186 protein-coding genes, 4 tRNA genes and 3 pseudogenes are annotated in these 209,110 nt (G+C 64.1%); 88 read left to right on the top strand and 105 right to left on the bottom strand.

The genetic code is table 11. The features are described from left to right. Positions 1 to 133: 133 nt before the first annotated feature. Positions 134 to 1,369, bottom strand: coding sequence for a tRNA epoxyqueuosine(34) reductase QueG (queG, locus tag ABIB95_RS27885; protein WP_354243977.1), 1,236 nt, complete (start codon positions 1,367 to 1,369; stop codon positions 134 to 136). Further along, positions 1,318 to 2,010 (bottom strand): glutathione S-transferase family protein, encoded by a 693-nt coding sequence (locus tag ABIB95_RS27880; RefSeq protein WP_063980220.1) that lies wholly within the window; start codon positions 2,008 to 2,010, stop codon positions 1,318 to 1,320. Before ABIB95_RS27880 ends, queG begins: the two co-directional genes overlap by 52 nt. Before the next feature lie 169 nt (positions 2,011 to 2,179). On the opposite strand from ABIB95_RS27880, the gene ABIB95_RS27875 reads away from it, so the two are divergent. The 3 genes from ABIB95_RS27875 (at position 2,180) to ABIB95_RS27865 (ending at position 5,157) form a co-directional block, all read left to right on the top strand. After that, complete coding sequence (locus ABIB95_RS27875) at positions 2,180 to 2,986, top strand: undecaprenyl-diphosphate phosphatase (protein WP_063980219.1); 807 nt, start codon at positions 2,180 to 2,182, stop codon at positions 2,984 to 2,986. A gap of 101 nt (positions 2,987 to 3,087) precedes the next feature. Next, on the top strand, positions 3,088 to 4,413 hold the full coding sequence (locus tag ABIB95_RS27870; protein ID WP_354243975.1) for an FAD-binding oxidoreductase: 1,326 nt from the start codon (positions 3,088 to 3,090) through the stop codon (positions 4,411 to 4,413). Between the two features lie 3 nt (positions 4,414 to 4,416). Next, entirely contained in the window at positions 4,417 to 5,157 is a 741-nt protein-coding gene (locus ABIB95_RS27865) for an SDR family oxidoreductase (protein ID WP_354243972.1), read from the top strand. A gap of 181 nt (positions 5,158 to 5,338) precedes the next feature. On the opposite strand, the gene ABIB95_RS27860 is transcribed toward ABIB95_RS27865, so the two are convergent. Beyond that, positions 5,339 to 6,304 (bottom strand): complex I NDUFA9 subunit family protein, encoded by a 966-nt coding sequence (locus ABIB95_RS27860; RefSeq protein WP_135214016.1) that lies wholly within the window; start codon positions 6,302 to 6,304, stop codon positions 5,339 to 5,341. A 163-nt stretch (positions 6,305 to 6,467) separates the two neighbouring features. Here ABIB95_RS27860 and ABIB95_RS27855 point away from each other — a divergent pair. After that, positions 6,468 to 6,554: transfer RNA gene (locus ABIB95_RS27855), tRNA-Leu, on the top strand. 132 nt (positions 6,555 to 6,686) lie between these two features. On the opposite strand, the gene ABIB95_RS27850 is transcribed toward ABIB95_RS27855, so the two are convergent. Beyond that, positions 6,687 to 7,871 carry a PepSY-associated TM helix domain-containing protein gene (locus ABIB95_RS27850; protein ID WP_354243968.1) on the bottom strand — a complete coding sequence of 395 codons (1,185 nt, stop codon included), beginning with the start codon at positions 7,869 to 7,871 and terminating at the stop codon, positions 6,687 to 6,689. 574 nt (positions 7,872 to 8,445) lie between these two features. On the opposite strand from ABIB95_RS27850, the gene ABIB95_RS27845 reads away from it, so the two are divergent. The 5 genes from ABIB95_RS27845 to ABIB95_RS27825 all read left to right on the top strand — a co-directional run bounded on the left by ABIB95_RS27845 (position 8,446) and on the right by ABIB95_RS27825 (position 15,913). Next, the gene (locus ABIB95_RS27845; RefSeq protein ID WP_354243966.1) at positions 8,446 to 10,488 is read left to right on the top strand and encodes a TonB-dependent receptor; all 2,043 of its coding nucleotides are present in this window, start codon (positions 8,446 to 8,448) and stop codon (positions 10,486 to 10,488) included. A gap of 85 nt (positions 10,489 to 10,573) precedes the next feature. Next, positions 10,574 to 10,654 (top strand) — tRNA-Leu (locus ABIB95_RS27840). A gap of 641 nt (positions 10,655 to 11,295) precedes the next feature. Further along, positions 11,296 to 14,250, top strand: coding sequence for a formate dehydrogenase subunit alpha (locus ABIB95_RS27835; RefSeq protein WP_354243963.1), 2,955 nt, complete (start codon positions 11,296 to 11,298; stop codon positions 14,248 to 14,250). Between the two features lie 12 nt (positions 14,251 to 14,262). Continuing rightward, entirely contained in the window at positions 14,263 to 14,865 is a 603-nt protein-coding gene (fdh3B, locus tag ABIB95_RS27830; RefSeq protein ID WP_014490880.1) for a formate dehydrogenase FDH3 subunit beta, read from the top strand. A gap of 49 nt (positions 14,866 to 14,914) precedes the next feature. Then, positions 14,915 to 15,913, top strand: coding sequence for a formate dehydrogenase subunit gamma (locus ABIB95_RS27825; protein ID WP_354243959.1), 999 nt, complete (start codon positions 14,915 to 14,917; stop codon positions 15,911 to 15,913). A 35-nt stretch (positions 15,914 to 15,948) separates the two neighbouring features. Here ABIB95_RS27825 and ABIB95_RS27820 read toward each other — a convergent pair whose 3' ends face one another. After that, positions 15,949 to 17,934: a 4Fe-4S binding protein gene (locus tag ABIB95_RS27820; protein WP_354243956.1), complete on the bottom strand. Its 1,986-nt coding sequence runs from the start codon at positions 17,932 to 17,934 to the stop codon at positions 15,949 to 15,951. A gap of 249 nt (positions 17,935 to 18,183) precedes the next feature. Here ABIB95_RS27820 and ABIB95_RS27815 point away from each other — a divergent pair, with 249 nt between their 5' ends. The 5 genes from ABIB95_RS27815 to ABIB95_RS27795 all read left to right on the top strand — a co-directional run bounded on the left by ABIB95_RS27815 (position 18,184) and on the right by ABIB95_RS27795 (position 20,414). After that, on the top strand, positions 18,184 to 18,645 hold the full coding sequence (locus ABIB95_RS27815; protein WP_028148838.1) for a DUF3305 domain-containing protein: 462 nt from the start codon (positions 18,184 to 18,186) through the stop codon (positions 18,643 to 18,645). Positions 18,646 to 18,665: 20 nt separating this feature from the next. Beyond that, positions 18,666 to 19,316, top strand: coding sequence for a DUF3306 domain-containing protein (locus ABIB95_RS27810; protein ID WP_354243952.1), 651 nt, complete (start codon positions 18,666 to 18,668; stop codon positions 19,314 to 19,316). A 21-nt stretch (positions 19,317 to 19,337) separates the two neighbouring features. Next, positions 19,338 to 19,949: a TorD/DmsD family molecular chaperone gene (locus ABIB95_RS27805; RefSeq protein ID WP_354243949.1), complete on the top strand. Its 612-nt coding sequence runs from the start codon at positions 19,338 to 19,340 to the stop codon at positions 19,947 to 19,949. A 73-nt stretch (positions 19,950 to 20,022) separates the two neighbouring features. Further along, complete coding sequence (locus ABIB95_RS27800; RefSeq protein ID WP_256376444.1) at positions 20,023 to 20,148, top strand: hypothetical protein; 126 nt, start codon at positions 20,023 to 20,025, stop codon at positions 20,146 to 20,148. Between the two features lie 56 nt (positions 20,149 to 20,204). Beyond that, the gene (locus tag ABIB95_RS27795) at positions 20,205 to 20,414 is read left to right on the top strand and encodes a hypothetical protein (protein WP_354243946.1); all 210 of its coding nucleotides are present in this window, start codon (positions 20,205 to 20,207) and stop codon (positions 20,412 to 20,414) included. 32 nt (positions 20,415 to 20,446) lie between these two features. Here the strand turns inward: ABIB95_RS27795 and ABIB95_RS27790 are convergent, their stop codons facing one another. Then, complete coding sequence (locus ABIB95_RS27790; RefSeq protein ID WP_354243943.1) at positions 20,447 to 21,616, bottom strand: GAF domain-containing sensor histidine kinase; 1,170 nt, start codon at positions 21,614 to 21,616, stop codon at positions 20,447 to 20,449. 103 nt (positions 21,617 to 21,719) lie between these two features. On the opposite strand from ABIB95_RS27790, the gene ABIB95_RS27785 reads away from it, so the two are divergent. Further along, the gene (locus tag ABIB95_RS27785) at positions 21,720 to 22,103 is read left to right on the top strand and encodes a response regulator (RefSeq protein WP_071908878.1); all 384 of its coding nucleotides are present in this window, start codon (positions 21,720 to 21,722) and stop codon (positions 22,101 to 22,103) included. 22 nt (positions 22,104 to 22,125) lie between these two features. On the opposite strand, the gene ABIB95_RS27780 is transcribed toward ABIB95_RS27785, so the two are convergent. Beyond that, complete coding sequence (locus ABIB95_RS27780) at positions 22,126 to 23,397, bottom strand: MFS transporter (protein ID WP_354243939.1); 1,272 nt, start codon at positions 23,395 to 23,397, stop codon at positions 22,126 to 22,128. Positions 23,398 to 23,700: 303 nt separating this feature from the next. On the opposite strand from ABIB95_RS27780, the gene ABIB95_RS27775 reads away from it, so the two are divergent. The 11 genes and pseudogenes from ABIB95_RS27775 to ABIB95_RS27725 all read left to right on the top strand — a co-directional run bounded on the left by ABIB95_RS27775 (position 23,701) and on the right by ABIB95_RS27725 (position 37,155). Further along, on the top strand, positions 23,701 to 25,026 hold the full coding sequence (locus ABIB95_RS27775) for a UbiA family prenyltransferase (protein ID WP_354243936.1): 1,326 nt from the start codon (positions 23,701 to 23,703) through the stop codon (positions 25,024 to 25,026). A 117-nt stretch (positions 25,027 to 25,143) separates the two neighbouring features. Further along, positions 25,144 to 25,758 carry a ribonuclease D gene (locus ABIB95_RS27770; protein WP_354243933.1) on the top strand — a complete coding sequence of 205 codons (615 nt, stop codon included), beginning with the start codon at positions 25,144 to 25,146 and terminating at the stop codon, positions 25,756 to 25,758. A gap of 146 nt (positions 25,759 to 25,904) precedes the next feature. After that, positions 25,905 to 26,636, top strand: coding sequence for an LPS export ABC transporter periplasmic protein LptC (gene lptC / locus ABIB95_RS27765; protein ID WP_063985962.1), 732 nt, complete (start codon positions 25,905 to 25,907; stop codon positions 26,634 to 26,636). Positions 26,637 to 26,641: 5 nt separating this feature from the next. Beyond that, on the top strand, positions 26,642 to 27,358 hold the full coding sequence (locus ABIB95_RS27760) for an LptA/OstA family protein (protein WP_354243931.1): 717 nt from the start codon (positions 26,642 to 26,644) through the stop codon (positions 27,356 to 27,358). Positions 27,359 to 27,604: 246 nt separating this feature from the next. Continuing rightward, positions 27,605 to 28,615, top strand: a complete 1,011-nt coding sequence (gene lptB / locus ABIB95_RS27755) for an LPS export ABC transporter ATP-binding protein (RefSeq protein WP_354177312.1) — start codon at positions 27,605 to 27,607, stop codon at positions 28,613 to 28,615. A gap of 90 nt (positions 28,616 to 28,705) precedes the next feature. Continuing rightward, the gene (gene rpoN, locus ABIB95_RS27750) at positions 28,706 to 30,319 is read left to right on the top strand and encodes an RNA polymerase factor sigma-54 (RefSeq protein WP_063980190.1); all 1,614 of its coding nucleotides are present in this window, start codon (positions 28,706 to 28,708) and stop codon (positions 30,317 to 30,319) included. An 84-nt stretch (positions 30,320 to 30,403) separates the two neighbouring features. Continuing rightward, a complete protein-coding gene (hpf, locus tag ABIB95_RS27745) occupies positions 30,404 to 31,003 on the top strand; it encodes a ribosome hibernation-promoting factor, HPF/YfiA family (RefSeq protein WP_063980189.1) in 600 nt (199 codons plus the stop codon). Between the two features lie 221 nt (positions 31,004 to 31,224). After that, positions 31,225 to 31,686, top strand: coding sequence for a PTS IIA-like nitrogen regulatory protein PtsN (ptsN, locus tag ABIB95_RS27740; protein WP_008141251.1), 462 nt, complete (start codon positions 31,225 to 31,227; stop codon positions 31,684 to 31,686). Between the two features lie 280 nt (positions 31,687 to 31,966). Continuing rightward, positions 31,967 to 33,466, top strand: a pseudogene (locus tag ABIB95_RS27735) (ShlB/FhaC/HecB family hemolysin secretion/activation protein); the annotation flags it as partial. Between the two features lie 685 nt (positions 33,467 to 34,151). Then, on the top strand, positions 34,152 to 35,837 hold the full coding sequence (locus tag ABIB95_RS27730) for a GLUG motif-containing protein (RefSeq protein ID WP_354243928.1): 1,686 nt from the start codon (positions 34,152 to 34,154) through the stop codon (positions 35,835 to 35,837). Beyond that, on the top strand, positions 35,734 to 37,155 hold the full coding sequence (locus ABIB95_RS27725; RefSeq protein ID WP_354243989.1) for a YDG domain-containing protein: 1,422 nt from the start codon (positions 35,734 to 35,736) through the stop codon (positions 37,153 to 37,155). Before ABIB95_RS27730 ends, ABIB95_RS27725 begins: the two co-directional genes overlap by 104 nt. 138 nt (positions 37,156 to 37,293) lie before the next feature. On the opposite strand, the gene ABIB95_RS27720 is transcribed toward ABIB95_RS27725, so the two are convergent. Further along, positions 37,294 to 37,500, bottom strand: coding sequence for a hypothetical protein (locus tag ABIB95_RS27720; RefSeq protein ID WP_354243925.1), 207 nt, complete (start codon positions 37,498 to 37,500; stop codon positions 37,294 to 37,296). Between the two features lie 59 nt (positions 37,501 to 37,559). Between ABIB95_RS27720 and ABIB95_RS27715 the strand changes: the two genes are divergently transcribed. After that, the gene (locus ABIB95_RS27715) at positions 37,560 to 38,495 is read left to right on the top strand and encodes a tetratricopeptide repeat protein (protein ID WP_354243922.1); all 936 of its coding nucleotides are present in this window, start codon (positions 37,560 to 37,562) and stop codon (positions 38,493 to 38,495) included. 125 nt (positions 38,496 to 38,620) lie between these two features. On the opposite strand, the gene ABIB95_RS27710 is transcribed toward ABIB95_RS27715, so the two are convergent. Beyond that, complete coding sequence (locus ABIB95_RS27710) at positions 38,621 to 39,259, bottom strand: TetR/AcrR family transcriptional regulator (protein WP_208068490.1); 639 nt, start codon at positions 39,257 to 39,259, stop codon at positions 38,621 to 38,623. 280 nt (positions 39,260 to 39,539) lie between these two features. Between ABIB95_RS27710 and ABIB95_RS27705 the strand changes: the two genes are divergently transcribed. The 4 genes from ABIB95_RS27705 (at position 39,540) to ABIB95_RS27690 (ending at position 44,122) form a co-directional block, all read left to right on the top strand. Further along, positions 39,540 to 40,343 carry an SDR family NAD(P)-dependent oxidoreductase gene (locus tag ABIB95_RS27705; protein WP_166347320.1) on the top strand — a complete coding sequence of 268 codons (804 nt, stop codon included), beginning with the start codon at positions 39,540 to 39,542 and terminating at the stop codon, positions 40,341 to 40,343. 36 nt (positions 40,344 to 40,379) lie between these two features. Beyond that, positions 40,380 to 41,510 (top strand): DUF5938 domain-containing protein, encoded by a 1,131-nt coding sequence (locus ABIB95_RS27700; RefSeq protein ID WP_354243918.1) that lies wholly within the window; start codon positions 40,380 to 40,382, stop codon positions 41,508 to 41,510. Positions 41,511 to 41,567: 57 nt separating this feature from the next. Beyond that, positions 41,568 to 43,106, top strand: coding sequence for an AMP-binding protein (locus ABIB95_RS27695; protein ID WP_354243915.1), 1,539 nt, complete (start codon positions 41,568 to 41,570; stop codon positions 43,104 to 43,106). A 173-nt stretch (positions 43,107 to 43,279) separates the two neighbouring features. Then, positions 43,280 to 44,122 carry a DUF1194 domain-containing protein gene (locus ABIB95_RS27690; protein WP_135214033.1) on the top strand — a complete coding sequence of 281 codons (843 nt, stop codon included), beginning with the start codon at positions 43,280 to 43,282 and terminating at the stop codon, positions 44,120 to 44,122. A 177-nt stretch (positions 44,123 to 44,299) separates the two neighbouring features. Here the strand turns inward: ABIB95_RS27690 and ABIB95_RS27685 are convergent, their stop codons facing one another. From ABIB95_RS27685 to ABIB95_RS27645, 9 genes are all read right to left on the bottom strand, one after another. Further along, the gene (locus ABIB95_RS27685; protein ID WP_354243910.1) at positions 44,300 to 45,079 is read right to left on the bottom strand and encodes a HEAT repeat domain-containing protein; all 780 of its coding nucleotides are present in this window, start codon (positions 45,077 to 45,079) and stop codon (positions 44,300 to 44,302) included. A gap of 81 nt (positions 45,080 to 45,160) precedes the next feature. Beyond that, positions 45,161 to 45,433, bottom strand: coding sequence for a BQ00720 family protein (locus ABIB95_RS27680; RefSeq protein ID WP_011083553.1), 273 nt, complete (start codon positions 45,431 to 45,433; stop codon positions 45,161 to 45,163). Positions 45,434 to 45,484: 51 nt separating this feature from the next. Further along, positions 45,485 to 45,910, bottom strand: coding sequence for an Hsp20 family protein (locus tag ABIB95_RS27675; RefSeq protein WP_014438749.1), 426 nt, complete (start codon positions 45,908 to 45,910; stop codon positions 45,485 to 45,487). 307 nt (positions 45,911 to 46,217) lie between these two features. Continuing rightward, entirely contained in the window at positions 46,218 to 47,303 is a 1,086-nt protein-coding gene (locus tag ABIB95_RS27670; RefSeq protein ID WP_208083755.1) for a sn-glycerol-3-phosphate import ATP-binding protein UgpC, read from the bottom strand. 12 nt (positions 47,304 to 47,315) lie between these two features. Next, the gene (gene ugpE / locus ABIB95_RS27665) at positions 47,316 to 48,164 is read right to left on the bottom strand and encodes a sn-glycerol-3-phosphate ABC transporter permease UgpE (protein ID WP_063980180.1); all 849 of its coding nucleotides are present in this window, start codon (positions 48,162 to 48,164) and stop codon (positions 47,316 to 47,318) included. Further along, positions 48,164 to 49,045, bottom strand: coding sequence for a sn-glycerol-3-phosphate ABC transporter permease UgpA (ugpA, locus tag ABIB95_RS27660; RefSeq protein ID WP_063980179.1), 882 nt, complete (start codon positions 49,043 to 49,045; stop codon positions 48,164 to 48,166). Before ugpA ends, ugpE begins: the two co-directional genes overlap by 1 nt. 47 nt (positions 49,046 to 49,092) lie before the next feature. Next, positions 49,093 to 50,409, bottom strand: coding sequence for a sn-glycerol-3-phosphate ABC transporter substrate-binding protein UgpB (gene ugpB, locus ABIB95_RS27655; protein ID WP_135214036.1), 1,317 nt, complete (start codon positions 50,407 to 50,409; stop codon positions 49,093 to 49,095). A gap of 220 nt (positions 50,410 to 50,629) precedes the next feature. Further along, positions 50,630 to 51,832: a CaiB/BaiF CoA transferase family protein gene (locus tag ABIB95_RS27650; RefSeq protein WP_354243906.1), complete on the bottom strand. Its 1,203-nt coding sequence runs from the start codon at positions 51,830 to 51,832 to the stop codon at positions 50,630 to 50,632. A 176-nt stretch (positions 51,833 to 52,008) separates the two neighbouring features. Next, on the bottom strand, positions 52,009 to 52,434 hold the full coding sequence (locus ABIB95_RS27645) for an organic hydroperoxide resistance protein (protein ID WP_045004850.1): 426 nt from the start codon (positions 52,432 to 52,434) through the stop codon (positions 52,009 to 52,011). 154 nt (positions 52,435 to 52,588) lie between these two features. On the opposite strand from ABIB95_RS27645, the gene ABIB95_RS27640 reads away from it, so the two are divergent. Beyond that, entirely contained in the window at positions 52,589 to 53,047 is a 459-nt protein-coding gene (locus ABIB95_RS27640; RefSeq protein WP_028149792.1) for a MarR family winged helix-turn-helix transcriptional regulator, read from the top strand. A 49-nt stretch (positions 53,048 to 53,096) separates the two neighbouring features. Here ABIB95_RS27640 and ABIB95_RS27635 read toward each other — a convergent pair whose 3' ends face one another. The 3 genes from ABIB95_RS27635 to ABIB95_RS27625 form a co-directional block, all read right to left on the bottom strand. Continuing rightward, a complete protein-coding gene (locus ABIB95_RS27635; protein ID WP_166063842.1) occupies positions 53,097 to 53,333 on the bottom strand; it encodes a GIY-YIG nuclease family protein in 237 nt (78 codons plus the stop codon). Positions 53,334 to 53,496: 163 nt separating this feature from the next. Then, positions 53,497 to 53,572 (bottom strand) — tRNA-Ala (locus ABIB95_RS27630). 96 nt (positions 53,573 to 53,668) lie between these two features. Further along, a complete protein-coding gene (locus ABIB95_RS27625; protein ID WP_063980175.1) occupies positions 53,669 to 54,076 on the bottom strand; it encodes a TIGR02300 family protein in 408 nt (135 codons plus the stop codon). 170 nt (positions 54,077 to 54,246) lie between these two features. Here ABIB95_RS27625 and aroA point away from each other — a divergent pair, with 170 nt between their 5' ends. From aroA to ABIB95_RS27560, 13 genes are all read left to right on the top strand, one after another. Next, positions 54,247 to 55,584, top strand: a complete 1,338-nt coding sequence (gene aroA, locus ABIB95_RS27620; RefSeq protein WP_354243904.1) for a 3-phosphoshikimate 1-carboxyvinyltransferase — start codon at positions 54,247 to 54,249, stop codon at positions 55,582 to 55,584. Continuing rightward, entirely contained in the window at positions 55,581 to 56,219 is a 639-nt protein-coding gene (cmk, locus tag ABIB95_RS27615; protein ID WP_354243901.1) for a (d)CMP kinase, read from the top strand. The genes aroA and cmk overlap by 4 nt, the downstream gene beginning before the upstream one ends. Positions 56,220 to 56,485: 266 nt before the next feature. After that, entirely contained in the window at positions 56,486 to 58,189 is a 1,704-nt protein-coding gene (gene rpsA / locus ABIB95_RS27610) for a 30S ribosomal protein S1 (protein WP_071908897.1), read from the top strand. Between the two features lie 396 nt (positions 58,190 to 58,585). After that, positions 58,586 to 59,566, top strand: coding sequence for a signal peptide peptidase SppA (sppA, locus tag ABIB95_RS27605; RefSeq protein ID WP_028149797.1), 981 nt, complete (start codon positions 58,586 to 58,588; stop codon positions 59,564 to 59,566). Between the two features lie 171 nt (positions 59,567 to 59,737). After that, positions 59,738 to 60,043, top strand: a complete 306-nt coding sequence (locus tag ABIB95_RS27600) for an integration host factor subunit beta (RefSeq protein WP_007598410.1) — start codon at positions 59,738 to 59,740, stop codon at positions 60,041 to 60,043. A 71-nt stretch (positions 60,044 to 60,114) separates the two neighbouring features. Continuing rightward, positions 60,115 to 60,507, top strand: a complete 393-nt coding sequence (locus ABIB95_RS27595; protein WP_063985960.1) for a lipopolysaccharide assembly protein LapA domain-containing protein — start codon at positions 60,115 to 60,117, stop codon at positions 60,505 to 60,507. A gap of 66 nt (positions 60,508 to 60,573) precedes the next feature. Beyond that, positions 60,574 to 61,245 (top strand): phosphoribosylanthranilate isomerase, encoded by a 672-nt coding sequence (locus tag ABIB95_RS27590; protein ID WP_354243896.1) that lies wholly within the window; start codon positions 60,574 to 60,576, stop codon positions 61,243 to 61,245. Further along, positions 61,242 to 62,459, top strand: coding sequence for a tryptophan synthase subunit beta (trpB, locus tag ABIB95_RS27585; RefSeq protein ID WP_354243893.1), 1,218 nt, complete (start codon positions 61,242 to 61,244; stop codon positions 62,457 to 62,459). Before ABIB95_RS27590 ends, trpB begins: the two co-directional genes overlap by 4 nt. Continuing rightward, a complete protein-coding gene (gene trpA / locus ABIB95_RS27580) occupies positions 62,456 to 63,292 on the top strand; it encodes a tryptophan synthase subunit alpha (protein WP_354243890.1) in 837 nt (278 codons plus the stop codon). Before trpB ends, trpA begins: the two co-directional genes overlap by 4 nt. A 112-nt stretch (positions 63,293 to 63,404) precedes the next feature. Further along, the gene (gene accD / locus ABIB95_RS27575) at positions 63,405 to 64,346 is read left to right on the top strand and encodes an acetyl-CoA carboxylase, carboxyltransferase subunit beta (RefSeq protein WP_063980168.1); all 942 of its coding nucleotides are present in this window, start codon (positions 63,405 to 63,407) and stop codon (positions 64,344 to 64,346) included. After that, complete coding sequence (locus ABIB95_RS27570; protein WP_354243887.1) at positions 64,343 to 65,686, top strand: bifunctional folylpolyglutamate synthase/dihydrofolate synthase; 1,344 nt, start codon at positions 64,343 to 64,345, stop codon at positions 65,684 to 65,686. Before accD ends, ABIB95_RS27570 begins: the two co-directional genes overlap by 4 nt. 102 nt (positions 65,687 to 65,788) lie before the next feature. Next, positions 65,789 to 66,529, top strand: a complete 741-nt coding sequence (locus ABIB95_RS27565; RefSeq protein ID WP_354243884.1) for a metallophosphoesterase family protein — start codon at positions 65,789 to 65,791, stop codon at positions 66,527 to 66,529. Positions 66,530 to 66,607: 78 nt separating this feature from the next. Then, positions 66,608 to 67,036 carry an SRPBCC family protein gene (locus ABIB95_RS27560; RefSeq protein ID WP_354243882.1) on the top strand — a complete coding sequence of 143 codons (429 nt, stop codon included), beginning with the start codon at positions 66,608 to 66,610 and terminating at the stop codon, positions 67,034 to 67,036. Positions 67,037 to 67,110: 74 nt separating this feature from the next. Here ABIB95_RS27560 and trxA read toward each other — a convergent pair whose 3' ends face one another. From trxA to ubiE, 11 genes are all read right to left on the bottom strand, one after another. Beyond that, positions 67,111 to 67,431 (bottom strand): thioredoxin, encoded by a 321-nt coding sequence (gene trxA / locus ABIB95_RS27555; protein WP_007598398.1) that lies wholly within the window; start codon positions 67,429 to 67,431, stop codon positions 67,111 to 67,113. A gap of 67 nt (positions 67,432 to 67,498) precedes the next feature. After that, complete coding sequence (gene addA / locus ABIB95_RS27550; RefSeq protein ID WP_354243880.1) at positions 67,499 to 71,008, bottom strand: double-strand break repair helicase AddA; 3,510 nt, start codon at positions 71,006 to 71,008, stop codon at positions 67,499 to 67,501. Next, entirely contained in the window at positions 71,002 to 74,148 is a 3,147-nt protein-coding gene (gene addB / locus ABIB95_RS27545) for a double-strand break repair protein AddB (RefSeq protein WP_354243877.1), read from the bottom strand. Before addB ends, addA begins: the two co-directional genes overlap by 7 nt. A 243-nt stretch (positions 74,149 to 74,391) precedes the next feature. Then, positions 74,392 to 75,114 carry a nucleotidyltransferase family protein gene (locus tag ABIB95_RS27540; protein ID WP_071908906.1) on the bottom strand — a complete coding sequence of 241 codons (723 nt, stop codon included), beginning with the start codon at positions 75,112 to 75,114 and terminating at the stop codon, positions 74,392 to 74,394. Positions 75,115 to 75,269: 155 nt separating this feature from the next. After that, positions 75,270 to 75,587: a PilZ domain-containing protein gene (locus ABIB95_RS27535; RefSeq protein WP_014490931.1), complete on the bottom strand. Its 318-nt coding sequence runs from the start codon at positions 75,585 to 75,587 to the stop codon at positions 75,270 to 75,272. Between the two features lie 89 nt (positions 75,588 to 75,676). After that, positions 75,677 to 77,245: a tRNA (adenosine(37)-N6)-threonylcarbamoyltransferase complex ATPase subunit type 1 TsaE gene (gene tsaE / locus ABIB95_RS27530; protein WP_354243874.1), complete on the bottom strand. Its 1,569-nt coding sequence runs from the start codon at positions 77,243 to 77,245 to the stop codon at positions 75,677 to 75,679. Then, positions 77,242 to 79,746 (bottom strand): sensor histidine kinase, encoded by a 2,505-nt coding sequence (locus ABIB95_RS27525; protein WP_354243871.1) that lies wholly within the window; start codon positions 79,744 to 79,746, stop codon positions 77,242 to 77,244. The genes tsaE and ABIB95_RS27525 overlap by 4 nt, the downstream gene beginning before the upstream one ends. Before the next feature lie 190 nt (positions 79,747 to 79,936). Continuing rightward, positions 79,937 to 80,395, bottom strand: a complete 459-nt coding sequence (gene dut / locus ABIB95_RS27520; protein WP_354243868.1) for a dUTP diphosphatase — start codon at positions 80,393 to 80,395, stop codon at positions 79,937 to 79,939. Beyond that, entirely contained in the window at positions 80,392 to 81,843 is a 1,452-nt protein-coding gene (gene coaBC, locus ABIB95_RS27515) for a bifunctional phosphopantothenoylcysteine decarboxylase/phosphopantothenate--cysteine ligase CoaBC (RefSeq protein ID WP_354243865.1), read from the bottom strand. Before coaBC ends, dut begins: the two co-directional genes overlap by 4 nt. 57 nt (positions 81,844 to 81,900) lie before the next feature. Beyond that, complete coding sequence (gene ubiB / locus ABIB95_RS27510) at positions 81,901 to 83,475, bottom strand: 2-polyprenylphenol 6-hydroxylase (RefSeq protein WP_354177272.1); 1,575 nt, start codon at positions 83,473 to 83,475, stop codon at positions 81,901 to 81,903. Beyond that, on the bottom strand, positions 83,472 to 84,233 hold the full coding sequence (gene ubiE / locus ABIB95_RS27505) for a bifunctional demethylmenaquinone methyltransferase/2-methoxy-6-polyprenyl-1,4-benzoquinol methylase UbiE (RefSeq protein ID WP_071908912.1): 762 nt from the start codon (positions 84,231 to 84,233) through the stop codon (positions 83,472 to 83,474). The genes ubiB and ubiE overlap by 4 nt, the downstream gene beginning before the upstream one ends. Before the next feature lie 81 nt (positions 84,234 to 84,314). Between ubiE and mutM the strand changes: the two genes are divergently transcribed. Beyond that, on the top strand, positions 84,315 to 85,214 hold the full coding sequence (mutM, locus tag ABIB95_RS27500) for a bifunctional DNA-formamidopyrimidine glycosylase/DNA-(apurinic or apyrimidinic site) lyase (protein WP_354243861.1): 900 nt from the start codon (positions 84,315 to 84,317) through the stop codon (positions 85,212 to 85,214). A gap of 176 nt (positions 85,215 to 85,390) precedes the next feature. Here the strand turns inward: mutM and ABIB95_RS27495 are convergent, their stop codons facing one another. Beyond that, positions 85,391 to 86,134 (bottom strand): nucleotide-binding protein, encoded by a 744-nt coding sequence (locus ABIB95_RS27495; RefSeq protein ID WP_354243858.1) that lies wholly within the window; start codon positions 86,132 to 86,134, stop codon positions 85,391 to 85,393. A gap of 244 nt (positions 86,135 to 86,378) precedes the next feature. On the opposite strand from ABIB95_RS27495, the gene ggt reads away from it, so the two are divergent. Together ggt and ABIB95_RS27485 are read left to right on the top strand one after the other, a co-directional pair. Further along, entirely contained in the window at positions 86,379 to 88,058 is a 1,680-nt protein-coding gene (gene ggt / locus ABIB95_RS27490) for a gamma-glutamyltransferase (RefSeq protein ID WP_247344209.1), read from the top strand. Positions 88,059 to 88,431: 373 nt separating this feature from the next. Beyond that, on the top strand, positions 88,432 to 89,400 hold the full coding sequence (locus ABIB95_RS27485) for a sensor histidine kinase (protein ID WP_354243854.1): 969 nt from the start codon (positions 88,432 to 88,434) through the stop codon (positions 89,398 to 89,400). A gap of 87 nt (positions 89,401 to 89,487) precedes the next feature. Here the strand turns inward: ABIB95_RS27485 and ABIB95_RS27480 are convergent, their stop codons facing one another. Then, entirely contained in the window at positions 89,488 to 90,846 is a 1,359-nt protein-coding gene (locus ABIB95_RS27480) for a serine protease (RefSeq protein WP_247344204.1), read from the bottom strand. Positions 90,847 to 91,079: 233 nt separating this feature from the next. Here ABIB95_RS27480 and ABIB95_RS27475 point away from each other — a divergent pair, with 233 nt between their 5' ends. Continuing rightward, a complete protein-coding gene (locus tag ABIB95_RS27475; protein ID WP_038932760.1) occupies positions 91,080 to 91,883 on the top strand; it encodes a HesA/MoeB/ThiF family protein in 804 nt (267 codons plus the stop codon). A 9-nt stretch (positions 91,884 to 91,892) separates the two neighbouring features. Here the strand turns inward: ABIB95_RS27475 and ABIB95_RS27470 are convergent, their stop codons facing one another. Then, entirely contained in the window at positions 91,893 to 92,900 is a 1,008-nt protein-coding gene (locus ABIB95_RS27470) for an aldo/keto reductase (RefSeq protein WP_247344201.1), read from the bottom strand. Positions 92,901 to 93,020: 120 nt separating this feature from the next. Between ABIB95_RS27470 and ABIB95_RS27465 the strand changes: the two genes are divergently transcribed. Further along, positions 93,021 to 93,932, top strand: coding sequence for a LysR family transcriptional regulator (locus ABIB95_RS27465; RefSeq protein ID WP_354243849.1), 912 nt, complete (start codon positions 93,021 to 93,023; stop codon positions 93,930 to 93,932). Between the two features lie 3 nt (positions 93,933 to 93,935). On the opposite strand, the gene ABIB95_RS27460 is transcribed toward ABIB95_RS27465, so the two are convergent. Beyond that, the gene (locus tag ABIB95_RS27460) at positions 93,936 to 94,937 is read right to left on the bottom strand and encodes a 2-hydroxyacid dehydrogenase (RefSeq protein WP_014490950.1); all 1,002 of its coding nucleotides are present in this window, start codon (positions 94,935 to 94,937) and stop codon (positions 93,936 to 93,938) included. Positions 94,938 to 95,250: 313 nt separating this feature from the next. Between ABIB95_RS27460 and ABIB95_RS27455 the strand changes: the two genes are divergently transcribed. Continuing rightward, positions 95,251 to 95,781 (top strand): SH3 domain-containing protein, encoded by a 531-nt coding sequence (locus ABIB95_RS27455; RefSeq protein ID WP_247306042.1) that lies wholly within the window; start codon positions 95,251 to 95,253, stop codon positions 95,779 to 95,781. A 154-nt stretch (positions 95,782 to 95,935) separates the two neighbouring features. Here the strand turns inward: ABIB95_RS27455 and irrA are convergent, their stop codons facing one another. Then, positions 95,936 to 96,427 (bottom strand): iron response transcriptional regulator IrrA, encoded by a 492-nt coding sequence (gene irrA, locus ABIB95_RS27450; RefSeq protein ID WP_063980150.1) that lies wholly within the window; start codon positions 96,425 to 96,427, stop codon positions 95,936 to 95,938. Positions 96,428 to 96,779: 352 nt separating this feature from the next. On the opposite strand from irrA, the gene fabA reads away from it, so the two are divergent. The 3 genes from fabA to fabI all read left to right on the top strand — a co-directional run bounded on the left by fabA (position 96,780) and on the right by fabI (position 99,507). Continuing rightward, on the top strand, positions 96,780 to 97,301 hold the full coding sequence (gene fabA / locus ABIB95_RS27445) for a bifunctional 3-hydroxydecanoyl-ACP dehydratase/trans-2-decenoyl-ACP isomerase (RefSeq protein WP_208083730.1): 522 nt from the start codon (positions 96,780 to 96,782) through the stop codon (positions 97,299 to 97,301). A 42-nt stretch (positions 97,302 to 97,343) separates the two neighbouring features. After that, positions 97,344 to 98,567, top strand: a complete 1,224-nt coding sequence (gene fabB, locus ABIB95_RS27440; protein ID WP_354243844.1) for a beta-ketoacyl-ACP synthase I — start codon at positions 97,344 to 97,346, stop codon at positions 98,565 to 98,567. 139 nt (positions 98,568 to 98,706) lie between these two features. After that, entirely contained in the window at positions 98,707 to 99,507 is an 801-nt protein-coding gene (gene fabI, locus ABIB95_RS27435) for an enoyl-ACP reductase FabI (RefSeq protein WP_135214062.1), read from the top strand. A gap of 112 nt (positions 99,508 to 99,619) precedes the next feature. On the opposite strand, the gene ABIB95_RS27430 is transcribed toward fabI, so the two are convergent. From ABIB95_RS27430 to ABIB95_RS27410, 5 genes are all read right to left on the bottom strand, one after another. Beyond that, complete coding sequence (locus tag ABIB95_RS27430; RefSeq protein ID WP_354243842.1) at positions 99,620 to 100,216, bottom strand: glutathione S-transferase family protein; 597 nt, start codon at positions 100,214 to 100,216, stop codon at positions 99,620 to 99,622. A 164-nt stretch (positions 100,217 to 100,380) separates the two neighbouring features. Further along, the gene (locus tag ABIB95_RS27425) at positions 100,381 to 101,136 is read right to left on the bottom strand and encodes a hypothetical protein (protein WP_354243839.1); all 756 of its coding nucleotides are present in this window, start codon (positions 101,134 to 101,136) and stop codon (positions 100,381 to 100,383) included. A gap of 62 nt (positions 101,137 to 101,198) precedes the next feature. Continuing rightward, positions 101,199 to 102,035, bottom strand: a complete 837-nt coding sequence (locus ABIB95_RS27420; RefSeq protein ID WP_354243837.1) for a hypothetical protein — start codon at positions 102,033 to 102,035, stop codon at positions 101,199 to 101,201. Positions 102,036 to 102,125: 90 nt separating this feature from the next. Then, on the bottom strand, positions 102,126 to 102,590 hold the full coding sequence (locus tag ABIB95_RS27415) for a GNAT family N-acetyltransferase (RefSeq protein ID WP_354243834.1): 465 nt from the start codon (positions 102,588 to 102,590) through the stop codon (positions 102,126 to 102,128). A 77-nt stretch (positions 102,591 to 102,667) separates the two neighbouring features. Then, complete coding sequence (locus ABIB95_RS27410; RefSeq protein WP_028150571.1) at positions 102,668 to 103,594, bottom strand: hydrogen peroxide-inducible genes activator; 927 nt, start codon at positions 103,592 to 103,594, stop codon at positions 102,668 to 102,670. Between the two features lie 114 nt (positions 103,595 to 103,708). Here ABIB95_RS27410 and katG point away from each other — a divergent pair, with 114 nt between their 5' ends. After that, positions 103,709 to 105,874: a catalase/peroxidase HPI gene (gene katG, locus ABIB95_RS27405; protein WP_354243831.1), complete on the top strand. Its 2,166-nt coding sequence runs from the start codon at positions 103,709 to 103,711 to the stop codon at positions 105,872 to 105,874. 76 nt (positions 105,875 to 105,950) lie between these two features. Here the strand turns inward: katG and pnp are convergent, their stop codons facing one another. The 8 genes from pnp to rimP all read right to left on the bottom strand — a co-directional run bounded on the left by pnp (position 105,951) and on the right by rimP (position 116,317). After that, on the bottom strand, positions 105,951 to 108,107 hold the full coding sequence (gene pnp / locus ABIB95_RS27400; RefSeq protein WP_354243828.1) for a polyribonucleotide nucleotidyltransferase: 2,157 nt from the start codon (positions 108,105 to 108,107) through the stop codon (positions 105,951 to 105,953). A 375-nt stretch (positions 108,108 to 108,482) separates the two neighbouring features. Then, positions 108,483 to 108,752, bottom strand: a complete 270-nt coding sequence (rpsO, locus tag ABIB95_RS27395) for a 30S ribosomal protein S15 (protein WP_008131787.1) — start codon at positions 108,750 to 108,752, stop codon at positions 108,483 to 108,485. A 2-nt stretch (positions 108,753 to 108,754) separates the two neighbouring features. After that, complete coding sequence (gene truB, locus ABIB95_RS27390) at positions 108,755 to 109,873, bottom strand: tRNA pseudouridine(55) synthase TruB (protein WP_354243825.1); 1,119 nt, start codon at positions 109,871 to 109,873, stop codon at positions 108,755 to 108,757. Next, positions 109,870 to 110,301 (bottom strand): 30S ribosome-binding factor RbfA, encoded by a 432-nt coding sequence (gene rbfA, locus ABIB95_RS27385; RefSeq protein WP_354243823.1) that lies wholly within the window; start codon positions 110,299 to 110,301, stop codon positions 109,870 to 109,872. The genes truB and rbfA overlap by 4 nt, the downstream gene beginning before the upstream one ends. 156 nt (positions 110,302 to 110,457) lie before the next feature. After that, positions 110,458 to 113,166 (bottom strand): translation initiation factor IF-2, encoded by a 2,709-nt coding sequence (gene infB / locus ABIB95_RS27380; RefSeq protein WP_063980139.1) that lies wholly within the window; start codon positions 113,164 to 113,166, stop codon positions 110,458 to 110,460. A gap of 72 nt (positions 113,167 to 113,238) precedes the next feature. Next, a complete protein-coding gene (locus ABIB95_RS27375) occupies positions 113,239 to 113,922 on the bottom strand; it encodes an RNA-binding protein (RefSeq protein WP_071908928.1) in 684 nt (227 codons plus the stop codon). A 23-nt stretch (positions 113,923 to 113,945) separates the two neighbouring features. After that, on the bottom strand, positions 113,946 to 115,556 hold the full coding sequence (gene nusA, locus ABIB95_RS27370) for a transcription termination factor NusA (protein WP_085405048.1): 1,611 nt from the start codon (positions 115,554 to 115,556) through the stop codon (positions 113,946 to 113,948). A 2-nt stretch (positions 115,557 to 115,558) separates the two neighbouring features. Beyond that, positions 115,559 to 116,317 (bottom strand): ribosome maturation factor RimP, encoded by a 759-nt coding sequence (gene rimP / locus ABIB95_RS27365; RefSeq protein ID WP_166064175.1) that lies wholly within the window; start codon positions 116,315 to 116,317, stop codon positions 115,559 to 115,561. A 383-nt stretch (positions 116,318 to 116,700) separates the two neighbouring features. Between rimP and ABIB95_RS27360 the strand changes: the two genes are divergently transcribed. Next, entirely contained in the window at positions 116,701 to 117,783 is a 1,083-nt protein-coding gene (locus ABIB95_RS27360) for a DUF2336 domain-containing protein (protein ID WP_071908931.1), read from the top strand. 134 nt (positions 117,784 to 117,917) lie between these two features. Here the strand turns inward: ABIB95_RS27360 and ABIB95_RS27355 are convergent, their stop codons facing one another. The 12 genes from ABIB95_RS27355 to tsaB all read right to left on the bottom strand — a co-directional run bounded on the left by ABIB95_RS27355 (position 117,918) and on the right by tsaB (position 128,853). Beyond that, positions 117,918 to 118,628 carry a tRNA (guanine(46)-N(7))-methyltransferase TrmB gene (locus tag ABIB95_RS27355; protein ID WP_354243819.1) on the bottom strand — a complete coding sequence of 237 codons (711 nt, stop codon included), beginning with the start codon at positions 118,626 to 118,628 and terminating at the stop codon, positions 117,918 to 117,920. Further along, positions 118,625 to 119,782 carry a M20 family metallopeptidase gene (locus ABIB95_RS27350; RefSeq protein WP_354243816.1) on the bottom strand — a complete coding sequence of 386 codons (1,158 nt, stop codon included), beginning with the start codon at positions 119,780 to 119,782 and terminating at the stop codon, positions 118,625 to 118,627. The genes ABIB95_RS27355 and ABIB95_RS27350 overlap by 4 nt, the downstream gene beginning before the upstream one ends. A gap of 86 nt (positions 119,783 to 119,868) precedes the next feature. Beyond that, entirely contained in the window at positions 119,869 to 120,282 is a 414-nt protein-coding gene (locus ABIB95_RS27345; protein ID WP_008131807.1) for a helix-turn-helix domain-containing protein, read from the bottom strand. Between the two features lie 219 nt (positions 120,283 to 120,501). Next, complete coding sequence (gene lnt, locus ABIB95_RS27340) at positions 120,502 to 122,115, bottom strand: apolipoprotein N-acyltransferase (RefSeq protein ID WP_354243813.1); 1,614 nt, start codon at positions 122,113 to 122,115, stop codon at positions 120,502 to 120,504. Beyond that, positions 122,112 to 123,230 carry a hemolysin family protein gene (locus tag ABIB95_RS27335; RefSeq protein WP_354243810.1) on the bottom strand — a complete coding sequence of 373 codons (1,119 nt, stop codon included), beginning with the start codon at positions 123,228 to 123,230 and terminating at the stop codon, positions 122,112 to 122,114. Before ABIB95_RS27335 ends, lnt begins: the two co-directional genes overlap by 4 nt. A 1-nt stretch (position 123,231) precedes the next feature. Continuing rightward, a complete protein-coding gene (gene ybeY / locus ABIB95_RS27330) occupies positions 123,232 to 123,720 on the bottom strand; it encodes an rRNA maturation RNase YbeY (RefSeq protein ID WP_223153827.1) in 489 nt (162 codons plus the stop codon). Positions 123,721 to 123,802: 82 nt separating this feature from the next. After that, the gene (locus tag ABIB95_RS27325; RefSeq protein ID WP_071908935.1) at positions 123,803 to 124,798 is read right to left on the bottom strand and encodes a PhoH family protein; all 996 of its coding nucleotides are present in this window, start codon (positions 124,796 to 124,798) and stop codon (positions 123,803 to 123,805) included. Between the two features lie 64 nt (positions 124,799 to 124,862). After that, complete coding sequence (miaB, locus tag ABIB95_RS27320) at positions 124,863 to 126,257, bottom strand: tRNA (N6-isopentenyl adenosine(37)-C2)-methylthiotransferase MiaB (protein ID WP_354243806.1); 1,395 nt, start codon at positions 126,255 to 126,257, stop codon at positions 124,863 to 124,865. A gap of 189 nt (positions 126,258 to 126,446) precedes the next feature. Then, positions 126,447 to 127,127 carry an HAD family hydrolase gene (locus ABIB95_RS27315; RefSeq protein WP_247305980.1) on the bottom strand — a complete coding sequence of 227 codons (681 nt, stop codon included), beginning with the start codon at positions 127,125 to 127,127 and terminating at the stop codon, positions 126,447 to 126,449. 53 nt (positions 127,128 to 127,180) lie between these two features. Next, entirely contained in the window at positions 127,181 to 127,636 is a 456-nt protein-coding gene (locus ABIB95_RS27310) for a Fur family transcriptional regulator (protein WP_028150589.1), read from the bottom strand. A 39-nt stretch (positions 127,637 to 127,675) separates the two neighbouring features. Continuing rightward, entirely contained in the window at positions 127,676 to 128,161 is a 486-nt protein-coding gene (gene rimI, locus ABIB95_RS27305; RefSeq protein ID WP_166347509.1) for a ribosomal protein S18-alanine N-acetyltransferase, read from the bottom strand. Further along, the gene (tsaB, locus tag ABIB95_RS27300) at positions 128,158 to 128,853 is read right to left on the bottom strand and encodes a tRNA (adenosine(37)-N6)-threonylcarbamoyltransferase complex dimerization subunit type 1 TsaB (protein ID WP_247305977.1); all 696 of its coding nucleotides are present in this window, start codon (positions 128,851 to 128,853) and stop codon (positions 128,158 to 128,160) included. The genes rimI and tsaB overlap by 4 nt, the downstream gene beginning before the upstream one ends. Before the next feature lie 306 nt (positions 128,854 to 129,159). Between tsaB and ABIB95_RS27295 the strand changes: the two genes are divergently transcribed. Further along, on the top strand, positions 129,160 to 130,845 hold the full coding sequence (locus ABIB95_RS27295) for a methyl-accepting chemotaxis protein (protein WP_354243801.1): 1,686 nt from the start codon (positions 129,160 to 129,162) through the stop codon (positions 130,843 to 130,845). Positions 130,846 to 130,955: 110 nt separating this feature from the next. Here ABIB95_RS27295 and ABIB95_RS27290 read toward each other — a convergent pair whose 3' ends face one another. The 4 genes from ABIB95_RS27290 to murJ form a co-directional block, all read right to left on the bottom strand. Beyond that, on the bottom strand, positions 130,956 to 131,525 hold the full coding sequence (locus ABIB95_RS27290; protein ID WP_028150592.1) for a NifU family protein: 570 nt from the start codon (positions 131,523 to 131,525) through the stop codon (positions 130,956 to 130,958). 295 nt (positions 131,526 to 131,820) lie between these two features. After that, positions 131,821 to 132,315 (bottom strand): universal stress protein, encoded by a 495-nt coding sequence (locus tag ABIB95_RS27285; RefSeq protein WP_063980124.1) that lies wholly within the window; start codon positions 132,313 to 132,315, stop codon positions 131,821 to 131,823. Between the two features lie 110 nt (positions 132,316 to 132,425). Beyond that, positions 132,426 to 133,478: a tryptophan--tRNA ligase gene (gene trpS / locus ABIB95_RS27280; RefSeq protein WP_063980123.1), complete on the bottom strand. Its 1,053-nt coding sequence runs from the start codon at positions 133,476 to 133,478 to the stop codon at positions 132,426 to 132,428. 75 nt (positions 133,479 to 133,553) lie between these two features. Then, positions 133,554 to 135,104, bottom strand: coding sequence for a murein biosynthesis integral membrane protein MurJ (gene murJ, locus ABIB95_RS27275; protein ID WP_354243796.1), 1,551 nt, complete (start codon positions 135,102 to 135,104; stop codon positions 133,554 to 133,556). A gap of 125 nt (positions 135,105 to 135,229) precedes the next feature. On the opposite strand from murJ, the gene ABIB95_RS27270 reads away from it, so the two are divergent. Then, positions 135,230 to 136,231: an adenosine kinase gene (locus ABIB95_RS27270; protein ID WP_354243793.1), complete on the top strand. Its 1,002-nt coding sequence runs from the start codon at positions 135,230 to 135,232 to the stop codon at positions 136,229 to 136,231. 107 nt (positions 136,232 to 136,338) lie between these two features. Here ABIB95_RS27270 and ABIB95_RS27265 read toward each other — a convergent pair whose 3' ends face one another. Both ABIB95_RS27265 and ABIB95_RS27260 read right to left on the bottom strand, forming a co-directional pair. Continuing rightward, positions 136,339 to 138,033: an AMP-binding protein gene (locus tag ABIB95_RS27265; protein WP_354243985.1), complete on the bottom strand. Its 1,695-nt coding sequence runs from the start codon at positions 138,031 to 138,033 to the stop codon at positions 136,339 to 136,341. 118 nt (positions 138,034 to 138,151) lie between these two features. Next, entirely contained in the window at positions 138,152 to 139,345 is a 1,194-nt protein-coding gene (locus ABIB95_RS27260) for a serine hydrolase domain-containing protein (RefSeq protein ID WP_354243790.1), read from the bottom strand. Positions 139,346 to 139,692: 347 nt separating this feature from the next. Here ABIB95_RS27260 and ABIB95_RS27255 point away from each other — a divergent pair, with 347 nt between their 5' ends. Next, positions 139,693 to 140,013, top strand: a complete 321-nt coding sequence (locus tag ABIB95_RS27255; RefSeq protein WP_028150598.1) for a hypothetical protein — start codon at positions 139,693 to 139,695, stop codon at positions 140,011 to 140,013. Between the two features lie 112 nt (positions 140,014 to 140,125). Further along, positions 140,126 to 141,619 (top strand): NAD-dependent succinate-semialdehyde dehydrogenase, encoded by a 1,494-nt coding sequence (locus ABIB95_RS27250; RefSeq protein ID WP_014490991.1) that lies wholly within the window; start codon positions 140,126 to 140,128, stop codon positions 141,617 to 141,619. A 12-nt stretch (positions 141,620 to 141,631) separates the two neighbouring features. Here the strand turns inward: ABIB95_RS27250 and ABIB95_RS27245 are convergent, their stop codons facing one another. Further along, positions 141,632 to 142,537, bottom strand: coding sequence for a helix-turn-helix transcriptional regulator (locus ABIB95_RS27245; RefSeq protein WP_354243786.1), 906 nt, complete (start codon positions 142,535 to 142,537; stop codon positions 141,632 to 141,634). Positions 142,538 to 142,576: 39 nt separating this feature from the next. On the opposite strand from ABIB95_RS27245, the gene ABIB95_RS27240 reads away from it, so the two are divergent. Both ABIB95_RS27240 and ABIB95_RS27235 read left to right on the top strand, forming a co-directional pair. Then, entirely contained in the window at positions 142,577 to 143,497 is a 921-nt protein-coding gene (locus ABIB95_RS27240) for an NAD(P)H-binding protein (RefSeq protein WP_354243783.1), read from the top strand. Next, positions 143,494 to 143,859: a nuclear transport factor 2 family protein gene (locus ABIB95_RS27235; RefSeq protein ID WP_354243781.1), complete on the top strand. Its 366-nt coding sequence runs from the start codon at positions 143,494 to 143,496 to the stop codon at positions 143,857 to 143,859. Before ABIB95_RS27240 ends, ABIB95_RS27235 begins: the two co-directional genes overlap by 4 nt. A gap of 45 nt (positions 143,860 to 143,904) precedes the next feature. On the opposite strand, the gene ABIB95_RS27230 is transcribed toward ABIB95_RS27235, so the two are convergent. From ABIB95_RS27230 to ABIB95_RS27220, 3 genes are all read right to left on the bottom strand, one after another. Further along, positions 143,905 to 146,121 carry an SLC26A/SulP transporter family protein gene (locus ABIB95_RS27230; RefSeq protein WP_354243779.1) on the bottom strand — a complete coding sequence of 739 codons (2,217 nt, stop codon included), beginning with the start codon at positions 146,119 to 146,121 and terminating at the stop codon, positions 143,905 to 143,907. A gap of 457 nt (positions 146,122 to 146,578) precedes the next feature. Beyond that, a complete protein-coding gene (locus ABIB95_RS27225; protein ID WP_085405113.1) occupies positions 146,579 to 147,493 on the bottom strand; it encodes a phosphoribosylaminoimidazolesuccinocarboxamide synthase in 915 nt (304 codons plus the stop codon). A gap of 78 nt (positions 147,494 to 147,571) precedes the next feature. Next, entirely contained in the window at positions 147,572 to 148,489 is a 918-nt protein-coding gene (locus ABIB95_RS27220; protein ID WP_063985956.1) for a pirin family protein, read from the bottom strand. A gap of 64 nt (positions 148,490 to 148,553) precedes the next feature. Here ABIB95_RS27220 and ABIB95_RS27215 point away from each other — a divergent pair, with 64 nt between their 5' ends. From ABIB95_RS27215 to ABIB95_RS27205, 3 genes are all read left to right on the top strand, one after another. After that, the gene (locus ABIB95_RS27215; RefSeq protein WP_166347542.1) at positions 148,554 to 149,126 is read left to right on the top strand and encodes a GNAT family N-acetyltransferase; all 573 of its coding nucleotides are present in this window, start codon (positions 148,554 to 148,556) and stop codon (positions 149,124 to 149,126) included. 62 nt (positions 149,127 to 149,188) lie between these two features. Further along, the gene (locus ABIB95_RS27210) at positions 149,189 to 150,253 is read left to right on the top strand and encodes a helix-turn-helix domain-containing protein (protein WP_354243983.1); all 1,065 of its coding nucleotides are present in this window, start codon (positions 149,189 to 149,191) and stop codon (positions 150,251 to 150,253) included. A gap of 145 nt (positions 150,254 to 150,398) precedes the next feature. After that, positions 150,399 to 151,826, top strand: a complete 1,428-nt coding sequence (locus ABIB95_RS27205; RefSeq protein WP_208083702.1) for a serine hydrolase domain-containing protein — start codon at positions 150,399 to 150,401, stop codon at positions 151,824 to 151,826. Between the two features lie 189 nt (positions 151,827 to 152,015). Here the strand turns inward: ABIB95_RS27205 and ABIB95_RS27200 are convergent, their stop codons facing one another. Further along, on the bottom strand, positions 152,016 to 153,383 hold the full coding sequence (locus ABIB95_RS27200; RefSeq protein WP_354243774.1) for an MmgE/PrpD family protein: 1,368 nt from the start codon (positions 153,381 to 153,383) through the stop codon (positions 152,016 to 152,018). 119 nt (positions 153,384 to 153,502) lie between these two features. Here ABIB95_RS27200 and ABIB95_RS27195 point away from each other — a divergent pair, with 119 nt between their 5' ends. Beyond that, positions 153,503 to 154,618 carry an FUSC family protein gene (locus tag ABIB95_RS27195; RefSeq protein WP_208083700.1) on the top strand — a complete coding sequence of 372 codons (1,116 nt, stop codon included), beginning with the start codon at positions 153,503 to 153,505 and terminating at the stop codon, positions 154,616 to 154,618. A 4-nt stretch (positions 154,619 to 154,622) separates the two neighbouring features. Here ABIB95_RS27195 and ABIB95_RS27190 read toward each other — a convergent pair whose 3' ends face one another. The 15 genes from ABIB95_RS27190 to rpsT form a co-directional block, all read right to left on the bottom strand. Continuing rightward, complete coding sequence (locus ABIB95_RS27190) at positions 154,623 to 155,936, bottom strand: SMI1/KNR4 family protein (protein WP_354243771.1); 1,314 nt, start codon at positions 155,934 to 155,936, stop codon at positions 154,623 to 154,625. A gap of 143 nt (positions 155,937 to 156,079) precedes the next feature. Next, entirely contained in the window at positions 156,080 to 156,730 is a 651-nt protein-coding gene (locus ABIB95_RS27185; protein ID WP_354243768.1) for a 2-hydroxychromene-2-carboxylate isomerase, read from the bottom strand. Between the two features lie 22 nt (positions 156,731 to 156,752). After that, positions 156,753 to 158,147, bottom strand: a complete 1,395-nt coding sequence (locus ABIB95_RS27180) for an MATE family efflux transporter (RefSeq protein WP_208083697.1) — start codon at positions 158,145 to 158,147, stop codon at positions 156,753 to 156,755. Positions 158,148 to 158,368: 221 nt separating this feature from the next. Beyond that, complete coding sequence (murA, locus tag ABIB95_RS27175) at positions 158,369 to 159,664, bottom strand: UDP-N-acetylglucosamine 1-carboxyvinyltransferase (RefSeq protein ID WP_354243764.1); 1,296 nt, start codon at positions 159,662 to 159,664, stop codon at positions 158,369 to 158,371. A 255-nt stretch (positions 159,665 to 159,919) separates the two neighbouring features. Continuing rightward, entirely contained in the window at positions 159,920 to 160,387 is a 468-nt protein-coding gene (yidI, locus tag ABIB95_RS27170) for an inner membrane protein YidI (protein ID WP_354243761.1), read from the bottom strand. Positions 160,388 to 160,628: 241 nt separating this feature from the next. Continuing rightward, complete coding sequence (gyrB, locus tag ABIB95_RS27165) at positions 160,629 to 163,064, bottom strand: DNA topoisomerase (ATP-hydrolyzing) subunit B (RefSeq protein WP_166347611.1); 2,436 nt, start codon at positions 163,062 to 163,064, stop codon at positions 160,629 to 160,631. A gap of 282 nt (positions 163,065 to 163,346) precedes the next feature. Next, a complete protein-coding gene (locus tag ABIB95_RS27160; protein WP_354243758.1) occupies positions 163,347 to 164,090 on the bottom strand; it encodes a peptidase associated/transthyretin-like domain-containing protein in 744 nt (247 codons plus the stop codon). Between the two features lie 139 nt (positions 164,091 to 164,229). Then, positions 164,230 to 164,379, bottom strand: coding sequence for a hypothetical protein (locus ABIB95_RS27155; RefSeq protein WP_354177221.1), 150 nt, complete (start codon positions 164,377 to 164,379; stop codon positions 164,230 to 164,232). A gap of 194 nt (positions 164,380 to 164,573) precedes the next feature. Beyond that, entirely contained in the window at positions 164,574 to 167,012 is a 2,439-nt protein-coding gene (locus ABIB95_RS27150; protein ID WP_354243980.1) for an arylsulfatase, read from the bottom strand. Positions 167,013 to 167,257: 245 nt separating this feature from the next. Then, entirely contained in the window at positions 167,258 to 169,426 is a 2,169-nt protein-coding gene (locus ABIB95_RS27145) for a hypothetical protein (protein ID WP_354243755.1), read from the bottom strand. 106 nt (positions 169,427 to 169,532) lie between these two features. Then, the gene (locus tag ABIB95_RS27140; RefSeq protein WP_354243752.1) at positions 169,533 to 170,276 is read right to left on the bottom strand and encodes a hypothetical protein; all 744 of its coding nucleotides are present in this window, start codon (positions 170,274 to 170,276) and stop codon (positions 169,533 to 169,535) included. A gap of 121 nt (positions 170,277 to 170,397) precedes the next feature. Next, complete coding sequence (recF, locus tag ABIB95_RS27135) at positions 170,398 to 171,534, bottom strand: DNA replication/repair protein RecF (RefSeq protein WP_354243749.1); 1,137 nt, start codon at positions 171,532 to 171,534, stop codon at positions 170,398 to 170,400. 201 nt (positions 171,535 to 171,735) lie between these two features. After that, a complete protein-coding gene (dnaN, locus tag ABIB95_RS27130) occupies positions 171,736 to 172,854 on the bottom strand; it encodes a DNA polymerase III subunit beta (RefSeq protein ID WP_014491013.1) in 1,119 nt (372 codons plus the stop codon). 280 nt (positions 172,855 to 173,134) lie between these two features. Beyond that, on the bottom strand, positions 173,135 to 174,547 hold the full coding sequence (dnaA, locus tag ABIB95_RS27125) for a chromosomal replication initiator protein DnaA (RefSeq protein ID WP_063980098.1): 1,413 nt from the start codon (positions 174,545 to 174,547) through the stop codon (positions 173,135 to 173,137). Positions 174,548 to 175,792: 1,245 nt separating this feature from the next. Beyond that, the gene (gene rpsT, locus ABIB95_RS27120; protein ID WP_028151115.1) at positions 175,793 to 176,059 is read right to left on the bottom strand and encodes a 30S ribosomal protein S20; all 267 of its coding nucleotides are present in this window, start codon (positions 176,057 to 176,059) and stop codon (positions 175,793 to 175,795) included. A 398-nt stretch (positions 176,060 to 176,457) separates the two neighbouring features. Between rpsT and ABIB95_RS27115 the strand changes: the two genes are divergently transcribed. The 3 genes from ABIB95_RS27115 to ABIB95_RS27105 all read left to right on the top strand — a co-directional run bounded on the left by ABIB95_RS27115 (position 176,458) and on the right by ABIB95_RS27105 (position 178,504). Continuing rightward, on the top strand, positions 176,458 to 176,775 hold the full coding sequence (locus ABIB95_RS27115; RefSeq protein ID WP_208083689.1) for a hypothetical protein: 318 nt from the start codon (positions 176,458 to 176,460) through the stop codon (positions 176,773 to 176,775). A gap of 168 nt (positions 176,776 to 176,943) precedes the next feature. Continuing rightward, entirely contained in the window at positions 176,944 to 177,600 is a 657-nt protein-coding gene (gene msrA / locus ABIB95_RS27110; RefSeq protein ID WP_354243747.1) for a peptide-methionine (S)-S-oxide reductase MsrA, read from the top strand. 157 nt (positions 177,601 to 177,757) lie between these two features. After that, positions 177,758 to 178,504, top strand: coding sequence for a polysaccharide biosynthesis/export family protein (locus tag ABIB95_RS27105; RefSeq protein WP_354243744.1), 747 nt, complete (start codon positions 177,758 to 177,760; stop codon positions 178,502 to 178,504). 1 nt (position 178,505) lies between these two features. Here ABIB95_RS27105 and ABIB95_RS27100 read toward each other — a convergent pair whose 3' ends face one another. The 4 genes from ABIB95_RS27100 to ABIB95_RS27085 all read right to left on the bottom strand — a co-directional run bounded on the left by ABIB95_RS27100 (position 178,506) and on the right by ABIB95_RS27085 (position 181,048). Further along, the gene (locus ABIB95_RS27100) at positions 178,506 to 178,985 is read right to left on the bottom strand and encodes a hypothetical protein (RefSeq protein WP_354243742.1); all 480 of its coding nucleotides are present in this window, start codon (positions 178,983 to 178,985) and stop codon (positions 178,506 to 178,508) included. A 92-nt stretch (positions 178,986 to 179,077) separates the two neighbouring features. Next, positions 179,078 to 179,752, bottom strand: a complete 675-nt coding sequence (locus ABIB95_RS27095; protein ID WP_354243740.1) for a dienelactone hydrolase family protein — start codon at positions 179,750 to 179,752, stop codon at positions 179,078 to 179,080. Between the two features lie 171 nt (positions 179,753 to 179,923). After that, positions 179,924 to 180,259 carry a hypothetical protein gene (locus ABIB95_RS27090; protein ID WP_028151120.1) on the bottom strand — a complete coding sequence of 112 codons (336 nt, stop codon included), beginning with the start codon at positions 180,257 to 180,259 and terminating at the stop codon, positions 179,924 to 179,926. A gap of 24 nt (positions 180,260 to 180,283) precedes the next feature. After that, entirely contained in the window at positions 180,284 to 181,048 is a 765-nt protein-coding gene (locus ABIB95_RS27085) for an alpha/beta fold hydrolase (protein ID WP_354243737.1), read from the bottom strand. A 314-nt stretch (positions 181,049 to 181,362) separates the two neighbouring features. Here ABIB95_RS27085 and ABIB95_RS27080 point away from each other — a divergent pair, with 314 nt between their 5' ends. The 3 genes from ABIB95_RS27080 to ABIB95_RS27070 all read left to right on the top strand — a co-directional run bounded on the left by ABIB95_RS27080 (position 181,363) and on the right by ABIB95_RS27070 (position 185,640). Further along, on the top strand, positions 181,363 to 181,854 hold the full coding sequence (locus ABIB95_RS27080) for a (2Fe-2S)-binding protein (protein ID WP_014491023.1): 492 nt from the start codon (positions 181,363 to 181,365) through the stop codon (positions 181,852 to 181,854). After that, positions 181,851 to 184,133 carry a xanthine dehydrogenase family protein molybdopterin-binding subunit gene (locus ABIB95_RS27075; protein ID WP_354243735.1) on the top strand — a complete coding sequence of 761 codons (2,283 nt, stop codon included), beginning with the start codon at positions 181,851 to 181,853 and terminating at the stop codon, positions 184,131 to 184,133. Before ABIB95_RS27080 ends, ABIB95_RS27075 begins: the two co-directional genes overlap by 4 nt. A gap of 412 nt (positions 184,134 to 184,545) precedes the next feature. Then, positions 184,546 to 185,640 (top strand): HD-GYP domain-containing protein, encoded by a 1,095-nt coding sequence (locus ABIB95_RS27070; protein WP_063980092.1) that lies wholly within the window; start codon positions 184,546 to 184,548, stop codon positions 185,638 to 185,640. Between the two features lie 158 nt (positions 185,641 to 185,798). Here ABIB95_RS27070 and ABIB95_RS27065 read toward each other — a convergent pair whose 3' ends face one another. Together ABIB95_RS27065 and ABIB95_RS27060 are read right to left on the bottom strand one after the other, a co-directional pair. Next, a complete protein-coding gene (locus ABIB95_RS27065) occupies positions 185,799 to 187,379 on the bottom strand; it encodes an AMP-binding protein (RefSeq protein ID WP_354243732.1) in 1,581 nt (526 codons plus the stop codon). A 217-nt stretch (positions 187,380 to 187,596) separates the two neighbouring features. Next, positions 187,597 to 188,016, bottom strand: coding sequence for a VOC family protein (locus tag ABIB95_RS27060; protein ID WP_354243729.1), 420 nt, complete (start codon positions 188,014 to 188,016; stop codon positions 187,597 to 187,599). Between the two features lie 121 nt (positions 188,017 to 188,137). Between ABIB95_RS27060 and ABIB95_RS27055 the strand changes: the two genes are divergently transcribed. From ABIB95_RS27055 to ABIB95_RS27030, 6 genes and pseudogenes are all read left to right on the top strand, one after another. Then, the gene (locus ABIB95_RS27055) at positions 188,138 to 189,112 is read left to right on the top strand and encodes a Bug family tripartite tricarboxylate transporter substrate binding protein (protein ID WP_354243726.1); all 975 of its coding nucleotides are present in this window, start codon (positions 188,138 to 188,140) and stop codon (positions 189,110 to 189,112) included. A 150-nt stretch (positions 189,113 to 189,262) separates the two neighbouring features. Next, positions 189,263 to 189,541: a DUF3551 domain-containing protein gene (locus tag ABIB95_RS27050; protein WP_247305812.1), complete on the top strand. Its 279-nt coding sequence runs from the start codon at positions 189,263 to 189,265 to the stop codon at positions 189,539 to 189,541. Between the two features lie 84 nt (positions 189,542 to 189,625). Beyond that, positions 189,626 to 189,919 carry a DUF3551 domain-containing protein gene (locus ABIB95_RS27045; RefSeq protein WP_321576601.1) on the top strand — a complete coding sequence of 98 codons (294 nt, stop codon included), beginning with the start codon at positions 189,626 to 189,628 and terminating at the stop codon, positions 189,917 to 189,919. A gap of 100 nt (positions 189,920 to 190,019) precedes the next feature. After that, entirely contained in the window at positions 190,020 to 190,496 is a 477-nt protein-coding gene (locus tag ABIB95_RS27040) for an ArsR/SmtB family transcription factor (RefSeq protein ID WP_071908970.1), read from the top strand. A gap of 11 nt (positions 190,497 to 190,507) precedes the next feature. Further along, positions 190,508 to 190,840: pseudogene (locus ABIB95_RS27035) on the top strand (SRPBCC family protein); the annotation flags it as partial. Between the two features lie 16 nt (positions 190,841 to 190,856). Beyond that, positions 190,857 to 191,591, top strand: coding sequence for a DUF899 domain-containing protein (locus ABIB95_RS27030; protein WP_354243722.1), 735 nt, complete (start codon positions 190,857 to 190,859; stop codon positions 191,589 to 191,591). A 152-nt stretch (positions 191,592 to 191,743) separates the two neighbouring features. Here the strand turns inward: ABIB95_RS27030 and ABIB95_RS27025 are convergent, their stop codons facing one another. Beyond that, a complete protein-coding gene (locus tag ABIB95_RS27025; protein WP_354243719.1) occupies positions 191,744 to 192,988 on the bottom strand; it encodes a S1C family serine protease in 1,245 nt (414 codons plus the stop codon). A gap of 203 nt (positions 192,989 to 193,191) precedes the next feature. On the opposite strand from ABIB95_RS27025, the gene ABIB95_RS27020 reads away from it, so the two are divergent. The 5 genes from ABIB95_RS27020 (at position 193,192) to ABIB95_RS27000 (ending at position 196,162) form a co-directional block, all read left to right on the top strand. Further along, positions 193,192 to 193,809, top strand: a complete 618-nt coding sequence (locus tag ABIB95_RS27020) for a hypothetical protein (protein ID WP_028155350.1) — start codon at positions 193,192 to 193,194, stop codon at positions 193,807 to 193,809. Beyond that, complete coding sequence (locus ABIB95_RS27015) at positions 193,796 to 194,170, top strand: winged helix-turn-helix domain-containing protein (protein ID WP_063985952.1); 375 nt, start codon at positions 193,796 to 193,798, stop codon at positions 194,168 to 194,170. Before ABIB95_RS27020 ends, ABIB95_RS27015 begins: the two co-directional genes overlap by 14 nt. Before the next feature lie 28 nt (positions 194,171 to 194,198). Beyond that, on the top strand, positions 194,199 to 194,939 hold the full coding sequence (locus ABIB95_RS27010) for a di-trans,poly-cis-decaprenylcistransferase (protein WP_354243716.1): 741 nt from the start codon (positions 194,199 to 194,201) through the stop codon (positions 194,937 to 194,939). A gap of 121 nt (positions 194,940 to 195,060) precedes the next feature. Further along, a complete protein-coding gene (locus ABIB95_RS27005) occupies positions 195,061 to 195,597 on the top strand; it encodes a GNAT family N-acetyltransferase (protein ID WP_354243714.1) in 537 nt (178 codons plus the stop codon). 76 nt (positions 195,598 to 195,673) lie between these two features. Next, positions 195,674 to 196,162: a Crp/Fnr family transcriptional regulator gene (locus ABIB95_RS27000; protein WP_354243711.1), complete on the top strand. Its 489-nt coding sequence runs from the start codon at positions 195,674 to 195,676 to the stop codon at positions 196,160 to 196,162. Here the strand turns inward: ABIB95_RS27000 and ABIB95_RS26995 are convergent. Further along, a complete protein-coding gene (locus tag ABIB95_RS26995) occupies positions 196,101 to 196,928 on the bottom strand; it encodes a metallophosphoesterase family protein (RefSeq protein ID WP_354243708.1) in 828 nt (275 codons plus the stop codon). The two genes, ABIB95_RS27000 and ABIB95_RS26995, sit on opposite strands and share 62 nt — an antisense overlap. A 212-nt stretch (positions 196,929 to 197,140) precedes the next feature. Here ABIB95_RS26995 and ABIB95_RS26990 point away from each other — a divergent pair, with 212 nt between their 5' ends. The 3 genes from ABIB95_RS26990 to ABIB95_RS26980 all read left to right on the top strand — a co-directional run bounded on the left by ABIB95_RS26990 (position 197,141) and on the right by ABIB95_RS26980 (position 198,646). Then, positions 197,141 to 197,830, top strand: coding sequence for a DNA-3-methyladenine glycosylase I (locus tag ABIB95_RS26990; RefSeq protein ID WP_354243706.1), 690 nt, complete (start codon positions 197,141 to 197,143; stop codon positions 197,828 to 197,830). Between the two features lie 24 nt (positions 197,831 to 197,854). Then, a complete protein-coding gene (locus tag ABIB95_RS26985; protein WP_014491041.1) occupies positions 197,855 to 198,148 on the top strand; it encodes a DUF1330 domain-containing protein in 294 nt (97 codons plus the stop codon). Between the two features lie 204 nt (positions 198,149 to 198,352). Beyond that, positions 198,353 to 198,646, top strand: a complete 294-nt coding sequence (locus ABIB95_RS26980; protein WP_028151137.1) for a hypothetical protein — start codon at positions 198,353 to 198,355, stop codon at positions 198,644 to 198,646. Between the two features lie 124 nt (positions 198,647 to 198,770). Here the strand turns inward: ABIB95_RS26980 and dinB are convergent, their stop codons facing one another. Then, positions 198,771 to 199,871, bottom strand: a complete 1,101-nt coding sequence (gene dinB, locus ABIB95_RS26975; RefSeq protein WP_354243702.1) for a DNA polymerase IV — start codon at positions 199,869 to 199,871, stop codon at positions 198,771 to 198,773. 43 nt (positions 199,872 to 199,914) lie between these two features. Between dinB and ABIB95_RS26970 the strand changes: the two genes are divergently transcribed. Then, the gene (locus ABIB95_RS26970) at positions 199,915 to 200,358 is read left to right on the top strand and encodes a TspO/MBR family protein (RefSeq protein ID WP_175617967.1); all 444 of its coding nucleotides are present in this window, start codon (positions 199,915 to 199,917) and stop codon (positions 200,356 to 200,358) included. A gap of 94 nt (positions 200,359 to 200,452) precedes the next feature. Further along, positions 200,453 to 200,662: a hypothetical protein gene (locus tag ABIB95_RS26965; protein WP_166066169.1), complete on the top strand. Its 210-nt coding sequence runs from the start codon at positions 200,453 to 200,455 to the stop codon at positions 200,660 to 200,662. A 25-nt stretch (positions 200,663 to 200,687) separates the two neighbouring features. On the opposite strand, the gene ABIB95_RS26960 is transcribed toward ABIB95_RS26965, so the two are convergent. The 8 genes and pseudogenes from ABIB95_RS26960 to ABIB95_RS26925 form a co-directional block, all read right to left on the bottom strand. Next, positions 200,688 to 201,620, bottom strand: coding sequence for a ferritin-like domain-containing protein (locus ABIB95_RS26960; RefSeq protein ID WP_354243698.1), 933 nt, complete (start codon positions 201,618 to 201,620; stop codon positions 200,688 to 200,690). A gap of 448 nt (positions 201,621 to 202,068) precedes the next feature. Then, positions 202,069 to 202,154, bottom strand: a tRNA-Arg gene (locus ABIB95_RS26955). Between the two features lie 276 nt (positions 202,155 to 202,430). Further along, positions 202,431 to 203,378 (bottom strand): MrcB family domain-containing protein, encoded by a 948-nt coding sequence (locus ABIB95_RS26950; RefSeq protein WP_354243696.1) that lies wholly within the window; start codon positions 203,376 to 203,378, stop codon positions 202,431 to 202,433. A 35-nt stretch (positions 203,379 to 203,413) separates the two neighbouring features. Beyond that, positions 203,414 to 204,868, bottom strand: coding sequence for a DUF8370 family protein (locus ABIB95_RS26945; protein WP_354243693.1), 1,455 nt, complete (start codon positions 204,866 to 204,868; stop codon positions 203,414 to 203,416). Between the two features lie 9 nt (positions 204,869 to 204,877). Continuing rightward, the gene (locus ABIB95_RS26940) at positions 204,878 to 205,582 is read right to left on the bottom strand and encodes a hypothetical protein (protein WP_354243690.1); all 705 of its coding nucleotides are present in this window, start codon (positions 205,580 to 205,582) and stop codon (positions 204,878 to 204,880) included. Between the two features lie 750 nt (positions 205,583 to 206,332). Further along, positions 206,333 to 208,198, bottom strand: coding sequence for a DEAD/DEAH box helicase family protein (locus ABIB95_RS26935; RefSeq protein ID WP_354243687.1), 1,866 nt, complete (start codon positions 208,196 to 208,198; stop codon positions 206,333 to 206,335). Between the two features lie 196 nt (positions 208,199 to 208,394). Then, positions 208,395 to 208,790 carry a hypothetical protein gene (locus ABIB95_RS26930; protein ID WP_354243684.1) on the bottom strand — a complete coding sequence of 132 codons (396 nt, stop codon included), beginning with the start codon at positions 208,788 to 208,790 and terminating at the stop codon, positions 208,395 to 208,397. Continuing rightward, positions 208,787 to 209,047: pseudogene (locus tag ABIB95_RS26925) on the bottom strand (tyrosine-type recombinase/integrase); the annotation flags it as partial. The pseudogene ABIB95_RS26925 and the gene ABIB95_RS26930, both read right to left, overlap by 4 nt. Between the last annotated feature and the right edge of the window lie 63 nt (positions 209,048 to 209,110).

Genomic DNA, 209,110 nt, shown 5'->3' with positions numbered 1-209,110 from the left:
GGCATGGACTTGGCCTCCCACGCTGCCAAATCCGTGCACTATGATGTGTCGGCTATGTCCCCGAACACCCGTCGGTCATGTCCCCGGGCTGAACACTTGACCGGGCGATCCAGTACTCCGAGACGATTGTGGTTCAATCGAGAGGCCGCGGCGTACTGGATGCCCCGCCTTCGCGGGGCATGACAGTGGAGAGTTGGGAAGCGGCCTGCCACTCCTCACGCACGCCGTCGTCGCGCTCCGTGCTCATCGAGGCAGACCGCATCGCCTCAAACTCTCCGCGCGACACCAGCTGCTCCAGCGCCCACACCGCAGCGCCACGCACCAACGCGCTCTCATCGCCCAGCAATCGCCGCGCTTCTTCCGCCAGCGCTGCCTCACCGGAGTTGCCAATCGCGATCAGCACGTTCCGTAAAAAACGGTCGCGGCCGATACGCTTGACCGGCGACTTCGTGAACAGCGCGCGAAACGATGCATCGTCGAGGCGTGCGAGTTCGGCGAGCGACGGCGCGCGCAATTCGTCGCGCGCGGCGAGCTTTGCCTCGCGTCCCTCCTGCGCGAACTTGTTCCAGGGACAGGCCGCAAGGCAATCGTCGCAGCCATAGATGCGGTTGCCGATGGCTTTGCGAAACTCGCGCGGGATCGGCCCCTTGTTCTCGATGGTGAGATACGAGATGCAGCGCCGCGCATCGAGCTTGTAGGGTGCCGGAAACGCCGCGGTCGGGCAGATGTCGAGGCACGCCTGGCATGAGCCGCAATGATCGATCTCGGCGTCGTCGCGCGGCAGCTCGAGCGTCGTGTAGATCGCGCCGAGGAATAGCCAGGAGCCGAACTCGCGTGAGACGAGATTGGTGTGCTTGCCCTGCCAGCCGAGATGCGCGGCTTGCGCCAACGGCTTCTCCATCACCGCCGCGGTGTCGACGAACACCTTGACGTCCGATGGCGCGGTCGCCACCAGCCAGCGCGCCAATGCCTTCAGACGCTTCTTGATCAGATCATGGTAGTCGTCGCCCTGCGCATAGACCGAAATCGCGGCGCGCGTGCGCTGCTGCAGGATCGCGAGCGGATCCTGGTCGGGCCCGTAATTGACGCCGAGCATGATGACGCTGCGCACGTCCTGCCACAGCCCGCGCGGATCGACGCGGCGCTCGGGGTGTGCTGCAAGCCAGTCCATGTCGCCATGGCCGCCCGAGGCGATGAATTCGAGAAAATGCTTCCCAGCGTTTTCGATCGTGCCGGATGCGGTGATGCCGATGCAGTCGAAGCCGAGCGCGCGTGCCTCGTTTGCAAGCGCCGTCTTCAATTCGGTCGGATCCGAGTTCAGAAGTCGAGGTCCACGTAGGTTCGCGATGCCGGCACGCCCGCCAGCCATTCGCTCAGCAGCGGACGGAACGACGGGCGGGATTTCACCCGCGCGTACCACGCCTTTGCTGCGTCGTCCTCGCTCCATGGCACGTCGCCCAGATAGTCGATCGCCGAGAGATGCGCCGCGGCGGCGAGATCCGCGTAGGTGAGCCGGTCGCCGGCGAGGAAGTTCCGCGTCTGCGCCAGCCAGCCGATGTAGGCCAGATGATAGCGCACGTTGGCCTTGGCGGCTCGCATCACGTCGGCCGAGGGCGCGCCGCCGCCGTTCTCCTCGCTCATGAAGCGCTTGTAGATCCGCTCGGTGACCAGAGGATGCGAGACCTCCTCGAAGAATTTCTCATTGAACCAGGCCATCAGCCGGCGCACCTCGACGCGCTCGGCGACCGTTTCCGGCATCAGGCGCTTCGGTCCCATGTCGGCGCCATAGGCCTCGTCGACATATTCGGCGATGATCGCGGCGCCCGGTATGGGCGATTGTTCCTTGTCCACCAGGACGGGCGTGGTGCCGGCCGCATTGAGCAGCAGAAACGCCTCGCGCCGCTCCCAGCTGCGCTCTTCGACCAGCCGCAGTTCGAGCCCGTATTCTCCCGCGATCAGGCGGATGAAACGCGAGTGCGGGCAGAACGGATGATGAAACAGCGTAAACATGAAGCCTTTGACTATTTGATGGTGATTAAGAATCCATCAATGTTTGTGCGGCGCCACACTAGTCCTTCAAAACCGCGAGGCAAGGGCGTGACGTCGCATTTTGCGATTGCGAGAGCAGGACGAATAGGCGAGAAGAGCCCCGCTTTTCCAGCGGAAATGGACCGTAAATATGTCAGACGCAATACGGGCAGTGATCCTCGGCATCATCGAGGGTGTGACCGAGTTCCTTCCCGTGTCCTCGACCGGCCACCTTCTGCTCGCGGAGCGCTTCTTCCATCTCGGCGAAGGCGCCTTCTGGGATTCGTTTACCGTTCTGATCCAGCTCGGTGCGATCCTTGCGATCGTCGTGCTGTACTTCAAGAAATTGTGGGACGTCGCGATCGGCATGTTCACCGGCGACGCCTATGCGCGCCGCTTCGTGATCGGCGTGCTGGTGGCGTTCCTGCCCGCGGTCATCGTCGGCCTCGTCGCCGGCAAATACATCAAGAGCCTGCTGTTCAATCCGTGGGTCGTGTGCTTCTCGCTGATCGTCGGCGGCGCCATCCTGCTGTGGGTCGATCGGCTCGATCTCAAGGCGCGCGAGCATGACGCCACCCGCTTTCCGCTGCTGATGTATCTCTATATCGGCATCGCGCAGTGCATTGCGATGATCCCGGGCGTGTCGCGCTCCGGCGCCAGCATCGTCGCCGCGATGTTTCTGGGCGCCGACAAGCGCGCGGCGGCGGAGTTCTCGTTCTTCCTCGCCATCCCCACCATGATCGGCGCGTTCGCCTACGATTTCTACAAGAACCGCTCCGAAATGACGATGGACCACATGGGCATCGTCGCGATCGGCTTCGTGGTGTCGTTCATCACCGCGATCATCGTGGTGAAGACGTTTTTGAGCTACGTCACCCGCCACGGCTTCGCGGTGTTTGCCTGGTGGCGCGTGATCGTCGGCACGCTCGGCCTGATCGCACTGGCGCTCGGCCGTTAACCTCTCGAAAACTCACTGACGCGCCTCAACGCAATATAAGCTTTTGATCGGTAGGCAGTTTCCAGAGCAGGGCGGCGCGCGCCCGGCACAGGAGCTGAGCCATGACCCTCGTCAGCGGCTGGGGGCGTTTCCCGGTCGTCGATAGCGAGCTGCTGCGGCCGCGGTCGTTCGAGGCCGTGGGCGAAGCCGTGGTGACGGGCTCCGTGGCTCGGGGCAATGGCCGCGCCTATGGCGATGCCGCGATCGGCGCCGCAAGGACCATCGCGATGACGGGGTTCGACCGGGTCCGGTCGTTCGATCCCGTGACCGGACGCATCCGGCTCGAAGCCGGCGTGCTGCTGTCGGACCTGATCGACACTTTTGGCCCGCGCGGCTTCCTGCCCTTCGTCGTGCCGGGTACGCGCTTCGTCTCGGTTGGCGGCGCCATTGCCGCCGATGTCCACGGCAAGAACCATCATTGTGAGGGTGGTTTCGGCCGCTATGTCGACAGCATCCTGCTGCGTACCGGGCCGGGCGAGACCATCGAGGCCTCGCGCGAGCAGAATTCCGATGCCTTCTTCGCGACCGTCGGCGGCATGGGCCTCACCGGGGTGATCCTGGAGGCGACGATGCGGCTACGACCGGTCGAAACGGGGTGGATCCGCGAGCGGGTGATCTCCGCATCTGATCTCGACGCCGCCATGCGCGCGCTCGATGCGGGCGATTCCGCGACCTATTCGGTGGCCTGGATCGATTGTGCCGCGCGCGGCAGTGATCTCGGCCGCTCGCTGATCTATCTCGGCGAGCACGCAAGGACGGGCGAGATTGCCGACGGCGCCGGTGCATTTCCCGCCGGCAAAAATCCCGGCCTCGCGGTGCCCGTCGACCTGCCGTCGATGACGCTGAACCGCTACAGCATCCGCGCCTTCAACGAGCTCTACTACCGCATGGGTGCAAGGCGCGCCGGGGGCAGTCATGTGGTCTCGCTCTATCCGTATTTCTTCCCGCTCGACAGTATCGCCGACTGGAACCGCATCTACGGCCGGCGCGGCTTCCTCCAGCATCAATGCGTGATCCCGGAGCTGGGCGCCCGCGCCGTGCTCGGCGAGATCCTCGATCGCGTCGCCCGGCGCGGCGATGCCTCCTTCCTCGCGGTGCTCAAGAAACTCGGCCAGGGCGACGGCATCCTGTCGTTCCCACTGCCCGGCTACACGCTGGCGCTGGATTTCCCGGTGAAGGGCGACATCCTGAATTTCCTCGACGAGATCGACCGCCTGGTCGTCGCCGCCGGCGGCCGGCTTTATCTGGCCAAGGATGCACGCCAGTCGCGCGCCACGTTCGAAGCTGGCTATCCGGCCTTGCGGCGCTTCAACGCAATCCGCAAATCGCTCGATCCCGCCGGGACCATCCGCTCAAAACTTTCACAACGCCTGTTCGATGAGGTTTAAGCCGTGACGTCACGCAAGTCCGCAATTGTGCTCGGTGGCTCCTCCGATATCGGCCGCGCCGCCGCGCGCGCCTTTGCCAAGGCCGGATACGATGTCGCCCTCGCGGGCCGTGACGTCGCCGCACTCGAGCCTGACGCCGCCGATCTGCGCGCGCGCTACAATGTCGAGGTTGGCCTCCACACATTCGATGTGCTCGATACCGCTTCGTTCGAGGGTTTTGTGAGCGGCCTTCCTGCGTTGCCTGATGTCGTTGTCTCGATCGTCGGCCTACTGGGCGTGCAGCAAAATGCCGAGAGCGATCTCGCGCACGCCACCACGATCATGCGCTCGAACTACGAAGGCCCGTCGCTGATCCTCGGCCTGTTCGCAGAGAAATTTTTGGCGCGCGGCAGTGGCACGATTGTCGGCGTGTCCTCGGTCGCCGGCGATCGCGGCCGTGCCTCCAATTATGTCTACGGCTCGGCGAAGGCAGGCTTCTCCGCCTTCCTGTCGGGCCTGCGCGCCCGCGCCAGCCGCGGCGGCGTTCACGTCGTCACGGTGAAGCCCGGCTTCGTCCGCACGAAAATGACGGAAGGCATGAAGCTGATCGGCCCGCTCACCGTCGAGGCGCCGGTCGTCGGCGATGCGATCCTCAACGCCGTCGAGAAGAAGACCGACGTCGTGTATGTCAGCGGCAAATGGCGTCTCGTGATGCTGATCATCAAGACGCTGCCGGAAGCGGTGTTCAAGAAGCTGAAGTTTTGAGGCTTGAAGGAATTGCGCAGCTGCCGCGCCGGCAGTGCGCCCCCTCGCCCCGTTCTTACGGGGAGAGGGTCGGGGTGAGGGGCCTCTCTCCGCGCATACAACTGCTGAGGGACCCCCCCTCACCCGGATCGCAAGAGCGATCCGACCTCTCCCCGCAGGCGGGGCGAGGTGAAGAAAAACCTCAAACGCTCATTCGCTGGAACTGCCCGGCCGCGCGAAAACGCCAGAGATATTGCGGGGCAATGGCCTCCAGCGAATCCCCGGCAATGCCGAGGCCTTCCAGCGTCAGCCCCGCCGCCTTGGCCGCCTCCGACACGACATTGTCGTGCTCGAGCAGCGTGACCTGGTCCGGCGTAAGCTTCAGCGCACCCGGCGCGAATTGCAGGAAGTTGGCCTGGAAGCGAGCAAGGCCGAACGACAGCGGGACCAGCGCCCGCTTGCGGTCGGTGATGGCCAAAATGGCCTCGATGATCTCGCGCATGGTCAGCACTTCCGGCCCGCCGAGCTCGTAGGTCGCGCCCGCCTTGGCCTTGCCGTCGACGGCATCCGCGATCGCGGTGGCGACGTCGCCGACATAGACCGGCTGCATCCTGGTCTCGCCGCCGATCAGCGGCAGCACCGGCGACATCCGCGCCAGCGCGGCAAAGCGGTTGGTGAACTGGTCCTCGGGGCCGAACATCACGGAGGGACGGAAGATGGTGGCCGACGGCACCGCGGCCAGCACCGCCGCTTCGCCGGCCGCCTTGGCCTTGGCATAGCGCGAGGGCGATTCCGCATCGGCGCCGATCGCGGAGACATGCACGAGGCGCGCGCCGGCGGCGGCGGCCGCCTTGGCGACGGTCTCGGCGCCCCTGGCCTGGACGGCGTCAAAGCTCTGCGCGCCGCCCTCGGTGAGGATGCCGACCAGATTGATCACGATATCCGAATCACGCAGCGCCGCCTCGACCGACGCCGGATAGCGCAGATTCGCCTGCACGGTGTGGACCTGCCCGACCTTGCCGGAGGGCTGGAGGTACCCGGCCAGTTCCGGCCGCCGCACCGCGACGCGGACCCGGTAGTCCCGCCGGCACAGCGCGCGGACGACATTCCGGCCCAAAAACCCCGATCCGCCGAAAACCGTGACGAGAGTTTCCAGATTCGATGCCATGGGATCCATTCCTGCGGTCCATTCCTGCGGAAAGAGTGCGTGTTATCAGGCTTGTATCGGGCCGGTTTGCGATGCGCAATCGGCATCCCCGCGCAGGTGCCAAGCAGCATTTGACAACCGCGTCACCGAACCGTAGTAACCGCCTCCGTGCCCCAAACGGCATGCCCAGGTGGTGGAATTGGTAGACGCGCTGGCTTCAGGTGCCAGTGGCTTAACGGCCGTGAAGGTTCGAGTCCTTTCCTGGGCACCATACAATTCTGGAAAATGAGCAATTCCAGTTAGTTGAGCCCCATCTGCGTGGTTGGACGGCTCTCTTGGCCACGGGTGGTTTTGTCTCGCCCGGCGAGCAAGAATACGCTCGCCGTGCCGGCACCGGCGCTTCCTATTTCGCAGAGCGTTTGCGCTGGATGCGACCGCCCGGTTTGCTGGCCCACAAATACAAACCGCTCACCAGCACCATGATCGTCACGATATCGAAAAACGCCCAGACGAGCTTGGGCGCCAGGCCGGGAAACGTCGTCGGAAAATGCAACGGCTCGGCGATCAGCAGCGCCTTCGTGACACCCGTCGGCTCGAATACGTCCGACGCGCCACCGGTATGGGCGTCGATGAGCACCGCGTAGAAGAGCTCCTGTGTCATCATTTGTCCGTCCTTCATCAGAACCACGTAGTGGTTGGACGGACTGATCTCAGCGTTCGGGAACAACAACGACATCACTCGCGCTGCTGGCACCTTGCCGCGGGCAGCAGCAATCGCAGCTTCGATTGACCCAGGCCGATCGACCTCGTCCATTCGCCCTGCCTGGGTCATGACGACCCGCCGCCGAATCTCGTCGGACATGGCTGTCCTTACCGACGTGGAAACGGGGCCATGCAGGGTGTTGATTGCTCCGGTCGTGGCAACGAGGAGCAGCCATGCCATCGTAATGATGCCCGTCAGATTGTGCAGGTCGAGCCACAATAGTTTTCGGCTCTTGTTCGTGCGAACCGTGCCAAATCCAAATCGGCGGACGAATGGCGGATAGAGTATCAAGCCCGAGACGACAGCGGCGATGACGACGAGTGCCATGCCGGCAAGGAACAAGCCGCCGGGCAGCCCCAGATACAAATCCGCGTGCAGCGTGTGCAGGAATTGCATCACGGGACTACGCCGTTGCGGCATCGTTGTGAGCTGACCGGTGCGAAGGTCGATCGCCTCGCGGTGTATCCGAGTGGGGCCGCCATCCGGAGTTGGCGCCGAGCGCGTCTCTACGATCGGCCACCGCTTTGCAAATTCGAGTGAGATCATCGTATCGCCGGGATGTCTCGCCAGCGCTGCCGAGACGATGGAATCAAGCGTTGGCGCGCCCTTGCTTTCCGGGACTTCGGCCAACGTTCCCGATGAACCAAACGCCTCGTCGATCTCCTTTTGAAATATCAGCGGCAAGCCCGTCAGGGAGAGGGTCAGCAGGAACAGCGTCGAGATGATGCTCGTCCAGCGGTGGATGCCAGCCCACGTCCGCAGCGATCGCATGTCGGGTCGCTTCCGCGCGGCGATACGCGACGCATTTACCAGTAGCGATGTCATGTCGGGTCTTGAGTCCCCAGCAATTGCGCGTCTGTGACAATTGACCGCGGTGGTTTTGCGCGGTCTGCCTCATGGCTCGTCGCGATCACATCCGGCGCGTTGCGGTCTTACGAAGTTTTTCGAATCGTGCGTTCGGGCGGCAGCAAAAGGCTTTCGCGCTTACCAACAATCGATGCGATGTGAAATCGAAACGTAGAGCGGCGCGCCAGGATCACCTGGAAGCTTAGACGCCTTCTAGTTGGCATGGATTTTCCCGAATGCTTATTCGCTCTCGTCCCAAGCGATTCGTGTCTGGGACGGGGCATCAAGAAGAAAAGACTCCGGGGACTGCATGCTTAACGACGTGACCTTCTCGCGCGCATTCGGGCTTGCGTGCGTGTCAGTGTTTTTGACCACGACCTCATCCGTCGCACAGCAGTCGGGCCGCCAACAATCGGCGACGTCCGGACAGTCACTCCCTCCCGTGACCGTCGTCGCGCCGGAGCAGCGAGCCTCTCTCGCGCGGCGACAACGGTCATCCAATACATCGCGCGCTGCGACGACGCGGCGGGCAGAGCGACGTGAGAACGCGCCAATGATGAGCGCGCCGGCCACGCTTGGAGCAAAACAGGCAGCGTTGCCGGTGCCGTATGTTGGAGGGCAAGTCGCAAGGGGCGGACAGGTCGGCCTGCTCGGCAACAGGGATTATATGGAAACGCCATATAGCCTCACGAGCTACACGGAAAAGACCATCCGCGATCAGCAGGCGACCAGCGTCGCCGAGGTCCTGACCAATTCCGATTCGTCGGTACGGGCGGCGATCGGCAGCAGCAATCGCTATGACGCGCTGACCATTCGCGGCTTCCGGGTCGAGAACAGCGAGATCGCGCTGAATGGGCTGTACGGCCTCGTGCCGGCTTACCGGATCAACCCTGCGCCGATCGAGCGCATCGAGCTGCTCAAGGGACCCGGGGCGTTCCTCAATGGCATGGCTCCGTCCGGCAGCATCGGCGGCAGCGTCAATGTCGTGACCAAACGGGCAAACGAGGACCTGACGCGTCTGACTGCCGGCTACATCTCGAATGCGCGGTTTGGCACGGAGATCGACGTGGCGCGCCGTTACGGCGAACAGCGCGAATGGGGCGTTCGTTTCAACGGCGGGATCGATGGCGGCAATACGACGATCGACCGTCAGTCGGTACGCGACGGAGTCGATTCGCTTGGCGTTGACTATCGGGGCGAGCGGTTCAGGTGGTCCGCCGATGTCATCTATCAGGATGACTGGATGAAAGCGGCAGCTCGCGGCTACACGCCCGTCACTGGCATCGCGGTGCCGAATGCTCCGGACCCCCGCATCAACCTCGCCCAGCCGTTCGACTATGCCCGCGCGAAGAGCCTCACCGGGCTTACGCGCGCCGAATATGATGTGTCGAATAATGTCACCGTGTTCGGCGCAATCGGCGCCAACCAATTCACCTTCGACAAGCAGGAAGCCCCCGGCGCCACCATTCTAAGCACAGCAGGCGATGCCCTCTCGACCTCTCGCTTCCAGACCGGCAAAAACGACGGCGTATCGGGCGAAGCCGGCGTGCGGGCGCGTTTCGACACAGGTCCGGTTGGTCATGAGGTCGTTGTCAGCGGCAGCGCCATGAACCGCACTGACTGGCTCGGTCAGACCAATTACGGAAACTATCTTACCAACATCTACACGCCGACCCTGCTGGCGAGTCTGGGCACCCCGGTGTCTTCATTCCCCGAGGGGAAGTCGGATTTCCTCGGTCTGAGAAGTGTCGGCGTTGCCGATACGCTCTCGATGATGAACGGGATGCTTCAGGTGATCGTCGGAGCGCGACAGCAGCAGGTTATCGCGAACAGCTATGCCCCCGTGAGCGGCCTGGAAATGACCCACTACGATCAGAGCGCCACGTCGCCTTCCGTGGCGCTGCTGGTTCGGCCGATCAAGGAGCTGTCCTTCTACGCCAACTACATCGAAGGCCTCACGCCTGGACCAACGCCGCCGTCCGGCGCCGCCAACACCAATGCGGTGTTCGCGCCCTTTAAGACAAAGCAGTATGAAGTCGGAACCAAGCTCGATCTCGGAGGCTTCGGCGCGAGCCTCGCGGCATTCCAGATCAGCCTGCCGAGCGGCGCGACCGATCCGGCTACCAGGATCTTCAGTCTCGATGGTGAGCAAAGGAACCGGGGCATCGAGTTCAATACGTTCGGTGAAGTCGGGCCCGGGATCCGCGTCCTGGGAGGGGTGACTTACCTCGACGCGCGGCTGACAAAGACTGAAGGGCACCTCCATGATGGCAACCGTGCCATCGGCGCTCCGGAATGGCAGAGCAATCTCGGTGTCGAGTGGGACACTCCGTTCCTGCCCGGGCTGACCACGACGGCGCGTACCATCTACACCAGCCAAGCCTATGTCAGCGCTGACAACGTCCAAAGTGTCCCGGCCTGGATGACGTTCGACATTGGTGCACGTTACGCAACCCAGCTGGCGGGACGACCCACCACGTTCCGTGCTTCCCTCACGAACCTCTTCGACAAACGCTATTGGATCGGCAATCCGACCGGCTATGTGATCAGCGGCATGCCGCGTACGTTGTGGTTGTCAATGACGGTTGACTTCTGACGCTGCCAGAGAGGCGCATCGTCCTGCGCCAAGCGCGTCACCGAACCATGGTAACCGCCTCCGTGCGCCAAAACGGCATGCGCAGGTGGCGGAATTGGCAGACGCGCTGGCTTCAGGTGCCAGTGGCTTAACGGCCGTGAAGGTTCGAGTCCTTTCGGGGGCGCCAGCTTTTTCTGGATACCCAGCATTTCCAGCTAGATAAATCGCATCCTTGTGTTGCGTGACCTCAAATGCGCAACGAAGGGGCGCGGCCCCGCCGACCCGACGCGGATTTCGGCGATCGCTCACGATGTCGACGTATCATTCGTATCGATTGCGAGTTCGTCACTCGCGACGCGTGTGACGTCACCCGTCCGGCAATCACCTGCTCGATGTTTCGCTGTTTCCAATTCGCACGACAATCTGCAGAGCCGAACGGCTGATAACAATGATGTTGACGACGATTGACCGCTTGCTGCGGTAACACAGGCGCAAAGCTGCGTGCACGGCTGCTCCTGCAGATTATGCAACGCAGGTCTGTGATTGATGTCCGGCGCAAAACTCGGATAGCCTTCGGGAAGGCCTGACCCCGACAGGGAGTGTGCTTCGTTGAAGAATGATCAAGCGCCAAAGCTTCTTCGACGTGACTTGCTTCGGCTGACAATTGTCGGTGCCGGTGCGTTGGGTGCCGGCCAATTGTTGCCGGCAGCGGCTTCCGCAAAGCCCGTTGATCTCGATCAGAAGCGGAAGGCTCGCTATCGACCTGACTCCCAGGAAGTCAGGAATTTCTATCGCGTCAACAGCTATCCCGCTCGATAGGAGACTTCCGTGCTGATCAGGAAGTCCGATCGTCGTCCGGAGCGTGCCAGGCTTTTCGATGCGGCGGCCGACGCAGCATCGGCGAAACTGGACCGACGGACGTTCCTGAAGCGCTCTGGAGTCACGGCCGGTGCATTGGCCGCGGTGGGTGAGCTCGCGCTGCACAGCGTGCGCAAGGCCGAAGCCGGTCCGCCGCCACCTGTCGGCGCAACGGTCACGACCCGCAAGAACGTCTGCACGCACTGCTCGGTCGGTTGCTCGGTGATCGCCAAGGTCGCCAACGGCGTATGGATCGGGCAGGAACCCGACTACGACAGTCCGATCAATCGCGGCTCGCATTGCTGCAAGGGTGCGGCAGTTCGCGACGACGTGTTGAACGAACGACGCCTGCGTTACCCCGTCAAGCTCGTCAACGGACAGTGGACGCGCATCTCCTGGGAGACGGCGATCGACGAGATCGGCGACAAGCTGCTGGATATCCGCCAGAAGGCGGGGCCCGACTCGGTCTATTGGCTTGGCTCCGCCAAATTCACCAACGAGGCCGCTTATCTCAATCGCAAGCTTGCGGCGTTCTGGGGCACCAATAATTCCGATCACCAGGCGCGGATCTGCCACTCCACGACGGTCACCGGTGTAGCCAATACGTGGGGCTACGGCGCGATGACCAACAGCTACAACGACATCCGCAACGCCAAGACCATCCTGTTGATGGGCGGCAATCCCGCCGAGGCCCATCCGGTTTCCCTGCAGCACATTCTTGAAGGCAAGGAGCTCAACCGCGCCAACATGATCGTGGTCGATCCCCGGATGACGCGGACCGCTGCGCACGCGACCGAATATGTCCGGGTTCGCCCCGGCACGCATATCGCCACGATCTACGGGATGCTGTGGCACATTTTCGAGAATGGCTGGGAGGACAAGGAATTCCTCGCTCAGCGCGTCTATGGCCTGGATGAGGTCCGGAAGCAGGTTACGAAGTGGCCGCCCAAGGAGGTCGAGCGCGTGACCGGCCTGCCGGAGGCGCAGGTCAAGCACGTCGCCGAACTGTTCGCCAAACAGAAGCCGTCCACCCTGATCTGGGCGATGGGGCAGACCCAGTTCACCACCGGCACCGCCAATGTCCGCGCCAGCTGCCTGTTGCTGCTCGCCACCGGCAACATGGGGCTGCCCGGCGCAGGCGCCAACATTTTCCGCGGCCACACCAACGTGCAGGGTGCAACCGATCTCGGTCTCGATGTCACGTCGCTGCCGCTGTACTACGGTCTTGCCGAGGAGGCCTGGCGGCATTGGTGCCGGGTATGGGAGGTCGACTACGACTGGATGAAGTCGCGCTTCCCCGACAAGAAGCTGATGGAAACGCCTGGCATTCCCAGCACGCGCTGGTTCGACGCAACCCTGCTCCCGAAGAATCAGATCAGCCAGCCCAATCCGGTGCAGGCCATGTTCATCATGGGCCATGGCGTCAACACCATCACCCGGATGCCGGAAGCGGTGAAGGGCATCGAGAAGCTCGAACTGCTGGTGGTCTGCGATCCCTATCCGACCGCGTGGTCGGTGCTGTCGGAGCGCAAGAACGGCACTTACCTCCTGCCGGCCTGCACGAGCTTCGAGATGGAAGGTTCGCGCACCAACTCCAACCGCTCCCTGCAATGGGGCGAAAAGATCGTCGATCCGGTCTTCGAATCGAAGAACGACTACGACACCATGTACCTGTTCGCCCGCAAGTTCGGATTTGCCGACCTGATGTTCAAGAACATCAAGGTCGAGAACGGCGCGGTCTCGGCGGAGGACATCCTGCGCGAGATCAACCGCGGCGGCTGGTCGACGGGCTATTGCGGCCAGTCGCCGGAGCGGCTCAAGGCCCACATGAGAAACCAGCATAAGTTCGACCTGGTGACGCTGCGGGCGCCGAAGGATGATCCGGAGGTTGGTGGAGATTATTACGGCCTGCCATGGCCGTGCTGGGGCACGCCCGAGTACAGGCATCCGGGCACGCCGATCCTCTACAATACCAACCTTCCGGTGAAAGAGGGCGGCGGCACCTTCCGCGCGCGGTTCGGAGTCGAGCGCGTCGTGAAGCGCAAGGTGATGGAGAACGGGCAGGAGGTGGAGCGGGAAGATCACGATAATCTTCTTGCCGAAGGCTCGTACTCCGTTGGTTCGGAGATCAAGGACGGTTATCCCGAGTTCACCCTTGGCGTGCTGAAGAAACTCGGCTGGGACAAGGACCTCACGACGCAAGAACGCGAGGTGATCGAGCGCATCAATCCGGCCGACCCCGACAAGGTGTCATGGTCGACCGATCTTTCCGGCGGCATCCAGCGGGTCGCGATCGAACACGGGTGTTCGCCTTACGGAAACGCCAAGGCACGCATGATTGCGTGGAATCTTCCCGATCCGGTTCCGGTGCATCGCGAGCCGATCTACACGCCGCGTCCCGACCTCGTCGCCGACTATCCGACCTTGCCGGACGCGAAGCAATTCCGCGTGCCCAATATCGGCTTCTCCGTGCAGAAGGCCGCCGTCGATCGCGCAATCTCGAAGCAGTTCCCGCTGATCCTGAGCTCGGGCCGTCTGGTTGAATACGAAGGCGGTGGCGAGGAAACGCGGTCCAACAGATGGCTCGCCGAACTGAAGCAGCACATGTACGTCGAGATCAACCCGGCGGACGCAGCCGAGCGCGGCATCGTCGATGGCGGCTGGGTTTGGGTGACCGGTGCAGAGAACAGCTCGCGGGCCCGGATGAAGGCGCAGGTGACTGAACGCGTCGGCAAGGGCGTTGCCTGGATGCCGTTCCATTTCGCCGGCTGGTACGAGGGAGCCGACCTTCGGGCGAAATATCCAACGGGGGCCGATCCGATCGTGCTCGGCGAGAGCAACAACACGCTGACGACCTATGGCTATGATCCTGCCACCGGCATGCAGGAGCCGAAAGCCACGCTGTGTCAGATCAGGGCCGCATGAGAGGTTAGACCAATGGCACGCATGAAATTCCTGTGCGATGCGGACCGTTGCATCGACTGCAATGCCTGTGTGACCGCCTGCAAGAACGAGAACGAAGTGCCTTGGGGCATCAATCGGCGGCGCGTCGTCACGATCAATGACGGCAAGCCCGGCGAGCGGTCGGTGTCGATGGCCTGCATGCACTGTACCGATGCGCCTTGCGCGTCGGTGTGTCCGGTCAAGTGCATCTATCCGACCGAAGACGGCATCGTCCTGCACGACAAGGATTTGTGCATCGGCTGCGGCTATTGCTTCTACGCCTGCCCGTTCGGAGCGCCGCAATATCCCCAGGTCGGGAACTTCGGCTCGCGCGGCAAGATGGACAAGTGCACCTATTGCGCGGGCGGCGGCGGACCGGAGGCGCCGGGCAGCGCCGAAGAATATGCGAAATACGGCTCGAACCGCTTCGGCGAAGGCAAGCTGCCGATGTGCGCCGAGATGTGCTCGACCAAGTCGCTGCTCGCAGGCGATGGCGACATCATCGCCCAGATCTACGAGGAGCGCGTCGAGAAGCGCGGCTACGGCTCCGGAGCCTGGGGCTGGACAACCGCCTATCACGAGGACGTCAAGTCATAAGGGACCTGCGCTTACCGCGACGATTAGGGACGAAGATTGGGTATCCGTCATGACGGCTTTCGCACGCATTCGCTTCGTAGCGCTGTTGTTGATGCTGTTCGGTCTCGCGACAGCCCCGGTGCTCGCCCAGAAGCTCGGTCCCGATGGGGCGCCCAATCCGACCGCCAGTGTGGCCAATCAGAAGACGCTTCTCGAGCAGGCGCCGCGCATCCAGGGCCGGATCGACATTCCAGATGTCAAAGCCAGCGTGTTGATGCAGCCGGCGGGACGGACCTGGGATTATTTCCACGAGGTCCTGCTGCACTGGGGTGGGGCGGTGGTGATCGTCGGCATGCTTGCCGTGCTCGCGCTGGCCTATCTGATCATGGGCCGGCTTCGCATCGAAGCGGGGCGCTCCGGCCAGACGATCGTCCGCTTCAAGGCTTTCGAGCGGTTCGCGCATTGGCTGACAGCGGTCTCTTTCGTGCTGCTCGGATTGACCGGCCTGAACATCACCTTCGGCAAGGTCCTGCTGCGGCCGCTGGTCGGCCCGGATCTGTTCTCCGACATCTCCCAGGTCGCCAAGTACGTGCACAATTTCACGAGCTTCGCCTTCGTGGCGGGCCTCGTTTTGATCACGGTGCTCTTCTTCCGGGACAATCTGTTCAAGCGAGTCGATATCGACTGGGTCAAGCAGGGCGGGGGCTTCATCAAGTCGAAACATGCGCCTGCAGGCCGCTTCAATCTCGGTGAGAAATTCGTCTATTGGCTGTCGGTCGCGGCCGGCCTCCTGGTCTCCGCATCGGGATTCGTGCTACTGTTTCCCTTCTACGGCACTGACATTGCCGACATGCAGATCGCCCAGGTCGCCCATGCCGTCATCGCGATCCTTTTCATCGCGCTGATCCTGGGACACATCTATATCGGCACGCTCGGCATGGAAGGCGCATTCGAAGCCATGGGTACCGGCGAGGTCGATATTAATTGGGCGAGAGAGCATCACGACCGCTGGCTCGCCGAAAAGCTCGAAGCGGAAGGCAGGCAAGCTTCAGCGACACCGGCTGAATAGCGCGACGGCGCTCGGACCAACCTGAACCGGGCAATTCAGTTGGAGCGGCCGTCGGGGTCGCGCTTCCCGTCCCGGTCACGCAGGTAATCGTCGGTGGTGCGGACGGTCGGGCCAGTTGCGCCATAAGATTCAAAACCTTGTTCGGCCACGAAACCGACGCGGCAGTCGCCGCACATCTTGATGGCGTCGAGCCGCTGCGCCGAGCCCGAATACATCCAGTGCTGGCCTTCGAGCTTCGCGACCACACGCTCGATGCTACTCTTGACGCCGAACGGCTTGCCGCAGCGGATACAGCAAAACGGCTCCTCTTCCTTGAGAACCCGGGTCGGCGCCCGACTGGCACGGAAATCGATCTGCGGAACTAGCGTGATGACGTTTTCCGGGCACGTCGTCCGGCACAGGCCGCACTGAACGCAGGAGTCTTCGACGAACCGCAACGCCGGGCGCTCGGGGTCGTCGCGCAGGGCGCTCGTCGGACAGACCGACACGCAGGACAGGCAAAGTGTGCAGCCCGCGGTATCGACCTCGACTGCGCCAAACGGCGCCCCCTCGGGCAACGGAATGACATCGACGGGTGCGGGCGCTGCGCGGTGCAGTTCGGCCAGCGCAAAGCGCAGCACGTCGCGCTTGCCGCCCACGGCGCGGAAGCTCGCAGGGCGCGGAGTGGGCGCGTCGACCGGCGCGGTGCGGAGCGCTTCGATCAGACGGTCCGGATCGTCGGTCGCTATGACGGAAAGTCGGGCTGGGCCGAAGCCGAGTCCGACAAGGATCGGATCGGCGAGCGCGACCGTCCGCGTCAATCCGGAGACGTCATGGCGCGGCTTGGCCCGCAGCAGGAAGCGCACCGCCGACACGCCATAGGCAAACGCCGCGATGATGCTCTCCAACCCGATTTGCGTGACCTCGTTGACCGCGAACGGCAGCACGTTCGCGGGCAAGCCGTCGCCGAACCGCGACAGTGCGTCGATCAGCGGCGCGCCGTGGCTTTCGTCATGGACGAGGACAACGGCCCGCTCGCCGCCCGCCTGACGGTAGGCGAGCAGCATGGCACGCAGCTTTCTGACCAGCGCGTCTTCCGCCGGCAGCGCATAGGACGCGGCGCCGGTGGGACAGGCCGTCGCGCATTGGCCGCAGCCCGCGCAGATGTTGGCGTCGATCGCCACATGGTTGCCGGCAGGTGTGATCGCGCCGGCCGGACAGGAATCGAGACAGCGGGTGCAGCCGGTCCGCTTCGAGCGCGAATGTGCGCAAAGCCCGGCGTCGAAGGTGATGTAGCGTGGCTTCTCGAAGGTCCCGACGAGGTCGCGCGCTTTCAGCACGGCCTGGAGGATTGCTGCGGGACTGCCGGGATCCGCACGCAGATAGCCGTCGCGCAAGTCGGCAGGAACCAGCGCCGGCCCGCCGGTCAAGTCGAGGACGATGTCGCAGCTCGAACGGGCGTTGTTGCGTGACGCGCCAAACGTCAGGGCTCGACGCGAGGACGGTGCAGCTTCGGCGAAATCGTCGACCACCACATCGAACGCGCCCAGGTGTCCCTTGACACTCGTTATCCGGCCCTTGGCAATCGGATAGTCGGCGTTACGTGGCGGTGCGATCGCGGCTGGCGGCGCAATCAGCACGGTGACGTCGAGATGCTCCTTCAGCAAGTCGCCAGCCTCGATCGCGGCCTCGTCGCGGCCGTAGATCAGGATGACTCCGCTGCTTTCCAGCTGGACCATCGACGTGGGTGCGGTGACTTCGGCCGCGGCCGCCAGCAGCGCGGCCATCTTCGGTCCCGCGCGGTCGGCATCGCCAGACCATCCGGCGGTCTCGCGGATGTTGGCAAACTGTATCGAATTCGCACGATTATTTTCGGAAGCAACCTGCGAAAACAACGCTGCCTGCTGCGTGCAGGCCACCGTGAGCGGACCATCTTCGGCGGCGACAGCCTTGAATCGGCCGAGTTCGGCGCCGCAGAGCTGCGTCGCCGCCGTCACTTCACCGCGGCAGCCGCGGCGAATTGCGTCTGCATCGAGCGGCATCGTCCCTTCGCACGAGCAGATCAGGAGGCGCCTGCCGGTGTCAGATATGACGGTCACAATATCTCGCGGCTCCCAAAATAGAGCGGCCACCTACTGGCCCGTTCACCCCCGAAGTATATACTCCGCGTATCGGAAAAGACGACGCCCGTATCATGAGCGCACGATTATCGCTCTCGCCGGGGGCGAGCGCGCAGCGTCGCTGGATTGGCTTCGGAAGCAGGAACCACGTCTCCATCGCGAGAGGGTACATTGGTCTCGACAAGTCTTGCACGCATTGCTGTCGGTGTCGCAATCGAACGGCGCAAGGCGAAGAGCGCGTGGGCCGATTTTCTGTGGCGGCCCGTCTCGGTGTTTGCGGGAGAGCCGACTGCGAAGCCGTGGACTCCGATTGGAGGCGAGGGCGAGGTCACGTTGTTCTATGCCGGTGATGCCGTGATCGAACTGCACCGGACCGAAACCACCAACTATCGCGAAAATCTCACGTCAGGCTCGCCCACGCTGTGGGTCAATTTGCGCCCGACCGGTTCCGAGCCGCCCTACGAGCTGCTCGCGGTCACGGCCGATCCGGCGGAGGGCGAGGCGTTTACCGATGCAGGCAGCAATCTGGTCGAAGCCGTGCCGATGCCACCAGGCATCTCCGAGATCGTCGGCCGGTTCGTCGCCGAGCATCATGTCGAACGACCATTCGTCAAACGGCAGCGCAATCGTTAGCAGCGGCATGAAAGAGATCGATGTCAGAGACTAACGTCTTCGTTCGCTGGGCGCGGCTCAAGCAAGCCTCGAGAAGCCAAAACGCTGAACTTGCTCCGGCCGACCAAGAGCGAGCTGCCGAGCCGTCCGTAGCGAATGACGGGAACGACCAGCCTTTCGATCTCGCCAGTTTACCGTCGATCGAATCTATCAGCGCTCACACCGACATTGCGGCGTTCCTGCAGACGGGCGTTCCGGCCGAACTGACGCGCCTGGCATTGCGCCGTGCCTGGGCAACCGACCCTGCGATCCGCGACTTCATCGGGATCGCGGAGAACCAGTGGGATTTCAACGATCCCAACGCAATTCCAGGATTTGGCCCGCTCGATCCGGCGGACAACGTCGCCGATCTCGTCGCGCGGATGTCGAAGGGGCTGGAGCAGGTGGGTGACGCGCTTGCGGACGTGCCGCCGCCAACCGAGCTCATTCCGCAAGGGCGGCCCGATGCCGAACAGCCCATTCTCGAACCGACGACATGGGCAGCTCAATCGCTGCCCGATGATGCCACGGCACGACCGGACCAGGACCGGAATGAGAGCATGCAGTCCGTCAGTCCTGCTGCCGGAGAGCCGCCCTCCCAGCGAACACGACGTCATGGCAGCGCATTACCTCGCGAGCAACCGGCAGGATGATATGTCTTGCGCGATCGAACAATGATGGATCCAACTTCAACAATGGCTTCAGTGCGTATCGTCGATGAATTCGACCTCGCCCGGGCGCAGGAATATGCGCTGTTGGCGACGTTGCTGATGCGCAGCCCCGACACGCAGCTGCTGCACCGGATCTCTGCATTGCACGGCGATGCGAGTGCGATGGGCACGGCACACATGGCGCTGGCGGATGCGGCGCGCCGGACAAATGAGCAGGCCGCATCGCGCGAGTTCTTCGCCCTCTTTGCAGGGTTGGGCAAGGGGGCACTCCTGCCTTATGCGTCACACTACCTGTCCGATACCCTGTATGGCCGTCCACTCGCGCGGTTGCGGGAAACCCTCGAGGGTCTCGGCCTCGAAAAGGCTCCGGAGCGTACGGAGCCCGAAGATCACGCGGGATTTCTCTGTGAGATCATGGCAGGCTTCGCCCGCGGGAGCATTCCTGCGCCAGCAGGCGCCGAGCGCCTGTTCTTTGATCAGCATGTCTCACGCTGGATGAGGCGCTTTTTCGCGGATCTCGAGCGGGCGAGTTCGGCGGACTTCTATGCGGCGGTCGGCGCGCTCGGACGGACGTTCATCGATATCGAGGCGGAGGCCTTCGCACTTCCAGGTTGAACACGGCGTTTTGTACGGCCGCTGCACGAATCCGTTTGGAAGCGTGCTAGGTTGCAGGGTAGGGATCAACGGAATGCGCGTTTTCATAATTGCCTGTCTGTTCGCCGCCGTCGTCGCACTCGGTGCCGCCGGCATCCTTGATCATTTCGTGCAGGAGTCCGCCACAACGGCGTTCGCTGAGTCGAGCGCCCGCGTTTAGCGGTCATTATTGTTTGTTAAGCTTTCTGTTCTCCACATAGACGTGGGAGACGCCATATGCGCCGGTTGCTGATCGCTTGTTTCGCCGTTGCAGCTCTGATCGCCGCTTCTGCCCTGATCTTCAGGACGCAATCTCGCTCGATAGAGCTGTCCGCCGCGGCCATGCCTTCCTTGGTCGAGCTGCATGCCACGGCGGGCGTCCATCAGCTTCCGGATCAGGAGATCGACGATCAGTCGCTCATTTTCCCGGCCACGGTAAAGCAATAACCTGGCTCCAGACGATCCTGCTCCCGGCCCGCTTAGATCGGCATCTCGAAAGAGAAGGTCGTTTCGCGTCCGGTCGATATCGCACTCAATTTGCCGCCATGGGCCTGGGCGATTTGCGAAGCGATGTAAAGACCAAGTCCCAGACCCTGCTGACTGGGCCGGTCGCCTCGCGTGTATGGCTTGAAGAGGTTTGCCAGCGCCTTTTCGGAGATTGGCGGGCCTTCGTTGGACACCGTCAGATCGAACGTTCCGTCCAAGGTTCTGGCTACGACGTGGATCGGCCTACTCTGGTCACCGTACGTAATTGCATTCCCGAGCAGGTTCGAGAAAAGTTGGCCCATCTTGCTCCGATCGCAGCTGATGGGCTCTTCGATCTGGACCGATGAACTGATCGTCACGGTCGGCCAAGCCGTCCTGAACTCCGCAATGATTTGCTCCAGCACCGGCGTCAACGGCAGCGTCGCATCTTGCTTGATCGTAAGGCCTCCGCCAAGTCGGCCTCGCGCGAAGTCCATGACGTTTTCGACGATGCCGGCCATGCGATAGACGGCTTTTTGAACGCCAAGCGCGATTTCGGGCGCCCGCCCGGTGTCGAGGTTCTTCAGCAGCACGCGCATGCCTGCATCGACGGCTGCGAGGGGATTGCGAAGATCGTGTCCCAATACGCCGATGAACTGCTCGCGAAGCTCTGCCGTTTTTCGCTCGTCGATGAGATCGGCCTGGCTCCGCTCCAGACGTTGATTGAGTTCGAGCTGGGCAGCGATCAGTTCGGCCAACAGCTGAAACGTGTCGAGGATTTCAGGCGTGCGAAGTTGTCGAGGCGTGGGGTCGATGGCGCACAGCGTTCCCCAGACGGCTCCGTCGATCAGGACGATGGGCGCTGAGATGTAGCTGCGAAATCCATACATGGCCGGTGTCGGATGATTGCAGAAGACGTCGTCCGTCTGCACATCGTTGATGACCACCGTGTTGCCGTGCTGCCGTATCTCGTTGCAGATGGTCGTCTCGACACGCAGTTCTCCGCCCGGCTCAAGGCCAAAGGCGATGCTGTCCCGAACGGCGCAGCAAATCCATTGATCTGAAGTTACGCGAGCTATGGCGACGAAGCCCATGCCCGTTATGCGTGCGGCCAAATCCAAAACTTTGGGAACCGCCGCAATCTGCTGGACGGCATCCACGTCCGCCTTGATGTCAACTGCCATGGTGAACCCTAACGCCCTACTCTAACAAACGCGATCCTTTGCAAGACGTTCGGTGGAACAAAGAAGCCGTTCAAACCTTATGCTCGGTTATGCCGGAGCATAAGTGTCCAATCTCAGCCAGCATAGGGACGTGATCCTCATCGTGGAAGATGACTTCCTCATCCGCGTGAACGCGGCTGACATGGTGCGGGATATGGGCTTCGATGTCTTCGAGGCGGCCGACGCAGACGAGGCTGTCAATCTGCTGGAGACGGAACCGGCGATCACCGTCGTCTTCACAGACATTCAGATGCCCGGCTCGATGGATGGCCTTCGGCTGGCGGCGGTGATCAGAGATCGATGGCCGCCCGTGCGGCTCCTCATTACGTCCGGCCAAGTCAGCCCGGCAGCGGATGACATCCCACTCGGGGCGAGGTTCATCCCCAAGCCGTATCTCCCCGCGCAGCTGCACGACCAGCTTGAAATGCTGGCCGGCGGGCGGGCATAGCGGGCTTTTTCAAGTCGAGCCCTCAGACCACCCGTCTCCCGGTCCGCTCCGCCACCGCCTTCTGCACAAAGTACATCGCGACCAGCGAGACGATTGCCGACGCGACCACGACGTAGCCGATCCGGTCGAAATGGAGCAGCGAACCATCCGGTTGTTGCGCGATGATGGCGGCGGCGAGGACCGAACCGAGCCCCCCGGAGAGCTGCTGAAGCGACGCGCTGACCGCGCTGAACGAGCCGCGCTGGCTGGGGTCGGGGATCGCCGACATCAGCGCCTGCGACGGGATCATGCGCGAGAAGATGCCGACGAACATCAGGACGTTGACGAGGATCGCGGTCGCGAGCGAGACGTGGCCGAGATGGGTGTAGATCAGCACCATGATGACAGACACCACGCTGCCGAAGACGAAGGTAGGGTATTTGCCGAACGCGTCGCTCGCCCTGCCGACCAGCGGTCCCGTGACGATGCTGAACAGGCCGGAGACGAGATAGATCGTCGGCAGATGCGTGATGTCGATGCCGAGATTATGCACGGTGAAGGCGCTGGAGAACGGCATCAGCATGTAGCCGCCCGTCGCCAGCAATGTCGTGACGGCGAAGGCCAGCGTATAGCGCGGCTGTCCGATGGTCGCGATCAGATGGCGGAACGGGTTTCTGTCCTGCTTCAGTTTCAGATGCGCGTCGACCGGCTCCATCGCGAAGGCGATGACGGCGATCGCAACGATCGACAGGCCGACGATCGCAACGAAGCACACATGCCAGTTCCAGTGATTGGCGAGAAACAGCCCCGCGGGAATGCCGAGCACCTGGCTCGCGGCGAACGCCGTCTGGACGAAGCCCATCACGCGGCCGCGCAGGTGCAGCGCGAATAGATCGGTGATGATGGCCAGCACGACCGAGCCGATCACGCCGCCGAACAATCCGGTCACGATCCTGCCGAGCAGCAGCACATGGTAAGTCTGCGCGGCGGCACAGAGCAGGGTCCCGAGCGTGAAGCCGACATAGAAGAACAGCAGCAGGCGCTTGCGGTCGAAGCGATCGGCAAAGCCGGCGGCCAGGATGCCCGACAGTCCCGCGCTGAACGCGTAGGCCGACACCGCGACGCCGAATTGTCCGGCCGTGATGTCGAGCGCCGGCATCAGGATGGCGCCGAGCGGCGACATGATGATGAAATCCAGAATGATCGTGAACTGCGTGAACGCAAGCAGCGCGATCAGGAGCGCCTGGTAGCGCGTAAAGCCGCGCTGGCGTTCCTGTTGGTCGTCGATAGGCGCAGCGAGCGTCTGTTCGGTCATGACACCTGATTTCATTGTGGGCGGGGCAGGCGAGCGCGCGAAAACTGGCAGATGGGGTCGGCCGGGAGGATTTTCACGGGGCGCGCGGCAAAAGCCCTGCCGGAACACGAAGCTGGCGCCGGGTTGTGGGATCCATGCAACAGCAGGGTGCATGGTTTGGGCCCGGCATCCCCCAGGGGGCGCCGGCCCTTCTCCCCCCGGTTAAGTCGCCCTTAGCGAATGCCCCCTAGGCTCTCGGCCGTCCATTTCCCTGCTCCCCGGCCTCAGGGCCGGTCATGTTGCGGCAAGTCAGAGCGTTTTCGGATGGAGCAGCCTGCCTGGCACTACGATTCGGGCGTCCCCACACCGTCGGCGACCCCCGCCGCGGCGCGGACGCTTGTCATCGATCTCGAAGGCGCCCTGCTGCGGTCCGAGCTGCTGCTGGAAGCGCTGTTCTCCAGTCCCGGCCGCATGCTGGCCCGCTTCGGCGCGGGCGGACGCCCGGGCATGGCGGCGCTCACGGATATCCTGGCGCGTGCCGAGCTCGACTACGCCCATCTGCCCTATGATGCCGACGTGCTGAACCAGGCCCTGGCGGCGCGGGCGCGGGGCGACAAGATTTATCTGGTGGCCGGCCGGTTTGCGCATCACGCGGCGGGCATTGCCGCACATCTCGGGTTTGATGGCGTCGTTGCGCCAGCCGATCTCGCGGCGCCTGACCGGCTGCCGTTCGACCGCGCCTCCATGGAGCGCATCGAGACGCGCGGCAGCAGCCGTGCCAGCCTCAAAACCTGGGCGCAGGCGCTGCGCGTCTATCAATACGCCAAGAACACGCTGGTATTCGTGCCGGCGATCACGGCGCATCAGATGAACCTTGCGACGCTCGGCTATGCGTTGCTGGCGTTCCTGGCGTTCTCGGCCTGCGCGTCGGGCGCCTACCTGATGAACGATCTGCTCGATCTCTCAGCCGACCGGCAGCATCCGACCAAGCGCCATCGCGCGCTGGCGGCAGGTCGACTGCCGATGTCCTCGGCGCTGCTTGCGATTCCCGCGCTCTGGCTGCTCGCGGTCGCCGCCAGCCTCTGCATCTCGCCTTTGTTCCTCGGCGTGCTCGGTGGCTATCTCGCCACCACGATCGCCTATTCGCTCGTGCTCAAGCGCAAGATGCTGGTCGACGTCGTGACGCTCGCCGGTCTCTACACGCTACGCATCATCGCCGGCGCGGTCGGCGTCGGCGTGGTGCTGTCGGAATGGCTCTTGATCTTCTCGCTGTTCGTGTTCACCTCGCTGGCCCTGATCAAGCGCTTCAGCGAGCTCAGCATGCGCGAGAGCGCCGGTCTCGCCGATCCCTCCAACCGCGATTACAGGATCACCGACCTGCACATCATCGGTGCGATGGCGGCGGCGAGTGCCATGAACGCGGTGACCGTGTTCTCGCTCTACGTCTCCTCCTCCGCCGTGACGCCGCTCTACAGCCGCCCCTGGATGCTGTGGCTGCTCAATCCGCTGCTGCTCTACTGGTTCGGCCGCGCCCTGATGATGGCCCATCGCCGCGAGATGCCCGACGATCCGATTCTCTACACTTTTCGCGATGGTGCCAGCCGAACGACGGTGGCGGCGATGATCTGCATCATGCTGGCGGCGATCTGACCGCGCCCCGCCGGGAACAGCTGCCGCTTGCGCGGCCCGCCGCCAGTGGCTACATCGCGGGCAATCCGATTAGCTTATGATGCCGACCGACCAATTCGATTGAGGTTTTGAAACGCCATGACCGTACGCCTGCATCGCGGCGACCTGCCCGACCTGTCCCGCTACACCGGAGCGGTGGCGATCGACACCGAGACCATGGGGCTGAACCCGCACCGCGACCGGCTCTGCGTGGTGCAGCTCTCGCCCGGCGACGGCAGCGCCGACGTGGTGCAGATCCCCAAGGGCCACACCGACGCGCCGAACCTGAAGGCCCTGCTGGCCAATCCCGCGATCACGAAGATCTTCCATTTCGCGCGGTTCGACGTCGCGGTGCTGTACCAGACCTTCGGCGTCATGACCGGCCCGATTTATTGCACCAAGATTGCCTCCCGCCTGACCCGCACCTACACCGACCGGCATGGCCTCAAGGACCTCGTGCGCGAGGTGCTCAATGTCGACCTCTCCAAGCAGCAACAATCCAGCGACTGGGGTTCCGGCAGCCTGACCGAGCCGCAGCTCGCCTACGCCGCCTCCGACGTGCTGCACCTTCATGCCCTGCGCGAGCGGCTCGACGCCATGCTGGTGCGGGAGGGTCGTACTGCGCTAGCAAAAGCCTGTTTCGACTTCCTGCCGACCCGCGCCCTGCTCGACCTCCAGGGCTGGCAGGAAGAGGACATTTTCGCGCATTCCTGAGGCCTCGGGCCGCTGTTAGCTTAGGGCCGCCGCCCCGTTTCGGACACTTTCGTGCGGCCTGTCGCAGGCTGCATATTCAGGCGGCGCCGGATACAATGGCGTGCGCCCGTCAACCGGACGAGACGAGCGACACCTCGGGAGCTCAGGTGAATTCGGCCCAGAATCCAACCTACGACGCCGCGCTTGCGGCGAAGTTTGCCAGCGCGGCGCGCCACAGCCGCCTGGTGCGGATTCTGCGCATCGCGGTGCCGGTGACGGTGGCTGCGTCCATGGCCGCGATCGTCGCCGTCTCGACCTTCCTCAATCCGTTCCAGATCCCCGTGAAGCTCGACTCCGGAAATCTCGTGGTGACGGGCACCAAGATCACGATGGAAACGCCGCATATGTCCGGCTTCACCCCGGACCAGCGGCCCTACGAGCTCTGGGCCAAGACCGCGACGCAGGACATCACCGACCCCGATCATGTCGATCTCAATGATTTGCGCGCAAAGGTGCTGATGGAAGACAAATCCACTTTGCTGCTCGATGCGCGCACCGGCCGCTTCGACAACAAGCAGCAGCAGCTCGACCTGCACAAGGACATCTTCCTGCGCACCTCGTCCGGCTATGAGGCGCGGCTGAACTCGGCCTTCGTCGACATGGGCAAGGGAACGGTCTCCTCGGATGAGCATGTCGACGTCAAGCTGACCAACGGAACGCTGACCGCCGACCGGCTGCGGATCACGGAAGGCGGCGACGTCATCCGCTTCGAGGGCAATGTGGTGATGCATCTGGACAAGCTGGATGACCCCGCCGCTGCCCAGCCTGCGCCGGCCGAGCAGCCCGCGCCGCCGGTGAAGACACGCACGCCTCAGAACAAGTCTGCCAATTCAAAGTGATTTTCATGGTGAGATTCTTTTCGCGCAACGAAGACAAGCGGTGCGCCATTCTCGGTGCGGCCGCGCTCGCCGTCACCGTCGCGCTGGTCGCAACCGGTGCGGCCGTCGCGCAGAGCACGATGCAAGGCGTGCCCAACGCAATGCAGGGCTTTTCGCAAAACCGCGACCAGCCGATCCAGATCGAAGCCGCCTCGCTCGAGATGCGTGACAAGAAGAAGGAGGCGACCTTCTCCGGCAATGTGAAGGTCATCCAGGGCGACACCACCATGACCTCGAAGACGCTCGTGGTGTTTTACGACTCCGGCGGCGGCGACAAGCCGGCCGCGCCGCAGCCCGCGGCGAAGGGGACCAAGGGTGCGCCGATGCAGTCGGCGCAGCCGGGGCCGGGCGGCAGTTCCTCGATCAAGCGGCTGGAAGCGCGCGGCAATGTCGTCGTCACCCAGAAGGACCAGGTGGTAACAGGCGAGACCGCCGTGTTCGACACCAAAACCAACCTCATCACCATGCTCGGCGGCGTCGTTCTCACGCAGTGCAGGAACGTGCTGCGCGGCGACCGTCTGGCGGTCGACATGACCACGGGCGTCTCGCGGGTGGAATCCGACAGCGGCAGGGTGCAGGCATTGCTGCCGCAGGGCGGCAGCAATGATTGCGGTTCGGGGAGCCCGGGCAAGCCCGCCGCGGCGCCGCCGCTGCAATTGCCCGGCGCAGGCAAGCAAAAGTAAATTCCTGAAGCAACTTCAAGCGCTTGAGCCAGATTCTCCTGATCCGAGGTTGAAGCTTGCCCGGCGAGGCTGTATCTAGCGCGAAGGGCTTTCCAAGCGGGTTTCGCCGCTTTTCGGGCGTGTTTCACTGGGCATGAGACATCCCTTCACTCATGCTGTGCTGGCGAATCGCAAGGCCGGTGCGGCAGATCGCGGGATCACGCGCGGATCATCGCGCAGGATTGTCGTGAAAGGCTAGAAGGCGGGATGGTCGATCTCTTCAGCATGTTCCGTCGGCGCCCCGCCAAGCGCGGCCGGCCAGGATTTGCGCGTCAGGACATCACCGCCCTCGGTGACAGCGTCGGCGGTCTCGTGCCCAGCCCGGTGCGCGATGCATCGCCGATCGCCCGTGACCAGTCGATGCGCGCGCCCGACCATTTCCAGGCCGACTACCAAGCCGACTACCAGACCGAGCCTCCGCGTGCCCAGGCGGTGCATCCCGTGAGGGCCGCCAGCAGGCCCAACGGCGCTGGCGGGCCGCAGCTTCTCAAGCGGCCGGGCTTCCTGGCTGTGCATAGCGTGGAAAAGAGTTTCGGCAGCCGTCAGGTGGTGCGCGGCGTCAGCATCTATGTGCGCCGCGGCGAAGCGGTCGGCCTGCTCGGCCCGAACGGCGCCGGCAAGACCACCGTGTTCTACATGATCACCGGCCTGATCAAGCCCGATCGCGGCGCGATCGAGCTCGACGGCCACGACGTCACCAAGCTGCCGATGTATCAGCGCGCGCGGCTCGGCATCGGCTATCTGCCGCAGGAAGCCTCGATCTTTCGCGGCCTCACCGTCGAGCAGAACATCCGCGCGGTGCTCGAAGTGGTCGAGCCCTCGCGCAAGAAGCGCGAGCAGCAGCTCGACTCGCTGCTCGACGAATTCAACATCACGCGCTTGCGGAAATCGCCGTCGATCGCGCTGTCGGGCGGCGAGCGCCGTCGCGTCGAGATCGCGCGCGCGCTGGCGACGCGTCCGAACTACATGCTGCTCGACGAGCCTTTCGCGGGCATCGATCCGATCGCGGTCGGCGACATTCAGGACCTCGTCCGCCATCTCACCAACCGCGGCATCGGCGTGCTGATCACCGACCACAATGTCCGCGAGACGCTCGGCCTGACCGATCGCGCCTATATCGTCTATGCCGGTGAAATCTTGACCGAGGGAAGCCCGGATGAGATCGTCGCCGATCCCGACGTTCGCCGACTTTACCTTGGCGAGGAATTCCGCCTCTAGCCCTTTTTTCCCGTTCGTCAAGCCGTGTACATCGGGCCTGGACTAGGATAAGCAAAAATCGGACCAACTTTTGGGATCGGTTCTTGCTTCATGGCGCTCACGCAGAGATTAGAGTTCCGGCAATCGCAGTCGCTGGTCATGACGCCGCAGCTGATGCAGGCGATCAAGCTGCTGCAATTGTCCAATCTCGATCTCACGACCTTCGTGGAAGAGGAGCTTGAGCGGAACCCCCTGCTGGAGCGGGCCAACGACGAGCCGCCCGCGGGTGAAGCCCCGGCCGAGACCGGCCAGTTCAGCGATTCCGACGGTGGCCACAACGACGAGCCGGGCGGCGGTCCGGGCGAGGCGTTCGAGCCGGGCCAGGAAGAATGGATGAGCAAGGATCTCGGCACCCGCGCCGAGATCGAGCAGACCCTGGATACGGGCCTGGACAACGTCTTCTCCGAGGAACCGGCTGAGGCCGCCGCGCGCAACGCCCAGGATGCGGCGCCGACCACCTATACCGAATGGGGCGGCGGTGCCTCCGGCGACGAGGACTACAATCTCGAAGCCTTCGTCGCCGCGGAGATCACGCTCGGCGACCATCTTGCCGAGCAGCTCTCGGTCGCCTTCACCGGCCCGGCGCAGCGCATGATCGGTCAGTATCTGATCGACCTCGTCGACGAGGCCGGCTATCTGCCGCCGGATCTCGGCCAGGCCGCCGAGCGCCTTGGCGCATCGCAAGCCGACGTCGAGGACGTCCTTGCCGTGCTGCAAAAATTCGACCCGCCCGGCGTCTGTGCGCGCAATTTGAGCGAATGCCTGGCGATCCAGCTCCGCGAGCTCGACCGCTACGATCCGGCGATGCAGGCCCTCGTCGAGCACCTCGATCTGCTGGCGAAGCGCGACATCGCTTCGCTGCGCAAGCTCTGCGGCGTCGACGACGAGGACATCGCCGACATGATCGGCGAGATCCGCCGCCTCAATCCCAAGCCCGGCATGAAGTTCGGCTCGGCGCGGCTCCAGACCATGGTGCCCGACGTCTATGTCCGCCCGGGCCCGGATGGCGGCTGGCATGTCGAGCTCAACAGCGACACCTTGCCGCGCGTGCTGGTCAACCAGACCTACTATTCGCAACTCTCGAAGAAGGTCGGCAAGGACGGCGACAAGTCCTATTTCACCGACGCGCTCCAGAACGCGACCTGGCTGGTGCGCGCGCTCGATCAGCGGGCCCGTACCATCCTGAAAGTTGCGACGGAAATCGTGCGCCAGCAGGACGGCTTCTTCACCCATGGCGTGGCGCATCTGCGGCCGCTGAATCTGAAGGCCGTTGCCGACGCCATCCAGATGCATGAATCCACGGTGTCGCGCGTCACCGCCAACAAGTACATGGCGACAAATCGCGGCACATTCGAATTGAAATATTTCTTCACGGCTTCGATCGCCTCCGCCGACGGCGGCGAGGCGCATTCCGCCGAGGCCGTGCGCCACCACATCAAGCAGCTGATCGATTCGGAAGCGCCGTCGGCGATCCTGTCGGATGACACCATCGTGGAACGCTTACGCGCCTCGGGAATTGATATTGCCCGCCGCACGGTCGCAAAGTACCGCGAAGCCATGCGGATTCCCTCTTCGGTGCAACGCCGCCGTGACAAGCAGAGCGCTCTTGGTAACGTCCTCTCCACCGCAATGCCCGATCGCTCCCGCAACACCGAGCCGGCCTGATTGCGCTGGCGCGAAATCGCGCTACTCTCGATCCCCCATCGAGACCGATCCAAGCTGGGCACTTAAAACCAAGCGAGGCATCACATGACCCTCAGAATCTCGGGAAAGAGCGTCAGCGTCGGCGACGCCCTGCGCGGCCGCGTGACCGATCGGACCGACGAGGTCCTGCGTAAATATTTCGACGGGAACTATTCCGGCCACATCACCCTGAGCAAGGATGGCTTCGGCTTCCGCACCGACTGTGCCCTGCATCTTGATACGGGAATTACGCTGGAGGCCGATTCGAACGCGCCGGATGCCTATGCCAGCGCCGACCAGGCGCTCCTGATGATCGAGAAGCGGCTCAAGCGCTACAAGAGCCGGCTCAAGGACCGCTCGGCCCGCAAGGCCCATGTCGCCTCCGCGGCGCTGGCCGCCATGGACGCCACGAGCTACGTGCTGGAGGCGCCGGGCGAGGGTGAGGACGAGGACGAGGTCACCGGCTACAGTCCGGTCATCATCGCCGAGGCCACCACCTCGCTGAAGCAGCTGTCGGTGAGCGAGGCCGTGATGGAGCTGGACCTCAGCGGAGCGCCCTGCCTGGTATTCCAGCACGGCTCCAGCGGCCGGGTGAACATCATTTACCGCCGGGCCGACGGCAATGTCGGCTGGATCGACCCGCCGGGGCCCAAACCGGACGGTTAAGGGCTGGAACCGGCCCCCGTACCAACCGCAGCCCTTAACAATGAGCGGGGCAAAGCCGCACGCAGCAGTTGGCACCGGGATTGCGTTGGAGTAGAAGCGCCCCACATCAGGATCGGGGCTAAGTCCCCCTCCTGCTTCACCTTCTTGATGCCGGCCAGGCATGGTTTGACCAAGCTGGCCAATTCGGAACCTGACGGTTTAATTCACCTCGGAAACCTTCCATGCCGATTACCGATCTGGTCGCACCCGAGGCGATTCTCCCGGCATTGAAGGTCAACAGCAAGAAGCAGGCGCTTCAGGAGCTCGCGGCCAAGGCCGCCGAGTTGACCGGGCAGAACGAACGCTCCGTGTTCGAGGTGCTGCTGCAGCGTGAGAAGCTCGGCACCACCGCGGTCGGCTACGGCGTCGCCATTCCGCACGGCAAGCTGCCCAAGCTGGAAAAGATCTTCGGCCTGTTCGCGCGGCTCGATCGCCCGATCGATTTCGAGGCGATGGATGGCCAGCCGGTCGATCTCGTCTTCCTGCTGCTCGCGCCCGAAGGCGCCGGCGCCGATCACCTCAAGGCGCTCGCCCGCATCGCCCGCCTCCTACGTGACCAGGACATCGCCAAGAAGCTCCGCGCCTCGCGCGACGCCCAGGCGATCTATTCGGTGCTGGCGCTGCCGCCCGCAACCGCGGCGTAACGTCGCCTGTCCTCGTCGCCCGCTGAGAAGCGGAATCGATCCACGCAATTGCCAATGTACGCCGGCCATCTCCGTAGCATGCGCGCGGGATGTCGTGATCTCGTACTAGCCGGCAAGAGACCGCGAAAAATTTCCCCAGTTGAGACGTCCGGCACATCGTGCCTTGTCGGAGTCCGCTAAAGACGCTCAGGAACGCAAACGCAAGTGGCGCTTGGATCGACGCGCCGTCCTGCGCTTTCGCTGAGGTCGTTACCTATCGCCCGAAGGTCGGGCCCGTAGGATGAAAGTGGTTGGCGCGGTGCAGAGCAGGGCTGTTGTGGTGGGGCTAGTGATAGCAGTTACCGCAGTCCCGGCCGTCGCGCAGGATGCCGGATCGCTGCTCCGCGAGATGCAGCGGCAGCAGGAGATGCAGCGGCAGGAAAGGCTGCCGTCCCCTGACGAGATTCGACCGCAGCAGGCGCCCGCCGCCATCCCCGACCGGGGCGAGCGCATCATCGTGAAGGGCGTTCGCTTCACCGGCAAGGTGGAGCTGCTGCCACAGGCCGAGCGCGAGCAGCTCGTTGCCTCGGTGCGCGGCAAGCGCCTCGGCATCAAAGGGCTCTATGCGCTGGCCGATCAGGTGACGGCCGTGCTCCAGGGCCGCGGCCGGTTGCTGGCGCGCGCGCTGCTGCCGCCTCAGGACGTCACCAACGGCATCGTCACGATCGAGATCGCCGAGGGCGCGCTCAAGACCATCACGCTCGATCGCGCCAAGGGCGTGCGCGTACGTGAGGACCTATTGCGCGCGATCATCGAGGGTCGTCTCAAGCCGGACGGCGTGACGCGGCAGGATCTGGAAGACGCGCTGTTGCGGATGAACGACCTGCCGGGCGTGTCGGTGCATGCCAAGCTCGCGCCGGGCGAGGCGCCGAACACCAGCAAGCTCGTCGTCGGCGTCGCGCAGGCGCCCATTCTCGGGGGCGGTATTTGGGCCGATAATTACGGCAGCTCCAACGTGGGCAAGGCGCAGGGCAACGGGCTCATCTCGCTCACCGACGTGTCCGGCTACGGCGACCTGACGCGGCTCTCCGGCACGGTATCGCAAGGGCAGGAGTACGGCTCGCTGGTGACGAGCGTGCCGCTCGGCGCCAGCGGCTTCATTGCCAATGCGAGCTACGGCTATCTCGACTACCACAATATCGACGCCATCGGCAGCGCCCTCGGTCTCACCGGTTTTGCCCATTTCGCCAATGGCGGCGTCGACTACAGCCTGATCCGCTCGCGCGATTTCAACCTCCAGCTTGGTGGCACCGTGACCTGGAAGGCGCTGGTCGACGACAGCATCGTCGGAAAGCTTCAGGACAAGCGCTCGACCTCCGGTACGCTCAGCCTCAACGGCGACCGGCGCGACGCGCTGCTCGGCGGCGGCATCACCAACTGGTCGGTGAGCTGGACTTTTGGCGACCTCGATCTCTCGCGCCTGGCGAGCGCGCTCGCGGCGGACCAGGCTGGACTCCGGACGCAAGGGCCGTTCAATCGGATCAATGCCTCGGTTGCCCGGCTTCAGGCCTTGCCCGGCGACTTCGCACTGTTCGGTCGCCTCTACGGGCAATGGGCCGACAAGAACCTCGATTCCTCGGAAGATTTTGCGCTGGGCGGCCCGTTCGGCGTGCGCGGCTATCCCGTCGGCGAGGCGCGCGGCGACATGGGCGTGCTCGGCACGCTGGAGCTTCGCTACAACGCGCCGGTGCCTGTGCGCTTCGGCAGCCTGCAACTCGCGAGCTTCCTGGACGGCGGCTACGTCAAGATCAACGTGTCGCCGAACGGCATCGCGCCGGTCACTGTCTGCGGCTGCAACGATTACGGGCTCGCCAGCGCCGGCCTCGCCGCGCGCTGGACGCGCGAGTGGCTGAACGTCTCGGCTGGCCGGTCGCTACAACTTCACCGGCAGCGGCGGCGCGATCACCAACGAGGGCAGCATCTCCGGCAAGGTGGTGGCGCTGATCTCGCCGAGCGTCAGCAATTCCGGCACCATCACCGGCAGCACGGCGCTCGCCGCCGGCACCGACGTGCTGCTCGACTTCAATGGCGACGGCCTGCTCTCGGTCGAGGTCAAGGCCTCCACCGTCAAGACCCTGGTCGAGAACAAGGGATTGATCCGCGCCGATGGTGGGCTCGCCATCCTCACCGCCAAGGGCGCGAGCGACGCCATGAAGGGCGTCGTCAACAACACCGGCGTGGTGCAGGCCGCGAGCATCGGCAGCAGGAACGGCCGCATCCTGCTGCTCGGCGATGCCAGGCACGGCGAGGTCAATGCTGGCGGCACGCTGCGGGCCCGCTCGGTCGAAACCTCCGCCGCCAAGGTCAATCTCGCCGCCGATCTGAAGGTCGATACGCTGGGCGGGCATTGGCTGATCGATCCTTCAAACATAACCATCGACGCCAATTACGCGGCGGCGCTGCAGACCGCGTTGGCGAGCGGCGACGTGACGGTGACGACGTCCAGCAGCGATACCGAACCCGGCGACATCTCGGTCAATTCGCCGGTCATCTGGGGCTCGCACGTTCTCACTCTGAGAGCCGACAACAACATCATCGTCAATGCATCGCTCACCTCCACGGGAACGACGGGTAGTGATGGGCTGATTCTGCAATATGCGCAGACCACCAGCAGTGGCACCTACACCATCAACTCCCCGATCAATCTCGCCGCGGGAAGCTTGTTTCAGACTCAGAACGGGAGCTCGGGGCCGATCACCTACAAGATCATCACGGACGTGAGCGCGCTTCAGAACATGAATGCCGATCTGTCCGGCCGCTACGCCTTGGGGTCGGATATTGATGCGTCCGCGACCAGGAATTGGAATTCAGGCGCTGGATTTGCACCAGTCGGAAACAGCAGCAACGCGTTTTCGGGAAGCTTCGAGGGATTGGGGCACGTCGTCAGTGGACTCTCCATCAACCGCCCCTCAGAAAATAATGTCGGTCTGTTCGGCTATGCCAACGGCGCGATCATCATTGGCAACGTCAGCCTGAGCAATGCATCGATCATCGGCAATAATTCGGTCGGGGCTCTGGTTGGGGCTGCGAATTCCACCACCATCAATCACGCTGATGCGAACGGTACGATCATCGGCAATGATTCCGTCGGGGGGCTGCTGGGCTACGCCAGCTACTCGCTCGTGACCGCGTCGTTTGCGACCGGCGTCGTCACGGGAAGCGGCAGTCGTGTCGGTGGGCTCGCCGGCAACGTCGACAACCTCAGCGCAGTCAGCGATTCCTACGCAGAGGGGCGCGTCAGGGGCGCGTCTCACGTCGGGGGCCTGATCGGGTATCTCGGCGCAAATTCCACCGCGACCTACGTCTATTCGACCAGCGACGTAACTGGCGGTGCCTATGTGGGAGGGCTGGTCGGGTACAATGACGGCGCGGTCGTTGAGTCCTATGCGACCGGCAAGCTTTCCGGCGGCAGCTCCGCCGATACCGGCGGACTGATCGGATATAACAGCGCCAGCGGTACGGTCGACAGAAGCTACTGGGATATCGAGACCACCGGTGTGTCGACGGGATGCGCCACAAATCTCGGCGGTTGTTCGGCGACCGGCTTGACCACGGCGGCCGCGCTTCTGCACCAAAGCTATCCCGGCTTCTCCTTCTGGCCCGCAGTGCCTTGGGGGCACTGGTACGGGATCCATGGCTATACCCGGCCCTTCCTGCGTTCCGAATATTCGACGATCATCCGAAACTCATCAGCTTCAATTGATGGAGATGAATCTCAGGGGCAGCTTCGTCCTTGCCAACAATCTCGATTTCGCAGTCCTGACCGACGGCAGCCGCTCCGATATGTGGGCCACGAGCAGCCTTGCGGGCACCGGGTTTTCACCGGTGGGCTCGATCGTCTACAATTTCTACGGAACATTCGACGGCGGCAATCACACGATCTCAGGTCTCGTGATCAATCGCCCCGCCAGCGAACAAGTTGGCTTGTTCGGCATGACAAACGGCAGCTTGATCGAGAATGTTGGCTTGCGAGACGTCTCGGTCAAAGGAAGCTTCTCCACCGGAGGCCTGATCGGCCGGAGCACCAACGGCAGCATCTTGCGGAACTCCTATGTCACCGGGGACATCAATGGAAGCTACTACGTAGGTGGACTCATCGGTTGGAACGATAGCAGCACCGTTCAGGACGTCTACGCGCTGACCCATGTATCCGGAGACACGGCGATCGGCGGACTGATCGGGGTCAACAATTTCGGTACCATGCGAAACGCTTACGCGATTGCGACCACATCCGCGCGCCGTGCGGCGAGCGAAACGGTGGGAATACCACTGGATGGAACCTATTCAGGCATATTCGGCGGGAGTTCGGCAGACGTCACCAATCCTTTTACCTTCATTGACGCAGGGTGGGATTTTGGCGGTGTCTGGGGGAAGTCGAGAGTTGGAGAAAACAACGGCAACATGATGCTGCGCTCGTTCGGCGGCACATTCTACGACAACTATGTTCGGCTTTCCGGCGATACGACCAAGACCTATGGCGACGCCAACCCGGCCATATCCGGTATCACGCTCGACGGCGTCGGGACCAGCAACGTATCTCTGGCCTGGGGGAGCGCAGTCACGACGCGGACCAGCGCGGGGTCCTATGCGTATGCGGCACCCAACGTGCTGAACGTATCCAGCAGCAGCGGAGCCACCTGGCTCGACTACGGCAGCGGCACACTCATCGTCAACAAGGCGCCGCTGACCATCGCCGCCAACGACGCGTCCAGGATCTACGATGGCACGCGCTTTGGCGGTGGCAACGGGGTCACGTACTCCGGATTTGTGAATGGTGAGGATGCGTCGGTTCTGTCGGGAACCGTGGTGTATGATGGCAGCGCACAGGGTGCTCGTAATGCCGGGCACTACAGCATCGGCGCATCGGGACTTTCGGCACAGAACTACGCGATCACCTGGGTCGACGGCACGTTGACGATCAATCGCGCGACGATATCCGCGATCACCGGCATCACCGCGCTGAACAAGAGCTTCGACGCCACGACGACGGCGACCCTCGACACCTCAGCGGCAAAGTTCGTCGGCATGATCGCGGGCGACGACGTGATGGTAGCGACGTCGATCGGCAATTTCACGGATCCTATGGTAGGCCGGGACAAGAGGGTCGACATTACCGGCCTGACGCTCGGCGGGGCCGATGGAGGCAACTACATTCTCGGCAACTCGACGGCTACGACGACGGCCGACATCACGATGAGGCCGGATGTCGTCACATGCTCGTCCTATGGTGCCGGCAGCAGCGGGATCTGTGGTACAATTGCGCCCAATCCCGCGCTGGATGTCGGACGAAATGCTGCGGTCCCGCTTGAGATTGTGGCGCCCGTCTCCGGCGCGGGTCAGTCCGCGGGCCCGATCACGTTCAGGACCGTACGGTGCCAGGACGGCGGTAACGGTGGACAACCCTGCCGAACGCAGGACACAGCTCATTGAAACGAGGCGAGGTCGTGCTGCCTTAAAGCACCCGGAGCGGCACAATCGCAGACGCCGGCAAGGGCGTCCTGCGCTACGCTTGGTGAGACCGCAGGGGCGGCCCTCGTCCGTTCGAACCGAAGCCCCGCAGTCTGCGACTTATTTTCGCAGCCGGGCGCTGTGATGTCTTTCCGCCGGATTCGATCGTCGCCCGCTTGCGCGACCCGGCGCGGCTTCGATGCAGGGTTTTTTGAGCCATGAATTGCGGTTCGATCGGCCGGATTTTCGGTCTGTTTCAATGATCTCGGTCTTTTCGGCGATGACGCGGTCGTTGGACGTATCGTCGGCATGAACGGCAACCGTCACGGCAATGGTGACCGAGCTGATCCGACCAACGCGGTTGCTTACGAGCTGCGCGGCGAAACTTGGTCAAGCGGGACAGGGATCGCGCCTTCGAGGACTGCGGCGCCGCGATACGGATCGATCCGAATTTCGGACGGGCTTATAACTGCCGCGGCCGCGCCTATTCGGCGAAGGGCGAACGGGATCGCGCTTTGGCCGATTACAACGATGCCATTCGCCTCGATCCCGGCTACGGACCGTCCTACACCTCCCGTGCCCTCGAATATTTCAACAATCGCGACTTCGATCTGGCGATCGGCGCGTTTACCGAGGCCATCGAACGCAATCCCAAGCAAGCCTACTTTGCTCTTATCAAGAGAGGGGAAGCGTATGCGGCGAAGCGCGACTCCGATCATGCCGTCGCCGATTACAACGAGGCGATGCGGCGCAATCCCGCCGCCGCATGGCCCTACGAGCTGCGAAGCACCGTCCATTTCAACAAGGGCGAGATCGACGAGGCTCTCGACGACTGCAACACCGCCGTCCGTCTGGAGCCCGGGAGTGCTGGCGGCCATTATTGCCGGGCCATCGTTCTCCTGAAAAAGGACGACACCGACAACGCCATCCGCGAGCTTGATGACGTCACGAGGATCATGCCTTCCTTCGAGAGGGCATATCTCGCTCGCGCCCTCGCCTGGCACAAAAAGGGCGACGATCAACGTGCTGTTGCCGATTTCGACGAAGCGATTCGGCTTCAGCCGGGAAATTCGACGGCCTACAACAATCGCGCCAGTGCGTTTCGCGACATGGGCGAGAACGATCGCGCGCTCGCCGACTACAACGAGGCGATACGGCTCGATCCCGGCAATCAGGTCGCTCTGGTCAATCGCGGCATCCTCTATATGAAACTGTCCGACGCCAAACATGCGCGCGCCGATTTCAATAGCGTGCTCGCGCTGCCGCCGGGCGACCAATGGGCCGTGGACACGGCGCGCGAAGGACTTGGCTTTTTGAAGTGATGCGTCTCGAAAGAGCGCGCATCTCCGCTCTCGTGCCCCGGACGCAGCGCAGCGCGTCCCTCGCGATGCGAAGCATCGTCGAGAGCGGTGCGCTGCAGAGCCTTCGCCGGCGCCGCTCGTGTGCGTCAGCAGACCGTCGGCAGCAGGCGCCGGACTTCGTCGAGCAGTTCGGGAATCGCCGTCTTGTCACCCGCGAGGTGCTTGAGCAGCGCACTTTGGAATAGACCGTCGAACAGCGCATAGAGCGCGGCGGGCGACGACGCCGGCCGCTTGCCGCCGAGCTCGGCATAGCGGGAGGCGATGCGCCAGATCATCGCTTCCAGGCTCTTGTCGATCTCGAGTACATCCTTGCGAAACGCCGCCTCGAACATCGCCTGCGAGCGCAGGTCGTACCAAAGGCGGTGCATACGGGCTTCGCTCTGCAGCGTTGCTGCGAGCTTGGCGAGGAAACCCTCCGTCAATTCGTCGCGGCTCGTTGCTGTCGCGACGACATCGTCATATCGCGTCACGCACTTCGCCTTGTAGTGGCGGACGCAGCAGCAGATCAGGTCGAGCTTGTCGCTGAAATAATAGTGGAACACGCCGTGCGTGAACGCCGAGTTCTGCGCGATTTCGCGCAGGCTGGTGCGTGCGAAGCCGAGCTCTCCAAGCGTTTCGAGCGCGGCCTCGGCAAGCTCGACGCGCCGCGCGTTGAACTTCTCGTCGCGCAGCACCTCGGCCGCATCAGCCACACGCCGGGCCGCTCCCGTCACCTGCCGCGCCATCTTGTCCTTATCCTCAGTCCCGTTCTTTCAAGGACTTATACCGCGTCGACCGCGGAATGCTCCATCCCCTCACAACCACTTCCTTTGACAACTGTCAAATTCGTTCTTGACAAGTGTCAAGATTCTGGCGGAGGTTCGCACCAAGAATTTGGACAGTCGTCAAGACGTCCGACCATGGAGGAACGCTTCGCTGGGTGCCGCCGAAAGGCCTGCGCCCATCGACTTGGTGCGCGCCGATTGGCGCAGCACGAATCGATCACCAGCAACGGAGGAGTGGGTCATGAGTGGGAAGAGCCTTGCAGGCAGGAAAGCCCTGGTCACCGGCGGTGCCCGAGGAATCGGGGCGGCCATCGCGCAAGCGCTGGCGCGAGCCGGCGCCTCGATCATGATCGCCGACATCCTGGAAGAGACCGGCCGCGCCAGCGCAGCCGCTATCGCGAAGGAAGACGTCGCCACGGGCTTCGTCCAGCTCGACGTCACCGACGACGCTCAATGGGAGCGGGCGGTTGCCAACACCGTCGCAACCCTCGGCGGCTACGACATTCTGATCAACAATGCCGGCATCGAGATCACGTCGCTGATCTCCGAGGTCAAGGCCGAGGACGCGCGGCGGATGTGCGACGTCAATATCGTTGGCACCGTGCTCGGCATGAAGCACGCCTTCCGTGCCATGCGCCCGGGCGGGCCGGCCGGCAAGGGCGGCGCCGTCGTCAACATCGCCTCGGTTGCGGCAACGATCGCCTTCCCGAGCATCGCGGTCTATTCGGGCACCAAATCCGCGGTTGACCGCATGACGCGGGTCGGAGCGATGGAAGCCGGCAAGCTCGGTTTCGGCGTGCGCGTAAACTGCATCTATCCGGGCCTGATCCCGACCGACATGGGCATGCAGCTCGCCAACGACATCGTCAAGGTCGGGCTCGCGGCTGACGTCAACGCCGCAGTCGGCTCGGTGGTGGAGCAAACCCCGCTCGGCCGTCTCGCCGAGGTCACGGACATCGGCGATGCCGCGGTGTTCCTGTGCTCGAACGAGGCGCGCTTCATCACCGGCATCGGACTGCCGGTCGATGGCGGCATGGGCATGTAACAACAAAGCCGACAACAAGCATTTCGGAGGAACGCAATGAGCGAGAAGAAGCCCGTCATCGTCTATGGCGCTTCCGGCTATACTGGCCGGCTGGTCTGTGAATACTTACGCGAATACAACATCCCCTTCATCGCCGCCGGCCGCAGCAATGAGAAGCTCAACGCCGCGATGAAGTCGAATGTAGCGGGCATCGAGACCGCCGACTACGAGGTGGTTAAGGTGCCGCACACCGTGGCTGCGCTGACTGAATTGTTCAAGGGCGCCTCGGTGGTGCTCAACACCGTGGGTCCCTTCGCCAAGTTCGGCGGCGAAGTGGTGCAGGCTTGCCTCGCTTCCAAGTGTCATTACACCGACACCACCGGTGAGCAGGACTGGCTGATCACGCTCGAGCAGGAGTGGGGCACGAAGTTCGCCAATGCCGGGCTGCTGTTGGCGCCAGGCATCGCGCAGATGTACACCACCGGCGAGATCGCCGCCCAGCTGTGCCTGGAGACGCCCGGCCTCGACACGCTGGACATTGCCGTGTTCTGGGGTGGCAGCCCGACCATCGCATCGACGCAGACCATCCTGGTCAACGCCGCGATGGCCAAGGCCTACTACCTGGAGCAGAACAAGTACGTCGAGCATCAGCCCGATGCCGGCCTCTACAACCTCGCCATCCCCGGTCAGCACGAGCTGGCGCTGGCGTTGCCCTGGGGAGGCACCTCGCACCCGGTGTGGTTCAAGCGCGATCCGCGCGTGGCCAACGTGAAGGTGCTGGGCGGCGTGTTCAACCGCGGGCTGATGTTGGCTGTGCCGCAGATCGTCGCGGCCGCGCTGGACGCGACCAAGGACATGAAGCCCGACGACCGCTACGCCGCGTTGGCGCAGACCGCTGCCGGTGTGATGAACACCATGCCGCCGCGCGAGAACCCGCGCGTCAACAAGTCGATGGATTCGGTGCATGCCTCCGGCCCGTTGGGGCGCGCGCACTGCGTCATCAACGGCAACAGCAACTACAAGCAGACCGGCATGTTGCAGGCCTATGCTGCGGCCCATCTGTTGCAGCAGCCGCCGAAGCGCGTGGGGTTCGCCTCCGGCTGCCAGGCGTTCGGCCATCACGAGCTGCTTGGGCAGTTGCGCAGCTTCGGGCTCGTCAGCAAGCCGGTTCTGACCGTGCACGATTAAGTCAATCGCGGGTGGCGCGGACCTCCGCGTCACCCGCTGCCGCTTCGGGTGTTGATCATGCGCTTCATCGATTACCTGGACAAAGGTGCCTCGCTCGGCGCCGACGCGCCATGCCTCACCATGGATGGACGCGACCTCAGCTATCGCGACGTGCAGCGGCTGAGCTACCGCGTCGCGCGCGGGCTCGCGCGATCGGGCATTGCTGCCGGCGAGAAGGTCGCAATCCTCTCCGGCAACGATCCGGTCGCGTTTGCCTGCGTGTTCGGCATTTCCCGCGCGGGCTCGGTCTGGTGCCCGATCAATCCGCGTAACGAGGCAGCCGAAAATCGGCTCATCCTCGAGCAATTCGACTGCAGCCTGCTGTTGTTTCATTCAAGCTTCGCGTCGATGGTCGAGGCGGTGCGTGCAGAGCTGCCAAAGCTGCGCGCCGTCGTCTGCCTCGATGCCGAGTTGTCCTTCGCGCCCTCGTTCGACAGCTGGCTCGCCGGCCTTGCAGACGACCACTATCAACGCGAGACGATCGACGATCTCGCGATGATCCCGGGCACCGGCGGCACCACCGGCAAGCCGAAGGGGGTCATGCTGTCGGGCCGCAACATCGAGGCTATGACGGCACTGACGCTGATGGGCTATCCCTTCAAGGGCCGCCCGATCTACCTCGCGCTTGCGCCGCTGACCCACGCGGCCGGCGTGCTGTGTTTCCCGATCATGGCGCTCGGCGGCCGCATCGTGATCATGCATCACCCCGACATCGCCGAATTCCTCGATCTGATCGAGCGCTATCGCGTCACGCACACCTTCCTGCCGCCGACCGTGATCTACATGCTGCTCGATCATCCGAAGCTCGACTCCGCGAGGCTCGGGTCTCTGCAATGTTTCTGGTACGGCGCGGCGCCGATCTCGGCCGCGCGGCTTGCGGAAGCGCTCCAGCGTATCGGGCCGATGGCGCAGTTGTTCGGTCAGACCGAAGCGCCGATGATGATCTCGATGATGGCACCTAGCGAGCATTACAATGCGGACGGCACGATCGCGATGGAGCGTCTCGCCTCGGCCGGGCGGATCAGCCCGCTGGTGCAGGCCGGCATCATGGATGGCGACGGCAATTTGCTGCCGACCGGCGCCCGCGGCGAGATCGTGGTCCGCGGTTCGCTGGTGATGGAGGGCTATTACAAAAATCCCGAGGCTACGGCGGAAGCCTCCGCGCATGGCTGGCATCACACCGGCGACATCGGCTACATCGACGACGACGGCTACCTCTATATCGTCGATCGCGCCAAGGACATGATCATCACCGGCGGGTTCAACGTCTACTCGATCGAGGTCGAGAACGCGCTGCGGGCGCATGAGGCGGTGCAGGATTGCGCCGTGATCGGGCTGGCGGACGAGAAATGGGGTGAGCGGATCGTCGCCGTGGTGCAGCCCCGCGCCGGCCAAAGCGTCGATGCGACGGCGCTGGCTGCCTTCGTCAAGGCGCGGATCGGCAGCGTCAAGACACCGAAGCAGATCGAAGTCTGGGACGACCTGCCGCGTTCCAAGGTCGGCAAGGTCTTGAAGCCGGACATCCGCGCGCGGCTGGCGGAGCGTTCAGGCGGCTGAGGCGCATCTTATTGCAGCGCCCATCGCTTCGACGATATCCGCGAGACGCGCTGACGCGGACATTCGCGCGGGCCTGGAACTCTCATCCGTGTCCGGGCAGGCAAAGGCATGTTTCCGCTTTTCGATGCGCGTTTTGGGTGTCACCATGCTTTTGAACGGACGGGAGGGCCGCCATGCGCTGGTGTGTCTCGGTCGGGGCGGTGCTTGTTGCGGGGGCGATCGTCGGAGGTGACGTTGCCAGCATTGCCGCGCCGAGCCCGAAATCAGGGATAGCCGACGCCAGGCACAGCGCACTGTCCGTCAATGTCGAGCTCGTTATCGCCGTCGACGTCTCCTATTCGATGGATCTGGACGAACTCGCCATTCAGCGCGAGGGCTATGCACAGGCCATCGTCTCGAAAGACTTTCTTCAGGCGCTAAGGGCCCGTCCGGCCAGCAAGGTGGCTCTGACCTATTTCGAATGGTCGATGTCGGGCGACGACAGGATCATCATTCCGTGGCGCGTGATCGACGGCCCGGAATCGGCGGACGCCGTGGCCGCCGAGATCATGAAAACGCCGATTCGCCGAGGTTCGAGCACCTCGATTTCCGGCGCGATCAATTTCGCAGTGCAGCTGTTCGAAGAGAATCCCTATCGCGGGTCGCGGCGCGTCATCGACATTTCCGGCGATGGGCCGAACAACGACGGAGCCCCCGTCACCGGCGCGCGCGACGCTGCCGTTGAGAAAGGCATCATCATCAACGGCCTGCCGATCATGGTGAAGGAGCCGTCCTATTTGACGACCGATATCGAGAATCTCGATCTCTATTACGAGGACTGCGTGATCGGAGGGCCGGGCGCCTTCATCATGACAATCAAGGATCGCGAAAAATTCCAGGAAGCGATCCGGACCAAGCTTGTTCTCGAAGTTGCGGGCCTCACGCCGGAGGGGAGGATCGTCCGAACCGCCGAGAAAGAGCCCCGGGTGTCCTGTCTGGTCGGCGAAGAAAAATGGCGGGAGCGCGGGCGACGGTGAGACACCGAAGCTGATCGAAGTCCGGGACGACCTGCCGCGCTCGAAGGTGGGCAAGGTGCTGAAGCCGGACATTCGCGCGCGGCTGGCAGGGCGGTCAGGCAGCTAATCAAGGGTGACGGTGCGTCGGCAATACCCGAGCGGTGCAAGACGACGTTCGGTCGATGTGGTCGCCTTCTCCTACTCGCTACCTTCTGAAGCCGGCTTCGCGCGGAGCGAATTGGCAAAATTGACGAGATACTGCCGCCCATCGCGCTGAGCGAGATCGAGATATGACGGCAACAACGGCGAGTTAACCGCGGAAAGTGCGTCGAGCGCGGCCATCCGCTGATATTCATGCTCCGTGCTCCACGCGCGAAGCGCCAGCGTCTCCGACCTTTTCGACCGCCTGCGCGCGAGAGCAAGAAGCGCTCGCCGGCTTACATACTCATCCGCGTCGTGAAAGAATTGCTCCAACAGTGGTTCGACTTCATCGGCGGCAAATTCGTCGCTCCCAAGCGCATCAGCGAGTTGCCACCGGGCATCTCGCTCCGGCGAATGCGGGGCCAACCTCGCCAAAGCCAGCAGATGAGCCGGCTTGGCCATCAACTCACGCTTGAGTACCTCCACCTCATTGTCGCGAGCAAGGATGTAAAGCAGCAACTCGACGATAGGAGCGCTCCAATGCTGCGGAACGCCCGAATCCAGGAACGCGGCGAAGGCAGTCGTGATCGCGGGCCATTCTCCATAGTCGCATTCCCACTCGTCAGATCTCTGGCCAACAGGGTAGCGATCAGCCCAACGGCGAAATGCCAACACCGCCCTAACGAATCGAGCCTGAGCACCTCCAATGTACGCGATTGGCTCGTCGGTCATGATGGTCTGGTCACGCTTCCATAGCCCGATCCGGCTGATCGAGTAGCCGGAGGATATCGGGCCATAGCACAAAGAAAGCGAGGCGTCCGCTTGGTGCCGCGTCATGGGATGGCCCATAAAAAATGCGCGGGCCGCCTTGAGGCATGCCCGCGCATTTGAATTCGCAGATGTCGCGCTAAGCGTGCGTCAGTGCACGCTCACGGCTTGCAGCTCGTTGCTCCAGGCGTTGGCGACCGCGGCTTCGCGGCTGTCGGTCAGCATGATCGGCGTGCCGTCGGCGGCGTGGAGCGCGAAGAGCTTGAGGCCCGGCGCGATCTTTGGCGCTTCGGGAAACAGGCCCGGCACATCCTCGGAGCGGATCTGCTTCACATAGGCGATATGACCTTCGCCGAGAGTTGCCAGCGTCTCGGGCGAGACGTTCTTGGCTTCGTATTCGAACGCAACGTGACCTTCACTCATGGTCTCGACTCCTTCACAGAAACTAAGCGGTCGAGTCCGCTACTCGTTCCATTATTCGTGCTCATTGATAGCGATTGTCTTAACGATCCTCTCCGGTTCAGGCCGGGCAAGATCGACCGACAGCAGCCCGTTCTTCAGATCCGCTCCCAGCACGAGCATCCCCTCCGCCAGCACGAAGGTGCGCTGGAAGTGGCGCGCGGCGATGCCGCGATGGATGTATTGCCGGGTCTTGTCGTCCTGCTGCCGCCCGCGAATCACGAGCTGGTTTTCCTCAATGGTTACATCGAGTTGGTCGCGGGTGAATCCGGCGACCGCCAGCGTGATCCGCAGCCGCTCGGGCTGGCCGTCCGACCGGTCGCACCTCTCGATATTGTAGGGAGGGTAGCCGTCGGCGCCTTTGACGACGCGATCAAGCACGCGCTCGATCTCGTCGAAGCCCAGAAGGAACGGACTGGAAAGCGTGGGAACACGAGACATAGTTTACAAAGTCCTCTCGAAGCGACTTTGGCATTTCAGGGCCCGGAAGCGGCGCCCCTTGGTCAGCAATATGGTCATAACCCCGTGTCGGTTCAAGGACGTAGCGGGGGCCTGTGGATTGGCCGATTTCGCGCCTGACCCCGCCTGCGGCCGCGCAGATGCGCCCGATTCGGCACCGGGAACTTAAATGCTCGGACAAGCCCGGGCATGACGAATTGGCGGAGCGATTTCTCCAATGAAAACAAACCCCGGCTACTGTGCATGGGGTTGTTTTTCTGGTTTTTGATCGGGCGGCCCTCGGAACCGGTCAGGCTTCGATCCGGGTCCGTCCGTCACCGCTGAAAAGGTGCAGTTTCGGCCGTACCGCCGCGACGCGGATCCTCTCACCGATGGCGGGGGCCTCGGTTCCGGGAATGCGGACGATGACCTCGCCGGGCGGCAACTCGCCGGGGGTGGCGGCGACGCGCTGGTCGTCCTGGGCCCGCGTGCCGTAGACGAAGGTTTCCGCGCCGACGCGCTCGATCGCTTCCACCGTCAGCGGCAATGCGACACCGCCGGCCGGGGTCTGGTCGGTGATCACGAAGTCTTCAGGGCGGATGCCGAGGATGCCGGCCTCGGTCGCGCTGCCGTCGAGCTGCGATTTGATCTCATCGGCGCGCGTCGACATCAGGTTCATCGGCGGTGCCCCGATGAAGGAGGCGACGAAGGTCGTCGCCGGCTTCTCGTAGATCGCGAGCGGATTGCCGACCTGCTCGACCTGGCCGCCATTCATCACCACGAGAATATCGGCGAGCGTCATCGCCTCGAGCTGGTCGTGGGTGACGTAGATCGACGTCGTGTTGAGCCGGCGCTGCAACTTGCGGATCTCGACCCGCATTGCAATGCGCAGCTTTGCGTCGAGGTTCGACAGCGGCTCGTCGAACAGAAAGACTTTCGGCTGGCGCACGATGGCGCGGCCCATCGCGACGCGCTGGCGCTGGCCGCCGGAGAGCTGGCGCGGCTTGCGCTCCAGCATCGGCGCGAGCTCGAGCACGCGTGCGGCTTCCTCGACGCGGGTCTTGACCTCGGCCTCCTTCATGCCGCGGTTGCGCAGGCCGTAGGCCATGTTGTTGAAGACGCTCATATGCGGATAGAGCGCGTAGTTCTGGAACACCATCGCGATGTCGCGATCGGCGGGCTCGATCTGGTTGACGACGCGGCCGCCGATGTCGATCTCGCCGCCGGTGACGGTCTCGAGCCCTGCGACCATGCGCAGCAGCGTGGACTTGCCGCAGCCGGAGGGACCGACCAGCACGCAGAACTGGCCGTCGCCGACATCGACGTTGACGCCCTTGATGGCCTCGAAGCCGCCGGGATAGGTCTTGCGGACGTTGCGCAGGGTGACGTTAGCCATGAAAACTCGCTTCTACTTTTCCGTCTCGACCAGGCCGCGCACGAACAATTTCTGCATGGCGACGACGACGAACACCGGCGGCAGCATGGCCAGCACGGCGGTCGCCATCACGATCGGCCATTCGGTCAGCGCATCGGTGGTGGTGATCATCTTGCGGATGCCGACCTGGATGGTCTGCATGTCGTCGCGCGTGGTGATCAGCAGCGGCCAGAGATATTGATTCCAGCCGAGGATGAAGAGGATCACGAACAGCGCCGCCATGTTGGTGCGCGACAGCGGCAGCAGCGTATCCCAGAAGAAGCGCAAGGGGCCGGCGCCGTCGATGCGCGAGGCCTCCAGCAGCTCGTCCGGCACGGTCATGAAGAACTGGCGGAACAGCAGCGTCGCGGTGGCCGACGCGATCAGCGGCAGCGCGAGGCCGGCATAGCTGTCGAGCATGTGCAGATCGGCGACGATCTTGTAGGTCGGATAGATGCGCACCTCGACCGGCAGCATCAACGTGATGAAGATGATCCAGAAGATCGCCATCCGGAACGGAAAGCGGAAATACACGATCGCATAGGCCGAGATGATCGAGATCGCGATCTTGCCGATCGCGATTGCCAGCGCCATCACCAGCGAGTTCAGCATCATGTTGCCGACGGGCTCGCGGGTCGAGCCGCTCGTGCCGACGAAGATGGTCTTGTAGTAGACCTCGAAGAAGTGTCCGCCCGGCAGCAGCGACATCTGCCCGTTCGCGATCAGGGCGTTGTCCTGGGTCGAGGCGACGATCGCGATGTAGACCGGGAATGCGACGATCGCGATCCCGATCCAGAGAATCGCGTGGGCGACGTAGCGCCGAAAGCCCTCTTCTTCGACCATCAGTAGGTCACCTTGCGTTCGACGAAGCGGAACTGGATTCCCGTCAGCACGATCACCATGACCATCAGGATCACCGATTGCGCTGCCGAGCTGCCGAGATTGCCGCCGAGCAGGCCGTCGGAATAGACCTTGTAGACCAGCGTGACCGTCGATGTGCCGGGACCGCCGCGGGTCATGGTGTCGATGATGCCGAAGGTGTCGAAGAAGGCGTAGACGATGTTGACGACCAGCAGGAAGAAGATCGTGGGCGACAGCAGCGGGAAGGTCACGGTCCAGAACCGCCGCATCGGACGGGCGCCGTCGATCGCGGCGGCCTCGAACACGCTTCGGGGGATGGCTTGCAGGCCGGCGAGGAAGAACAGGAAATTATAGGAGATCTGCTTCCACGCCGCGGCGAGGATGATCAGCCCAGCCGCCTGGTTGCCGTCGAGCAGCGGATTCCAGTCGACGCCCAGGTTGCGCAGATAGCGCGACAGCACGCCGAGCGAGGGATGCAGCATGAAGATCCAGAGCACGCCGACGACGGGCGGCGCCACCGCATAGGGCCAGATCAGCAGCGTGCGGTAGAGCATTGAGCCGCGCAGCGGCTTGTCCGCCATCACGGCGAGCAAGAGCGCGAAGGACAGCGACGAGACGGCGATGGCGAACGAAAAGACGAACGTACGGACAACCGCCTCGAAATAGGCCGGGTCCTTGAACAGGTCCTGATAATTCTCGAACCAGACGAAGCTTGTCGACAGACCGAAGGCGTCCTGGAGCAGGAAGGATTGGATCACCGCCTGCGCGGCCGGCCAGTAGAAAAAAATCAGGACGATCGCGAGCTGCGGCGCAACCAGCGCGTAGGGCAATAGTTTTGCTTGGAAAATGGCTTGCTTTTGCATGATGTCAGGTGAGCGGCAGGCCGGCTTGCGGCCTGCCGCTCATCGCCTCACTTGACGGCAGTCTTTTCGAACTGGCGCAGCATCGTGTTGCCGCGCTCGACGGCAGCATCCAGCGCCTGCTTGGCGGTCTTCTTGCCGGCCAGCGCCTGCTCGATCTCTTCCGACCAGACGTCACGCAGCTGAACCATGTTGCCGAGGCGCAGACCGCGCGAATTGTCGGTTGGCTCCTTGTTGGTCAGCTCGATCAGCGGGGTCTCGAGATAGGGCTGATCCTTGTAGAAGCCTTCTTCCTTCGCCTTGGCGTAGGCCGCCTTGGTGATCGGCAGATAGCCCGAGGCCTTGTGGATGTAGACTTGGCGATCGGTGTCCGAGAGGAAGGTCAGGAACTTCGCGACACCCTTGTATTCGTCGGCCGACTTGCCGCCCATGACCCAGAGCGAAGCGCCGCCGATGATCGAGTTCTGCGGCGCGCCCTTGACGTCCGGATAGTATGGCATCGGCACGGCGGTGAAGTTGAACTTGGCCTGCGCCTTGACGTTGCCGAAGAACGCCGACGAGGTCAGGTAAATCGGGCATTCGCCGGAGGTGAAGCGGCCTTCGCCGGTGTTGGTGCGGCCGGCATAGTCGTAGGTCTTGGTCTTCTGCAGCTCGACCAGGGTTTCGAGATGCTTGACCTGGAGCGGGCCGTTGAACTCGAGCACGGTGTCGAAGCCGTCGAGGCCGTTGGCCTTGCTGGCGAGCGGCACGTTGTGCCAGGCGGAGAGCTGCTCGAGATTGACCCAGGTGACCCAGGAACCCGAGAAGCCGCAGGTGTCATGACCCGCAGCCTTCAGCTTCTTGGCGGCCTCGAACGTTTCCGGCCAGGTCTTGGGGATCTCGACATTCGCCTTCTTGAGCTCGTCGAGGTTGACCCACATGACGGTCGACGACGAGTTGAACGGGAAGGACAGCATCTCGCCCTTCGAGGTCGAGTAGTAGCCGGTGATGGCGGGCAGATAGATCTTGGGGTCGAACTTCTCGCCGGCCTCGGCCATCAGCTTGTAGACGGGTTTTACGGCGCCGGTCGCGGCCATCATGGTCGCGGTGCCGACTTCGAACACCTGCATGATGTGCGGGGCGTTGCCGGCGCGGAACGCCGCGATGCCGGCGTTCATCGTATCGGGATAGTTGCCCTTGTAGGTCGGGATCACCTTGTAGTCGGTCTGCGAGGCGTTGAAGTCGGTGGCGAGCTTGACGATGACGTCGTTGTTGGCGCCGGTCATCGCGTGCCACCACTGGATTTCGGTCACGGCCAAGGCCGGCGATGCGCCCATGCCGATCGTGATCGCAACTGCGGCAGCCGCCCCAAAGTGTCGAAGAGCCATCAAGTAAACCTCCCTTGGCCGTCAAAAAGAAGCGCTTGCGCTAGCAGCGCCATATGACGTTCACATGACTGTGTAAGCGGGAGAAACGAAAGCAGCAAGCGCGGCCAAAAGGGAAGCCGTCAAATAGGCGAATGCCGAGCGCGCAGCCTCCTCTGTTCGCGGCGCACATGCGTGCCCGCGCCGCAGTGCGGCATTTGCTCGGGTGAGGCGGCGAGGGCGTCTAGCGCTTGCGCTCGGGGCCGCAGACGGTGCCCTTTTCGACCATCGCGTCGATCTCCGATTTGGAGTAGCCGAACTCGCCCAGCACCTCCTGGGAGTGCTGGCTGAATTTCGGCGGCAGGCGGCGCAGGCTCGGCTTGCTGCGATCGAGCCGGATCGGCGAGGCCACGCCCTTGTACCAGTCCTTCTCGATGACATCGCCGCGGGCGATCGTGTGCGGGTTGGTCAAGGCCTGGTCGATCTTCTGCACGGGACCTGCGGGCAGGCCGGCGGCGAGCAGACGATTGCACAGCGGCTCGGCCTCGTGCTGGCTGAACACGGCGGCGAGCTCGGCCCGCAGCGCCTCGCGATTGGCGATGCGGTCCTTGTTGCGGGCAAAGCGCGGATCGGTGCCGAGCTCGGGCTTGCCGATTTCCTTGGCGAGCTTGCGGAAGGTGCCGTCATTGCCGACGCCGATGAAGATGTCGTCGGTCTTGGTCGGGAAGATCGCGTAAGGCACGAGGTTGGGATGCTCGTTGCCGGTGAGCGACGGCGGCTTGCCGTGCATGAAATAATTCGCGGTGTGCGGATGCATGATGGCAAGGCCGGTCTCGTACAGCGTCGTCTCCAGGAACTGGCCCTGGCCCGAGCGCTGCCGCTCCGACAGCGCCATCAGGATGCCGATCGCCGCATAGAGGCCCGTCGTGATGTCGACCAGCGGCACGCCGATCCGCATCGGTCCGCTCTCGGGCGAGCCGGTCGCCGCGATCATGCCGGTCATCGCCTGGATGATGGCGTCATAGCCGGGATTGCCGCCGCGCGGTCCGTCGGCGCCGAAGCCGCAGATCCGGCAATGCACCAGGCGCGGGAATTTCTTGCTGAGCACATCGTTGCCGATGCCCCATTTCTCCAGCGTGCCCGGCTTGAAATTCTCGATCAGGACGTCGGCTGTCTCCAGCATCTTGAGCAGCACGATTCGGCCGCCCTCGGAGGCGAGGTCGAGGCCGATCGAGCGCTTGTTGCGGTTGATGCCGATGAAATAGGCCGCGTCTTCCTCGTGGAAAGGAGGGCCCCAGTCGCGCACCTCGTCGCCGGCGGGCGGCTCGACCTTGATCACGTCGGCGCCGTGGTCGGCGAGGATCTGGGTGCAGTAGGGACCGCCGAGCACGCGCGTGAGATCGATGACGCGCAGTCCGCTCATTGCGCCCAAAACGGCTTCAGTCATGCCTTCGCTTCCCCTGTGTCGATCATTGATCACAGGCCTAGCGAGGTTTTTTTGCGCCAGCAATGGCTTGGTGCGTAGGGGCGTATGCGGTGCCGCCGTGCAATCCCGCGGCGTGGCAAAACAAAGGAAAGCGGCCGGCCCGAGGGGGATCTCGGGCCAGCCAATCCGCCGTTTGATCAGACGACCGTCAGGCGAACGTCGACATTGCCGCGCGTGGCATTGGAGTAGGGGCACACCTGGTGGGCCTTCTCGACCAGCGCCTCGGCTTCCGCGCGGGCGAGGCCCGGCAGCGAGACGGCCAGATCGATGTCGAGACCGAAGCCGCCGGCCGCGCGCGGGCCGATGCCGACGGTGGAGGTGACCGAGGCGTCAGCCGGAACCTTCGGGCCGCCCTGCGAGGCCACGAACTTCATCGCGCCGATGAAGCAGGCAGCATAGCCGGCCGCAAACAGCTGCTCGGGATTGTTGCCGGCGCCGCCGCCACCGCCGAGTTCCTTCGGCGTGGTGAGCTTGACGTCGAGCGCGCCGTCGAGGGTCGCCGCATGGCCGTCGCGGCCGCCGGTGGCCTTTGCGCTGGTCTTGTACAGGACGTTTACCGACATTTTCGTCTCCTCAGGTCTTCGGGTTGGGGTGGAACCTACATCGCAAACAATTAGATTGCGCGCAATTGAAATTTGCATGCCTCACATTTAATTGTTCGCAATTGAATGTACGGCCGCCCGGTCCCAGAATGGAGGAAACCGCGTGAGATTCTCGATGCCCCGGAAATTATCGGCGCTGGACCCGCAGCGCCTCGACAACCAGATCTGCTTCGCGGTCTATTCGGCCGCGCATGCCTTCAACCGGGTCTACAAGCCGCTGCTCGACCGGCTCGGCCTGACCTATCCGCAATATCTGGTGATGCTGGTGCTGTGGGAGCGTGACGACGTGCCGGTCAAAGACATCGGCGAAAAGCTGTTCCTGGATTCGGGCACGCTGACGCCGCTGCTCAAGCGCCTCGAGGCCGCCCACCTCGTCAGGCGCACGCGCTCGCGCGAGGACGAACGTCAGGTGCTGATCGCGCTGACCCCGCAGGGCCATGCCTTGAAGGAAAAAGCGCGCGCCGTGCCGCAATCGATCCTGGCGGCGTCGGACTGCTCGGTGTCGGAGCTGGTCGCGATGAAAGACGAGATCGTGGCGCTGCGGGATCGGTTGAATGCGGTGATCGGGGAGTAGGGGGGGCGGCGAGCTCAATCCTCTCGTACCTCGCCGCGAGTTTCTCTCCTCAAAGCCGCTTCTTTGCAAATGCGCGGCCCGAAGCTGATTTCAGATATTTCTCGAACGCAACAGCCTTAGCCTCATCGCTGAAAGCGATGTAGGTCTTGATGCGCCATGGGCCATACTTTGATGTATGTGGCACTTCGCCGGCGTTGTGCTTTGCGAGCCGGGCTCGCAGATCATCAGTGATGCCGATGTAGAAATGGCCGGAATCGAGGCTTTCGAGAATGTAGACGTACTTCATCCTATCCCCCGCCTTGCGCAGTGGATGGACAGTATCTCTCAGGATAAGCTTTTGCCGAGGCCCGGCTTCGCCCTTCGGGCTACGCCGCGGCAGCCTTCGCTAGCTTCGCTACGATGGAGCGGAGCTGGCTTGCCGAGCCGTGGCTCGCGAAGCGAGCGAAGGCTGGTGGAGCCAGGCGGGATCGAACCGCCGACCTCTTGCATGCCATGCAAGCGCTCTCCCAGCTGAGCTATGGCCCCTTAGTCTTCCAGTTGGGAGGATCCTGGTGGATCACTCCCGACCGCCGAGCCTGGTGACTCGCGCGGTGCACCCTTTTTCACAGATCAGGGCTGATCTCAAGTCTCTTCATCACCTCCGACATCACCAATGATGTCCGTGACGTCCTCATCGCCCTCTTCGTCGTCGGCGATAAAGGTCGAATCATCGTCGTCATCGTCCTCGATGGTCTCGTCGACCTCGATGTCGTCCTCGGATTCGGGCACCGCGGCCTTGACCTTGCCGGTGTTTTCCTCGGCGTCGGCCTCCTCGAGCGAGACCTCTTCGACTTCTGCCGGCTCCGGCGTGGTGTCGGCAGCCGGCGTGTGGCGAGGTTCGGCGCCGCGAGTCGCGCGGGCCGGCGCCACAGGCGCGATCGGGACGACTTCGCCGGTATAGGGCGAGATCACCGGATTCTTGTTGAGGTCATAGAACTTCTTGCCCGTGGTCGGGCAAATACGTTTGGTTCCGAGTTCGGACTTGGCCACGGCAGGAATCCTGGGAATGTCTGAAAAGCGGTGTTTCACTTGGCTAGTTGGCGGCCCGCTGTCAATAGCGCATTACGGGAGAAAGACATGCCCGTGACGGCGGGCAGACCTTGTGGTACCTGCCCCGCGAGCCCCGCAGGGATGTTTCGGGCCTATCCAAGGACACAAACTTGACTGATTCCGACAAGCCGACGCCGCTTCAGTCGCGCGCAAGCGGTCCCCTGACCGGGAAAGTACGGGTCCCCGGGGACAAGTCGATCTCCCACCGTGCCCTCATCCTGGGCGCGCTCGCGGTCGGCGAGACCCGGATTTCGGGCTTGCTCGAGGGCGAGGACGTCCTCAACACCGCCAAATCCATGCAGGCGCTGGGCGCCAGGGTCGAGCGCACCGGCGATTTCGCCTGGAAGGTGAACGGCGTCGGCGTCGCCGGCTTTGCCGAGCCCAGGGCAGCGCTTGATTTCGGCAACTCCGGTACCGGCTGCCGGCTCGTCATGGGCGCCGTCGCCGGCTGCCCGATTTCGGCGATTTTCGACGGCGATGCCTCGCTGCGCAGCCGCCCCATGCGCCGGATCCTCGACCCGCTCGAGAAGATGGGCGCCAAAGTGGTGTCCGGCGGCGAGGGCGGCCGCCTGCCGCTGACCGTCCAGGGCGCGCGCGATCCGCTGCCGATCACCTACAAGACCCCGGTCGCCTCGGCCCAGATCAAATCCGCCGTGCTGCTGGCGGGCTTGGCCGCGCCCGGCACCACGACGGTGATCGAGACCGAGGCCAGCCGCGACCATACCGAGCTGATGCTGAAGCACTTTGGCGCCGACATCACCTCCGCGCAGGAGGGTCAGCACGGCCGCCGCATCACGCTCGTTGGCCAGCCCGAGCTGCACGGCGCCACCGTCGTTGTGCCCGCCGATCCCTCTTCGGCGGCCTTCCCGGTCGTCGCGGCGCTGATTGTCGAAGGCTCGGATGTCGTCCTGTCCGACGTGATGACCAATCCGCTGCGCACGGGCCTGTTCACCACGCTGCGCGAAATGGGTGCCTCGATCGAGGAAAGCGAAGTCCGCGGCGATGCCGGCGAGCCCATGGCGCAGCTGCGCGTGCGCGCGTCGAAACTGCGCGGCGTCGAGGTGCCGCCGGAGCGCGCGCCCTCGATGATCGACGAATATCTCGTGCTGGCGGTGGCGGCTTCCTTCGCCGAGGGCACGACCATCATGCGCGGCCTCCAGGAGCTGCGCGTCAAGGAATCCGATCGGCTTGAGGCCACCGCCGACATGCTCCGCGTCAACGGCGTCAAGGTCGAGGTCTCCGGCGACGACCTGATCGTCGAGGGGCGTGGCCACGTTCCGGGCGGCGGCACAGTCGCCACGCACATGGATCATCGCATCGCGATGTCCGCGCTGGTGATGGGCTGCGCCTCCGACCAGCCCGTGACCGTCGACGACACCGCCTTCATCGCCACCAGTTTCCCGGACTTCATCCCGATGATGCGTTCGCTTGGGGCCGAGTTTTCATGATCATCGCCATCGACGGGCCCGCGGCCTCGGGCAAGGGGACGCTCGGCAAGCGCCTCGCCCACCATTACGGCTATCGTCATCTCGATACCGGCGTCATTTATCGCGCGGTGGCCTACGCCGTGGTGGAATCCGGTCATGATCTCCGGGACGAGGCGGCTGCGGTGCAGGCTGCGCTGGAGCTTGATCCCGAAAAGTTCGGCAATCCCGCCCTGAAGACCCAGGAGGCCGGCGAGGGCGCCTCGATCGTCTCGGCGATCCCCAGGGTTCGCGAGGTCCTGCTCAATTTCCAGCGGCAATTCGCCGCCGATCCGCCCGGCGCCGTGCTCGACGGCCGGGACATTGGAACCGTGATCTGCCCCCATGCCGACGTGAAGATCTTCGTCGTGGCCGACCCCAGGGTCCGCGCCCGCCGCCGGACCATGGAGGCCAAGGCGAGGGGCGAGGAGGCGGACGAGGCGGCGGTGCTCGCTGACATCATCCGGCGCGACGAGCGCGACAAGAACCGGCCGATTGCGCCCTTGAAACCGGCCCCGGATGCTTACTTGCTAGATAACTCCCAACTGGATATAGAAGGCGGCGTCCGGGCCGCCATCGACATTATCGAGGCCGTCCGAGCGGGCCGGTCGCGGGGTTAAGCCGCCGCCGTCATTGGAGGAAGCGCCCGCTCCCGCTCTTTGAGGTCGATAACCCCGGTCCCCTGTTTGGGCCCGGCGCGATCCAGGCTCCGGACCAAGATTTCCACGTATCGAACGCGCGGGCCTCAGCCGGCCCGCCTCCGCTGTTCCGCCTCCATGCCGGAGCAACGAGCGGTCGCTCGAAGGTCTTGCGGACCTTCCGACACTGCGTGTGCGATGCGCCCATGAACCCAACGGCCGGCACGACATCCGCAACTGGAGAACAAATGGCTTCGACTTCTGCTGATACCTATAGCCCGTCGCGCGACGATTTCGCCGCGATGCTCGACGAGTCCTTCGCAGGTGGCAACCTGCAGGAGAGCTCCGTCGTCAAGGGCAAGGTGGTTGCAATTGAAAAAGACATGGCCGTCATCGACGTCGGCCTGAAGACCGAGGGCCGCGTTGCCCTGCGCGAATTTTCCGGCCCCGGCCGTGAGAGCGAGATCAAGGTCGGCGACGAGGTCGAAGTGTTCCTCGATCGCATCGAGAACGCCCTCGGCGAAGCCGTGCTGTCGCGCGACAAGGCGCGTCGCGAGGAGAGCTGGGGCAAGCTCGAGAAGGCCTTCCAGAACAACGAGAAGGTCAACGGCGTCATCTTCAACCAGGTCAAGGGCGGCTTCACCGTCGACCTCGACGGTGCCGTGGCCTTCCTGCCGCGCTCGCAGGTCGACATCCGTCCGATCCGCGACGTTGCGCCGCTGATGAACAACTCGCAGCCGTTCCAGATCCTCAAGATGGATCGCCGCCGCGGCAACATCGTCGTCTCCCGCCGCACGGTGCTGGAAGAGACCCGCGCCGAGCAGCGTCAGGAGCTGGTGCAGAACCTCGAAGAGGGTCAGGTCATCGACGGCGTGGTCAAGAACATCACCGATTACGGTGCGTTCGTTGATCTCGGCGGTATCGACGGTCTGCTGCACGTCACCGACATCGCGTGGCGCCGCGTCAACCACCCGACCGAGGTGCTCTCGATCGGCCAGACCGTGAAGGTCAAGATCATCAAGATCAACCACGAGACGCACCGCATCTCGCTGGGCATGAAGCAGCTGCTGGACGATCCGTGGCAGGGCATCGAAGCCAAGTACCCGCTGGGTGCCCGCTTCACCGGCCGCGTCACCAACATCACCGACTACGGTGCGTTCGTCGAGCTCGAGCCGGGCATCGAAGGCCTGATCCACGTCTCCGAGATGTCGTGGACCAAGAAGAACATGCACCCCGGCAAGATCGTTTCGACCTCGCAGGAAGTCGAAGTGCAGGTGCTGGAAGTCGATTCCGTCAAGCGCCGCATCTCGCTCGGCCTCAAGCAGACCATGCGCAACCCGTGGGAGGTCTTCGTCGAAGGTCACCCGACCGGTTCGGTGGTCGAAGGCGAGGTCAAGAACAAGACCGAGTTCGGTCTGTTCCTGGGCCTCGAGGGCGACGTCGACGGCATGGTCCATCTCTCCGACCTCGACTGGAAGCTTCCGGGCGAGCAGGTGATCGACAACTACAAGAAGGGCGACGTGGTGAAAGCCGTGGTGCTCGATGTGGACGTCGAGAAGGAGCGTATCTCGCTCGGCATCAAGCAGCTCGAAGGCGACCCCTTCGCCGAGCCGGGCGATGTCAAGAAGGGCGCGGTCGTGACCTGCGAAGTGCTCGAAGTGAAGGAAAGCGGCATCGAGGTGAAGATCACCGGTACCGACTTCTCGACCTTCATCAAGCGTTCGGAGCTCGCCCGTGACCGCAACGACCAGCGCGCCGAGCGCTTCGCCGTCGGCGAGAAGGTCGATGCCCGCGTGATCCAGTTCGACAAGAAGGCCCGCAAGGTCCAGGTGTCGATCAAGGCGCTCGAAGTCGCCGAAGAGAAGGAAGCCATCGCGCAGTACGGCTCCTCCGATTCGGGGGCGACGCTCGGTGACATTCTCGGCACCGCGCTCAAGAACCGCGACAAGTAAGCGAAACGCCTGTTTCGCAACCATCAAAGCCCCGGCGCGAGCCGGGGCTTTTTTGTTGCGGCAGCATACTCAACTGTCGTCCCGGGCGCGCGACTTGTCCGCCGTAGCTCGAAGAGCGAAGGCGGAAGCGCGAGCCCGGGACCCATAACCACAGGATCGAGTTTGGCGAAGACTCGTGGTTGCCAATTCGCGCGACAACTTCTCCCTGGGGGTATGGGTCCCCGCGTCCGTGCGCAATTGCGCACTAGGCGGGGATGACATCTGAGTGCTTGGCTACCATCCGGCCTCACGCAGCCTTGTTTTCTTCAAATTACGCCGCAATTGATGTATCCAGATAAGCCATTGGTCACGCTGTGACGGCACAACGCGCCCAGCCTTTCATTTGGAGATATTCCGATGTCGCTCGATTCGGACATCATCGTCGATCGCCGCAGGATTCGTCGCAAGCTGACGTTCTGGCGCGTGATGGCTGCGCTGATCGCGATCGCGGCGATTGCGGGCTTCGCGCTGATCGCAACACCTGGTGCGCGCGGCACGTTCGCATCCGCCGGCTCGATCGCGCGGGTCCAGATCGATGGCCTGATCCGCAGCGACTCCGATCGCACCCAGGCGCTGGAGCGACTGGAGAACTCGCAGGCCGCCGCCGTCATCATTCACATCAACTCGCCGGGTGGCACCACCGCCGGCTCCGAGCAGCTTTATGATTCGCTTGTACGGCTGAAGGCGAAGAAGCCGCTCGTCGTCGTGGTCGAAGGCCTCGCCGCGTCCGGCGGTTACATCACCGCGATTGCGAGCGACCACATCATTGCCCAGCAGAGCTCGCTGGTCGGTTCGATCGGCGTGCTGTTCCAGTTTCCCAACGTCACGGAGCTGCTGAAGACCGTCGGTGTGAAGGTCGAGGAGGTGAAATCCTCGCCGCTGAAGGCCGCGCCGAACGGTTTTGAGCCGACCAGCCCCGAGGCACGCGCCGCGCTCGATGCGCTGGTGAAGGATTCCTATGCCTGGTTCAAGGGATTGGTGAAGGAGCGGCGTGGCATGGATGACACGCAGCTCGAAAAAGTCGCCGATGGCCGCGTCTTCACCGGACGCCAGGCGATCGATCTCAAGCTGATCGATCAGCTCGGCGACGAGAAGACCGCCGTGACCTGGCTGGTCGAGCAGAAGGGCGTCAAGAAGGGCCTCACCGTCCGCGATTACAAGCTCCAGCCCCGCTTTGGCGATCTGCCGTTCCTCAAAACAGCTGCTGTCGTCACGCTGGAAGCGCTTGGTTTAGGCTCGATTGCGCATCAGATCGGGCAAACCGGCGTCGCGCAGGCCGTCGATCGGCTCGGAATGGATGGAATGCTGGCCCTGTGGCAGCCGGCAGCGTCAAATTGATGGAACCGGGCGAGCTTCAGAGGCTTTTCCCGTCTGGCGGGTAGCGGGGCAGCCCGCTTTTTCGGCATTTGTCACGCATTTTCCCGACGCTCAACCTTCATTTAGCGTCTTGACAGATCACAGTATTTTCACGGAAATGGTCATCCGCACGCTTCCGGGTCCTATCTCTCGATGATCAAATCCGAACTTGTTCAGCGTATCGCCGAGCACAACCCGCATCTGTACCAGCGGGATGTCGAGAACATTGTGAATGCGATTCTCGAAGAGATCGTAGCGGCTCTCGCGCGCGGTGATCGCGTCGAGTTGCGCGGCTTCGGTGCCTTCTCGGTCAAGCATCGCCCTGCGCGCGCAGGGCGCAATCCGCGCACCGGCGCCCATGTGCCCGTCGATCAGAAGAGCGTTCCGTTCTTCAAGACCGGCAAGGAAATGCGCGAACGGCTGAACCGCGACCATCCGGATCCCGGCGCGCCAGACTGAGACCGGCGTCAGGGTTTTCCGCGGTCGCGAGCGATGCGGCCGGAAGCTTGATTCAAGGCGAGCGAAGCGAGATGCGAAAGTTCCTGACCGCGCTGATCGTAATTCCGCTGGGCCTGATCCTGGTGACCTTCGCGGTCGCCAACCGGCATTTCGTCACGGTCTCATTCGATCCCTTCATTACGAACGACCCGTCATTCTCGGTGACGTTGCCGCTGTTCCTGCTCCTCATCCTGGTGGCGGCCCTCGGGGTCCTCGCGGGCGGCTGCGCGGTCTGGTTCGGCCAGCGGCGCTGGCGGCGCGCGGCGCGCCGGAATGATGCGGATGCACGGGCTGCCAGGACCGAATTGGCCGATCTGCGGGCCCAGGCGGCCGCAGCGAAGCCCCAGCCCCAGCGCCTCCCCGTTCCCTCCGGGGTTGGCCTTTACGGGCCCATCGGGCGAGACAAGCAGCGCGCGACGTTGTAGAAGCGGCCGCAACCGAAAACCCGATTTTCCGGCCGCAGACCCGCGGCCTTCACCTGCTTCGAGACCATGTCCCTGCTCGTCAAGATCTGCGGCCTGTCCACGCGCGAGACGCTCGAAACAGCGCTCGATGCCGGCGCCGACATGGTGGGGTTCGTGTTCTTTCCGCCGTCGCCGCGGCACGTCTCTCTGGAGCTTGGCCGCGACCTCGGCCGCCAGGTGAAGCGGCGCGCGCTCAAGGTCGCGCTCACGGTCGATGCCGATGACGCCACGCTCGACAACATCATGGACGCGCTGTCGCCGGATATCCTTCAGCTCCACGGCAAGGAGAGCGTCGCACGGCTGCGCGACATCAAGCAGCGGTTCGGCCGCCCGGTAATGAAAGCGGTGCCGGTCGCAACCGCCGCCGATCTCGCCGTGCTGCCTGGCTACGCAGAGGTTGCCGATCGCATCCTGTTCGACGCGCGGGCGCCAAAAGACGCGACACGTCCCGGCGGCCTCGGCGCGGCCTTCGATTGGCATCTGCTCGAAAACCTGGAACTCAAGCTGCCGTATATGGTCTCGGGTGGACTTGATGCCCACAACGTCGCCGAGGCCTTTCGGGTCACGCGCGCCGGCGGCGTCGACGTCTCCTCCGGTGTCGAGAGCGCCTCCGGCGTCAAGGATCCCGAGATGATCAAGGCCTTCATTCGCGCCGCGCGCGCCACCCAAGATGCAAGTCAAGAGTTGAGCGTTCGATGAACATCGCCAAACCAAATTCCTACCGCAGCGGTCCCGACGAGCGCGGGCACTTCGGCATTTTCGGCGGCCGCTTCGTCGCCGAAACCCTGATGCCGCTGATCCTGGACCTGGAGAAGGCCTACACGGCGGCCAAGGCCGATCCGGAGTTCCAGGCCGAGATGAACGGCTATCTCAAGAACTATGTCGGCCGGCCCTCGCCGCTCTATTTCGCTGAGCGCCTCACCGAGCATCTCGGCGGCGCCAAGATTTACCTCAAGCGCGAAGAGCTCAACCACACCGGTTCGCACAAGGTGAACAATGTGCTCGGCCAGATCATGCTGGCGCGGCGCATGGGCAAGAAGCGCATCATCGCCGAGACCGGCGCCGGCCAGCACGGTGTCGCCACCGCGACGCTGTGCGCGCGCTTCGGCCTCGAATGCGTGGTCTATATGGGCGCCGTCGACGTCGAGCGGCAGCAGCCCAACGTCATCCGCATGGAGATGCTGGGCGCAACGGTGGTCCCGGTGCAGTCGGGCACGCGCACGCTGAAGGACGCCATGAACGAGGCGCTGCGCGACTGGGTCACCAACGTGCACAACACGTTCTATTGTATCGGCACGGTGGCGGGCCCGCATCCCTATCCGACGCTGGTGCGCGACTTCCAGTCGATCATCGGCAACGAGACCAAGACGCAGATGCAGGAGGTCGAGGGACGCCTGCCGGATTCGCTGGTCGCCTGCATCGGCGGCGGCTCGAACGCGATGGGCCTGTTTCATCCGTTCCTCGACGATCCCTCCGTCGAAATCTTTGGCGTCGAAGCCGCCGGCCATGGGCTCACGCAACTGCATGCGGCCTCGATCGCAGGCGGCCGTCCCGGCGTGCTGCACGGCAACCGCACTTATCTCTTGATGGATGCGGACGGCCAGATCCAGGACGCGCATTCGATCTCCGCCGGCCTCGACTATCCCGGCATCGGCCCCGAGCATTCCTGGCTGCACGAGATCGGCCGCGTCAACTATCTCTCCGCGACCGATGACGAGGCGCTCGCAGCATTCCAGTTGCTGTCGCGGCTGGAAGGCATCATCCCCGCGCTCGAGCCCGCGCATGCCATCGCCAAGGTGATGGAGCTCGCGCCGAAGCGGCCGAGAGATCACCTGATGGTCGTCAATCTCTCCGGCCGCGGCGACAAGGACGTCCCGCAGGTCGGCGACATCCTGAGGGGCAAGAGCAAGTGACCACGCGTATCGACACCCGTTTCGCCGAGCTGAAGAAAGCGGGCCGCTCGGCCTTCGTCACCTATGTGATGGCCGGCGATCCCGATCTCGCGACGTCGCTCGATATCGTCAAGGCACTGCCCAAGGCAGGCGCCGACGTCATCGAACTCGGCATTCCCTTCACCGATCCGATGGCGGATGGTCCCTCGATTCAGGCTGCAGGTCTGCGCGCGCTCAAGAACGGCATGACGTTGAAGAAGACGCTGGAACTGGTGCGCGACTTCCGCAAGGAAGACAACGTCACGCCGCTGGTGCTGATGGGCTATTACAATCCGATCTACATTTACGGCGTCGACAAGTTTTTGGCCGATGCCAAGACGGCCGGCGTTGACGGCCTGATCATCGTCGATTTGCCGCCGGAGGAAGACGACGAGCTCTGCATTCCCGCGCTGAAGGCGGGCCTGAACTTCATTCGCCTCGCGACCCCGACCACCGACGACAAGCGCCTGCCCGCGGTGCTCGCGAACACATCAGGCTTTGTCTATTACGTCTCTATCGCCGGCATCACCGGTGCAGCGGCGGCGGACGCCAACGCCGTTGGTGAAGCTGTCGCGCGCATCAAGCGGCATACCAAGCTGCCGATCTGCGTTGGTTTTGGCATCCGCACGCCGGAGGCGGCGCGCGCCATTGCCGAGAAGGCCGATGGTTCGGTGGTCGGCACGGCACTGGTCGATGCACTCAAGAACAGCCTCGATGCCGAGGGTCGCGCGACCGCCAAAACCGTTAACGCCGTGGCCGAGCTGACGGCGGCCCTGGCCCAGGGTGTCAAGGGCGCGAAAGCTGCGGCCGAATAGGCCATAATTCCGCTTTGGGGGCGGGCGAACACGGCGGCTTGCCGGGCAGAGGCCCGGCCGCCATATATCCTTCAGGCGGCCCCTCCGCGGGGCTCGCACATCGGAGCAAACCATGAACTGGCTTACCAATGTGGTCCGGCCGAAGATCCGCAACATGCTGCGGCGGGAGACGCCGGAGAATCTGTGGATCAAGTGCCCGGATTCCGGACAGCTCGTGTTCTACAAGGACGTCGAGGCCAACCAGTTCGTCATCCCCGGCTCGAACTACCACATGCGCATGGGCGCGGTGGCGCGTCTGAAGTCGATCTTCGACAACGAGACCTGGTACGACGTCGCGCTGCCCGACGTCACGCCCGATCCACTCAAGTTCCGTGACGAGAAAAAGTACGTCGACCGCATCAAGGATGCCCGCGCGCGAACTAACCTCAATGACGCGATCAAGGTCGGCTACGGCAAGCTCGAAGGTGCCGCCGTCGTCGTCGCCGTGCAGGATTTCGATTTCATGGGCGGCTCGCTCGGCATGGCCGCGGGCGAAGCCATCGTGCGCGGGCTGGAGCTCGCGGTCGAGAAGAAATCGCCGTTCATCGTGTTCGCCGCATCCGGCGGCGCGCGCATGCAGGAAGGCATTTTGTCGCTGATGCAGATGCCGCGCACCACGGTTGCCGTGCAGATGCTGCGTGAAGCAAAACAGCCTTACATCGTCGTGCTGACCAACCCGACCACCGGCGGCGTCACCGCGTCCTACGCGATGCTGGGTGACGTGCAGATCGCCGAGCCCGGCGCGCTGATCGGTTTCGCCGGCGCGCGCGTGATCGAGCAGACCATCCGCGAGAAATTGCCGGAAGGCTTCCAGCGTGCCGAATATCTGAAGGATCACGGCATGGTCGACATGGTCGTGCATCGTCACGAACTGCGCCCGACCCTGGCGCGGCTGTGCCGCCTGCTGACCAGGGCGCCGGCGCAGGAGGGCGCATCGAAATCGGTGCAGCCGGTCGTCAGTCCGGCGCAGATCGTCTCGGCCGCCGAGACGGCGCCGGCCGCGCCGCACGCGTGAACGCGTCCTCTGACAGCGCAAAGCCGCCGCTCGGTGAATTGATCGGGCGGCTGTCGGCCCTGCACCAGAAGCGCATCGATCTCGGGCTGGAGCGGATGCACCGCCTGCTCGAGCGGCTCGACCACCCCGAACGCAAGCTGCCGCCGGTGATCCACATCGCCGGCACCAACGGCAAGGGGTCGACGCTCGCTTATCTGCGCGCGACGCTGGAGGCCGCCGGCCTGCGTGTCCACGCCTACACCTCGCCCTATCTCGTCCGCATCAACGAATGCTTCCGGCTCGGCCGCGTCGGCGGTGGCGTGCTGGTCGGCGACGATGAGTTGCGCGCGGCGCTGGAAGAGGTCGAGCGGCTCAATGCCGGCGAAGCTGCAACCGTGTTCGAGCTGAAGACCGCGGCTGCCTTCCATCTGTTCGCGCAGAACCCTGCCGATGTCGTGCTGCTCGAGGTCGGCCTCGGCGGTCGGCTCGATTCGACCAATGTGGTCGACACACCGGCAGCCTGCGTGATTACGCCCATCAGCATGGACCACATGGATTTCCTCGGCAATACGCTGACCTCCATCGCCGGCGAGAAGGCGGCGATCATCAAGCGTGGCGTGCCTGTGATCTGTGCCGAGCAGTCGCCGGAAGCGATGGCCGTGATCGAGGCGCAAGCCAAACGTATGCGCGCGCCGCTGTTTGCCGCGGGCGAGAGCTGGCACGTCAATGTCGAGCACGGGCGCCTGGTCTATTCCGACGAGCGCGGCCTGATGGATCTGGCGGCGCCACGCCTGTTCGGCCGCCACCAGTTCGATAATGCCGGCCTTGCGATCGCGACGCTGCGCGCGATTCCGGCTTTCAAGGTCAACCAGGCGGCGTTCGAGGCCGGTATTGTCGGCGCCGAATGGCCGGCGCGGATGCAGCGCATCACCTCGGGCGAGCTGCTCGCGCTCGGACCGCAGGGCTCGGAGATCTGGCTCGACGGCGGCCACAATGCCGAAGGCGGGCGCGTTGCAGCGGCCGCGCTCGGCGATCTCGAAGAGCGGGTCTCGCGGCCGCTGGTCGTGATCGCGGGCATGATGGCCAACAAGGACGCGCAAGGTTTTCTCGCCAATTTCGCCGGCCTGACCCGTCACATCATCGCGGTGCCGATCCCCGACACCGAAAATGCAATGCCGGTCGACCGCCTCGCGGATGCCGCGCGCAGCCTCGGCATGCGCGTCGAGACCGCGCCCGGCATCGAAGCCGCGCTGCGCGGCTTGGCGAAGCTCGCCTACGAGGTGCCACCGCGCATCCTGATCACCGGCTCGCTTTATCTTGCCGGCCATGTGCTGGGCATCAACGGCACGCCTCCTGCATAAGGTTGCGTAGCCCGGATGGAGCGAAGCGCAATCCGGGAATCGCGCCACAAGCAATGACGGCCCCGGATTACGCTTCGCTCCATCCGGGCTACAGGAATCTCAATGCGTCTTGCCGCGATTGCCGACGTCCACGGAAACCATCTCGCGCTGGAGGCGGTGCTTGCCGACATCCGCGCGCAGGGCATCGCCGACATCGTCAATCTCGGCGACATGCTGAGCGGCCCGCTCGATGCGCGCCGGACCATCGAGATCCTGATGCAGCTCGACGCCGTGCACGTGCTCGGCAATCACGACCGCTACCTGCTCGATCGCCCGCCGGAACAGATGGGATCGTGGGACCGTCCAGCCTACGAAGCGCTCAATGCCGCGCAACTCGACTGGCTGCGCGCGCAGCCGATGACGCGGGTGTTTCGCGAGCAGGTTTTCCTCTGTCATGCGACGCCCGATGACGATGAGGTCTATTGGCTCGATACCGTGCATCCCGACGGCACGGTGGCGCTCTCGCCGCTCGACCGGATCGAGCCGCTCGCGCAAGGCGTCACGCAATCGCTGATCCTCTGCGCGCACACGCATCTTGCCCGCGCGGTGCGGTTGCGCGACGGTCGGCTGATCGTCAATCCCGGCAGCGTCGGCAGCCCCGGCTATCGCGACGTGCATCCATTCCCGCATGTCGTCGAAGCCGCCACGCCGCACGCGCGCTACGCGATCCTCGAGCTTGTCGGGAGTGCATGGCAGGTGACGTTCCGGCACATCGCATATGACCACGAGGCGATGGCTGCACTCGCGCGCCGCAATGGCCAGCCGGAGCTGGCCAATGCCTTGGCGACGGGGTGGATCGGATAGAGGCGCTTCGTCCCGGTTGCCTCGACTCCTGAATAAGCGCGCCTATTATCAGCGTACATATTGAAGAGGCAGCGTGCGATGAACGACGACAATGTCTGGCGGGGCGAATACGCGGTCGAGACATCGGCTGCCCCGGAGACGATCTGGAGTATCTTCCGCGATGTGCCCGGTTGGAAAACCTGGAACGCAGGTATCGAGCAGATCGACATTGACGGGCCATTTGCGGCCGGGACCTGGTTCACGATGAAGCCTCCCGGCGAGGAGGCGCTACGCTCGCAGCTGATCGAGGCCCGCGAGAACGCGTGCTTCATCGACGAAACGCGAGTCGGCGATCTCGTCATCAAGGTCGCCCATCGCATCGAATCCCTTGGGGCAGGACGCACGCGTATCGTTTACGCCGTCGACGCGCGAGGGCCGCAAGCGTCTGAGATCGGTCCGGCTGTCGCCTCGGACTTTCCCGATGTTCTCGCCAGTCTCGCCAAACTCGCCGAAACGAGATCGGCATGATTGCCGTCGAGCAAAAATAAAACGGCCGGCATGTTGCCGGCCGTTGAAGAATTCTCAGTGACACGTGCCGCGGATCAAACCGCGGACGTGATCCACTGCTGAAGCTTCGCCTTCGGCGCGGCGCCGACCTGGCGGGAGGCCATCTCGCCGCCCTTGAAGATCATCAGCGTCGGGATCGACATCACGCCGTATTTCGACGCGGTCTTCGGGCTCTCGTCGACGTTGAGCTTCACGATCTTGACCTTGTCGCCCATCGCGCCGGCGATCTCGTCAAGCGCAGGTGCGATCATGCGGCAGGGGCCGCACCATTCGGCCCAGAAATCGACGACCACGGGGCCGTTCGCCTTGAGCACTTCGGCTTCGAAATCGGTGTCGGAAACCTTGCCAACGGCCATGGGAGTACCTCACTCGGTTGAAAGAATCGGCGCGCATGGGAATCGCGCCCGGGATCATGCCGTCAACCTATGAACGGCCCCTTGCCGGGTCAAGGACACTCACGCCGACATGAAGGGATGCCAGCGCCGCGTCCAGCGCGGGGGCTGAAATCTCCATATATTCAAGGGCCTCGGTCCAGAGCAGGACGGCCCTGATCGGCTTTTGGGGATAAAGCCGCGCCAGCACCGCCCGGTACAGCGCAAGCTGCCGGACATAGGCGGCGGGCGCCTCCGCGGCGCTTTTGGGCGCCCCCTGGTTGGTCTTGAAATCGACAATCAGAACCTCGTCCGGACGAACGACCAGCCGGTCGATCTGCCCCGACACCAGCGCTGGCGGCCGCCCCGGCCGGTCCAATCGACCGACGATCGAGACCTCGGCACGGCTGCCGGCGGCAAACACCGGGGCAAAGCGTGGTTCGGCGATCAGGGCGAGAACCTTGTCGGCCAGCGCGGTCCGGTCGGCCTCCGTCCAGTCGGGCGCGTTGCGCGCCATGAAGCCAAGCGCGGCGTCGCGCCGGCGCTCGGGGGCGATGTCGGGGAGGGATTGCAGCAGCCGGTGCACCAGCGTGCCGCGCTGCAGCGCCACCGCGCGCGACTGCACCGATTCGCCTGACCGTACGCTACGGCCGTCCTCGGCCGACTGGCCGGAGGGGCGCACTGGATCGTCATCGACGCTCTCGTGCGGTAACGGCGTCCGCAGCCAGTCCGGCAATGCGATCGATTGGTCCACCGACATCGCAGGCGTGCCAAGCGCCGCGACATCCTCCGGACGGGCGAATCGGGTCACCTTGCCGAGCGGCGTCTCGATCGTCTGCTTGTCCAGGCCCGAGCCGGTGAGCCCGGTGTCGATGAGGTCGTACCAGCTCAGCTTGCGCACCGTCTTCATGTTGCCGGGCATGCAGCCGCCGACGATCAGCCGATCGGCCGCGCGCGTCATCGCGACATAGAGCAGGCGGCGATACTCGTCCTCGGTCTCCTCGATCATGGCCTTGCGCGCGTCGGCGACGGGCTTGGGATCATCGGCCTTGCGCCCGGCCCAGACCACGACTTCGCCGCCATTGCCGCGCGGCACGTGGATCAGCCGGACCCGCTGCGAATCTGCGGGCGATGATGTCGTGTCGACCATGAACACGACGGAGGCTTCGAGGCCCTTGGCGCCGTGCACCGTCATGACCCGCACCTCGTCGCGCGAGATCTCCATGTCGCGCTTCACCTCGGTGTCGGCCGAGCGCAGCCAGGCCATGAAACCCTGCAGCGAGGCCGGTGCCTTGCGCTCGTAATTCAGCGCCAGCTCCAGGAACTCGTCGAGCGCGTCGTTGGCCTCATGGCCGAGCCGGCGCAGGATCCGCGCGCGTCCGCCGTCGCCGCCGAGCAGCCAAGCGTAGAACGCGAACGGAGTCTCGTCGCGCGAGCGCGCCTCGCAGGCTTCAAGCCGCCGCAGTGCCGTGGCGAACGTCTCGCTTGTGGCGGCATGTTCGGCAAGCGCGCGGCGCAGCGAGCCCTTGCGGCCCCAGGCGAGCTGAAACAGGTCGTCGTCATCGAGCCCGAACAGCGGGCTCTTCAGTGCAACCGCGAGCGCGAGATCGTCTTGCGGAAGAAGCAGCGCGTCCGCAAGATTCATCAGATCGATGATCGCGATGTGCTCGGTCAGCTTCAGCCGGTCGGCGCCGGCGACCGGAACATTGGCGTGCTTCAGCGCCTGGATCACGGCGTCGAACGCATTGCCGCGCCGGCGCACCAGGATCAGCATGTCGCCGTAACGTAAGGGGCGGCGCTCGCCTTCGTGTCCCGTCAGCGTGCCGCTCTCGACCAGTTGCTTGATCTCGGTCTGGATGCGGCGGGCGAGCTTCACCTCGGGGCTGGTGGCGGCGACGCCATCGAACGGTGCGCGCCAGCCCTCGATCTCCTGCCGGTCATCGGGCTCGGCGAGATCCCACAGCTCGATCACACTCGGGCCCGCATCGGCGAGCGCATTGTGCAGGGGATGGCCGATGTCGACGGAATGGATGCTTTTGTAGATCTGGGGCTCGCGGAAGACGTGGTCGACCGAGTGCAGGATCGCCGCGCCCGAACGGAACGAATAGGTGAAGGCGACCGGATCGAATTTCAGCCCGGCGGCAGTGAACTTGCTGCGCAACTCGCGCCGGCGCGCATCGAATTCTCGGGGCTGCGCGCCCTGAAACGAGAAGATCGACTGCTTTTCGTCGCCGACGGCAAAGACGGTACGGTTCAACCCTTCACGCGCGCCTTCGCCGGCGGTGAACTCCGAAATGATATGCGCGACGATGTCCCATTGCCGCGGGCTCGTATCCTGGGCCTCGTCGATCAACACATGATCGACGCCGCGATCGAGCTTGTAATGCACCCAGCCTGAAGAGACGCGGTTCAGCATCGCCAGCGTCTTGTCGATGAGGTCGTCGTAGTCGAGCAGCCCGCGCTCCTGCTTCTCTCGGCGGTAGTTTGCGGCGGCCGCGGTCGCGATGTGCAGCAGGGCCGCGGTGCGGTCGCGCATGGTCACCGCGCGGCGCTTCTCGATCAATCCGCTGAGGCGCTGCACCTCGTTCTCGAACAGCTGGGCGACAGATGGGTTGTGGTCGCCAAACTTCTTGGTCAGCACCGCCTTGCGCGGCAGTTTTTCGTCGGTGAGGAAGACGCCGAGATAGGCATCGACCTGTGCCGCGCCGGAAAACACCTTGGCCTCGCGGAAACGAGCGGCCTGGCTCTTGTCGGAAGAGGTGCCGTCTTCCAGCGCGAAGGCGATGTCGTCCCAGCGCAATCGCGGCAGGAACGGGCCGTCGAGAATCTCCGTTTCGACATCCTCGATCCGATCGCTCGCGTCCACGCCCAGCACTGACGCCATTTGCTCAGCAGCTGCCCCGGCGTTGCCGGCCTCGTCGGTCCAGGCCATGAAATGATCGCGGCTGAGACAGGCTTCGCGCACGACTTCCTTGAAGGTGACGTCGGCCGCACTCGCCATCGCGGTGAGCAGCGCGCGGCCGGTGACGGTCTCCGGATCGCGCGCGGCTTCGAGCAGCACCTTCAGATTGGCGCGCTCCATCATGTCGGTCTGGTCGCGCTCGTCGATCACGGCGAAGCGCGCCGGCACGTTGGCCTCGAACGGAAACTGCTGGAGCAGCCGGGTGCACAGTGCGTGGATGGTCTGCACCTTCAATCCGCCCGGCGTCTCCAGCGCGCAGGCGAACAGCTTTCGTGCTTCGCGGCGCAGTTTTCGATCGGGATGTGGGATGCCGACCGCCTTAATCGCCGCGTCGAGTGCGTTGTCGTCCAGCGTGACCCAATGGCCAAGCGTCGTGAACACGCGCTCGGCCATGTTGGCGGCGGCGGCCTTGGTGAAGGTGATGCAGAGGATCTTTTCCGGCGGCACACCCGACAGCAGCAGGCGGATCACCCGCTGCACCAGCACATGGGTCTTGCCCGAGCCGGCATTGGCCGACACGAACGCCGACGCAGTCGGATCGGACGCGCGCGCCTGCCGCGCACGCACTTCATCCGGGATGGGGCGGGGCAGCTTCACCATTCCTCGATGCCCAGGCCGCCGGCCGCGGACCATTCCTTGATCCGGGCGAGGTCGTCATAAGTGCCGTAGCGGTTGGTCCACATCGGCAGGTTCAGCGAGGTGTACGCCTGATTCTCGTCCTCGAAGGCGCGGATCAGCGCCTCGAGCTTGGCCCGTGCTTCGGCGGCGGCCGTGTCCGGCGGCTGCGGCTCGTCGCCTTGCCTATACTTGAGCTCGAGGATGCGCTCCTCGCCCGGCGGATTGTTGCCGCTCAGGCGCACATAGACGAGCTGGCTGACGGACGAACCCGCGTCGATGTCAGGGAAGCCGCCCTCGCGCAGGATCGCCGCTTCGAGGGTGAGCTGCGGCGACAGGCCCATGCGAACCTGCTTGCCGGTCGGCGGCTGCCCGGTCTTGTAGTCGAGAATGGCATAGCTGCCGCCCTGGCGCCGCTCGATGCGGTCGGCGCGGGCGGAGAGCTGGAAGCTGCGGTCGTGGTCGAGCTGGATCGAGATCTCGCCACGCGTTTCTGCCGTGATGACCTCGATCACGTCGCGACGCGCCGTCTCCCATTCGCCAAACCAGCGCGCGATGCGCTGGAAACGCGGCCACCACAGCGCGCGCGCTTCGGGGCGCTCCATCAGCGGCTCAAAATACTTCTTACCGATCGCGTGCAGCACGCGGGCGGGATCGTCGGGCAGGCGCGTGGCGTAGCTTTCCGTGAACTCGCCGAGCGCATCGTGAATCGCCGAGCCGCGGTCGGCGGCCGACAGCGGCATGTCGACGGGATCGAGGGCATCAAGCCGCAAAATGTGCTTTGCGTAGATCGTGTAGGGATCACGCAGCCAGTCCTCGATCGCGGTGACCGACATCTTCAGCGGCCGCGTCGCGCGCGGCGGCCGCGGTTCGGGCTGCTTGACCGGCCTGACCTCGGCGGGCTGATCGAGCGCGCCCGCGAACTGCACGTATTTCTCGCCGGCGCGAATCGCCGTCTTCCAGAGTTCGTCGCCTGCGACCGCCTCCAGCCGATGCAGGAAGCGCGAGGCAACCGCCGGTGCGCCGCCGGCCTTGGCGGAATGGGTGAGGATCACCTCGTCGCCGCCGAGCAGTTGCGCGAAGTCGTGTGCGGAGAGGCCGATGCGGCGTTCCGGCAGATCGAGGCCAAGCTCGTGCCGCATCGGCCGGCTGAGCCAGGGATCGATGCGCGGCGCCGGTGGCCAGACGCCCTCGATCAGGCCGCCGATGATGATCCGGTCGGCCTGCATCAGGCGCGATTCCAGCGGGCCGTAGATCTGCAGCCGCGCGCCGGGTTTGTCCCGCCGCCGCACGGCGCGATCGCCGAATGCGGTCTGGAAAACGTCGGCGTAGTCAGGCAGCGTCACCATCAATCCGCTGGTGGTCCCGCCGCGCAGGAGGTCGTCAAAGGCGGCTGCGAGCGCCAGGCCCTCGCGCTCCTCGAAGGCGAGTGGGATGCCCTGCTCGTCGCGCGACAGCTCGATCATGATCTCGCGGTGCCGGTGCGCGAGCTCGGCGAAGTCGTACGGTTTCGATGACGCGAGATTCTCGATCGGCGCCAACGCTTGTCGCAGGGCATCGATCAGCGCCTGGATGCGATCGAGGTCCTCCGCCTTCAGACGCGCACGCGGCTCCGCACGGTGCAGCGCGGAGACCTCGCTGCGCCACAGCTTTGCCAGCTCCTCGCGGAAACGATTGAATTCGCGCAGCAGGCCCGCGGTGCCCGCAGGCGGCCGCGTGCCGCGCAGGACTGCAAGCTCGAGGCCCTCGATTGCCGCCTTCCACGCGCGAGGCACCCGGCCAAGCCGGCACAGCGGATGTTTCAGCATCGCCAGCAGCGTCGGCGGCTCCAATCCCTTGGTCGCCGCTTCCGATGCCAGACGCGCAAAAACGCCGGCGGACGTTTCCATCAGCACGTCGCCGCCGGAATCGTCGAACGCGAGATCCCACCGCGTCAGTGCGGCCATCACCCGCCGCGCCAGCGCGCGGTCGGGCGTCACCAGCGCCGCCGATTTGTCGAGATGGCGCGCCTCGCGCATCGCAATGGCGATCGCGAGCGCTTCCATTTCAGGGTTGGGGGCTTCGACGACCGCGAGATTCGTCATGCCGCCCGCGATCTTCGCGGCGACATCCGGCTGCTTCAGCCGGTCGTGCCAAACTTCGGTCTTGGCCGATGGCCGCATCGATTCCGATGCGAGCAGATCGCGGCCGCCTTCCGCCGGCGGCTGGAGAATGTCGACGTCGCTGCGCTTGATGCCAAAGCGCTCCAGCAGTGCATGCATCGCATATTGCGGATGGTTCGACGCCGGATGCTCGGCGAACTTGCCGAGCGAATCGCGCACGCCGCCGATGCTGCGCCAGGCGTCGTCGTCGAGGTCGGTGTCGAGGCCGGGCAGCACCACGGCACCATGCGGCAGCGATGCGACCGCATGCAGGAATTTTGCGGTGGCCGGCATCGAGCCGGTCGAGCCCGCCGCGATCACGGGGCCATGGGGATGCGCGGTCAACCGCCTGGCTTCCGCCGCGATCAGGAGGTCGCGCCGCGCCGCGGGCTCGATCCGGTTGATCTCGGCGAGATGGCCGGGCCACGCGATGCGCGCGATCCGCAAAAATTCGAGCGAGTGCTGCCAGTAGCGGTCGAGCATGTCGGGCACGAGGCCGTCGAGCGCGCTCCAGTCGACGCCGCGCGTCACCATGTCGTCGATCAGGCGTGCGAGGTCGCCGGCCAGCGCGAGTGTCGAGGCGGGGCCGCCGACCACCAGCGGGGACAGCACCGGGCCCTTGGCCCAGGCGGCGACGAGCTGCGCCAGCGTCAGCCGCCGTTCGAGCTCGCCAAGCCGTGGCGGAATGTCGAGCGGCGCTCCGCCGGAGAACTGCTCGCCCTCGTCGGCGAAAGCGAGCTCGTCCTCGTCGATGTCGCCGAGCGCGACGATGCGCGGCAGGACCACCGCATCGGCGGCCATCTCGTCGAGAAAGATCTCGCGCACGACGCGCATGGCGCGCCTTGTCGGCAGGTACAGCGTGGCATCCGCAAGCCGCGCCGGTTCCTTGCGCGCCTCGAATCCGTCGACCAGCCGGCCGTCGAGCAGGCTCGAGACGACCGTGCGCAGGAACGGAACTGAGATGGGAACGCTGAAAACGCGCATGGGCTGCCTGATTCGGGAATCAGGCGCCAATATAGGGAGGCGGATTCAAATGGATATGGGTGGAGGGGAGATAGTCCCCGCTGTTCGCTTTACACCGCTCTCGTGCCCCGGACGCAACGCGGCATGAAATGACGCGTTGTTGAGCCGGGGCCTATGCTGCTTGGTCGAATTTGTGAGCTTGCTGGGTCCCGGCTCTGCGGAGCGGCACTTCGCGCCGCACCGCGTCGGGGACACGAGAGCGGCTTACGCCACGCTCTCCAGAAACGCCTCTTCCGCCGCATGCACGGCATCGGGCGTGCCGACATGCATCCAGACGCCGTCGAGGCGGAGGCCGAACAGCCGCTCCTGTTCGTTGGCGCGGTCGAACATCTTGGTCAGCGAGAACTCGCCCTGCGGTGCGTTGGCGAAGATCGAGGGCGACAGGATCGCCGCGCCGGCATAGACGAACGGAACGACCTCTTTTTCCTTGCGCTTGCGCAGGGCGCCGTCGGGCAGCATGCCGTAATCGCCGCGGCCGCTATAGCCGATGCTGGTCGCGGTCGGCGCCATCAAGAGCAGGATGTCCATGCGCTCAGGGTCGAAGTTTTCCGCAAGCCGCGCCAGGTTCGAGCGCACGCCGTCGATCCACAGCGTGTCGGAATTGACATGGAAGAACGGCGCGTCGCCGAGCAGCGGCAGCGCCTTGACCACGCCACCGCCGGTGCCGAGCACCTGGTCGCGCTCGTCCGAGATGGTCACGCGCGGATGCTGGCGGGATGCGGTGTGGTTGATGATCTGGTCCGGCAGATAGTGCACATTGACGATCGCCTCGGTCACGCCGGCGTCGCCGAGCTTGTCGAGCACATGGTCCAGCAGCGGCTGGCCGGCCACCGGCACGAGCGGCTTCGGCATCTTCTCCGTCAACGGACGCATGCGCAGCCCGAACCCCGCAGCGAGCACCATGGCTTTGGTCGGTTTGACGGACATCGTTCGCTTTCTCAGACTCGTCTTTCCCGGAATCCTGGACTTGAGAACTTTTGAAGTTCGCGTACGCAGCAATCCTAACACGGACCGCAATTGGCCGCACCGCGTCTTAACCGCCTTAACCACCTGCCGTGACGGTTGTACGACGGGTGTGGCCGTCACGCCCCAACGGATGTGGAACGCGCCTTCTTCTTCTTGTCGCCGAGCTTGAGAAAATTGACGCCGATCTGGTCGCCATTGACCCACGCCAGCTCACAGCGCCGGTACGCAAGTCCGGTAGACGACAGCAGGAGAAAAAATTCCTTCAGATGCAAGCCCTCGACCGAGCCGTCGATGGTCAGCTTGGCACCGCTCTCGGAGACGTCCTCCATGGTGCACTCGCGCCGCCAGGTGCCGTCGATCCCCATCATCTGGGCCGGTATCCCGCGCTCGAAAACAACCCGGCTGTTGCCACGATGGTCCGTCTTGACCGCCATCTGCCCTTGCTCCAGCCCCGTCCTTGTCCGGCTGCCTGCGGGCGATAATACCGATGCGATGGCTAACAGGCGGTAAATCGGGCCGCGAATCAGGCCTGGGGCTGCTCTTGAGGCTGTTCTTCAGACGGCTCTTGGGACGCCCGTTGGGGCGGCGGGACGTTGGCGAGATACCAGTCGCGCAGGTGAGCCAGCGCGGGATGTGCCAGCGAGCGCTGGAGGTAGGTCCAGATCCGCGGCTGGTGGCGCAGATAATGCGGCTTACCGTCGCGGCGGTTGAGGCGGGCGAAGGTGCCGAGCAGGCGCGTGTTCCGCTGCGCCGACATGATGGCGTAGAGCTCGGCGAAGCCGGCCGGATCGAAGCTCGCATCGGCCGTGCGCCGCGCCTTGATGTAGCGCGACAGCAGTGTCAGCTCGAGGGTCTCAGGGACGTCGATACGCGCGTCCTGCAGCAGCGACACGACGTCATAGGAGCGCGGCCCGAGCACGGTGTCCTGGAAGTCGATCACGCCGACGCGCGCCATGCCAGTACGATCGGCGAGCCAGATCAGATTGGGCGAGTGGTAGTCGCGGATGATCCAGGTTTTTGGCGCGGCCAGCGGCTTCTTCAGCAGCTCGCGCCACATCGCGAAGAATTCCGCGCGCTTCTCGTCGCTCAGCGGCGCGTTGCGATCGGGCAGATACCATTCCGGCATCAACCCGATCTCGATCAGCAGCGCCTCGGTGTCGAAGGCAGGAATGGTGTAGGTCTGATCCGCCAGCCGCAGCGTCTCCGGCAATGTCTTGCTGTGCAGCACGGCCAGCACGTCGGTCGCAGCTTCGTAACGTTCGGCGATCGGGCGCGGCGGATCGCCTTCGATCACGCCGTCGCTGCCGAAATCCTCGGAGATCAGGAAGCCGTGGTCGAGATCGTAATGGTGAATCGCGGGCGCTGAGACTCCCGCCACGCGCAGGCCTTCGTCGACGGCAACGAACGGCTTGATGTTCTCGGCAAGATGCACCGCCGCGCTGTAGGATTTTCCGTTGTACATCGCAGCGCCGTCGGGCCGCTGCGGAAAGTTCATGAGGATGACGATCTCGTCGTCGCGCAGCAGTCGCGCATAGGAGCGGGTCGAGGCATCACCGGCCATGTGCTTGCGCTTTGCATCCATGTAGCCGGATGTCTCGAGGAATTCCCGCAGCGCCTTCAGCCGTGCGACTTGCGCGGCGGCCTTGCCGTAACCGGTGATGTCGGCGGCGCGCGCATTCGAGCCCAGCGCCGGCCGGTGCGTCAGCGCGATGTCGATGCGGTCTTGCGGCATCGCCGACGGTGCGCGTTCCGGCCATTCGATCAGGACGAGCGTGGCATCGGGAAGCGGCGACAGGCCGATCTCTTCGAGCTCGCTCTCGTCCTCGACGCGGTAGAGATCGGCATGCATCACCGGAAACGGCGGCAGCTCGTAACCCTGCACCAGCGTGAAGGTCGGGCTCGGGACTTCCAGCGCCTCGTCGCCGGCGAGATAGCGGATCATGGCGCGCGCAGCCGCAGTCTTGCCGGCACCGAGATCGCCGGTGAGGGTGATGACGTCGCCGGGGCCGACCAGCAGCGCGAGGTCGGCCATCAACTGCGCAGTAGCCGTCTCGTTGACAAGCGCGACGGAGAATGTGGTCGGTTCAGTCATTCGGCGGCGTCGCGATGCGCCGCCTGGTCGGTCGGGAAGTCGCAGATCACGACCGTGCCCCTGCCCACGATCGAATCCACCCGCACCTTGCCGCCATGCAGCTCGACGAAGGAGCGCACCAGCGACAGGCCGAGCCCGGCGCCGCGGTGACGCGACCCCTGCGAGCGGCTTTCGAACCAGTTGAACACCTTGTCCTTCATGTCGGAAGGTATTCCAGGCCCGGAATCTGTCACGGTGAAGACCACGCTGCGTTCGGTGCGGCGTGCGCTGATGCCGACGGTGGAATCCTGTGGAGAAAACCCGACGGCGTTGGCGAGGAGGTTATAGAGCACCTGCACCACGCGCTTCTCGTCGCCGACGAAGCTGCCGATATCGGGCGCGATCTCGACCTTGAGGCGGATGCGGTCGGTGGCGAGGCGGTCCTGGATACCCTCGGCGGCGAGCTCGATGGCCTTGCTGACGTCGACCGGGCCGAGTTCCAGCTTCATGGCGCCGGCGTCGATCGTGGCGAGATCCAGGATGTTGTTGGTCAGCGCCAGCAGGGCGTTGGTGGATTTGGTGACGTAGTCGAGATATTCGGCCTGTTTCGGCGTCAACGGCCCGGTCGAGGGATCGCTGAGGAAATGCGCGAAGCCGATGATGGTGGTGAGCGGCGAGCGCAGCTCGTAGGAGACGTGGTGGACGAAATCCACCTTCATCTGGTCGGCGGCCTCCAGCGCCTCGTTGCGCTCGCGCAGCGCACGCTCGACATTCTCGGTGTCGGTGATGTCCTGGAACGTCAGCATGGTCGCGCCGTCATGCAGCGGACGGATCATGCCGTCGAGCACGCTGCCGTCCTTGCGCTCCAGCTTCAGCGGCACGTCGGCGCGGCTCTCGATCGAGGTGACGGCCTCGCGGATCTGCCGCCAGACTTGCGGGTCGTCGAACAGCTGATGGCACCAGCCTTCGACCGTCTGGATGTGCGGCTCGTCGCGCATGGCGTCGCTCGACAGCTTCCACATCCGGACGAAGGCCGGGTTGAACAGCTGGGCCCTGCCGTTGCTGCCGAACACTGCGACGCCCTCGGCGAGGCTGTCCAGCGTCTCGCGCTGGACGCGGATCATGCCGTCGAAGCGGCGGGCAAGCTCGAGGCTTTCGGTGACGTCGTCGAACAGATAGGTGACGCCGCCTTCCGGATTCGGCGTGGTGACGACGGAGAGCGCGCGGCCGTCGGGCAGGTACCAGGTGTCCTTGGCGGCCTCGACCGCGCGATAGGCCTCGTGCAGCTTGGCCTTCCAGGCGCGGAAGTCCGGCTGCTCCGGCAGCTTGCGCGCTGCGCGGAGCTGGTCGAGCACGCTGGAATCGTCGGGATTGGCGTCGAGGAAGATGCGGTCGAGGTCCCACAGCCGGCGATAGGAATCGTTGTAGAAGGCGAGCCGGCGCTGGCCGTCGAACACGGCAACGCCCGAGGAGAGCTGGTCGAGCGTGCGCCGATGCGCCTCCGCCATCCGCACCAGCGCCGAGCTCAGCGCATCCGCCTCGCTGGCATCGATGGCGACGCCGACATTGCCGCTGCCGACATTGACCGCGCGGACGTCGTAGATGCGCCGCTCGCCGCCGATCACGATCGGCAGTCGCGAGGTGAAGCTGGCCGCGTCCTTCAGGCCCCGCTCCATCGCGGTCCGGTCTGCACTGTCGAGCAACTCGAGCTTGCGCTGCTGGGCGTCGGTGACGCTGCTTGCCTCGGTCGCGCGCACATAGGCCGGATTGGCGTAGCTCAGCGCGCCGTTCTCGGCCTTGGCCCAGATCGGCCAGGGCGCGGCGGCGGCAAAGCCGCGCAGCATCTCGGTCTCGTCGGCGAGTGCCTTGTAACGCAGATTGGTCTCGGCCAGATCGCGCCGGAGTCCGGAGAGTTCGCGAATCCTGACAATGGCCTGGCCGCCGATGGCGCGGCCGATGGCCTCCAGCGTGTGGCCGTGCGCGGTGGTCAGCGTCAGCTGGAACCCGTCGCCGCGGTCACGCAACGCATCGACCGCGTGATCCATTTGGAGCGCGGGCTCCGGCGGCAGCCATGTTCCGAACGCGAGGACGCGCTGGGGGGAGGAATCGCGCGGCAGCACCATGGAGATGTCGCCGGAAATCTGCGCGCGATTGTCGCCGGCCGGCCAGGAGATCAGGATCTGCGGCTCGGCGAACAGCAACGCGCCGAAGCGGTCGGACTGGAGTTGCAGTTCCCCGATCCGCGCGCGCAGCCGCGCCTCGTTGTTCGCCGTGCGCACGCGCGTGCGCATCAACAGGATCGCGGCCACGACCGAGAAGCCGAGCAGCGCGAGCGCGGTGGCCAGCACCGCGAGTTCCTGCCGGTTGAAGTCCAGCATTATGGAAAGTGTGTCGACGAGGTCGGCAGCCTCAGCCGGCGCAGCCGGCAGCAGCGCCGCGAGAGCGCCTCCCAACAAGCCGTTGCGCGCCAACGATGTGCACGACAGCAGCGTCCGACGCATCGACACGATCACGCCTGACATAGTTGCCCCAGATCGCACGAATTTGCGCGCGGCGACCCCCGTCGCGCGCGAATCAAACGACAATACCCCCACCGTGACTCCAGCGGTAAGAGTCCAGATCGTGAACGTAAAGGCGGTCCCACAAAAATGCCGGGCGCGCTGTTCCAATCCACCTAGTTCTTCGGGATGATTCGGCTGGAGTTGCCGTGTGTTAGCGGCCGGTCGAGCCGAAGCCGCCGGCGCCGCGATCGGTCGCGGACAATGTCGCCACGGGAACCAGCGCTGCCTGCACCACCGGCGCGATCACCATCTGCGCGATGCGCTCGCCGCGCTTGACCACGAAGGGCGCTGCGCCGTGGTTGATCAGGATCACCTTGATCTCGCCGCGATAGTCCGCATCGATCGTGCCGGGCGAGTTCAACACGGTGACGCCGTGCTTGGCGGCAAGGCCCGAGCGTGGCCGCACCTGCGCCTCGTGGCCGGGCGGCAGCGCGATCGCGAGGCCGGTCGGCACCAGCGCATATTGGCCGGCGGCGAGCGTCAGTGGCTCGCTGTCGGGAACTGCGGCCATCAGGTCGAGGCCGGCGGCTTCGGACGTCTGGTAGGTCGGCAGCGGAAGGCCTTCGGCGTGGGCCAGTTGCTGCAGTTCGACCGTGACTTTCGTGCTCAAGATGCCGGCTCCCGGGATTTGTCGGTCACGCTCTTTGCGACATGCGCGACCAGCTCGATGGCGACCTGTTCCTTGGTCATCACCGGCCAGGAATCAACTGCGATCTCGCCGTCCTCCTCACCATTCTTGCGACTGATCAGATGCACGGTGTTGCGGTCGCCGCCCATCACGCCGGTTGCCGGCGAGACGTCATTGGCGACAATCCAGTCGCAGCCCTTTCGGGCCAGCTTGGACTTGGCGTTGTCGATGAGGTGCTCGGTCTCGGCGGCAAAGCCGATCACCAGCGGCGGGCGCCGGTCGGTCAGCTTCGAGATCGTGGCGAGAATGTCGGGATTCTCGACCAGCTGAAGCGGCGGCATGCCGGCCGAGGTCTTCTTCAGCTTCTGCTCGCCCTCACTGGCGACCCGCCAGTCGGCGACTGCGGCCGCGAAGATCGCGATGTCGGCGGGAAGCGCCGCCTGCACCTGTTCCAGCATCTGCCGGGCCGATTCCACGCGCTTCACCGTCACGCCCGGGGGGTCGCCGAGATCGACCGGACCGCTGACCAAGATCACCTCGGCGCCGGCGGCCTGCGCGGCGGCGGCGATGGCAAAGCCCTGCTTGCCGGAGGAGCGGTTGGCGATGTAGCGCACCGGGTCGATCGGCTCGTGGGTGGGGCCTGCGGTGATCAGCACGCGCTTGCCGGCGAGCGGGCGCGGCACCGGCGGACGCAGCAGGCGCTCGGCGGCGGTGGCGATCTCGATCGCTTCGGACATGCGGCCGATTCCGGCTTCGCCTGCCTCCGCCATCTCGCCGGAATTCGGGCCGATCAGCACCACGCCGTCACGCTGAAGCTGCGTGACGTTGCGGCGGGTCGCGGCATTGTTCCACATCAGCGGATTCATCGCCGGTGCCAGCAGGACCTTGCCGTTGGTCGCGAGCAGGATGGCGCTGGCGAGATCGTCGGCATGGCCATTGGCCATCTTCGCCAGGAGGTCGGCGGTCGCGGGCGCGACGACGATCAGGTCGCAGTCGCGCGCCAGGCGAATGTGACCGGCGTCGAACTCGCTCTGCGGGTCGAACAGGTCAGTGTAGACCCGCTCGTGCGACAGCGCACTCACGGCCAGCGGCGTGACGAATTGCTGCGCCGCCTTGGTCAATACGCAACGGACCTCGATCCGGCGTTCCTTGAGCCGGCGGATCAGGTCGAGCGACTTGTAGGCCGCGATCCCGCCGCCGATGATCAGGGTGACGCTGGCCTCGGGGAGGGCGCCGGTCCGTTGCGGCGTGGGGGCGGTGGATTGGGCCGGCGGCAGCGCAAACGGCGTCAGTGGCTCCTCGCGGCCCTCGATCAGCTCCCCGAGGATGACCCGGACCTCTTCCTCGACCGACCTGCGGTTCCTGGCCGAGCGCAGGCGCAAATAGGTTTTGACGCCCTCGTCGAGCTTGCGGATGGTCAGGCTTGCCATGACGCCCCTCCAGCACGGAATGATAGCGATGCTATCGTTTCCGTGATTGCAGTGCAATCACAGATTCCGGACGGCGATCAGGATTCCGATGAAGGTGGCGGCAATGATCCAGAGCGCCACGGTGCGCCAGCGGTTCTTGCGGCCTTCGCTGCGGCCCATCGCGGCGATGCTCTCCGGCGACAGCCGGATGCCTTCCCGCGTCATGGTCTCGAGCTGCTCGAGCACCGCGACCGAGCGCTGCGCGATGTCGGGCAGGCGCATCAGCACGCGGGCGAGGTCGCTGCCGCCGGAGAGCGCGCCCTGCACGCGGCCGATCGGGCCGAGATTGCGCTCGATCCATTCGCGCACCACGGGGTCGGCGACCTTCCAGATGTCGAGCTTGGGATCGAAGGCGCGCGCCACGCCCTCGACCACCACCATGGTCTTCTGCAGCAGGATCAGCTCGGGCCGCGTCGTCATGTCGAACAGGCCGGTGACCTCGAGCAGCAGCGTCAGCAGCCGCGCCATCGAGATCTCTTCCGCGGTGCGGTTGTGAATGGGCTCACCGATGGCGCGGATGGCTTGCGCGAAATTCTCGACCGAGTGATGCGCCGGCACATAGCCCGCCTCGAAATGCACCTCAGCGACGCGGCGATAGTCGCGGGTGATGAAGCCGAGCAGGATCTCGGCGAGGAAGCGCCGCTCCTTCATCCCGAGCCGGCCCATGATGCCGAAATCAACCGCGACCAGACGGCCGGCGTCATCCAGGAACAAATTGCCGGGATGCATGTCGGCGTGGAAGAAGCCGTCGCGCAGCGCGTGGCGCAGAAAACTCTGGATCACCTTGCGGCCGAGATCGGGCAGATCGACCTGCGCCTCTGCCAGGCGCTTGTGATCGTTCAGCGCGATGCCGTCGATCCACTCCATCGTCAGCACGTTGTGCGTGGTGCGGTCCCAGTCGACGGTCGGCACGCGAAAATCAGGATCGTCGCCCGTGTTCTCCGCCATCTCCGACATTGCAGCCGCTTCCAGCCGCAGGTCCATCTCCATCGCGACCGAGCGCGACATGGTGTTGATGACTTCGATCAGGCGCAAACGCCGCGCCTCGCTCGAATAGGTCTCGGCCTTGTGCGCGACGTAGAAGAAATCGGAGAGATCGCGGCGGAATCGCGAGGCCACGTTGGGCCGCAGCACTTTTACGGCGACCGGCTTGCGGATGCCGTCGCGCAAGACTTCGCCGCGATGCACCTGCGCGATCGAGGCTGCCGCGACCGGCGGGCCGAGGCTCGCGAATACGTCCTTGAGCGGACGCTCCAGCGAGCTCGCGATCGCGGCTTCCGCTTCGGCTTGCGAAAACGGCGGCAAGCGATCCTGGAGGCTTTCCAGATCACGCGCCATGACGACGCCGACGACGTCGGGACGTGTGGCCAGAAACTGCCCGAGCTTGAGATAGGCTGGGCCCATCCGGGTCAGCGCGCGCGTCAGCCGTGGTCCGTGCTTTGGACCGCGCCGTTCGACGAGGCGCGCAAGCTTCAGCGCGAGTTGCCCTGGCGGCGGCACTAGGGTCGGATCGACGGAACCGAACACGCCCTCGCGCGCAAACACGAACGCGGCGCGGATCAGGCGCGAAATGTGGGTAATGGAAGAAATCACAAACGCCAGCCCGAATGCAGTGCGACGATGCCGCCGGACAATGTCTGCCAGCCGACGCGGGCGAAGCCGGCGTCGCGGATCATGTCGGCGAAGGCGTTGGGTTTCGGAAACTTGCGGATCGATTCGACGAGATACTGGTAGGACTCGGCGTCGCCCGTGACCATGCGGCCGAGCGGCGGGATCACCTTGAACGAGAACAGGTCATAGATCCGGTCGAGCCCAGGCATCTCGACGGTGGAGAATTCCAGGCACAGGAAGCGGCTGCCGGGCTTCAGCACGCGATAGGCCTCGCGCAGCGCCAGGTCGATCCGCGGCACATTGCGAATGCCGAAAGCGATCGTATATGCGTCAAAGCTGCGGTCGGCGAAGGCGAGCGCTTCGGCATTGCCCTCGACGAAATCGACCTGGGTCTCGAGATGCCGCTTCGCGGCACGCTCGCGGCCCACGGCCAGCATCTCGGCGTTGATGTCGCAGACCGTGGCATGGAAGCCGGGACCTGCCGCCTTGGCAGCGCGGAACGAGATGTCGCCGGTGCCGCCGGCAACGTCGAGCAGCGCGAACGGCCGGTCACCCCGCGGCGGGTTGAGCGCGGTGATCATGATGTCCTTCCAGACCCGGTGCAGGCCACCGGACATCAGGTCGTTCATCAAGTCATAGCGCGACGCCACGCTGTGAAACACATCGTTCACCAGCGTCTGCTTGTCCCCCAGGGGAACGTCCCTGAAGCCAAAATGCGTGGTTTCGCCCGGCCGATCCATTACTCTACTCCACTGGGCGGACCATAGCGCGGCCGCCGCAATGGCGCTATCACACCGCCCTCATAAGGTGAATGCCTGACCATGCCTGAATTGCCCGAAGTCGAGACCGTCCGCCGCGGCCTTCAGCCCGTCATGGAGGGTGCGAAAATCCTCGTCGCGGAGGCCCGCAGGCCGGATCTGCGCTTTCCCTTCCAGCCCGATTTCGTGGCCCGGCTCCAGGGGCAGGTCGTCACGGGGCTTGGCCGCCGTGCAAAATATCTCATGGCCGATCTCGCCTCCGGCGACGTGCTGCTGATGCATCTGGGCATGTCGGGCTCGTTCCGCGTCATCAAGCCGGACAACGAGACCGCGCCGGGCGAGTTTCACTACCCGCGGGCTAAGGACTCCACGCACGACCACGTGCTGTTTCGGATGTCCTCCGGCGCCGACATCGTGTTCAACGACCCGCGCCGCTTCGGTTACATGAAAGTGATCGCGCGCAACGCGCTTGAGGACGAGCCGCTGCTGCGCGATCTCGGTCCCGAGCCGCTCGGCAATGAATTCGATGCTGCGATGCTGGCGCGATCGTGCGAGGGCAAGACGACGAGCCTGAAGGCCGCGCTGCTCGACCAGCGCGTGGTCGCCGGGCTCGGCAACATCTATGTCTGCGAAGCGCTGCATCGCTCGCATCTGTCACCGCGCCGCATTGCTGCGACACTCGCGACCAAGGGTCGCAAGGGTGTTGGCGGCGGCGAGCCGACCGATCACGCGAAGCGATTGGTGAGTGCCATTCACACCGTGCTGAACGACGCCATCAAGGCCGGCGGATCGAGCTTGCGCGACCATCGCCAGACCTCGGGCGAGCTCGGCTATTTCCAGCATTCCTTCAAGGTCTATGACCGCGAGGGCGAGACCTGCAAGACGCCAGGGTGCGGCGGCACCGTGAAGCGATTCACCCAGAACGGGCGCTCCACCTTCTGGTGTCAGAAATGTCAGAAGTGAAGATCGGGCCTGCCGCCGATAGGCCGTGAGTCTCGGCGAAGGCGACGACCCCACCACGCCGTCATTGCGAGCGAAGCGAAGCAATCCGGCCGGGCTGGTGGCCGGATTGCTTCGTCGCTTGGGCTCTTCAACCGGATAAGTGAAGAGGCCGCCTGTCGTCCGAGCGATCGCCCCGCTCAGGACGCCAGTGTCGTGGTCTCGTCCGCCGCGTGTTCGGCGGCGACGCGCAGCATCCCGTCCGCGACCGAGATGACCTGGTCGATCAGGACATTGGTCGTGGCTTCGAGCTCGAGACGGGTCTCGATCCAGCGCCAGAGGCCGCGGATCTCGTCCGCCGACTTGCCGTTCGGCGCGAATTCGCCGACGGCGAGGCCGCTCGCGAGCGAGTCCTGGTGGTCGTTGCGCATCACGATCAGCGGGCGCGCGAGCACCTCGGCGAGATCGAGCGCGGCTTCCTCGGCGAGGGTGTTGGCGGCGTTGTCGATGCGCTGGCCGCGGATCGGCGCCTGGTTCAGCACGAAGCCGTAGGGCCGCTTCCAGGCGCGCGCGACGCTCAGCGTCGAGACGGTCGCCTCGATGTCGGCAACGCTCGGGCGAGCCGGAATCAGGCAGAGGTCGGAATGGCGGATCGCGGCGGTGGTCGCGGCGCTGAGGCCGGCCGCGGTGTCGACGATCGCGAGCTGCAAGCCGCTGTCGGCCAGCATCTTCAGGCGCGGCGCGATGTCGGCCGCGTGATAGATCGGCTCGACGACGAGATCGTCAGAGTGGCGGCGACGCAGCCAGTTGGACAGGGTACCCTGGGGGTCGGTTTCGATCAGGCGGACGGTGAAGCCGGCCTGCTTGGCCGCCAGCGCGAGGCCGATGGCAAGCGTGCTCTTGCCACTGCCACCCTTTTGGGTGGCCAGTACGATCGTGTGCATGGAAAGTTGAATCCTCTGGAATGCCTGGGTCTCTGGGGTAACGCCACGCGAACGTGCATCGCTTCTCGATGCTGAGCTCTACTCGCTCAGGACGTGCCCTGCCCGATCCAAAGGGGACCGCGGATGTCCGAATCAACGATAACGATGATGGCAGGATCGGGAATGCCAGCTAATCCGTACCAATACTGGACCCGCAATCGCGCGTATGATGTGCTTGCCGCCGTAAATAAAAGGGGCGGGCGGCATGGGCGGAAACTGGCGCGACCGGACGGCAACGATCTTTGAATGTCAGAAGATGCCGGCGGTCTCGAGCCGCGGCATGGTGGTCAGCAACCATCCGCTGGCCTCCAGCGCCGGCGCCGAGATGTTGGCCGCGGGCGGCAACGCCATCGACGCCGCGATCGCGACCCTGTTCACGCTGACCGTGGTTGAGCCGATGATGGTCGGCATCATCGGCGGCGGCATGGCGCATATACGTCTGGCCGACGGCAGCCACCGCTTCATCGACGGGCAGAGCACCGTGCCTGCGGCGGTGCGTGACACCAGCTACACCTCCGCGCCGGGCGCGGCGCATGACGTGTTCGACACTGTCGGCAACGAGAACCTCAACGGCCCCAAGGCGGTCGCCACGCCGGGCTCGTTGAAAGCCTGGTGCGAGACGCTGCGCCGCTTCGGCACCATGTCGCTCGGCGATGTGATGCAGCCCGCGATCAAGCATGCCGCGCGCGGCTATGCGGCGACGCCGTACTTGCACGAATGCATCAGCGAGAGCGCCGCCGAGATGCGCAAGGACAAGCCGATTGCGGCTATCTACCTGCCTGATGGCGCGCCGCTCAAGGTCGGCGAACGCGTGGTGCAGGCCGAGTATGCGGAGACTCTGCGTACTATCGCCGACCACGGCGAGAAGGCGCTCTACGAGGGGCCGCTTGGCGATGTCCTCGTCGACTACATGGAGAAGGCCGGCGGCTTCATCCGCCGCAGCGATCTCACCGGCTACAAGACCGTCGAACGGCAACCGATCCGCGCCGATTATCGCGGCTGGACCATCCTTGGCCCGCCGCCGCCCGCAGCCTCCGGCGTGCACATCGCGCAGATGCTGAACATTCTGGAGGGTTATGACATCGGCGGCCTCGGCTTCGGCACATCAGAGACCATCCACTATCTTGCCGAAGTCCTGAAGATCGCCTTCGCCGATCGCGCCGCGGCCAGCGGCGATCCTGATTATGTCGGCGTCCCCGTGGAGCGGCTGACGTCGAAGGCCTATGCCGACGAACGCCGCCGCGCCATCGATCCGGCGCGGGCGCAGGCCTGGGGCGCCGGCGTCTCGCAGCTCGAAGGCGCACACACCACGCATATGACGGCGGCGGATGCGTTCGGCAACGTGGTTGCGACCACGCAGACCATCAACAATCTCTTTGGCGCGAAGATCATGATCCCGGGCCTGGGCGCCATCCCCAACAATTACATGAACCTGTTCGATCCCCGTCCCGGCCATGCGCTGTCGCTGGCGCCGGGCAAGCGCGTCACCACCTCGATGTCGCCGATGATGGCGCTGAGCGGCGGCAAGCTGCGCTATGCGCTCGGCCTGCCCGGGGGAAAACGCATCTTCCCCAGCGCGATGCAGGCGCTGGTCAATCTGATCGACCACGGCATGAGCCTGCAGGAAGCGGTCGAGGCGCCGCGCATCTGGACCGAAGGCAACGCGCTCGAAGTCGAGCAGAAGGTGCCGGTGGCCGTGCGCGCGAAGCTTGCGGGCCTCGGCCACAAGGTGCAGCCCGTCGCGACGGTGGCGGGCGGCATGAACGGCATTGCCTTCCACGACGACGGCACCATGACCGGCGCCGCCTGCTGGCGCGCGGACGGCACGCCGGTCGGGATCTCTGGGGGGCTTGCGCGGAGCGGTGTCAGGTTCAGGTTGAGCTGACCGCGCATTCACAAGGACGGTGCGCTCGTACCTCTTGTGCAACTGACGTCGTCCAATCGCCGGCAGGTGTCGCGACCGCAAATCCAGCGGTTCGCGGTTTTCGAACCTCCGCGGTATTTTTCGGTGCGAGGCAGATGTCGCCTATGCGGCCCGATCCGCGCAGATGACGGCACAAGTTCGGCAATGTAGGGTGCGGAACACTGGCGGCAGGCTCGTCGATCAGCGTCTGAGTAAGGCTGTGCGTATGGGCGGCGATATAAGCGGCGACTTCCTGGCCGGCGGCGGCGAGATGGGCGCTTTGACGCGAGCGTTTGACTGGTCAAGCACATCCGTGGGCTCTCCGGACACTTGGCCCCAAAGTCTTCGAGTTACAGTGCGGCTCGTTCTGACCTCGCGGCACCCGATGTTCATTTGGTGGGGACCAGAACTCATCCAGTTCTACAACGATGCATACCGGGAGACGATGGGGCCGGACAGGCACCCTAGTGCTTTGGGGGCACGCGGCCGTGAGTGTTGGGCTGAGATCTGGGACATCATTGGTCCCCAGATCGAGTACGTCATGTCGGGCAAGGGGGCGACCTGGAATGAGGACCAGCTGGTGCCGGTGACTCGTCACGGGCACCGCGAGGACGTTTGGTGGACGTATAGCTTTGGTCCAATTGATCTTGAGGGCAAGGTGGGCGGCGTGCTTGTCGTCTGCAGGGATGTCACGTCCGAGCATATGGCAAGGGAAGCGCTGAACCTCATCAATGAGGAGCTGAAGCACCGCGTCAAAAACACGCTTGCAGTGTTGAGCGCGGTAGCTGCCCAGACATTCCGCGACCCGACGAGCAAAGCCGATCTCGAAAAGTACCAGGCACGGCTCGGCGCGTTTGGACGAGCGCAGGACCTGCTGACCGCATCAAATTGGGCGGCCGCGCCACTTCACGATGTGATCGGCACTGCTCTTGCGCCTTATCGGACAGGCGAAGGCCGCTTCATCGTCTCGGGTCCTCCACTCGTTGTGAAATCTCGACAAGCGCTTGCTCTGTCATTGGCGCTCCACGAGCTCGCGACCAACGCTTCGAAGTACGGCGCTCTGACCGTGGTGGGAGGCTGCGTATCAATTACATGGTCAGTCGAGACTCAGGATGGTGAGTCAAAATTTGCCTTTGTCTGGCAGGAGATTGGCGGTCCATCCGTATCGCAACCCGTCAGCACAGGCTTCGGCTCCAGGCTGATTTCCCGAGTGCTGAAAGACGATTTCAGCGGTTCCGTTGACGTTTCGTATGGCTCGGCCGGGCTTACATGCAGGCTGACGGCGCCTCTCGAAAATCTGGGACCATCGCCAAAAAGCACGTGAGACGGTGCAGGAGCTGCGTGGCTCAGCGGAGGGGCATTGCGTCCTGCACCGCGTCCGGGACACGAGAGAAGTATTATTCTCTCTCGCCTATTTCCGCACGCAGATCACGCGGACGACGGCCGCCTTCGCATCCGTCGACGTGCCATTCGCAGTGACGACATTCGCCTTCAGGAAGTCGCGCACCGTTTCTGCAGAAACCATCACCGCTTGCGACGCCGGCACCGATGTAGCGGGTCCGGCGACCATCGCCGGCTTCAACAGCGCGACGCCGGTGAACTTGCCGTCGCTGTCGATAGCCGGGCTGCCGGAGAAGCCGACCGCCGGTGGCGGCGACAGCACAGAGTCGCTGCTCGAGACTGGCGCCAGCGCGCCCTTGAGGCTCGACACGCCCGCAGCTCCGCCCTGGCTTTGCGGATCGGCAATGCCGATGACATCGACGCTCGTTTTCGCTGTACCGCCGGTGAGGCTGAGCGGCTTCAGGCCGCGCGCGCCGTAGATGTGCAGGAGCGCGAGATCGTGCTCCTTGTCCTCGGCGAGACGGTCGGCGCTACCATAGCCGGCAATGGTGATCGCAAGACAGCTATCGGTGACGAGGCGGTCCGTTACAATCGCACCATCGTCGCTGACGACGATGCCGGTGCCGTATTCGACGGTCTTGCGCGGCGGCGGCCCGGCCTGCGGTCCCGTCGGAAATGCATTGAACGCGCTCGACATCGCGATCACGACCGGCTCGACCGTGTTCTCGGTCGCCTGGTCGTAGAGGATCGTCATGGTGCGGACTTCGTCGCCCTTAAAGGTGCCTCGCACGTAGAATTTCTTGAGGCCCTGCAATCCCGACAGCACGAAGAAGTCGGGCTTCACCACGGTGTAGTCGACCTTGCGCCCGGACGGCTCCTTCTCCGACTCAGCGAGTTTCGCCGTGGTCGGGTTGGCTTCCTTGCGGCGGCTCAGCAGCACCTGCACCGTGCCGGTCGGCGAAGTCCATTTCGAGCCGTTGGCATCGGTCGCCTGCTGCGGCACCAATTTGCCGGGGATGCCGAGCCGGGCGCCGCTGGTCGGCTCCATCACGATCTTCCAGCCGACGCTCTCCTGCTTCCGCCGCGCGGTCTCGGCGAGCGCAGCGCGCTCCTGCGGATTGAGCACGCCGGTCGGCTTGCCACCCTTGGCCTTCTGATATTCCTTGATCGCCTCGACCAAGCGTGCGCTGACGTCGCCGGTGATGGCGCCGTTATATTGGCCGACCCAGGCGAGGTCGGACTGGAGCGACAGCCGTTCCGCCTGCGCCATCGCATCGGCCGTCGCCGACGGCGTCTGCAGTGCGGGAGGCCGGATCGGCACGGTCTGGACCGGCTTCGGCTTGGTGCCGGGGATCTCTGGCGTCGTCATCTGGGCGCTAGCGCCTGTGGCAGCCGCGAACATCAGTGTTGCCGCAAGCATCGATCTCATGACAAATCCAGCCAGCCCATTGAACGTGCTACCATTGAAGCACATCTCGTTGGTCGCGAACAATGTTGGGGTGGTTCAGGTGGCGTAAAGGCCACGAACTCAGGCCCTCATCCTGAGGAGCGGCCGAAGGCCGCGTCTCGAAGGATGGCCGCAGGCGAGATCGGGGCCTTCATGGTTCGAGACGCGCGTTCCGCGCTCCTCACCATGAGGGTTTGAGAGAACGAAGGACGACGATGCTGAGCCCGGACGAACTTGAACGCTATGCCCGGCATATCGTGCTGCGCGATGTCGGCGGGCCGGGCCAGGCTGCGCTGAAGCGGGCCTCCGTACTGGTGATCGGCGCCGGTGGGCTCGGCGCGCCCGCGCTGATGTATCTGGCGGCCGCCGGCATCGGCACGCTCGGCGTGGTCGATGACGACGTGGTCTCGCTGTCAAACCTCCAGCGCCAGGTGATCCATACGACGCCCGATATCGGCCGGCACAAGGTCGAGAGCGCGGCCGAGCGGATCTCCGCGCTCAATCCGCATGTCCGCTTCGTCGGCCACGCCACCTGGCTGAATGCCGACAATGCGCTGAGCATGATCGGAGACTACGATCTCGTGCTCGACGGCTCCGACAATTTCTCGACGCGTTATCTAGTCTCGGATGCCTGCTTCTTCGCGAAGCGACCGCTGATCACGGCGGCGCTCGGCACGTTCGACGGCTCGCTCACCACCATCCGCGCGCATGAGAAGAACGAGCAGGGCGTGTTCAACCCGACCTATCGCTGCCTGTTTCCGGAGGCGCCGCCGCCCGGCACCGTGCCGGCCTGCGCGGAGGCCGGCGTCATGGGCGCGCTTGCGGGCGTGATGGGCTCGATGATGGCGCTGGAGGCGATCCGCGAGATCGTCGGCTTTGGCGACGGCCTCGTCGGCCGCCTCCTGATGATCGATGCGCGCGCGATGCGCTTCGAGACGCTGCGCTACGCGCGCGATCCGGCCAATCCGCTCAACGGCGATGGGCCTGTCATCACTGACCTCAGCGCCCATCGCACCTGATCGCTGCCGCTACCGCGTGGCTGGCTTCTCGCTGTCGAGATGCGCCATCTGCTCGGCCGCGTAGCGTGTGCCGGAAGCGATGTCGGGCGGAAATGCTTTTGCAAGCGCCGCAAGATGCGCCGGCGTCAGCGTTACCTTCGCCGCGCCGAGCGCTTCGGTGAGACGGTTGCGGGTGCGTGCGCCGACCAGCGGCACGATCTCCTTGCCTTGAGCCGCCACCCAGGCGATTGCAACTTGCGCCGGCGTTGCGCCGATCTCCGTGGCGATCGCGCGCAGGGATTCCACCAGCGCGAGATTGGCGTCGAGATTTTCGCCCTGGAAGCGCGGCGTCATCAGCCGGTAATCCCTGCCGGCCTTGCCGGAGTCCTTCGACCAATGGCCGCTGATCAGGCCGCGCGCCAGCACGCCGTAAGCCGTGATGCCGATGCCGAGCTCGCGGCAGGTCTTGAGGATGTCGCGTTCGATGCCGCGCTCGATCAGTGAATACTCGATCTGGAGATCGGCGATCGGATGCACGGCGTGCGCGCGGCGGATGGTGTCGGAGCCGACCTCGGACAGGCCGATATGCCTGATGTAGCCGGCCTTCACGAGATCGGCGAGACCGCCGATCGTCTCCTCGATGGGAACGTTGGGATCGAGACGCGCCGGACGGTAGATGTCGATGTAATCGGTGCCGAGGCGCTGCAGCGAATAAGCCAGGAAGTTTTTGGTCGCGGCTGGCCTTGTGTCCATGCCGGCGAATTCGCCGGCGGGACCGCGTAGCGCGCCGAACTTCACGCTGATCTGCACCTTTTCGCGTGACACATCCTTCAGGGCCTCGCGCACCAGCATTTCATTGTGGCCCATGGCGTAGAAATCGCCGGTGTCGAGCAGCGTGATGCCGGCATCGAGCGCCGCATGGACCGTGGCGATGCTTTCGCCGCGGTCGGCGGGGCCATAGACCTCCGACATGCCCATGCAGCCGAGACCAAGGGCGGAGACGGTCGGGCCGGTTGAACCGAGTTTGCGCTGTTCCATGATGGTTCTCCTCGAAAAGGCGGCAGGCTGATTGTGCCGCGTGACGAGGCCAGATATGCGCCTGACCGATTAGGCCGATAAGCTGGACAATCCAGAATGGCTTGTTCATCATAACGAACAATGGCCGAGCCCGATCTGCGTGATCTCGACGTCTTCGTGGCGGTTGCCCGCACCCGCAATTTCCGGCGTGCGGCGATTGAAATTCGCGTGTCGGTGTCGAGCCTTAGCCAGCGGCTGCGGGACCTGGAGGAGCGCCTTGGCGTCCGCCTGATGAACCGCACCACCCGCAGCGTCGCGCTGACCGAGGCGGGCGAGCTGCTGTTGTCCCGCATCGCTCCGGCGCTGCGCGATGTCGGCGATGCCCTGGACCAGGTCCGCGGCTTGCGCGAGGTGGCCTCGGGCCGCCTGCGCATCAACGCGCCGCCGCCGGCGGTGGACCTCGTGCTGGCGCCGATGGTCGGGCCGTTCCTCGCGACCTACCAGCAGGTCGATCTCGACATCGTTTCCGAAAGCGGCTTCGTCGACATCGTCAGCGCGGGCTACGATGCCGGCGTGCGTTATGGCGAGCACCTCGCGCAGGACATGGTGGCGATCCCGCTGAGCGGTCCGCAGAGCTATGTCGTCGTCGCATCGCCTGCGTACATCGCGCGCCGCGGCAAGCCGAAGCATCCGAAGGATCTGCTCGACCATGACTGCATCCGCGCCCGCTACTCGAGTGGTGTCATGCATGATCTGGAGTTCGAGAAGGCTGGCCAGATCGTGAAGGTCGATCCGCCGGCAAAGCTGATCTCGACCAACATGGGCCTCGCCATGCGCGCTGCGCTCGACGGCGCCGGCATTTGGGCGACGCTCGATGGCTACGTCCATGACGCCGTGACGTCCGGCGCGCTGGTCAGCTTGATGGAAGATTGGTGCGAGCCGTTTCCGGGCCCGTTCCTGTACTATCCGAGCCGGCGCCAGACGCCGCCCGCGCTACGCGCGTTCATCGATTTCGTCGCGGATTGGCGCAAGCGCGAAACGCGCGGCAAATAAACCTCAGAGCATGCTCGGCAGCACGCGGTCCGGCGGCTTGTGCGCGTCGAGGAAGGTGCGGATGTTGATGATCACCTTCTCGCCCATCTCGACGCGGCCCTCGATCGTGGCCGAGCCCATATGCGGCAGCAGCGCCACCTTGCCGGCCTTGGCGAGCCGCACCAGCTTGGGATTGACCGCGGGCTCGTGCTCGTAGACGTCGAGGCCGGCGCCGCCGATCTCGCCGCCCTCGATCAGCTTGATCAGCGTGTCCTCGTCGGTCACCTCGCCGCGCGCGGTGTTGACGATGTAGGCGTCCTTGCGGATCAGCTTCAGCCGCCGCGCCGACAGCAGATGATAGGTCGCCGGCGTGTGCGGACAGTTCACCGAGATGATGTCCATCCGTGCCAGCATCTGGTCGAGGCTTTCCCAATAGGTCGCCCCTAACTCTTCGGCGATCTTCGGGGCCACGGGGCGACGGTTGTGGTAGTGGATCTGGAGGCCGAAGGCGCGGGCGCGGCGCGCGACCGCCTGGCCGATGCGGCCCATGCCGATGATGCCGAGACGCTTGCCGCCGATGCGGTGGCCGAGCATCCAGGTCGGCGACCAGCCGGGCCAGGGCTTTCCTTCGGTCAGGATCGAGGCGCCTTCGATCATCCGGCGCGGCACGGCCAGGATCAGCGCCATGGTCATGTCGGCGGTGTCTTCGGTCAGGACCTTTGGCGTGTTGGTGACGGTGATGCCGCGGGCATGCGCGGCCTCGACGTCGATGTTGTCGACGCCGTTGCCGAAATTGGCGATCAGGCGGAGCTTGCAGTCGGGCTGGTTGACGATGTCGGCGGTGATGTGGTCGGTGACGGTCGGAACCAGCACGTCGGCGGTGCGCGCGGCCTCAGCGATCTGCTCGGCCGACATCGGTGTGTCCTCGAGATTGATCCGCGCGTCGAACAGCTCGCGCATCCGGGTCTCGATCGAGTCCGGCAGCTTGCGCGTTACCACCACGAGGGGCTTTTTCTTCACCGACATGTCATGCCCTCATGAGGCGCCGCAAGCCGCCTCTGTTACCAAAGGCCGGCCGTTGAGGCCTCATTAACCCGGTTGTTCGACACTGCCTTTGCCGTGTCGTCCCCGGCGCTTCCTTCAAGCTCTCCCGACATTTCCGACCGGAAAATCGGGGCAAACTGGTTGTTCAAGTGTCCGTCCTCTCTAGCAGAAGGCCGGGCCAAGACAAGAACCACGGGTTAAGGCTTCGGGAACACGGGTGATGGGCTTGCGCGGCAGGTTCGGAATTTTGGGGTGAGGGCCCGCCGCGGCGGGGCCCTCGACAGGAGACGGGTTGATGGCGTTGGGGCGTTTTTGTTCGGTGATGGCGCTCGTTTGCACCTGGTTGAGCGCCTCGGTCAGCCCCGGGCATTCGGCGAAGGACAGCACCCCCCAGACCGCGAGCGGCCTGCCGGTGCCGCGTTATGTCAGCCTCAAATCGGATCATGTGAACGTGCGCGCCGGCCCGACCAAGGACAATGACGTCGCCTGGGTCTACACCCGCGCCGGCCTGCCGGTCGAAATCACCGCCGAGTTCGAGAACTGGCGCCGGGTGCGCGATTCCGAAGGCGCCGAGGGCTGGGTCTATCATTCGCTGCTGTCGGGCCGCCGCACTGCGGTCGTCACCATGAAGCACAAGGACGAGCTCGCGCCGATCTACGACCGGGCTGATCCTGACAGCGCGGTTGCGGCCAAGCTCCAGGCCGGCGTCGTCACGCAGGTCAAGAAGTGCACTGCAAACTGGTGTCGCGTCACCGGCAACGGCTTTGACGGCTGGATCCAGCAGGAGCGCCTCTGGGGCGTCTATTCGGACGAGCAGGTCAATTGACCCGAAGGGTCATCCCGGGATCTCGAGATTCCCCGATGCGCAATTGCGCATCTGAGGTCTGGTCCTTCGGACCATCCGGGAATGACAGCGTAAAACGACAATGGCCGGGACAAGCCGGTCCATTGACGGCAAATTCAGCAGCTTTGGATCGATCTCAGCGCTTCTTGCGCAGGCGCACGACCATGTCGATGCGCGCGATCTCGTAACCCTCGGGCACCTCCGGCATCTTGGACAGCGCCAGATGCGGATCCTCGATATCGACCAGCTCGTGGCTGTTCTCGAGGTAATAATGGTGGTGGGTGGTGACGTTGGTGTCGAAATAGGTCTTGGTGCCGTCGACGCTGACCTGGCGCAGCAGGCCGGCATCGGTCAGCTGGTTCAGCGTGTTGTAGACGGTCGCGAGCGACACCGGCACCTTGGCCAGCGTCGCCTCCTCATAGAGCATTTCAGCCGTGAGGTGGCGAGCACCCTTGCCGAACAGGAGCCAGCCGAGCGCCATGCGCTGGCGCGTCGGACGAAGCCCCGCGGACTGGAGCATTTCGTTGACGTCGTGCCACGGGCAGCCGGTCAAGGCCGGCTGGCGGCCGGACAGGAGGGCGGCGGAATGGACGTCGTCGTCGTGATGGGGCGCGGGATTCTCGCTCATTTCCAGATTTCGGGCACGCGTGGACACTGCATCTATATGCAATATATGGACAGATAGATGCAGATGCAAGTTTCTCGCAACTAGAGAGGTTCTAATGAGAAATGGAACCGGGCGAGCAGGTGGTCACTTTACCTTCATGAGATCGCTTTGCCACCCGAAATGCCTGTGTTAGAGAGCCCGCGGTTCCGCTTGGCCGATTATGGCGCAGCCGGGCATTGAGGCCCGGCCCGCAGTCCATCCTGGCTCGTGGCAGTCGCGCCTCATGACGGGAATTGGCGCGGCTTTCCGAACGAAACGGGGCCCATTTTCGCCAGAAACGCCGCTCAATCGGGATTTGAACAGAGGCTTCCGCATGCTGAACAGGCGCAACGGCTACGAATATGAAGATCTGCTGGCATGTGGCCGCGGCGAGATGTTCGGCCCGGGCAATGCCCAGCTGCCGCTGCCGCCGATGCTCATGTTCGATCGCATCACGGATATCAGCGAGACTGGCGGTGAATTCGGCAAGGGGGTGGTGCGGGCCGAGCTCGACGTCAAGCCCGACCTCTGGTTCTTCGGCTGCCACTTCAAGAACGATGCCGTGATGCCCGGCTGCCTCGGCCTCGATGCGCTGTGGCAGATGGTCGGCTTTTATTTGGGCTGGAGCGGCGGTGAAGGGCGCGGCCGCGCGCTTGGCCTGAACGAGCTGAAGTTCAGCGGCCAGGTGCTGCCCGAGGCCCGTAAGGTTGTGTACAACATCGATATCAAGCGCGTGATGCGTTCAAAGCTGGTGCTCGGCATCGCCGACGGATGGCTTTCGGTCGATGACCAGATTATCTATCGCGCGAAGGATCTGAAGGTCGGCCTGTTCAAGCAGGGCGTGAGCCTGGGCTGAGCGCATCACATCAAGAAAGACAACGATTTAGGCGAGGCTGTCATGAGGCGGGTTGTGGTCACCGGGATGGGTATCGTCTCGTCCATCGGAAACAACACCCAGGAAGTGCTTGCGAGCCTTCACGAGGCGAAGTCAGGTATTTCGCGGGCTGAAAAATATGCCGAACTCGGCTTTCGTTCGCAGGTGCAAGGTGCGCCGACGATCGATCCCGCGACGGTAGTCGACCGGCGTGCGATGCGCTTCCTCGGCCAGGGCGCGGGGTGGAATCATATCGCGATGGAGCAGGCGATCCAGGATTCCGGTCTGTCGCCCGAAGATATCTCCAACATCCGCACCGGCATCATCATGGGTTCCGGCGGCCCGTCGGCCCGCACCATCGTCGAATCCGCCGACATCACCCGCACCAAGGGGCCGAAGCGCGTCGGACCGTTTGCCGTGCCGAAGGCGATGTCGTCCACGGCCTCCGCGACGCTCGCGACCTGGTTCAAGATCAAGGGCGTGAACTATTCGATCTCCTCGGCCTGCGCGACGTCGAACCATTGCGTCGGCAACGCCTATGAGACGATCCAGATCGGCAAGCAGGACATCATTTTCGCCGGCGGCTGCGAGGAGCTGGACTGGTCCCTCTCGGTGCTGTTCGACGCCATGGGCGCGATGTCGTCGAAGTACAACGACACGCCCGCCACCGCCTCGCGTCCCTATGACGTCAACCGCGACGGCTTCGTCATTGCCGGCGGCGCCGGCGTGCTGGTGCTGGAAGAGCTCGAGCATGCCAAGGCGCGCGGCGCGCGCATTTACGGCGAGATCGTCGGCTACGGCGCGACGTCGGACGGCTACGACATGGTCGCGCCCTCCGGTGAAGGCGCCGAGCGCTGCATGCGCATGGCGATGTCGACGGTGAAGACCAAGGTCGATTACATCAATCCGCACGCGACCTCGACGCCAGCCGGCGATCCGCCGGAAATCGACGCGCTCCGTCGCGTGTTCGGTGTCGGCGAGAAGTGCCCGCCGATCTCGGCGACCAAGGCGCTGACCGGTCACTCGCTGGGCGCAACCGGCGTGCAGGAGGCGATCTACTCGCTGCTGATGATGAACAACGGCTTCATCTGCGAGAGCGCGCACATCCAGGAGCTCGATCCCGTGTTCGCCGACATGCCGATCGTGCGCAAGCGCATCGACAACGTCAAGATCGGCACCGTGCTGTCGAACTCCTTCGGCTTCGGCGGCACCAACGCCACGCTGGTGTTCAGCCGGCTGGATGTGTGACGTCATTGCGGACGCACTGGTAGTTTTTTCGTCATGGCCGGGCTCGTCCCGGCCATCCACGTCTTTGCTACCGGTTGCGGAAGAACGTGGATGCCCGGAACAAGCCCGGGCATGACGGAGAGCGGAGAGTAATTGCGAGATGGAAGGTCTAATGAAAGGCAAGCGCGGTCTGATCATGGGCATCGCCAATGATCATTCGATCGCCTGGGGCATGGCGAAGGCGCTGCATGCCCACGGTGCCGAGCTTGCTTTCACCTTCCAGGGCGAGGCGCTGGGCAAGCGCGTCAAGCCGTTGGCGGAGCAGCTCGGCGTGGAATTGGTGCTGCCTTGCGACGTCGAGGACATCGCCAGCGTTGATGCGACCTTCGCCGTGCTGCGCGAGAAATGGGGCAAGCTCGATTTCGTCATCCACGCCATCGGCTTTGCCGACAAGAACGAGCTGAAGGGCCGCTACGCCGACACCAGCCGCGAGAACTTTTCGCGCACCATGGTGATCTCCTGCTTCTCGTTCACGGAGGTCGCAAAACGTGCCGCCGAGCTGATGACGGAAGGCGGCAGCATGATCACGCTGACCTTCGGCGCCTCGGAGCGCGCGATGCCGAACTACAACGTGATGGGCGTCGCCAAGGCGGCGCTGGAAGCTTCCGTGCGCTACCTCGCCTCCGATTTCGGACCGCGCGGCATCCGCGTCAACGCGATCTCCGCAGGCCCCATCCGTACGCTCGCCGGCTCGGGCATCGGCGAGGCGCGTGCGATGTTCGGCTTCATGCAGAAACATTCGCCGCTCCGCCGCGGCGTCACGCTCGACGAGCTCGGCGGCTCGGCGCTGTATCTGTTGTCGGATCTCTCCGGCGGTGTGACCGGCGAGATCCACTATGTCGATTCCGGCTACAACATCATCCTGATGCCGAGGCCCGACGATTTGAAATCGTCAGAGTGATTTCGTAGGGTGGGCAAAGGCGCAGAGCGCCGTGCCCACCATCTCTCCTTGATCGCAGAAAGACGTGGTGGGCACGCTCCGCTTTGCCCACCCTACGAGTTCTTAGCTTGCTTCAGCCCGCCGCGATCTTTTCCGCGCTCTGGAACGCCGGTCGCGCCATGCAGCGCGCGAGATAGGCATCGAACGCCGGGCGCGACGGCACCATCTTGAACAGGCGGACCGCGAAGTTCAGGCCGGAGCCGACCGTGATGTCTGCGGCCGAAAATTCCTCGCCGAGGATCCACGGTCCCTTCGCCAGCGCAGCTTCCAGCACGTCGAACACCTGCGTCGCGCTGCCCCAGGCCGCGGTCGAGGTCGGGATCTCGATCTTGGTGAAGATCTGGATGATGGCGGGCTCGATGCAGCCCGGCGAGAAGAACAGCCATTGCAGATAGCGCGCACGGCGCGGATCGGTCACGGCAGGCGCCAGCTTCGTCTCGGGATAGCGGTCGGCGATGTAGGCGCAGATCGCGGCGGCTTCGCCGAGCGCGGCATCGCCGTCGCTGAGCGCCGGCACCTTGCCCATCGGATTAACCTTCAAATAATCCGGCGCTTTCTGCGCACCGGTCGAGATGTCGGTCAGCACGCGCTCATAGGGCAGGCCGCTCTCTTCCATCAGCCAGAGCGTCGTGAACGAGCGCGAGCGGGGTGACCAATAGAGCTTGATCATGGACGGAACCCTCCGTGGGCGTGAGGCAAATTGCGCGCAATTCATGCCGCGTTTGCCGCGTATTCGCAACGCACTACGCCTAGGCAAGAGGTCAGCTGCGCGAACGACATGTTGGTCAACGCGACCGGTTTACGGTGGCGTTCTCAAGCAGCGCGCAGGCTGTCCTAGTGCCGGAGCAAGGGCGGCAATGTCTTGTCGAGACTTGCCGTCAGCATGGCACGCACGCCGTCGCGCAATACCGGATTATTGACAACATCAGCAGGCTTCTCCGGAAACATTGTCCGATCCAGCTCGCGCGACGGTCCACCAAGCGGATTGCGCAGCAAGCGATCGACGTAGGTGTCGTCAGTCATCAAGGCCTGCGCTTCCTTGATCAACGTAAAAGTCTCGCCGTCGTAAACACGGATGTACATTATCGCGTAGAGATGCACGGATCCGTCGTAGGGGTACCGCGAGATTCCAATGCCGTATTCGCGATGCGTTCCGCCGTGCCGGTGCACGACGACATAACGTTCGCAACGGAGTCGTGGTGCGAGAAACCGAACGAAGTCCGCGATGTCTCTTTCGGCACGGTAGAAGAACGGATTTTGCTCCCGCCGGCCTCCAGATTTCAGCTCCTCCCTGGTGTAGGTGACTCTACGCACGGAGTTGCCGGGCGCAGCCGCGCGAACGCGGGACACAACGAGGTCGTCGAGTGCCCACGCGGTCACGGAGGCCCGCGAGTATTTGTCGAGGAACTCCAGGGGACCGAAGTTCTTGATCATGAAGAGATCGCCGGCGATCGGGATGACGCCGATCTGACATGGGCCGCTCTCTGCTGGTGTCGTTGGGGACGCGTTCGATGACTTGGCCGTGCTCGTCTTTGACGCAGCCTGGGCCCCGGCTCCCGCCGCCGAGAGCAGATGAGCCGCGACGATCATTGCGAAGGCCTGCATCGCCTTGATCATCGCTTTCTTGCGAGCTTGGCTTCCTTTCAGCATCGTCACTGCGCGAAATACGGCGGCAAGATCTTGTCCAGCCGTTTGGTCAGAAAGTCGCGGGTGGTGTCGCGCAGGGCGGTGTTGTTGGCGGCGTCCGCGGCCGTCTCCGGAAACATGGACTTGTCCACCTTCTGCAAAAGCTCGTTCGAAACGAAGTTGTCGGCCATATGCTTCATGACACCTTCGAACGTTACGGCGGGGCCCTTCATGATTTCGAAGGTGCGGCCGTCGACCCGCGTCACGCCGATATAGGAGAAGACATATGCATAGGAGATGAGACCGACACCCCGGCTGAAGATGCCGACGCCGCTGAGCGACTGATTGGTCCCGTCAAGCTGTCCTTCGCTGCGCATGACGACGAGATAGCGCTCGCAACCGGCATTGCCCGCGACCTGCCGGATCAGGTTCGACAGCTCTTCGCGCTGATTGCGGAACAGGCCGGATTTGGGGTGGTAGTAGGAATCGAGCGCGCCCTTGGCGTAAGTGATCCGTCGCACCGGCGTGTTGCCTGCTGCGGCCCGCGCCCGCGCAAAGACGAGGTCGTCAAGGCCCCAGGATACCGGGACTTCGGCATAGTCGTTGCCGAACACGGTCAGACCGATCCTCTGAACGACAAAGATGTCCCCGGTCCCCGCAATCACGCCGACGCCGCAAGGACCGGCAGTCGCCGCCTCCGCAGGCTTCGGCGCCGCCTTCGGCTTCGTCGTCGCTTTCTTGGCTGTCGGCTTTGCCGATGGTGCGGTCTGAGCGGCGGGAGCGGTGGTTGCGGGAGGGGTTTGCGCTGCTGCCGAAGTCAGGAAGGACAGCAGGATGAGCACCGGGGCAGCAAGTCGAAACATGGATTCCAAGGATCAGAGCCGGGAGGTCATCGGACGCGCCACACTAGGGTGGGATCGCGACAACCGCAAGCTGCACCCGGAGGTCGCCGTCTATTCGGTGGGCCGCTGCCGCTTCCACCGATAATACTTCATCACGAACCCATTCGACGGCTCGATCTCTTCCTTCTCGAACACAAAGCCTTCGCGCTCGTACCAGCGCCAGGCTTTTTCGTTCTCGCGCACGCAGCGCAGGTACATCTCGTCGGGCATTTGCGTGCGGGTGAAGGCGAGCAATTGCCGTCCGAGCGATTGCCCCTGGTAGGCGGGCCCGACGAAAAGCATGTCGAGATAGAGTTTTGGCAGATACAGCGCCAGCATGGCGGCGATCGTGCCGTTGTCGTCGGCGACGAACAGGCTCCAGCCGTTCTCGATCTCACGCCGGATGCGCGCACGCAGATTTGCCAGCAGGAACTCACTCGCCTCGGCGAGGCCGGTCGAGACCCAGCTTTCCATCCAGACGCGGCCGATCTCGTCATATTCGTCGGTGCGCGCGGGACGGATGACGGGATCAGACATTGGTGCTCTCGGTTCGATCTGCCCGCCTCGCGCGGAGGCTCGCTTGAATGATCCCGGCTATTCAGGAAAATTCCCGCCTACCCACGCTGGCCGCGCGTGGCTTGCCGCGGGCGCGCCTTGCCGGCCGACAGGCACACCACTTCGGAGATCTGCAGCAGCTGGCGCGCCAGCGGGCTGGTCTTGCGCCAGACCATGCCGATGGTGCGCGAGGGCTCGGGATCACGGAAGCGCGACAGCGAGACCGAGGCCGATCGCGTCTCCACCGACACCGCCATTTCCGGGATCAAGGTGACGCCGATTCCGGCGCTGACCATCTGGACCAGCGTCGACAGCGAATTCGCATCCAGCATCTCGCGCGGCGGCGCCGATTGCATGTTGCAGAACGACAGCGCCTGATCGCGGAAGCAGTGCCCCTCTTCGAGCAGCAGCAGCCGCATCTCGCGCATCATCTCGCGCGATGGCACCGGCGTGCCTTCGTCGGAGCCCGGCCGCACCAGCAGGAATTTTTCGTCGAACAGCGCGACTTCGGTGAGCGAAGGCTCGGACACCGGCAGTGCAACGATGGCCGTGTCGAGCCGGCCCTCCACCAGTTCCTGGATCAGCCGCGGCGTCATCGTCTCGCGCACGCGGATGTCGAGCTCCGGATGCATGCGCGTCAGATTCTTGGTGATCTTCGGCAGCAGATAGGGCGCGATCGTCGGGATCATGCCGATCCGCAGCCGGCCCGCAAACCGGTCCTGCGAGGCGCGCGCGAAATCGCCGAGCTCATCGACCGAGCGCAGGATGTCGCGGACGCGCGGTGCGAGCTCCTCGCCGAACCGGGTCAGCGCCACCTGCCGGGCGCTGCGCTCCAGCAGCAGGCCGCCGAGCGCCTCCTCCAGTTCCTTGATCTGCATCGACAGGGCCGGCTGGGAGATCGAGCTTGCCTCCGCCGCGCGGCCGAAATGGCCGTGACGCGCCAGCGCGTCGAAATATCTGAGCTGGCGCATCGTCACGTTGGCCATCAGAAAATCCTATCGCAGCGATCATTAAAGTCAACTTCCCCTGATCGAATGCGAAGCCTAGAGTAATTCTACCTGGTCAAAGGCGCGAGTTCGACGCCACCAGAGGAGGTATTCATGGATGACACTTCGAAGTGCCCGTTTTCGGGCGGAAAACCCACGCGCGTGAACCGCGACTGGTGGCCGACCCAGCTCAGCATCGAGATGCTGCACAAGAATTCCACCCTGTCCGACCCGATGGGCAAGGAATTCGACTATGCCAAGGAGTTCAAGTCGCTCGACCTGAATGCCGTCATCAAGGACCTGACGGCTCTGATGACGGACTCGCAGGAATGGTGGCCCGCCGATTTCGGCCACTATGGCGGCCTCATGATCCGTATGGCCTGGCACAGCGCCGGCACCTATCGCACCACGGACGGCCGCGGTGGCGCCGGTGCCGGTCAGCAGCGTTTCGCACCGCTCAACAGCTGGCCCGACAACGCCAATCTCGACAAGGCGCGCCGTCTGCTCTGGCCGATCAAGCAGAAATACGGCCGCAAGATCTCCTGGGCCGATCTGATGGTGCTCGCCGGCAACGTCGCGCTGGAATCGATGGGCTTCAAGACCTTCGGTTTCGCCGGCGGCCGCGCCGACGTGTGGGAGCCGGAAGAGCTCTATTGGGGTCCTGAAGGCACGTGGCTGGGCGACGAGCGCTACAGCGGCGAACGCCAGCTCGCCGAGCCGCTCGGCGCGGTGCAGATGGGCCTGATCTACGTCAATCCGGAAGGCCCGAACGGCAAGCCTGACCCGGTCGCCGCGGCCAAGGACATCCGCGAGACGTTCGCCCGCATGGCGATGAACGACGAGGAAACCGTCGCGCTGATCGCCGGCGGCCACACCTTCGGCAAGACCCACGGCGCGGGCGATCCGTCGCTGGTCGGTCCGGAGCCGGAAGCGGGTGCACTCGAGGATCAGGGCCTCGGCTGGAAGAGCAAGTACGCTTCCGGCCTGGCGGGCGATTCCATCACCAGCGGTATCGAGGTGACATGGACGACGACGCCGACGAAGTGGAGCAACAACTTCTTCGAGAACCTGTTCAAGTACGAATGGGAGCTGACGAAGAGCCCGGGCGGTGCGAATCAGTGGACGGCAAAGAGTGCCGACGCGATCATTCCTGATGCCTTCGACAAGTCGAAGAAGCACCGGCCGACGATGCTGACGACCGACCTCTCGCTGCGCCTCGATCCAGCCTACGAGAAGATCTCGCGTCGCTTCCTGGAGAATCCGGATCAGTTCGCGGACGCCTTTGCCCGCGCCTGGTTCAAGCTCACCCACCGCGACATGGGTCCGATCCAGCGCTATCTCGGCCCTCTGGTGCCGAAGGAGACGCTGATCTGGCAGGATCCGATTCCGAAGGTCGACCACGAGCTGGTCGGCGACCAGGACATCGCGGCGCTGAAGACCAAGATCCTGGCTTCGGGTCTCTCGGTCTCCGAGCTGGTCTCGACCGCCTGGGCGTCGGCCTCGACGTTCCGCGGCTCGGACAAGCGCGGCGGCGCCAACGGCGCGCGTATCCGTCTGGCCCCGCAGAAGGATTGGGAGGTGAACCAGCCGGCTCAGCTCTCGAAGGTTCTCGGCAAGCTCGAAGCGATCCAGAAGGACTTCAACGCGTCATCCGGCGCGAAGAAGGTTTCGCTCGCGGACCTCATCGTCCTCGGCGGTTCTGCCGCGGTCGAGAAGGCCGCGAAGGATGCCGGCGTTGACGTGAAGGTTGGCTTCACGCCGGGCCGCATGGATGCCTCGCAGGAGCAGACCGACGCGGACTCCTTCGCCCCGCTGGAGCCGCGGGCCGATGGTTTCCGCAACTACGTCGGCAAGAAGCATCAGTTCCTGCATCAGGAGGAAGCCCTCGTCGATCGCGCGCAGCTGCTGAAGCTGAGCGGACCCGAGCTGACCGTGCTGGTCGGTGGCCTGCGTGTGCTCGGCGCCAATGCGAACGGTTCGAAGCACGGCGTCCTCACCGCGAAGGTGGGCACGCTGAGCAACGACTTCTTCGCCAACCTGCTCGACATGAGCGCGCAGTGGACGCCGGCGGCTGACGGTACCTACGAGGCCCGCGACCGCAAGACCAACGCGGTGAAGTGGACCGGCACGCGCGCCGACCTGATCTTCGGTGCGCACTCGCAGCTCCGCGCCTTCGCCGAGGTCTATGCCTCGTCGGACGCTAAGCAGCAGTTCGTGCAGGACTTTGTGAAGGCCTGGACCAAGGTGATGAACCTCGACCGGTACGACCTCGCGGCCTGATCCTGAGCTTCACGTAAGCGACAAACAAAAAGGGCGGCCGAGAGGCCGCCCTTCGTGTTTCTGATATGCGGAGCGATTACTCGCCGGCTGCTTCGCGCTGGGCCTTCTCGCCGTCGCCGCCCTTGCCCTCGAGGTCTTCGCCGGTGGTCTGGTCGACCACCTTCATCGACAGCCGGGTCTTGCCGCGGTCGTCGAAGCCGAGCAGCTTGACCTTGACCTTGTCGCCTTCCTTGACGACGTCGGAGGTCTTCTGCACGCGCGCCGAAGCGAGCTGGCTGATGTGGACGAGACCGTCCTTGGAGCCGAAGAAGTTCACGAAGGCGCCGAACTCCATCACCTTGACGACGGTGCCGTCATAGATCTGGCCGACTTCCGGATCGGACGCGATCGACTTGATCCACTTGATCGCGGCCTTCATCGCCTCGCCATCGGAGGAGGCGACCTTCACGGTGCCGTCGTCCTCGATGTTGACCTTGGCGCCGGTCTTCTCGACGATCTCGCGGATCACCTTGCCGCCGGTGCCGATCACTTCGCGGATCTTGTCGGTGGCGATCTTGAAGGTCTCGATGCGCGGCGCGTACTCGCCGAGCTCGGCGCGGGCGTTGGTGAGCGCCTTGGCCATTTCACCGAGGATGTGGATACGGCCATCCTTGGCCTGACCGAGCGCCACCTTCATGATCTCTTCGGTGATGCCCTCGATCTTGATGTCCATCTGGAGCGAGGTGATGCCTTGCTCGGTACCGGCGACCTTGAAGTCCATGTCGCCGAGATGGTCCTCGTCACCGAGGATGTCCGAGAGAACCGCGAAGCGCTTGTCTTCGAGGATCAGGCCCATCGCGATGCCCGCGGTCGGCCGCTTCAACGGCACGCCGGCATCCATCAGCGCCAGCGAAGCGCCGCAGACCGAAGCCATCGAGGACGAGCCGTTCGACTCGGTGATCTCCGACACCACGCGCGTGGTGTAGGGGAACTCGTGATGCGGCGGCAGCACCGGGTGGATCGCGCGCCAGGCGAGCTTGCCGTGGCCGATCTCGCGACGCTTGGTGCCGCCGAGGCGGCCGGTCTCACCGACCGAGTAGGGAGGGAAGTTGTAGTGCAGCAGGAACGTCTCTTTGTACGTTCCGGACAGCGCGTCGATGTACTGCTCGTCCTCGCCGGTGCCGAGCGTGGTCACGACCAGCGCCTGGGTCTCGCCGCGGGTGAACAGCGCCGAGCCGTGGGCACGGGGCAGCACGCCGACTTCGGCGATGATGTTGCGCACGGTCTTGGAATCGCGGCCGTCGATGCGCTTGCCGGTGTCGAGGATGTTCCAGCGAACGATCTTCGCTTCCAGCTCCTTGAACACGCCGCCGATGCGCAGCTTGTCGTATTTCGGCTCCTGGCCTTCGGGGAAGTAGTGAGCGATCACCTTTTCCTTGACCTTGCCGACCGCGGCGTAGCGATCCTGCTTGATCGGAATGGCATAGGCGGCGCGCAGCTCCTGCTCGACGAGGCCGAGCATTTCCTTCTCGAGCGCCGAATTGTCGATGACGGTGACTTCGCGCGGCTCCTTGGCAGCCTTCTCGGCCAGCTCGATGATCGCGTTGATCACCGGCTGGAAGTGGCGGTGACCGAACATCACGGCGCCGAGCATCACCTCTTCGTTGAGCTCCTTGGCTTCCGATTCCACCATCAGCACGGCGTCGGCCGTGCCGGCGACGACGAGGTCGAGCTGGGTGTCGACCATCTCGTCGAGCGTCGGGTTGAGAATGAACTCGTCATTGGCGAAGCCGACGCGCGCTGCGCCGATCGGGCCCTTGAAGGGCGCGCCGGACAGGGTCAGCGCGGCCGACGAGGCCACCAGCGCCACGATGTCAGGATCGTTCTCCATGTCGTGCGACAGCACGGTGACGATCACCTGGGTCTCGTTGCGCCAGCCGTCGACGAACAGCGGACGGATCGGACGGTCGATCAGGCGGGAGACCAGCGTCTCCTTCTCGGTCGGACGACCCTCGCGCTTGAAATAGCCGCCGGGAATGCGGCCGGCTGCGTAGGTCTTCTCCTGGTAGTCGACCGTCAGCGGCAGGAAGTCGACGCCTTCGCGCGGCGCCTTCGCCGCGACGACGGTGGCGAGCACCACGGTCTCGCCATAGGTGGCGACGACGGCACCGTCGGCCTGACGCGCGATCTTGCCGGTTTCAAGCTTGAGAGGGCGTCCACCCCAGTCGATCTCGACTGAATGCTTATTGAACATAGATGTCTTCTTTCATGGGTTCTCGAAAGAAGGACGGCCCGAAAAACAAAAACCATGCGCAAGATTGCGGGACGTTGATCGAAGCGGGCGATCAGCGTCCTGCGATCCTGCCATGGTTTTCGGATTTCGGATGGCGTCCATCCTTTCGGGTCATACGGGCGCCTTGCCCGTTGTGCCCAGCCGCCGGATTGCTGCTGGACTGTCAGTCGGCACGAACGCGAACACCGGATTGCGGTCCTCGCCCATCGTGCCCGGGTGCTAGCCGTCAACGGCTCGCACCCGACGCGCACGCAGCCTCGATCAAAAACCTTTAAACAAACGCTTTCGCTCGAAACCGCGCACGAAAACGCGCGCCAGTGGCGCGCGCAGGAACACTTAACGACGAATGTTGTGCTTCTCGAGCAGCGCCTTGTAACGCGCCTCGTCCCTCTTCTTGAGGTAGTCGAGCAGCGAGCGGCGGGTCGAAACCAGCTTCAAGAGGCCGCGACGCGAATGGTTGTCCTTCACGTGGGTCTTGAAATGGTTGGTGAGGTTGTTGATGCGTTCCGACAGGATCGCGACCTGAACCTCCGGCGAGCCGGTGTCGCCGGCCTTGTTGGCATTCGTCTTGATGACTTCCGCTTTGCGTTCTGCGGCAATCGACATCGTCAATTTCTCTCGTTGCGACCGGTGCTGGCAGTCAGACCGGTCAGGTTGAACACACGCTTGGGGATGATTTCGCCGTTGCCGACTTCAGCAAGCGCCAATAGACGGCCTGCCACCGTGACATAGACTGTGCCGCTACTAGTGGGCGCATCCCGTCCGCGCAATAAAACGGCCTGGCCCCGATGGAGCCTTGCCGCATCAGCCCGAGTGACGGCCAGTGCCGGGATGTCGTCCAGCGCGGTCTCAACGGGCATAAGCGCGTCGGCGAGGCTGCCCTCGCCGGACGCGGCTCTATCGCATAAAGCCTCCAACTGATCCAGCGGAATCATGTCGTTCTCGTCAAATGGGCCGACCAGGGTCCGCCGCAGCGCGCAGATATGGCCGTAAGTGCCGAGAATCCGGCCCATATCGCGGGCCAGCGCCCGGACATAGGTGCCCTTGCCGCACTCGGCCTCGAACACCGTCCGGTCGTTATCCGGTTGATCCACAAGGGTTAAATGGTGAATCTCGACCGGACGGGGGGCCAGTTCCACGACCTCGCCGTCGCGGGCCAGGTCATAGGCGCGCTCGCCCTGGACCTTGATCGCGGAATAGCGCGGCGGGATCTGCTCGATCACCCCGGTGAAGCGGGGCAGCAGGGCCTGGATGGCCTCCCGGGTCGGGCGCTGGTCGGAGGTCGCGGTGACCCGGCCCTCGATATCATCGGTGTCGCGCTCCTCGCCCCAGCACACGGTGAACTGGTAGCGCTTGCGGCCGTCCATCACGAAGGGAACCGTCTTGGTGGCCTCGCCGAGCGCAATCGGCAGGCCGCCGGAGGCGAGCGGGTCGAGCGTGCCGGCGTGTCCCGCGCGCTTGGCGTTGAACAGGCGCTTGAGCACGGCGACGGCTTGCGTCGAGGTCATGCCGATCGGCTTGTCGAGCACGACCCAGCCATGGACGTCGCGGCGGTCGCGGCGCGGCTGGTTGCCCTTCTGCTTGTTGGCGCGGGGATCGTTGTTGACGCGGCGCGGCTCCTGATGCGGCTGCGAATCGCCGCCGAGATCCGCAAAATTATTTTTCTGCACGTCGCGCTGATCGGTCTCTTCGCCGCCGATCGTGCCGTGAGCCGGGTCCATCGTCATCGCTCTTCTTCCCGATCCGAATCCGGATCCTGTTCCAGGTCCTTCTGCACCGCAGGTGTTCGCAAAAGCTTCTCGATCCGTTCCGCTTCGTCGAATCGTTCGTCGACGCGGAAACGAAGGTCAGGTGCAAATTTCAGGTTAACGCGCCGCGCGACTTCGCCGCGCAGGAATTTCTTGTTGCGCTCGAAAGCAGCGATGATGACCTCGGTGTCGCGGCCACCGAGCGGCATCACGTAAACCGTTGCGAGCTTCAGGTCGGGCGACATCCGCACCTCCGGCACGGTGATGATGTGACCTTCGAGGTCCGCATCATGCACATTGCCTTGCGCCAGAATCTCGGCCATCGCGTGGCGAACCTGCTCGCCGACACGCAACTGGCGTTGCGAGCCGCCCGGCGCGGAACTTTTCTTCTGATGGTGGCGGGGCATGGTTGAAAATCACCTCGTCGTGCCCGCGTTTGGGACACGAGCATTGTCATTTGTCCTGTTGAAACGAATGCGGCGCGGATGGCCGGAATAAATCCGGCCATCGCACTCCCGCAATTTCAGCTCAAAAAGATCCGGGCGCTTCGGTAAGATTTGGACTTACAGGGAGCGCTGGATCGTCTCCACGCGATAACACTCGATCACGTCACCGGCACGCATGTCGTGGTAGTTCTCGAAGGCCATGCCGCATTCCTGACCGGACTGCACTTCCTTCACTTCGTCCTTGAAGCGCTTCAGCGTCGACAGCTTGCCTTCGTGCACGACGACGTTGTCGCGGATCAGGCGCACATTGGCGCCGCGTTCCACGGTGCCGTCGGTGACGCGGCAGCCGGCGACCTTGCCGACCTTGGAGATGTTGAAGATCTCCAGGATCGCGGCATTGCCCAGCATGGTTTCGCGCAAGGTCGGCGCGAGCAGGCCGCTCATCGCCTTCTTCACGTCGTCCACGAGGTCGTAGATGATGTTGTAGTAGCGGATCTCGATGCCGTTGCGCTTGGCGGCCGCAGCCGCCTCCTTGTTGGCACGAACCGAGAAGCCGATGATCGCGGCGTTGAAGCCTTCCGCGAGCGTCACGTCCGATTCCGAGATGCCGCCGACGCCGGCATGCAGGATGCGGGCTGCGACTTCGTCGGTGCCGAGCTTCTCCAGCGAGCCGAGGATCGCTTCGAGCGAGCCCTGCACGTCGGCCTTGATGATCAGCGGGAATTCCTTGCGGCCCGCCGTCTTCAATTGCGACATCATCTGCTCGAGCGAGCCGCGCATGCCGGAGATCGAGGCAGCCGCGTTCTCGCGCTTCTGGTGCGCGCGATAGCTGGTGACCTGGCGGGCGCGGGCTTCGTTCTCGACCACCGCGAGACGATCGCCGGCCTCCGGCGGACCGTTGAAGCCGAGCACCTCGACCGGAACCGAAGGACCGGCCTCATGCACCGTCTCGCCCTGATCCGAGATCAGCGCGCGGACGCGGCCCATCTCGGCGCCGGCGACAATGATGTCACCGACACGAAGCGTGCCGCGCTGGACCAGCACGGTCGCGACCGGGCCACGGCCGCGATCGAGCTTGGCTTCGATCACGGTGCCTTCGGCCGGACGCTCCGAATTGGTCTTCAGGTCGAGGATGTCGGCCTGGAGTGCGATCATCTCGAGCAGCTTGTCGAGATTGGTCTTGTTCTTGGCTGACACTTCGACGTCGACGACTTCGCCGCCGAAGGATTCGACCTGCACCTCGTGCTGGAGCAGCTCGGTGCGCACGCGCTCGGGCTTCGCATCGGGCTTGTCGATCTTGTTGATGGCAACGATGATCGGCACCCGCGCCGCCTTGGCGTGGTTGATGGCTTCGATCGTCTGCGGCATGACGCCGTCATCGGCAGCAACCACCAGCACGACGATGTCGGTCACCTTGGCGCCGCGGGCGCGCATCGCGGTGAACGCGGCGTGGCCGGGCGTGTCGATGAAGGTGATCTTCTTGCCGCTTTCGGGCGACAGCACCTGATAGGCGCCGATATGCTGGGTGATGCCGCCGGCTTCGCCGGAGACGACGTTGGCATGGCGGAGCGCGTCGAGCAGCGAGGTCTTGCCGTGGTCGACGTGACCCATCACGGTCACGACGGGCGAACGCGTCTCGGTGTCGGTGGAATCGTCGGTGGCGTCGAACAGGCCTTCTTCAACGTCGGACGCGGCAACGCGCTTGACGGTGTGACCAAGCTCTTCGGCGATCAGTTGCGCAGTGTCGGCGTCGATCACGTCGGTGATCTTGTGAATCGCGCCCTGCTTCATCAGCATGCGGATGATTTCCACCGCGCGCTCGGCCATGCGGTTGGCGAGCTCCTGGATGGTGATCGCTTCCGGAATGACCACCTCGCGGATGAGCTTTTCCTTCGGCTCGTTCGCGGCATGGCCCTTCAGGCGCTGCGTGCGGCGGCGGAACGAGGCGATCGAGCGCTCGCGCACGTCGTCGGCATTGAATGCGGTCACGACCGTCAGGCGACCGCGCTCCTTCTGCGGGCCGGGTTTGTGGGTGGGCTTGGGGGCTACCACGGGACGCGCGGCGCCGCCGGGACCGCGACGGATCTGGCGCGGACCATCGTCCTCGTCCGGTCCGGCTGCGACCGCGGGAGCGCGACCCAACGGGCCGCCTCCCGGCCTCGCGGTGGTCGTTCCAGGGCGCGCGGTGGTTGTTCCCGGGCGTGCCGTGGTCGTGGTGGTGCCGGGGCGTGCTGCGGGCGCGCCAGGACGTGGCGTGGGAGCGGCCGGGGCGGCAGTTGCAGGGCGCGCGGCTGACGCCGGCTGTTCGCCTTCGCCAAAACGCTTCTTGGCCTCGGTTTCGGCCTTGCGCTTGGCTTCCTCTTCGTGGCGGTGGCGCTCATCCTCGGCCTTGCGGCGGGCCTCGGCGGCTTCGCGCTCGACGCGTTCGGCGGCTTCGCGGACAGCGCGGCGCTGGGCTTCGTCTTCGGCTTGGCGGCGCTCTTCGACTTCGCGCACCTTGGCGTCGGCCAGCGCGCTGGCGCGGGCGGAACGTTCGTCCTCGGTCAGCGTGCGCAGCACCACGCCGGAGCCGGCGTTGCGCGGCGGAGCCGGGCGTGCCGGAGCGGGAGCAGGCGCGGCCGGTGCCGGCTTTGCAACAACCGCGGGAGCTTGCGGTTCGGGGCTGCCGTCGACGCGGCGCTTGCCGCGCTTCTCGACCACGACCTGCTTGCTGCGGCCATGGCTGAAGCTCTGACGCACAGTGCCCGTTTCGACGCGCGGCTTGAGCGATAGCGTCTTGCTCGGAACGCTCAGCTTCTTGTCGTCAGGGGTCTTGGTATCAACCATTCAGCAGTCCTAATCCTGATCTTTGTTAACGTTGTGCGTTGCCGCACCGTCCTATCGGGTCGTCGTTGTCTCTCAGAAATCCTGGCCGGGCTTTTCGGCAGTCTTGTCATCGTCCGCCATCCGGTATCGGACCAGCATCTGGCTACGTGACAGGAATGACTTGCTCGCCGGGCCCGCGAGCAGGGCAGCATGTATCACATTTGACCGGGTAAGTGCCAAATCCAATTCTATCGATTTCAACGCAGTGACGACGGGAATCTGCGGCTTGGCGCCGCGATTCCCGCCATTTTGACGTGCCAGCATGTCCAATTTGCGGATTCCGTCCGCGGCCCCGTCGCTGGCATGGATCAGGACCTCGGCCGTGCCTTCCCGCAGGGCGCTTTCGACCTTGCCGAAGCCGGCCACAATCTGGCCCGCCTTGGCGGCAATCCCAAGGGCTTCCGTCACGCTCCGAACCAGGAGCGCCTCGATGTCGGCGGGAAGCGTCTGGGGAGTGCGCAGCTCGCGCTTGAAGGCTTTGCTAAATTGGTGACGCCGTACGGCTTCCGCAACCACCTCGCGCGAGGCGGTGACCCACATGCCGCGTCCGGGCAGCTTGCGCTTGAGATCGGGAACTATGTCGCCTTGCGGCGAAATGACGAAGCGGATCAGCTCGTCGATCGGCCGGACCTCGCGACTGACCGCGCACATCCGCATGGTCGCGGACCTTTCGGTCCGCGGTCCATGGTCGAGATCGTGGTCAGTATCTGCGAGCATCCGGGCGACATTCTCCTTCGTCCTTAAGCCGGCTGATCTTCGGTCGCCTCGGCCTCTTCGGCGGGCTTGGCGAGATCGGCTTCGGTGATCCAGCCGGCCTTGACGCGGGCCTGCATGATCATGGCTTCAGCATCGTCACGGGAGATCTCGATACCGTCGAGCGCACCCGGATATTTGGTCTGCTCGCCGCCTTCCTTGCGCTCGGTCCAGCCGACCAGATCGTCAGTGGCGCAGCCGGCGAGGTCCTCGACGGTCTTGATGTCGTTCTCGCCGAATTTCACCAGCATCTTGGAGGTGACGCCCGGCACGTCCTTGACGGCGTCCTCGACACCGAGCTCCTTGCGCTTGGCCTCGATCTCGGCCTCCTGCTGCTCGAGATATTCGCGGGCACGGTTCTGGAGCTCTTGCGCGGTCTCCTCGTCGAAGCCTTCGATGCCGGCGAGTTCCTTGAGGTCCACCATCGCGAGTTCCTCGACCGAGGTGAAGCCTTCGGACGCCAGCAATTGGCCGACAACCTCGTCGACGTTGAGCGATTCCATGAAGACGCGGGTGGAGTTCTCGAAGTCGGCCTGGCGGCGCTCCGATTCCTCCTGCTCGGTCAGGATGTCGATGTCCCAGCCGGTGAGCTGCGAGGCCAGACGCACGTTCTGGCCGCGGCGGCCGATCGCCAGCGAGAGCTGGTTGTTGGTGTCGGGCACGACGACCTCGATGCGCTCGCGGTCTTCGTCGATGACGACCTTGGAGACTTCCGCCGGCGCCAGCGCGTTGACCACGAAGGTCGCGATGTCGGGCGACCACGGAATGATGTCGATCTTCTCGCCCTGCAGCTCGTTCACCACCGCCTGCACGCGCGAGCCGCGCATACCGACGCAGGCGCCGACCGGATCGACCGAGGAATCGCGGGAAATCACGCCGATTTTCGCGCGCGAGCCGGGATCGCGGGCCACCGCCTTGATCTCGACGATGCCGTCATAGATCTCAGGCACTTCCTGCGCGAACAGCTTCGCCATGAACTGCGGATGGGTGCGGGAGAGGAAGATCTGCGGGCCGCGGGTCTCGCGGCGGACGTCGAAGATGTAGGCGCGGACGCGGTCGCCGTTGCGGAACACTTCGCGCGGCAGCATTTCGTCGCGGCGGATGATGGCTTCACCGCGGCCGAGGTCGACGATCACGCTGCCATATTCGACGCGCTTGACGACGCCGTTGACGATGTCGCCGATGCGGTCCTTGAATTCCTGATATTGGCGGTCGCGCTCGGCCTCGCGCACCTTCTGCACGATCACCTGCTTGGCCGATTGCGCGGCGATGCGGCCATATTCCAGCGGCGGCAGCGTATCGGCGATGGTGTCACCGACTTGGGCGCCGGGATTGGCGCGCTGCGCATCCACCAGCGAGATCTGGTTGGAATGATTTTCGACCTTCTCGACCACCAGCATGTGGCGCGACAGCCGCAGCTCGCCCTTCTTCGGGTCGATCTCGGCATGAACGTCAGTCTCGCTGCCGTAACGTGCCCGCGCCGCCTTGGCGATGGCGTCTTCCATCGCCGCGATGACGATGCCGCGGTCGATCGATTTCTCGCGCGCGACGGCATCGGCGATCTGGAGCAATTCAAGTCGATTGGCGCTGACTGCCATGGCTAGTCTCCTTCGTCAGGCTCGATCTCGCCCCGCCGCGCGCGTTCGGCGGCCAGGCGGTGCTTCTTCGTATTGGTCGGTGCCGGCTTCTTTTTTTGCGGCTTGGTGTTCTTGGTGATCTTCGCACTGATTTCCGCGTGCGGTGCAGCCGGCGGCTCGATGCCGAGATCGCGACGCATCTGGCGCTCCTCGGCCTTGCCGCGGCGCATGGATTCCGCGATCAGCTCGTCGGTCAGCACCAAGCGTGCCTCACCGATGTCTTCCATCGTCAGGAGAACGTCGGGATTATCGCTCGCCTTGGCGTCGTCGCGACGCAGGTGCACGCGGTCGCCTTCGACGGCACCAAGCATGCCACGGAACCGCTTCCGCCCCTCATGGGCGACCGCCATGTCGATCTTCACCAGATAGCCGGAATAGCGCTCGAAATCCGAGCGGCGCACCAGCGGACGGTCGATCCCCGGCGAGGAGATTTCCAGCCGATAAGCGCGGTCGATGGGGTCCGCGACGTCGAGCACGGGCGACAGCGCCCGCGAGATCGCTTCGCAATCCTCGAGCTGCATCGAGCCGTCCGGCCGCTCGGCCATGATCTGCACGGTGCAGCCGGCCTCGCCGGAGATGCGGATCCGCACCAGGCGGTAGCCCATGCCCTCGAGCACTGGACCTGCGACCGCAGACACACGTGCCGCCACGCCCGGCTCGACCACGAGCCTCGGCTCGGCCAGCAACTCGGCATCCGTGGAACCAGTGTTCGGTTCGGTCATATCAGGGGTCAAGGCGCTCGATGGTTAAGGCTTGGTTAAGGACTTGAACAGGTTGGATTTGCAGAGCCTGTTTCGGAACTCTTTATCCCGGCAGCTCGCCGGGCCGCATATCTTCCACCAAGCCGCGCTCAGGTAATAAAAAAGAGCGGGTCCTTTCGGGCCCACTCTCACTACGCGGATCGTATGAGAAGATGAATTGGCGCTGATATAGCCCTTTCCGTCCTCCCGGACAAGGCCCATCGCGGGAAAGACGAGGCTTTTTGCGCCCGGCCTGTGGCCCCCCGCGCAACGCTTCCTTCATCTAGCAGGCCTAAATTCCCTGATTGTGGGGCGACTTGGACCAAGGGCGCACCCGCGGCGTGCCCTGTACGAGTTGCGTTTTCATGACCGCTGCCACGTCGCTCATTCCCGGACTGGACGAGATCGTCAAACGCGGCGACCCCCGGCGTCGCGGTGAGATCGCGCGCGCCATCGCCCAATTGTTCTTCCAGGACGCCGAGAAGCTCCGTCCCGATCTCGTCGATCTGTTCGACAATCTGCTGATCGATCTCGTTCCGCATGCCGAGCTTGCCTCGCGCGTCGACCTCGCCGAGCGCTTCTCGCGCCTGAACAATGCGCCGCCGCATCTGGTGAGCCAGCTCGCGCGCGAAAACGAGATCATGGTGGCGGGCCCCGTGCTGCGCCGCTCGCCGGTGCTCGACGACGCCGCTCTCGTCGAGATCGCGCGGCTGAAGGGCCAGGGCCATCTGCTGGCGATGACCGAGCGCCCCGCACTGTCGGCGGTCATCACCGACGTACTGGTCGAGCGCGGCGATCGCGACGTGGTGCGTCGCGCCGCGGGCAATGCCGGTGCGGTGTTCTCGCAAGGCAGCTATTCCGAGCTGATCAAACGTGCGTCGCAGGACGGCGTGCTGACGCTCAAGATCGGCCAGCGCAACGATCTCTCGGGCGAGCACCTGAAACAGCTGCTCGACGGCACGCTCGACGTCATCCGCCGCCGCCTCTCGAGCGTGGTCAATCCCGTGCGTCAGGTCGAGATCAAGCGCGCCATGGCGGCGATCGAGGAGGCCGCGCTGCCGCCGGGGCCGCGCCGCGATTTCTCGGATGCACAGCGCACGGTGCTGACCTTGCATCGCGAGGGTCATCTCGGCGAGAGCGCGCTGCTCGGCTTCGCCAAGGCGCTCAAATATGAGGAATCGATCGCCTCGCTCGCGGCGATGTCCGGTGTCCGCCTCTCGATCCTCGATCGTCTGGTCGCGGGCGACCGCTACGATCCGATTCTGATTCTGGGGCGCGTGCTCAATCTCGGCTGGCCCACGGTGCGCGCGCTGATCCTGATGTGGTACGGCCCGCATCGCACGCCGGCCGATGCCGATCTCGAGCAGGCGCGCGTGAACTTCACGCGCCTGATGCCGTCAACGGCCGAGCGCGTCGTGAAATTCTGGCGCAACCGCCAGACGATCTAATCAAAGTACGGATCTTCGTCGTCATGGCCGGGCTTGTCCCGGCCATCCACGTTCTTGCTGCCCACAGAAGGAAAGTACGTGGATGCCCGGGACAAGCCCGGGCATGACGATTATCGATGGATCGCGCGAAGAATCTATGCGCGCCTGAACCGCAGATATGTGGTCTTGCGCCCTTCGCGCGTGGCCTTCCGGCCGTAGCGCGTCATGGTGTAGCCGTCCCATGGCCGCCGGAAATCGTCGGCGCATTCGGCGAGCCACTGAAAATCCGTCGACCGCGACAGATGCATCAGCGTCCACGCGCAGTAATCGTCGATATCGCAGACGAAACGGAATTCGCCGCCCGCCTTCAGCACGCGTGCCATCGCGGCGATGGTGCGGTCCTGGACGAAGCGCCGCTTCCAGTGCCGCCGCTTCGGCCAGGGATCGGGATGGATCAGGTCGATCCGCGACAGCGATGCCTGCGGCAGCCAGGCCAGGAGCTCGGCGGCATCGCCCGCGAACAGGCGGATGTTGCCGATGTTGGCGGCCTCGATCTGCGCGAGGATCTTTGCCATGCCGTTGACATAGGGCTCGCAGCCGATGAAGCCGGTCGTGGCGAAGCTCTGGGCCTCGGCCGCAAGATGCTCGCCGCCGCCGAAGCCGATCTCGAGCCGGACATCGTCGGCCGCGGGATCGAAGATCTCGTTGGCATTCGCCGGCTTCTCGCCCTCGATGTCGAGCGAAAGGTGCGGCAGCAGATGATCGATCAGCTCGGCCTGGTGCTGCCTGAGCTTGTGGCCCTTGCGGCGCCCGAAGAAGGCGCGCTCGCTGTCATCGCGATCGGGATCTGATTTTCGTTCGCTCATCGCAGCGTCTGGTACAGGCGATGGAGCAGCCGCGCGCGGGGTTCGAGCGACGAGAGGTAGATCTGCTCATAATGGGTGTGTGCGCCCTTGCCGTCGACGCCGAGTCCATCGAGCGTTGCGGTGTGGGCGGCAGTGAAATTGCCGTCTGAGCCGCCGCCGGTGTGGGTGTCGATCAGCTCGAAGCCGATCTCGGTGGCAAGCGACTTCGCATGCTCGTACAGCGAGGCGCCTGCATTGCTCTTCTCGTAAGGCGGACGGTTGAGCCCGCCCATGACCTTGACGGTGACGCCATCCGTCTTCGACGCCAGCCCGAGGATCTTGCCGACGAACTCCTCCGCGTCGGCAAAGCTCGGCACGCGCAGGTCGACTTCGGCAAAGGCCTCTTCCGGCGTGACGTTGGGGCGCGTGCCGCCGCGCGCCACGCCGACATTCACCGTAACGCCGCGTGCCAGATCGTTCATCGCTTCCAGCGCCAGGATGACGTTGGCAAGCTCGCGGATCGCGCTGCGGCCATCCTGGGGCCTCGTGCCGGCATGTGCGGGCACACCCTTGATGAATACTTCGAATCGTCCGACGCCCTTGCGTCCGGTGACGATCTTGCCGCCGTCGCGCGCGGGCTCCGTCACCAGCACGTACTTGGCCTTGCGCCCTTCCGCCTCGATCAGCGCTCGCGAGGTCGGGCTGCCGATCTCCTCGTCGGAGGTGAACAAATGGGTGATGCCGAGCGGCGAGCGATCGCCGGCGGCGCAGAGCGCGCGAAAGGCGTGATGGGCGATATAGGCGCCGCCCTTCATGTCGTAGATGCCGGGACCGAACGCGCTGTCGCCTTCGACCTTGAACGGCAGGCGCTCGATGAATCCCATGGGATGAACGGTATCGAGGTGGCTCAGCACCAAAATGCCCGGCCGGTCCTGGCCCCAGGTCGAGCGTGCGGCGAGATGATCGCCACAGCCATCGACGCCGGCGACGCGCTCGAGCGTAACCGGCAGATCGCGGTATTGCTCCGCGACCACGGAGATCAGCTTGTTGACCTGTTCAGGTGTGTCCGTCGGCGTCTCGATCTCCACCCAGCGGCGGATGCCATCGAGAATAGTTTGTGAATCGAACCAATTGGACTTGGTCATGAACGCATCTGTGCCTTTGAACCGCATCATCGAAGAGGGCGCGCACCAAAAACGCGCCCGCAAATGACGACATAGGCCAGATTTGACGCAGTCTCAAATCGGATTGAGCCGTCGCGTCAGCGTTTGTCGGGACCTTCGCGGGCGGCGATCTGCTCGACGAGATCGACGATCGAACGGCGCATCTTCGAATCAGTGATTCGGGTGAACGCCTTGGTCAGAGCGAGACCTTCGGAGGTCGCGAGGAAGTCCGAGACATAGGACGGCGAGGCGCCTTCGGCGAAGCCGTCCGGGCCGGCCACGCCGCTCGGTCCGCCCTCGAACAGGAACGACACCGGCACCTGCAGAATCTCGGCGATCTGTTGGATGCGGCTCGCGCCGACGCGATTCGTGCCTTTCTCGTACTTCTGGATCTGCTGGAAAGTCAGGCCCAAAGCTTCACCGAGCTTTTCCTGGCTCATGCCCAACATGATGCGGCGCATACGCACGCGGCTGCCGACATATTTGTCAACAGGGTTGGGCGCTTTCGACATTTCCTCAGCCTCCAAACATCACCTTCGGCGCAATCACAAGAATGCCTCCGGTGCCAGCATCGTCAAAATCAAACCCTGTTATTGGGAAACATTGCGGAGAAATTTAGCAACGCCCACTGTCTTTTGCAGCCGGTGCAGAATGAGGAGGGCGCGTGCAGTCTGTCAACCGTGGGACTACGGTTGTCAAAGGATTCCGGTCGCGGCGGCCGCGAGGCGTGATCAGGGGTGCCGTTTGGCAACACGTCGGCGGACCGCCAGAAACACGGCCAGCGCAACGAGCATGGCTGCGGGCACGTCGCCCACCCGCGCATAGACGGTCGGCGGAATTGCGGCGGGCAGGTTTGCATCCAAAATGCCTTCGACGCCGAGGCCGAGGCTGGCAACGGTTCGTCCCACCGGATCGATCACCGCTGACACGCCGGTATTGGCGGACCGGACCAGCGGCAATCCGAGCTCGATCGCGCGCATCCGGGCCTGCTCGAGATGCTGATAGGGACCGGTCGATATGCCGAACCAGCCGTCATTGGTGAGATTCACGATCCAGCCCGGACGCTCATTGCGGCCGGCGACCTCGCCTGGAAAAATTGCTTCGTAACAGATCAGCGGCAGCGCGGGCGGCGCGCCGGGCACCGATAGCGCATGTCGCACGCTGCCCGGAATGAATCCGCCGCGCACGCGCGTGAGTTGCTCGAAGCCGAGCTTCTCCATCAAGTCCTGGTAGGGCAGGAATTCGCCGAACGGCACGAGGTGCAGCTTGTCGTAGACCGAGAGCACGCTGCCGTCGTGATCGATCACGTAGATCGAGTTATAGGCGCGCGTGATCGGCGTGCCCCGCGGCAGGTCGGGGGCGCGGACCGAGCCCGTGATCAGCACCGTGCCCTTCGGCAGCAACTCGGCGATTTGCGCCATCGCGTCGGCTTCGCGGGTCAGGAAGAACGGAAAGGCGGATTCCGGCCAGATCAGGATGGTGGCATCGCGCACGCCGGTGGATTGCGGCCCCGAGGCGCGGTCCGACAGCGCCAGGTATTTCTTCATCACCTCCGCCTTGGCGGCGTAGTTGAATTTCGCATCCTGCTGGAGGTCCGGCTGCATCAGGCGCAGCTTCACGCCCGCGACCATCGTGGTCGGATGCAGCGACAGGCGGATCGCGCCGAAGATGCTCATGACAACCAGAAGCGCAATCGCAGCAGCCGGCGCGCGCCATGCCGGGCGGCGATCGGGCGTACGGTCGATCAGCGCCGCCGGGCTTGCGAAGATCGCAACGCTAATGAACGTCATGCCCCACAGGCCGATCAGCGACGCCGTCTGCGCCAGCGGCAGCGGCTCTGACAGGGCATAGCCGAACGCGTTCCAGGGGAAGCCGGTCAATGCGTGACCACGCAGCCATTCGGCGATGGTGAGGCTTGCGGCGAGCGCGAGGATGCGCGTGGCATCCTTGGTCCAGAGCAGGCGGGCCAGCGCGAATCCGATCGCGGTGAAGATGGAGAGATAGGCCGGCAGGCCAAGCACGGCGAACGGCGTCAGCCACGCGAACACGTCGGCGTCGACGAAGAAGGCGTAGCCGATCCAGTAGAGGCCGGGGACGAAATAGCCGAGCCCGAACCAATAGCCCGTCAGTGCCGCGGCGGGGACGCCGCGATATCGTCCGGCGCCCGCGCCGTCGATCAGCCAGACCAGCACCGGGAAGGTGATGAACAGCACCGGAAAGACATTGAACGGCGCCAGCGCCAGCACCGACAGCGCACCGCATCCCATCGCGATGAGCGCACGCTTCCATCCCCAGGTGAGGATGATGGCAAGCGCAATCTGCCGAAACCGCTGGAACGGACTCACTGCGAACCGGTCCCGTCGCTTGGCGGCGGGACGGGCGTGTCGCTGGAAGGCGGTTGACCGCTCTCCGGCGTGGCTTCGCGGCGGCGGCTCTCGCGCTGGGTACGCGGCGCGGGGCGCTCCTTCCGTGTCGAGATGCGCAACCGCTTGACGCGGCGCGGATCGGCATCGAGCACCTCGATCTCGTAATTGCCGGGGCCGGAGATCACCTCGCCGCGCACCGGCAGGCGCCCGACGAAGCTGACGAGATAGCCGCCGAGCGTCTCGACTTCCTCACCCGCCTCGCCAGTGACGAAATCCTCGCCGATCACCGTGCGGACGTCGTCGAGGCTGGCGCGGGCGTCTGCAATGAAGGCGTTGTCGGGCAGGCGCACGATCGAGGGCGGCTCGTCGCTGTCATGCTCGTCGTCGATCTCGCCGACGATCTGCTCGACGATGTCCTCGAGCGAAACCAGCCCGTCGCTGCCGCCATATTCGTCGACCACCAGCGCCAGATGAATGCGCGTGGCCTGCATCTGCGCCAGCAGGTCGATCGCCCGCATCGACGGCGGCACGTAGAGCAGCTTGCGGATGATGCGCGCATCCTGCAGCGGTAGCGCCAGGTCGACCGTACGCAGGTCGAGGCCGGCCGGCAGCGGCTTCTTGCGCTTGGTTTTCGTGGCCTCGGACACCCGTGCGCGCGCGGTCATGAAGGCGAGCAGATCGCGGATGTGGACGATGCCGACGGGGTCGTCCAGCGTCTCGTTGTAGACGACGAGGCGCGAATGGCCGGCGCTCTCGAAGCGGTCCATCAATTCGCCGAGCGGGATGTCGCGCCTCACCGCGATGATGTCGGCACGATGCACCATGACGTCGGCGATGCGGCGCTCGTGCAGACCGAGGATGTTGCGCAACATCGTACGCTCGACGGTCGAGAAGCCGGTGTCGTCGGGCGTCGTGGCATCGAGCACGACCTGGAGATCGTCGCGCACCGATCCTGCCTTCCAGCCGAACAGGGTGCGAATGGCACGCAGCAGCCAGCCTTCCGCGGTCGGCCGCATCACCTCGCCTGATGTCACCACGACCGGCAAATTCGCGGTATTGCGCGGATTGTCGTGAATAGGGTCGGAATCGGGCATCTCAATGCGTCCCCGGGCGGTCTGCATAGGGATCGGGTATGCCGAGATGAGACAGGATCTCTCGTTCGAGCGCTTCCATCTCCTCCGCGTCGCCATCGTTCTCGTGGTCGTAGCCGACCAGGTGCAGGAAACCATGCACGGCGAGATGGCTCAAATGATGATCGAACGGCTTCTGTTCCTCGTCGGCCTCGCGCCGCATGGTCTCGTAGGCGATCGCGATGTCGCCGAGCATGCGCGGCGCATCGCCTTCCTTCCACTCGCCCTCCGGCTGGAGCGCGGGGAACGACAGCACGTTGGTCGGCTTGTCGATGCCGCGCCAATTGCTGTTGAGCGTGCGGATGCCGGCATCATCGGTCAGCATCACGGCCACTTCGGCGTCGGCAACGTCCTCGTCGACACTCTCGGCGGCGGCCGCCACCGCACGCTGGATCACCGCTTCGGAATCGGGCTCGCGCTGCCAGCAATCGGCAACGACGAGGACCTCGGTCATGGGAAGGTTTGGATGTGACATCTTGTCTGTTCGGAACCAAAGGACGCCCTGTCCGCGCCCGTATGGTCCGGTTGTTGTCTCGCTAGGATTTACCGGTGGCCGGCCGCTGCGGCTGCCCCTCATAGGCAGAGACGATTCGTGCCACGAGCTCGTGGCGGATCACGTCCTCGGCTTTGAAATGAACTTGTGCAATGCCTTCGACGCCGCCCAGCAGGCGCGTCGCCTCCGCAAGGCCCGAAGTCTGGCCGTTCGGCAGGTCGATCTGCGAGGGATCGCCGGTCACGATCATGCGGCTGTTCTCGCCGAGACGGGTCAAGAACATCTTCATCTGCATCGACGTGGTGTTCTGCGCCTCGTCCAGGATGATCGCAGCGTTGGTCAGCGTGCGGCCGCGCATGAAGGCGAGCGGTGCGATCTCGATCTCGCCGGTCTGGAGCGCCCGCTCGACGATGCGCGCGTCCATGAGGTCGTAAAGCGCGTCGTAGATCGGACGGAGATACGGATCGACCTTCTCGCGGAGATCGCCGGGCAAAAAGCCGAGCCGCTCGCCGGCCTCGACCGCCGGACGCGACAGGATGATCTTGTCGACTTCCTTGCGCTCGAACAGCTGCGCGGCATGCGCGACCGCGAGCCAGGTCTTGCCGGTGCCGGCGGGGCCGATGCCGAACACCAGCTCGTGGCGCTTCAGCGCGCGGATGTAGGAATCCTGCGCGGCGGTGCGCGCGCGCACCGGGCGCTTGCGCAGATTGATGCTGTCGAAGGTGGATTTGGCCGATTTGGCGTCGAATTCGAACAGCGAGCCCTGTGCGATTACGGCGCGGATCGCGCCTTCGACTTCGCCCTGGTCGAGATCCTGCCCCTTCACGGCCTGCGCGTAGAGCGTCTCCAGCACGCGGCGCGCGGCGTCGCAGCCGTCGCGCGTGCCGCCGATGGTGATGTGGTTGCCCTTGGAGTCGACCACGACGCCGAGCCGCCGCTCGATCTGGGCGAGATGCTGGCCGTAGGGGCCGACCAGCGCGGATGCGGCGCGGTTGTCGTCGAAGTCGATGACGACCTGGGTCTCGGGCGGAACTTGCATGTCGCGGTCAAATTTGCGGCTGGGAGCGAACGAAGACGAATCCGATGCGCTTTTTGGCAAGGGTTCAGGCTCCAATGGCTTGCGATGAAGCGGGCTCGCGCGCGTTACGCGGCGTCACGAGCTCACCGAGGAAACTATAGCGTTCAAGGCTGTCGATCCGGACCGGCAGGATCTGTCCGATGATGTCGGGCGAGGCCATCACATGCGCAGGCTGGAGGAAGGCAGTGCGACCGACGATCTGGCCCTCCTTGCGGGCCGGACGCTCGAACAGCACATCGACCGTTGAGCCAATCGCGGCCTTGTTGAAGGCCGATTGCTGGCTGTCGATCAGTTCCTGGAGCCGCTCCAATCGCTGGTCCATCTCGGCGGGGGACACCGTCTCCTGCATATCCGCGGCCGGCGTTCCCGGCCGGGCGGAGTATTTGAACGAATATGCGGCAGCGTAGCCGATTTGCGTGACAAGCGCGAGGGTGGTGAGAAAATCTTGCTCGCTTTCGCCGGGGAAGCCCACGATAAAATCTGATGAAAAAGCAATATCTTGCCGCGCGGACCGGAAACGGTCGATGACACGCCGATAATCATCGGCGGTATGTTTCCGGTTCATGGCGGCGAGAATCCGGTCCGAACCCGACTGCACCGGCAAGTGCACGAACGGCATCAGCTCGCCGAGATCGCGATGGGCTGCAATCAAACTGTCATCGACATCGCGGGGATGGCTGGTCGAATAGCGCAGCCGCGCAATGCCGGGAATCTTCGCCAGGTGTTCGAGCAACCGGCCGAGCGGCCAGCTTGTCCCGTCCGGTCCCTCGCCGTGATAGCCGTTGACGTTCTGCCCGATCAGCGTGAGCTCACGCACGCCGTTGTCGGCGAGCCGCTTCACGTCATCGACGATCTTCGCCACGGGACGCGAAACTTCGGCGCCGCGCGTATAGGGCACCACGCAGAAGGTGCAGAACTTGTCGCAGCCTTCCTGCACCGTGACGAAAGCGGAAATGCCGCGCGCGCGGATCGCATCGGGCTTTGGCTGGGCCAGGAAGCCGAACTTGTCGGCGGCAGGAAACTCGGTCTCGATCGCACGGCCTTCGTCGCGCGCGCGCTTCAAAAGCTCCGGAAGGTGATGATAGCTCTGCGGGCCGACCACGACGTCAACCACCGGCGCACGGCGCGTGATCTCCCCACCTTCGGCCTGCGCCACGCAGCCCGCCACCGCGATCTGCATCGCCCGGCCCCCGCGCGCGGCCTCGTCCTTGGCGACCCGCAGCCGGCCAAGCTCGGAATAGACCTTTTCGGAGGCCTTCTCGCGGATATGGCAGGTGTTGAGGATGACGAGGTCGGCATCCTCCGCGTTGGCCGTCTCCACGAATCCTTCCGGAGCCAGCGTGTCCACCATGCGCTGGGCATCGTAGACATTCATCTGGCAGCCATATGATTTGATGTGCAGCTTGCGCGGCGGCGTCATGGAACCCGGAATTGAGGTGGAGGACGCCCCTCAGATATAGGCTGGAGGGGCGAAAATCCAGCGATTGACACCCGGCGGGGTGGTTTGGGGGCGCCCGCAAAGCGGGAGAACCCGGAATCCAGAGGTTTTGGCGCGAGATTCCGGGTTCACGCGCGTTGCGTGTGCCTGGGAATGACGACGAGGCCGAAATCAGCCCGCCCGGGTGTTCCCCGCGACCCGCCGGACCAGGTCCGGCAAGTGCCGCATATCGTCGAACGTCAATCCGGCGCCGGCGGCACGCAGCCTCTCGGCGTGACCCGGCGGGCAATGGCTGCCGCCGTGAAAGCCCAGCACGTTCATCCCGGCGGCATGCGCGCCGGTCACTCCGGGGACGCTGTCCTCGATCACGACGCACCGTTCCGGCGCGGCTTTCATCCGTTCGGCGGCAAACAGGAACAGATCGGGTGCGGGCTTGCCGCGTGCGACCTGGCTTGCGGAAAAGATGTTCGGGGCGAGCAGGTCGTAGAGCCCGGCGCATGTCAGGCCGTGATGGATCTTCTCCGGCGTGCCGCTCGATGCGACGCATTTCGGCAAATCGATTGCGGCAATCGCCGCGGCCACGTGGGTGATCGGCTGCAAATCGCTGGCGTAAAATTGCAGCGTGGCCGCATTCACTTGGCTCTCAAGATCGTCGGGGAGGTTGTGGCCGATTTCCTGTTCGACCATCCGCCGCGCGTCTTTCTCGGATACGCCGAGGAAGCGGACCAGCACCTGCTCCGACGTGATCGGATAGCCGTGCCGTGTCAGCACATCGGCATGTGCGCGACAGGAGATCACCTCGCTGTCCACGAGCACGCCGTCGCAATCGAAGATGATGAGATCTACCGACACGAAGGCATGATCCGGAAAAGTGTGGGGCGGTTTTCCGACAAGATCATGCCCACTCAAGACGTCGGCTTGTCGTCGTCGAGCGGGACGCAATACAGCTCGAGCCGGTGATCGACCAGCTTGTAGCCGAGCTTGCGGGCGATCTCCGCCTGCAGCTTCTCGATCTCCTCGGAGGTGAACTCGATCACCTTGCCGTCGCGCAGATTGATGAGGTGGTCGTGATGGCTGTCGCGCATCGTCTCGTAGCGTGCACGGCCCTCGCGGAAATCATGGCGCTCGATGATGCCGGCATCCTCGAACAGCTTGACGGTGCGATACACGGTCGAGATCGAGATCTTGTCGTCGACGGCGACGCAGCGCCGGTACAGTTCCTCGACGTCGGGGTGGTCGACCGATTCCGCCAGCACGCGGGCGATGACGCGGCGCTGCTCGGTCATGCGCATGCCGGTGGCGGCGCAGCGTGCCTCGATGCCGGTCGCCTTGGAGGCGGATGAAGGTTTAAGTCCAGTCATAGGGTGTCTGCCTGACGGGGGCGCTTTCTGCCATCAATGTTACGACAAGTCACGTCGCATCAGAAGTGCGTTCAATTGTTCCCCGTTGGGCTGCTTATAGTAGCGTTCGCGGCGCCCGACCACCATGAATCCGGCCCGATCGTAGAGCCGCCGCGCCGGCTGGTTATTTTCCTCGACTTCGAGAAATATTGTGCGCACGCCGCGCCCTGCGAGGTGGCCGAGATGCGTCATCAGCAACGTGCCGGACAGCCCGCGGCCGCGGTGTGCTTGGTCGACCGCGATGGAGAGGATTTCCGCTTCGTCCGCGCCGATCCGCGACACCGCGAATCCGATGGTCTTGCGGCCGAGCCGCAACCGGTGCACGAGCGTGTTGCGCTCGCCGATCATGCCTTCGAACTCGCTTTCGCCCCAGCCGCGGGCAAAGGATTGTCCGTGCAGCTGCGCCAGCCGCGCGGCGTCGCGCGTGGAGGCCGGCTCGACGGCGGCCGTGCCGCCGCGCCACCATTCCGAAAGCCATCTCATCATGAGGTTGCGGCTTGTGCGGCGAGCAGTGGCTGTGCGGCCGGCTTTGCGTCGGGCGCCTTCAGATAGAACGGCCGCGCCGGCGTGGTTTCGGGGTTGGCCGCAGCGCCGAGCCAGGCGACCCAGCCGATGTCGGGCGCGGGCTGGGCGTCGACCGCAACGGGTTGCGGACCAACCTTCGGCCAGCGATCGGCGAGGATCTTTGCGGCATTGCCGACCAGATGCGGCGCACCGAATTGCGAGGCCGCAATCGCCGCGTCAATTGGCACGACGCTCGGCCGCACCAGCGGGCTGCCGTCGCCGGCTACGATCTGGAAGTAGACGTGATCGTGCCGCGCATCGATCGCCGAGATCACCGGCGCCGTTCCGCTCTGGCCGACGACGGTGGCGGCATAGGCCGAAAGCGTCGTCAGCCCGACGGCGGGCCGCTTCGCCGCGAGCGCAAGGCCGCGCGCCGCCGAAATGCCGACCCTCAGGCCCGTGAAGCTTCCGGGACCGACGGTGACGGCGATGCGGTCGAGCGAGGTGAAGGCAAGATCGGCCGATTGCATCACGCGCGCGATCATCGGCATCAGCGCTTCGGCGTGGCCGCGCTTCATCAGAAGCGATTCCTCCGCAAGCAGCTGGCCGGCGTCGGTGTCGAGAACGGCGGCCGCGCACGCCTCCAGCGCGGTATCGATGGCAAGGATCAGCATCGAATCAGCTTAGTCGGTCGAGCCGCGGTCGAACCAGTCCAAGTTTGATTTCTCGACAGGCGCACGATCGGCCCCGTAATTCTACGTGGACGCGAAGGCGACAAAATTTTCGCTCCCCATTTTCGATGCGGATGCATCAATTTGCAACCTTAGAGATAGCTAAGTGATTGAAATGTTGGCATTTTAAGTAATCATTAGCAAACCAATGACACCGTCAACGGGCGGGAGAGTGAGTCAACGACGACTCAGACGGGGCGCTTTGGCAGATCAAGTCGCGCCTGTTCGGTCATTTGGAAGGGTTCATTTATGTCTTTTTGGCGAAGCGGTTCTTCGGCTAGGGAGGCTTTGGCTCAGGTCATTGCACTCGGCAAGTCGCAGGCGGTCATCGAATTCAATCTCGACGGCACCATTATCACGGCCAACCAGAATTTCCTGGACGCGATGGGCTACCGGCTCGACGAGATCGCCGGCAAGCACCACAGCATGTTCGTGATGCCGGAGGAGCGGGGCAGCGCGGCCTATCGCGAGTTCTGGGCGCAGCTCGGCCGCGGCGAATATCAATCAGCCGAATACAAGCGGCTCGGCAAGGGCGGTCGCGAGATCTGGATCCAAGCGTCCTATAATCCGATCATCGACGAAGCCGGCAAACCGGTGAAGGTCGTCAAGTTCGCGACCGACATCACCGCGCGCAAGATCCGCAGCCTCGAAGATGCCGGCAAGATTTCCGCGATCGGCCGCGCCCAGGCGGTGATCGAGTTTAATCTCGACGGCACCATCATCACCGCCAACGAGAATTTCCTGAGCACGGTGGGCTATCGGCTCGACGAGATCCAGGGGCAGCATCACAGCATATTCGTGGGGGCAGGTGAGCGCGATAGCGCAGCCTATCGCGAATTCTGGGCCAAGCTCGGCCGCGGCGAATTCCAGTCCGGCGAATACAAGCGCTTCGGCAAGGGCGGCAAGGAGGTCTGGATTCTCGCTTCCTACAATCCGATCCTCGACGAGACCGGCAAGCCGTTCAAGGTGGTGAAGTTCGCGACCGACGTCAGTGCGCAGAAGCTGTCGAATGCGAATTTTGCCGGGCAGATCGAGGCGATCGGCAAGTCGCAGGCCGTGATCGAGTTCAGCATGGACGGCAAGGTTTTGACGGCCAACGGAAACTTCCTCGGCGCGCTCGGCTATACGCTGTCCGAGATCGTCGGCAAGCATCACAGCATGTTCGTGGGCGCCGACGAGCGCGACAGCGAAGCCTATCGCGCCTTCTGGGCCAGGCTGAACGCCGGTGAATTCCAGTCCGGCGAATATCAGCGCGTCGGCAAGGGCGGCCGGCAGGTCTGGATCCAGGCCTCCTACAACCCGATCCGCGACCTCAACGGCAATCCGTTCAAGGTCGTGAAATACGCCTCCGACACCACCGCCCAGGTGATCGCGCGCAAGCGCAGCGAGAAGGTGCGCGACATGATGGAATCGGTTGCCGCCGGCGCCGAGGAGCTCAATGCCTCGGTGCGCGAGATTGCCGAAGCAATGACGCGCTCGCGCGAGACCGCATCGACCGCGGTCGATCGGGTCGAGGCGGCGGACCATCAGGCGCAGCGGCTGACTCAGGCGGCAGAGTCGATGAGCATGATCGTGCAGCTGATCGGCAGCATCACCGGTCAGATCAATCTGCTGGCGCTGAACGCCACCATCGAATCCGCGCGCGCCGGCGAGGCCGGTCGCGGCTTTGCCGTGGTGGCATCTGAAGTGAAGAACCTCGCCAATCAGGCCAAGCAGGCCGCCGACCGGATCGAGCAGGAGATCGGCAATCTGAACGGCATCTCGGTCGACGTGGTCGCCGCGCTGGGGGCGATCCGGGGTGCGATCGAGGGCGTCAGCGAATATGTGTCGTCAACGGCCGCCGCCGTCGAGGAGCAGAGCACCGTCACCAGCGAAATGTCGGCGAGCATGCGCAAGGCCGCGGAAGAGGCGGCGAGCATCGGCCAGGCGGCGTAGGAGAGATCTCGTAGGGTGGGCAAAGCGAAGCGTGCCCACCTCTTCTTTTCGCGATGATTGCATGGTGGGCACGGCGCAAGCGCGCCTTTGCCCACCCTACGGCACTTCGCCTACATCGGCCGGACTTCGACCACGTCGGGCACGAAATGCTTGAGCAGATTCTGGATGCCGTGCTGGAGCGTCGCCGTCGACGACGGGCAGCCGGCGCAGGAGCCCTTCATGTTGAGATAGACGATACCGTCCTTGAAGCCGCGGAAGGTGATGTCGCCGCCGTCATTGGCGACCGCGGGCCGCACGCGGGTCTCGATCAGATCCTTGATCATGTCGACCGTCTCGGCATCGGACTCGTCGAAGAACTCATCCTCGTCGTCGAGCTCGGCATCGCTTGGAGCCGCGCCATCGGCGAGCAACGGCGCGCCGGACATGTAGTGCTCCATGATGGCGCCGAGGATCGCGGGCTTGAGCTGCTGCCATTCACCGTTCGCCTTGGTCACGGTGATGAAATCCGATCCATAGAACACGCCGGTGACGCCGGGCACGTCGAACAGCTTTTCGGCCAGCGGCGAGCGCGTGGCCGATTCGCGGCTCGAAAATTCCATCGGGCCGCCGTCGACGACGACGCGGCCGGGAATGAACTTCAGCGTGGCGGGATTGGGGGTGGCTTCGGTTTGAATGAACATGGTTTTCTCCAGACGTCGCCGGTTCAAGGCCGGCGCGCAAGCTATCCAGTAGCAGATGGCGACGAGGAACGCACGGTCAAGGGGACGTGGGATATTAGTCCAAGATTTTCAGAGGGTTGGACCCCGCTTACCCTCCCCTGGAGGGGGAAGCGCGAGCGGGGTGGGTTGATCTCTCCATACGGGCAGTCTTTCGGGCGGAGAGACTTCGCTCCGCATTTCGCTTCGCTCCATGCGAAGCGACCCACGAGCGAGCTACGCTCGTCTCGGACCCCTCCAGGGGAGGGTAAGAAACAGGCTACGACAGCGAATCCACGCTTCCATCGCTCAGCGCGCCCGAGATGATGGTCACCGGCACCGGGAACGTGCCCAGTTCATGCGCCAGCAGCGAGACCAGCGGTCCCGGACCCTCCGCGCCGGGATTGGCGGCGAGCACCAGCATGGCGATGTCAGGGTCCTCGTCGATCACGGCGAGCAGCTGTTCCATTGCATCGCCTTCGCGGATCACCCGCTCCGGCGTGATCGCGGCGATGCCGTTGGCGCGGCCGGCGGCGCGGTCGAGCGCGGCTTCCGCCGCCTCCTGCGCCTCGGCGCGCATGATCTCGGCCACCCCGAGCCATTCCTGACTCTGCTGCTCGGGCTCGATGATGCGCAGCATGACCACACCGCCGCCGGCGCGGATCGCCCAGCGGCTGGCATAGTAGACCGCGCGATCCCATTCGGCGGTGTCATCGACGATCACGAGGCATTTGGGCTTGTGACCCGGCTCGAAGCAAAGTCGCTTGCTGGTCATGCATGTCCCGGAATGTGCACGGCCGACATGCTGCCACACTCCCCCACGCTTGGGGAGAGGAGAAGCGGCCGGCGCAGTGGGCGCCGGCCGGGTTTCGCAAATGCGGGAAATCAGCGCCGGCGGATGAAGCCGACGATGTCCTTCGAGAGCTTCATGGTCTCGTCGGCGATCGCGCGGGCCCGGTCGGCGCCATCGTTCAGGATCGCGTCGATATGGCCGGGGTCGGCGACGAGGCGCTTCATCTCGCCGGCGATCGGCGAGAGTTTTGTCACGCACAGATCCACCAGCGCATTCTTGAAGCTGGAGAACTGGCCGCCGCCGAATTCTCTGAGCACGTCGGCCTTGGAGCGGCCGGAGAGCGCGGCGAAGATGCCGACGAGATTGTCGGCCTCGGGGCGCGCTTCCAGGCCCTTTTCCTCTGACGGCAGCGGCTCCGGATCGGTCTTTGCCTTGCGCACCTTCTGCGCTATGGTGTCGGCGTCGTCGGTCAAATTGATGCGCGAATTGTCGGACGCGTCCGACTTCGACATCTTCTTGGTGCCGTCGCGCAGGCTCATCACGCGCGTCGCGGGGCCCGTGATCAGCGGCTCTGGCAGCGGGAAGAACAGGCCGTCATTGGCGCCGAGGTTGCGGATCGAGTCGCCAAAGTCGTTGTTGAACTTCTGCGCGATGTCGCGCGAAAGCTCGAGATGCTGCTTCTGGTCCTCGCCGACCGGAACGTGGGTGGCGCGGTACAGCAGAATGTCGGCGGCCATCAGCACGGGATAGTCGAACAGGCCCACGGACGCGTTCTCGCGGTCCTTGCCGGCCTTCTCCTTGAACTGGGTCATGCGGCCGAGCCAGCCCATGCGTGCGACGCAGTTGAAGATCCAGGCGAGCTCGGCGTGGCCGGAGACCTGGCTCTGGTTGAACACGATGTGCTTCTTCGGATCGATGCCGCTCGCAATGAATGCCGCGGTGACCTCGCGGGTGTTGCGCGCAAGCTCGACCGGTCCGCCCCAGACGTCCACGCCTTGCGTGATCGCGTGCATGTCGACCACGCAATAGATGCAGTTGTGGGTTTCCTGCATCTTCACGAAGTTGACGATCGCGCCGAGATAATTGCCGAGATGCAGATTGCCCGTCGGCTGGACGCCCGAAAAGACCCGTTCAACGAATGCCATGGTAAGTCTTCCTGGAAGGTATTCGGCCGTCGTTTCCAACAGCGGCGCTGCCCCGTCAAGGGTAATTCGATGGCGTCACGCCTCGGACTCGGTCCGGGCCGGGCGCTTCAGCACGTTAGCCGCCTCGCGCCAGGAGGCCGCGCCGAGGACCTGCAGGAGCACGCCATAGACGGCGATTCCGGCGGCGATCTGCATGCCCAGGACGATGAAGCGGATCAGCCCATGCGCCTCGGCGGGCGACAGACCGGTCGTCAGCCAGAGCAGGGCGCCCATGGCAGCCGCGGCGAGGACGATCCGCGGCAGCCGGTTGCGGGCGGCCGCATCGACCGAGAAGCCGAACTCGCTGGTGCCTTTCCGCAGCAGCGAGATCGCACTGCTCCAGGCGCCGGCCGCGATGCTGGCAGCGATTCCGCTCGCGCCAAGGACGTGTCCGAGCACGACCGCGAGGGCGATCGCGACCACAAAGCCCTTGGCGGTCGCCAGCAGCGGCGTCATCGTGTCGCTGCGGGCATAGTAGGCCGGCGACAGTGCCTTGATCAGCACATGCGCCGGCAGGCCCAGCGCCAGCCACATCAGCGCATGCGCGGTGGCCGTGCTGTCGTCCGCGCCGAACGCACCATGCTCGAACAACAGCCGCACGATCGGCTCGGCCAGAACGATCAGGCCGAGCGTCGCGGGCAGCGCCAGCCCGGTCGCCAGTTCCAGCGCGCGCGATTCCGCATGCGCCACGGCGTCACGGTCGCCGCTACGCACCGCGCGCGTCAGCTCCGGCACCAGCACCGTGCCCATGGCGACACCGACGATGCCGAGCGGCAGCTCGATCAGGCGGTTGGCGAAATAGAGCCAGGACACCGCGGAGGGCGTTGCGGACGCGATGATCGCGCCCGCGACCATCAGCCATTGCGGGCCCGAGCTTGCGATCATGCCCGGGATGGCTTTGGCAAAGAAGGCGCGCATCTCCGCGTCGAAGCTGATCCGCAGCGGCGTCGCCAGTCCCGCGCTTCGCTGCGACAGCAGCATCAGCAATTGCAGCAGTCCGGCGACGCCGACGGTCGCCGCCAGCATCCATGCTGCGAAGCCGGCGTCGGCATGCCAGACGAGCAGCATCGCAATGGCCGCAATCAGCGCGATGTTGAACAGCAGCGGCGAGAATGCCGTGAGTGCAAAGCGCCCCTGCGCATTGAGCAGCCCCATCAGCACGGTGACAGGTCCGGCGAAGGCGAGATAGGGCAGCATCAGCCGCGCGTTCGCGACGGCATGATCGAGCGTGCTGCTGCCGAGAAAACCCGGCGCGATGATCGTGATGATCAATGGCATCAGCAGCGCAATCACGATCGAGATCGCGATCAGCGCCGCGCTGACCGTGCCGAGCACGCGCCCGGCGAAGGCGGAAGCGGCCGCTTCGCCGTCGCGGTCACGGACGCGTAGCCAGGCCGGGATCAGGGCAGCGTTCAGCGCCCCCTCACTGAGCAGCCGTCGCACCACATTGACGAGCTGGAACGCCGCCAGAAACGCGTCCGCCACCGCGCCCGTGCCCAACAGAGCGGCAATCATGGAATCGCGGGCAAAGCCGAGCAGCCGCGAGGCCAGTGTTCCCGTTGAAACTGTCAGGAAAGAGCGGATCATTGCGCCGACATAATACCGTTGCTTGCCCGCTTGGGGCCGGTCGTGATAGGCCGCGAGCCAGATTTCAGACCGACAGGAAGCGGATTTCCGCGGGTATCGCAATCCGCCAAACAGGATCAAGGTGAATGGCTGACGTGAAATATGACGTTCTCGGCATCGGCAACGCGCTGTTCGACGTGCTGGTCAAGACCGACGAGGCCTTTTTGGGCAAGCACGGCATGACCAAGGGCAGCATGTCCCTGATCGACGAGGCGCGGGCCGCCGCCATCTACAAGGACATGGGTCCGGCGACGGAAGTCTCGGGAGGATCTGCCGCCAACACCATCGTCGGCATCGGCAGCCTCGGCGCACGCGCGGCCTATGTCGGCAAGGTCAAGGATGATCAGATCGGCAAGCTCTATGTCCACGACATCCGCGCCGCCGGCGTCGCCTTCAACACGCCCGCTGCGAAAGACGGCCCTGCGACCGGCTGTTCCTACATCCTGGTCACTGATGACGGCGAGCGCACCATGAACACCTATCTCGGTGCCGCGCAGGATTTGTCGCCCGCCGACATCGATCCGGCCGAGATCGCTGCCGCCGGTATCGTTTATCTCGAGGGCTATCTCTGGGACCCCAAGAACGCCAAGGACGCCTTCGTCAAGGCGGCCCAGATCGCGCACGATGCCAAGCGCAAGGTGGCGCTGACGCTGTCGGACTCGTTCTGCGTCGACCGCTATCGCGACGAATTCCTCGGGCTGATGCGCAACGGCACCGTCGACATCGTGTTCGCCAACGAATCCGAGCTGCATTCGCTCTACACGACCTCGGATTTCGACACCGCGCTGAAGCAGCTGCGCAGCGACGTCAGTCTCGGCGTGGTCACCCGCAGCGAGAAGGGCTGCGTGGTGGTGACGCCGACTGAGGCCGTCGCAGCGCCGGCCTCGCCGATCGCGAAGCTGGTGGACACCACCGGCGCCGGTGATCTCTTCGCCGCCGGCTTCCTGTACGGTCTCGCGCGCAACCTTGCGCACAAGCAGTGCGGCGAACTCGGCGCGCTCGCGGCCGCCGAAGTGATCCAGCACATCGGCGCGCGGCCGCAGGTGTCGCTGAAGGAGCTCGCCCAGCAGCGCGGGTTGACGGTTTAACTCCGCTTTCTCCCCGTCATTGCGAGGAGCGTAGCGACGAAGCAATCCGGACTATCTCCGCAGAGGCAGACTGGATTGCTTCGCTGCGCTCGCAATGACGCCGTACCCTAAGCCGTCTTCGCCGCCTTCAATCCCAGCCGCTGCTCCACCGCATCGCGCATCACGAATTTCTGGATCTTGCCGGTCACGGTCATCGGAAACTCGTCGACGAACTCCACATAGCGCGGGATCTTGTTGTGCGCGATCTGGCCGTCGCAGAACGCGCGAACCTCTTCGGCCGTCAGCGTCTCGCCCGACCTGACGCGGATCCAGGCGCAGAGCTCCTCGCCATAGCGGGTGTCTGCCACGCCAAAAATCTGCACGTCCTGAATCTTGGGGTGGCGATACAGGAATTCCTCGATCTCGCGCGGATAGAGGTTCTCGCCGCCGCGGATCACCAGATCCTTGATGCGGCCGACGATGTTGCAATAGCCCTCGTCGTCGATGGTGGCGAGATCGCCAGTGTGCATCCAGCCATTGGCATCGAGCACGTCCGCCGTCTTTTCCTTCTCCTCCCAATAGCCCAGCATGATGCTGTAGCCGCGGGTGCAGAGCTCGCCGCGTTCGCCGCGCTTGACGATCCTGCCCTCGAGATCGACGACCTTGACCTCGACATGCGGATGAATCCGTCCGACGGTAGAGACGCGCCGTTCGAGCGGGTCGTCCGTCGCGCTCTGGAAGCTGACCGGACTGGTCTCGGTCATGCCGTAGGCGATGGTGACCTCGCGCATGTTCATCTCGGTGTTGACGCGCTTCATCACCTCGATCGGGCAGGGCGCGCCCGCCATGATGCCGGTGCGCAGCGATGTCAGGTCGAACTTTGGGAATTCGGGGTGATCGAGCTCCGCGATGAACATCGTCGGCACGCCGTACAGCGCCGTGCACTTTTCCTGCTCGACCGCGCGCAGCGTCGCGAGCGGATCGAAACCCTCGCCGGGATATACCATCGTCGTGCCGAGCGTGACGGAGGCGAGGTTGCCCATCACCATGCCGAAGCAGTGATAGAGCGGCACCGGAATGCAGATGCGATCCTGCTCGGTCAGGTGCATCGCACGTCCGGTGAAATAGCCGTTGTTGAGGATATTGTGGTGCGTCAGCGTCACGCCCTTGGGCGATCCCGTGGTGCCGCTGGTGAACTGGATGTTGACGGGATCGTCGAACTGCAAGGCAGCGCCGAGTGCAGTGAGCTGCTCGCGATGCTGCGCTCCGCCCATGCGAGCGACCTCTTCGAACGGGATCGTGCCTGATGCCGCGGGGCCACCGATCTGGATCACCATCCGCAAGTCCGGCAGTCGCGCTGCGTTGAGTTGTCCGGGCTTGGCGCCGGAGAGTTCCGGCAGCAGCGTGTTGAGCATCTCAATGTAATGACTGGTCTTGAACACGGTCGCCGTGACGATCGCCTTGCAGCCGACCTTGCGCAGCGCGAACTCCAGCTCGCTCAAGCGGTAGGCGGGATTGATCGTCACCAGGATCAGGCCGGCCTTGGCGGCGGCGAACTGGGTCAGCGTCCATTCCGGCCGGTTCAGCGACCAGATGCCGATCCGCTGCCCCCGCTCGAGGCCGAGCGCGAGAAAGCCGGCGGCGAGCGCGTCGACCCGTTCGGCGAATTCCGTCCAGGTCCATCGCACGCCGTGGCTAGGCGAGACCAGCGCCTCGCGATGGCCCCAGCGCCGCACGGCGTGGTCGAGGCTGCGACCGATGGTTTCGCCGAGCAGCGGCGTGTCCGAGATGCCGCAAACATAGCTGTCGGCTTTATCAGCCAAATTGTCCGCCAAGCTCGTCTCCTCAAAGCTCTTGCCTCGTGCCTGAAGCCGATGGCCTTGGCACGAGGTTATCCATTGCAGCGAAGGCGCGCGACGCCGCGCGCCTCATACTAAGGGGTTAGGCCGCCTTCTTCCCGCTCCCCGCATCGAGCCCGGCATAGACCCCACGCTCGAAGCCCGTGAAGGCCTCGATGCACTTGGCGTCGACGAACGGCAACACCTGCATCAGGATCACGCCGGAAACATCGCGCGCCGGGTCGATCCAGAAATAGGTGTTGGCGAGACCGGCCCAGGCGAGGCTGCCGGCGCTGCGGCCCTCCGGCGTCTTGGCAGTATTGATCAGGAAGGACAGCCCCCACTTCTTCACGATGTCGGGGAAGAGATCGACATCGTTAGTGTACATGGGCGCAACCGTCGTCATCTTGCCAATGGTGAGATCGCCGATGTGGTTCTGGCCCATCAGCGCGACCGTCTCGGGCTTCAGCACCTGGTTGCCGTTGCCGCGGCCCTTGTTGAGGATCATCTGGGTGAACTTGATGTAGTCGCCGGCAGTGCCGTAAAGGCCGCCGCCGCCCATGCAAAATTCCGGATTCTGCTCGATCTCGAACGGGATCGGCGCCAGCGATCCATCCTCGCCGCGAGCATGGGTGGCGACCAGCCGCTGGCGCATGTTGTCGGTGATCTTGAAGCCGGTGTCGCTCATACCGAGCGGAGTGAAGAGATTGTCGCGCAGATAGGCATCGAGCCGCTTGCCGCTCACGGCTTCCACTGCCTTGCCGACGAAGTCGATGTTGATGCCGTATTCCCAGCGCGTACCGGGATCAGACATGATCGGCGTCTTCAGCGCGACGTCCTGGCAGGAGAAGATGTTCGGGGTTCCGGCCTTCTCCAGATAGACCGCGAGATCGCCGTTCCACACATTGTAAGCAAAACCAGCGGTGTGGGTCATGAGCTGGCGCAGCGTGATCGCGCCCTTCGCCGGCCGCAGTTTCGGTTCGCCCTTGGCATCAAAACCTTCGAGCACCTGCGGCTTGGCGAGGTCGGGCAGCACCGAACCGATCGGCGCATCCAGCGACAGCTTGCCCTGCTCGACCAGCTGCATCGCGCCTGCTGAAGTCACCGCCTTGGTCATCGAGGCGATCCAGAACACGCTGTCGTCAGTCATCGCATCGGGCTTGGACAGGTCGCGCTTGCCGAACGCGCCTTGATAGATCACGTCGTTGCCGCTGGCGGCGATCGCGACGACGCCGGGAATCTCCTTGGCGTCGCTCTTCTGGCGCAGGATCTCGTCGATCTGGGCTTTGCTTTGCATACGCGTTTCCTCCGGTTTGATTATTGTTGGAAGCGAATGATTGTCCTCCTGCACGGTCCGCGCGGCAAGCGCGTCCAGATGCCCGCGCCGGTCGCGATGTCGTGACTTGACGGTGCGTGGCGTGCGCAGGACGAGAGAGGGCTGAACTGCAACACTCCGTCACAATCTGCGGTGGATGGCCGCAACTCACCGTGACCGTGGATAGGCTCTGGCGATATGTTTCACGTGTTTGAAGCACTTGAAACATTTTGTGCGTTGCGGCGTTTCCGCACGCGGCCAATCGACGGCCAACGTTAAGACTTGATGCAAATATTGGCGGTCGTTCATGACCGCGAGGGGGACCTCAGATGATTTCGACCTGGAGCGAATGGAAGCGCTATCCCCGTCCCGGACGGGGCGACAATCTCGAGGCGCCGATTTCGCCTGGCATTTACGAGGTCCGGATCGCCGGCACCGGCGCGCTCTATTCGTTCGGCGCCGTCGACAATCTGGCGCAGGCGCTGGCGCTGCTGCCGGTGGGCTCGAAATCCTGGTTCGGCCGCCGCGACACCTCCGACGTTCCCGATCTCGAATACCGGACGTGCGCGACGTCCTCGAAGGCCGACGCCAAGGCAGCCGCCGAGCGCATGATCGGCCGGCGCGAGACCTATATGAGTGGCGCGGCATAACCGCGCCGTTGCCACTTTAACTCCCAGCAGATGTGCGTTGCGGGACGGTGCATTGCGCGCCGTCTGTCCCTATATTCGGGGCCGATCCGATCGCGCCCCGAGGAGTAACGCCATGACCCCGACTGCCGCCGCACGCGCCCCGCAAGCCACGTCCAATCTGCGCGACCGGTTGAAGGATCCGTCGTTGCTGAAGGAGGCCTGCTACATCGACGGCGCCTGGGTCGGCTCGCCGGTCTTCGCGGTGAACAATCCCGCGACCGGCATCGAGCTCGCGAAAGTTCCGCAGCTCGGTGCGGACGATACGACCAAGGCGGTCGAAGCCGCCGAGCGCGCCTTTCCGGCCTGGGCCAAGCACACCGCCAAGCAGCGCTCCAACATCCTGCGCAAATGGTTCGAGCTGATCATCGCCAACCGCGAGGATCTCGCGCTGATCCTCACCTCCGAGCAGGGCAAGCCGCTCTCCGAGGCGCTCGGCGAGGTCGATATCGGTGCCGCCTATATCGAGTTCTTCGCCGAGGAGGCCCGTCGCGTCTATGGCGAGACCATCCCGACGCAGCGGCCCGATGCGCGCCTGCTCGCGATCAAGCAGCCGATCGGCGTCTGCGGCGCGATCACGCCGTGGAATTTCCCGAACTCGATGATTACCCGCAAGGTTTCGCCGGCGCTGGCGGCCGGCTGCACCGTGGTGTTGAAGCCCGCCAACGAGACGCCGCTCTCGGCGCTGGCGCTGGCCGTGCTCGCCGAGAAGGCCGGCGTGCCCAAGGGCGTGCTCAACATCATCACCGGTGACGCGCCGCCGATCGGCAAGGTGCTGTGCGAGCATCCGGCGGTGCGCTTCGTCGGCTTCACCGGCTCGACCGCGGTCGGCAAGATCCTCTACCAGCAGGCCTCCGTCGGCGTGAAGCGGCTCGGCCTCGAGCTCGGCGGCAATGCGCCGTTCGTGGTGTTCGACGATGCCGACATCGATGCCGCGGTCGAAGGCGCGATCGTCTCGAAATACCGCAACATGGGGCAGACCTGCGTCTGCGCCAACCGCATCTACGCCCAGGACAAGATCTACGACGAGTTCGTGCAGAAGCTCTCGAAGAAGGTCGCGGCGATGAAGATCGGCGATGGCACCGAGAGCGGCGTCACGCAGGGCCCGCTGATCAATTTGAAAGCGGTCGACAAGGTCGAGCGCCACATCGCGGACGCGGTCAAGCGCGGCGCCAAGGTCGTCACCGGCGGCAAGCGCAGCGAGCTCGGCCGCTCCTTCTTCGAGCCGACGGTGCTTGCCGACGTCAAGCCGGACTCGCTGGTGGCGCAGGAGGAAACGTTTGGCCCGCTCGCGCCGGTGATCCGCTTCAAGGACGAGGCCGATGTGATCGCGATGTGCAACGCCTCGCCGTTTGGCTTGGCTTCGTACTTCTACTCCCGCGATCTCGGCCGCGTCTGGCGCGTCGCCGAAGCGCTGGAATCCGGCATGGTCGGCGTCAACACCGGCCTGATCACGACCGAAGTCGCGCCTTTCGGCGGCGTCAAGGAAAGCGGCCTTGGCCGCGAAGGCTCGCGTCACGGCATGGAAGAATATGTCGAGATCAAATACGTGATGATGGCGGGGGTGTAGGCCCGTCGCCGATCAGTCCTTGCTTCGACGCAGTTCGCTGGGACTGCGTCCGAGCTCGCGTCGCATCCATTTGGCCAGATGAGATTGATGGGCAAAGCCCGCTTCGAGGGCAACATCGCTGAGCTTGCGATCGCCTTGAAGGAGGAGCTGGCGCGCGTGCTCCACTCTCCTTCTCAGGATGTAGCGATGAATCGTGACATCCATGGCCGCCTTGAACCATGTCCGCAGATGTGAGCTGCTGACGCCGGCCTCGCGGCAAAGAATGTCGATAGTGAGCGGCTGGTCGAGGTTTGCATCGATGTAGGTCAGAACTCTCTGGAGTTGCGCGTTCGTGAGGCGAACGGCGTCGCCCGGCGGATCATTCGCCAGGTTGAGCAACTCGAGCGCCAGGGCCATTCCAACGTTTTCGGCGAACAAGGGACCGCTTGGTGAGCCCGCCTTCACGTCGCTTTCGAGCGCCTGTCCGAGCAGAATGATGCGGTCATTCCGCAGCATATGATGATGCGTGAGCCGGGCGGATGCCAATTGCCGGCTCCTGGAAGCCGCATGGTCCAGCATGCTGGGCGCGAGCCGGATCTGAAGCGACTGATAGGGCGTTTCCGCAACGAAGGCGCTGACGGCGCCGGACGGAATCACATCGATATCGCCAGCCTGACGCAGATGCTTGTCTCCGGTCTCGAGACAAATTGAGCGCGTCGCAGGGCTGAGGTGGATGATGATCCGGTGATCGCCGATCGGCTCTAGCGCAACGAAATCTGGCTCGGTGCGCGTGGCTGCGGCGGTGCTGCCGGTCGATGTCGGTGCCGAACTCGATCTCACATGCATGGTCGGGTTCCAAATCTTCGGGCTCCAAAGGCTTGGCGGAACGTGATCGATATTTGGCGCATCGTGCGCGATTTTCAACGGCTCGGACGTCAAAGAACTCATCGGTCGTTTCGTGACAAATGAGGATGAAAAGTGAGTCATTACGTGATCGTCGGAGCTGGTCCCGTCGGACGCGAGACCGCTCGTCTCCTGGCGGAAGAAGGGCACAGTGTCATCCTGACCAGCAGGAATGCCGGATCGCTCAATGCCGGCGATGTGCGTACGGTTTCGTCGGATGCCACCGATGCCGCACAGCTGGCGGCCCTCAGCAAGGGCGCGGATGCGATCTTCATGTGCGCCATGGCGGCCTATCATCGATGGCCGACCGACTTCTTTCCGATCATGGACGGGACGGTCAAGGCGGCCGAGCAGGTTGGTGCGAGGCTGCTCGTGGTCGGGAATGTCTATGGCTATGGCGCGGGGGCTGCGAGCCCTCTCACGCCAAACATGGAGCCGGACCCGACCACCCGAAAGGGCACGACCCGGCACATCATGTGGCAGCGTGCGTTGCGATCGAGCGTTCCCGCCCTTGAAGTGCGGGCGAGCGATTATCTCGGCGACGGCGCAGTCGCCTATTTTTCCCTGCTGGCGTTGCCGTCGCTGCTTAGGAACGAGCCGGTTGCCTTCCTCGGCGATCCGGATGCCGCGCATGCCTGGTCTTTCACCAAGGACACGGCGAAGACGCTGGTTGCAGCGTCGCGCTTCACTGGAGAATGGGGCCGCGCCTTTCACGTGCCGTCGCAGTCGGCGTCGGTGCGCGAACTGGTACGGAGATTCGCAGCCGCGCTGAAGATCGACGCTCCTGGCCTGTCGCGACTCGCCCCGGCTGAGCTGGAAGGCATCGGCTTCAGCGAAGGGATCGAGATGGCCTATTTGTTCGAAAAGCCGCTTTTGCTCGATGCCGGCGATACAGAGAATCTGCTGGGCGTCACCGCGAGCAGTCTGGACACGATGGTTCGCGACACACTTTCGCAAGTAGCAGACATGGATGCGACAGGGAAGGAAGCAAAATGAGTGAACAGGTGACCAATCTCGTCCAGAACTACATCGCGGTCTGGAACGAGAGAGATGCCGGGAAGCGCCGGCTGCTGATCGACAGAGTCTTCAGCGACGCGTGCGTCTATATCGATCCGAATGACTCGGTGGCTGGAAAGGATGCGATCGAGCGCCTGGTGCGAGCCTTGCAGGCGAGACTTCCGGATCTCCGCTTCACGCTCGCCGGTCACGTGAACGCGCATCACGATCGGGTCCTGTTCGGCTGGACGCTGGCTGCGCCCGGAGCCGCAACACCTGCCGCCACAGGCGTCGACATGGCGGTGTTGGACGGTGACCGCATTCGGCAGCTTCATGGATTTGTAAATCCGCGGGACCAATAGCGTGTAGCCCGGATTGCGCTCCGCTCGATCCGGGCTACAGGCCCGTCACCGCCGCAGCACCGCGATCGTCCGGTTCGCGAACGTCAGCCGCTCGGCCATGACCGACACGAAGTAGGTCAGCAGCTTGTGGCTGAGCGCGGGGTCCTCGTCCCTGATGGCGTCGAACTGGAGCGTGTTGAGCACGTAGAGCACGCTGGCGACCTCGGCCTGGATCGTCGCGCTGCGCGGCGTGTTCGACACCAGTCCCATCTCGCCGATCGTGGTGTAGCGCCCCAGGCTGCGCACGCGCGTGGTGCGGTCGTCGTCGGCGGGGACCATGATGCCGACGCGGCCGTCGAGGATGAAATGCATGGAATCGGCGGGATCGCCGGCCTGCACGATGATGTCGCCGGCCTCGACCTCGAGGCGCTGGCAGCGGTGGATCAGCGCGTCGGCGTCGGCCTCGCTGTCGAGTATCCCGGTGAACCAGTCGCGCAGGCTGGCTTCTTCCTGCACCCGCCCCTGATGCTGCGAGATGATCTCGTTCTCGCACCATTCCAGTGCATGATCGAGCTCGCCGATGATGGTGACGCCCTCACCGACGAAGTCGCTGGAGCGCAGCACCTTCTCGGCCGCCGCCGACAGATGCACCAGGATCAGCTCGACGCCGAGGTCATGCGCGCTGCGCTTGATCTGGGCGAAGCTGTAGGCGGCCGAGGAGTCGACGCCGGTGACGAGCTTGAAGTCGAACAGCAGATAACGGCACTCCGGGCGCTCCTGGAGCAGCTGTTTGACGTGCTGGTAGAGCCGGTTGGCGGAGCCGAAGAACAGATAGCTCTGCAAGTTCAGGCCCTGGATGTTGCCGCCATGGGCCAGCAGCACGTCCTGGTCGTCGCGCGAGCGGTCGAGCGAGGAGCGATATTCCGAACCGTCGAAACTGTACTTGATCGACTCGACCCGTGCGGCGCTGAACGCAAACGTCGCGCAGCCGATGATCACGCCGATCAGGATGCCCGGCACGAAACCCCAGGTCACGATGATGACGATGATGGCGATCAGCGAGACATATTCGAGCTTCGAAAGTCGCTTGCGCGACTCGATGATCCATTTGTGGAGCTGGTCGGCGCCGAGATAGAGCAGAAGGCCGCCGATGACGAATTTCGGGATGAAGCCGAGCAGATCGGGCGCGACGGCAAGCATCAGCAGGGACAGCGCCGCGACCGTAAGGCCGGACAAGCGCCCGCGGCCGCCGCTGGAGAAATTGAGGATCGAACGGCTGATCGAGCTGCAGCCGGCGTAGCCACCCAGCATGCCGGTCAAGATATTGGCGGCGCCGGTGACGTTCAGCTCGCGCTCCAGATTGGCCTCGCGATGCACGGCAACCTCGATGCCGGTGGTGTTGAACAGGGTGCTGGAGGCCGTGACGAAGATGACGGCAACCACGTTGCCGAGCAGGTCCGGCACGGCAAACCAGGGATAGCGGGCGAGATCGTCGGTGTGCCAGGGCAGCATGAAGACCGCCTGCGGCGGCGGCTGAAACGTCCAGCCCAGGGCGCGCGCGTGATCGAATGAAACGCCGGTGATCCAGAACGCCAGATGCGCCGTGAGCACGCCACCGACCAGGATGATCGGCAATCCGAACGGACTGCGCGAGCGATGCCAGGTCAGATACAGCACCAGCGCCATCGCGCAGGCGGCGCCCAGCTCGAGCAATGTGGTGCCGTTGGCGAAGTGCGTCAGCGTCGTGAACTGGAGCGGGTGGTTGGTGATCACCCGCACCGCGCCCAGGGCGATGAGAAGCCCGGTGGCACCGAGGAAGCCGCCGACGACGGGATAGGGCACGTAGCGGATGGCGCGGCCCAGCCGCGTCAGGCCCAATCCGCACAGCACCAATCCTGTCAGCACCGTCGACAGGCCGAGCGTGATGAGAACCGGCGAGAGCAGCGGTGCCGACAGGTTCGCCGTCTCGAGGCGTTCGACCACCGAGGCCGCCAGAATTCCCGTCACCGCCGCGGTCGAGCTGTCGGGAGCACCAATTGCGAAGGGCAGGGAGCTGCCGAGCCCGATGACGATCGCAAGCACCGCGGAACTGACGAACGTCGCTGTGATTCCGTAGGACAGGTACGGCGAGAGCGGCCCGGCGAAGATCAGCAGCGAATAGGACAGCCCGAAGGTGACGGTCAGGACGCTGGCCGCCGTTCCGCCCAATATATCATTCAACGCACGCTTGAGGGCCGGATTGAATCGCGAAGCCGGGCTGAAAATAATTGCTGGATCGGTCACGCCGTTGCGCTCGCCCCTGAAAAGTCCCGTCCCGAGACGTAGACGAGTACGGGCCTAGCGCAACTGGATTTTTGTAACTGTGAAATATCCGACAGTTTTGCGGTGAGGATCTCCGTTCACGACGTGTGAATGGTCAACCATATGGTGGACGGAAAAAACGAAGCCTGCGCGGCAACATTCGATGTTGCGGCAGAAAGCCGTTCCACGCCCACCGCTGTCATTCCCCGCGAAAGCGTGGAATCCAGTACGCCGCAGCCTCTCCGTATCCCATCGCCGTCTCTGGAATACTGGATCGCCCGGTCAAGCCGGGCGATGACAGTTGAGGGTGTGGCGAACAGCTTCCCAATCCCGTCATTGCGAGGAGCGAAGCGACGAAGCAATCCAGACCGTTACCGCAGAGGGCTTCCGGATTGCTTCGCTTCGCTCGCAATGACGGAGCGAGACGAAACAGCCGGGCTTAGATCTTCAGCTCTTTCCCCGTCACGCGCCTGTAAGCTTCGAGATAGCGCTTGCTGGTTGCGTCCACGACGCTGGCGGGCAGCGGGGGCGGTGGCGCGTCGCCGTTCCAGCGGCCGGCGTGGCGCTCGACGTCGAGATAATCGCGCAAAGGCTGCTTGTCGAAGCTCGCCTGCGGCTGGCCGGGCTTGTAGGCATCGACCGCCCAGAAGCGCGAAGAATCCGGCGTCATGACTTCGTCGATCAGGATGATACGGCCGTCCTTGTCGCGGCCGAACTCGAACTTGGTGTCGGCGATGATAATGCCCTGCTCGCGGGCGAGCTCCTCGCCGAGCGTATAGACCGCGCGCGTCATGCTCTCGAGCGTGTAGGCGACCTCGTCGCCGACGACTTCTCGCATCTTGGCGATGGTGATGTTCTCGTCATGGCCAGTCTCGGCCTTGGTCGCCGGGCTGAAGATCGAAGGCTCCAGCTTCTCGCTCTCGACGAGGCCCGCCTTCAGCTTCTCGCCGGCCAGCGTGCCGCTGGCGGCATATTCCTTCCAGGCGGAGCCCGAGAGATAGCCGCGGATCACGCATTCGATCGGGAAGACGGTGGTGCGGCGCGACAGCATGGCGCGGCCGAGGATCTCGGCGCGATGCGGCTTCAAGGCCGGCACGGCGGCAATGATCTCGTCGGCGTCGGCGCTGATCATGTGATGCGGCACCACGCCTTCGAGCTCGTTGAACCAGAATGCGCTGATCTGGGTCAGCACCGCGCCCTTCATCGGGATGGTCTCGCCCATCACGACGTCGAAGGCGCTGATGCGGTCGGTGGTGACGAGCAGCAGGCGGTCGTCGTCGACGGCGTAGATATCGCGCACCTTGCCGCGTCCGATCTTGGGCAGGGGCAGGTCGCTGGAGAGCATGGCGGTCATCGGCAGGGCCTTCGCAGACAAGTCCATCGGACAGGAGATTCAGGCCGCACTGGATGGTACGGCCTAAATCGGGATAGCCTATTCCGGCAGCGGAATGAACTCATGTTCCTGCGGAACCCCGGCGAAGCGGCCGGTTTTCCAGTCCTCCTTGGCCTGCTCGATCCGCTCCTTGCTGGAGGAGACGAAATTCCACCAGATGTGGCGCGGGCCTTCCAATGCATCGCCACCGAGAAACATCATGCGCGTCGCTTTCAACGCCTTCACGGTGATGCGGTCGCCGGGCCGGAAGATCAGCAGCCGCGGCCCCTCGTACCGCTCGTTCGCGATCTCGACCTCGCCGTCGACGACGTAGATGGCGCGCTCCTCGTGGTCGGGGTCGAGCGGCACGCTGGCGCCCGCGACCGCCGTGACCTCGGTGTAGAACCAGGGCGACACCATCGTCACCGGCGAGGTGATGCCGAAGGCGGAGCCCGCGATCACCCGCGCGGTAAAATCGCGCTCGGAAATCATCGGCAGATCGCCCGCGCCGTAATGCTGGAACGACGGCGCGATCTCCTCGGATCCGGCCGGCAGCGCGATCCAGCTTTGCAGGCCCAGCATCTGCTGCCCCGAGGCGCGCTGCGCATCCGGCGTACGCTCGGAATGGGCGATGCCGCGGCCGGCGGTCATCAAGTTCATCGCGCCGGGCGCGATCTCCTGGACGTTGCCCTCGCTGTCGCGATGCATGATCGAGCCGTCGAAGAGATAGGTGACGGTGGCAAGCCCGATATGCGGATGCGGCCGCACGTCCATGCCCTTGCCGGAGACGAACTGCACCGGGCCGAAATGATCGAAGAAGATGAAGGGCCCGACCATCTGCCGCTTGCCATGCGGCAGCGCGCGCCGCACCACGAATCCGTCGCCGAGGTCGCGGGTGCGCGGCACGATGACGAGATCGAGCGCGTCGCAGGACATGGGATCGCCGAGCACGGGATCGTTCGAGGGTTGCCAGCTCATCTTGGTCTCCTGTTTCTTGCTGGTATGATCGTAACAGAACAATGTCGGGAACGGGAGAAGACCGATGATCCCACCGCTCAAGCCAGGCGCCAGGCTGCTCGAGGTCACAGGCCCCAGAATCGAGACGGAACATTTGATCCTGCGGCCATGGCGCGCGGGCGATATTGCACCGAACGCAGCGATGCTGTCCGATCCCGGCACCGCCCGCTTCATCGCCGCCGACGGCAAGCCGGTCACGACCGAGATTGCCGGCTGGCGTAACGCGGCCGTGATCTCCGGGCACTGGGCGCTCCACGGCTTCGGCATGTTTGCGGTCGAGGAGAAATCGAGCGGCAGCTACATCGGGCGGGTTGGTCCGTGGTGCCCGCCGGGCTGGCCCGGCTTCGAGGTCGGTTGGGGTATCGCCAGGGAATTCCGCGGCAAAGGTTATGCGGTGGAAGCGGCCAGCGCGTCGATCGACTGGGTGTTCGACAGCTTTGAGATCGACGAAATCATGCACTGTATCGAGAGCACGAATACGCCGTCGCAGGGCGTGGCGCGTAGCCTGGGAGCCCGCAAGGAGCGCGAGATCGATCTGTTCGGCAAGCCGGCCGACGCCTGGATCACGTCGCGCGCCGCGTGGACCCGGCGAAATTGAATCGGTCTTTGATCTAAACTAGGTTCGCGTCACGCGCGTGCGTGCGCGATCGGGTCGACCGGATGCTGCTTGCCAATCTCGAACTTGCCTTTCGCGCCGGCGCAGTGGCGCTGCTGTTGGTGTTGGCGGCATCGTTGTTCTCGGACTTCCGCAACGTGCTGGCGGCTCGCCTCGGCGCAGCTTTCGCGCTCGGCTCGGCCGCGCATGCGGTGAGCTATTCGGTCGGCGTGACGTCGCTGGTGCCGGCCTGGCATGCGCCGCTGATCGCACTGTCGACCGGCAATATCGTGGTGTTCTGGCTGTTCACGCGCGCGCTGTTCGACGACGATTTTCGCTTGCGCTGGTGGCATGGGTTGATTTGGGCTCTGGTGACAGCCTTCAGCTTCGCCGGGTGCGTCTGGATCGCGCCGGGCGGCCATGTGCGCTTCTCCGTCACCGTGGTGAACCTGATCGTGCTCGGCTTCATCGCGCTCGCGGTGGGGCAGACGATCACTTCGTGGCCGGCCGACCTGGTCGAGCGCCGGCGGCGTGCCCGCGTCTTCATCGTCTGCGCCGCCGCGCTCTATGGTGGACTGAACGCACTGCTCCAGATTGCCGTCGCCGGCAGCGACGTCGGCGATGCCGCCAACACCATCAATGCCGGCGTGCTGGCCTGCGTCGTCGCGGCCATCGCCTACGCGATGATGCGTGTCGATGGCGCGGACCTGTTTCCGGCGAACACGGGCATCACGCCAGCGGTCGTTCTGAGCCATCCCGCAGCCACCGATGAAGCCGCCGACCAGAAGCTAATCGATGCCCTGATGCGGCTGATGGCGGACGAACGGATCTATCGCCAGGAGAACATCACCATCGGCGCGCTGGCGGGCCGGCTGAAAATTCCCGAATACCGGCTGCGCCGGCTGATCAACCAGCGGCTCGGCTACCGCAATTTCAATGTGTTCCTGAACAACCACCGAATCGAGGAAGCCAAGGCGGCGCTCGCCGATCCCGCGCAGGCCGAGGTCCCCGTCATCACCATCGCGATGGACGCCGGCTTCCAATCGCTCGGTCCCTTCAACCGCGCCTTCAAGGCGGTGACGGGCGTGACGCCGACGGAATATCGGCGGCTCAAGGTGAGTGCGGCGTAAGTTCTAACCCTTTCCAATCACGCCGAAATTCCAGAATCGACCAGCCCGGTTCAGTTTCAGCCAGTCCATTTTCCAAATCCGGCGAGCACTCCTCCGCCCGCTCCGGCTTCCTGCCCGGCACGTTCCCCGAAGCCGGAGAAAGCCCGTGACCCGCCGCCGCAAGATCATCCTCCTGACCACCGCCGTCGCCTGTATCGGCCTCGCATTCGGCGCGGCTCGCGCGCGCAACGCGCCGCAGGTCGCCACCGGCTTCCTCGCCGACATTCTCTGCGCCGAGACATTTGTCTCCGGCCTCGATCCGCAGCGCACCTTCACCGAGACCACCGACGCGATGCCCGGCACGGGCCTGATCACCTGGGCGATGGACTACCGGATCGACCGGGTGCGCAAGGACGTCACCGTGACGCTGTTCGGCCTCGGCCGTAGCCATGCCGTCTATCGCGAGGGGCTGGGCTGCACGCTCGAGCACGGCGCTGATATCGCCGACGTCGCGCCGCCGGTCGATGACAAACAGCCCGCATTGCTCCCCGAGATCGCGGGACCTTCGATCGTGCCGCCGCAAAGCGAGGGGCTATCGGCCGCACTCGATCGCGCCTTCACCGAACCCGCGCAACCGCCCACCCGCCGCACCCGCGCCATCGTCGTCATGAAGTCGGGCCGCGTCATCGCCGAGCGTTATGCGGATGGTGTCGGGCCGGAGACGCCCCTGCTCGGCTTCTCCATGACGAAGTCGGTGATCTCGGCGCTAACAGGCATTCTCGTGCGCCAGGGCAAGCTCAAGCTCGACGAGCCCGCGCCGGTCGCCGCCTGGAAAAACCCGAACGATCCCCGCCACGCCATCACCGTCGACCAGCTGCTGCGGCACACCGCGGGCCTCGCGCTCGGCAGCTCGCTGCAGGCTTCGCTCGGCTCCGCCTTCGAACCGGTCAATCGCATGAAATTCATCGAGGACGACATGGCCGCTTATGCTGCGAGCATGCCGCTTGCGACCGCGCCGGGCACGGTGTGGAATTATCACGACGGCAACACCATCATGCTCGCGCACCTGATCCGCAACGCCGCCGGCGGCAACCCCGCCGACGCGCTGCGCTTCGCGCGCCGCGAATTGTTCGCGCCGCTCGGCATGCGCCACGTCACGCTCCAGCTCGACGGCGCCGGCACGATCGAGGGATCGAGCGAGATGCTGGCCTCCGCGCGCGACTGGGCGCGCTTCGGTCAGTTCTATCTCAATGACGGCGTCGCCGGCGGCAAGCGTATCCTCCCCGAGGGCTGGGTGAATTACGCGGCGTCAGCCACGCCGAATGCCTGGGTCGGGATCGGCGCAGGCTTCTGGACCAACCAGGGCGACAGCTTTGGCGCCAAGTTTCGTGTCGACCACGGCTGGCCGCGCGATGCCTTCTTCGCCAAGGGCACGATCGGGCAGTACACGATCATCATTCCCTCGGAGCGTCTGGTGATCGTGCGGCTGGGCCGCTCGCCGAACTGGCCGCCGGAAGCCGACGGCGTGTTCGACCTGGTGCGGGATGTGGTGGCAGCCACGCGCGAGAAGGGGAAAATGGCGGGGGTGGATTGAGGTGCGAGCTCCTCTTCGCTTCTCCCCTTGTGGGAGAAGGTGGCGCGAAGCGCCGGATGAGGGGTCTCTATCCGCGAATTAGACCGCTAGAGAGTCGCGCGCGGAGAGAACCCCTCACCCGGCTGCGCTTCGCGCATCCACCCTCTCCCACAAGGGGCGAGGGTGCACCGTCTGCGCGGAGGGAATCTCCTACCGCCCCAGCTCCGTAGCCTTCGCCACGCGGTCGAACCGCTCCAGCGTCATGATCGCGTCGGCAAACTTCTCCGCGCGCGCGTTCAGCACCGGGCGCGCCAGCGTCAGAAACTTCTGCTGCATCGCCTGCGCATCGGGGAACGAATTCGGCTCTCCGGAAGGATCGGCATAGAGCCGCTCATGCACGCCATCGTCCGTCGTGATGCTGACGCGCGCGCCGAACGGATGGGTGCGGCCGACCTCGAGCCGGTCATCCTGCACCACGTCGAACTTGTCGGCGAGCGCATCGATCGCGGCGTCCCCAAGACGGTTGTAATCGTCCCAGCCGAACGAGCCCTGGTCGAGCGCGAGCGCGCCGGTGAAGAACATCGAGAACTGGCCGCCGACGATCGAGGTCGGATGCCGCTTGGTCGCGGCATCGCCGGTCAAGGTGATGCCGTTCCGGTGCAAACCGATCTCGACGCGCTTGACCTGGTCCGGCGTCAGATTGTGCTCGCGCCGCATCGCGATCAGCGCGTCGATCGCGGCGTGGGTGTAGCGGCAGCTCGGATATGGTTTGACGCCGATCTTCATGGTCTCGTAGGTCTTGCCGAGCTCGGCCACCGCCTTGTCGGGATGCGCATCGTCGGTGTAGCCGGCGAGCAGGCCGTGCTTGCCCTCGACCGATTCCGTCGCGCCGACGAAATCGTTGCGCGCCAGCGTCGCGGCGATCACGCCATTCATCGCGGCGGCGCCGACCTGGTAGCGCTTGTTCCAGGCGCCGTTGACCAGGAATTGCAGCGAGCCCGCGGCCTGGCTGCCGGAGACGCCGAACGCGGCGATGATCTGCTGCTCGGACAGGCCGAACAATTTGCCGGCGGCGGCCGCCGCGCCATAGGTGCCGGCGGTCGCGGTCGGATGGAAGCCGCGCGCATAATGCGAGGTCGGGTCGAGCGCGTTGCCGAGCCGGCAGCAGACCTCATAGCCCGCCACGATCGCGGTCAGCACGTCGCGGCCCGAGGCGCCGACCATCTCGCCGACGGCGAAGGCGGCCGGAACCACCGGCGCGCTCGGATGCAGCGAGGAATCGGCGTGGGTATCGTCGAAGTCGAGGGAATGGCCGAGCGCGCCGTTGAGGAGGGCGGCGACCGCCGGCGTCCAGGTCTTGCTGTCGCCGAACACGGTGGACTCACCCTTGGTGTCGAGCGCGAGCGCTTCCAGCATCTTCAGGATCGAGGGGGTGGATTCCGCCTCGCTGCGGGCCCGGATGGCGCTGCCGAGGAAGTCCAGCGTCAGCACCTTGGCGCGATCCAGCACCTCCACCGGAATATCCTGGTATGTCAGATTGACGACATAGGCGGCGAGCGTTGCGGTTTCGTGAGCCATCGTGTTTCCTCGTTTTGGCGCGCAAGTTAGGCGGGCTGATTTGGCCTTTCAAGCGGCCTTGGGGCCGCGGGCATCAGCCATGCTTTTGCCTGGCTTCAAAAGGATCGGGACTTCTGACGATGGCATTTGCAAAACAGCTGTTCGACCGGATCGGGTCGCGGCGGACGCAACTCGGATTGGCGATCCGGGTCACGGTGGCCGCGGTGGCGGCCTATGCGATCGCCACCGCGCTGCATCTGCTATTGCCACTCTGGGCCGTCCTAACCTCGCTGATCGTGACCCAGATGAGCGTCGGCCGCTCGTTGAAGGCGACGCGCGACTACGTGCTCGGCACCATCGGCGGCGCCATCTATGGCGGCGCCATCGCGATCCTGATCCCTTATTCGACCGAGGCGGGCCTGTTGGGGCTGCTGGTGCTGGCGGTCGCGCCGCTCGCCTTCGTGGCTGCGATCAACCCAAGCCTCAACGCCGCCACGGTGACGGCGATCATCGTGCTGCTGGTTCCGACCATGCATCATTCCGATCCCATGGCGTCGGCGATCGACCGCGTCAGCGAGGTCGGGGTCGGCGCCATCACTGGCCTGCTGGTCTCATTCCTGGTGTTGCCGTCGCGCGCTGTGCGGCAGATCCGCGCCAGCGCGGCCACGCTGCTCGAGCTGATCGCGGATGCCTTCACCGAACTGCTCGCGGGGCTCACGCGCGGCCGCGACAACGATGCGCTGCACCGGATCCAGGACGGCATCGGCACGGCAATGGTGGGCATGAATGCCATCGGCGCCGAAGCCGAGCGTGAGCGCTCCGCGCGACTGTCGAGCGGGCCCGACACCGGCCCGCTGCTGCGCACCGTGCTGCGGCTGCGCCATGACGTCGTGATGATCGGCCGTGCCACGGTGGTGCCGCTGCCGGCCGAGGTGCAGATGCGGCTTGCGGCCCCGCTGACGGAAGTCTCGACCGTGATCGCGCGGTTCCTTCGCTCCGCCGCTGCTGCCTTGCGCGAGGGCGCCGGCGCGCCGGCGATCCATCCGGTCCACGTCGCGCTCCAGCATTATGCCGAGGCCGTTGCCGCCGTCCGTCATGACGGCCTGATCCGCGGTCAGCCCGGCGACACCGCTGAGCGCTTCTTCGCGATCGGCTTCTCGCTGGAGCAGATGCACCAGAACCTCTGCGATCTCGATCGCGTCGTCGGCGAATGGTCGGAAGCCTCGACCGACAAGTCCGCGCGCGTGGCGGAATGATTCTTTAGAGGTCGAAGAAAGCGAGCACTGCCGCGTTGCGCTGCTCGATGCCGTCGGTCAGCGCCTTCAGCGCGACATCGAAGCCGGGCTGCTTCTGCTCCAACTCCCATGCGCCGTCATGGTCCCATTGAAAGCACTGGCCATAGCGCTCGCCCGGCTCGACATGGAGCAGCAGGCAGCGGCTGAGCTGCGACGGCTCGGCAACCGGCACCAGATGTTTCAGCGAGACGCCGTATTCCTGACGGAAATAGGCGCAGGCCTCTTCGAGCTCGTCCTCGGAATGAGCAATGAAGTCGAGGACGTTGCGCAGCTGCGTGGCCAGCTCGTCCGGTGCATAGAAGCGTAGCTCGGAGGACGATTCAGGCAGCCGTACCAGCAGCTCGGTCTCGCCGCGTGTCAGCAGGAAATTTCGATAGTCATCGGGGAGCCGGACGCCGAGCGTCTGCTCCGCTTTGCTCACGTCCGCTTCGCTCGCCGGCGCGCCGGGTTTCCAGCGCCAGCCTTTGCTTGATGTTCCCGCCTTGCGCTGGGCTTCGTAATCCTCATAGCCGGGAAACGCCATGATGTCCTCGTAGCCGCCGAACCGCGACCATTGAAAGGCGTCGTCGAAGGCCTCTTCGCGCCGCTCGGGAAAATAGCCGCAGAGCAGCTCGGCGCGCTTGAGGATGCGCGTGTGGTTCGGGGCGGTCTTGCAAAGATGCTCGATCGTCTTCAGTGATGCCTCGGGATTGTCGGCCTGAAGATAGACGTCGCTCAACAATTCCAGGATGCGCCCCTCGAGGTCGTTCTCATAGATGGACCACGCATAATGCGGCTGCCCGGCAGCGCGCCGCGCAACGAGCGTATCGCGCGCCTGTTCGGCAAAGCGCACCGCCTGTGCGAGATCTTCACCGGCGACCTTGCCGCGGCGAGCGGCGTGCCAGAGATACAACGGCTCATGTTCGGCCGGCGTGCCCTTGAGCGCGTCGAGCTGCGCGGCCTGCTCGGCGATCGGCGCGCTGAGCGCCAGGATCATCAGCTCATCGAGCCCCTTCTGCCAGTCCGGCTTGGCTCGCGGATTGGGCCCGAGGTCGCGCAGCGTGTAGTTGGTATGGTCCGTCTCGACATAGCCGGCCGCGACCAGCTTGGCGACATGGCGGCGGAAAGCCGCTGCGGCGCCGGCGATATCAGGAAATTCCTTGCGCAGGAATTCGTTCGCGTCGGGATCGCCCTTCCAGTTCATATGAACGCCGATCACCATGGGATCGCTGCCCGGGACCAGCATCAGCTCGCGATCGTCATCGCCGGGTGCGCGGTGGAAGAACTTTGCCAGATACATGCGACCCTCCGAACGCGCCGCCGGGATCGGGGCGCCACGTCTCAGTCGCAGTTTCAGGGAAACCGGTTCATGCCGGCCGGCAAGAGCGTTTTCGAGCGAAGTGGATAGCGGTTCGCGTGAAGAAAACGCGTCCAAAACTACAATCAGCGCCTGTTCAGGCCCTTGGCCACCATGCGCCAGACCAGCAGGTCGATGCGGTCCTGGCCGAAGAACGGCTCGTTCTCGAACACGAAGGTCGGCACGCCCCAATGACCGGAGGCGGCGTGGTCCTTTTCGTTCTCCGTGATCACCCGCTCGTAGCGATCGGGGTCGGCACTGATCGCTTCATCCATCGCGGCGAGATCGAAGCCGGCTGCTTCAGTGGCGCGCGCGAGGTGATCGCCTTCGTTCCATCCCGCCACCGAGCCGTCCCACAGCACGCGCGCGATCGCATCGGTGAATGCGAGCGAGCGGCCTTCGAGCTGCGCCATCGCGCCCAGCCGGGTCAGGCGGTGGATGTAGGGCTGCTCGGCCGCAACATCGAACGTCGTCTTGTCCTGCACGATCGGATCGGGCCTCGGAAAGCGGAACGGGATGCCCTCGTGCTGCGCCACGCGCGTGCTGTCGAGCACCACATAGCGAATGAAGTTCGGGCTGGCCTTCTTGAAGAAGCCGGGCACGCGGACGGCGAGCGGATAGACCGGCCGCAGATTCACCGCGAGATCGTACTCTTCGACGAGCTTGAGCGTCTTCGGCAGCGCCAGATAGCTGAAGGGACTGCGGTAGGAGTAGAAGAGGTCCACGGACAGGGTCATCGCACCGGCTCCATGATCCCGATCATCCCGCCAGTCTGCGCGTCAGCATGCGGAAGCGCAAGATCAGGAGGCCGGCATAGACGAACGTGCCGGTCGAGAACCCGATCCAGACGCCGACCGCGCCGAGCCCGACATTGAAGGCCAGCACCCAGGCGATGGGAAAGGCGACGCACCAATAGCCGATCGCCGCGAACAGCAACGTCATCCTTGTATCGTTGATGCCGCGCAGCGCGCCGGCCATGATGGTCTGGAGGCCGTCGGCGATGAAGAAGGTCGCGCCGACCAGCAGCAGGGTCGCCGTCAGCTCGACAGTGGCCGCGCTGGCCTCGCTGCTCCCGAAGAACAACCGTCCGAGCTCATAGCGGCCGAGGATGATGGCAACGGTCAGGGTCGAGACCAACGCTACGCCAAGTACCGCCGCGACGAGGCCCGCGCGCCTCACCGCGGCCGGGTCGTCGCGGCCGAAAGCATGGCCGACGCGGACCGTCGCCGCCATGCCGATGCCAAGCGGGACCATGAACAGCACGGCCGTGACCTGGAGCGCGATCTGGTGCGCGGCAAGGGCAGTGGTCGAGATCAATCCCATCAGCAGCGCGGCGGACGAGAACAGGCCGTATTCCAGCAGCAGGGAAAACGAGATCGGCGCGCCGACCGCGATGAGCTGTCGCATCAGGGGCCAGTCGATCCGCCACAGATGGGCGAGCGGGCGGTAGTCCGCGAATGGCTTTCGCCATGCGGCGATGGCGAGCACGGCGAGGAAGGTGCCGAGATTGACGAGCGTGGTCGCAAGCCCCGCGCCGAACAGGCCGAGCTCCGGCAGGCCGAACAGGCCGTGGATCAGGCAATAGACCAGCGCCGCGTTGGCGGGGATCGCTGCAACGGTGATCCACAGCGGCGGCTGCGGCCGGTTCACCGCGCTCATCATGCTGCGCAACGCGATGAAGCCGAGCGCCGGCGCGATGCCCCAGGCCAGCCCGTTCAGATAGCGCTGCGCGAGCGCGGCCGATTGCGGCGCCTGTCCGAGCGCCAGCAGGATGCGCTCGCCGTAGAGCGGCGAGGCCATCATCGGCAGCGAGATCAGGAGCGCGATCCACAGGCCGGCGCGCAGGGAGCGGCGGATGCGCTTGACGTCGCCGGCGCCGAACGCCTGCGCGGCCAGCGGCGACACCGCGGCCATCAATCCGAGCCCGAAGGTGAAGCTGACGAAATAGACCGTGTGCGCCAGCGCGGCGGCCGCGACCGCATCCTCGCCGAGCCGCCCGATCAGCGCGAGATCGGTCGTGATCATCGCGATCTGCCCGAGCTGCGTCAGCATCATCGGCACGGCCAGCCGCAGCGTCTCGACGAACTCTTCGGCGAGATGGTTTTGCGGCACGCCGGCTTGCGGCTGCGGACGAGGCTGGACGGTGTCGAGCATGGCGGTTGCAATAGCACAGCCGCACGTCGAAAACATGGCCCCGAGTGCGAGATGCTTCTTCACCCTCTCCCCAAGGGGAGAGGGTGGCTCGCCGCGCAGCGGCGAGACGGGTGAGGGGTATGTCTCCGCGAATTCAAATCAGAGTGGATTCGCGGAGACATACCCCTCATCCGGCGCTTCGCGCCACCTTCTCCCACAAGGGGAGAAGGGAAGAGGAGCCCTCAGCCTTTCCTCTCCGGCACGCGCCTGATCTTCGCGCCGAGCGCGTTCAGGCGTTCGTCGATGCGCTCATAGCCGCGCTCGATCTGGTCGGCGTTGTTGATCGTGGAGGTGCCCTCGGCGCAGACCGCGGCGAGCAGCATCGCCATGCCGGCGCGGATGTCGGGCGAGATCATCGATGCGCCGCGCAGGCGGCTGGGGCCGGCGATGATGGCGCGATGAGGATCACAGAGAACAATTCGCGCGCCCATGGCGATCAGCTTGTCGACGAAGAACATCCGCGATTCGAACATCTTCTCGAACATCAGGATCACGCCGTCGCATTGCGTGGCGGTGACGATCGCGATCGACATCAGATCGGCCGGGAAGGCCGGCCAGGGCTGGTCTTCCAGCTTCGGCACGTGGCCGCCGAAATCGTCCTGGATCTTCAGCGTCTGGTTCGAGGGGACGATGAGATCGTCGCTCTCGATGCGGCAGACGATGCCGAGCCGCTCGAATCCCATGCGGATCGAACGCAGATGCTCGACACCGGCGCGCACGATGCGAAGCGGGGAACGCGTGACGGCCGCAAGCCCGATCAGCGAGCCGACCTCGATATGGTCGGGCTGGATCCGGTAGGTCGTGGCGCCCAGCGCCGCCGGCCCATGCACGATCATGGTGTTGGTGCCGATGCCCTCGATTCGCGCGCCGAGCGCGACCAGGAAATTGGCGAGGTCCTGCACATGCGGCTCGGAGGCCGCGTTGCGCAAATGGGTAACGCCGTCGGCTGCGACCGCTGCGACCAGCGCGTTCTCGGTTGCGGTGACGCTCGGCTCGTCCAGAAACACGTCGGCACCGGCGAGCTTTGCCGCGCGGAATTCGAGCCGGTCGGTCGCGGTGACCTTTGCGCCCAGCTGTTCGAGCGCGAGCACATGGGTGTCCAGGCGGCGGCGGCCGATGACGTCGCCGCCGGGCGGCGGCAGCATCACTTCGCCGCAGCGGGCGAGCAGGGGGCCCGCGAGCAGGATCGAGGCGCGGATACGGACGCAGAGCTCGGGGTCGAGGTCGGCGGCGCGGATGCTCTTGGCGTGGATGTGCAGCGTGTTGCGGGCGGTCCATTCCGCCGCCGCGCCGACCGAGCGGATCAGCTCGACCAGCGTCTCGGTGTCGCGGATCCGCGGTACGTTCTCCAGCGTCACCGGATGTTCGGTGAGCAGGGCGGCGGCGATGATCGGCAGCGCCGAATTCTTGTTGCCGGACGGCTCGATCGAGCCCGAGAGCCGGTGACCGCCCTCGACAATGTACTGGATGGGCGCCACGGGGTTCTCGCTGTCCTGTTGGGTGGGGCTGTTTCGGGCGGAAACTACAGAGAATTGACCGCGGGAGCAATTGCGGCGGCCGCCGGCTGTTGCCGATCCGTTAGCCTCGGTGAGGCTCCCAATCCCTCATGGTGAGGAGCGCGGAACGCGCGTCTCGAACCATGAAGGCCCGGATATCTCGCCCGCGGCCATCCTTCGAGACGCCCGCTTCGCGGGCTCCTCAGGATGAGGCTGGGTGCTTGTAGGCGCGGGTGGTCAGAACAGCCCGATGATATTCCCCACCACATACAGGATCGCGATCAGGATCAGCGCGCCGATCATGACGAAGGAAATCTCGATCGCGATGGCGCCGGTGCCGAGGATGGCGGCCACGGCGGCAAGGAGCCGCTTCTCCCGAAAGATCAGCGCGAGGACCGAGAGCAGGATGGCGAGCAGACCGAGCGAGATTGCGGTGACCGAAGCGGTTTCGCTCCAGCTCCGCCCGGCCGATTTCTCGACCTTGGGCGCCTGATACTCCACGCCCTTCACCCGCGCGATCACGCGGTCCTTGATGCGATGGCCGGTGTCGACGATGACCTGGTCCGCCGGCGGCGGCGGGAAGATCATCGGCACCACCCAGTGCGGCAACACCGCCGCCATCAGCGCCAGCACGCCGACAATGCTGCCGATGATGCCGAGACGGCGGGAGGGGAGGGCGGAACTGGTCGACGCGGAGGCGGTCATGGCATGGCGTTTTCCCGGCCGGAATTGGCCTTACGGGTTCATGCCGTTTCGTCGCGATGGTGGGGGGTGAGGTTCAGCGATGCTGGGATCGGCCTAGCCGTCATGCCCGGGCTTGTCCCGCCTGCGCGGCCGAAGCCGCTTCGGCGAGGCGAAGGCCCGGGCATCCACGTTCTTTGTTCCGCGGAGCAAGGCGTGGATGGCCGGGACAAGCCCGGCCATGACGCTGCGGAAGCAGCGCGCCTCAGATATCGATCGTCGCGCTCAGCGAGTGTTCCTGGATGAAGTCGCGGCGGGGCTCGACCACGTCGCCCATCAGCTTGGTGAAGATGTCGTCGGCCTCGTCGACCTCCTTGACCTTCACCTGCAGCAGCGAGCGCGCATCGATGTCCAGCGTGGTTTCCCAGAGCTGCTCCGGGTTCATCTCGCCCAGACCTTTGTAGCGCTGCAGCGTGATACCCTTGCGGCCGGCGTCGGTGACCGCTTCGAACAGGTCGACCGGGCCGTAGACCATGTGCTCGACGTCCTTGCGCCGCAGCTTGCCAGGGCGGGCATAAACGTCCTGGAGCTTCACGGTGTATTCGTCGAGCTTGCGGGCTTCGACCGAGCCCAGGAAGGCGGCGTCGATGACGGCGGCTTCCTTGACGCCGCGCACGGTGCGCTCGAACTGGAAGCCCTGGCCTTCCACGTACTGGCCGACCCAGCCGCGTTCGACCTCCTCGGCCTGGTTGTCCAGCCGTCCCGCGATGTATTGTGCCGCTGCGGCGGCTTTCTCGGGATCGCCGTAGATCGCCTTGTTGAGCACGCCGGTGATGGCGGCCTGCTCGATCACCTTGCGATTGTAGCGGCTGTGCAGATTGCGCAGGACGCTGCGGACGGTGCGGGCGTCGTCGACCAGCGAGCGCAAATCGCGGCCGGTGCGATCACCGCCGACGCCGGGAATGAAGACGCAGTCGTCGAGGCCTGTGTCGATCAGATAATCCTCAAGCGCCCGCTCGTCCTTCAGATACTGCTCGGACTTGCCGCGGCTGACCTTATAGAGCGGCGGCTGGGCGATGTAGAGGTAACCGCCGTCGATGATGTCGCGCATCTGCCGGTAGAAGAAGGTCAGCAGCAGCGTGCGGATATGGGCGCCGTCGACGTCGGCGTCCGTCATCACGATAATCTTGTGATAGCGCAGCTTCTCGATCGAGAATTCGTCGCTGATGCCGGTGCCGAGCGCGGTGATCAGCGTACCGATCTGCTCGCTGCCCAGCATCTTGTCGGGACGGACGCGCTCGACGTTGAGGATCTTGCCGCGCAGCGGCAGCACCGCCTGGAATTCGCGGTTGCGGCCCTGCTTGGCGCTGCCGCCTGCGGAGTCACCCTCGACGATGAAGAGTTCGGACTTGGCCGGATCCTTTTCCTGGCAGTCGGCGAGCTTGCCGGGCAGCGAGGAGACCGAGAGCGGGCTCTTGCGCGTCAGCTCGCGCGCCTTTCGCGCGGCTTCGCGCGCCGCAGCCGCCTGGATCACCTTGCCGACGATCATCTTGGCTTCCGAGGGGTGCTCCTCGAACCAGGCCTGGAGCGCCTCGTTGAGGACGTTCTCGACCACGGGACGCACTTCCGAGGACACCAGCTTGTCCTTGGTCTGCGACGAGAATTTCGGATCGGGCACCTTCACCGAGAGAACGGCGGTGAGGCCTTCACGGCAGTCGTCGCCGGTCAGCGCGATCTTTTCCTTCTTGGCATTGGCCTCGGCATAGCCGTTGACCTGGCGCGTCAGCGCGCCGCGGAAACCGGCCAGATGGGTGCCGCCGTCACGCTGCGGGATGTTGTTGGTGAAGCACAGCACGTTCTCGTGGTAGCTGTCGTTCCACCACAGTGCGGCCTCGACGCCGATGCCGTTGGCTTCCGCGCGCACCATGATCGGCGCCGGCACGATCGCCTTCTTGTTGCGGTCGAGATATTTGACGAACTCCTCGACACCGCCGGAATAGTGCATCTCCTCGCGCTTCTCGACCGCATGGCGCATGTCGGAGAGGGCGATGTTGACGCCGGAATTGAGGAAGGCGAGCTCGCGCAGCCGGTGCTCCAGCGTCGCAAAATCATATTCGATGTTCTTGAAGGTTTCCGTCGAGGCCTGGAAGGTCACCTCGGTGCCGCGCTTGCCCGGCGCGTCGCCGACCACCACCAGCGGTGCGACCGCATCGCCATGGGCGAACTCGATGTAGTGCTCCTTGTTGTCGCGCCAGATGCGCAAGCCGAGCTTGCTCGACAGCGCGTTGACGACGGAGACGCCGACGCCGTGCAGGCCGCCGGAGACCTTGTAGGAATTCTGGTCGAACTTTCCGCCGGCATGGAGCTGGGTCATGATGACCTCGGCCGCGGAGATGCCTTCGCCCTTGTGGATGTCGACGGGAATGCCGCGACCGTCGTCGCGCACCGTGACGGAATTGTCGGCATTGAGCACGACGTCGACGCGCGTGGCATGGCCCGCGAGTGCCTCGTCGATCGCGTTGTCGACGACCTCGTAGACCATGTGGTGCAGGCCGGAGCCGTCGTCGGTGTCGCCGATATACATGCCCGGGCGCTTGCGGACGGCGTCGAGACCCTTGAGCACGCGGATCGATTCCGCCCCGTAATCGCTCGGATTTGAGGGCTCGTTTTCGGCAGGCGTCTGCCGAGCAGGTTCTGTCATGAGAGGCCTTCGAGATGTCGCCCGAATCAGCCGCGCAAAAGGCGCTGATTTGCAGGCTATTTGTGCCATGAAAGACCGCTTGCGCCTAGCGCAAAGTATCTTCCGGCAACCCTTTGACGAAATAGGGATTTTTTGCCGGTTTTCAAGGCTCCTGGAGGCCGATTCTGGGGCTTGCGAAAAGGCCGATTCGAGGTCCTGTTTTTAGCTCTTGAAGGCGTGGATTTTGCGGGGCGGAGAAGCGCGTTCCCAGGCGCCGTGGCGCCCCGGAACAGGTCACTGGGTTCAGTAGATCTGATCCGGCTTCTTGTCGTCGTCGCCCAAGCTGAGGGACCAGGCCTCGCCTGAGGCCACGGTGATGGTATCGGTGCGCACCGCATAGCCCGACACGACCAGCTTGTAGGAATATTTGCCGGGCGGCAGATCCAGCGTTTGTGGGTGATTGACGCCGCCCGCGATCTTGATGGTCTGATCGTTGATCGTGAGCGAAGCCGTGTCCGGCGCGAGATAGCCGAATATCAGCCGCGCTTGTCCTGCTATCGGCAGGAAATTGGCCTTCGCCGCGGCCTCCGTATTCCGCTGCACCAGGCTGACAATGGTCTCGTCCTGCGCGCGGCCAAGCTTCAGGGTGGCCGGCCCCTTGGGGGAGGCGAAGGCGAGCTGCACATGATCGGCGGCAACCACAGTGCTTTCAGGCCTTTCCTCCCAGCCGCGCTTTGCGAGTTCCGTGCGGTAGAAGGCGAGCACATCGCTGAGCTGGGCCTGCACATGGGCTTCGAGCCCGACCCGCAGCGGGATTTCGATGCCGGTCATATGGGTGGTGTTGGAGCTGGAGAAGTTGTGTTGCTTCGGCACCGGCATCTCGGCGTTTGGATCCGCCGGTGTGAGTGCGGCCGAAGTTTGCGGTGACGGGTGCGGCAGCCATCCGCCGGCGCCTGCGGCGACCAGGCCGCCCGCGAGAAGAGCGAGGCCGCACGCGAACAGCCGCCATCGTGCCGGGACCTTCGTTCTGCGCCTCACCGTCGTCATGCCACTCTCCAGGGATGTCGCGCGTTGTAGTCTTCGCGCGATGCAGCGGCTGCGACACAGTCGCCGCCGCCTCCGGACGACTAGTCGCCCCACCAACTGGACAGGTTCAACCTGGCCGTTACAGGCACAGGCGGCGGGATCAATACATCTGAAGCGGCAGCACGTCGCCGCTTGGCCCCACCAGGAGGCCCCAGGCGTCGCCGGCGGCTACGGTCAGGGTCTCGTTGCGAGCGGGCTGCCCGGGCAGGCGCAGCGCGTACTGATACTTGCCGGGCGGTAGATCCAGCATCGGGCCTTTTGGCGATTGCGGGCCGCCGGCAACGCATCCAGCGCGCCAAATGAAGAATCCACTGCCGGCACTCCCTTCTATACGCGATGATATTTCGCGCAGGCTTTCGAAGCGGATCCCGCCGAACGATTTCCTAGCGAAGAAGGATGAGTCGTGGCGTTGGGGCCGACATGAATCGCCACGACTTGTCGCGCTTAGTCCCTCGCTCTTTCGAGCGCGTGTCGAATGACCTTTTGCTCATCCTCCGTCATCTGCGTCGCGCCAAGCTTGAAGGTTAGCTTGTCGATCTTGCCGGTGAAGCGGAAGGGCAGCTTATAGCTGTCGTCCACCGTCGTGCGGGTGTCGCTGCCGATGTCAAACGTTTCGTCGATGGCCATAAGAAACGGAATCGTGTGCGGGATCGTCTTTGCGGCCACCAGCTTGCCATCGGCCGTCAGTACACCGGTGCCACCCTTGCCCGGACCGGGTCCGTTGTACTTGAAGTCGAATACAATGGTGTGCTTGCCCGGCTTGAGCGCATCGGTAAACAAGTCGCGACCGCCAATGCCGCCTTCCCAGCGGTACCGTTCTAGATCGAGCAGGTTATAGACGAAGACTGGTTTGCCTTTGAGCAGGTAGAGGGCGTATCCGCCAAAGCGACCGCCTAGAGTGGCGATCATTCCTTCCGCGCCGCCCTTAGGAACGGTAACCTCGGCCGTGATCGTGTAATCCTTATTGAGAAGGCTCGGAGCGTTAGCGTCAGGGATGCCAGCGTTCTCACCAGAATATGTGAAAACGGTTCGTCCGGCGGTCGCGCTTGGGCGCGGTGTCACAATGCGGGGCAGGACCGAGTTGTCCAGCGGAAAGACCTGGTATTTCGCCGCCTCCGACAGGAACAACGCTTGCAACTCCTTGAGCTTGTCGGGATTCTTGGCTGCGAGGTCATTGGCCTGCGAGTAATCCTCGGCGATGTTGTAAAGCTCCCACTTGTATTCATTGATCCCCGGCAGCTTGGCGGTGCCCAGAAGCCAGGGAGGCGCAGGCGGCGTCGTACATGCATACCAACCATCGTGATAGATGCCGCGGTTCGCGAACATCTCGAAATATTGCGTGTCGCGCTTTGACGGCGCGTTGGCGTTGGCCTGGTCAAACGTATAGGCCATGCTGACGCCCTCGATGGGCCTTTGCTTGATGCCATTGACGGTGTCGGGAGCCTGAATGCCTGTGGCTTCCAGAATCGTCGGCACGATGTCGATCATGTGATGGAATTGGCTGCGGATGCCGCCGACGTCCTTGATGTGGCCGGGCCATGAGATGGCCATGCCTTGCCGGGTGCCGCCGAAGTGCGATGCCACCTGCTTGGTCCATTTGAACGGGGTATCGAAGGCCCACGACCACGCCACCGACATATGCGGGTAGGTCTTGTCGGAGCCCCAATCCTCGTAATGGAGCATCAGCTCGGTTTCGGGCAGTTTCAGAATGCCGTTGTAGGCGGTCATCTGGTTCGGAGTGCCCTCGAGCGTTCCTTCGGCGCTGGTGCCATTGTCGCCGCTGATGTAGATGATCAGCGTGTTGTCGAGTTTGCCCATGTCCTCGACCGCCTGGATGACGCGGCCGATTTCGTAGTCGGTATAGGCCGCATAGCCGGCAAACACCTCGGCTTCGCGCGCGTACAATTTCTTCTGGATGAACGAGAGCGAGTCCCATTTCGGCAGCGTATCCGGCCAGGGAGTGAGCTGGGTGTTCGCCGGGATCACCCCGAGTTTCTTCTGATTGGCGAAGATCTGCTCGCGCAGCTTCTCCCAACCCATGTCGAACTTGCCCTTGAACTTCTCGCTCCATTCCTTCTTCGGCTGATGTGGCGAATGGGTGCCGCCGGGCACGTAGTAGACGAAGAACGGCTTCTCGGGCGCCGCCGCGTTCAGTCCGTTCATGTAGTTGATGGCGTCATCCGCCATGTCGGTGATGAGGTTGTAGCCGGTCTTGCCGACCCATGGAAAAACCTGGCTCGTGTTGCGGAAAAGGTAAGGCGTCCACTGGTCGGTCTCGCCGCCCATGAAGCCGTAGAAATATTCGAATCCCATTCCGACCGGCCATTGGTCGAACGGCCCGGCCGAGCTGTACAGATAGGTTGGGGTGTTATGGTTTTTGCCGAACCACGAGGTGGCAAATCCGTTATCCCGCAGAATGGTCCCGATCGTCGCACTTTCCTGGCCAATGACGGAATCGTAGCCCGGATAGCCGGTGGACATTTCACCGATCACGCCAAACCCGACCGAGTGGTGGTTGCGGCCGGTGATCAGCGCTGCCCGCGTCGGCGAGCAGAGCGCTGTCGAGTGAAACTGCGTGTAACGCAGGCCCGCCTTGGCGATGCGATCCATGTTCGGGGTCGGGACCACCCCACCGAAGGTGCCGGTCACGCCATAACCCTGGTCGTCGGTCATGATCAGCAGCACGTTCGGCGCGCCTTTGGGCGGCACAACGGACGGTGGCCAGTATGGCTTGGAGTCCGTGGCATCTTCCTTGATCACGCCTTCGAACTTCGGAGGCTCAGGCGGAAGCTGCTTGCCATCGATGGTTGTCGTGGCGCTCGGCGAACCCGGCGTGCCGGTGGTTTGCTGCGCGAGGCTGGTCGTCTCCAGAGCACACAGCATAAAAGCGACCGTCAGTGCGGTGCCGCAAAGCAGCAAGTTGCGGTGGTTTAGTAAGCGGCTTTCTGGCTTTGAGCTATCGTCAACGTGACGGGTACGCGTCATTGGAAGCTCCCTCTTGGAGACGTCAGAACCCTGTTGACGCCTATTCGGGAGGCAATGCCGCAACGCTCTGTTGATCTAGATCAACTTTCCGCCCACGGGTCCGAAACGCCGGCTGCGCGTGGGCGCACCTGCTTCGTCGCACCTCAATACATCTGCAGCGGAAGCACGTCGCCGCTTGGCCCCACCAGGAGGCCCCAGGCATCGCCGGCGGCAACGGTGAGGGTGTCGGTGCGGGCGGGCTGACCGGGCATACGCAGCGCGTACTGGTACTTGCCGGGCGGGAGGTCGAGCATCGGGCCTTTCGGCGATTGCGGGCCGCCGGCGCCGGCCGCGATCTTGATGGTCTGCTTGTTGATCGTCAGCGACGCCTCCTTCGGCCCGATATTGCCGAGCATCAGCCTGGCCTGTCCCGCCTTGGGCATGATGTCGGCCTTGGCCGCTGCCTGCGGATTCCGCTGCACCAGGCTGACCGTTGTCTCCTCCCTGGCGCGGCCGAGCTTCAGCATGGCCGGACCCTCCGGCGAGGTGAACGCCAGCTCCGCCCGCTCGGCGGTAACCGTCGCGCCGTCAGTCTTTTCCTGCCAGCCGCGCTTGGTGAGCTCTGCGCGATAAAAGGCGAGGACATCTGAGAGCTCAGCCGGAATGCTGGCTTCGAGCTCCTTGCGGAAAGACTGATCGCTGCCGGGGAATTTCGTCGAGCTGATCCCGCTCGAGCTGCGCTGCGTCGGCACCGGCAGGGCGGAATCGGGATCGGGCTTCAGCGGCTCGGTCGATTTGGCTTGGATCGGCTTTGCTTCTGCCGATTTGGCCTCAACCGGCTTCGCCGCAGCCACCATGAGGCCCGATCCGGTGCCGCTGACATTCACCTTCGGGCCCATCTGCATCACGGTCATCGAGATCGATTTGCCGGCCTTGGAGAATTCCATCACCGCCATGTTGGGCTGGTTGATGACGGAGGGCTGCTCTTTCCAGCCCGCGTTCTTCAGCGATGCGCGGTAGAAGCTGCCGAGAGCCTTCACGCTCGACGTGGAAGAGAATTCGAGCCGGCCGTCGCCGCCTTCGAACGTCACGCCTTCGGCGGTCTCGGGCAGCGGCACCGGTGTCTTGCTGTCGGCGAGCGCATTGAGCGGCGCATCGGAGAGTCCGGCGGCCTGCACCTTGCGCCGCGCCTCGTCGGTGGCGATGAGTTGCTTGGCCGCACCGAGCGCGTCACCAAGAAATTTCTCATCGGCTTCTTTCTTCGCCTTGGCGCGGGCGGCCAGCGCGGATTCTTTCACCTGCACGTTCAGGCTGATCATGGTGAAATCATATTTGCGGCCAAGCCGCAGCACGCCGGTCTCCTCGGCGTTGGAGACTTTGATCGCGACTTCGTCGCCGGGCGCGAGCGGCGCGCTGCCATCTTCCTGCCAGCCGCGCGCGGCGAGCTCGCGATGATAGAAGGCGAGCACGGCGGGCAGCTCGGCCATCGCGGCGGCCGACATCTCGCGCTTGTTGGAGTCGGCGCTGCCGAGGCCCCTGGCCGTCTTGGTCGGATTCGGCCGCGGCAGGCCGGCAAGATCGCCATCGGCCTTGAGTTCGCCGGGCAGGGCGAACGGCGCCACCCGGATGTCGATATTGGTGCGGCCGTCGTCGCGGCGTGTCAGCGTCAGCATCACCGGCTTCTGCTGGTAGAAGCCGGTGTCCTTGCTGTCGGGGTGCGCGTAGAAGGCGCGCAGGCCGTTGGGAACGGTTTCATCCAGGCTGGTCGTCCAGCGCGCGGCGGTTTCCGGCGTGAGTTTCTGCCAGCCGATCGCGGCCATCTGGCTGGCGTAGAAATCCGACGTCGCATCGAGCGCGCTCGGCGCAATGCAGCCGAGATAGGGCCGGGTCCCATCGAACATGATGTCGCTCGCGCCGTCCGGAAACGGCACGTTCCCGTAGATCCGGTCGGTCGTGTAGTAGACCACGGATTGATCGGGCCGGCCGAGGGCCTGCGTGAAGTGAACCGAAAGGCCCTGCCGTCCCTTCTTGAAGTTCAGATTGGTGCTCTTCTCCTCCAGTGGCCTCACATAGGGCACCCAGCCGTCGGCGCTCAGGAGTTTCTTCACCGCCGGCGACGTCACGGCTTCCGGCGTCGGCATGCGGTATTCGACGCGGTAGGGATCGGGGCGCGAGGTGTCTTCCACGGCGCCCTCGAGCTGCGGCAGCGCATGGACGTCGACGATGCCTCCGTCGGCGGCGGCCGCGATCGAGCAGCTCGCCATCAGGACAAGGCCGCAGGCAAGCAGCTGCCATCGTGCCGGGACTTGGGTCCCGCGCGGGATCATCGACATCGTCACGTCTCCAGGATATCGCGCACGGCTCAGGCGTGCGCATTTGCAGCCTGCGACACCGTCGACGCGGCCTCAGACGAGAAGTCGCGGCAGAAACCCGTGAGGTTCAATACAGCAGGAGCGGCGCCCATGCCTCTCCGTCGCGCCCGACCGTCAGCTCCCAGGTATCGCCGGCGGCGAAGTTGAGGATGTTCGTCGTGGCTGGATGGCCCGGCACGCTCACCTCGTAGGAATATCTGCCGGGCTGCAGATCCAGCGAAACCGCGTAGGCGCCGGCGGCGTGCTTGATGGTCCGGTCGTTGATCGTGAGCGTGGCTTCCGTTTCGCTGATATTGGAGAACACCAGCTTCGCCTGGCCGGGCTCGGGCATCACGTTCGCATTGGCCGCGACAGATGCATTCTTCTGCACGAGATTGACGGCGGTGCTGGCGTCTTTGCGGTCGAGCGCCAGCATGCCAGGTCCGAGCGGGGAGGCGAAGGCGAGCTTGACGTGATCGGCGGAGACCACCGCGCCATCGCGCTGCTCCTGCCAGCCGAGCTTGCTGAGCTCGGTGCGGTAGAAGGCGAGGACGTCGCCGAGCTCGGCGGGCACGGTGGCCTCCAGCCTAGTGCGGAGCGGCGTTTCAACGCCCTTGACGACGGTGGTGTGCGTTCCTCGGTAGCTGTAACGGGTTGGCGCGGGCAGCTTGGCAGCGGGGTCCGGCGTGAGCGCCGACACGAACAGCGGCGACAGATGCGGCACCCAGGCGCTGGCGCTTGCTGCGAGCATGCAGACCGCGAGCAAGAGCAGGCCGCACGCAAACGCCAGCCATTGAGCCGGGACTCGCGCCCCGGTCCTTACCGTCCGCATCTCATTCTCCAAGGGTTTTCGCGCGTGACGTCATTTGCGCGCTGGCGAAGGCCGTGACAGGCATCGCCGCGGCCTCAAAAGGCTAGTCGCGATTGCAAACGGCCGGGTTCAACGGCGCGGTCTATCGCCGGGCGGAGACACGTCCGCTCTCGACGTCAAAGACATCGCCGCCTGCGCCAATGTCGGCAAAGGCGGCGGGGTCGGCGCCGGTCAGCCACACCTGCGCGCCGAGCTTGCGCAGCTCCTCGAACAGCGCCGCGCGCCGGTTCGGATCGAGATGCGCGACGACCTCGTCGAGCAGCAGCAGCGGCACGATGCCGGTCATCTCGGCGACCAGGCTCGCATGCGCCAGCACCAGGCCAATCAGCAGCGCCTTCTGCTCGCCGGTCGAGGCATCGCGCGCCGGCATGCTCTTCGGCGCATAGATCACCTGGAGATCGGTGAGGTGCGGGCCGTCGGTGGTGCGGCCGGCGATGGCGTCGCGCGGGCGGTTGTCGCGCAGGATCTGGCGGTAGCGGTCCTCGACCGACGTCGCGGTCTCGTTGAGCAGTGCGTTCTCCATCCAGCCGTCCAGCGCGATTTGCGCGGACGGAAAGGCGGATTTCTGCGCGCGCGCGTTGAGCATGCCGGTGAGGCGCGCTGCGGTCTGGCCGCGCGTTGCGGCGATCGCGACCGCAAGCTCTGCGGTCTCGCGCTCGATCGCATCACACCAATGGTCGTCGTAATTGCGCGTCTCGAGCAGGCGGTTGCGCGACCGCAGGGAGCGTTCGAGCGCGGAGATGCGGCTGGAATGCTCGCTGTCGATCGCCAGCACCAGGCGGTCGAAGAAGCGCCGCCGCTCGGACGCGGCGCCCATGAACAGCCCGTCCATCGCCGGCGTCAGCCACACCATGCGGATGTGGTCGCCGAAGGCGGTGGCCGAATTGACCGGCTCGCGGTCGATGCGGCAGCGCCGGCTGATCGTGCTGTCGGGGCGCGGCGCGTCGATGCCGGTGCCGAGCGTGGCGAGCCCCAGCGCGCCCTCGACCTGCGCGGACACGGCCCAGGAGCCGTCGCCCTGGTTGTCGGCGACATCTTCCAGCGTGGCGCGCCGCAAGCCGCGGCCTGGCGACAGGAACGAGATCGCCTCGATGCAATTGGTCTTGCCGGCCCCGTTCGGCCCGACCAGCGCCACCATGTCAGCCGCCGTCTCGAGCCCCGCCGCCCGGTAATTGCGAAAATGCGTCAGCGTCAGGCGTTGAATGCGGGAGGGGGTCATCAGTTCTTCGTCATGGACGCGCGTTCTCCCTTCGGGAGCCTGCCGTAGGGTGGGTAAAGGCGCGCGCTTCGCGCGCCGTGCCCAACGTCTTACTGCGACCTGCGTTGCGGCATGGTGGGCACGCTTTCGCCTTCGCTCTTCGAGCTACGGCGCAAGCTTTGCCCACCCTACGGCTTCGATGGATGGTCGAGAGAGCGTCCCTCACACCCGCATCGGCATCAGCACGTAGAGCGCGCTCTTGTCGTCCTTGTCCTGCACCAGCGTCGGCGAGCCGGGGTCGGCGAGCTTCAGCGTGGCGACGTCGCCTTCGATCTGGGCGGCGATGTCGAGGAGGTAGCGCGAGTTGAAGCCGATATCGAGGGCATCGGAGGCGTATTCGACTTCGAGCTCTTCGGTCGCGCTGCCGGAATCAGGGTTGGTGACCGATAGCACCAGCTTGCCCGGCGACAGCGAGAGCTTCACGGCGCGGCCGCGCTCGCTGGAGATGGTGGAGACGCGGTCGACCGCGTTCTCGAAATCCTTCTTGTCGACGACGAGTTCCTTGTCGTTGCCCTGCGGGATCACGCGGCCATAGTCGGGGAAGGTGCCGTCGATCAGCTTCGAGGTCAGCACCACATTGCCGATGGTGAAGCGGATCTTGGCCTGCGACAGCTCGATCGTGACTTCGGCCTCGTTGTCCTCGATCAGGCGCTGCACCTCGCCGACGGTTTTCCGCGGCACGATCACGCCGGGCATGCCGTCAGCGCCCTTGGGCTGGACCAGGTCGAGCTGGGCGAGGCGGTGGCCGTCGGTGGCAACGCCGCGCAGGGTGGCGGCCGTGGCCGTGCCCGCGGCGTGCAGATAGATGCCGTTGAGATAATAGCGCGTCTCTTCGGTCGAGATCGCGAACTGGGTGCGGTCGATCAGCCGCTTGACGTCCTTGGCGGCGAGCGAGAACGAATGCGACATGTCGCCGGCGGCAAGATCCGGGAAATCATTCTCCGGCAGGGTCTGCAGCGTGAAGCGCGAGCGGCCGGCGCGGATCGCCAGCACGGCGCGGTCGCCGTCGGCCTCCAGCACGATCTGCGAGCCGTCGGGCAGCTTGCGCACGATGTCGTAGAACATGTGCGCCGGCACCGTGGTGGAGCCCGCGGTCGCGGTTTCGGCCGGGAGCGTCTCCGTTACCTCGAGGTCGAGGTCGGTCGCCTTCAGCGACAATTTCGCGTTCTCGGCGCGGACCAGCACGTTGCCGAGGATCGGAATGGTGTTGCGGCGCTCGACCACGCGGTGGACATGACCCAGCGATTTCAGGAGTTGCGCGCGTTCGACCGTAACCTTCATTGCACTACTCGCCCGATCCCCAAGGAAACACAACGTTGGAAAAGCCGGGCGGCGGGACGCGCGCCACGGCATCGAAGACCCCGAAAAGCCGGATCATCCAGCCGATATGACCAAAGCCGTCAGGGTCGCGCAAGGTGGCGCGGAAAGCCATCCGTTTCAAGGGATTGGGGGGTGGTTCCCCACGATTTACAGCCCAAAAGGAGGGCGGCCGTCCCGGCAAACGAACACCGCCGCCCAGGCATGGCCGGGGCGGCGGGATAATGGCAGGAGCCTTAGGCGTTTATTCCTGAAGCTGGCGCTTCAGCGACTCGACTTCCTCGGACAGCGCCGTGTCCTTGTTGACCAGCGCCTCGATCTTGCGCACGGCGTGCAGCACCGTGGTGTGGTCGCGCCCGCCGAAGCGGCGGCCGATCTCGGGCAGCGAGCGCAGGGTCAGCGTCTTGGCGAGATACATCGCCACCTGGCGCGGACGGACCACGTTGGCGGTGCGGCGCGAGGACAGGAGGTCGGAACGGCTGACATTATACTGCCGCGCCACCACGCGCTGGATGTCCTCGATCTTGATCCGCTTCGGCTCCTGCGGCCGGACCAGATCGCGCACCTCACGCTCGGCCATCTCCAGCGTCACCGGCTGGTTATTCAGCTTCGAGTGCGCGAGAAGCCGGTTGATCGCGCCTTCGAGGTCGCGGCCGTTATGGGTGATGGTGCGAGCCAGATAGAGCAGCACCTCCTCCGGCACGTCGAAGGTGGCGTGATGGGCGCGGGCCGCGGCGACGCGCGACTTCAGGATGCCATGCCGCAGTTCTTCGCCGAGCGAGCCCATCTCGACCACGAGACCGCCGGCGAGACGCGAGCGCACGCGATCGTCGAGGCTTTCGAGGTCGGACGGTGGACGGTCGGCCGCGATCACGACCTGGCGGCCGGCATCGATCAGCGCGTTCAGCGTGTGACAGAACTCGGCCTGGGTCGACTTGCCCTGCAGGAACTGGAGGTCGTCGATCACCAGCACGTCGATGCCGCGCAGCGCTTCCTTGAAGGCGAGCGCCGTCTGCGTCTTCAGCGCGGCGACGAAGCCGTACATGAATTTTTCCGCGGTGAGATAGAGCACCTTGCGCTCGTTGCCGGAATTGCCGGCCCAGGTCACGGCCTGGAGCAGATGCGTCTTGCCGAGGCCAACGCCCGCATGGATGTAGAGCGGGTTGAACATGACGGGGTCGCCGCGACGCCCTTCGGCGACCTGGCGAGCCGCCGCATGCGCCAGCGTGTTGGAGCGGCCGACGACGAAGCTTGCAAAGGTCAGGCGCGGATCGAGCGGCGAGCCGCCGAGCGCGTCGTGGTTTGCGGAGACCGGCGCAGTCGCCGTCGAGCGCAGTTCCGGCGCGGGTGCGCGGCGTGTTTCGACCGGCGCAGGCGTCTCCTTCTGCTGCACGACCGGGCGCACCGCGGAGCGAACGGTGAGATCGATGCGATGAACTTCCGGCGCCTCGGCCTGCCAGCACGACAGTACGCGCTCGGCATAATGCGCCTGAATCCAGCTCTTCAGGAAGCGCGTCGGCACCGAGAGCCGCACGCTCTCCTCCTGCACGCCTTCCAGATCCATACGGGCGAACCAGCTCGTATAGACGTCTTCGCCTACGTTCGAGCGCAGCCGGCTCTTCACGCGTGACCAGCGATCCTGTTCCGATGTGTTCATCGTCAAAAAACTTCTATTGAGAGATAAAGTTGCGTTGTGAGTGCCATGAAGGGGTCCCGCCAGGATCCTTCAAAGGGCACGACCTCGAGCGATTCCATCGTCGGACACAGCTCCGCCGTTCAGCGCGAACGCCGCGGGTCGGACTGGCGATGTCAGAGATGGAGGGGTCGCGAGGTCAGCGCGTACTCGGCGCTCCGCCACACGCGGGAGGCTGGAGGTTGGGCTGATCTAAACCGGCATCGTTGGAGTAGGTGGCTTGTTTCAATACCGCGTTGAGTCCGTAAGACATGATACCCTCCCCGTCCTGCCGTGATTGCTCACGGCAAGGTCCTGCGTGTCCTGAAGACAACTGCGACTGAAGTCGCCGATGTCCCGCCCGTCTGCACTGTTCGTCCGCTCGGCTACGCCATCACGTGTGTCGCGGTAGTTTCATGACATCTCTCGTTTGCGTCTTGCGCGAGCGGGATCGAAGATCCCACTTGGAGACATTCAGACAAAGAGCTACCGTTCCCATATTGCTATGGGTTTTGAACCGACAATCGCTTGTTGAAGCGTCGCCTACGTGCACACCGCCGCCGATTTGCACGCTCGCCCCGTTTCTAAAACCGCGCTGGTCTTGAGATCGTGGGCGCTGCGGACGACTTAAGGAATACACTATGCGGAAAGACTCGCAACGAAATTGATTCACACTTGAGGCGACTAAAAACTTGACCAGCGTTAACGGCGCGCGGGAGTTGTGCACAGGCTTGCGAGCAAGAGTTTGAATCCGTGCACAGATTCGAAGGCGCCGCGCGTCATGTGACAAATCTCCGCCACCGCCAAAAATTTTTTACAAAAGCGTCACGCGCACGCCTTGCGGGCAATTTTTCCAAATGCTTGTCGGCGCTATGTCGATAAGTGATTATTGAGACACCGCTTTTTGAGTCTCGTTTCGCAGGGTAACTCCATCGCGAACCGGTTCCGGGAAAACTACGGTGTGCAGAACTCTCGCGCGCGCGGATTCAACTTAAGCCCGCCCCGCAGGGGTTTTTCGCAGCGCAGTGAAAGTTTCCGCTGTTGCAAAAACATCCGCCAGTGAAATTACGGGCGCAGCGCAGCGAAGACGACAAGAGTCTTCCAACGGAAGAGTGGTCGCCCAACGACCGCAAGCGTGAATTGTGACAGGCAACAAAAAGCCCGGCGCGAGCCGGGCTGATTGACGAGCGCGATGTCGATCCGATCAGTCGATCGGATGACTCGACGAGCTTACTTCGCGAGCTTGGCGATCTGCGCGGTGAGCCGGGAGACTTTGCGGCTGGCGTTGTTCTTGTGAACGATGTTGCGCTGCGCGGCCTGCATCAGCGCGGGCTCGGCGCTCGCCATCGCCTTCAGCGCGGCGGCGCGGTCGCCGGTGGCGATGGCTTCTTCGACGGTACGCACGGCACCGCGCATCTGGGTGCGGCGCGACTTGTTGACGGCGGTGCGGCGGGCGATCTTGCGCGTCGCTTTCTTGGCGGAAGTGGTATTGGCCATGGTCTCAATATCCTTTGCGGTACCGGTCGCGTCTTGGTCGGGTAGCGCCGGCTGCTTGACCGCTTAATCGACGCTCGGATTTAGGGTGTTCGGTTGCTGGGCTGTTCCCGGAACATGAGCGACGGCCTTGCGGTCGTCTCTGAGGCTCCAAGCCTTTAGAGCTCATGGAGCCTGCAACTGCTCAAAGAACAGCGGCGGCAGGATTGCGCCCACCGCCAGTTGGCGCCCTTATAGAGGGGGTCTGCGGCACCGTCAACGCTTTCCGGGGCTGGAAAACAGGCCCTGAGAGCTCCAGCGCGCGCCGTAACGCCCTGAAGAGGTTGAATTTCTGCCGTCGCCCGGCTATTGGCTGGCGGCATTGCAGAGGTCGTCCGATCGGACGACCATATAGGTGAGGCATGATCCGCGGCATTTTCCGACTGATTGGGCTGTTGCTGCTGGCCGGCGGGTTCATCTTCATGGTCTATGACGGCGCCCGCTGGGTGGCCGACCAGACCCTGCGGTTCACCCGGTTCGGCCAGTTCTGGAACGACATCAACCAGGCCAGCCAGACGGCGTTCCGCACCTGGGTCGAGGCCAAGGCGCCCTGGCTCTGGACCTCGGTGATCCGCCTGGTGCTGGATCAGCCGGTTTTCGCCGTGCTCGGCATTTTGGGCATCCTGCTGATGATTCTGTTCCGCCCGCGGAAACCCTTGATCGGATATTCCCGGGATTGATCTTTCAATTCCCGCCGAGACTGACCCTCGCGTTGACGGCAGCCGTAACAGGGCTGCTCCCTCCTGCGTAGATACCTATATTCCCACCTTGATCGCGAGCGCGCCGCCTGAGCCCTTGGCTTGTTGCATTGGCTCAAGCGACGGACAGCTCGTCTCGGAGAGCCAATCATGCTGTTCATGCGCAAGACCACCGTATTGCCGAGCGCCACGGAGGCGCTGCCGGGCCGTGCGCAAGCCATTCCCACCGCGACCACCCATTTCGTCAACGGCGCGAAGTTGCAGCCGCCTTATCCCGCGGGCCTCGAGCAGGCTGTGTTCGGGCTCGGTTGCTTCTGGGGCGCCGAGCGCAAGTTCTGGGAGCTCGGCGACGGTGTTTACGCGACCGCTGTCGGCTATGCCGGCGGCCACACGCCGAACCCGACCTATGAGGAGACCTGTTCGGGACGCACCGGCCACACCGAAGTGGTGCTGGTCGTGTTCGATCCGAAGAAAATCTCTTACGAGAAACTCCTGAAGACGTTCTGGGAGAGCCACAACCCGACGCAGGGCATGCGTCAGGGCAACGACGTCGGCACGCAGTACCGAAGCGCGATCTACACTTATTCAGATGCGCAGAAGAAAGCGGCCGATGAATCGAAGGCGCTCTATCAGAAGGCGCTTGCCGCAAAAGGTCTCGGCGCCATCACCACCGAGATCGCGCCCGCCGGCGCGTTCTATTTCGCCGAGGACTACCATCAGCAATATCTGGCGAAGAACCCCGCCGGCTATTGCGGCCTCGGTGGCACCGGCGTGTCCTGCCCGATCGGCGTGGGCGTGAGCGCATAAGTTCGCCACGAACAACTCGTCATGCCCGGGACAAGCCCGGGCATGACGGAGTGCGCGGCGCCATCGCATCCGCATTGCCGCGCTGACACCCCCCTCAACGCTTTGTTAACCATAACCGGTGCAAGACTGGACCGTCTCGTTTCGAGGGATAGGTCCTGTGCCGGTTGCACGCGTGTTTCGATGGTCGATCTTGACAGCCTCCTTGGCAGCGTCCGCCGCGCTTGCCCTCGGCGGCTGCATGCAGACCGCCGGTCCCGTCGCGGTCATGCAGCCCCGTGCCGATCTCGATTCCATGGCCTATGGCCAGCCCTATGGCGCACCGCAGCCGGTCGTCGTCGCCGACGGTGGCGGCGCCATCGGCGCGTTGCGCAATTCCTTTGCCTCGTCGCCTGCACCCATGCCGGTCGGCTACGCAGCGCCGATGGCGGCGCCGGTGCGCTACGACTCCTCCTATCATCTCGATGCCGGCGACAGGCTGCGCGTCGTGGTCTACGGCCAGGAAGGCCTCACCAACAGCTACGCCATCGATGCCGGCGGTTCGATCACCATGCCGCTGATCGGCGGAGTGCCGGCCCGCGGCCGCACCCCGGCGGGTCTCGCCGGTGAAATCGCCGCACGCCTGCGCAACGGTTACATCCGCGAGCCCTCGGTCGCGGTCGAGATCGAAGCCTACCGCCCGTTCTTCATCCTCGGCGAAGTCACCGCGCCCGGCCAGTATCCTTATGTGCCGAACATGACGGTCGAAAGCGCGGTCGCGATTGCCGGCGGCTTCTCGCCCCGCGCCAAGCGCGACGTGGTCACCGTCACGCACACCGAAGCCGGCGGCGCGATGCGCGCCATCGTCCCGCTCGGCACTCCCTTGAGCCCCGGCGACACCGTGTTCGTCGGCGAGCGCTGGTTCTAGCTCACCGCCTGAAATCCAGCCGTCCGTTCGGAAAGCATCCGTCGATGCGCGTGCCATCGACCACGAGCCCGACCCATGGCCGCGTGATCGCAGGCGTGGTCAGGTTGATGTACTTTCCGACCAGGCGCGCGCCCTCGCGCGCAGCATCGATCAGGCCGTGCCGGCGGCCATGGTCCCAGTCGAAACGCAGATAGATCCGGCTCCCCGCGATGCGGATTTCCGCGCGCCCGTCTTTCCATCTGTCCGGCGTATCGCCTGCAATGGTCGGATCGGCGCCGCCATTCCATCTGCTAGCCCAGATGCCTTCGAGCGGATCGGAGAGGGCGGCAATGGATGTCCATGCTGCCGCGTTGATGTCGGCCGCGTCGCCGGCCAGCGTGGCGGTGGCAGCGTAGTCCATGACTTCAGAATCGTCCGGGCCCGGGACGTCCATGGTTCCGAACGGATTGCGGATGACGAGGTGCGTGATGGCCTGCTGCATGGCGATCTCCCGGCGCGAGTTGGCTTGATCGGCCAGCTCTATCGCCGGGTGCCGTGATGCAGCCACCCGATTCCTGCTTTGAGTGGCGCGCGCTACTTCGTCAGATGCTTCGCGAAAAACGCCAGGCTGCGCGGCCAGGCGATATCCGAGCTTGCCTTGTCGTAGCTCGGCCGCTCGTCGCAATGGAAGCCGTGCTGGGCGCCGGGATAGATGAAGACCTGCACATCCGGCCGCTTCGCCTTGACGGTCTCGACGTCGGTCAGGGGAATGCCGGCGTCCTTCTCGCCGAAATGCAGTTGCGTCGGCACCTTCGGTTTCTCGTCGGCGAAGCGCACCACGGCGCCGCCGTAATAGCCGATCGCGGCCTTGAGGCCCGACAGCCGCGTCGCCGCGACAAAGGCGACGCTGCCGCCCAGGCAAAAGCCGATGATGCCGACCGGCCCGACGCTCTTCACCGCGTCGATCGCGGCTTGGGTGTCGCGCAGCATCGCGTCCCAGTCGGGACTGGCGACGAACTTGCGCGCCTCGGCGATCTCGTCGGGCGTGTAGCCCGACTGGAAGTTCGGCGAGGTCCGGTCGAAGATCGACGGCGCGATCGCGACATAGCCTTCCCTAGCGATGCGGTCGCAGACCGAGCGGATGTGGTGATTGACCCCAAAGATCTCCTGGATCACCACCACTGCGCCCTTTGGGGCGCCTGCGGGATCGGCGCGATAGGCGCCGAGCTGGAAATTGTCGGAAGCCGTCAGCTTGATGTCTTGTCCCACGCGGGTTGTCCTTCTTTGTTACTACGAACTCTAATCTCTCCCCTCATCCTGAGGAGCGCGTCAGCGCGTCTCGAAGGATGGAGGCCGAGAAGCAGCAGCGGGGGCCTTCATCCTTCGAGACGCTTGCTCCGCAAGCTCCTCAGGATGAGGGGAGGCGGCTGTGCGTCGCTCTCACTCCCACATCCAGTTCTCGCCGTAGTCTTCCTTCCATCCCGCCAGCCGTCCGTGACGGAACTGCAGGAACAGGCGATGGCGGTAGGGGATCAGACCGCTGCCGCCGAGGTTGCGAAGCGCGAGATAGATCTCGTTGCCGGGCCGCCCGCGCACATATTGCAGCGGCTGCCCCAGTGCCCGCGCGGTCTGCTCGGCATCCATGCCGAAGGCGAGCGGCGTGTTGTTCGACAAGGTCGCAACGAAGGGCCGGCGCGGCGGCGTGCCGCCAAACGGCTCGGCCTGCGCAGACATCGATAGCAGCACCGCGCTCGCAGCCAGTATCGCTTGCTTCATTGCCAGTGTCCCTATCCGACCGTCCTATCCCGGCAAGTTCTTCAGGAAAGGCGTCACCGCGTCAATAAAAGCCTTGGGCTGATCGATGTTGACGGCGTGACCGGCGGCGGGGATCACGACCTTTTGTGCGCCGGGAATCTTTGCGGCCATGTAGTCGGACGCCGCGAGGAACGGCGCGTCGTCGGCGCCGACCACGATGAGGCAGGGCACCTTGATGTCGGGGAGCAGCTCGATCACGCGGGCGTCGCGCTGGGTCAGCATGCCGCGTGCGGCGAGCGCCAATCCCCTGGCGTTGCGATGGCTCGCGGTGGCGCGCTCGCGTGTCGCCGACTTCAGCATGTCGAGACCTTCATGGTCGAGCTTGTCGGCGGTCGCAAGCGCCCGTGCGTTCCAGGCCTCGCGCGCGTCGTCCTTCTTGAAACCGGGGCCGGTGTCGATGATCAGCAGGGCACGAGCGCGTTGCGGATAAGCGCGATAGAACGCGAGCGACATGTAGCCGCCGAGCGAGAGCCCGCCGATGATGGCGCGCCCGGCGCCGACTGCATCGAGGATCGCGGCCATGTCGCCGACGGTGAGCGCTTCGCTATAGGCATGGGGATCGTCGGGATAGTCGGACTGGCCGTGGCCGCGCATGTCCCACAGGACGAGCTTGTGGTCCCTCGCGAGCGCGTCGACCTGGCCATGCCACATCGCCGAGGTCGAGGAATAGCCGTGGGTGAGTAACAGCGGCGGACCCTCGCCGTGAACTTCGTAGTAGATCCCGACGCCGTCCCGATCGACCTTTGGCATGTCTCCCGCCTCTTTATGCTGGTTGTTGTTTTCGCGTCGATCCTAGCCCGACGGGTTACCTGGAAGAAACTGCCTGAACGCGATGGCACGCATGCCTGATGCATTCTCTGTTGCGTCCAGTCGCTGCATCGGGTGCCGTTGTCGCAACGCACAACACTGAGCTGCCGCGATAGTTTCGATCGATTCCAAATTGCATTTGCCTCCGGCTGCGAACCCGATCATTCTTGCGATCAAGGTGGGCGCCAGCCCGGTGGGCGTCCACTGTTCAAGTTGCCGCCGTAAGCGGCTTCATGCACCGGCAGGGGAAGACGCCTATGCCAACTCTCACCATCAACGGGCGGAGTCTGTCCGTGGATGCGGCGAACGACACGCCGCTCCTCTGGGCGATCCGCGAGCAATTGCAGATGACCGGTACCAAGTTCGGCTGCGGGGCCGGGCTGTGCGGTGCCTGCACCGTGCACGTCAACGGCGAGGCCGTGCGCTCGTGCCAGACCATGGTCGGCGACGTCGCCGGCAAGAAGATCACCACCATCGAAGGCCTTTCCGCCAAGGGTGATCATCCGCTGCAGAAGGCGTGGATCGCCGAGCAGGTGCCGCAATGCGGCTACTGCCAGTCCGGGCAGATCATGCAGGCGGCCTCGCTGCTGGCCAAGAATGCCAATCCGACCAAGGAGGAAGTCGTGGCGCATATGGACGGCAATCTCTGCCGTTGCATGACCTATTCGCGGATCCAGAAGGCGATCATGCGCGCCGCTACCGAGATGCGCACCGCATCCGTCTCCGGCAACGAACGGAGGCCCACATGAATAAGCACGTGAACACCATCACACCCGAGACGACCGATCTCAGCCGCCGCTCCTTCCTGGTCGGCACGGCAGCGACCGGCCTCGTGCTCGGCTATGCCGGCGTACCCGGCATCGGTGAGGCGCTCGCTGCGCCTTCGAACTTCGAGCCGAGCGTCTGGTATGCGATCGCGCCCGATGGCCTGGTCACCGTGACCTGCGGCAAGGCCGACATGGGCCAGCACATCGCCTCCACCATGGCGCAGATCGTCTGCGAGGAATTGGGCGCGAAGTGGAGCGACATGCGCGTCGCGCTTGCCTCCAACGATCCGAAGTTCAACGACCCCGTGCTGGGTGCGCAGATCACCGGCGGCAGCTGGTCGACCATGATGAACTTCGATGCGATGAGCCGGGCCGGCGCGGCCGGACGGACGGCATTGACGGAAGGCGCGGCCGCCGCGATGGGCGTGCCGGCGTCGGAGCTCGTGGTGCGCGATTCCGTCATCTCGCATCAAAAGTCGAAGAAGCAGATGTCGTTCGCCGATGTCGTGAAGAGCGGCAAGGCGACCAAGACCTTCACGCCGGACGAGCTGAAGGCGATCAAGCTGAAGACGCCGGATCAGTACACCATGATCGGCGTGTCGGTGCCGCAGCTCGACATCCCCTCCAAGACCAACGGCACGGCCAAGTACGGCATCGACGTGATGCTGCCGGGCATGGCCTATGGCGCGGTGGTGACGCCGCCGGTGCGCTTCGGCGCCACGGTGAAGTCGGTCGACGACTCGGCTGCGAAGAAGGTGCCGGGCTTCATCAAGGCCATCACCCTCGACGACAAGACCGGCACGACATCGGGCTGGGTCGTCGCGGTCGCCAGCACCTACGCCAATGCCAAGAAGGCGGCCGCGGCGCTGAAGATCGCCTATGACGGCGGTCCGAACGCGAAGGTCTCGAGCGAGTCGCTGCTCGACGAAGCCAAGCGGCTTCAGAAGCTGGAGGATTCCGGCCAGTTCTTCGTCAAGGACGGCGATCCCAACGCGGCGTTCGGCTCGGCCGCAAAGGTGCTGGAGGCGGAGTACACCACCAGCATCAACATCCACGCGCCGATGGAGCCGATGAACGCCACGGCGGAGTTCAAGGGCGACATCCTGCACATCTATTCCGGCAACCAGTTCGCGACGCGCTCCGGCGCGATTGCGGCAGGTGCCGCCGGGATCGATCCGAAGTTCGTGGTGATGCACCAGATGTGGCTCGGCGGCGGTTTTGGCCGCAGGCTCGATGCCGACATGATGGTGCCGGCGGTGCAGGCGGCGAAGGCCATCGGCAAGCCGGTGAAGGTGATCTATACGCGCGAGAACGACATGACGATGGATTTCTCGCGTCCGCTCACCTACCAGAAGGTCAAGGCCGGCGTGGACGGCGACGGCAAGCTCGTCGCGCTCAGCCACGACGTCGTCTCGGCCTGGCCGACCGCGCGCTGGGGCATCCCCGACTTCCTGACGCCCTCGGTCGACAAGAAGGGTCCGCTCGATTCCTTCACGGTGAACGGGGCCGACTTCTTCTACACCGTGCCCAACCATTATGTGCGCGCGATCAAGAACGAGCTCGCGCACAATGCGACGCCGTCCGGGCAGCTTCGCTCGGTGGCGCCCGGCTGGACGTTCTGGGCGGTCGAAAGCATGATCGACGAGATCGCGGCTGCGACCGGCAAGGACCCGGCGCAATTCCGCATCGCGCTGCTCGACGGCAAGGGCAAGAACGACGGCGGCGCGCAGCGGCTGCGCAACACGCTGCTCGCCGCGATGGGGCTGTCCGGCTACGGCACCAAGCAACTGCCGAAAGGCGAGGGCATGGGCGTCGCCTGCGTCTCCTCGCAGGAACGCGCGACCGCGAGCTGGACGGCGTGCGTCGCCCATGTCGCGGTGGCGCCGTCGGGCGAGGTGACCGTGAAGAAGCTCACGGTCGCAACCGACGTCGGCACGCAGGTGCATCCCGACAACATCCGTGCCCAGGTCGAGGGTGCGGCGCTGTGGGGCCTGTCGCTGGCGATGTATGAGAAGGCGACGCTCAAGGACGGTGGCATCGAGCAGACAAACTTCGACAGCTACACGCCCTTGCGCATGAGCCAGATGCCCGAGGTCGCCGTCGCCGTGATCGCCAACGGCGAAAAGGCCACCGGCGTTGGCGAGCCCGCGGTGACGGTCATCGCCCCGGCAATCGGCAACGCCATCTTCAACGCCTCAGGCGCCCGCATCCGGGCCCTGCCGATCACGGCCGAGGCCGTGAAGGGGGCGATGAAGGCGTAAGGCGAGGCGTAATTGCCAAGTAAGCTGATCCGCCGGAGGGCAACTTCCGGCGGATTTGTTTTGGTAGGCGTCTCCACAATCTCGCTGTCATGCCCCGCGAAAGCGGGGCATCCAGTACGCCGCGGCCTCTCGGCTCCGGCCGCGCCGCCTCGGCGTACTGGGTCGCCCGGTCAAGCCGGGCGACGACAGCGGAGAGTGGGTGAGAGCGCCCCAAATTCCCCTTTCCCATCAAGGCCCGTTCTACTGTGCATGGGGTTGTTTTCGCCGTTTTGACTGGAAGCAGGGCGGGGACCCAAAATCCCTAAAATTGCGCGCAATTCCGCAGGGTTCCATTGAGCACGCCTCTTAAGGGCCGGAGAACCTGATCCGGCTTAGGCTGACGCCAAATACACTCCCGTGCTCTGGGGAAGCCATGAACGCGCCAGCCAAATCCGCCGCCAAACGCCGGCTCTTGCTCGCTTCCGACCGGAGCGACGAGAGCACCGAGCTTGCCAGCATCCTGAAGGCCGTGGGCGACGTTTCGACGGTGACGACGCAGGACATTCCCGAGCAGCCGTCGCGCGATCTGTCCGGTCTCGTGGTCGACATCAATCTACGCTCGCCCGAGAGCGTGCAGCGGGTGCGCAACAAGCTGCGCGGCGATGCCTATCGCACGATGCCGCGGCTGTTCGTGCTCGCCGATGCCCTGCATCACGGCACCATGCAGGCCTGGGCGCTGGGCGCCACCGACACGATCTCGCGGCCGCTGCAGCCCGATGCGATTCTTCAGCGCATCCGCGCCGCGTTCCCCGACACCGCCACTTACGACGCAACCGATCGCGGCAAGACGCTCAACCGTGGCGTCGAGGCGGCGCATGCGGTGCTGGCGAAGATGTTCGAGAAGCTGCCGCTCGGCGTGCCCCTGACCTTCGACGACGTCATCGCCGCCGAGAGCAAGATCCTGAAGGCGATCAAGCATTCCTCGCTGCGCGAATGGCTCACCACCGTCGGCTGCCATCATGTCGGCAGCTACCGCCACTGCCTGTTCGTCACCGGCTTCGCCGTCGCCTTCGCGCAGCATCTCGGCATGCGCGAGGATGACCAGCGTCGCCTGACCCGCGCCGCGCTGCTGCACGACGTCGGCAAGGCCTTCGTTCCCTCCGTGCTGCTCGACAAGCCGGGCAAGCTCACCGACGAGGAGATGGCCGAGGTGCGCCAGCATCCGCGCCGCGGCTATGACGCGCTCGCGGAGCAAGGCGGCTTCCCGCCGGAGATGCTCGACGTCGTGCTGCATCACCACGAATTCCTCGACGGCTCTGGCTATCCGAACGGCCTGTCGTCGAACCAGATCAGCGACATCGTACGGGTCACGACGATCGTCGACATCTACGCGGCACTGGTGGAGAAGCGCGCCTACCGCATGCCCTTCACCCACTCGCGCGCCTTCACGATGATGGAAGGCATGGGCGGCAAGCTGGACCAGCAATTGCTGCAGGCGTTCCGGCCGGTGGCGCTGGGATCGTTTTGAGCTGGCTCCCGTAGGGTGGGCAAAGGCGCAAAGCGCCGTGCCCACCGTGTATCCTTATCCGTGGCATGAATGGTGGGCACGCTTCCGCCTTCGCTCTTCGAGCTACGGCGGACAAGCCGCTTTGCCCACCCTACGGCAGCGCGCCGTATAGCCGAGACTCAGCCCACCATCTTCCTTAACTCCGCCTTCGCCACCTTCTCCAGCGTCGAGCGCGGCATGTCGTCGACAAGCTGCACCTCGCGCGGCACCTTGAAGTCGGCGAGACCGTTGCGGCAGGCGGCCATTACGCGGTCATGCAGATCGGGCGCGGCGCCCGCGACGCCGCCATGCGGGATGATGAAGACAACAGGCACCTCGTCCAGCATCGGGTGCTTCTTCGCCACCACCGCGGCTTCGCGCACGCCTGCTACCACCGCGATCACCTGCTCGATCTCGGAGGCCGCGACGTTCTCGCCGCCGACCTTCAGCATGTCCTTGGCGCGGTCGCCGAACCTGATGAAGCCGCTCTCCAACCGCTCGACGCGGTCGCCGGTGAGAAAGAAGCCGTGCTCGTCGAAGCTATCGCGCGTCGCCTTCTCGTTGTGCAGATATTCGGCGAACAGCGACAGCCCGACGATGCCCTTGATCGCGAGATTGCCGGTGTCGCCGACCTCGGTCGGCCGTCCGTCATCGTCCGTGATGCGGATCTGATATTCGGGCGCGGCGCGCCCGATCGACATCGGGATGTTGGGCTGGTCGACCTCGCCGACGATGCCGTGGGTGATGGTCTCGGTCATGCCCCACCAGCCGATCATCTTGACGCCGAACGCAGCGAAGGCCGGCGGTTCGTTGATGGCGGTGCCCCACAGGCGGAATTTGTGGTCCTTCGGGATCTCCTGCTCGAGTAGCGCCTTCATGCAGAACGGGATCGTCGAGGTCCAGGTCGAGCCATGCTCGCGCGCGACGCCCCAGAACCGGCTCGTGGAGAACCGCGGCTGGATCACGCAGGTGGCGCCGACCCACAGCGTTGCCAGCATCGAATAGGCCAGCGCATTGGTGTGGAACAGCGGCAGATAGGTCTGGTGCACGTCGTTGGCATGAAGGTCCTCATGCGCGGCGTTGATCTTGGCGCCCCATAGCGCGTTGGCATGGGTCCACAGCACCGCCTTCGGGCGCGAGGTCGTGCCTGACGTGTACTGCACGCTGCACGGCGCGAACGGATCGGTTGCGCGCCTGGGACGGTCGGCGCTGTCGGCGAATAGTGAATCGAAACTGTCGCCGCGCGAGACCGCTCGCGCGGGCGCCGCGCCCGCATCGTGCGAGGTCACCGCCAGCCAGCGGATGTTGCGGCAGCTTTGCGCGACGATCTCGGCATAGGCCGGCTGCGTGATCGCAGCGACCGCGCCGCAATGGTCCGCGAAATATTCCATCTCCGCCGGCGCCGAGCGGGTGTTGGTGGTCACCGCGATGGCGCCGAGTTCGACGCAGGCAAACCAGGCCAGCAGCGCCTCGATGCAATTGTCCAGATGAATGAGCACATATTCGCCCGGCTTCACGCCGCGCTTCACCAGCCCCGCCGCGAGCGCGCCGACGCGCTCGTGAAACTTGCCATAGCTCCAGCGCCGCGCCGGCGCGCCGAACGGCGCCCAGATCAGGAACGCATGATCGCGTCGCACTTCTGCGCGCAGCTTCAGCAGCCAGGGCACGTCGAGCCCGTCGAACGGTCCTACGAGTCCGGCTGCGGTCTGTTGGATAGGCATGAATCCTCCCCGTGCAGCCTGCATCTTGATGGCGGCTGGTTTTTGATTATTGCGTCTTCCTGCCATCGGAAGGCGCGGGGAGCAAATCGGCGGGGCGGCGTCTCCCCGCCGTCATTGCGAGCGCAGCGAAGCAATCCAGACGGTCTCCGCGGGGGGCAGTCTGGATTGCTTCGTCGCAAGGGCTCCTCGCAATGACGATGGGGTGGGCAGCGCTGCCCTATCGACCACCGCCCTCGTACGACGAAATCTCGATCAGACTGCCATCCGGATCCCGGCAATAGACCGAGCGCAGCGTGCCGCGGGCGCCCTGCTTGGGAACCGGGCCTTCCTCGATCGCGACGCCATGTGCCTTCAAATGCGCCACCACCTCGTCGGGCGCGGCAGAGGTGAGGAAGCACAGATCCTCGCTGCCGGCGGTCTGATGGTCCGCGGTGAACCACTCCACCTTGTCGGCATCGCGCGGCCGGACGTTGATCTTCTGGTTACCGAATTGCAACGAAGTCCGCGGCGCTTTGCCGCCGCCGGGGTCGAACACCTTGACTTCCATGCCGAGAATCTTGCGGTACCACTCGGCGGTCACTGCGACGTCGGCGACGTTGATGACGAGATGATCGAGGGCTTCGACCTTGACCGGCATGCCTTATCCTTTCGTCGTGATGCGCCGGGCGCACTTTCCGCCTGCGGCAAGCTTTGTTACAACCGCGTCGACTTTGAAGCCATCTGGCTTTCAAGAACAACACGTTGGGAGAACCCTTGAGATGATCACTCGCCGTACCGCGCTGGGCCTGCTCGCAGCCAGTCCGCTTGCAGCCACCCCGCTGTCGAAGGCCCTTGCCGCCGACTATCCGGCCCGGCCCGTGAAATGGGTGGTCGGCTATCCGCCGGGCGGAGCCACCGACATCCTGGCGCGGCTGATCGGTCAGCGGCTGTCGGAGCGGCTCGGCCAGCAATTCGTCATCGAGAACAAGCCTGGCGCCGGCAACAATATCGGGACCGAATCGGTCGTCAATGCCGAGCCCGACGGCTACACGCTGCAACTGGTCAATCCGGCCAACTTCATCAACGCTTCTCTCTACACCAACCTCAAATTCAACTTCGTGCGCGACATCGCGCCGGTCGCCTCGTTCCAGCGGGTGCCGAACGTGATGACCGTCAACAAGGACGTTCCGGCCAAGAACGTCGCCGAGTTCATCGAATATGTGAAGGCCAATCCCGGCAAGGTGAACATGGCTTCGTCCGGCAACGGCACCTCGGTGCATCTGTCCGGCGAGATGTTCATGGCGATGACCGGCTGCAAGATGCAGCACGTGCCCTATCGCGGCGCGGCGCCGGCGATCACCGACATGCTCGGCGGCCAGGTGCAGGTGATCTTCGACAACATGCCCTCGATCATCCAGCACATCCGCTCCGGCTCGCTTCGCGCGATCGGCGTCACCACCACGGAGCGCTCGCCGCAGCTGCCCGACGTCCAGGCGATCGCCGAGACCGTGAAGGACTACGAGGCCAGCGCGCTGTTCGGCATGGGCGCGCCGAAGAACACGCCCAAAGAGATCATCGCCAAGCTCAACAATGAGATCAATACGCTCATGAAGGAGCCCGACATGACCAAGCGACTGGTCGAACTCGGCGGCGAGCCGCGGGTGCAGACGCCGGAGGCGTTCGGCGAGGAGATCAAGGCCGAGACCGAGAAGTGGAAGAAGGTCGTCGAGTTCGCCGGCCTGAAGGTCGAGTAGCGATCTTGTGATCCCTGAGATTGGAGCCCTGCCGCTTGGCAGGGCTTTTTTCTTGCGTACTTCGTTCCGTTGATCTGGAATAAAACGGCGCGGCGAAACCATGATGATACATGGCGCGTATCTCGCCCTGTGAAGAGAGGAGTCTGGATCATGCGCAAGACGCAATTGGCGCTGCTGACGCTGGGCGCGACGGTCCTTGCCGGCTTCGTCACCGTCACGCCCGCGGCGGCCCGCGACTATCCCTGGTGCGCCCAGGGCGGCGAGTATGACTATCCCGGCGAATGTGCCTACAGCACCTATGAGCAATGCCAGGCCAGCGTCTCCGGCCGCTTGCTGTACTGCGGGCCCAATCCGCTTGTGGCCTATGGCCAGGCGCCGCAGCCGCAACCTCGGCCGCACCGTCGCGCGCGGCCCGTCGCACCGTACTAGCCGCGCGCATTGCGCGGCCGCGTATTTTTGCGCGATCGCTCCGGAATAAACCGGCTCCGCGAGCCTTTCACTCTGTGAGGTCGCATGTCGCGCGGCGAACATGGGAGGTCGGTCATGGGCAAGGCGCAATTTGTGCTGGGCACCATAGTCCTTGTGTGGCTCGCTGGCGGGAGCCCGGCGCGCGCGGACTATGATTACGCGTGGTGCATTCAGAACTCGGAATACGGCTATCCCGGCGACTGCTCCTATCAGACCCGCGAGCAGTGTCAGATGAGCGCGTCGGGCCGCAAGGGCTATTGCGCGCAAAATCCTGCCCAGGTGGCCGTACGGCCTCCGCTTCAGCCGTCACTACGCGGTCGGTACGTTCGTCCGTACTAGTCGCGCCTCACACTGAGCACTGCCTGATCACGCAGTCGTGCAGATCCGGACGCGCGGGTTCCTGCTTGACGCCGTCTCGTTCACGTCTATACTAAACCAAATGGTTAAGTATAGAGACGAGACGCTCGACCGGACCTTTGCGGCGCTGTCCGATCCGACGCGGCGTGCCCTTCTCGCGCGGCTCGGCGAGCGGGACGGCCTGTCGGTGAGCGAGCTGGCCGCGCCGTTTCCGGTCTCGCTGCCGGCGATCATGAAGCATCTCGACGTGCTCACGGATGCGGGCCTGATCGTGCGGGAGAAGACCGGACGCACGGTGTCCTGCCGGCTCACCGCGCAGCCGATGGAGCAGGCGATGAACTGGCTCAATCGCTACGCGCAGTTCTGGTCCGAGAAGTTCGACCGCCTCGCCGCCTTCGTGGAGGACAAGACATGGCCAACGCAGCCGTCAACGCCAATCCCCGCACAGCCGAACGTCCAAGCGAGCGTCCAAACGAACGTCCAAGCCTCACGCTCACGCGCCGGCTCCGCGCACGGCCGGAGAAAGTCTACGCCGCCTGGACGCAAGCCGCGCAGCTAGTCCATTGGTTCGGGCCGCCGAACATGAAGCCGGCGACGCTGGACGCCGAGCTCGATGTCCGTACCGGTGGCCGCTACCGCATCAGCTTCACCGGTGACGACGGCGAATATTTCGAGGCCGGCGGCATCTATCGCGAGGTCGTGCCGAACGAGCGCCTGGTGTTCACCTGGGCCTGGCATTCGACGCCGGAGCGCGAATCGCTGGTGACGATCACGCTGAAGCCCGATAGCGCCGGCACGCTGATGATCTTCCATCACGCCCAGTTCTTCGACGAAACCGCACGCGACAATCACCAGCGCGGCTGGAGCTCGTCCCTCGACAAGCTCGACGCCTTCGTCGCCTGACACCATGGAGGATACTGTGCAGCAACATCAGATCGTCTCGCGCGAGCAATGGATCGCGGCCCGCAAGGCCCACCTGGCGCATGAGAAGGAGCTCAGCCAGGCCCGCGAGCGCCTCGCCGAGCAGCGCCGCGCGCTGCCCTGGGTGAAGGTCGACAAGAACTATGTGTTCGACGGACCGAACGGCAAGGTGACGCTCGGCGATCTCTTCGGGGGCCGCCCGCAGCTCGTGGTGCAGCATGTGATGTTCACACCCGACTGGGAGGCCGCGTGCAAGAGCTGCTCGTTCTGGGCCGACGGTCTCGATCGCATGGTGCCGCACCTCGCCGCGCGCGACACCTCCACGGTTGCGATCTCGCTGGCACCTAGCGCCAAGCTCGAGGCCTTCAAGAAGCGGATGGGCTGGACCTTCGACTGGGTCTCGTCAGGGGGCAATGACTTCAACTACGATTACGAGGTCTCGTTCACGCGCGAGCAGATCGACAAGGGCGTGCCGAAATACAATTTCGGCACCACGCCGTTCTACGGTCCGGAGCTGCCCGGTATCAGCGTGTTCTACCGCAACGAGGCCGGCGAGATCTTCCATACCTATTCATGCTTCGCGCGCGGTCTCGACATGATGAACGTGGCCTATCAGTATCTCGACCTCACCCCGCTCGGTCGTCACGAGGACGGCCTGCCCTATCCGATGGACTGGGTCCGCCTGCGCGACCAGTACGAGCCGCAGGCGAAGGGAGCGTGCTGCCACGGGTGAGACGGCGGGTGCGCTGTGCCCACACCAACGGTGTCATCGCCCGACTTGATCGGGCGATCCAGTACTCCGAGACGGTCGTGTCGAATCTAGAAGCCGCGGCGTACTGGATGCCCCGCCTTCGCTGGGCATGACAGCGGAGGCTGAAGCGCAGTCTACCGCTTCGCGTCGGCCTGCTCCGTGCCATTGCACGAGATCAGCATCGTGTACGGCCGCGCGTTGCCGGCGATGTCGGTGGTCTTGAGCTCGCCCTTCGGTTCGGCGGTCTGGTAGGGCACCACGGAATTGTCGAGGAAGTCGCGCAGCATGCCGGTCTTGATGGCGAAGTTGATGTTCTCCGGAATGTTGCCGGTCGCAGCGACGATGCGCAGTGCGGGGATCTTTGCGGTGACCACGCCCACGATCTGACCGGTGGTGTCGAACAGCGGGCCGCCGCTATTGCCGGGCTGCACCGGCGCGCTGATTTGCAGGAAACGCGTGTCGTTGCGCATGCCGCTGAGCGAGCTCGCGATACCGGTCGTCACGGTGAAGTCCGACGTGAGCAAGCCATGGAAGGGAAAGCCGATTACGATGACGGAATCACCGGAGCGGATCGAGCGATCGCGGATCCGCGCAAAGTCCTTGAATGTCGTCGTCGACGGCGCCTGCAACAAAGCGAGATCGTTGTTGACGTCGCTCGATACGACGCGCAGCACCATCGCGGCCTCACCGGTGAGGTTGCCCTTGATGTCGCCGACGCAGCCGTCGATCACATGGTTGTTGGTGACGACATGGCCGTTCGCACTGACCACGAAGCCGGTGCCGGTCTTGGCCCTGGCAACTTTGCTGCCGGCCGGCGGCGCCTGCTTGTCCGGCGCAGGCTGCGGCTTGGCGGCGACCTTGGTGAAGTCGCCGGCCTTGTCGAGCCCGTCGGCTTTCACCTTGGTCACGCAATTGGCCAATGCGGCGATCACCGGCCCGGTCGAGGTCAGATCGAAATTCAGAACGGCGCGGCCGGCTGTCGCCACCATCAGGCTCGCCTTCTGAAACGTACGCACAACATTGACCGGCATGATGGCCGTGAGCATGTTGGGTTGGTACGCCGTGGCGAACAGTCGGGCTTGCTCCTGCCCGTCAAAGGTCACGTCGATCGCGGCGTTCTCGCCCTTGTTGAAGCGGTAGCTGGGACTCGCAAAGGCGAGCGACCATGTCCCGGCGGCATTTTGGCTCACGACGAGGATGACGCCGTTTGCATATGGCGTCGTCGCGGCGCAATGCGAGAAGGCGCCCGTCTCGTCATTGCTGAAGGCGCCGCCGATCCAGTTGCCGACATTGACGCTGCCGAATGGTCCTTTCGCATGCGCGATGCCGGCGACGCTCACCTGCAACAGAGACGCAACGACAAATGACTTAAGCCACATACTCCTTCCCCCCGGAATGCTTTTGAAGCCATCTTATCCGGCCGAGGTCGTGCGGCGCAACCGGCAGTTGTTTATGCGGATCGAACCATCCGGCTGCGACTTCCGGGCTTGCCTTTACTTTGCGGTGCGATATACTTTGCGGTACAAAGTGACGGGACGGGCGGTCCCGGTTAATTGGGCGGAGCGGGGTTTTGGCGTTGCCAATGCGCGATCTCGACAAGGCACTGGCCGACATCGTGGCGATCCGCAACCAGATTGCGGCGGGCACGGCGTTCCGCGGTTATGGCCCGGCGACGATCGCTGCGACGGGCGCCGTCGCGCTTCTTACCGCAATCCTCCAATTCTGGCTGCTCGGCGATCCCACAAGCGAGCCGGTCGGCTTCTTCTTCGGCTGGTTCATGGCCGCGGTGCTCTCCGTTCTGATGATCGGCATCGAGATGCGCGCGCGCTCGCGCCGTCATCATTCCGGTCTGGCCGATGCCATGATCCATCAGGCGGTCGAGCAGTTCCTGCCCGCGGGCGTCGCCGGCGTGCTGCTCGCGGTGGTGATGTGGAAGTTCGCGAGCGAGACGCTGTGGCTGCTGCCCGGCCTGTGGCAGATCCTGGTGTCACTCGGCATTTTCGCTTCCGTCCGCTCGCTGCCGCGCACCGTCGCGCTCGCGGGCGCCTGGTATTTCATTTCCGGCTTCGCGGTCGTGGTGCTCGCGAGCCGGACTCACACGCTATCGCCGTGGACCATGGGGCTGCCCTTCGTGATCGGGCAGTCGGTGATGGCGGGCATTCTGTATTTCGCGTCCGGAGACCATGATGTCGAAGACTGACAGCGCACCCTTCTCCTATGAAGGGCTCGACCGCGTCATCCATGAGAAGGCGAGGCTCGGGCTTCTGACCTCGCTGATGGCGCATCCGAAGGGTCTGGCGTTCGCCGACCTCAAGCAGCTCTGCGGCCTCACCGACGGCAATCTCAGCCGGCATCTCGCCGTGCTCCAGGAGGCCGGCCTCGTCGAGGTGACCAAAGGCTATGAGGGCAACCGCCCGCACACGACCTGCCGCCTGACCAAGGCCGGCCGCCGCCGCTTCCTCGACTATCTCGCCGTGCTCGAGCGGCTGGTGCGCGACGCCGCCAAGGCCGCCGGCCGCGACGCGCCGCCGCTCGGCCGTCTCGGTATCATCTCGACCTGATCCCCCTTTTTTGACCGGAGACTTTGCAATGCAAAGCGACATGACCTCTCGCAACGAGAAGCTTCACGTCGGCATCATCATGGACGGCAACGGCAGGTGGGCGACGCGCCGCGGCTTGTCGCGCCTGCGCGGCCACGAGGCCGGCGTGGAGGCGATCCGCCGCATCGTCGAGGTCGCACCCAAGCAGGGCATCGGGACGCTGACACTTTACGCCTTCTCCACCGACAATTGGCGACGGCCGAAAACCGAAGTCGCCGCGCTGATGACGTTGCTGCGCTTCTATCTCGCCAACGAGGTGCAGAGCCTCGCCAGGAACGGCGTGCGCCTCACCGTGATCGGCCGCCGCGACCGTCTGCCCGACGGCATCGCCAATGCGATCGCGCGCGCGGAGGACGCCACGGCGCACGGCAGCGCGCTTCACCTGCGCATCGCGGTCGACTATTCCGCGCGCGACGCCATCCTCAACGCCGCAGCGAAGGCGGCGGCACTGACGAGCCTCACCCGCGAAGCCTTCTCGCAGCTCGTCACCGGCGAGGCCGGCCTGCGCGACGTCGATCTCATCATCCGCACCTCCGGCGAGAAGCGGCTGTCGGACTTCCTGCTCTGGGAAGGCGCCTATGCCGAGCTGCACTTCACCGAGCGGATGTGGCCCGAATTCGACGCGGGCGATCTCTCCGCGGCTCTGGCGTCCTTCCACGGCCGCGAGCGCCGCTTCGGCGGCCTCCAGGCGATCATGCCCGACGAGGTGCCGTCACTCTCCCGTGTGTGATGCACGGCACGGGACAACGAGCTGTTCGTTTTCAGCCGCATGATTGGCAGTGGTGTCCAAGCCGCGGAAGCGCGGCCTCGGTTAGGTGTGCGAGCCACGCAACCTGCCGAGAGCATCACGCATGTCACAGCTGTTTCCAGGAGCCGTCGTCGAGCCGGTCGAACTGGCCGAAGCGAAGGGCATGGTATGCATCAGGACCGCCGGCGTATCCGATGTCGAGAACCTGTCGGTCTATTTCACCGGCCTGTCCACGACGTCGCGTAACAAGCGCTTCATGGGCGCGCGTACCGACGTCGCCCTGGTCGCGGCCGAATGCTTGGCGAGGACGGGCCGTCCCGGTCATTTCACCCTGCTCGCCGAAGTCAGGCAGGGAGGGCAGCACACCATCATCGGCGAAGCGAACTACGCCTATGATGCGACTGCACGGCATGGCGAGTTTGCCATTTCGGTCGCCGATGCGTTCCAGCGCCTGGGCCTCGGCTTGCAGATGATGACGGCGATGGAGACGCGGGCGACCGATCTTGGCCACGAGATGATTGCCGCCGAGACTGCGCGGACAAATGCCGAGATGCGTGGTCTGGCGAAGAAGGCGGGCTTCCGGGATACCGGTCTCGGAGACTGGCAGTCGGTTCACCTCGCAAAGCGCCTGTCGCGATAGCCGTCCGCGCGTTGCCGCCTGGCACGGATCGTGCTCTAGTATCGCCTGGATTTCCCCAGCGATGGGAGCTTCGGCGATGCGCGCAGTTCTGGATCATTGCACCGGCGGAACGGAGCGGCAGGTCAAGGCCGGCACGTTGGTGGTCACCGAGGGCGGCACCAGCAGCGGCCACCTCTACGTGCTCGTCGAGGGCAAGCTCGACGTGCTCAAGAGCGACACGGTGGTAGCGACCATCACCGAGCCCGGCGCCGTGTTCGGCGAGATGTCCGTGCTGCTCGGGCTGCCGCACACCGCGACGGTGCGGGCCAGCTCGGATTCCGTCATCTATGAGTTCGAGGACGCGGCGTCATTCCTCATCCAGCGGCCCGAGGTCGCGCTGCTGCTCGCGCGCACGCTGGCGCAGCGGCTCAACGTCGCCAACACCTATCTCGCCGATCTCAAGCGGCAATATGCCGGCCACGGCACGCATCTCGCCATGGTCGGCGAGGTGCTCCAGAGCATGATCAACCTGCCGCCGCTCGAGGTCTCGCCAGGCTCGGATCGGCAATCCGATCCAAGGATGTGAGCCAGTCCGGCGGCTCCTCGACGGTGTTTGCGGGCCGCTTCAGCGGCGCGCTGAGGTCGATCCATTGCGCTTCGCCCGCTGCCAGCCAGAACGCCTTGTTCGCATCGAGATCCAGCACGATATGCGTCGGCGGCCGTCCCGGTTGCAGGCCGGCGTTGAACACCCAGGTCAGCCCGAGCCGGTCGAACCACGAACCGTCGGCGATGAAGGGTGACTGGTGCACATGGCCCGAGATCACCATCGACGGCTGATACTGCATGATCCACTGCACCAGATCGACATCGCCGAAGAAGCGCTTGCCGCCCCAGCTGGTCGGTGAATTCGCCGGCGGCGCATGATGCGCCCAGATCCACCGCTGCGGGCGATTGGCGGCGGCGTTGTGCAGCTGCTCGACGATGCGCTGCTTGACCAGCGGGCCATCCCACCACGGGCACACCGTGAACAGCGTGTCGCCGATGGTGAGGCTGTCGCCGTCGCAAATGATCCCGAGCTCCCGCACCTCCGAGATCCAGCGCGAGATCTTTTCGCCCTCCGCATTGCGCTCGTCGAGGTCGTGATTGCCGGAGCAGAGGATCACGCGGGTCTGCGCCGCGAGCAACGCGAGGTACTTCTTCATCACCACGATCTGCGCGCGAAAATCCACCATTGAGCCGATGTCGAGGGCATCGCCTGCGAAGATCAGGAGGTCGAACTGCGGCGCCGCGCTGGCCAGCCAGTCGAGCTGCGGCAGCGAGTAGTGCAAATCGGCCACGACCAGGCAGCGCATTGAAAATCCATGGGCGGGTTTGAAAAGGTCTGGGAATTCCAAAACGTTATTTATAAAGCAAGAAGCAGACCAGAATGGCTGCTCTCTTCGTCAGGCCAATGGCCGGCCGCATGCTGCGGCGCATTGGCGTGCGCAGGTGGCCGGGCACCGCAGGGCTGGACCATGTCATCGAATTCTGATGTCGTGGCGCATCCTCAAACGCCCGTATCCGCATGACCTCCTTCAAGACCATTCGTGCCCGCGCCGAGAAACGCAAGGGCGGCCCCAAGGCGCTGGACAAGCTGATGCCCGAAAAGCCCGACCTGAAGGGGCTGGCCAAGCTCGGCGACGATCGCATCCTCGCCGAGATGACCAGGCGGGTGTTTTGCGCGGGCTTTGCCTGGAGCGTGATCGATTCGAAATGGGACGGATTTGAAGCGGCGTTCCTGCATTTCCAGCCGGCCAAGCTCACCTTCCAGCCCGAGGATTATTGGGAGGGCCTCTTGCGCGACGCGCGCATCGTGCGCAACGGCGCCAAGATCATGTCGGTGCGCGACAACGCCAGCTTCGTCCAGGAGATCGCGAAAGAGCACGGCAGCTTCGGCAAGTTTCTGGCGAAGTGGCCGCCATCCAACGAGGTCGGCCTGCTCGATCTCCTCACCAAACGCGGCAGCCGGCTCGGCGGCAACACCGGGCAGATGCTGCTGCGCTTCGTCGGCTGGGATGGTTTTGTCACCTCCAGGGATGTCGTCGCCTGCCTGCGCGATGCCGGCCTCGACATCGCCGAAGAGGTCAAATCAAAGGGCGATCTCGCAAAAGTGCAGGCACAGTTCAACGCGTGGGCCGAGGAGACCGGTCTGCCATACACATATCTGTCACGCATCTGCGCGCTCTCGGTTGGCGAGAACCGAGGCGAGCACTAGGTCACGAGAACAAGGAGAAACAAAATGGCAAAAGCCTATTGGGTTGCGACCTACCGCGCGATCAAGAGCCCCGACGCCATGGCGGCCTACGCCAAGCTGTCGCGTCCGGCTATCGAGGCCGCCGGTGGACGCGTGCTCGCGCGCGGGATGCCGGTTGCGGCCTACGAGCACGGCCTGATGGAACGCGTCGTTCTCATCGAGTTCGACAGCGTCGAGCGCGCCAAGGCGGCGTATGAAAGTCCCGCCTACAAGGCCGCTCACGACCTGCTCGGCGACGGTGCCGACCGCGATATCCGGATCGTCGAAGCCGCCGAATAGCGGCATCGACAGGCGGATCGTGTGCATCGTGTGGCTATCCCGTGCCGTGAGCGCGGCCGATGAAACTCGCGATCACGAAATGCATTTTTCCGGAACATTCGTGCGCAACACCCGTTCGGGAATTTGAGCCAGGCGACACAGGCGCAGGGAACGCCCGTCTTGGCTCAACTCACTGAAACCCGGCACGCAGAAACGGAGCAGCTCATGAAGCTCACATCCGAACAGGTGAAGCAGACCGTCAACCAACTCGGCGCCCAGGTGCTGCCCGACGAACATCCCGCCATGCCGCAGCTCAACAGCATGTTCGGCGAACACACCTTCTTCGTTGACGAAACGGGCCTGAAGGTGCTCGAGCCGACCCCGTCGGTCGGCGCCGAGCGCCAGACCGGCGAAGTCGTCAGCCTCGCCGACTGGAGCGATGCCGACCTCACGCGCCTGATGGCCCACGAGCCGGAGCCGACGGGAGTGATCGTCGTGTTCGAGCATGTGAGGCATTGATTGGCCCGAGCGGATCGGCCTTCATCGGTGGCGGGTCTGAAAATCCCGCCACCTTCCATGACTGGTCTGGAGCCGCGCCGCGGGACAGAGGTCTCGCGTTCGCGGCGGGGCTTTCCAGGCTGGTTCAAATGCCGAAAGTCAGCTGCGGCTCCGCATCGTCGCCGTCCTGGAGGGCAGACAGCGATACCCCCACGAGCCTGACGCGCTTAGGCAGCGGCATCTCGGCTTCGAGCAGGCCGCAGGCCAGCCGCTCCAGGTCGTCCCGGCCTGCAACCGGCGCGGCGACGGACCTGCTGCGTGTGATGATCTCGAAGTCGGCGAACTTGATCTTCAGGGTGACGGTGCGGCCGCGGTTGCCGGTCGTCTCGCAATGGCGCCAGACCTTGTCGACAAGCGGCTTGAGCTCGGCGGCCAGCGCGCCGTATTCGTCGAGGTCGGTCGAGAACGTCGTCTCCGCGCCGATCGACTTGCGAATCCGGTTGGCCCGGACCGGCCGCTCGTCGACGCCGCGTGAGATCCAGTAGTAATAGGCGCCCGACTTGCCGAAATTCGCATTCATGAACTCCAGCGTCTGGTTGCGGATGTCGAGGCCGGTGAACAGGCCGAGCGCATTCATCTTCGCGCTGGTCGCCGGGCCGATCCCGTGGAACTTGCCGACGGGCAGCGTCTCGACGAAGGCGGGTCCCATCTCCGGCGAGATCACGAACTGACCGTTGGGCTTGCGATGATCGGAGGCGAGCTTTGCAAGAAACTTGTTGTAGGAGATGCCCGCCGAAGCGTTGAGGCCGGTCTCGGCCTTGATCTTCTCACGGATCAGCAAGGCGACGTCCCGCGCCAGCGGGATGCCTTGCAAATTCTCGGTCACGTCGAGATAGGCCTCGTCGAGCGACAATGGCTCGATGATTGGCGTGTGCTCGGCAAAGATGTCGCGGATCTGCCTGGAGATCGCCTTGTAGACCTCGAAGCGCGGCCTGACGAAGATCAGGTCGGGACATTGCCGCTTCGCGGTCACCGACGGCATCGCAGAGCGAACGCCGAACTTGCGGGCCTCGTAGCTGGCGGCCGCGACGACGCCGCGTTCCGCGGAGCCGCCGACGGCGACCGGCTTGCCGCGCAGCTCCGGATTGTCGCGTTGCTCCACGGACGCATAGAAGGCATCCATGTCGATATGGATGATCTTGCGGACGGGCGAGGCCTCGCCAGTCACCGTGCCGGATTCGCTCATGGAACGATGATACAATTGCCCGAAGAGAAGCGCGAGGTGATGGATGCTTCAGTTGTTGGTCTTCGTCGTCGGTGTGGTCGGCATCGGCTGGCTGATCGGCGCGACCAATCTTCCGGGAGAGTGGTATGCGGCCCTTGCCAAGCCGGGTTTCGTGCCGCCGAACTGGGCGTTCCCGGTGGCGTGGACTATCCTTTACATCATGATCGCGGTTGCGGGCTGGCGGACTTTTCGCCGTGAGCCGTCGGGTCGAGCGATGCAGGTCTGGGCCGCGCAACTGGCGCTCAATTTCGTTTGGTCTCCGGTGATGTTCACGATGCACCAGATCGGCGCCGCGCTCGTCATCCTCATCTGTCTGTTCGTCGCGATCGTGACCTACATCAGTCTCGAGACATCACGGGACAGGCTGGCTGCTGCGTTGTTCGTGCCTTACGCAGCCTGGGTCGCCTTTGCCGGCCTGCTCAATGCGGCCATCTGGCGCTTGAATTGAGGCGATTTGTCCAGGGTTCATCAAAGAGCAATCTCAGGCTTGTGAGTGGCGAGCCTAGGCCCGCGTTCCTACATGGGGGCGCGGAGGACAGCCAATGCAATACAGCTCCGAGCTCGTTCAGACCATGCGCCAGGCCCTCGAGACCGTGATGGCGAGCGTGCCGGCCCATCAGTCGGTGTTCGGTCTGAAAGCCGCTGTCGCCGAATGCATTTTGAAAGCTGCCGCGCACGGTCATACGTCGTATGACGCCCTGGTGACGTCCGCCTCCGATCAGATCCAGTCGATCATCTCGATGCTGACGTGAGAGAGGCAGGCGGCAGATCCGGAGTTCATGCCGACGGAGGCGCCCATAGGAACTCAGGACGAATGCCCTGCTGGATGAGGTCCGTGCCAAGCGACTGAAGTGTGAACATGGCGCCGATGCTGGGTCTTGTACCGCTTGTCCAGCACGTTTGAAGGCCGATCAAGAGCTGCGACAGGGCCTGATTGAACGCAAGCGACGGACTCGGTGTGACGGTCGATTGCTGAAAATCGAACCAGGTCGGAAACGGGATTGGTGCTCCCGTAAAGCTCCAATGGCCAGCCGCATCCTGCACCAGCGTTTTCTCGGTGTAGATTTCCTTGAAGACATAATAGTGGGCGAATGTTGCATTGCCGGTTGGGGGTTGGTTAGGAGAGCCTTCCGTACCTTCACCTTCGCCCTTGATCAGCAGGATCGCCGCCTGCGCATTGTCGATGCTCTTGATCGGCGTTGCTTCCCCCGAATTGACCGCGAAAGCGCTGGCATTGATCGCGGGATTGACTGTGGTGAAGCCCTCGGCGATCGCATCGTAGAAATCACCGATCGTCGCGGGTCCCGTTCTTGCGGTGAGCGCGACCGGTGGAAATTCCGGATACTCGATCTGCATGAAGACCTGAACTTGATCTGGCGTAAGCGGCTTCAGATCAACGGGCAGCTTTTGCAGAATTCCTCCGGGCAGGACATTGGTCGGGTAGCTCGGAATGAAGGTCGCATTGGCAATGGATGGCACGCCGCCGATCGCGGTCAGCATGTTGCCTGCCAAGGCAAAGTGATACATCTCTTGCACCACAATGTCCTCAATCATACCGCCGACGCCGCCCGGGTCGCTGTTGATCGACCATTGCGCGCAAAGATAAGGCGGGATGGTGGAGAACTCCAATTGCATCGCGGTCTGGAGTGCGTCTTTCAGGTCGGAAAGCGTCGTAATGCGATCCTCGACGAACTGGGCGATGGTTTTCATCTGAAGCACCCCTCCCGACTCGGTTGATTGCGAAGCCCTGTTCCTGGCGCCGCCACTGGATTGACGTCGTCAAGCAGGTTCCGTGTTGGCTCATTGCTTGCGGGACGAGCGCTCCCGGGGTGCTTCAGTCCGACAATAACCGGATATCCGTCTGCGACATCACGCCTACAATCGGACCTGCCCCGATGATCGCGACCAGAAACATGCTGCGATCAGGCTCATTTTCCGCAACCCATGAACAATAGTACAATTTAAGGGTGCAATCAATTGCGCAGCTGGTCAGAGATTTGTGACCGCTTTTCCATTCGACGTGCTTAGCCGGACGCGCGCGCGACGTTGCGAAGGCCAGATTGCGAGCCGCAACATTTGATGGATGGTGCCGTCACAGCGTCAAAAGCCGGCGCACAGTCTCGGTCCGGCACACAGTCTCGGTAAAGAGTAAGGAGACTGGCGCACCCGACACGATTCGAACGTGTGACCTTTGCCTTCGGAGGGCTGTCTGGCCTGTTCTGTGGGGTTTGCCGAACTGATCGCTTGATGTTTGCAGGCTCAAATAGCTCAACCGATTAGCCGCTCACAGAGCAATAAATAGGGCTATCAACTCGCAAAGGTCAAGGTGGTATTGGCTCCCTGCGGGCGATGACGCGTGACCGATGTGTGCCAAATGCAGCGTTCGGGTAGGGGGCAGGGGGGCTTCCGCTTCTCCCAATCCGTTAGATACCCGCGTGAAAAATTTCGCCAAATCTGGCATGTGAACCTGGTGCATACTCCGCACCATAACGCTCACCTGACCTCTCGGAATCCGGAAGTTCACTTAGCTAGCAACGCTCTCAGCCGTGCAACATCACTCACATCTTCGAATCTGTGAATTATGGCGTGGCAGTTTGGACAGAGAACCGCGAAGTCGGTGTGCGGATTTAGTTCAACCTTCTCATCCAGCTCGAGATCGGCGAGTGGTCTTAAATGGTGGGCGTGTATGAAGCGGTCCGCAATCGGACCGTATACGTCCGACATCTTTTTGTCGCAACCCTTGCACGTTGTGCCCTGTGCCTTCTTGACTTTCTCTGAGTTGCCACTGCGTCGCTCTATTGATCGGTGAAGACGATATCGCTTTGCTTCGGGCAATGAGATGCCCTCTTCTTCGGCTTCCCGAATGATGTCATCGTCAGCCATCCAACCGCCCGCGTTGCGAACGGCCCGATACATTGTTAGCGCCTCTCGAAGATCAGAGACAAGTTGCGTTTCGGCAGGAAGGTTGCTGGTATCATATTCAACACCCAAAATATTACCAGCGGAGTAGAGCTGCGCTCGCCAGAGCGTGGACTTCATATCAATCGCGTATGGTTGAAACCTGCCAGAAGTCGATGTCGCTCGGCTACGCATAAGTCCCGCCCGGCGCATAAGCTCTAGACGTGCGCTTGGCAGTCCGAGTTCATTTTTCAGCAGTGTACAACCTTGATTTAACGTCAAATGAATCCGGGTGCCATCGGGCGATAGAAGATAAACAACGTAGAATCCTTCTTGAACCGTCTCCGTGATGGCTAGATCAAGTATTGCAACCCATGGGGTGTGCGTCCATTTGCTCTGTCCCGCGCTTCCTTCAACTTTGAACCCCTTCTTAGCTTCGGGAACGGCGTCGCATAATGATGCGGGAAGAACGTGAGTAACTAGGTGAGCCTTTGGCGATGCAGCAAATACTTCCGCAGCGAGGTAGGCTCCTGGGTATTCTTTTGACCATCGTAGAAGTTCTTCCCTCATTTTGCCCTCTCTGAACGCTAGCGGCTGAGTCGCATTCAATTTATCAATGCGTCAAACTTGTCTTTCAACAATTTCCAATTTGCGAAGAGAGGATCGTCTTGCCGGGATGCGGTCAAGGTAGCGACATCTTCATCGTCTAGCGGAATGACGAAGCCGCGCGAGTCCTTCGCAGTGTCAATGCATCGTTTCAAGAACAGCGCCTTGTTCTGAAAGCTGCGACACACAAGAAGCCCAATCTGTCCCCGACTCGGCGAGAATCGACTCGACAATTGGTCAAGCTCGGGATTGCCGACTTCTTTCCCATAATTCTTACACTCCACAAATACGTGGGCAGCAGAATAGTGCTTCGACAACCAAGCGAAGAACCCATTAATCCCCATGTTTGTGTAAGTGATGTCGATTCGTTTCCTGCCATCGTGAATTTCATGCTGTACATTCGGATTGGTTAAGTTCGGATAGAACAGGGCGCTTATGACGCCCTCAACCGCTTTCTCGTACCGCCCCGCGTCGGCCGCTCCTGTCGGAACGCTCCGCACGTCGCGTAGCAAAAGGTGCCAATCAGTTTCGGCCGCACCTTCGAGCTTGGACATGTCGTCTAGAGTAAGCGGCAGATGCTTTTCATCCCTCTTAAGGGCTTTGTAGGTCGCAAGAGCGGCGGGATGCTTCCGAGTCTCTGTAACGATTGTCTTCTTATTGCTGCCATATTTTGCTTTGAGCGCCTTCTTCGTGACGCGCCTTCTGGTACGTGCGCGCTTACCCTTCCCAGACTTGATGATTTCAACTAGTTCGCTATTTGCTGCGAGTTCGGCTTGCTGCATCCGCGTCAGCAAGAAGTGGCGAAAGTATTCGCCTGCATCGTATTGCAGATGAGTTCGTACAAGGACCTTCGGCACAAATAGCAAGCGGCCACTTCCGGCTATCGGAAGCTCTACGAAGTCAGAATACCAACGCCTCTCAATGGGATTCCAAAGCGGTCCTGAGTCGACGCCGGGCGACATCGGAATCTCGTATTGCCGGCACATGTGTTGGGTGTATCGAATTAGCGGTGCGCGAATTATATTCGTCGCTATGTCGGAGACGATGTCGACGGAAATGCCCTCAATCATCAAAACAGTATCTTCTAGGTCCTCTAGCAATCCGCTCTTGGCCGCTTCGCTTTGACTCAGCGATTCCCAGACGTTATGCGCAGAACCGCTGCCGAGCGCATGACCTTTTGCTTTCCCGCTTGAAAGACCGAGCCGAGTTTCGTTTGGCTCACGAAGCGCACGGAGCAACGCTTCCGCCTCTCGATTGCGGTCCCCTCTGATATGGTCAAGGACTGTCTGGAAAAAATTTTGAACGAGGTGGACGCACTCGTCGCCGAACTCGGACGGCAACATAGTCAAGGCTTTGGGACTAAGAAATACAGGCGTGTCATTTACGATGTCTACATCAACAAAATCCATCGTCGCTTGAGTTCGGCCCAGTCCGTAGTGTTGGGAAATTCTCATGCTTCTTGCCTATATCGGGTCGCGAAGACCGGCGATGATTGCGATCAGGCTGACAACCGACGTTGTTGCTTCGACACAAAGGGCGGCGTCCCGGAACGTTGCCGTGCGTCGGTGCTGAAGTTGAATAGCGAGATCAAGGGAAGCCTTCGCGTGCTTTCGGACAAATTCATTGGCCCCACCACCTAATTCGACTGCGATATACGCTTCAAGCATCCGTTTCGCATCGGTTTTGCTGGCGGCGACACCATCAAGTGTCGGGTGCTTAGACGCGTCGAACACTTGCTGTGCCGTCGAAATTAAGAGTTCACGGCCTAGCAATCCCACGTTTTGAAACTGTTCTTCGGCCTTTGCTGCGGCCAGCTGGTTCTTCATTTCGGCTACGGTGCGATCCACTCGTGCCCATCCAGTCGGTTCGTACTCCCGGCCTGGCTTTCCGCGAACGCGCTTTAGCAAGGTGTCGAAACTATCATTTAGAAAGGCCCGCCTTGACTGGTACGTCGGCAGGTCGCCCTGACTCCACCGTCCGTACCAATCCCAAAGCGAGCGGTATGGCAATCCGTTTTCAATTCCGCGCGCTTGCAGTGCAGCGTCAGCTTCGTCATGTAAGGCAATGAACTGCGACTCTACTGTCTGAATTTTCCGTTCCGTAGTCGCGACGGAGATCATTGTCGCTTTGATCTTATCGAGCGCAGTGATTAGCTCGGCGTCTGTCACGATTGAGCAGCCCTAGCGCGGCTCCCGATTCGGTCGGCAAAATCCCACTTAGCTCTGCTCACGGCAGGATGCCCTCTCAAGGTTGCTGCCAAAATGGCCTACAACCTACCGTGCTAAAAACTGAGTCGCGAGTCAAATCCGCACGTCATGCCCGGCTTTTAGAACGCTGAGTCTACCCGCGCCAATTTGAGTAACGGCCCCTCCCTGCCACTCGGACAAAGACAGATACCCGCGCCTGTTTGCGGGTTTGGACGGGGCACTAGGCCCCGCCCTTCCGTAAGTTCTCGCTACGCCACAGCGGCTGAAGATTGCTGAAGTGGCATAGCGCGATCAGTTCGCACAGCGTTCGCGCAGACGATAGCGGTTTGACATGATCGACCTCCCATTGCCGGTATCGCTCCCAGCACATGCCCGTGCGAAAGCGTGCAGCGATATGGTCCCGTAGTTCGGTATGTTCGCAGCCAACCGCGTCAGCGGGACTGGCGCGGCCCCTGAGAGCCATGCCGGTGCGCCTTAGCGTGTTGCGGTACATCCTGAAGGACGGGTCTCGAATGCCTCTCAGCTGCTCTCGGTGGCGCGCCTTGGCGGCATTGCAGGCGACGCATTGCCGGTTGCTTACATACCGCTCGGACAGGTGTCCTTCTCGGCATGGTGTTCCCGTGTAGAAACGAGAAAGGCCGCAGAGAACGGCCTCACTTCTGCTTAGCACCATGAATGTGCCAGCGTTCTGTATCATCATATGCAGGCTATTCAGTACTTGATGAAGCACGCCTCCTTTCCAGGGCCGGTCTTGCAGTCGTATTCAACGCCGATGGCGGCAAGATCGCGCGTCAGAACAGAGTGCGCTATCCGAAGGTTGGCGGACATCCGCTCAAATGTGCGCCCTGCGATGGAAAGCTGTACAATGATCTGAGTTTTAGTGTAGGTGCCGGATCCGCACTTACGCATCAAGCTAACAAGTTTTCGCTCGGTAGGACCTAACTGCTTGCCGATCTTCGGAGCAGCGTGCCATTCCTTGAGCTGTGAGCCAGGCATTTCCTGTTGGATGGATGCAGTCAATGCGTCTGCAACGTCGCCAGAAGGCAACAGGATGAAAACGTCCGTAGGCCCGCAGTTGCCTTGATCGTCAGTGATCTTCCGACAGTGGCCTCTGCCGATTGCCTGTACGACACTCCTTGCAATGAAGCCGATCTTAATTGCGGCCTTCATGTCCGTTTGGTGCCCGTACCGTCGCTGTCCCTCGAACCAGTCGGCAGACTGCTGGCCGACACCTGCGAAGAAGGCGTTGGTGGGTGCTATGTCATCCAAATAGGGGAGTCCGTACACAACAACTGTATCGAAGTCTTTCCAATCGTTTTTACCGTCGAGATCGCCCCAGTGCGCTACTTCAAATGCTCCACACTTTAGGCCGCATTTTCGTATGTAATTTCGCGCATCTTTGTGCGTAATCGCCAGCACTTTACTATTTGGCTTTATGCGCTGTGCGAGATGCGTGGCAACTGCGGGCCAGTCAGTAGGAGCATGTTTCGCTAGATACTCTTTCCCAACACGATGCCCTCGCGATACATGGATTTTCACATTAGTATATGAGCGGATGCCGCTGGGACGTGGCAGAATAAGAACATCAGAGCCAAGCAAGTCATAGCCCGTATCAACCCCAGCAGTTGCGTCCAGAATAACTCCGCACATTCGCTTGGTGTCGAGTAACGATCTTGAGCTATGTAAGCGTGTCCGGCCTCCCCTCTTACTTAACCATCCCCATCCTATTCGTTGGATCGTCCGTAGTTGCTCAACGAGTTCCAGGTATTGCTTCTTGAACGTGGTCCTTTGTGAATCCTTAGAGCGGCGTACTAGCTCAACGTTACGCCATACCTCCGTGGCATCCGTAGGAAGCCTCCGTATCGCGCGATCAAGAATTTCAAGGTCTGTGTCTTGGAGCATCGCAATCTGCTCGACCGACAGCAGCCTGTCTGAACGATTGGTAGTTTGTTCATTGTCGATTGACCGCACAAGTGCGAGAAGCGGTTTCAGTGCGTCGATGGCATCTGCTGGCAATTGTCCTGAGAGAGGCCCGCACATTGCCGCAAGATCATCCCTTTCTGCTTCGTAGGCATCGACCCAGTTGAACGCCTCATCAACAATGAGCCATTTGCGTAGCGACTGATGGTACTGATGGTACAAGTCAAGTCTGATCGGTATCTCAGCATCCTCCGCCTCCCTTAGTGCATTTGCGTAGGCTTTGTGCGTGATTACCACAACTGGACTTGCAGCCATGTCACTCGACTTGACCTTGGCATCTGTATGCGCGGCTATGGCGATGGTTGCACCGGCGCTGGTGTTTATAGCGTGTGCGATTTTGTCGGCCTCGCACTTGAATTTAGTGACGACGAGCGCGCCGGGATGCTCAGTGATGGTTGGCGTGGCTAATAGGACAATGAGAGCCTCGGTCTTTCCTGCGCCGGTTGGCGAGGGCAAGACTTGCCAGCGTCGTTGCTTTGCAGCGGCTTCAAGAGCTTCTTCAAGTTGTAACCAGCCTTCAATAAGGGCGCTGGTGCAAGGCAACCGGAGAGTATTCGTCCAGTGCCGGATCATTCGGTCGATAAATCGACTGTTCATTTGCGTTTGTTGTTCTCTAAAAACGAAAAGGCCCGCCGATTGGACATCGACGAGCCTTCGGGTTGTGGTGGGAAAAGTCCGACAGGTATCTCTAGAAGTTATATTTAGAGAGAGCTGTCGATCTAACGAGCTTGGATTGAGTGAGCCGGTGGCTCTTATCTAATAGGGAGGGACCGGCCATAAGGACGCTTGGTTGCTATTTAGCCTCCCGTCTCCGCAGATTAACCAGCTTCCCCATATTGCTGACTTTGGCATGTGTCACCAACATCGCTTTGATCATGCTGCCGTAGCGCAGCAGGAACGGAACGTCATTGTCGTCAACTGGAACGGCCATGGTCTGTTGGAGATAAACCTGCACAACTCTCGTATTTTCAGCCAATTCGACAATTGATACTATGAGCATGGGTGTTTTTCTAAACCAGCCGCGCTTGGCTATGCACATAGTAACGAGAGATAGCCCGCTGCCATCCTCGTACATTAGCGGGCAGATAATCATGTCGTCCTGCATTATCGGCTGCAGCCCGATCAACGTTAGTTGCATGTGGGTTAGGTTTGCTACGTATTCCGGTATTGCGAGCGCCCGTTGTTTCATGCCGCCATCTCCTTGTTGTTCCTACGTAGCTTGGCGACAATATCCTCTGCCTTGAGATGCGTATAACGAAACAGCATCCGCAAATCCTTGTGTCCGCTGATTGATGCGACCTCGGCTGTATTTAGTCCCTTTTCAAAAAAGCGGCTCACTGCTTCATGACGCAGATCGTGGAACCGTAGCTCTTGCACACCAATACAACCGTCCCTCTCTGCACGACGCTTGCAGCGTCTCCCTCCGGCGAGGGCCGCCTTGTTGGATTAGTCCAATTGGTGCGTAACAGTCCTTATGGACAGCCATAAGCGCAGTACTCAGCTTGAACG

The organism is Bradyrhizobium sp. LA2.1, from assembly GCF_040547725.1.
GTDB classification, from domain to species: Bacteria; Pseudomonadota; Alphaproteobacteria; order Rhizobiales; family Xanthobacteraceae; genus Bradyrhizobium; species Bradyrhizobium barranii.
The sequence above is the reverse complement of the archived record's forward strand: the minus strand, read 5'-3'. Positions and strand labels throughout refer to the sequence as shown.

What these genes read in the sequence shown, in the direction of transcription:
- ABIB95_RS27225 (WP_085405113.1), bottom strand. Translation starts at nt 147,493, where the DNA reads ATGACCGCCATGCTCTCCAGCGACCTGCCCCTGCCCAAGATCGGACGC.
- ABIB95_RS27810 (WP_354243952.1), top strand. Translation starts at nt 18,666, where the DNA reads ATGTCAGAGACTAACGTCTTCGTTCGCTGGGCGCGGCTCAAGCAAGCC.
- ggt (WP_247344209.1), top strand. Translation starts at nt 86,379, where the DNA reads ATGGGCGGAAACTGGCGCGACCGGACGGCAACGATCTTTGAATGTCAG.
- ABIB95_RS27460 (WP_014490950.1), bottom strand. Translation starts at nt 94,937, where the DNA reads ATGTCGGTGAAGAAAAAGCCCCTCGTGGTGGTAACGCGCAAGCTGCCG.
- accD (WP_063980168.1), top strand. Translation starts at nt 63,405, where the DNA reads ATGAACTGGCTTACCAATGTGGTCCGGCCGAAGATCCGCAACATGCTG.
- ABIB95_RS27595 (WP_063985960.1), top strand. Translation starts at nt 60,115, where the DNA reads ATGCGAAAGTTCCTGACCGCGCTGATCGTAATTCCGCTGGGCCTGATC.
- ABIB95_RS27295 (WP_354243801.1), top strand. Translation starts at nt 129,160, where the DNA reads ATGTCTTTTTGGCGAAGCGGTTCTTCGGCTAGGGAGGCTTTGGCTCAG.
- ABIB95_RS27100 (WP_354243742.1), bottom strand. Translation starts at nt 178,985, where the DNA reads ATGCAGCAGGCCATCACGCACCTCGTCATCCGCAATCCGTTCGGAACC.
- dinB (WP_354243702.1), bottom strand. Translation starts at nt 199,871, where the DNA reads ATGAGCGAATCCGGCACGGTGACTGGCGAGGCCTCGCCCGTCCGCAAG.
- ABIB95_RS27080 (WP_014491023.1), top strand. Translation starts at nt 181,363, where the DNA reads ATGCCAACTCTCACCATCAACGGGCGGAGTCTGTCCGTGGATGCGGCG.
- ABIB95_RS26965 (WP_166066169.1), top strand. Translation starts at nt 200,453, where the DNA reads ATGCAATACAGCTCCGAGCTCGTTCAGACCATGCGCCAGGCCCTCGAG.
- ABIB95_RS27210 (WP_354243983.1), top strand. Translation starts at nt 149,189, where the DNA reads ATGCTGCTTGCCAATCTCGAACTTGCCTTTCGCGCCGGCGCAGTGGCG.
- ABIB95_RS27645 (WP_045004850.1), bottom strand. Translation starts at nt 52,434, where the DNA reads ATGTCGGTAAACGTCCTGTACAAGACCAGCGCAAAGGCCACCGGCGGC.
- ABIB95_RS27600 (WP_007598410.1), top strand. Translation starts at nt 59,738, where the DNA reads ATGATCAAATCCGAACTTGTTCAGCGTATCGCCGAGCACAACCCGCAT.
- ugpE (WP_063980180.1), bottom strand. Translation starts at nt 48,164, where the DNA reads ATGGTCGAAGAAGAGGGCTTTCGGCGCTACGTCGCCCACGCGATTCTC.
- ABIB95_RS27155 (WP_354177221.1), bottom strand. Translation starts at nt 164,379, where the DNA reads ATGCTGGATCTACCGCCCGGCAAGTATCAGTACGCGCTGCGCCTGCCC.
- ABIB95_RS27065 (WP_354243732.1), bottom strand. Translation starts at nt 187,379, where the DNA reads ATGCCTATCCAACAGACCGCAGCCGGACTCGTAGGACCGTTCGACGGG.
- ABIB95_RS27335 (WP_354243810.1), bottom strand. Translation starts at nt 123,230, where the DNA reads ATGCCCGATTCCGACCCTATTCACGACAATCCGCGCAATACCGCGAAT.
- ABIB95_RS27565 (WP_354243884.1), top strand. Translation starts at nt 65,789, where the DNA reads ATGCGTCTTGCCGCGATTGCCGACGTCCACGGAAACCATCTCGCGCTG.
- ABIB95_RS27040 (WP_071908970.1), top strand. Translation starts at nt 190,020, where the DNA reads ATGGTTAAGTATAGAGACGAGACGCTCGACCGGACCTTTGCGGCGCTG.
- ABIB95_RS27875 (WP_063980219.1), top strand. Translation starts at nt 2,180, where the DNA reads ATGTCAGACGCAATACGGGCAGTGATCCTCGGCATCATCGAGGGTGTG.
- ABIB95_RS27185 (WP_354243768.1), bottom strand. Translation starts at nt 156,730, where the DNA reads ATGACCCTGTCCGTGGACCTCTTCTACTCCTACCGCAGTCCCTTCAGC.
- hpf (WP_063980189.1), top strand. Translation starts at nt 30,404, where the DNA reads ATGACCCTCAGAATCTCGGGAAAGAGCGTCAGCGTCGGCGACGCCCTG.
- ABIB95_RS27700 (WP_354243918.1), top strand. Translation starts at nt 40,380, where the DNA reads ATGAGCGAGAAGAAGCCCGTCATCGTCTATGGCGCTTCCGGCTATACT.
- ABIB95_RS27465 (WP_354243849.1), top strand. Translation starts at nt 93,021, where the DNA reads ATGGCCGAGCCCGATCTGCGTGATCTCGACGTCTTCGTGGCGGTTGCC.
- dnaN (WP_014491013.1), bottom strand. Translation starts at nt 172,854, where the DNA reads ATGAAGGTTACGGTCGAACGCGCGCAACTCCTGAAATCGCTGGGTCAT.
- ubiE (WP_071908912.1), bottom strand. Translation starts at nt 84,233, where the DNA reads ATGGATCGGCCGGGCGAAACCACGCATTTTGGCTTCAGGGACGTTCCC.
- ABIB95_RS27270 (WP_354243793.1), top strand. Translation starts at nt 135,230, where the DNA reads ATGGCTGACGTGAAATATGACGTTCTCGGCATCGGCAACGCGCTGTTC.
- pnp (WP_354243828.1), bottom strand. Translation starts at nt 108,107, where the DNA reads ATGTTCAATAAGCATTCAGTCGAGATCGACTGGGGTGGACGCCCTCTC.
- ABIB95_RS27780 (WP_354243939.1), bottom strand. Translation starts at nt 23,397, where the DNA reads ATGACCGAACAGACGCTCGCTGCGCCTATCGACGACCAACAGGAACGC.
- ybeY (WP_223153827.1), bottom strand. Translation starts at nt 123,720, where the DNA reads ATGACCGAGGTCCTCGTCGTTGCCGATTGCTGGCAGCGCGAGCCCGAT.
- ABIB95_RS27795 (WP_354243946.1), top strand. Translation starts at nt 20,205, where the DNA reads ATGCGCCGGTTGCTGATCGCTTGTTTCGCCGTTGCAGCTCTGATCGCC.
- ABIB95_RS27015 (WP_063985952.1), top strand. Translation starts at nt 193,796, where the DNA reads ATGTCGAAGACTGACAGCGCACCCTTCTCCTATGAAGGGCTCGACCGC.
- infB (WP_063980139.1), bottom strand. Translation starts at nt 113,166, where the DNA reads ATGGTTGATACCAAGACCCCTGACGACAAGAAGCTGAGCGTTCCGAGC.
- ABIB95_RS27415 (WP_354243834.1), bottom strand. Translation starts at nt 102,590, where the DNA reads ATGTCTGATCCCGTCATCCGTCCCGCGCGCACCGACGAATATGACGAG.
- ABIB95_RS27760 (WP_354243931.1), top strand. Translation starts at nt 26,642, where the DNA reads ATGGTGAGATTCTTTTCGCGCAACGAAGACAAGCGGTGCGCCATTCTC.
- ABIB95_RS27075 (WP_354243735.1), top strand. Translation starts at nt 181,851, where the DNA reads ATGAATAAGCACGTGAACACCATCACACCCGAGACGACCGATCTCAGC.
- trpS (WP_063980123.1), bottom strand. Translation starts at nt 133,478, where the DNA reads ATGGCATTCGTTGAACGGGTCTTTTCGGGCGTCCAGCCGACGGGCAAT.
- ABIB95_RS27775 (WP_354243936.1), top strand. Translation starts at nt 23,701, where the DNA reads ATGGAGCAGCCTGCCTGGCACTACGATTCGGGCGTCCCCACACCGTCG.
- ABIB95_RS27195 (WP_208083700.1), top strand. Translation starts at nt 153,503, where the DNA reads ATGGCATTTGCAAAACAGCTGTTCGACCGGATCGGGTCGCGGCGGACG.
- ABIB95_RS27635 (WP_166063842.1), bottom strand. Translation starts at nt 53,333, where the DNA reads ATGAAGTACGTCTACATTCTCGAAAGCCTCGATTCCGGCCATTTCTAC.
- trpB (WP_354243893.1), top strand. Translation starts at nt 61,242, where the DNA reads ATGAACATCGCCAAACCAAATTCCTACCGCAGCGGTCCCGACGAGCGC.
- ABIB95_RS27670 (WP_208083755.1), bottom strand. Translation starts at nt 47,303, where the DNA reads ATGGCTAACGTCACCCTGCGCAACGTCCGCAAGACCTATCCCGGCGGC.
- ABIB95_RS27410 (WP_028150571.1), bottom strand. Translation starts at nt 103,594, where the DNA reads ATGGCCAACGTGACGATGCGCCAGCTCAGATATTTCGACGCGCTGGCG.
- ugpB (WP_135214036.1), bottom strand. Translation starts at nt 50,409, where the DNA reads ATGGCTCTTCGACACTTTGGGGCGGCTGCCGCAGTTGCGATCACGATC.
- ABIB95_RS26935 (WP_354243687.1), bottom strand. Translation starts at nt 208,198, where the DNA reads ATGAACAGTCGATTTATCGACCGAATGATCCGGCACTGGACGAATACT.
- ABIB95_RS27255 (WP_028150598.1), top strand. Translation starts at nt 139,693, where the DNA reads ATGATTTCGACCTGGAGCGAATGGAAGCGCTATCCCCGTCCCGGACGG.
- rimP (WP_166064175.1), bottom strand. Translation starts at nt 116,317, where the DNA reads ATGACCGAACCGAACACTGGTTCCACGGATGCCGAGTTGCTGGCCGAG.
- ABIB95_RS27375 (WP_071908928.1), bottom strand. Translation starts at nt 113,922, where the DNA reads ATGCTCGCAGATACTGACCACGATCTCGACCATGGACCGCGGACCGAA.
- ABIB95_RS26995 (WP_354243708.1), bottom strand. Translation starts at nt 196,928, where the DNA reads ATGCGCTGCCTGGTCGTGGCCGATTTGCACTACTCGCTGCCGCAGCTC.
- ABIB95_RS27285 (WP_063980124.1), bottom strand. Translation starts at nt 132,315, where the DNA reads ATGACCAGCAAGCGACTTTGCTTCGAGCCGGGTCACAAGCCCAAATGC.
- recF (WP_354243749.1), bottom strand. Translation starts at nt 171,534, where the DNA reads ATGACCCCCTCCCGCATTCAACGCCTGACGCTGACGCATTTTCGCAAT.
- addB (WP_354243877.1), bottom strand. Translation starts at nt 74,148, where the DNA reads ATGCGCGTTTTCAGCGTTCCCATCTCAGTTCCGTTCCTGCGCACGGTC.
- ABIB95_RS27360 (WP_071908931.1), top strand. Translation starts at nt 116,701, where the DNA reads ATGACCGCTGCCACGTCGCTCATTCCCGGACTGGACGAGATCGTCAAA.
- ABIB95_RS27540 (WP_071908906.1), bottom strand. Translation starts at nt 75,114, where the DNA reads ATGTCCGTCAAACCGACCAAAGCCATGGTGCTCGCTGCGGGGTTCGGG.
- ABIB95_RS27495 (WP_354243858.1), bottom strand. Translation starts at nt 86,134, where the DNA reads ATGCACACGATCGTACTGGCCACCCAAAAGGGTGGCAGTGGCAAGAGC.
- ABIB95_RS26980 (WP_028151137.1), top strand. Translation starts at nt 198,353, where the DNA reads ATGAAGCTCACATCCGAACAGGTGAAGCAGACCGTCAACCAACTCGGC.
- ABIB95_RS27710 (WP_208068490.1), bottom strand. Translation starts at nt 39,259, where the DNA reads ATGGCGCGGCAGGTGACGGGAGCGGCCCGGCGTGTGGCTGATGCGGCC.
- miaB (WP_354243806.1), bottom strand. Translation starts at nt 126,257, where the DNA reads ATGACGCCGCCGCGCAAGCTGCACATCAAATCATATGGCTGCCAGATG.
- gyrB (WP_166347611.1), bottom strand. Translation starts at nt 163,064, where the DNA reads ATGACAGAACCTGCTCGGCAGACGCCTGCCGAAAACGAGCCCTCAAAT.
- murJ (WP_354243796.1), bottom strand. Translation starts at nt 135,104, where the DNA reads ATGATCCGCTCTTTCCTGACAGTTTCAACGGGAACACTGGCCTCGCGG.
- ABIB95_RS27825 (WP_354243959.1), top strand. Translation starts at nt 14,915, where the DNA reads ATGACGGCTTTCGCACGCATTCGCTTCGTAGCGCTGTTGTTGATGCTG.
- mutM (WP_354243861.1), top strand. Translation starts at nt 84,315, where the DNA reads ATGCCTGAATTGCCCGAAGTCGAGACCGTCCGCCGCGGCCTTCAGCCC.
- ABIB95_RS27190 (WP_354243771.1), bottom strand. Translation starts at nt 155,936, where the DNA reads ATGTATCTGGCAAAGTTCTTCCACCGCGCACCCGGCGATGACGATCGC.
- ABIB95_RS27145 (WP_354243755.1), bottom strand. Translation starts at nt 169,426, where the DNA reads ATGTCGATGATCCCGCGCGGGACCCAAGTCCCGGCACGATGGCAGCTG.
- ABIB95_RS27200 (WP_354243774.1), bottom strand. Translation starts at nt 153,383, where the DNA reads ATGGCTCACGAAACCGCAACGCTCGCCGCCTATGTCGTCAATCTGACA.
- rpsA (WP_071908897.1), top strand. Translation starts at nt 56,486, where the DNA reads ATGGCTTCGACTTCTGCTGATACCTATAGCCCGTCGCGCGACGATTTC.
- ABIB95_RS27480 (WP_247344204.1), bottom strand. Translation starts at nt 90,846, where the DNA reads ATGAGATCGATGCTTGCGGCAACACTGATGTTCGCGGCTGCCACAGGC.
- rpsT (WP_028151115.1), bottom strand. Translation starts at nt 176,059, where the DNA reads ATGGCCAATACCACTTCCGCCAAGAAAGCGACGCGCAAGATCGCCCGC.
- ABIB95_RS26950 (WP_354243696.1), bottom strand. Translation starts at nt 203,378, where the DNA reads ATGAGGGAAGAACTTCTACGATGGTCAAAAGAATACCCAGGAGCCTAC.
- ABIB95_RS27470 (WP_247344201.1), bottom strand. Translation starts at nt 92,900, where the DNA reads ATGGAACAGCGCAAACTCGGTTCAACCGGCCCGACCGTCTCCGCCCTT.
- ABIB95_RS27850 (WP_354243968.1), bottom strand. Translation starts at nt 7,871, where the DNA reads ATGACATCGCTACTGGTAAATGCGTCGCGTATCGCCGCGCGGAAGCGA.
- yidI (WP_354243761.1), bottom strand. Translation starts at nt 160,387, where the DNA reads ATGACCGCCTCCGCGTCGACCAGTTCCGCCCTCCCCTCCCGCCGTCTC.
- ABIB95_RS26930 (WP_354243684.1), bottom strand. Translation starts at nt 208,790, where the DNA reads ATGAAACAACGGGCGCTCGCAATACCGGAATACGTAGCAAACCTAACC.
- ABIB95_RS27325 (WP_071908935.1), bottom strand. Translation starts at nt 124,798, where the DNA reads ATGCAAGTTCCGCCCGAGACCCAGGTCGTCATCGACTTCGACGACAAC.
- ABIB95_RS27770 (WP_354243933.1), top strand. Translation starts at nt 25,144, where the DNA reads ATGACCGTACGCCTGCATCGCGGCGACCTGCCCGACCTGTCCCGCTAC.
- irrA (WP_063980150.1), bottom strand. Translation starts at nt 96,427, where the DNA reads ATGAGCGAGAATCCCGCGCCCCATCACGACGACGACGTCCATTCCGCC.
- ABIB95_RS27345 (WP_008131807.1), bottom strand. Translation starts at nt 120,282, where the DNA reads ATGTCGAAAGCGCCCAACCCTGTTGACAAATATGTCGGCAGCCGCGTG.
- rbfA (WP_354243823.1), bottom strand. Translation starts at nt 110,301, where the DNA reads ATGCCCCGCCACCATCAGAAGAAAAGTTCCGCGCCGGGCGGCTCGCAA.
- ABIB95_RS27880 (WP_063980220.1), bottom strand. Translation starts at nt 2,010, where the DNA reads ATGTTTACGCTGTTTCATCATCCGTTCTGCCCGCACTCGCGTTTCATC.
- nusA (WP_085405048.1), bottom strand. Translation starts at nt 115,556, where the DNA reads ATGGCAGTCAGCGCCAATCGACTTGAATTGCTCCAGATCGCCGATGCC.
- trxA (WP_007598398.1), bottom strand. Translation starts at nt 67,431, where the DNA reads ATGGCCGTTGGCAAGGTTTCCGACACCGATTTCGAAGCCGAAGTGCTC.
- ABIB95_RS27115 (WP_208083689.1), top strand. Translation starts at nt 176,458, where the DNA reads ATGATCCGCGGCATTTTCCGACTGATTGGGCTGTTGCTGCTGGCCGGC.
- ABIB95_RS27590 (WP_354243896.1), top strand. Translation starts at nt 60,574, where the DNA reads ATGTCCCTGCTCGTCAAGATCTGCGGCCTGTCCACGCGCGAGACGCTC.
- ABIB95_RS27525 (WP_354243871.1), bottom strand. Translation starts at nt 79,746, where the DNA reads ATGTCAGGCGTGATCGTGTCGATGCGTCGGACGCTGCTGTCGTGCACA.
- ABIB95_RS27235 (WP_354243781.1), top strand. Translation starts at nt 143,494, where the DNA reads ATGAGTGAACAGGTGACCAATCTCGTCCAGAACTACATCGCGGTCTGG.
- ABIB95_RS27695 (WP_354243915.1), top strand. Translation starts at nt 41,568, where the DNA reads ATGCGCTTCATCGATTACCTGGACAAAGGTGCCTCGCTCGGCGCCGAC.
- ABIB95_RS27050 (WP_247305812.1), top strand. Translation starts at nt 189,263, where the DNA reads ATGCGCAAGACGCAATTGGCGCTGCTGACGCTGGGCGCGACGGTCCTT.
- ABIB95_RS27215 (WP_166347542.1), top strand. Translation starts at nt 148,554, where the DNA reads ATGATCCCACCGCTCAAGCCAGGCGCCAGGCTGCTCGAGGTCACAGGC.
- ABIB95_RS27705 (WP_166347320.1), top strand. Translation starts at nt 39,540, where the DNA reads ATGAGTGGGAAGAGCCTTGCAGGCAGGAAAGCCCTGGTCACCGGCGGT.
- ptsN (WP_008141251.1), top strand. Translation starts at nt 31,225, where the DNA reads ATGCCGATTACCGATCTGGTCGCACCCGAGGCGATTCTCCCGGCATTG.
- ABIB95_RS27085 (WP_354243737.1), bottom strand. Translation starts at nt 181,048, where the DNA reads ATGCCAAAGGTCGATCGGGACGGCGTCGGGATCTACTACGAAGTTCAC.
- ABIB95_RS27845 (WP_354243966.1), top strand. Translation starts at nt 8,446, where the DNA reads ATGATGAGCGCGCCGGCCACGCTTGGAGCAAAACAGGCAGCGTTGCCG.
- ABIB95_RS27180 (WP_208083697.1), bottom strand. Translation starts at nt 158,147, where the DNA reads ATGCTCGACACCGTCCAGCCTCGTCCGCAGCCGCAAGCCGGCGTGCCG.
- addA (WP_354243880.1), bottom strand. Translation starts at nt 71,008, where the DNA reads ATGGTGAAGCTGCCCCGCCCCATCCCGGATGAAGTGCGTGCGCGGCAG.
- ABIB95_RS27675 (WP_014438749.1), bottom strand. Translation starts at nt 45,910, where the DNA reads ATGTCTCGTGTTCCCACGCTTTCCAGTCCGTTCCTTCTGGGCTTCGAC.
- rpoN (WP_063980190.1), top strand. Translation starts at nt 28,706, where the DNA reads ATGGCGCTCACGCAGAGATTAGAGTTCCGGCAATCGCAGTCGCTGGTC.
- ABIB95_RS26990 (WP_354243706.1), top strand. Translation starts at nt 197,141, where the DNA reads ATGACCTCCTTCAAGACCATTCGTGCCCGCGCCGAGAAACGCAAGGGC.
- coaBC (WP_354243865.1), bottom strand. Translation starts at nt 81,843, where the DNA reads ATGGCAAGCCTGACCATCCGCAAGCTCGACGAGGGCGTCAAAACCTAT.
- ABIB95_RS27790 (WP_354243943.1), bottom strand. Translation starts at nt 21,616, where the DNA reads ATGGCAGTTGACATCAAGGCGGACGTGGATGCCGTCCAGCAGATTGCG.
- katG (WP_354243831.1), top strand. Translation starts at nt 103,709, where the DNA reads ATGGATGACACTTCGAAGTGCCCGTTTTCGGGCGGAAAACCCACGCGC.
- ABIB95_RS27560 (WP_354243882.1), top strand. Translation starts at nt 66,608, where the DNA reads ATGAACGACGACAATGTCTGGCGGGGCGAATACGCGGTCGAGACATCG.
- ABIB95_RS27005 (WP_354243714.1), top strand. Translation starts at nt 195,061, where the DNA reads ATGTCACAGCTGTTTCCAGGAGCCGTCGTCGAGCCGGTCGAACTGGCC.
- ABIB95_RS27055 (WP_354243726.1), top strand. Translation starts at nt 188,138, where the DNA reads ATGATCACTCGCCGTACCGCGCTGGGCCTGCTCGCAGCCAGTCCGCTT.
- ABIB95_RS27290 (WP_028150592.1), bottom strand. Translation starts at nt 131,525, where the DNA reads ATGTTCATTCAAACCGAAGCCACCCCCAATCCCGCCACGCTGAAGTTC.
- ABIB95_RS27690 (WP_135214033.1), top strand. Translation starts at nt 43,280, where the DNA reads ATGCGCTGGTGTGTCTCGGTCGGGGCGGTGCTTGTTGCGGGGGCGATC.
- ABIB95_RS27020 (WP_028155350.1), top strand. Translation starts at nt 193,192, where the DNA reads ATGCGCGATCTCGACAAGGCACTGGCCGACATCGTGGCGATCCGCAAC.
- msrA (WP_354243747.1), top strand. Translation starts at nt 176,944, where the DNA reads ATGCTGTTCATGCGCAAGACCACCGTATTGCCGAGCGCCACGGAGGCG.
- ABIB95_RS27475 (WP_038932760.1), top strand. Translation starts at nt 91,080, where the DNA reads ATGCTGAGCCCGGACGAACTTGAACGCTATGCCCGGCATATCGTGCTG.
- ABIB95_RS27250 (WP_014490991.1), top strand. Translation starts at nt 140,126, where the DNA reads ATGACCCCGACTGCCGCCGCACGCGCCCCGCAAGCCACGTCCAATCTG.
- ABIB95_RS26985 (WP_014491041.1), top strand. Translation starts at nt 197,855, where the DNA reads ATGGCAAAAGCCTATTGGGTTGCGACCTACCGCGCGATCAAGAGCCCC.
- ABIB95_RS27220 (WP_063985956.1), bottom strand. Translation starts at nt 148,489, where the DNA reads ATGAGCTGGCAACCCTCGAACGATCCCGTGCTCGGCGATCCCATGTCC.
- fabB (WP_354243844.1), top strand. Translation starts at nt 97,344, where the DNA reads ATGAGGCGGGTTGTGGTCACCGGGATGGGTATCGTCTCGTCCATCGGA.
- fabA (WP_208083730.1), top strand. Translation starts at nt 96,780, where the DNA reads ATGCTGAACAGGCGCAACGGCTACGAATATGAAGATCTGCTGGCATGT.
- queG (WP_354243977.1), bottom strand. Translation starts at nt 1,369, where the DNA reads ATGGCTGGCGGGCGTGCCGGCATCGCGAACCTACGTGGACCTCGACTT.
- ABIB95_RS27805 (WP_354243949.1), top strand. Translation starts at nt 19,338, where the DNA reads ATGATGGATCCAACTTCAACAATGGCTTCAGTGCGTATCGTCGATGAA.
- ABIB95_RS27355 (WP_354243819.1), bottom strand. Translation starts at nt 118,628, where the DNA reads ATGAGCGAACGAAAATCAGATCCCGATCGCGATGACAGCGAGCGCGCC.
- ABIB95_RS27870 (WP_354243975.1), top strand. Translation starts at nt 3,088, where the DNA reads ATGACCCTCGTCAGCGGCTGGGGGCGTTTCCCGGTCGTCGATAGCGAG.
- dnaA (WP_063980098.1), bottom strand. Translation starts at nt 174,547, where the DNA reads ATGAACACATCGGAACAGGATCGCTGGTCACGCGTGAAGAGCCGGCTG.
- ABIB95_RS27800 (WP_256376444.1), top strand. Translation starts at nt 20,023, where the DNA reads ATGCGCGTTTTCATAATTGCCTGTCTGTTCGCCGCCGTCGTCGCACTC.
- rimI (WP_166347509.1), bottom strand. Translation starts at nt 128,161, where the DNA reads ATGATGAGATGGCTTTCGGAATGGTGGCGCGGCGGCACGGCCGCCGTC.
- ABIB95_RS27060 (WP_354243729.1), bottom strand. Translation starts at nt 188,016, where the DNA reads ATGCCGGTCAAGGTCGAAGCCCTCGATCATCTCGTCATCAACGTCGCC.
- fdh3B (WP_014490880.1), top strand. Translation starts at nt 14,263, where the DNA reads ATGGCACGCATGAAATTCCTGTGCGATGCGGACCGTTGCATCGACTGC.
- ABIB95_RS26960 (WP_354243698.1), bottom strand. Translation starts at nt 201,620, where the DNA reads ATGAAAACCATCGCCCAGTTCGTCGAGGATCGCATTACGACGCTTTCC.
- ABIB95_RS27680 (WP_011083553.1), bottom strand. Translation starts at nt 45,433, where the DNA reads ATGAGTGAAGGTCACGTTGCGTTCGAATACGAAGCCAAGAACGTCTCG.
- ABIB95_RS27535 (WP_014490931.1), bottom strand. Translation starts at nt 75,587, where the DNA reads ATGGCGGTCAAGACGGACCATCGTGGCAACAGCCGGGTTGTTTTCGAG.
- tsaE (WP_354243874.1), bottom strand. Translation starts at nt 77,245, where the DNA reads ATGACTGAACCGACCACATTCTCCGTCGCGCTTGTCAACGAGACGGCT.
- ABIB95_RS27420 (WP_354243837.1), bottom strand. Translation starts at nt 102,035, where the DNA reads ATGTTTCGACTTGCTGCCCCGGTGCTCATCCTGCTGTCCTTCCTGACT.
- ABIB95_RS27260 (WP_354243790.1), bottom strand. Translation starts at nt 139,345, where the DNA reads ATGCAAAGCAAAGCCCAGATCGACGAGATCCTGCGCCAGAAGAGCGAC.
- ABIB95_RS27685 (WP_354243910.1), bottom strand. Translation starts at nt 45,079, where the DNA reads ATGACGCGGCACCAAGCGGACGCCTCGCTTTCTTTGTGCTATGGCCCG.
- ABIB95_RS27425 (WP_354243839.1), bottom strand. Translation starts at nt 101,136, where the DNA reads ATGATCGTCGCGGCTCATCTGCTCTCGGCGGCGGGAGCCGGGGCCCAG.
- ABIB95_RS27150 (WP_354243980.1), bottom strand. Translation starts at nt 167,012, where the DNA reads ATGCTGTGTGCTCTGGAGACGACCAGCCTCGCGCAGCAAACCACCGGC.
- ABIB95_RS27070 (WP_063980092.1), top strand. Translation starts at nt 184,546, where the DNA reads ATGAACGCGCCAGCCAAATCCGCCGCCAAACGCCGGCTCTTGCTCGCT.
- ABIB95_RS27090 (WP_028151120.1), bottom strand. Translation starts at nt 180,259, where the DNA reads ATGAAGCAAGCGATACTGGCTGCGAGCGCGGTGCTGCTATCGATGTCT.
- ABIB95_RS27000 (WP_354243711.1), top strand. Translation starts at nt 195,674, where the DNA reads ATGCGCGCAGTTCTGGATCATTGCACCGGCGGAACGGAGCGGCAGGTC.
- ABIB95_RS27640 (WP_028149792.1), top strand. Translation starts at nt 52,589, where the DNA reads ATGCCCCGGAAATTATCGGCGCTGGACCCGCAGCGCCTCGACAACCAG.
- ABIB95_RS27430 (WP_354243842.1), bottom strand. Translation starts at nt 100,216, where the DNA reads ATGATCAAGCTCTATTGGTCACCCCGCTCGCGCTCGTTCACGACGCTC.
- lptB (WP_354177312.1), top strand. Translation starts at nt 27,605, where the DNA reads ATGGTCGATCTCTTCAGCATGTTCCGTCGGCGCCCCGCCAAGCGCGGC.
- cmk (WP_354243901.1), top strand. Translation starts at nt 55,581, where the DNA reads ATGATCATCGCCATCGACGGGCCCGCGGCCTCGGGCAAGGGGACGCTC.
- ABIB95_RS27650 (WP_354243906.1), bottom strand. Translation starts at nt 51,832, where the DNA reads ATGACTGAAGCCGTTTTGGGCGCAATGAGCGGACTGCGCGTCATCGAT.
- ABIB95_RS27140 (WP_354243752.1), bottom strand. Translation starts at nt 170,276, where the DNA reads ATGCGGACGGTAAGGACCGGGGCGCGAGTCCCGGCTCAATGGCTGGCG.
- ABIB95_RS27160 (WP_354243758.1), bottom strand. Translation starts at nt 164,090, where the DNA reads ATGACGACGGTGAGGCGCAGAACGAAGGTCCCGGCACGATGGCGGCTG.
- fabI (WP_135214062.1), top strand. Translation starts at nt 98,707, where the DNA reads ATGGAAGGTCTAATGAAAGGCAAGCGCGGTCTGATCATGGGCATCGCC.
- ABIB95_RS27350 (WP_354243816.1), bottom strand. Translation starts at nt 119,782, where the DNA reads ATGATGCGGTTCAAAGGCACAGATGCGTTCATGACCAAGTCCAATTGG.
- ugpA (WP_063980179.1), bottom strand. Translation starts at nt 49,045, where the DNA reads ATGCAAAAGCAAGCCATTTTCCAAGCAAAACTATTGCCCTACGCGCTG.
- ABIB95_RS27860 (WP_135214016.1), bottom strand. Translation starts at nt 6,304, where the DNA reads ATGGCATCGAATCTGGAAACTCTCGTCACGGTTTTCGGCGGATCGGGG.
- ABIB95_RS27310 (WP_028150589.1), bottom strand. Translation starts at nt 127,636, where the DNA reads ATGACTGGACTTAAACCTTCATCCGCCTCCAAGGCGACCGGCATCGAG.
- ABIB95_RS27045 (WP_321576601.1), top strand. Translation starts at nt 189,626, where the DNA reads ATGTCGCGCGGCGAACATGGGAGGTCGGTCATGGGCAAGGCGCAATTT.
- ABIB95_RS27010 (WP_354243716.1), top strand. Translation starts at nt 194,199, where the DNA reads ATGCAAAGCGACATGACCTCTCGCAACGAGAAGCTTCACGTCGGCATC.
- ABIB95_RS26945 (WP_354243693.1), bottom strand. Translation starts at nt 204,868, where the DNA reads ATGAGAATTTCCCAACACTACGGACTGGGCCGAACTCAAGCGACGATG.
- ABIB95_RS26970 (WP_175617967.1), top strand. Translation starts at nt 199,915, where the DNA reads ATGCTTCAGTTGTTGGTCTTCGTCGTCGGTGTGGTCGGCATCGGCTGG.
- ABIB95_RS27455 (WP_247306042.1), top strand. Translation starts at nt 95,251, where the DNA reads ATGGCGTTGGGGCGTTTTTGTTCGGTGATGGCGCTCGTTTGCACCTGG.
- truB (WP_354243825.1), bottom strand. Translation starts at nt 109,873, where the DNA reads ATGACGATGGACCCGGCTCACGGCACGATCGGCGGCGAAGAGACCGAT.
- ABIB95_RS27820 (WP_354243956.1), bottom strand. Translation starts at nt 17,934, where the DNA reads ATGCCGCTCGATGCAGACGCAATTCGCCGCGGCTGCCGCGGTGAAGTG.
- sppA (WP_028149797.1), top strand. Translation starts at nt 58,586, where the DNA reads ATGTCGCTCGATTCGGACATCATCGTCGATCGCCGCAGGATTCGTCGC.
- rpsO (WP_008131787.1), bottom strand. Translation starts at nt 108,752, where the DNA reads ATGTCGATTGCCGCAGAACGCAAAGCGGAAGTCATCAAGACGAATGCC.
- tsaB (WP_247305977.1), bottom strand. Translation starts at nt 128,853, where the DNA reads ATGCTGATCCTTGCCATCGATACCGCGCTGGAGGCGTGCGCGGCCGCC.
- ABIB95_RS27025 (WP_354243719.1), bottom strand. Translation starts at nt 192,988, where the DNA reads ATGTGGCTTAAGTCATTTGTCGTTGCGTCTCTGTTGCAGGTGAGCGTC.